177 protein-coding genes and 12 pseudogenes (2 of these 189 only partly in view) are annotated in these 230,686 nt (G+C 59.9%); 86 read left to right on the top strand and 103 right to left on the bottom strand.

Annotation, left to right across the window (positions count from 1 at the left end; all coding sequences use genetic code 11):
• The 5 genes from EJ576_RS10195 to EJ576_RS10175 form a co-directional block, all read right to left on the bottom strand.
• Window positions 1-629, bottom strand: partial view of a hypothetical protein gene (locus tag EJ576_RS10195; protein WP_126570277.1) — the start only. 820 nt of this gene lie to the left of the window's left edge; 629 of the gene's 1,449 nt are visible here — the first part of the coding sequence; it begins with the start codon at window positions 627-629; its stop codon lies off the left edge, out of view.
• Complete coding sequence (locus tag EJ576_RS10190; RefSeq protein ID WP_126570276.1) at window positions 626-5,020, bottom strand: ATP-binding protein; 4,395 nt, start codon at window positions 5,018-5,020, stop codon at window positions 626-628. The genes EJ576_RS10195 and EJ576_RS10190 overlap by 4 nt, the downstream gene beginning before the upstream one ends.
• Before the next feature lie 490 nt (window positions 5,021-5,510).
• Window positions 5,511-7,823 carry an AAA family ATPase gene (locus tag EJ576_RS10185; protein WP_126570275.1) on the bottom strand — a complete coding sequence of 771 codons (2,313 nt, stop codon included), beginning with the start codon at window positions 7,821-7,823 and terminating at the stop codon, window positions 5,511-5,513.
• Between the two features lie 333 nt (window positions 7,824-8,156).
• Window positions 8,157-9,257: a hypothetical protein gene (locus EJ576_RS10180; RefSeq protein ID WP_126570274.1), complete on the bottom strand. Its 1,101-nt coding sequence runs from the start codon at window positions 9,255-9,257 to the stop codon at window positions 8,157-8,159.
• Window positions 9,254-10,237 carry a hypothetical protein gene (locus EJ576_RS10175; protein ID WP_126570273.1) on the bottom strand — a complete coding sequence of 328 codons (984 nt, stop codon included), beginning with the start codon at window positions 10,235-10,237 and terminating at the stop codon, window positions 9,254-9,256. Before EJ576_RS10175 ends, EJ576_RS10180 begins: the two co-directional genes overlap by 4 nt.
• A 278-nt stretch (window positions 10,238-10,515) precedes the next feature.
• On the opposite strand from EJ576_RS10175, the gene EJ576_RS10170 reads away from it, so the two are divergent.
• Complete coding sequence (locus EJ576_RS10170; RefSeq protein ID WP_126570272.1) at window positions 10,516-11,217, top strand: hypothetical protein; 702 nt, start codon at window positions 10,516-10,518, stop codon at window positions 11,215-11,217.
• A 459-nt stretch (window positions 11,218-11,676) separates the two neighbouring features.
• Here EJ576_RS10170 and EJ576_RS10165 read toward each other — a convergent pair whose 3' ends face one another.
• Together EJ576_RS10165 and EJ576_RS29665 are read right to left on the bottom strand one after the other, a co-directional pair.
• Window positions 11,677-16,734 carry an ATP-binding protein gene (locus EJ576_RS10165; protein WP_126570271.1) on the bottom strand — a complete coding sequence of 1,686 codons (5,058 nt, stop codon included), beginning with the start codon at window positions 16,732-16,734 and terminating at the stop codon, window positions 11,677-11,679.
• A 37-nt stretch (window positions 16,735-16,771) separates the two neighbouring features.
• Window positions 16,772-16,927: a hypothetical protein gene (locus EJ576_RS29665; RefSeq protein WP_158628947.1), complete on the bottom strand. Its 156-nt coding sequence runs from the start codon at window positions 16,925-16,927 to the stop codon at window positions 16,772-16,774.
• An 852-nt stretch (window positions 16,928-17,779) separates the two neighbouring features.
• On the opposite strand from EJ576_RS29665, the gene EJ576_RS10160 reads away from it, so the two are divergent.
• Complete coding sequence (locus EJ576_RS10160) at window positions 17,780-18,631, top strand: hypothetical protein (protein WP_126570270.1); 852 nt, start codon at window positions 17,780-17,782, stop codon at window positions 18,629-18,631.
• A 175-nt stretch (window positions 18,632-18,806) separates the two neighbouring features.
• Here EJ576_RS10160 and EJ576_RS10155 read toward each other — a convergent pair whose 3' ends face one another.
• The gene (locus EJ576_RS10155; RefSeq protein ID WP_123477484.1) at window positions 18,807-19,418 is read right to left on the bottom strand and encodes a dTMP kinase; all 612 of its coding nucleotides are present in this window, start codon (window positions 19,416-19,418) and stop codon (window positions 18,807-18,809) included.
• Window positions 19,419-19,608: 190 nt separating this feature from the next.
• Here EJ576_RS10155 and EJ576_RS10150 point away from each other — a divergent pair, with 190 nt between their 5' ends.
• Window positions 19,609-20,478 carry an oxaloacetate decarboxylase gene (locus EJ576_RS10150; RefSeq protein WP_028616149.1) on the top strand — a complete coding sequence of 290 codons (870 nt, stop codon included), beginning with the start codon at window positions 19,609-19,611 and terminating at the stop codon, window positions 20,476-20,478.
• A gap of 154 nt (window positions 20,479-20,632) precedes the next feature.
• Window positions 20,633-23,722: a DEAD/DEAH box helicase gene (locus EJ576_RS10145; protein ID WP_158628946.1), complete on the top strand. Its 3,090-nt coding sequence runs from the start codon at window positions 20,633-20,635 to the stop codon at window positions 23,720-23,722.
• On the opposite strand, the gene EJ576_RS10140 is transcribed toward EJ576_RS10145, so the two are convergent.
• Window positions 23,625-24,797: a hypothetical protein gene (locus EJ576_RS10140; protein WP_178083534.1), complete on the bottom strand. Its 1,173-nt coding sequence runs from the start codon at window positions 24,795-24,797 to the stop codon at window positions 23,625-23,627. The genes EJ576_RS10145 and EJ576_RS10140 overlap by 98 nt on opposite strands.
• A 491-nt stretch (window positions 24,798-25,288) precedes the next feature.
• Here EJ576_RS10140 and EJ576_RS10135 point away from each other — a divergent pair, with 491 nt between their 5' ends.
• The gene (locus tag EJ576_RS10135; RefSeq protein ID WP_126570268.1) at window positions 25,289-26,611 is read left to right on the top strand and encodes an OprD family porin; all 1,323 of its coding nucleotides are present in this window, start codon (window positions 25,289-25,291) and stop codon (window positions 26,609-26,611) included.
• 131 nt (window positions 26,612-26,742) lie between these two features.
• On the opposite strand, the pseudogene EJ576_RS30195 reads toward EJ576_RS10135, so the two are convergent.
• From EJ576_RS30195 to EJ576_RS10120, 3 genes and pseudogenes are all read right to left on the bottom strand, one after another.
• A pseudogene (locus tag EJ576_RS30195) lies at window positions 26,743-27,219 on the bottom strand (methyl-accepting chemotaxis protein); the annotation flags it as partial.
• Between the two features lie 111 nt (window positions 27,220-27,330).
• Window positions 27,331-28,008: pseudogene (locus tag EJ576_RS30190) on the bottom strand (PAS domain-containing protein); the annotation flags it as partial.
• Between the two features lie 213 nt (window positions 28,009-28,221).
• Entirely contained in the window at window positions 28,222-28,710 is a 489-nt protein-coding gene (locus EJ576_RS10120; protein WP_028616144.1) for a helix-turn-helix domain-containing protein, read from the bottom strand.
• Window positions 28,711-28,817: 107 nt separating this feature from the next.
• Between EJ576_RS10120 and fabF the strand changes: the two genes are divergently transcribed.
• The 3 genes from fabF (at window position 28,818) to EJ576_RS10105 (ending at window position 32,582) form a co-directional block, all read left to right on the top strand.
• The gene (gene fabF, locus EJ576_RS10115) at window positions 28,818-30,086 is read left to right on the top strand and encodes a beta-ketoacyl-ACP synthase II (RefSeq protein ID WP_126570266.1); all 1,269 of its coding nucleotides are present in this window, start codon (window positions 28,818-28,820) and stop codon (window positions 30,084-30,086) included.
• A gap of 65 nt (window positions 30,087-30,151) precedes the next feature.
• Window positions 30,152-30,532 carry a RidA family protein gene (locus EJ576_RS10110; protein ID WP_028616142.1) on the top strand — a complete coding sequence of 127 codons (381 nt, stop codon included), beginning with the start codon at window positions 30,152-30,154 and terminating at the stop codon, window positions 30,530-30,532.
• A 70-nt stretch (window positions 30,533-30,602) separates the two neighbouring features.
• Entirely contained in the window at window positions 30,603-32,582 is a 1,980-nt protein-coding gene (locus EJ576_RS10105) for a U32 family peptidase (RefSeq protein ID WP_028616141.1), read from the top strand.
• On the opposite strand, the gene EJ576_RS10100 is transcribed toward EJ576_RS10105, so the two are convergent.
• A complete protein-coding gene (locus EJ576_RS10100) occupies window positions 32,560-33,462 on the bottom strand; it encodes a DMT family transporter (protein WP_122727019.1) in 903 nt (300 codons plus the stop codon). The genes EJ576_RS10105 and EJ576_RS10100 overlap by 23 nt on opposite strands.
• 109 nt (window positions 33,463-33,571) lie before the next feature.
• Between EJ576_RS10100 and EJ576_RS10095 the strand changes: the two genes are divergently transcribed.
• Window positions 33,572-34,015 carry an Lrp/AsnC family transcriptional regulator gene (locus tag EJ576_RS10095; protein ID WP_122727017.1) on the top strand — a complete coding sequence of 148 codons (444 nt, stop codon included), beginning with the start codon at window positions 33,572-33,574 and terminating at the stop codon, window positions 34,013-34,015.
• A 129-nt stretch (window positions 34,016-34,144) separates the two neighbouring features.
• Here EJ576_RS10095 and xylB read toward each other — a convergent pair whose 3' ends face one another.
• Genes xylB through EJ576_RS10070 form a run of 5 tightly spaced genes read right to left on the bottom strand, consistent with a single transcriptional unit; the run spans window position 34,145 to window position 40,106 of the window.
• A complete protein-coding gene (xylB, locus tag EJ576_RS10090) occupies window positions 34,145-35,605 on the bottom strand; it encodes a xylulokinase (protein ID WP_126570265.1) in 1,461 nt (486 codons plus the stop codon).
• Window positions 35,606-35,612: 7 nt separating this feature from the next.
• Window positions 35,613-36,614, bottom strand: a complete 1,002-nt coding sequence (locus tag EJ576_RS10085; protein ID WP_126570264.1) for a LacI family DNA-binding transcriptional regulator — start codon at window positions 36,612-36,614, stop codon at window positions 35,613-35,615.
• A gap of 22 nt (window positions 36,615-36,636) precedes the next feature.
• On the bottom strand, window positions 36,637-37,569 hold the full coding sequence (locus EJ576_RS10080; RefSeq protein WP_028616135.1) for an ABC transporter substrate-binding protein: 933 nt from the start codon (window positions 37,567-37,569) through the stop codon (window positions 36,637-36,639).
• 34 nt (window positions 37,570-37,603) lie between these two features.
• Window positions 37,604-38,581, bottom strand: coding sequence for a ribose ABC transporter permease (locus tag EJ576_RS10075; RefSeq protein WP_068933179.1), 978 nt, complete (start codon window positions 38,579-38,581; stop codon window positions 37,604-37,606).
• The gene (locus EJ576_RS10070) at window positions 38,574-40,106 is read right to left on the bottom strand and encodes a sugar ABC transporter ATP-binding protein (protein WP_122727009.1); all 1,533 of its coding nucleotides are present in this window, start codon (window positions 40,104-40,106) and stop codon (window positions 38,574-38,576) included. Before EJ576_RS10070 ends, EJ576_RS10075 begins: the two co-directional genes overlap by 8 nt.
• Window positions 40,107-40,387: 281 nt before the next feature.
• Here EJ576_RS10070 and EJ576_RS10065 point away from each other — a divergent pair, with 281 nt between their 5' ends.
• Genes EJ576_RS10065 through EJ576_RS10055 form a run of 3 tightly spaced genes read left to right on the top strand, consistent with a single transcriptional unit; the run spans window position 40,388 to window position 43,314 of the window.
• Complete coding sequence (locus EJ576_RS10065) at window positions 40,388-41,728, top strand: HAMP domain-containing sensor histidine kinase (RefSeq protein ID WP_126570263.1); 1,341 nt, start codon at window positions 40,388-40,390, stop codon at window positions 41,726-41,728.
• Entirely contained in the window at window positions 41,713-42,096 is a 384-nt protein-coding gene (locus EJ576_RS10060; RefSeq protein WP_028616131.1) for a response regulator, read from the top strand. The genes EJ576_RS10065 and EJ576_RS10060 overlap by 16 nt, the downstream gene beginning before the upstream one ends.
• Before the next feature lie 9 nt (window positions 42,097-42,105).
• Window positions 42,106-43,314, top strand: coding sequence for an EAL domain-containing response regulator (locus EJ576_RS10055; RefSeq protein ID WP_126570262.1), 1,209 nt, complete (start codon window positions 42,106-42,108; stop codon window positions 43,312-43,314).
• Window positions 43,315-43,586: 272 nt separating this feature from the next.
• On the opposite strand, the gene EJ576_RS10045 is transcribed toward EJ576_RS10055, so the two are convergent.
• On the bottom strand, window positions 43,587-44,387 hold the full coding sequence (locus tag EJ576_RS10045; protein ID WP_126570261.1) for an alpha/beta fold hydrolase: 801 nt from the start codon (window positions 44,385-44,387) through the stop codon (window positions 43,587-43,589).
• A 142-nt stretch (window positions 44,388-44,529) separates the two neighbouring features.
• Here EJ576_RS10045 and EJ576_RS10040 point away from each other — a divergent pair, with 142 nt between their 5' ends.
• Complete coding sequence (locus tag EJ576_RS10040) at window positions 44,530-45,387, top strand: AraC family transcriptional regulator (RefSeq protein WP_122727001.1); 858 nt, start codon at window positions 44,530-44,532, stop codon at window positions 45,385-45,387.
• Here the strand turns inward: EJ576_RS10040 and EJ576_RS10035 are convergent.
• Window positions 45,349-46,347 carry a succinylglutamate desuccinylase/aspartoacylase family protein gene (locus EJ576_RS10035; RefSeq protein ID WP_126570260.1) on the bottom strand — a complete coding sequence of 333 codons (999 nt, stop codon included), beginning with the start codon at window positions 46,345-46,347 and terminating at the stop codon, window positions 45,349-45,351. The two genes, EJ576_RS10040 and EJ576_RS10035, sit on opposite strands and share 39 nt — an antisense overlap.
• Window positions 46,348-46,437: 90 nt before the next feature.
• Here EJ576_RS10035 and EJ576_RS29995 point away from each other — a divergent pair.
• Window positions 46,438-46,977 (top strand): annotated as a pseudogene (locus tag EJ576_RS29995) (TetR/AcrR family transcriptional regulator); the annotation flags it as partial.
• Here the strand turns inward: EJ576_RS29995 and EJ576_RS10025 are convergent.
• The 6 genes from EJ576_RS10025 to EJ576_RS10000 form a co-directional block, all read right to left on the bottom strand.
• Complete coding sequence (locus EJ576_RS10025) at window positions 46,933-47,931, bottom strand: DMT family transporter (protein WP_122726996.1); 999 nt, start codon at window positions 47,929-47,931, stop codon at window positions 46,933-46,935. The pseudogene EJ576_RS29995 and the gene EJ576_RS10025 sit on opposite strands and share 45 nt — an antisense overlap.
• Window positions 47,928-48,626 carry an ABC transporter permease gene (locus tag EJ576_RS10020; protein ID WP_028616125.1) on the bottom strand — a complete coding sequence of 233 codons (699 nt, stop codon included), beginning with the start codon at window positions 48,624-48,626 and terminating at the stop codon, window positions 47,928-47,930. Before EJ576_RS10020 ends, EJ576_RS10025 begins: the two co-directional genes overlap by 4 nt.
• A 6-nt stretch (window positions 48,627-48,632) precedes the next feature.
• Window positions 48,633-49,337 carry an ABC transporter permease gene (locus EJ576_RS10015; protein ID WP_028616124.1) on the bottom strand — a complete coding sequence of 235 codons (705 nt, stop codon included), beginning with the start codon at window positions 49,335-49,337 and terminating at the stop codon, window positions 48,633-48,635.
• Window positions 49,337-50,191 carry a transporter substrate-binding domain-containing protein gene (locus EJ576_RS10010; RefSeq protein WP_028616123.1) on the bottom strand — a complete coding sequence of 285 codons (855 nt, stop codon included), beginning with the start codon at window positions 50,189-50,191 and terminating at the stop codon, window positions 49,337-49,339. The genes EJ576_RS10015 and EJ576_RS10010 overlap by 1 nt, the downstream gene beginning before the upstream one ends.
• A 25-nt stretch (window positions 50,192-50,216) precedes the next feature.
• Window positions 50,217-52,211 (bottom strand): aminotransferase class I/II-fold pyridoxal phosphate-dependent enzyme, encoded by a 1,995-nt coding sequence (locus tag EJ576_RS30125; protein ID WP_126570259.1) that lies wholly within the window; start codon window positions 52,209-52,211, stop codon window positions 50,217-50,219.
• Window positions 52,212-52,349: 138 nt separating this feature from the next.
• Entirely contained in the window at window positions 52,350-52,682 is a 333-nt protein-coding gene (locus EJ576_RS10000; RefSeq protein ID WP_126570366.1) for an aldo/keto reductase, read from the bottom strand.
• On the opposite strand from EJ576_RS10000, the pseudogene EJ576_RS09995 reads away from it, so the two are divergent.
• Together EJ576_RS09995 and EJ576_RS09990 are read left to right on the top strand one after the other, a co-directional pair.
• A pseudogene (locus tag EJ576_RS09995) lies at window positions 52,681-52,797 on the top strand (LysR family transcriptional regulator); the annotation flags it as partial. The gene EJ576_RS10000 and the pseudogene EJ576_RS09995 sit on opposite strands and share 2 nt — an antisense overlap.
• A gap of 164 nt (window positions 52,798-52,961) precedes the next feature.
• A complete protein-coding gene (locus tag EJ576_RS09990; protein ID WP_028616119.1) occupies window positions 52,962-54,314 on the top strand; it encodes a sodium:proton antiporter in 1,353 nt (450 codons plus the stop codon).
• Here the strand turns inward: EJ576_RS09990 and EJ576_RS29980 are convergent.
• The 3 genes from EJ576_RS29980 to EJ576_RS09985 all read right to left on the bottom strand — a co-directional run bounded on the left by EJ576_RS29980 (window position 54,305) and on the right by EJ576_RS09985 (window position 55,228).
• A complete protein-coding gene (locus EJ576_RS29980) occupies window positions 54,305-54,439 on the bottom strand; it encodes a hypothetical protein (protein WP_256581760.1) in 135 nt (44 codons plus the stop codon). The genes EJ576_RS09990 and EJ576_RS29980 overlap by 10 nt on opposite strands.
• 11 nt (window positions 54,440-54,450) lie before the next feature.
• Entirely contained in the window at window positions 54,451-54,612 is a 162-nt protein-coding gene (locus tag EJ576_RS29765) for a hypothetical protein (RefSeq protein WP_010210501.1), read from the bottom strand.
• 70 nt (window positions 54,613-54,682) lie between these two features.
• Window positions 54,683-55,228, bottom strand: a complete 546-nt coding sequence (locus EJ576_RS09985) for a hypothetical protein (protein ID WP_028616118.1) — start codon at window positions 55,226-55,228, stop codon at window positions 54,683-54,685.
• Between the two features lie 441 nt (window positions 55,229-55,669).
• Between EJ576_RS09985 and EJ576_RS09980 the strand changes: the two genes are divergently transcribed.
• The 3 genes from EJ576_RS09980 to EJ576_RS09970 all read left to right on the top strand — a co-directional run bounded on the left by EJ576_RS09980 (window position 55,670) and on the right by EJ576_RS09970 (window position 58,569).
• Window positions 55,670-57,079, top strand: a complete 1,410-nt coding sequence (locus EJ576_RS09980) for a circularly permuted type 2 ATP-grasp protein (RefSeq protein ID WP_126570257.1) — start codon at window positions 55,670-55,672, stop codon at window positions 57,077-57,079.
• A 2-nt stretch (window positions 57,080-57,081) separates the two neighbouring features.
• The gene (locus EJ576_RS09975; protein ID WP_016975680.1) at window positions 57,082-58,032 is read left to right on the top strand and encodes an alpha-E domain-containing protein; all 951 of its coding nucleotides are present in this window, start codon (window positions 57,082-57,084) and stop codon (window positions 58,030-58,032) included.
• Window positions 58,033-58,140: 108 nt separating this feature from the next.
• On the top strand, window positions 58,141-58,569 hold the full coding sequence (locus EJ576_RS09970) for a nuclear transport factor 2 family protein (RefSeq protein WP_126570256.1): 429 nt from the start codon (window positions 58,141-58,143) through the stop codon (window positions 58,567-58,569).
• On the opposite strand, the gene msrA is transcribed toward EJ576_RS09970, so the two are convergent.
• The 3 genes and pseudogenes from msrA to EJ576_RS09955 form a co-directional block, all read right to left on the bottom strand.
• Window positions 58,570-59,265 carry a peptide-methionine (S)-S-oxide reductase MsrA gene (gene msrA, locus EJ576_RS09965; protein WP_068933198.1) on the bottom strand — a complete coding sequence of 232 codons (696 nt, stop codon included), beginning with the start codon at window positions 59,263-59,265 and terminating at the stop codon, window positions 58,570-58,572. It lies immediately after the preceding gene.
• A gap of 63 nt (window positions 59,266-59,328) precedes the next feature.
• Window positions 59,329-59,910 (bottom strand): annotated as a pseudogene (locus tag EJ576_RS09960) (cytochrome c biogenesis CcdA family protein); the annotation flags it as partial.
• A gap of 32 nt (window positions 59,911-59,942) precedes the next feature.
• Window positions 59,943-60,056, bottom strand: a pseudogene (locus EJ576_RS09955) (peptide-methionine (R)-S-oxide reductase); the annotation flags it as partial.
• A 305-nt stretch (window positions 60,057-60,361) separates the two neighbouring features.
• Between EJ576_RS09955 and EJ576_RS09950 the strand changes: the two are divergent.
• Both EJ576_RS09950 and EJ576_RS09945 read left to right on the top strand, forming a co-directional pair.
• On the top strand, window positions 60,362-61,072 hold the full coding sequence (locus EJ576_RS09950) for a response regulator transcription factor (RefSeq protein ID WP_122726983.1): 711 nt from the start codon (window positions 60,362-60,364) through the stop codon (window positions 61,070-61,072).
• Window positions 61,069-62,535: a HAMP domain-containing sensor histidine kinase gene (locus EJ576_RS09945; RefSeq protein ID WP_126570255.1), complete on the top strand. Its 1,467-nt coding sequence runs from the start codon at window positions 61,069-61,071 to the stop codon at window positions 62,533-62,535. The genes EJ576_RS09950 and EJ576_RS09945 overlap by 4 nt, the downstream gene beginning before the upstream one ends.
• Here the strand turns inward: EJ576_RS09945 and EJ576_RS09940 are convergent.
• The 3 genes from EJ576_RS09940 to EJ576_RS09930 form a co-directional block, all read right to left on the bottom strand.
• Complete coding sequence (locus tag EJ576_RS09940) at window positions 62,498-63,430, bottom strand: alpha/beta fold hydrolase (RefSeq protein ID WP_123477837.1); 933 nt, start codon at window positions 63,428-63,430, stop codon at window positions 62,498-62,500. The two genes, EJ576_RS09945 and EJ576_RS09940, sit on opposite strands and share 38 nt — an antisense overlap.
• An 80-nt stretch (window positions 63,431-63,510) precedes the next feature.
• Window positions 63,511-65,766 carry an ATP-dependent DNA helicase gene (locus EJ576_RS09935; RefSeq protein WP_122685107.1) on the bottom strand — a complete coding sequence of 752 codons (2,256 nt, stop codon included), beginning with the start codon at window positions 65,764-65,766 and terminating at the stop codon, window positions 63,511-63,513.
• On the bottom strand, window positions 65,763-67,409 hold the full coding sequence (locus tag EJ576_RS09930; RefSeq protein ID WP_126570254.1) for a VRR-NUC domain-containing protein: 1,647 nt from the start codon (window positions 67,407-67,409) through the stop codon (window positions 65,763-65,765). Before EJ576_RS09930 ends, EJ576_RS09935 begins: the two co-directional genes overlap by 4 nt.
• Window positions 67,410-67,594: 185 nt before the next feature.
• Between EJ576_RS09930 and EJ576_RS09925 the strand changes: the two genes are divergently transcribed.
• Window positions 67,595-67,819: a YgdI/YgdR family lipoprotein gene (locus EJ576_RS09925; RefSeq protein ID WP_122726972.1), complete on the top strand. Its 225-nt coding sequence runs from the start codon at window positions 67,595-67,597 to the stop codon at window positions 67,817-67,819.
• Between the two features lie 39 nt (window positions 67,820-67,858).
• On the opposite strand, the gene EJ576_RS09920 is transcribed toward EJ576_RS09925, so the two are convergent.
• The 10 genes from EJ576_RS09920 to EJ576_RS09875 form a co-directional block, all read right to left on the bottom strand.
• Window positions 67,859-69,271 carry a lipase gene (locus EJ576_RS09920; RefSeq protein ID WP_126570253.1) on the bottom strand — a complete coding sequence of 471 codons (1,413 nt, stop codon included), beginning with the start codon at window positions 69,269-69,271 and terminating at the stop codon, window positions 67,859-67,861.
• Window positions 69,272-69,359: 88 nt separating this feature from the next.
• The gene (locus tag EJ576_RS09915) at window positions 69,360-72,470 is read right to left on the bottom strand and encodes an autotransporter serine protease (RefSeq protein WP_126570252.1); all 3,111 of its coding nucleotides are present in this window, start codon (window positions 72,468-72,470) and stop codon (window positions 69,360-69,362) included.
• A 43-nt stretch (window positions 72,471-72,513) separates the two neighbouring features.
• Entirely contained in the window at window positions 72,514-75,471 is a 2,958-nt protein-coding gene (locus EJ576_RS09910; RefSeq protein WP_126570251.1) for an autotransporter serine protease, read from the bottom strand.
• A 30-nt stretch (window positions 75,472-75,501) separates the two neighbouring features.
• Window positions 75,502-76,836 carry a TolC family outer membrane protein gene (locus EJ576_RS09905; protein ID WP_122726964.1) on the bottom strand — a complete coding sequence of 445 codons (1,335 nt, stop codon included), beginning with the start codon at window positions 76,834-76,836 and terminating at the stop codon, window positions 75,502-75,504.
• 2 nt (window positions 76,837-76,838) lie between these two features.
• A complete protein-coding gene (locus EJ576_RS09900; protein ID WP_126570250.1) occupies window positions 76,839-78,152 on the bottom strand; it encodes an HlyD family type I secretion periplasmic adaptor subunit in 1,314 nt (437 codons plus the stop codon).
• Window positions 78,149-79,900: a type I secretion system permease/ATPase gene (locus tag EJ576_RS09895; protein WP_126570249.1), complete on the bottom strand. Its 1,752-nt coding sequence runs from the start codon at window positions 79,898-79,900 to the stop codon at window positions 78,149-78,151. Before EJ576_RS09895 ends, EJ576_RS09900 begins: the two co-directional genes overlap by 4 nt.
• A gap of 102 nt (window positions 79,901-80,002) precedes the next feature.
• Window positions 80,003-80,371, bottom strand: coding sequence for an AprI/Inh family metalloprotease inhibitor (locus EJ576_RS09890; protein ID WP_122726957.1), 369 nt, complete (start codon window positions 80,369-80,371; stop codon window positions 80,003-80,005).
• A gap of 49 nt (window positions 80,372-80,420) precedes the next feature.
• Entirely contained in the window at window positions 80,421-81,869 is a 1,449-nt protein-coding gene (locus EJ576_RS09885; protein WP_123477431.1) for a serralysin family metalloprotease, read from the bottom strand.
• A gap of 365 nt (window positions 81,870-82,234) precedes the next feature.
• Entirely contained in the window at window positions 82,235-83,338 is a 1,104-nt protein-coding gene (locus EJ576_RS09880; protein ID WP_126570248.1) for a P1 family peptidase, read from the bottom strand.
• A 9-nt stretch (window positions 83,339-83,347) separates the two neighbouring features.
• On the bottom strand, window positions 83,348-84,712 hold the full coding sequence (locus EJ576_RS09875) for an APC family permease (RefSeq protein ID WP_028616098.1): 1,365 nt from the start codon (window positions 84,710-84,712) through the stop codon (window positions 83,348-83,350).
• Window positions 84,713-84,910: 198 nt separating this feature from the next.
• On the opposite strand from EJ576_RS09875, the gene EJ576_RS09870 reads away from it, so the two are divergent.
• A complete protein-coding gene (locus EJ576_RS09870) occupies window positions 84,911-85,696 on the top strand; it encodes a helix-turn-helix transcriptional regulator (RefSeq protein WP_068933223.1) in 786 nt (261 codons plus the stop codon).
• Window positions 85,697-85,761: 65 nt separating this feature from the next.
• Here EJ576_RS09870 and EJ576_RS09865 read toward each other — a convergent pair whose 3' ends face one another.
• The 5 genes from EJ576_RS09865 to EJ576_RS09845 all read right to left on the bottom strand — a co-directional run bounded on the left by EJ576_RS09865 (window position 85,762) and on the right by EJ576_RS09845 (window position 90,122).
• Window positions 85,762-86,181 carry a hypothetical protein gene (locus EJ576_RS09865; protein WP_126570247.1) on the bottom strand — a complete coding sequence of 140 codons (420 nt, stop codon included), beginning with the start codon at window positions 86,179-86,181 and terminating at the stop codon, window positions 85,762-85,764.
• Between the two features lie 166 nt (window positions 86,182-86,347).
• Window positions 86,348-87,427 carry a polyamine ABC transporter substrate-binding protein gene (locus EJ576_RS09860; protein ID WP_122726947.1) on the bottom strand — a complete coding sequence of 360 codons (1,080 nt, stop codon included), beginning with the start codon at window positions 87,425-87,427 and terminating at the stop codon, window positions 86,348-86,350.
• A 60-nt stretch (window positions 87,428-87,487) separates the two neighbouring features.
• Entirely contained in the window at window positions 87,488-87,829 is a 342-nt protein-coding gene (locus tag EJ576_RS09855) for a cupin domain-containing protein (protein WP_122726945.1), read from the bottom strand.
• Window positions 87,830-87,856: 27 nt separating this feature from the next.
• Complete coding sequence (locus tag EJ576_RS09850; protein WP_126570246.1) at window positions 87,857-89,263, bottom strand: FAD-binding oxidoreductase; 1,407 nt, start codon at window positions 89,261-89,263, stop codon at window positions 87,857-87,859.
• A gap of 49 nt (window positions 89,264-89,312) precedes the next feature.
• Window positions 89,313-90,122 (bottom strand): AraC family transcriptional regulator, encoded by an 810-nt coding sequence (locus EJ576_RS09845; RefSeq protein ID WP_126570245.1) that lies wholly within the window; start codon window positions 90,120-90,122, stop codon window positions 89,313-89,315.
• Between the two features lie 257 nt (window positions 90,123-90,379).
• Here EJ576_RS09845 and EJ576_RS09840 point away from each other — a divergent pair, with 257 nt between their 5' ends.
• Window positions 90,380-90,652, top strand: coding sequence for a DUF1652 domain-containing protein (locus EJ576_RS09840; protein ID WP_014718395.1), 273 nt, complete (start codon window positions 90,380-90,382; stop codon window positions 90,650-90,652).
• Window positions 90,653-90,786: 134 nt separating this feature from the next.
• Here the strand turns inward: EJ576_RS09840 and EJ576_RS09835 are convergent, their stop codons facing one another.
• On the bottom strand, window positions 90,787-93,234 hold the full coding sequence (locus tag EJ576_RS09835; RefSeq protein ID WP_122726939.1) for a UvrD-helicase domain-containing protein: 2,448 nt from the start codon (window positions 93,232-93,234) through the stop codon (window positions 90,787-90,789).
• 218 nt (window positions 93,235-93,452) lie between these two features.
• Between EJ576_RS09835 and EJ576_RS09830 the strand changes: the two genes are divergently transcribed.
• Window positions 93,453-94,148 (top strand): pirin family protein, encoded by a 696-nt coding sequence (locus EJ576_RS09830; RefSeq protein ID WP_122726937.1) that lies wholly within the window; start codon window positions 93,453-93,455, stop codon window positions 94,146-94,148.
• 76 nt (window positions 94,149-94,224) lie between these two features.
• Here EJ576_RS09830 and pgm read toward each other — a convergent pair whose 3' ends face one another.
• The 4 genes from pgm to EJ576_RS09810 form a co-directional block, all read right to left on the bottom strand.
• Window positions 94,225-95,868 (bottom strand): phosphoglucomutase (alpha-D-glucose-1,6-bisphosphate-dependent), encoded by a 1,644-nt coding sequence (pgm, locus tag EJ576_RS09825; RefSeq protein WP_122726935.1) that lies wholly within the window; start codon window positions 95,866-95,868, stop codon window positions 94,225-94,227.
• A 106-nt stretch (window positions 95,869-95,974) separates the two neighbouring features.
• A complete protein-coding gene (locus EJ576_RS09820; RefSeq protein WP_122726933.1) occupies window positions 95,975-97,381 on the bottom strand; it encodes a PLP-dependent aminotransferase family protein in 1,407 nt (468 codons plus the stop codon).
• Window positions 97,378-98,787, bottom strand: a complete 1,410-nt coding sequence (locus EJ576_RS09815; RefSeq protein WP_122726930.1) for a hypothetical protein — start codon at window positions 98,785-98,787, stop codon at window positions 97,378-97,380. The genes EJ576_RS09820 and EJ576_RS09815 overlap by 4 nt, the downstream gene beginning before the upstream one ends.
• 702 nt (window positions 98,788-99,489) lie before the next feature.
• Entirely contained in the window at window positions 99,490-100,512 is a 1,023-nt protein-coding gene (locus tag EJ576_RS09810; protein ID WP_025854663.1) for a zinc-dependent alcohol dehydrogenase family protein, read from the bottom strand.
• A gap of 247 nt (window positions 100,513-100,759) precedes the next feature.
• Here EJ576_RS09810 and EJ576_RS09805 point away from each other — a divergent pair, with 247 nt between their 5' ends.
• Window positions 100,760-101,674, top strand: coding sequence for a LysR substrate-binding domain-containing protein (locus EJ576_RS09805; protein ID WP_010210548.1), 915 nt, complete (start codon window positions 100,760-100,762; stop codon window positions 101,672-101,674).
• A 227-nt stretch (window positions 101,675-101,901) separates the two neighbouring features.
• On the opposite strand, the pseudogene EJ576_RS09800 reads toward EJ576_RS09805, so the two are convergent.
• Together EJ576_RS09800 and EJ576_RS09795 are read right to left on the bottom strand one after the other, a co-directional pair.
• Window positions 101,902-102,203 (bottom strand): annotated as a pseudogene (locus EJ576_RS09800) (MFS transporter); the annotation flags it as partial.
• A gap of 123 nt (window positions 102,204-102,326) precedes the next feature.
• Window positions 102,327-102,608: pseudogene (locus EJ576_RS09795) on the bottom strand (HAD family hydrolase); the annotation flags it as partial.
• Between EJ576_RS09795 and EJ576_RS29975 the strand changes: the two are divergent.
• A pseudogene (locus tag EJ576_RS29975) lies at window positions 102,603-102,782 on the top strand (ethanolamine ammonia-lyase subunit EutC); the annotation flags it as partial. The pseudogenes EJ576_RS09795 and EJ576_RS29975 overlap by 6 nt on opposite strands.
• Before the next feature lie 118 nt (window positions 102,783-102,900).
• Here the strand turns inward: EJ576_RS29975 and EJ576_RS09785 are convergent.
• Window positions 102,901-103,869, bottom strand: a complete 969-nt coding sequence (locus EJ576_RS09785) for an ABC transporter substrate-binding protein (RefSeq protein ID WP_126570365.1) — start codon at window positions 103,867-103,869, stop codon at window positions 102,901-102,903.
• A gap of 98 nt (window positions 103,870-103,967) precedes the next feature.
• Window positions 103,968-104,780, bottom strand: a complete 813-nt coding sequence (locus tag EJ576_RS09780; RefSeq protein WP_126570243.1) for a phytanoyl-CoA dioxygenase family protein — start codon at window positions 104,778-104,780, stop codon at window positions 103,968-103,970.
• Window positions 104,781-104,882: 102 nt separating this feature from the next.
• Between EJ576_RS09780 and EJ576_RS09775 the strand changes: the two genes are divergently transcribed.
• On the top strand, window positions 104,883-105,797 hold the full coding sequence (locus EJ576_RS09775; RefSeq protein ID WP_126570242.1) for a LysR family transcriptional regulator: 915 nt from the start codon (window positions 104,883-104,885) through the stop codon (window positions 105,795-105,797).
• A gap of 878 nt (window positions 105,798-106,675) precedes the next feature.
• Here EJ576_RS09775 and EJ576_RS09770 read toward each other — a convergent pair.
• From EJ576_RS09770 to EJ576_RS09750, 5 genes are read right to left on the bottom strand one after another with little or no spacing between them, the layout of a single operon-like run.
• On the bottom strand, window positions 106,676-107,860 hold the full coding sequence (locus EJ576_RS09770; protein WP_126570241.1) for a multidrug effflux MFS transporter: 1,185 nt from the start codon (window positions 107,858-107,860) through the stop codon (window positions 106,676-106,678).
• The gene (locus EJ576_RS09765) at window positions 107,857-108,702 is read right to left on the bottom strand and encodes an alpha/beta fold hydrolase (RefSeq protein ID WP_065950673.1); all 846 of its coding nucleotides are present in this window, start codon (window positions 108,700-108,702) and stop codon (window positions 107,857-107,859) included. The genes EJ576_RS09770 and EJ576_RS09765 overlap by 4 nt, the downstream gene beginning before the upstream one ends.
• A gap of 11 nt (window positions 108,703-108,713) precedes the next feature.
• Window positions 108,714-110,006: an FAD-binding oxidoreductase gene (locus EJ576_RS09760; RefSeq protein WP_065950672.1), complete on the bottom strand. Its 1,293-nt coding sequence runs from the start codon at window positions 110,004-110,006 to the stop codon at window positions 108,714-108,716.
• Window positions 110,007-110,063: 57 nt separating this feature from the next.
• Complete coding sequence (locus tag EJ576_RS09755) at window positions 110,064-110,486, bottom strand: RidA family protein (protein ID WP_012724249.1); 423 nt, start codon at window positions 110,484-110,486, stop codon at window positions 110,064-110,066.
• 35 nt (window positions 110,487-110,521) lie between these two features.
• Complete coding sequence (locus tag EJ576_RS09750; RefSeq protein ID WP_065950671.1) at window positions 110,522-111,661, bottom strand: tyramine oxidase subunit B; 1,140 nt, start codon at window positions 111,659-111,661, stop codon at window positions 110,522-110,524.
• A gap of 186 nt (window positions 111,662-111,847) precedes the next feature.
• Here EJ576_RS09750 and EJ576_RS09745 point away from each other — a divergent pair, with 186 nt between their 5' ends.
• The 6 genes from EJ576_RS09745 to EJ576_RS09720 all read left to right on the top strand — a co-directional run bounded on the left by EJ576_RS09745 (window position 111,848) and on the right by EJ576_RS09720 (window position 116,174).
• The gene (locus tag EJ576_RS09745) at window positions 111,848-112,675 is read left to right on the top strand and encodes an AraC family transcriptional regulator (protein ID WP_065950670.1); all 828 of its coding nucleotides are present in this window, start codon (window positions 111,848-111,850) and stop codon (window positions 112,673-112,675) included.
• A 146-nt stretch (window positions 112,676-112,821) separates the two neighbouring features.
• Window positions 112,822-113,568: a response regulator gene (locus EJ576_RS09740; protein WP_065950669.1), complete on the top strand. Its 747-nt coding sequence runs from the start codon at window positions 112,822-112,824 to the stop codon at window positions 113,566-113,568.
• Window positions 113,565-114,641, top strand: a complete 1,077-nt coding sequence (locus EJ576_RS09735) for an ATP-binding protein (protein WP_126570240.1) — start codon at window positions 113,565-113,567, stop codon at window positions 114,639-114,641. Before EJ576_RS09740 ends, EJ576_RS09735 begins: the two co-directional genes overlap by 4 nt.
• A 23-nt stretch (window positions 114,642-114,664) precedes the next feature.
• A complete protein-coding gene (locus tag EJ576_RS09730; RefSeq protein ID WP_065950667.1) occupies window positions 114,665-114,865 on the top strand; it encodes a hypothetical protein in 201 nt (66 codons plus the stop codon).
• Window positions 114,866-114,885: 20 nt separating this feature from the next.
• A complete protein-coding gene (locus EJ576_RS09725; protein ID WP_126570239.1) occupies window positions 114,886-115,284 on the top strand; it encodes a hypothetical protein in 399 nt (132 codons plus the stop codon).
• A complete protein-coding gene (locus EJ576_RS09720; protein ID WP_126570238.1) occupies window positions 115,257-116,174 on the top strand; it encodes an ABC transporter six-transmembrane domain-containing protein in 918 nt (305 codons plus the stop codon). Before EJ576_RS09725 ends, EJ576_RS09720 begins: the two co-directional genes overlap by 28 nt.
• Before the next feature lie 12 nt (window positions 116,175-116,186).
• Here the strand turns inward: EJ576_RS09720 and EJ576_RS09715 are convergent, their stop codons facing one another.
• The 9 genes from EJ576_RS09715 to EJ576_RS09675 form a co-directional block, all read right to left on the bottom strand.
• A complete protein-coding gene (locus tag EJ576_RS09715) occupies window positions 116,187-117,128 on the bottom strand; it encodes a helix-turn-helix domain-containing protein (protein WP_126570237.1) in 942 nt (313 codons plus the stop codon).
• Window positions 117,129-117,205: 77 nt separating this feature from the next.
• A complete protein-coding gene (locus tag EJ576_RS09710; protein WP_126570236.1) occupies window positions 117,206-117,985 on the bottom strand; it encodes a 2-keto-4-pentenoate hydratase in 780 nt (259 codons plus the stop codon).
• A complete protein-coding gene (locus tag EJ576_RS09705) occupies window positions 117,982-119,589 on the bottom strand; it encodes a bifunctional 3-(3-hydroxy-phenyl)propionate/3-hydroxycinnamic acid hydroxylase (RefSeq protein WP_126570235.1) in 1,608 nt (535 codons plus the stop codon). Before EJ576_RS09705 ends, EJ576_RS09710 begins: the two co-directional genes overlap by 4 nt.
• A 62-nt stretch (window positions 119,590-119,651) precedes the next feature.
• The gene (locus EJ576_RS09700; RefSeq protein WP_043206254.1) at window positions 119,652-120,254 is read right to left on the bottom strand and encodes an amino acid synthesis family protein; all 603 of its coding nucleotides are present in this window, start codon (window positions 120,252-120,254) and stop codon (window positions 119,652-119,654) included.
• Between the two features lie 10 nt (window positions 120,255-120,264).
• Window positions 120,265-120,723 (bottom strand): VOC family protein, encoded by a 459-nt coding sequence (locus EJ576_RS09695; RefSeq protein ID WP_126570234.1) that lies wholly within the window; start codon window positions 120,721-120,723, stop codon window positions 120,265-120,267.
• Between the two features lie 11 nt (window positions 120,724-120,734).
• Window positions 120,735-121,775, bottom strand: a complete 1,041-nt coding sequence (locus EJ576_RS09690) for a glycosyl hydrolase (RefSeq protein ID WP_126570233.1) — start codon at window positions 121,773-121,775, stop codon at window positions 120,735-120,737.
• A 12-nt stretch (window positions 121,776-121,787) separates the two neighbouring features.
• Window positions 121,788-122,582 (bottom strand): SDR family NAD(P)-dependent oxidoreductase, encoded by a 795-nt coding sequence (locus EJ576_RS09685; protein ID WP_053129953.1) that lies wholly within the window; start codon window positions 122,580-122,582, stop codon window positions 121,788-121,790.
• A 27-nt stretch (window positions 122,583-122,609) separates the two neighbouring features.
• Window positions 122,610-124,100, bottom strand: a complete 1,491-nt coding sequence (locus EJ576_RS09680; protein WP_126570232.1) for an aldehyde dehydrogenase family protein — start codon at window positions 124,098-124,100, stop codon at window positions 122,610-122,612.
• 11 nt (window positions 124,101-124,111) lie between these two features.
• The gene (locus tag EJ576_RS09675; protein ID WP_126570231.1) at window positions 124,112-125,653 is read right to left on the bottom strand and encodes an acetolactate synthase large subunit; all 1,542 of its coding nucleotides are present in this window, start codon (window positions 125,651-125,653) and stop codon (window positions 124,112-124,114) included.
• Between the two features lie 237 nt (window positions 125,654-125,890).
• On the opposite strand from EJ576_RS09675, the gene EJ576_RS09670 reads away from it, so the two are divergent.
• The gene (locus tag EJ576_RS09670; RefSeq protein ID WP_126570230.1) at window positions 125,891-126,649 is read left to right on the top strand and encodes an IclR family transcriptional regulator; all 759 of its coding nucleotides are present in this window, start codon (window positions 125,891-125,893) and stop codon (window positions 126,647-126,649) included.
• A gap of 10 nt (window positions 126,650-126,659) precedes the next feature.
• Here EJ576_RS09670 and EJ576_RS09665 read toward each other — a convergent pair whose 3' ends face one another.
• The 3 genes from EJ576_RS09665 to EJ576_RS09655 all read right to left on the bottom strand — a co-directional run bounded on the left by EJ576_RS09665 (window position 126,660) and on the right by EJ576_RS09655 (window position 130,957).
• The gene (locus EJ576_RS09665; protein ID WP_178083533.1) at window positions 126,660-127,985 is read right to left on the bottom strand and encodes a hypothetical protein; all 1,326 of its coding nucleotides are present in this window, start codon (window positions 127,983-127,985) and stop codon (window positions 126,660-126,662) included.
• 3 nt (window positions 127,986-127,988) lie between these two features.
• Window positions 127,989-129,419 (bottom strand): aldehyde dehydrogenase family protein, encoded by a 1,431-nt coding sequence (locus EJ576_RS09660; RefSeq protein ID WP_126570229.1) that lies wholly within the window; start codon window positions 129,417-129,419, stop codon window positions 127,989-127,991.
• Between the two features lie 89 nt (window positions 129,420-129,508).
• Window positions 129,509-130,957, bottom strand: a complete 1,449-nt coding sequence (locus tag EJ576_RS09655) for an APC family permease (RefSeq protein ID WP_126570228.1) — start codon at window positions 130,955-130,957, stop codon at window positions 129,509-129,511.
• Window positions 130,958-131,300: 343 nt separating this feature from the next.
• Between EJ576_RS09655 and EJ576_RS30185 the strand changes: the two are divergent.
• The 3 genes and pseudogenes from EJ576_RS30185 to EJ576_RS09645 all read left to right on the top strand — a co-directional run.
• Window positions 131,301-132,494, top strand: a pseudogene (locus EJ576_RS30185) (HAMP domain-containing protein); the annotation flags it as partial.
• A gap of 102 nt (window positions 132,495-132,596) precedes the next feature.
• Window positions 132,597-133,352 (top strand): methyl-accepting chemotaxis protein, encoded by a 756-nt coding sequence (locus EJ576_RS30180; protein ID WP_371923938.1) that lies wholly within the window; start codon window positions 132,597-132,599, stop codon window positions 133,350-133,352.
• Between the two features lie 65 nt (window positions 133,353-133,417).
• Complete coding sequence (locus EJ576_RS09645; protein ID WP_126570226.1) at window positions 133,418-134,911, top strand: MFS transporter; 1,494 nt, start codon at window positions 133,418-133,420, stop codon at window positions 134,909-134,911.
• Here the strand turns inward: EJ576_RS09645 and EJ576_RS09640 are convergent.
• Both EJ576_RS09640 and EJ576_RS09635 read right to left on the bottom strand, forming a co-directional pair.
• Window positions 134,908-136,356 carry an APC family permease gene (locus tag EJ576_RS09640; protein WP_126570225.1) on the bottom strand — a complete coding sequence of 483 codons (1,449 nt, stop codon included), beginning with the start codon at window positions 136,354-136,356 and terminating at the stop codon, window positions 134,908-134,910. The two genes, EJ576_RS09645 and EJ576_RS09640, sit on opposite strands and share 4 nt — an antisense overlap.
• Before the next feature lie 214 nt (window positions 136,357-136,570).
• Window positions 136,571-137,545, bottom strand: a complete 975-nt coding sequence (locus tag EJ576_RS09635; protein ID WP_053129978.1) for a helix-turn-helix domain-containing protein — start codon at window positions 137,543-137,545, stop codon at window positions 136,571-136,573.
• Between the two features lie 191 nt (window positions 137,546-137,736).
• On the opposite strand from EJ576_RS09635, the gene EJ576_RS09630 reads away from it, so the two are divergent.
• From EJ576_RS09630 to EJ576_RS09620, 3 genes are all read left to right on the top strand, one after another.
• Complete coding sequence (locus EJ576_RS09630) at window positions 137,737-139,113, top strand: aspartate aminotransferase family protein (protein ID WP_126570224.1); 1,377 nt, start codon at window positions 137,737-137,739, stop codon at window positions 139,111-139,113.
• Window positions 139,114-139,140: 27 nt separating this feature from the next.
• On the top strand, window positions 139,141-140,595 hold the full coding sequence (locus tag EJ576_RS09625; RefSeq protein WP_126570223.1) for an aldehyde dehydrogenase: 1,455 nt from the start codon (window positions 139,141-139,143) through the stop codon (window positions 140,593-140,595).
• 82 nt (window positions 140,596-140,677) lie between these two features.
• A complete protein-coding gene (locus tag EJ576_RS09620; protein WP_126570222.1) occupies window positions 140,678-141,241 on the top strand; it encodes a cytochrome b in 564 nt (187 codons plus the stop codon).
• A gap of 64 nt (window positions 141,242-141,305) precedes the next feature.
• Here the strand turns inward: EJ576_RS09620 and EJ576_RS09615 are convergent, their stop codons facing one another.
• Complete coding sequence (locus tag EJ576_RS09615; protein WP_126570221.1) at window positions 141,306-142,643, bottom strand: hypothetical protein; 1,338 nt, start codon at window positions 142,641-142,643, stop codon at window positions 141,306-141,308.
• A gap of 238 nt (window positions 142,644-142,881) precedes the next feature.
• Here EJ576_RS09615 and EJ576_RS09610 point away from each other — a divergent pair, with 238 nt between their 5' ends.
• The 13 genes from EJ576_RS09610 to EJ576_RS09550 all read left to right on the top strand — a co-directional run bounded on the left by EJ576_RS09610 (window position 142,882) and on the right by EJ576_RS09550 (window position 153,507).
• Window positions 142,882-143,274 (top strand): DUF6152 family protein, encoded by a 393-nt coding sequence (locus EJ576_RS09610; RefSeq protein WP_126570220.1) that lies wholly within the window; start codon window positions 142,882-142,884, stop codon window positions 143,272-143,274.
• A 64-nt stretch (window positions 143,275-143,338) separates the two neighbouring features.
• Window positions 143,339-144,109, top strand: coding sequence for a hypothetical protein (locus tag EJ576_RS09605; RefSeq protein ID WP_126570219.1), 771 nt, complete (start codon window positions 143,339-143,341; stop codon window positions 144,107-144,109).
• Between the two features lie 34 nt (window positions 144,110-144,143).
• Window positions 144,144-145,628, top strand: a complete 1,485-nt coding sequence (locus tag EJ576_RS09600) for an alpha/beta hydrolase domain-containing protein (protein WP_126570218.1) — start codon at window positions 144,144-144,146, stop codon at window positions 145,626-145,628.
• Between the two features lie 21 nt (window positions 145,629-145,649).
• Window positions 145,650-146,129 carry a DUF6644 family protein gene (locus tag EJ576_RS09595; protein ID WP_126570217.1) on the top strand — a complete coding sequence of 160 codons (480 nt, stop codon included), beginning with the start codon at window positions 145,650-145,652 and terminating at the stop codon, window positions 146,127-146,129.
• A 32-nt stretch (window positions 146,130-146,161) separates the two neighbouring features.
• Window positions 146,162-146,650: a DUF6644 family protein gene (locus EJ576_RS09590; RefSeq protein WP_126570216.1), complete on the top strand. Its 489-nt coding sequence runs from the start codon at window positions 146,162-146,164 to the stop codon at window positions 146,648-146,650.
• The gene (locus tag EJ576_RS09585) at window positions 146,650-147,351 is read left to right on the top strand and encodes a DUF6162 family protein (RefSeq protein WP_126570215.1); all 702 of its coding nucleotides are present in this window, start codon (window positions 146,650-146,652) and stop codon (window positions 147,349-147,351) included. Before EJ576_RS09590 ends, EJ576_RS09585 begins: the two co-directional genes overlap by 1 nt.
• Window positions 147,348-148,280: a metal ABC transporter solute-binding protein, Zn/Mn family gene (locus tag EJ576_RS09580; RefSeq protein WP_126570214.1), complete on the top strand. Its 933-nt coding sequence runs from the start codon at window positions 147,348-147,350 to the stop codon at window positions 148,278-148,280. Before EJ576_RS09585 ends, EJ576_RS09580 begins: the two co-directional genes overlap by 4 nt.
• Window positions 148,277-148,984, top strand: coding sequence for a metal ABC transporter ATP-binding protein (locus EJ576_RS09575; RefSeq protein WP_126570213.1), 708 nt, complete (start codon window positions 148,277-148,279; stop codon window positions 148,982-148,984). Before EJ576_RS09580 ends, EJ576_RS09575 begins: the two co-directional genes overlap by 4 nt.
• Window positions 148,981-149,886: a metal ABC transporter permease gene (locus EJ576_RS09570; protein ID WP_126570212.1), complete on the top strand. Its 906-nt coding sequence runs from the start codon at window positions 148,981-148,983 to the stop codon at window positions 149,884-149,886. The genes EJ576_RS09575 and EJ576_RS09570 overlap by 4 nt, the downstream gene beginning before the upstream one ends.
• Window positions 149,883-150,878: a metal ABC transporter substrate-binding protein gene (locus tag EJ576_RS09565; RefSeq protein ID WP_256656593.1), complete on the top strand. Its 996-nt coding sequence runs from the start codon at window positions 149,883-149,885 to the stop codon at window positions 150,876-150,878. Before EJ576_RS09570 ends, EJ576_RS09565 begins: the two co-directional genes overlap by 4 nt.
• A 29-nt stretch (window positions 150,879-150,907) precedes the next feature.
• Window positions 150,908-151,231 carry a hypothetical protein gene (locus EJ576_RS09560; RefSeq protein WP_126570211.1) on the top strand — a complete coding sequence of 108 codons (324 nt, stop codon included), beginning with the start codon at window positions 150,908-150,910 and terminating at the stop codon, window positions 151,229-151,231.
• A gap of 8 nt (window positions 151,232-151,239) precedes the next feature.
• Window positions 151,240-152,064, top strand: a complete 825-nt coding sequence (locus tag EJ576_RS09555; RefSeq protein WP_126570210.1) for a DUF4198 domain-containing protein — start codon at window positions 151,240-151,242, stop codon at window positions 152,062-152,064.
• A 138-nt stretch (window positions 152,065-152,202) separates the two neighbouring features.
• Window positions 152,203-153,507: a hypothetical protein gene (locus EJ576_RS09550; RefSeq protein ID WP_126570209.1), complete on the top strand. Its 1,305-nt coding sequence runs from the start codon at window positions 152,203-152,205 to the stop codon at window positions 153,505-153,507.
• A gap of 99 nt (window positions 153,508-153,606) precedes the next feature.
• Here the strand turns inward: EJ576_RS09550 and EJ576_RS09545 are convergent, their stop codons facing one another.
• Together EJ576_RS09545 and EJ576_RS09540 are read right to left on the bottom strand one after the other, a co-directional pair.
• Entirely contained in the window at window positions 153,607-154,239 is a 633-nt protein-coding gene (locus EJ576_RS09545; protein WP_126570208.1) for a nitroreductase family protein, read from the bottom strand.
• 62 nt (window positions 154,240-154,301) lie between these two features.
• Window positions 154,302-155,282: a sterol desaturase family protein gene (locus EJ576_RS09540; RefSeq protein WP_126570207.1), complete on the bottom strand. Its 981-nt coding sequence runs from the start codon at window positions 155,280-155,282 to the stop codon at window positions 154,302-154,304.
• Window positions 155,283-156,617: 1,335 nt separating this feature from the next.
• On the opposite strand from EJ576_RS09540, the gene EJ576_RS09535 reads away from it, so the two are divergent.
• Window positions 156,618-157,601 carry an LLM class oxidoreductase gene (locus tag EJ576_RS09535; RefSeq protein WP_078047889.1) on the top strand — a complete coding sequence of 328 codons (984 nt, stop codon included), beginning with the start codon at window positions 156,618-156,620 and terminating at the stop codon, window positions 157,599-157,601.
• Between the two features lie 38 nt (window positions 157,602-157,639).
• Here EJ576_RS09535 and EJ576_RS29970 read toward each other — a convergent pair.
• The 7 genes and pseudogenes from EJ576_RS29970 to EJ576_RS09500 all read right to left on the bottom strand — a co-directional run.
• A pseudogene (locus EJ576_RS29970) lies at window positions 157,640-157,822 on the bottom strand (potassium transporter); the annotation flags it as partial.
• Window positions 157,823-158,016: 194 nt separating this feature from the next.
• A complete protein-coding gene (locus tag EJ576_RS09525; RefSeq protein WP_023047152.1) occupies window positions 158,017-158,319 on the bottom strand; it encodes a putative quinol monooxygenase in 303 nt (100 codons plus the stop codon).
• Between the two features lie 228 nt (window positions 158,320-158,547).
• The gene (locus EJ576_RS09520; protein WP_115487450.1) at window positions 158,548-159,648 is read right to left on the bottom strand and encodes a low temperature requirement protein A; all 1,101 of its coding nucleotides are present in this window, start codon (window positions 159,646-159,648) and stop codon (window positions 158,548-158,550) included.
• 97 nt (window positions 159,649-159,745) lie between these two features.
• Window positions 159,746-160,285, bottom strand: coding sequence for a DsbA family protein (locus EJ576_RS09515; RefSeq protein ID WP_046036280.1), 540 nt, complete (start codon window positions 160,283-160,285; stop codon window positions 159,746-159,748).
• An 11-nt stretch (window positions 160,286-160,296) separates the two neighbouring features.
• Complete coding sequence (locus EJ576_RS09510) at window positions 160,297-160,839, bottom strand: redoxin domain-containing protein (protein ID WP_046036279.1); 543 nt, start codon at window positions 160,837-160,839, stop codon at window positions 160,297-160,299.
• A 513-nt stretch (window positions 160,840-161,352) separates the two neighbouring features.
• Window positions 161,353-163,593 carry a bifunctional diguanylate cyclase/phosphodiesterase gene (locus EJ576_RS09505; RefSeq protein ID WP_126570206.1) on the bottom strand — a complete coding sequence of 747 codons (2,241 nt, stop codon included), beginning with the start codon at window positions 163,591-163,593 and terminating at the stop codon, window positions 161,353-161,355.
• A 683-nt stretch (window positions 163,594-164,276) separates the two neighbouring features.
• Window positions 164,277-164,588 carry a hypothetical protein gene (locus EJ576_RS09500; protein WP_126570205.1) on the bottom strand — a complete coding sequence of 104 codons (312 nt, stop codon included), beginning with the start codon at window positions 164,586-164,588 and terminating at the stop codon, window positions 164,277-164,279.
• Between the two features lie 519 nt (window positions 164,589-165,107).
• Here EJ576_RS09500 and EJ576_RS29960 point away from each other — a divergent pair.
• The 3 genes from EJ576_RS29960 (at window position 165,108) to EJ576_RS09485 (ending at window position 166,174) form a co-directional block, all read left to right on the top strand.
• Complete coding sequence (locus tag EJ576_RS29960) at window positions 165,108-165,323, top strand: hypothetical protein (RefSeq protein WP_046036385.1); 216 nt, start codon at window positions 165,108-165,110, stop codon at window positions 165,321-165,323.
• 201 nt (window positions 165,324-165,524) lie between these two features.
• The gene (locus EJ576_RS09490; RefSeq protein WP_046036276.1) at window positions 165,525-165,815 is read left to right on the top strand and encodes a type II toxin-antitoxin system ParD family antitoxin; all 291 of its coding nucleotides are present in this window, start codon (window positions 165,525-165,527) and stop codon (window positions 165,813-165,815) included.
• Between the two features lie 2 nt (window positions 165,816-165,817).
• The gene (locus EJ576_RS09485) at window positions 165,818-166,174 is read left to right on the top strand and encodes a type II toxin-antitoxin system RelE/ParE family toxin (RefSeq protein WP_046036275.1); all 357 of its coding nucleotides are present in this window, start codon (window positions 165,818-165,820) and stop codon (window positions 166,172-166,174) included.
• Window positions 166,175-167,291: 1,117 nt separating this feature from the next.
• Here EJ576_RS09485 and EJ576_RS09475 read toward each other — a convergent pair.
• The 8 genes and pseudogenes from EJ576_RS09475 to EJ576_RS09440 all read right to left on the bottom strand — a co-directional run bounded on the left by EJ576_RS09475 (window position 167,292) and on the right by EJ576_RS09440 (window position 175,664).
• Window positions 167,292-168,782, bottom strand: a complete 1,491-nt coding sequence (locus EJ576_RS09475) for an aldehyde dehydrogenase (protein ID WP_126570204.1) — start codon at window positions 168,780-168,782, stop codon at window positions 167,292-167,294.
• Window position 168,783: 1 nt separating this feature from the next.
• The gene (locus EJ576_RS09470; RefSeq protein WP_126570203.1) at window positions 168,784-169,686 is read right to left on the bottom strand and encodes a dihydrodipicolinate synthase family protein; all 903 of its coding nucleotides are present in this window, start codon (window positions 169,684-169,686) and stop codon (window positions 168,784-168,786) included.
• Window positions 169,687-169,727: 41 nt separating this feature from the next.
• Window positions 169,728-169,970: pseudogene (locus EJ576_RS29955) on the bottom strand (MFS transporter); the annotation flags it as partial.
• On the bottom strand, window positions 169,971-171,290 hold the full coding sequence (locus EJ576_RS09460) for an FAD-binding oxidoreductase (protein ID WP_126570201.1): 1,320 nt from the start codon (window positions 171,288-171,290) through the stop codon (window positions 169,971-169,973).
• 103 nt (window positions 171,291-171,393) lie between these two features.
• The gene (locus EJ576_RS09455; RefSeq protein WP_126570199.1) at window positions 171,394-172,464 is read right to left on the bottom strand and encodes a GlxA family transcriptional regulator; all 1,071 of its coding nucleotides are present in this window, start codon (window positions 172,462-172,464) and stop codon (window positions 171,394-171,396) included.
• Window positions 172,465-172,562: 98 nt separating this feature from the next.
• Window positions 172,563-173,588 (bottom strand): glycine betaine/L-proline ABC transporter substrate-binding protein ProX, encoded by a 1,026-nt coding sequence (gene proX / locus EJ576_RS09450; RefSeq protein ID WP_178083532.1) that lies wholly within the window; start codon window positions 173,586-173,588, stop codon window positions 172,563-172,565.
• A gap of 41 nt (window positions 173,589-173,629) precedes the next feature.
• On the bottom strand, window positions 173,630-174,583 hold the full coding sequence (gene proW, locus EJ576_RS09445; protein WP_126570196.1) for a glycine betaine/L-proline ABC transporter permease ProW: 954 nt from the start codon (window positions 174,581-174,583) through the stop codon (window positions 173,630-173,632).
• 46 nt (window positions 174,584-174,629) lie between these two features.
• Window positions 174,630-175,664 carry a glycine betaine/L-proline ABC transporter ATP-binding protein gene (locus tag EJ576_RS09440; protein WP_126570193.1) on the bottom strand — a complete coding sequence of 345 codons (1,035 nt, stop codon included), beginning with the start codon at window positions 175,662-175,664 and terminating at the stop codon, window positions 174,630-174,632.
• 365 nt (window positions 175,665-176,029) lie between these two features.
• On the opposite strand from EJ576_RS09440, the gene EJ576_RS09435 reads away from it, so the two are divergent.
• The 4 genes from EJ576_RS09435 (at window position 176,030) to EJ576_RS09420 (ending at window position 181,194) form a co-directional block, all read left to right on the top strand.
• Window positions 176,030-176,986 carry a LysR substrate-binding domain-containing protein gene (locus EJ576_RS09435; RefSeq protein WP_003181858.1) on the top strand — a complete coding sequence of 319 codons (957 nt, stop codon included), beginning with the start codon at window positions 176,030-176,032 and terminating at the stop codon, window positions 176,984-176,986.
• A gap of 131 nt (window positions 176,987-177,117) precedes the next feature.
• Window positions 177,118-178,479 (top strand): MmgE/PrpD family protein, encoded by a 1,362-nt coding sequence (locus EJ576_RS09430; RefSeq protein ID WP_126570191.1) that lies wholly within the window; start codon window positions 177,118-177,120, stop codon window positions 178,477-178,479.
• A 193-nt stretch (window positions 178,480-178,672) separates the two neighbouring features.
• Window positions 178,673-179,908 carry an aromatic ring-hydroxylating dioxygenase subunit alpha gene (locus EJ576_RS09425; protein WP_003181861.1) on the top strand — a complete coding sequence of 412 codons (1,236 nt, stop codon included), beginning with the start codon at window positions 178,673-178,675 and terminating at the stop codon, window positions 179,906-179,908.
• Window positions 179,909-180,048: 140 nt separating this feature from the next.
• Window positions 180,049-181,194, top strand: coding sequence for an MFS transporter (locus EJ576_RS09420; protein WP_126570189.1), 1,146 nt, complete (start codon window positions 180,049-180,051; stop codon window positions 181,192-181,194).
• Window positions 181,195-181,478: 284 nt separating this feature from the next.
• On the opposite strand, the gene EJ576_RS09415 is transcribed toward EJ576_RS09420, so the two are convergent.
• Complete coding sequence (locus tag EJ576_RS09415; protein ID WP_126570187.1) at window positions 181,479-182,042, bottom strand: carboxymuconolactone decarboxylase family protein; 564 nt, start codon at window positions 182,040-182,042, stop codon at window positions 181,479-181,481.
• A gap of 11 nt (window positions 182,043-182,053) precedes the next feature.
• Window positions 182,054-183,382, bottom strand: coding sequence for an aspartate aminotransferase family protein (locus EJ576_RS09410; protein WP_126570185.1), 1,329 nt, complete (start codon window positions 183,380-183,382; stop codon window positions 182,054-182,056).
• A 360-nt stretch (window positions 183,383-183,742) separates the two neighbouring features.
• Between EJ576_RS09410 and glnH the strand changes: the two genes are divergently transcribed.
• The 5 genes from glnH to EJ576_RS09385 are packed head-to-tail and all read left to right on the top strand — an operon-like array spanning window position 183,743 to window position 187,909.
• Window positions 183,743-184,486: a glutamine ABC transporter substrate-binding protein GlnH gene (gene glnH / locus EJ576_RS09405; RefSeq protein WP_027605668.1), complete on the top strand. Its 744-nt coding sequence runs from the start codon at window positions 183,743-183,745 to the stop codon at window positions 184,484-184,486.
• A gap of 30 nt (window positions 184,487-184,516) precedes the next feature.
• Entirely contained in the window at window positions 184,517-185,173 is a 657-nt protein-coding gene (gene glnP, locus EJ576_RS09400; RefSeq protein WP_027605667.1) for a glutamine ABC transporter permease GlnP, read from the top strand.
• Complete coding sequence (glnQ, locus tag EJ576_RS09395) at window positions 185,170-185,892, top strand: glutamine ABC transporter ATP-binding protein GlnQ (RefSeq protein WP_027605666.1); 723 nt, start codon at window positions 185,170-185,172, stop codon at window positions 185,890-185,892. The genes glnP and glnQ overlap by 4 nt, the downstream gene beginning before the upstream one ends.
• Before the next feature lie 9 nt (window positions 185,893-185,901).
• Window positions 185,902-186,963: a C45 family peptidase gene (locus EJ576_RS09390; RefSeq protein ID WP_126570183.1), complete on the top strand. Its 1,062-nt coding sequence runs from the start codon at window positions 185,902-185,904 to the stop codon at window positions 186,961-186,963.
• A 40-nt stretch (window positions 186,964-187,003) separates the two neighbouring features.
• Window positions 187,004-187,909 carry a MurR/RpiR family transcriptional regulator gene (locus EJ576_RS09385; RefSeq protein WP_126570181.1) on the top strand — a complete coding sequence of 302 codons (906 nt, stop codon included), beginning with the start codon at window positions 187,004-187,006 and terminating at the stop codon, window positions 187,907-187,909.
• Window positions 187,910-188,249: 340 nt separating this feature from the next.
• Here EJ576_RS09385 and EJ576_RS09380 read toward each other — a convergent pair whose 3' ends face one another.
• A complete protein-coding gene (locus EJ576_RS09380; RefSeq protein WP_073859997.1) occupies window positions 188,250-189,239 on the bottom strand; it encodes an AraC family transcriptional regulator in 990 nt (329 codons plus the stop codon).
• 232 nt (window positions 189,240-189,471) lie between these two features.
• On the opposite strand from EJ576_RS09380, the gene EJ576_RS09375 reads away from it, so the two are divergent.
• Entirely contained in the window at window positions 189,472-191,523 is a 2,052-nt protein-coding gene (locus EJ576_RS09375; RefSeq protein ID WP_126570179.1) for a TonB-dependent receptor, read from the top strand.
• Between the two features lie 84 nt (window positions 191,524-191,607).
• Here the strand turns inward: EJ576_RS09375 and EJ576_RS09370 are convergent, their stop codons facing one another.
• From EJ576_RS09370 to EJ576_RS09360, 3 genes are read right to left on the bottom strand one after another with little or no spacing between them, the layout of a single operon-like run.
• Entirely contained in the window at window positions 191,608-193,755 is a 2,148-nt protein-coding gene (locus EJ576_RS09370; RefSeq protein ID WP_126570178.1) for a TonB-dependent receptor, read from the bottom strand.
• A 33-nt stretch (window positions 193,756-193,788) separates the two neighbouring features.
• Entirely contained in the window at window positions 193,789-196,842 is a 3,054-nt protein-coding gene (locus EJ576_RS09365) for a hypothetical protein (protein ID WP_126570176.1), read from the bottom strand.
• Window positions 196,839-197,723, bottom strand: coding sequence for an ABC transporter ATP-binding protein (locus EJ576_RS09360; RefSeq protein WP_126570173.1), 885 nt, complete (start codon window positions 197,721-197,723; stop codon window positions 196,839-196,841). Before EJ576_RS09360 ends, EJ576_RS09365 begins: the two co-directional genes overlap by 4 nt.
• A 294-nt stretch (window positions 197,724-198,017) precedes the next feature.
• Between EJ576_RS09360 and EJ576_RS09355 the strand changes: the two genes are divergently transcribed.
• Genes EJ576_RS09355 through EJ576_RS09290 form a run of 14 tightly spaced genes read left to right on the top strand, consistent with a single transcriptional unit; the run spans window position 198,018 to window position 224,265 of the window.
• Window positions 198,018-204,437 (top strand): non-ribosomal peptide synthetase, encoded by a 6,420-nt coding sequence (locus EJ576_RS09355; protein ID WP_126570172.1) that lies wholly within the window; start codon window positions 198,018-198,020, stop codon window positions 204,435-204,437.
• A gap of 38 nt (window positions 204,438-204,475) precedes the next feature.
• Window positions 204,476-209,932, top strand: a complete 5,457-nt coding sequence (locus EJ576_RS09350) for a non-ribosomal peptide synthetase (RefSeq protein ID WP_126570170.1) — start codon at window positions 204,476-204,478, stop codon at window positions 209,930-209,932.
• A complete protein-coding gene (locus EJ576_RS09345; RefSeq protein WP_123477317.1) occupies window positions 209,929-211,662 on the top strand; it encodes an ABC transporter ATP-binding protein in 1,734 nt (577 codons plus the stop codon). Before EJ576_RS09350 ends, EJ576_RS09345 begins: the two co-directional genes overlap by 4 nt.
• Complete coding sequence (locus EJ576_RS09340; RefSeq protein WP_123477315.1) at window positions 211,659-213,404, top strand: ABC transporter ATP-binding protein; 1,746 nt, start codon at window positions 211,659-211,661, stop codon at window positions 213,402-213,404. The genes EJ576_RS09345 and EJ576_RS09340 overlap by 4 nt, the downstream gene beginning before the upstream one ends.
• Window positions 213,398-214,501 (top strand): saccharopine dehydrogenase NADP-binding domain-containing protein, encoded by a 1,104-nt coding sequence (locus EJ576_RS09335; RefSeq protein WP_126570168.1) that lies wholly within the window; start codon window positions 213,398-213,400, stop codon window positions 214,499-214,501. Before EJ576_RS09340 ends, EJ576_RS09335 begins: the two co-directional genes overlap by 7 nt.
• Window positions 214,498-215,532, top strand: a complete 1,035-nt coding sequence (locus EJ576_RS09330) for a class I SAM-dependent methyltransferase (RefSeq protein WP_123477311.1) — start codon at window positions 214,498-214,500, stop codon at window positions 215,530-215,532. Before EJ576_RS09335 ends, EJ576_RS09330 begins: the two co-directional genes overlap by 4 nt.
• Window positions 215,529-217,199, top strand: coding sequence for a class I SAM-dependent methyltransferase (locus EJ576_RS09325; RefSeq protein WP_126570165.1), 1,671 nt, complete (start codon window positions 215,529-215,531; stop codon window positions 217,197-217,199). Before EJ576_RS09330 ends, EJ576_RS09325 begins: the two co-directional genes overlap by 4 nt.
• Complete coding sequence (locus tag EJ576_RS09320; protein WP_126570163.1) at window positions 217,196-218,374, top strand: cytochrome P450; 1,179 nt, start codon at window positions 217,196-217,198, stop codon at window positions 218,372-218,374. The genes EJ576_RS09325 and EJ576_RS09320 overlap by 4 nt, the downstream gene beginning before the upstream one ends.
• Window positions 218,371-219,516, top strand: a complete 1,146-nt coding sequence (locus EJ576_RS09315) for a Gfo/Idh/MocA family oxidoreductase (RefSeq protein WP_122727437.1) — start codon at window positions 218,371-218,373, stop codon at window positions 219,514-219,516. The genes EJ576_RS09320 and EJ576_RS09315 overlap by 4 nt, the downstream gene beginning before the upstream one ends.
• A complete protein-coding gene (locus EJ576_RS09310; RefSeq protein ID WP_123477306.1) occupies window positions 219,513-220,232 on the top strand; it encodes a VOC family protein in 720 nt (239 codons plus the stop codon). The genes EJ576_RS09315 and EJ576_RS09310 overlap by 4 nt, the downstream gene beginning before the upstream one ends.
• On the top strand, window positions 220,225-221,823 hold the full coding sequence (locus tag EJ576_RS09305; RefSeq protein WP_126570161.1) for a (2,3-dihydroxybenzoyl)adenylate synthase: 1,599 nt from the start codon (window positions 220,225-220,227) through the stop codon (window positions 221,821-221,823). Before EJ576_RS09310 ends, EJ576_RS09305 begins: the two co-directional genes overlap by 8 nt.
• Window positions 221,820-222,578, top strand: a complete 759-nt coding sequence (locus EJ576_RS09300) for a thioesterase II family protein (RefSeq protein ID WP_122726894.1) — start codon at window positions 221,820-221,822, stop codon at window positions 222,576-222,578. Before EJ576_RS09305 ends, EJ576_RS09300 begins: the two co-directional genes overlap by 4 nt.
• Window positions 222,575-222,883, top strand: coding sequence for an isochorismate lyase (locus EJ576_RS09295; protein ID WP_126570159.1), 309 nt, complete (start codon window positions 222,575-222,577; stop codon window positions 222,881-222,883). The genes EJ576_RS09300 and EJ576_RS09295 overlap by 4 nt, the downstream gene beginning before the upstream one ends.
• Entirely contained in the window at window positions 222,880-224,265 is a 1,386-nt protein-coding gene (locus tag EJ576_RS09290; RefSeq protein WP_126570157.1) for an isochorismate synthase, read from the top strand. The genes EJ576_RS09295 and EJ576_RS09290 overlap by 4 nt, the downstream gene beginning before the upstream one ends.
• Here EJ576_RS09290 and EJ576_RS09285 read toward each other — a convergent pair.
• Complete coding sequence (locus tag EJ576_RS09285) at window positions 224,246-224,692, bottom strand: anti-virulence regulator CigR family protein (protein ID WP_122726888.1); 447 nt, start codon at window positions 224,690-224,692, stop codon at window positions 224,246-224,248. The genes EJ576_RS09290 and EJ576_RS09285 overlap by 20 nt on opposite strands.
• Before the next feature lie 239 nt (window positions 224,693-224,931).
• Here EJ576_RS09285 and EJ576_RS09280 point away from each other — a divergent pair, with 239 nt between their 5' ends.
• The 4 genes in view from EJ576_RS09280 to EJ576_RS09265 are tightly spaced (at most 44 nt apart) and all read left to right on the top strand, a layout consistent with a single transcriptional unit that may run on beyond the window.
• A complete protein-coding gene (locus tag EJ576_RS09280; RefSeq protein WP_126570155.1) occupies window positions 224,932-227,352 on the top strand; it encodes a TonB-dependent siderophore receptor in 2,421 nt (806 codons plus the stop codon).
• A 44-nt stretch (window positions 227,353-227,396) separates the two neighbouring features.
• A complete protein-coding gene (locus EJ576_RS09275; RefSeq protein ID WP_178083537.1) occupies window positions 227,397-229,007 on the top strand; it encodes an ABC transporter substrate-binding protein in 1,611 nt (536 codons plus the stop codon).
• On the top strand, window positions 229,004-229,954 hold the full coding sequence (locus EJ576_RS09270; protein WP_126570151.1) for an ABC transporter permease: 951 nt from the start codon (window positions 229,004-229,006) through the stop codon (window positions 229,952-229,954). Before EJ576_RS09275 ends, EJ576_RS09270 begins: the two co-directional genes overlap by 4 nt.
• Before the next feature lie 3 nt (window positions 229,955-229,957).
• Window positions 229,958-230,686, top strand: partial view of an ABC transporter permease gene (locus tag EJ576_RS09265; RefSeq protein ID WP_122726877.1) — the 5' portion only. Its footprint extends 171 nt past the window's final position; 729 of the gene's 900 nt are visible here — the first part of the coding sequence; it begins with the start codon at window positions 229,958-229,960; its stop codon lies beyond the right edge, outside the window.

The following is a 230,686-nucleotide window of genomic DNA, read 5'->3' as shown; positions in this document are numbered from 1 at the left end:
ACAGCGAACGCGAGAACTCGTAGATAAGCAGACCTGGCCAAATGTCCCTGCCGAGCAACAAATTGCCCGACGTTGTCGCGCTCACCGCCGACGAAGTAGCTGAAATGCCCATCGTTGTTGCTGCTAACACGATCGCCGAGGGAGCTGAACTCAAATGCCCATTGCTTGAGGAAAGGATGTCCAGATGATGCTTGAAGCTCCTCCAACTGGTGGACAAAGAAAGGCGGTATGAAAGTACCGCTAGCCAGTGCTTCTTCAGCCTTGGTTAAATTGCAACGTACAGGCATCGCCCCTGAATGACATTCTGCCCAAGACCGGGGGGCGGTTGGGTTGCCTGTTGCTATCGATATCAGCGCATCCGACGCTATGGACGGTTTCAAGATTGCGTGTTGAATTTGGACCATGAATTCAGGTTGCGGCGGAGCGAGTACAAATATGGCGAGTGCCTCTAAACATTCCGACTCCAGTTCACAGGTTGCCAACCACCTCACTATAGCGTCTCCGAACACTGCTTGAGTTTGCGGATTCAGCAGCGCTTGCGCGAGGGAATGAATGATGACCAGTTTACCCGTTGGAACGGGAAGTCCTAGGCGCGCAACCGCGATGTCGGCAATCTGTTTAGCATTCATGCGCCTGGCTCCTGCCACCATTCTGGCTGCTCTAGAGGCTGGGCACTGAACTCTTCAACAACAATGTCAATCATGGTTTCGAAAACACTCTTCGCTCGCTCTAAATCGTTTACCTCCAATAACAGGCGCACAATGCCCGCATCAGGAATGGCCCGTTCCTGAACATAAGAATTTGGAGCAGGCAGCGATGATCGCGCCAAAAATTCCTTCCAGCGCTTGGGGTAGTGCTTACCAACCAATTCCAGGCGCCTGATCGACTCTGAGTAGCCGTAGTGCCGCTCCGACCAACCGTAGCGGTACTGGTGTGCTCGGACTAGCCAGACAAACGCCGGCTTCGGGCCTTGCAGACGTAAAGCCAGATGAAAAGCCGGATCAAGTAGCTCGGTTCCGCGTGAGGTTGAGCCCCCGTCCTGTAGCAGTTGCTCAAGTGCGCGAAGAATCTCGGCACCATTACCCTTCCCATCCCAGTGCATGAGCCAATTTTGGATCAGCGTTGAACGCAGCTGGTAATCTACCTTCTTGCCAACCTCTGCTAGAAAATCCCCGAGTCGAGCGGGAGGGAAATGTTCAAAATTGGGCGCATCTGGCTGAACGAGATCTGGGGCACCACCGAGGGATGCATGGGTCTGCGCCTGCTCGTTCAATGTCTCCCCAGCTTTCAAACTAGTAGTAAGATCACGATCCCATAAGCGGACCTGTGATGGTATCACCGCCCCTTCAGTCGTTCGCGAGCGAGTCTGGAGCGCCTGAACCGTTTGCTCCCCCAAGGCAACACTGAGCGCAACAGCGCTCTCCGGCGCGCTCAGGTCGACGCGTTCGGCAAAAACCGCAAAGGTATGGTCGGCGTAATACCATTCGCCCTGCGACAGAAAGTGTCGGTAGCAGCGTACGTAAACCTCAGGCAGCAACTGCCAGAGCAAGGCGGCAAGATCACAAGGCCTTGATCCAGAATCTTCCGTCATGACATCGATCTGGTCGTAAATGGGCGCTAGCCGGCTGACTGCTTGAACGGCTGCTGCAGGGTCTCTCTTCGCAATGTCACCCACCACTTCCAGTACCACCGCCAAGCCGGGGTCCTTGCGCCAACCATAGCCGATCGCATACTCGTACGTCCGCTCAAGCAACTCATGAGCTAGCTCCCTCAGTCCATACGCGGTAGCCCAACTACACAAGTCCGCGAGCGCCGTAGCTTTTTCATTGAAGGGGCCAACGGTATGTCTGGCCGCTTGGACCTGCTCAGCGATGTAGGCATGCGCAGTTACAGCATCGAGCAAGCGGTAGTTGCACATGAGGAAATCACTTCGCCAATGCTCTAGCGCGAAGAATCCAGAAGCCTTGCAAGCGCCCCATTCTGTTGCCGGTAGATGGGGTGCTCCAGACCGTGTTCGCGTAAGCAAAAAAATGTCTGCGGTGATCAGAACCAGCGCTCTACGGACAGCTCGTAGGTCGCTCCAAGCTTCATGATCGCTGTGAGCGGGCCGCTCGCTGACAACGAGTCGGTATACCACCGAAGCGGGTGGGATTTCACCACGGGCTAATATCGCTGCTGTGGCATTGGCCGCGTTGCCCAGACTTAGCAGGATTGCAGAAAGCCATTTCTTTTCTGTCTGGACGCCTAGCCAGGACGGGGTCGGCACTCCTTTTTGCGCTAGGCCCTGGGCCACGGCTGCGAAGAACAAGAAATGCAAATAGCGGGCGAAGTCATCCTCATCGTTGCTCGTGGAGCCAATGGCTAAAGCGTCATGAGCGCTTACTTGAGGGATGCGCAGAGCTTGCTTGGGCTGGTACAACAGGGACCAACATGCCGAAAGCGGATGCTTCCTAAAACCCAGAAATTGTTGCCAATTTTGCAATTTGGCTCCGGCCCAACCGGCGACCCGCACCGCTTGGACTTCGAACACCCGCCGTAAGCGCGCAGGCATCGGAAGATTGGCGAAAACCATGATGCCTTCCAGGTCTTCAGCCCTGCTAGCGTTGGTCAGGAACCGCTCAAAAAGCTCTACCGAATTTCGATGCCGTCGCAGTAGCTTCAGGACGCTGTCCGGCTCATATCGCCCGGTGCCTGCCGCTACTTGCAGGTAGCGACTGATAGCCTCTTCGTAGTCTCGCGCTTTGAGAGTTTTGGCACGAAGCCGATCATTGATTTTGCTGCGCATCCGCTCCTGCACTTCACTAGCCCGCTCGACCTGATCTAATGACAGGTACAGGGTGGCCAACTGCTGCAGGGCAAGCAGTTTGGACTGATTGACCTGTGAGGCTAAGAGCAGTGCTGGGTAGGGATCTGGAGTCAGTTGCAGCGCGCATTCGCGCAAGGCGTCAGCGTCCTCCAACTGATAAGCAAGTCCGTTTTCAACCCGGTGTTTGAGAGCTCTCTTGCGGATCGCGATTTCGAAATAACCCGCATCGAAAGCCACCAGCTCCGCGGCTTTCAGGATACGAACGATCTGCCCGACTTCACAGGCACGCCTGAGAGCATCCAGCACCCACCCCCTGGTCGTACCGCTCAACAGGTTGTGTTGATCGCCCCGACGAGACTCGTACAACCACAACCAAGCCCAACGCAAATACTCGGGTGCAAGCTTGTCAAGCCATGCCTCCACTTTTGGCCGCAGCATCTCCACACGGCGCTGGTGATCAGGCTGTTGCGCAATGAACACGTATAAACTGCCATGAAACGCCTGCAAACCGGCGTCGACCGTAGCCAAGAGATGGCCGATTTCCGCCTCCAGGTTGACGTCCCTTAACTCAAGACAATGCTCAAGTGCTCCGGTAGGCCAGATGAAGCGATCCTCTGCTAGTAGGTGTAGGGCGTCGCGCACAGACCAAGACAACCGTTGCCACAGCGTCTGGTAGTAAACTCGTGCATCGCCCTGCGGAGCAAAGTCCACTTGTTGTAATGTTGCCAATGAGACGACGCGTCGGTCATGGGCCACTTTCATGAACATATAAGTGAGCACTAGCGGATGACCTTCGCTTAGTGCCATGAACGCTTCGGACAAAAGTGCCAGCTGTCGCTCTGTCGGATCACCGGGCGGTAATTGAAAGACGCCGGCCTCATGCTGCCCCCGGAGCCATGCAATGATCGAGGTCATTTGCATGCGAGGCAGCTCTACCCACGCGTGCGGATCAAGACCACTATGCATCCGCCGAGGCAACTGGTCCTCACTCACGCGCTGAGTGCCTAGGATGAGTGTGATTCCCTGTGGCGCGGGGAGTAACTGCTTGAAGAGTTCATTCAGCGGCCGGATTTCTTCGTCATTCTCGCGCCAAACGTGATCGAGCCCATCAACCACCACGACCAACCGCCGTCCTTGCTCTAAGCAAGCCCGACCGCACGCCTCTATCCAGTTGCGTAACTGCTCGGGCTTATCCTCCAAATGAGCGACGTCTGCAGGGAAGTCGCTCAACAGCTGGCTCATCATCGAGCGGGCAACACTCTTCAAGCTAAAACGATCAGAGGAATCTTGCAGATCGAGAAAGTAGTGATGGCGGACGACTTGCATGCCCAAGGCACGAAGCTGTTCGCAGATGTAGCTTAAAAAGGTGCTTTTGCCCTGCCCTGGAGAGCCCCATAGCACCCGTTCATTCCAGTCGCCAGACTGAATCTCGTCGATAAATTCCTTTGCAAACTGGGGGTCAGGCGGCAGATAGCCTGCCGGTACCCGGAACTCCTGGTCCAACGGTCGAGGTTGCCGCTCGGAGATAGTACTGCGCAACACTTCTAAGGTGATGCGCCCGTCAGGGGCGGGAGCATTTTTGTGAATACTCCACTCAGTGGCGCGGCGTAAGAGGGTCAGCCAGCCGAGATGGTCCGTGTGATTTCCTTCTAATGCCGATGACACCGTACCGCCCAGCGATTCACAGCCGGCGAAGCTATGGGAGAACTCGAAGTTCTCAAAGAACAGTGCGGCGCTCTCGGCGCCCCCCAAATGAGGTTCGAGTTCTTGACGAAGCCCCTCGGGTAACGATTCCCAACGTACTTTTACGTCGGCCAGATGAAGCGTAAATGCCGCGTCCGGTCGCCTATTCGTGATCAGGCGGACCGCTCCCAACCGCGCCAAGCCAACGCGAAAGAACGCACTCGACCACTTCTCCAGCAATGACCTACCGCGCTGCCCTTTGCGGGTGGTCAGCCAGCTCCATGACAGCGCATTGCTGGGGTCAAAGACATCAACAGTGAATTTAACCTGGATTAGGTCTACCCTGCCGTCGATTCGTTGAGCCACGATGTCATCTAGACCTTGAGCATCTTTCTCGTCATCTGCCTCGAATTTGACCCAGTCATAAAGTGAAGGTGTATCAAGCCAGTCACACAGTAGCTTGATCCCCACCAGTGTCTGGTACATGTACCCGCTGGCGGGTATAGCGCTACGTTTAATGCCCACGCTCATGTCGAAAAGCTCATCCTATCCATGGCTCCTGCTGAATTTGACGCTTGTCTTACAGTGTCCGGCAAACCCTAAGTGCTGGGGATAGTACGCCAAAGGGCGGCCTGCCGCGCGACAGCAGTAGCACGGGGCCCTTCATATGCATCCAATCACCTTGGCAAATTGCTTCGTGTTCCGGGGGGCACTAGGTGGTCAGAGTGAATATGTAGGCAACCGACTCCACAGCTTCCACTGTCCCCTCGCTTGGCGCCGAGCTTGTTTTGGCCCTCTGTTGCCCACCCTGGTGCAACCCTCCCCCCGCGCCCCATGGTGGCAAGCAATTGCCCGTTCGGATGGGTTTATGCACCAACGGCATCGAGGGTGATTGCTAGGATCGTAGATTTTAGCAAAGCCGCACTCAATGGTTGTCCTGGTATTAGGAAACACCATTACGGTGGCCAAGTAAGAAACAAATTCTCGGGCTCGCCGCTGAAGAGAACTTTAGAAACTCCAATTAGCTGAATTTTCTCATCTGGATGAATCCCAGCGCGCCTTTGGCAAATGGCAGCAGCTCCGCAGCGTTGATTTCTACCCTGGTGTATCCCCCGGAGGTGTCATGATGAAATGCCGCAGCGAACTCGTTGAAGCTGACCAGCTCAGCATGAAGCGGATGCAATAGTGCCAGGGGATTTGGGGCGACCGCCCCTTTGACCTGGCCCAGCATGTCGCCCACCGTCTGCCCTTCAGTGAATTTTTTTGGAAAACATCGATGCAGGTGCCCCTCAACCAGTAAACGCAAGGCTTTGGCCACTTCGAGCAAGCTGACGGTAGTATCTCCATCGATGAATCGCTCAACGAGTTGGTAATGCTTGTAGTATTCCGAGGAGCAATAGTCATCTAGATCGAAATCATCCAGTCGACTGTAATCATCCGCATCCCGATGAAGGGAAAGCTCTCCTATCTTTCCAAGCTTTTTACGCGCTACACGCCGTTTGACCTCACGTAGAAAGTGGGCATCGTGGCCCAAAGCGATGACCTGTGAGCATTGGTAGACCATCTGTAGCACTGCCTCAACCGTGTTATGACGGCGATGCTTATCCAAGCTGGTGAAAACGTCGTCAAGTACTACCGTAGCATCGGATCGATTGGCGTCGGCGAACAGTCGGGCAAGGAAGAAAGCAAACGCCAACGTCCTTTTGTCCCCTTCGCTCAAAGCCGAATGGAATGACAAGTCCCCTCCTACGCCGGGGCCAACGATGACAGTGGCGCCTCTCACCTTCAGCGCATATTCAGAGCGCAAGCCCCCACCTCTATAGGTGGGGGCCAAGGCCTGGATCTCGAAAGGGGCCGCGAATTTACGGAGCCAATTGTTAATGGATATTTGAAAATCCTTCAGCGTTTGCCCCATCAACCTGTCTAGCTCAGTACGAGCAGTATCTCTTGCAGCCTCTGCGGATTTCAGCTTCGTCTTTGCAGTGGCCAGCTCTGCAACGAGAGCTACAACCGGAGCATCAAACCTTGTCTTGCCGAGCATGAGCGAGGATCGAGATGCCTCAAGTCCCGAAATATCGGGTTTAGCCAGCTTCGCCTTGTATTCAGCAATCACATCATTGAGCTTGACGATTTGCTGGTTGAAGTCAGTTGCAATCTGGGCAAGTTCATTCAACCGCTCTACCACTTTCAGGAACGGCGCGGAATCGAGTGCAGTTAGCGGATCGCCTTCCTTTTGACTGACTATTGCAAGCAAGTCTGCCTCAACCTGGCCGAGCACTTGCCAAGCAGCCACATTGTCGAGAACAGGAATATCGGCGACTCCCAGGCTTTCGGCCCACACGCTTCGAAGGCCCTGATTATATTCGTTGGCAGCACTCCACCCTCCAAGCTTCTTATCACCCAGCCTCTGCAGCACAGTCTGACGAAGCGCGGTAATGCGGCGCTGGTATTCGGAGTAGGAGCCGTCGAAGTACAATTTGTAAGCCTTGAGCAAACTCAGCTCATTCGTTTCCTGGCCGCAAAACGGACATTCATCTTCTGGAAGGTGCTGGAGCCCCTCGGCAACCCATCGCTCGGTTGCTGGCCCTTTGTGTTTGGCAAAATGGGCTTTTGCTGTTTGTTCTGCGTTGACTGAAATACTCTCGAAGGAGCCTTCCAGAAGGCTGGGCAGACCTTCGAAATTAAACGCTGGTATATCCACCATCTTGAAAGCTGGACGGCTCATTATCTGTTGGGATGCCCGAGCTTCGTTCAGTTGCCTGTCGGTCTCAACAATCTGGGCGTCGACATCTTTAATTGGCTTGAGCTTGGTAAATTGGCTGACCGACAAATTACCTCTATACCCCTGCAATGCCCCCTCGGCGGCGGCGACCTTCGCGGTACAGTCCCGCACTGTCGCGGACTCGGTGTCGAATTTCGTCCGTTGGGCTACAGCCGCGTCGCCAAGGGCCAGATTGAGTAGCGCCTCCCGTTGCTCGGGAAGAACACCAGCAGTTGCGTATACATTGCGATCTACGAAAGCCTGGTTGAACACGTGAAGGTTCGGTTGCGGCCCCTTCCAGGAGGCACCATCGAATTCAGTGCTGAAGGGAGGTGATCCGGCCCCGGGACGGAATCGGAAATGGACTTTCTGTGAGGTCAGTGCGCCAATTGTTTTGCGGTCGATCAGATCCTGAGCGTCGAAGGTAGAACACGCCAGCAGGATCGATGACAGTGTCGACTTTCCACGGGCGTTATCAGCGTAAATAAGGCTGACTTTTTCCAGATCTATAGGCTTTGTGATCCCCTTTTTGATGACACCGATGTTATCGATACAGACGATTTTCTCGAGCATGCGAATCCGATCCCCTACGACTGTCCCTATTTTCAGCGTTCCACGATGGCTAAAGCATCAGTGGCATAATGCCGGCCTGAGCAATGTATCCTAACCGCCGGACGCTTTGAGCTTATGTACACGACATTTGCTAATCCAAAGACCGATGAGCAGCAGTGCGAAGTAACACCGGGCCAACTCGGTATCGGTACCTTCGCGCATGCCCGTCGGTGGCGAGCCTGTATTAGCTGGAGATGTCTACTGCGCTGGGGCAGTCCATCTATGGCAGGGAGGTGTCTACGAACCCCGGTGCGACTCAAAAAGCCTGAAACGCGTGACGAAACTACATTTGATTTATGGGTCGATCTTGCGACGCAGCCACGACAATGGCCCAAAAATGCAGAAGACGATATAGAGCAGTGTTCGCATAAATGCTCGCACCGGCCACCATGCAGGCTTCCATTTAACATTGAGTTCAAAGACCCCTTCAGGCCTGAAATGAGCCAGCGGATGAGTTAGGAAGCTATGCCACAAACCATCATTTGAAATCAGTCCGCGTAAATTTTCAGGCACAAAGAAATCCGAGTGGCCGAAATTCTTGTTACGAACATTGAGAGCACTCCTCGAGGCATAGCCTACTGTTCCGCCGGGGCCCGCCCCCGGAATGGTGTATTGCGAAAACGGTACGGCCGTGTCCTTCGCTCCGACGTGATTTAAGACGGCTTCCACCCGACCTTCTGCGATAGGGCGCTCCCAATCAAAATCGGGACGTACGATGCTGCCGGCAGTAATGACGCGCCCGAACTTAAGATCGATGAATTTAGGATCCTCCAGGATGAGCGAGAAGAGACGGGTGCCGAAGCTATGCGCAATGATGTCGGGGCTTGAGGGGCGTTGGCTATCCATCGCCTGATTGATCGCAATCCTGATTCTCTCACCTAGCTGCCTTGCTAGCCTTCGATGGAGTGGCTTTATCAGGACGTCTACTGTCGCCCAGCCATATTTATAAATGAGCACTGGGGCTGAGTAGCGAAGTCGATTGGCGATCTGCCAACTGAACTCTTCCTGCCAGGGAGCGCGACTGTTCATGCCATGGATTACAATGACCCACCTTATATCGCGGCTGGTTTCACCCACGAGGCGATAGAAATACTCAACGATGACCTCCTCGCCTTCCTGCTGATAATCAGCGTGGCAATTCGGGCACATCGTGATCGTTTTAGCTGTGCCGGGCGCAAACACGTAAGGGCAAAGCGGGCATCGATAGGTCTCGATTCTTCGTGCTGCAGCTGATGCCACCAGTTCTTCGATAAAGGCATGTAGTGCTTGGTCGCTCGCCTGCACACCGACCGCCTGCGCGAAATGCGCGAGTGTGAATTCCAGGCCGTCACCTAGCTCTAGGCGCCGACTAATTTCCGCTCTCCAGCGACTCGCCTGCGATTCTGAAGTGTTCATGCTTCGTTGTTGTACCCCCAGAGAAGCTCAACAATTTTGAATACATCCTCCCGCTTGCATTGTGCCCAAATCCTGAGTCTCCCTTCACTACCGTAAACTTGGACTGCAATACGACGACTCGTCCCGTGTTCCTCAGCCACAAAATGAAGCATGCCCTGTGCTCTATCGAATTGGCTGGCATCCACTGCACGGAGTACGCCCCGAACTGCTTCCACGGATTCAATTCCTCCTTCAGCCAGAGTTGACGCCATCTCCACATAGCCGCTGTCGAGCTCGAACCGGGTCGAATGCACGCCCCTATCATCCCTGGCGGCCACCTTCACCGCTTGGCTGAGCGTTATCTTTGCGAAAGGAACATTGGGGCAACCGATGGCCACTAATGCAGCATGGATATCGGCGAGAACTGCATAGTGGTCAATCTCTGGGTTTCGGTGAATCAAGATCGCGCAATAACCATCACCGAAACGCCATTCGTATCGAACAACACTACGATCGAAGCGTTGACGATAGGCATCAAACCGAAACCGCTCGAGCTCCTCCTCCACGATAAAATCCTTCGGCTTCCAGCGATTCCATCCTTCTTTGCTCTGGTGCCACTCCATCGATAATCCGACATCTCCGAGACCGATATGCTTGAGCTCAAGCCCATCGGGAAAATCAAGGCTAGCGCTAGAGCCCAGAACGCCAGCATGCGGACTGGCGGCTATGCCATTGGCAAGCGCGGCAGCATCGATCTCTGGAGGTTGGAATAAGTAGAGGTGCTGATCGCCCCAGCCTTCTACCTCTGCAAGCCAGGCTTCCAGCGTCCCCTGGGTGATAACTTCTTCATCAATGGCAGAATCAAGGTTGCTCGCGAAATCTTCCTTCGTGACTCCGATCTTGGTGCCGCTGTTGCGTAGCAGCTCTTTGATGAAAGAATTTCCTTGGGCGACGACGACCCGATGCACCAATTCCTTGAGTTCCAGCTTGCTCAGCTCCACGGTCGTACTCCCTCTGATAGTGCCCACCTTCGTATCGGACTGACGTTAGCGAAAATCTCGCCCGCGCGATATAGCCATGAGCCATCATGCATTACTATGAAAGGATCCCCCGGTTTCATACGGTTTGCTCACCAGGGCACCGCGCAGCTTTTTGAAGTGCCAACTCAAAGAGCCAAAGGGCTAGGCAAGAGCCCATTTCGCGTAGGCGGGAGCACTGAAATTCGCAATACGTCTGTGCATCGCATAGGCGCAAATTAACTAGCTTTAGGTAGCACACCATGGATTTGCAACGCTTCCTGAATGAATTCCACCCTTTGCTGACGGAGTATGAGCGCAGTGCGTTTCGCGACTTCGTATTTCCCTACGAAGTAACCCCTCACAACTATTTGAGCGAAGCAGAGGCATCATTATCGAGGTTGACCTCCGGCGGTTACCGTGAGGCAGTTGCAAATGCAAAGAGAGCAATTGACTGCCAAATTGAAGCGGTCATCGAGACGCTTGGGCTTCGCGGTGGCAACACCTTCCCGTCTAGGTTAGCTGCAATCCGAACGATCGGTCTGGTGGCTCCGCGTATTTTAGAAAAAATCAACAAACTGCGAAATACGATTGAGCATGACTTTGTCAATCCGACACGAGAACAGGCTGAGTTAGCAGTCGATACAACTCTCCTCTTTGTCGAACTAACGCACCGAGTGTTTCGGCAGACGGTGCTCCAATGCGCGATATATGATCCAACGCCGCAAATAACACCATGGATCAACTGGGGGCCCAACTATTTGGTTTTCGAAATGATTGGTGATGCTGAGGGGATTGAGATTAAAGGTGAAATTGAAGGAGAAGCGTCACTGCGACAGTTAATAAAACGCACAGACATAGAATATATTCCGCTTCTCAAATTCTTTCTCGCTGGTGATTTCGCCTATTCAGACGTAACAGACGAAGACTTAATCAAGAATTTGCGAACGGAGATCGAGGTCTAGATTTTCGGCTACTAACACCCCCCGTAGAGGCAAAACTCAAATGCACGGCTACTTTTGGCCATTTTGTGGGAAGTATTGTTAAGCAATGGCTTGCGATGAATACCGCACAACAGACATTAACTCTCATCTACAGTGACATTCTTTCTCACCTCTCCCTCCATTGGTTCGACCGTAGCCGCGAACAGGATCCTGAGTACGCCAAGCTTTCAGGGTTGTTCCTTCTGGGAACATCGTAGGCATACCAGCAAGAAAAGCGCCGGATCATGGTGATTGGTCGTGAAACTCGAAGCTGAAGAGCGTGGATCGAAGTATTGCTCAAGGGAGATAGTCTTACCGGCTGCTCCGGTTAACCTCCGGCGACGGGTATGTAAGGAGCCAGGGTTGAGCCATTCAAACAACGATCCTTCAATTCAGGATGACAAGCCCTGGGCCGAACAGCCCAGGGTCGTCACACCTAGTTTATTTGGAGATGCGTCGCGAGCTGACCAAATTTTCCCTTAGGAAATAGGCCCGGGCAGAACCTTTTTTCACGGTGCAATCCAAAATGGTGAGGCAATCTTTGTGCTGCGCCCTACTTAACTCCCCGCGCTCATCCACGTTTAAAAACCGCGCAATAGCCATCTCCAGGTAATAATATGCACCAACTTCTTTGGAGGCCAGATCTGGATCCCGGCGTAGAGCTTCAGCCACTGTATGAATGCCCTGACGTAGGAAATGATCAGGATAGTAATACATATGTGTAGTGAGTGACTCAAAAACAATCGAATTCATGACAAACTGTTTCGTGAAATCGATCAGGTAACGAGCCCCATGCGTCATGCGTGCACGCTCTGCCTCATTAGGCTTGCCCCTGATAGGATAATCAAGAAATAGCATCCCCCTCAGGAACTTTAAGACGCTCTCCCGCTTGGAGTGCGGTAATAGGCCAAGGTCAGCAGTTGCAGCGTACTGCATCTCTGGTTCGAACAGCCTCCAGAGGCCCCAGATAGCATCCAGAGACATGGATTTCTCTAGTTCGATTTCAGCGCAAAGCTTAACCATATACATGAAATGTGGACCATTACGGCAGCCTTGCAGCACCCAATCACGAACAGGCTCGAAATTAGCAGGTACCGAAGCCACTACATGCTCCGCTAAGCACTTCTGCATTGCTTCCTGGGCCTCCAGGCCAGCCCAAGAATCCCTGTCATCTTCGCTACCGTCACAGATATAGTTTACAATCCCGCTCAAGATAGCTTTAACATGATCATTGTCACTTGCCAACGGTTGCATGAGCAATATCAAGTGCAGCGCCCCAGCATGCTGACTATTAAAAAAAAACGTTGCGTCAGCTGAAAATTCAGCAGACACCAGTTCTGCCCTGTAGCCCTCCATAAGTGCTACAGCTTCTTCCCCCTTCACCCCTCCTCTTCCAGACCTAATCAGTGCGTAACAAGCTTGCTCGATCTCCGAAAGCCGCATCAGCCAAGTGCTGCAGACCAATGCAAAGTCCCTGTCGATGTCCCACAGATAATGACGCACGCCCTTCGCGGCAGCTAGCCGGACGTAATCATTCGGATGGGTCAGACAAGTTGCAATTAAATGTTTAACTTCTTCAAAGTCCTCCTCCTGAACGACCTCAAACAGTTTTGGGATCATGACAGCACAAGCCGATTCACCACCCAGGTCGCCCGTGCCGGTAGATGCAAAGCCATTGAAATCATTAGCCCCAAACCTTACAACCTCCACTATTCGGTAGATGATCCACTGAAGATCCTCATCAGACAGCGTGTCCAAGTGATCGCGTAGCCCTATTGCCGCCGTCGTTACGACTGCACCCAGAGCCATCAATCCAAGCTTTGTCTGAACCACCCCCTTAGAAACGTCATCTAGCAGTCCGATGGCCTCTTGTAATGCTTGATGATAAGTTTCGTACGGTTCTGAACTAAGTGCATTCTTGTTGAAGACTGAATCAGACCATCTGTGCAAGCGGAAAATGCGGTAATCGAAACTTTGTTGAGCGTGGTGTGCAGCTCTTTTTTGCTCCAGCTCGGTTGGAAGCGGCTTCGCCACTCTAAGCTCGAATATATTCTTCTCCTGTGTTGGCACTACCGTCATATCTCTTGTATCTGTACGATGCAACATGTACTGGATACTCTCAGATTCTTCGGGTGAGAGGTTTTTGAATTTATCGAGAATAGCAAGTGCGTGAGGCTGAAGCTCGGGATCAAGCTGAATTTGTAATAGCAGATCCTCTAGTGAACGGGTTCTCCAAGGACGCGCATTAGACCTATTGCGCTCATCAATATAGGCTTCCGCGAGGAGTTCTCGACCGAAGGGAACTCGTGGATACCCCATTGGAGTACGTTCTTTGACAATCCTGTTGATTTCAAGGCCGTAGAAATGCTCACACCTAATAATTGGAAGTGCTTCGCTCCCCACCTTTTTTGGAAACGCGACTGCAATTGAAGCCAGCAAACCTGTAATCAATCCTGAACCGCTATTCTCAAGAAGGTAGGTGAAAACTCTTTTGAATTCGGCATCGTTGCCTTCTGATTGGGCTTGTCGGATAAACCAGTTTTCCAGTGCCATGAGTGCGCAGTGCAGCATCCCAGGTACTACAGATAGCCCGCGATATGCTTTCCAAAGCTGTGGGGACACCCACTGCACGATGTCCGACCCATTGTTCAGCCTTAGAGTGACTTGGGCAAGCTTCGATTCATCGTATAGATCTGACCACTCCGGCGCAGCCTTGGGATGAGGTGACTCTGCTTCAACCAAGGCATCCGTACACCAATTACAGAGTTCGAGAATGAAGCTGATAGCTTTATCAGAATGATAGGTCAATAGCGCATGGAAGGGCCCTTTTAGGCCACTTGAGCCGGGAGACAAGTCGACATTTTCAAGCCCGAACGAATCATTTCTCCTATATGCGTAATAATGGTCGTCTTCCACCTTAAACCACTCGTGACGCGCTAGGCGTATGACAGTATCTGGCATATGCTGACACAGTACACCAGCACTTTCTCGATTGAGCACTAGTTGGGTGAGCGATCTGACGTAGCGCGGCCTATTCGCGCTTTTGACTATGAATACATCACGCTCAAACAATGCAGCAAGCTCTTCTCTAACCACATGAGCTAGCCTCAGGACAATTAAGATCAGCTTAGATCTCATCTCATCGCGCGAATAAGAGTCTTTGTTCACATCAATAATATGCAAGGCTAATAATGCAGCCTCCCTGAGAGCTTCATCCGCCCAGCCGTCTAAATGATAACTATCCCCCCAAACACTCAACGCCTCAAAAACATTTCTGAGAATTTCGGCATGCAATGATTGTCGGTGGTTATAGGCAAACTCAAAGCACGCACTCCATCCTCGCCCAAACGGGGTCAGAATTAAAGTGTTCGGAAACTGTTCAAGCGCCTCGCTGGGGAGAAGCCCTTTTAGGCCTTCCCACGGGCGCTGACAAGTTGTTCTGAGTATAAACAGGAGCTTTTCAAATAACGCGAAGTCGTTTTTAACAATCAGCAACTGGATGGAGTTCAGTAATTCCCTAGGGGTGTCACTATGAAGCACTGCCGCAAGCGTCTCATCCTTCCAGTAATCAGAAATTGACTCACTGGAAAGTATCTGCTCCACCAACTCTACTACTGTCGCATCTTCTCGAAGGCGGCGCAGCAACCATAATCGAAAACCACGATTGATCGCAGGTTCGCTGCCGATAGCATTCAAAAATTCAAAAGCAGAATCCGCGTGATCCTCATACTCCTGATCTATAAACTTATCCAACGCCCAATCTTCGAAAACGTCGTGGCTCGGGCTAACGTATGAGTTTTGGACGCGGAGAATTAGATCGTCAGCCTCAAGCTGCTCGACAGCACCAGCATCGAAATCCCTTGCTGGAACACCAAACACCATACTCTTGGCACGCTTCTTCGAAATTTCTACAAAAGTTCTTTCCCTACGATCAGGCATTCCGTCTCCACGCCTGTCGCTCCTTGCAATCACCGATTCCCAAATTCTGCTACGAAACTCAGATTCTGTGTCTGTATCAGTGAACGTTTGGTTGTTTGCCAATGCGCGAACCGCCAAATCAACAAAGAATGGCACCCGCATGATCGCAGAGAGTGAAGGGTTTTTGATAAGCGGTCCCAGGGCAGGCAGTTCCACGCACAAGTGCGCTAACTGCTCAATCGTGAAGCCACCTATCGAAACTGTTTGGAACTTTATATCGGCCGGCTGCAGATGCGTGAAATTCAACTGCTGCATGCCATAGCTTCGCCCGGTCGCGATGAACGTCCACCCACCAGACTTCTGAATAAACCTCAGCAGCTGTTGAAACGCAGTGGGATCCTTCAACTCCAATATGCGCTCAATGGACTCAATCACTAATACTTTATTTTTGATGAGCGCAAGGTGACCAGCAATTTGCCCAATTGTACTCTCCAGACCTATCGAGCTAAACACCTGGCCGAGACTCGGCTTGTCTAGATCCTCAGCACGAAGGTAAAAAGGCACACAGTCCTTCAATCGCTGACTCAAGAAATGTTTCACCAGCGCTGATTTGCCAGCGCCACGATCGCCAGAAACCAGAATTATTCCATCTTCTAGAAACAGTTGCTCCAAGTTGGTCATTTCAACGTCACGGTTGACGTGCACATTCTGAATGCTGTCCCTGATACCTTCGTAAATATACTCCCCCTGTTCGCTCAGCTTGAGGATATCCTGAGCCAGCTTCGCGGACACTGCTGGCTTGAATATTTCACCGAGCTCACCCAAGTTTTCTCGGGTGATCGTGCCACCATTGTGGTTAAAGCTTTGCACATGCTCGACAATTCGAGCCATTACGGCATGCGATGACTGGTCGGTATAGCAAGAAATCAATGCATTGACGAAAGTGCTGACAACCGAGGCTTTGGCGTCTACATCATAAGACAGCACATAGAAAACCTTGAGAAAACTCCACAGTTCATGATCCGACAGGGCAACCCCGTCATTTGCGGAATTTAATTGATCCCTGAACATCTGCAAGCGATTTTTCTTGGCATCACTAGTAAAGCCTTTCGTTTGGCTTTTTCGAATAAACTCTGCAGCGTCGCTGGAATACCTGGCCCATTCCAGCACTGGCAAGGTGTTGTTGACATCATTTTTCGGCAGGACGCCTACGACAAGAGCGATAGCATCCGTTTTTGAATTGAAGTTCCCTCCGGAGAAATCTTTCCAGGCGCTGGTCATCACCTCAGAGAATGTAGAGTCTTCCGAACTTCCAATTTTAATCTCATGCTTAACCTGTCCGAACAGCCTGCAAGTAGAGCCTGCTCTGTCAACAGCCTCCATCACGAAATCGTCCGTATTGACACCCTCGTATTTTGCTTGAAGCTTGATAGATGTAGCCCTTGCGGCATGTGGCAAGCCTGGGATCGGAGCGTCAGCAAGCAGCGCTAAAGTGAAAATTGCTTGAACTTTGTTCTCAAAAACAACACCACCCCCACCAGTAGAAAAAGGATTACTTTGCTCTTTTGTACTGCTCACCATGGTTTCAATCCCTTACCAATCCATTGCATCTTTCGAGTTAATAATCACTTTCTGCCATGGCACGCGCGGTTTTCAACCCGTTTATTCGGGCCTCGATAGATGCGACGGCCTGATTGTGTGCTGCCATCACGTTAGGGAGAAGGTTGAAGTCCTTGTAAATGCGGTAGCCACGGATGTGGATTCTAGTGATCATGATCGTCATTCCTTTGGCGAAAAATTCGGTTTTGTCTGTAGTCGAATCTAGTTGCCCGCGATGCTATAGGCGAAGTGTTAGCCCTGTCGATCCCCTCTTGCGCCGTGTGCTACCACCCTGCCCTCCCGGGCGGCGTGCGTTACGGTTCCCGGGAGTGCCTACAGCATTGGTAGTCATCGAAACCCGTAGTGACGGGCTCCTTCTGACCAAAGCTCGTGCCGAACTGGATCGGATTTGTAGGTGAAACTCACGCCTTGAATTTTGTGAATTGCGATGCCACCCCGGTTTAGCCTCAGACTGGGCTCTGGCGCATGTACTTAACCCATATAGCGAGTCGTTGGTTCTTGCATCGATGGACTGCCTTCCCAAATTTGCGGATAAAAGATCCGCTGATCCTCATCCGGCTCCCATAGATTCACGTGCTCAAGGGCTTCATGATCGTCGGTCTTCTCGACGCCACTGGCCTTGTGAAAGAGGATGACGTTCAGGCCTGGAGAGGCATCTTTAGCCTTCTTGCCCACTTCACTGTTGGAAAGCTCCTAAACTTACTGATGGGCATCCTATAAATAAAATTCAGTGCACAAGAGTGAAATGCTCAAGCACCATGTCATAGCCCAGTCATCTAGTATCCCTAGCCCGAAAAGTCGTCAATTACATGAGCGTAGGATTTCATCCGCGATACCTGCCTCAGAATACTGACCAACTTTATTGCTGCTCCACTGCTTTGACTCGTTTCGAGTATGATTTCACCGCGTAGATCGATCGCCCATTAAGGCGTTGCACAAGTACTAAAGAAGCGGCGCCTTCGTATGCCACAACCCGCTGACGTCCATTTTCTCCAAGGAAAAAGCCATGCTGCAATTCGATCCAAATTGGCGGTTTGAATCCCCTGGCACCGTGGGTGCAAATGTCGTCAGCGACATCCTCCAACATGTGATAAATCGGGTGGCTGGCACGTGCAGCAGAAAGCATATACTGGAAACATTCAAACGCCGCTTTGCTCAATCTATCGGCACTACAACGGGCACCAGCTCATCTGAAAGCTGGGCAGAATCAGATCTTGAAACATTCATGGCTCAATCTGCAGGCCAGAACGCAGCGCTGTTCGCAGAGGCTCTTTATGACGGGCTTGCGGACATCGACTCGATGGATGTGAACGCTGCTATTCCTCCGTGGCTCTATGTCAATAAGTACCTTGCCCCTTGTGGGTTTGCCATTGCCCCTCCAAACCTGATAACGACGGCTGAATTCAAGCCAATTCCTGTCCCGCAAAATGTCCCGTCGCTTGACGCTAGGGCCAACGAGAAAATCCAGCGCTCACTCAGCGACTCAGAACATATGTTGGCGTCGGGGAAAAATCGGGCAGCAGTGCAGGAAATACTCTGGCTGCTCGAAACGATTTCAACCGCTTTTCGCGGAACCGAGTTTCCGGATGGCAACGTCACGGGGAAGTACTTCTCAAAAATTATTGGCGACTTACGTCGGCTCAACAAGGGCAAAACTTTAGATCGAGTGAGCGTCTGGCTGGACAGCATTTATGGTTACTTGTCCGCGCCAGATGGTGGAGGGATCCGCCATGGGGCCTCACTTAGCGAGCATGAGGAGCTAACCGTGGGTGAGGCTCGTCTTTTCTGCGACCTGTCACGAAGCTTCATCACATTCTTGTTGCACGAGCATACTCGTCTGGCGGGAAAAAAATTCTAATCTGAAAATCAAAACTGGGAGTCTTCAACAGGCAAGTCAGAGGCCCGTCATGAACATAAATCTGTGAACATTTGGCTCCATACACCCGGAGAAAACCCGCTAGTGATTGATGTAAGGATCGGTCATGAACAAATAACATCGCCCACTTGTTCAATTGCGTATTGGGCTATACGCATCACCGCACTATTTTCTGGATCTCAGCAACCACCTGCTTCACTGCGTCTTCGATCGTTCCTTCATTACGGCACAGCACCCACCCGTGATCCGCAACCGCTCTCTCGAACCTCTCGGTACACGCGACATGCTCTGAGTGCTTATGGATCACAGTGCCGCCCAGTCCGCGTGATCGTGCCGTTGCCCTTGCCCATGAAATATCCGGCGCGGTAACGACTCCGACATGCAGATCCGGCACTCGCACGTTTCGCTCCAGATTCAAATGGAGAATCTCTGCAAATGGGATGCTGTGTCGAAACGCAGCATCCGACGGATACCAGCGATCAATCAAGATAATGCTGCCCAGCGGCTGCTGAGCCAGCACGTTCCGGGAAATCCAGCTACGACTGTCAGCAAACCGTTCGCACACAGCCCATTCCATATCCCGCGTGGAATGCCTGGCGAGCTCATTAACAAGCGCCATGGTTTCCCTTCTGAAGGGATCGCTTTTTCTCTCGCAAAGTCGGATTACTTTCTTATTATTTGCCCTCAACTCTGCCGTAACGGCCTCCAGCAGAGTGGTCTTGCCGGTGCCTTTAGGCCCATCCAGAGAAACAAAAAGCGCAGAGTTCATTTTTCACACGGCGGTTGAGACGATGATGACCACTCTAACTGCATTTCTGGAATTCAATCAGCTCATCCCTGCATTAGCCCCCTCCCTAATGCTGAAACGTCATCATCTCCCATCCGCCCGCATGTTAATCTCGCCCCACCACGAATAGACATTGATCGTCACAAGACGATGACCAGAACCAGGAAAGCCCATGCCAAAGATTTCTCACTCAGCCCTGCGCCGCAAATTCCGTGAATTGCTTGCCACCCCAACCTGCGTTGAAACCGCCTCCGTCTTTGACCCGATGTCGGCGCGCATTGCCGCGGACCTGGGTTTTGAAGTCGGCATCCTCGGTGGCTCCGTTGCGTCGTTGCAGGTGTTGGCCGCGCCCGATTTTGCGCTGATCACCCTGAGTGAGTTCGTCGAGCAAGCCACCCGTATCGGGCGTGTCGCCCAGCTGCCGTTCATTGCCGACGCCGACCACGGCTACGGCAACGCGCTGAACGTGATGCGCACCGTCGAAGAGCTTGAGCGTGCCGGCGTGGCCGCGTTGACCATTGAAGACACATTGCTGCCCGCGCAGTTTGGCCGCAAGTCCACCGACCTGATCTCTATTGAAGAAGGCATCGGCAAAGTCCGCGCCGCGCTGGAAGCCCGTGTTGATCCTGAGCTGTCGATCATTGCCCGGACCAATGCCGGTGTGTTGCCGACCGAAGCGGTTATCGAGCGCACACTGGCGTATCAGAAAGCCGGCGCCGATGGGATTTGCATGGTGGGTGTGGCGGATTTCGAGCATCTGGAGAAGATCGCGGAGAACCTGACCGTGCCACTGATGCTGGTGACTTACGGCAATCCCAAGCTCAATGATGCCAAGCGCCTGGCGAGTCTTGGCGTGCGCGTGGTGGTTGCCGGTCACGGCGCTTACTTTGCCGCGATCAAGGCGACCTATGACAGCCTGCGTGCCCAGCGCCAGTTGACCCACAGCACCGACAACCTCAGTGCCACTGAGTTGACGCACACCTATACCCTTCCGGAAAACTACGTGGCGTGGGCTGAAGAGTTCATGGACGTCAAAGAGTAATTTCAGTGCGGAGGGAGTGTTGCGCTCCCTCCTCCTTCATGACCATTAATACAAAGTCGCAGCTTTCGCCCGTTGATGATAATGTGCCACTACTGTTATCAAGGACACTTGGAGGCCTCTAACCCTGGCTTTCCTGAGCATGGAGGCTGTTTTTTTGACCGTTGTATTCAACTCAATTCCAGAAACGGTAAAGATCAAGCTATGGCCGCATCAGCGGGAAGCTGTCGATTTTGCTGTTAACCATCTGAACAATCACCAAGGCACGTGCATCGTCAGGATGCCTACAGGCACAGGAAAAACCGGTGTCATTGCGAGTCTCGCCGCACTGGCGAACCCTGGTCAGACGCTGGTGCTAACCCCCTGGGTGCATTTGAAGCATCAATTGATCGACGACATTACGCTCAGGTTCTGGTCGCGAATTGATGTTGATGCGCCCAAATTAGCAATTTCCGAATTACTGCCGAGCAACGTCGAGAAAGCCTTAGGCAACGCCAGAATACTGATCTCGAGTTTCACTTGCTTAACCGACATACGGCGTAACCACCCGGAACAATACAAAGCCCTTAAAAGGCAGATCAGCTTGATCGTCGTGGACGAGGGCCATTACGAACCCGCCGTGGAGTGGGGGCAATCCATCAAGCAGATCGAAGCGCCGACAGTATTATTGAGTGCGACACCCTATCGAAACGACTTGAAATTGTTTCGTATCAAAGATCCCCAAGCGTCCGTCTATAACTATAGACATGCGTGTGCAGAGACGCACGAAATCATACGCCCAATAACCTTTGAAACCCTCAAGGGCGTGAACGCCAGCAATGATATTGACCACAAAGCCCAAGCATTTGCACAGTACTGGCTGGCGGCAAAGCAATCCGTGGGAGCGCTGGCCACTGATGAACCACGCGCAATTATTTGTTGTGACAGCCATTCAGAGATCGAAAAAACGATAACGATACTGAACAAACACAACATAACCGCTATCGGTATTCACGACCGGTTTTCCCAGACGCCCCCATTTTACAAAAATGTGCCAAGCGTCACTGTGGAGGCCGAGGTCTGGGTCCATCAAAATAAACTGACCGAAGGTTTCGATGACAGTCGCTTTTGTTGTGTGGCCTTGTTTTCGAAAATATCCAACGACCGTAAGTTGATACAACAGATCGGGCGAATCATCAGAAAGACCGGGGCGGATCGCCCCGGCAGCGCTGCTCGTGTCGTGTGCGTAGAGGGCGCCGATTTTGCGGACCGCTGGCGAGCTTACCGCGACTATGAGCTAGCCTTCGAGCCTCGCAGCGCAAATTACTTCCGTGATTATGTTTCCAGCCTGCTGGCGTTGCAGCCCGAGTTCGAATACTTCGATGGCCGATTTAGAAAGCGTTTTGACGAGAGTATCTTGGGTAGCGACGAACAAGTGAGTATCGCGCCCAGCGTTCTGGTTAGGGTGGTCTCCACCGGGTTCCTGTTTGATGACTACATCGAGCATTGCACCGACACGTTGAATCTGGAAGATGCCATTATTCTTGGCCCAGACGCATTCGGCCCATGTCAACAGTCGGCTCATCATGCGGTGTGGGTCTACGCCTCTGTCGCCAATTCGAGGCTCCTGGGAGCGAATTCGCTGTATGAGGTTCGCCTTCACGCCCATTGTGTGACGTACTTTGATGGTCATCTGCTGATCTCGGACACGTCGGGCACCTATCCGGAGGACCTGATAGAGCGTCATACCCTACCCGTCTCCATAGAGCACTTGTCCAGAGTATTTGGCGCAGGAGCCAAGATGACCAATGTGTCGCTGCAAAACACCATTCCATTTGACTCAGTGATCCGGGCAGCGGCGATTCGCGGCACTGATCTGAGCCGCATATCGGCCTCGTTGACCGACAGTATCCAAATCTGTCGATCGGCGCGCGGCGCATTGGCGGGTGATAGAAAGTATGTTGGCTTTCAACGGGGGCGTGTACGCCAGGAACTAACCGAAACTCAGCGTAAATCCCATCAAGTTGCTGAATTTGTCGCCTGGGCGAAAACCATAAGCCAACTCCTCGGCATGCCATCTGCCCCGGCCAGGCAAAACCATGAGGTGTTGTCGCGCTATATACAGCCCGTCGATCCTCCCGCGCACGTCGCGCCTAAAGCCATCTCGCTGGATATGCACCACGGATACATACGCTTTACACGGCGAGACGGAAAGGCGCTTGAAGCGCGCTCACTGTCAGCTGAAATCGTTCAAATAAAGCACCGGGGACCATCGACCGCTGCGCCCACTTTCGAGTTTGAATTGTCGTTTGTCTATGTGGAAAATGAGGTGACCACAACCATCACGGAGGTCATGAGATTTGAGTTTCAGCAGGCCAAGACACGCTTCTGGTTCAAGTCAGCGACGCGCAACCGGGTGCGTGTAGAGGATAATAATTTTCCAAGTAAAAAATTCTCACTGGCAGAGTATTTGAATCGCAAGCAAGAGCACATTTTGATCGGCATGCAGGACGGTAACAGCATCTACCAAGGCCGCCACTTTTATACAGTCAATTATGGTCATGCAGAACGTAACATCGTGAACCTTATCAAAAACGTCACGGTCGGCGACGTGTACTCTGAGAAAGGTACCAAAGCTGAATTAAGTGAGATAAACAGAAGCACGATGACGGCATTTTTGCCGGGCACACTGTTTAAATTCATTGCCGAAGACCACCTTGCAATACCGTTCGATCCCGAGGTGCTCGTATGCACGGATCTGGGTACGGAATGCGCGGACTTTGTGGCGATCAACTACACGAATAAACAGTTGGCGTTCGTCCACGCCAAGCAAGGAAAAGGGTCCAAGATCTCAGCATCGGACTTCCACGATATTGTCTCTCAGGCTATGAAAAACCTGCTGTATTTCTCACCTGCAAGTGATGATCCGGAGGGTACCGCAGGCTGGAATACTGCGCAGAAATGGAACAAAACCCAAATCTCACGCATTCAAAAAAACAGTCTGCAAACCCCCGAAGGCAACGCGATTTGGTCACGTGTCAAAGAGCAGATTTTCGGCGCGCCCGACGCCCAGTTGCATGTTGTGCTTGCAACTGCTGGCTGTTGCGATCTTAAAACACTCCAGAATGCAATTACCCAAACCGGTTCACGCACAGCGGAAACCGGGCAACTCATGCACTTGTTAAATGGATTAAACGGCACAGTCCGTTCGCTAGGGGCTCAGTTGAGCATCCTGAACCTACCGGTCCCGCCCAAATCCACGACCTGACCGGGTGAACTTGTCCTGTCCACCCGCGGCTGGACAAGCCTACCTCACGACGTCCACTCCTCCCCACCTGGCCAATCCTTGGTTGGAATATCCGCAATCGTCCCATCCTTGACCCCATCGATGCCATATCGCTCGATTGAGTCACCCAGCACTTCGCCGAACTTGTCCGACTTGACCTGCGCCTGCCCTTCCTTGACCAGCCGTGGGATGCCTGACGCATCTGGTCAACCAGCTTGCGCACTTTATCTTCGTCCAACTCCGCACCGCCCTCCTTGCCGAAGGCAGTCTTGATGTTGTCGAATCCGGCTCCCTTGAATAGGTTCTCCTGGGCAATGCTGGAGAAGTTGTCGTTGAGCTGTTGGTCGTACTGGGCGGTGAATTGCGGATCGAGCGCAGAGTTGTAGAGCGCCACTTCCAGGCTGAACTCCGAGGCGGCCTGCTCCGGCGTATTGTTCTTGAGCAATTCACGCATGCGTTCGCCGCTGGCCAACTGGTCCTTGTAGAACGTCTTGAAGTCTTCATTATGCGAGGACTTGGCAACCGCGCTTTGCATTGCCTTGGCATCATCAATGCCAAGGATCGACTGCAGGCTGGTCGCCGTGGCGTAGAAGCTGGCCAGCGCGGCGTGCTGGTCGGTCTTGAGGTTCTCCCAGCCGTACTTGCCGAAGTCTTGCAGGCGTCCGGCCTCGGTACCGTGCTTGGCGTCGCCACCTTTGGTGAAGCTGTCGACGCGGCCATTGTCTATATCGTTGCCGGCCAGGCGCGAGCCGGTTTCGTCGAAGCGCTCGACATGCTCCAGCACCTGTTTGGCGCGATAGGCCGCGTCAGCATCATGTTCAAAATCGCCTACACGTTCGCGTAGCTTGTCCTTTACGCCGCTCTGGTTGCCGAGATTATTCAGCAGCGGGCTGTCATGGATGATGTCCTCGGCCGTGCGATGGTCATCCTTCGGACGTTGCCACTCGATGCCCGCATCCTTGGCCTTGGCCCGATCGACCGCATTGCCCCACTCGGTATTGGAATTGTTAGGGTTGACTGCCTTGATGCTGGGGGCATTGCTGACGGGTGCTGACATGCGAGCGCTCCTTGATGGCGGGGCCTGGGCCATCATCGTTGTGGGCGATGACAGCGTGGCGGTAAGGAGAGCAAAGGCCATGATGATTGCTGAAAGATGACAGGCGAGCTGGCCGCCAGGCGTGGAGCGCCATGCAATCTGCCGATGCCCCCGTACCTGTGGGGCGAAAGCACGCATGTGAAATGTTGTGAAAATCCGCCGCAGAGTCTGCGGCGGCAACCAAAGGATTTTGTCGAAGCAGAGCGGCTAAGACAGCGTCCACGCTACACCCGCAGTCGATTAAAAATAGTGAAGTTTAATTAATCGAGTTTCATCCGCTAGCCCGCTGCAGGCCACGCAGACTGTGCTTAGAATCAACCCCGGCAACCACGCCGAACACAATAAAAAACCGTAACAGCTCACCTGCAAACATCTGCCCATTCAACTTTATGCGCCCTCCACTAAGTGCGGTGTTTCTGTGCGCGCGTTCAAACTTCCGGGGAAGTCACAACATGATTAAACAGTCGAGTCTGTTAGCACTGGCGGTGTGTGCCGGTCTCAGTCAGCTGGCGTTTGCCGAATCGGTCACCGATCAGGCAGATGCCAAGGGATTTATCGAGGGCAGCAGCGTCACCGGGTTGTTGCGCAACTACTACATGAACCGTAATCGCGAGGGGGGCCGGGCCGATAACATCGACTGGACCCAGGGCGCGATGCTCAACTACGCCTCGGGTTTCACCCAGGGCACCCTTGGTTTCGGCTTGGATGCCTACGCCTACGGCGGGCTGAAACTGGACGCCACCCACGCAGACGCCGGCACCGGCAACCTGCCGACCGACCGGCATGGCGACCCCGAAGATGCCTACGGCTCCGTGGGCGCAGCGGTGAAGATCAAGATCTCCAAGACCCAACTGAAATTCGGTGACATGCAACCCACCGCCCCGGTCTTCGCCACCGGCGGCACCCGCCTGTTGCCGCAAACCGCCACCGGTTTCGACCTGACCAGCAGTGAAATCGCCGGCCTTGACCTGGAAGCCGGGCACTTCACCAGCACCAACAGCGGCATGACCAGCAACCATGACCACGATATCTATGCGACCTACGCCAATATCGCGGCCAACAGTGCCAGTTTCGTTGGTGGCAAATACACCTTCAGCCCGTCCCTGAGTGCAACCGTGTATGCCGGCGAACTGGAAGACATCTGGCGCCAGTACTACACCAACCTCAACTACGTGATCCCGCTGGCCCATGACCAGTCACTCGCGCTGGACGGCAACCTCTACCGCACCCTCGACACTGGCAGCGCCAAGGCCGGCGCGATCAACAACACTACCTACTCGTTGGCGGCGGCGTACTCGTTCCTGCAGGCACACACGTTGACGCTGTCGTTCCAAAAAGTGCATGGCGACACGCCGTTTGACTACATCGGCACCGGCAACAATGGCGCGGGTGAAGGCGGCGATTCGGTGTACCTGGCCAACTCGGTGCAATGGGGTGATTTCAACGGGCCGGGGGAACAGTCCTGGGGCGTTCGGTATGACCTGAACATGGCCAGTTATGGCGTACCAGGGCTGAGTTTCATGGGGCGCTATATCAATGGCTCGGACATCAATGGCACCCACACACCGGATCACAGCGCGTATGTGGGCGACTACGGTGCCGACGGCGCGCACCACGAAACGGATCTGGAGGCCAAGTACGTGATCCAGAGCGGGCCGGCGAAAAACCTGTCGTTGCGTGTACGCGATGCGATCGTGGCATCGAACGCCGACCAACGCGATGGTGATCTGAATGAGTTGCGGCTGATCGTCGACTATCCGTTCACCTTGCTCTAGCCATCTCCTGTGGCGAGGGAGCTTGCTCCCGTCGGACTGTGACGCAGTCCCGTTCTTTTGATCTAAGAACGGGGCCGCTTCGCGCCCCAGCGGGAGCAAGCTCCCTCGCCACAGAAAGCCCCCTCGCTACGTCAGCCGACCCAACCCACTGCGGTCTTGGGAATGACTTCCGACTCATCCAGCTTCGACGCGAACATGCTCACCGCCTCCACCGCGTCACTGGTGCTGGTGCGAATCTGCAGGATCACCGAACCAGCCTGATCAGCCAAGCTGACGCCGCGTTGCGCGCCCTCCTGGGTGGCGTTCATGCTGGTCACTGCGTCACGGGTTTCCGAGAGGATCATGCCGATCATCTCGGCAATTTCCGCCGTCGAGCGGCTGGTCCGCCCGGCCAGTTGCCGGACTTCATCGGCTACCACCGCAAAGCCTCGCCCTTGATCCCCCGCCCGCGCTGCCTCAATCGCCGCGTTGAGGGCCAACAAGTTGGTCTGGTCGGCAATCCCCCGAATGGTGTTGACGATGGCAGTGATCTGCTCGGAACGATCGCCCAGTTGCCCCACCAGCCGTGCAGAGGCGCCGATGTTGTCGGCGATGCGGCGCATTTCGCTGGCAGTCTCCTGGATCACCTGGGTGCCATGTTCGGCAAAACGCTCGGTCTCGGAGGAAATATGGTAGGCCCGCGACGCACCACGGGAGTCTTCTTCGAATTTTTCCACGCGCTCGGTGATGTCGCTGGCGAACTTGACGATCTTGATCAGCTTGCCGTCGCCGTCGTAGACAGGGTTGTAACTGGCTTCCAACCACACCACCCGACCATGTTTGCCCAGGCGCTTGAATTGCCCGGTAAAGAATTCGCCATTGTTCAGGCGACACCAGAAATCGGTGTATTCGTGGCTGTTGATCAGGGTCGGCTCGCAAAACAAGCGGTGGTGTTTGCCTTTGAGTTCCGCCAGCGAATACCCCATCACGTTCAAGAAGTTTGTATTCGCGTCCAATACGTGGCCGCCAAGATCGAACTCGATCACGGCCATGGCCCGGTCCAGAGCGGCCAGTTTGCTGGAGGTGGCCGCTTCCACCTCCACTTTGTCGGTGACGTCCAAGGCGTACTTGACCACTTTCAGCACTTGTCCGCGTTCATCCAGGACCGGGTTGTAACTCGCTTCCAGCCAGATGGTCTTGCCGTTGGCATGAACCCGTTTGAAGGTGCCTGAAACGAACTTGCCGGCTTTCAAATCACTCCAGAATTGGCTATAGGCCGAACTACTGGTCAGCGCCGGTAAGCAAAAGTCACGGTGGGATTTGCCGGCCAATTGATCCGCGCTGTAGCCCAGGGTCTTGAGAAAATTATCGTTGGCGCGCAATACCTTGCCATTGAGATCGAATTCGACCACGGCCATGGAGCGTTCCAGCGCGACAATCAGTCCTTTGTACTCAGTGGATTCGGCCGTCCTGGCCGCCAGTTCTGTTTTGAGTGCTTTATTGAACATGACGTACCCTCAGCCGTGCGGAAAAACCGTTCTCTTGATTGGCTATCGGCTGGGAAATACGCGACTTTATGCGGCATAAATGTTTATTTTTTGGCGCCAGATTATTGCTCTAGGTCCCGTTACTCAAGGCTTTGCGTCGGGCAGTGACAACCGCTCTCGCATGCCGCTGCTCGCAGCAGGGCCAGCCTGCAAAACGCACTGATCCATCGGCACGACCTGCCCCTCGGCACTTGCGAGCATTGGTTGTACCGGCCTGCCCGTCCCACGCTCCACCAACTCGACACTGGTACCCTCCTCGGCGTAATGCCGATTGCCCCAGGCCACCAGCGACATCAGCACCATGCGGAAATCCTCGCCCTTCTCCGTCGGCACATATTCGTAGCGCGGCGGACGCTCGCTGTAGGCCTGGCGTTCGAGCATGCCCGCCTCCACCAACGCGTTGAGGCGGCGCGTCAACATATTCGGCGCGATGCCCAGGCTGCGCGAGAACTCGTCGAAGCGGCGCAGGCCGTGCAAGGCGTCGCGCATGATCAGAATGCTCCACCACTCCCCTACCCGCTCAAGGCTGCGGGCGATCGGGCATTCGTCGCTGATGAGGGACTTGCGTTGCATGGGGATTCCTGTGGGTCAGTGCAAATGTGTGTGACGCCATGTTACTTTCATGATGATAGTGACGTCCATAGGGTCTGTTCCCTCACCGCAACCGGAGTCGATTGATCATGAGTAAACGCATTGTTGTGACAGGCATGGGCGCGCTGACGCCGTTGGGCGCTGACGTGGAATCTACCTGGCGCCGCCTGTTGGCCGGGCAATCGGGCATTCGCCGCCTGCCGGAAGAGTTGATCGGTGACTTGGCCGTCAGTATCGGTGGCCAGGTACAAAGCAGCGTGCAGGACCCTGAAGCCGGATTTGACCCGGATCGCCTGCTCGCAGCCAAGGAACAACGCAAGATGGACCGCTTTATCCTGTTCGCACTGGCGGCGGCGGATGAAGCCTTGAAGCAGGCCGGCTGGGCGCCGAACACAGTGGAACAACAGGAACGCACGGCGACCATCATTGCGTCTGGCGTCGGCGGTTTCCCAGCGATTGCCGATGCAGTGCGCACCACTGACAGCAAAGGCCCGCGCCGATTGTCCCCATTTACCATCCCGTCCTTCTTGAGCAACATGGCCGCCGGGCATGTGTCGATCAATTACGGCTTGAAAGGCCCGTTGGGCGCGCCGGTGACGGCTTGTGCCGCGGGTGTGCAGGCTATCGGTGATGCGGCGCGGATGATTCGTGCCGGTGAAGTCGATGTAGCGGTGTGCGGCGGCGCGGAAGCGGCGATTCATCGGGTCAGTCTGGCCGGTTTTGCGGCAGCGCGAGCCCTGTCCAGCGACTTCAATGACAGCCCTGAGCGGGCTTCGCGGCCATTCGACCAAGCGCGCGACGGTTTTGTCATGGGCGAAGGCGCTGGCATCCTGGTCATCGAAGCACTCGAACACGCCCTAGCCCGTGGCGCGCAGCCGATTGCGGAGTTGGTGGGCTACGGCACCAGTGCCGACGCCTATCACATGACGGCCGGCCCGGAAGATGGCGATGGTGCGCGACGCGCCATGCAGCAAGCCTTGCGCCAGGCAGGAATCGAGGCGGCCCAGGTGCAGTACTTGAACGCTCACGCTACTTCCACCCCGGTGGGCGATAAGGGCGAACTGGCGGCGATCAGGACGGTATTTGGCGCTAACGGCAGCCCGGCGATCAGCTCGACCAAATCCGCTACCGGTCACCTGTTGGGCGCTGCGGGCGGTATCGAAGCCATCTTCACCGTACTCGCCCTGCGCGATCAGGTCGCCCCGGTCACCCTCAACCTGGAAACCCCCGACGCGCTTGCGGATGGCCTGGACCTGCTGCGCGGTGCAGCCCGGCCGATGCCCATTGAATACGCGCTGTCCAACGGCTTCGGCTTTGGCGGCGTGAATGCCAGCGTGCTGTTCCGCCGCTGGGCGTAGTTTGCCCCTGCGGTATTTTTCGGGGACCATGGGCGCCTTTCTGAACCTGCCAACGAGAGGCGCCCATGGCTAACCACGACCTGCACTACACCCCGGATCCCGATGCCGACTCGATTTCTTCGGATGTGATTGGCTTCAACGGCATCCTGGTGTCCACCCAGATCCCGACCCGCGCCGATGGCAGCCTGGAACTGGGCGATATCACCCTGCAAAGCGAATGCACCCTGCAAGCCTTGAAAGTCGCCCTGGAAAAGGCCGGTAGCTCCATGGACCGGGTGATGCACCTGACCATTTACCTGACGGATATGGCTGATCGTGCCGCCTTCAACGAGGTCTACAAACGCTTCTTTGCCAAGCCCTGGCCCGTGCGTGCGGCGGTTGGCGTCGCCGCGTTGGCGGTAGACGGCATGCGCGTGGAAGTCACCGCGATGGCTGCTCAAGCCTGAGTGGGTGCCGGTCAGGCATTTCACAGCTACAATGCGCGCCTCAACCGTGACAAGCCTGACTAAAAAAACTATGTCCTTGCCCAAGCATCACCTGGAATTGCTCAGCCCTGCCCGCGATGTCGCCATCGCGCGCGAGGCGATCCTGCATGGCGCCGACGCCGTGTACATTGGCGGCCCGAGCTTCGGCGCGCGCCATAACGCCTGTAATGACGTGAGCGATATCGCGTCATTGGTGGAATTCGCCCGCCGTTATCACGCGCGCGTCTTCACCACCATCAACACCATCCTGCATGACAACGAACTGGAACCCGCGCGCAAGCTGATCCATCAGCTCTACGATGCCGGCGTCGACGCATTGATCGTGCAAGACCTGGGCGTGATGGAGCTGGATATTCCGCCCATCGAGCTGCACGCCAGCACCCAGACCGATATTCGCACCCTGGGCCGCGCCAAGTTCCTCGACCAGGCCGGTTTCTCGCAGCTGGTATTGGCCCGTGAGCTGAACCTGCAGGAAATCCGTGCCATTGCTGACGAAACCGATGCCGCCATCGAGTTCTTCATCCACGGCGCCCTGTGCGTGGCGTTCTCCGGGCAGTGCAACATCTCTCACGCACAGAACGGCCGCAGCGCCAACCGGGGTGATTGCTCCCAGGCCTGCCGTTTGCCGTACACCTTGAAAGATGACCAGGGCCGCGTCGTGGCCTTTGAAAAGCACCTGCTGTCGATGAAAGACAACAACCAGAGCGCCAACATTCGCGCACTGGTCGAAGCCGGCGTGCGTTCGTTCAAGATCGAGGGCCGCTACAAGGACATGGGCTACGTGAAAAACATCACCGCCTATTACCGCCAGCGCCTGGATGATGTGCTTGAAGACCGACCGGACCTGGCGCGCGCGTCCAGCGGCCGTACCGCGCACTTCTTCCTGCCGGACCCGGAAAAAACCTTCCACCGCGGCAGCACTGACTACTTCGTCACCGACCGCAAGGTCGACATCGGCGCCTTCGACACCCCGACCTTCACCGGCCTGCCGGTGGGTGTGGTGGAAAAAGCCGGCAAGCGTGACCTGCAAGTGGTCACCCATGAGCCGCTGTCCAATGGCGACGGTCTTAACGTGCTGATCAAGCGCGAAGTGGTGGGTTTCCGTGCCAACATCGCCGAGCCTAAAGGCGAGTTCGAGGAAGATGGCGAGAAGCGCTACCGCTACCGCGTCGAGCCGAACGAAATGCCGGCCGGCCTGCACCAACTGCGCCCGAACCACCCGTTGAACCGTAACCTCGACCACAACTGGCAACAGGCGCTGCTCAAGACTTCATCCGAACGCCGTATTGGCCTGACCTGGGCTGCTCGTCTGCGCGAAGCACAGCTGGAAGTCACCGCCACCAGCGAAGAAGGCATCAGTGCCAGCGTCACCCTGCCCGGCCCGTTCGGCGTAGCCAACAAGCCGGAACAGGCGCTGGATACCCTGCGCGACCTGCTCGGCCAACTGGGCACCACCGAATACCATGCGACCGACATCCAACTGGATGCGCCGCAGGCGTTTTTCATCCCCAACTCGCAGCTCAAGGCCTTGCGCCGCGAAGTGATCGAAGCGCTGACCGCTGCCCGTGTGGCCGCTCATCCACGCGGTGGACGCAAAGCCGAAACCACCCCGCCGCCGGTCTACCCGGATGCGCATTTGTCGTTCCTCGCCAACGTCTACAACCAGAAAGCCCGCGACTTCTACCACCGTCATGGGGTGAAGCTGATCGACGCCGCCTTCGAAGCCCACGAAGAAACCGGCGAAGTGCCGGTGATGATCACCAAGCACTGCCTGCGTTTCTCGTTCAACCTGTGCCCTAAACAGGCCAAAGGTGTCACGGGCGTGAAGACCAAGGTCGCGCCGATGCAGTTGATCCATGGCGATGAAGTGCTGACCCTGAAGTTCGACTGCAAGCCGTGCGAAATGCACGTGGTGGGCAAGATCAAGGGCCACATCCTTGGCTTGCCGCAGCCAGGCAGCGCAGTGGAGCACTTCAACCCGGAAAACATCATTTTCCAGGGTACGCACTGACCCTCTGGGAGCGGGGCCACCACCAGCCCCGCTGTAACCCCGCGGCCGCCAGCAGGATCGCCGCCACACCCAGCCATTGCAGCCAACCCAGGCGGTGCCCGAAGGCGATCCAATCGACGAAGATCGCCGCAATCGGGTAGATGAACGACAGCGCGCCGGTAATGGCCGTGGGCAGTTTCTGGATCGCGCCGTACAGCAACACGTACATCAAACCGGTATGCACCACACCCAGCGTCACCAATGCCGCCCAGGCATTGGGGGTGGCCGGCAGACTATTCCAAGGCACCATCGGCGCGAGTAACAGCGCGCCGGTGGTCACCTGGATCAACGCCATTAAATGCGGCGGTACTTCTTTCAAACGCTTGATGATCAGCGCCGCAATCGCATACAGGAACGCCGCGCCCAGCGCCAAGGCGATACCGGCCAGGTAATCGTCGCCGGTTTTGTGATCGCCATGTGCGGTGACAATCGCCAGCATCCCCAGGAACGCCACACTCAGCCACGCCAGTTTCTGCACGGTAATCCTTTCCCCCAGGAACAGCGCCGCGAGCATCACCAGCATGAACGGCTGCACGTTGTACACCGCCGTGCTGATGGCAATCGACGCGCGGGAATAGGATTCGAACAGCAGCAACCAATTGCCAACAATCGCCACGCCACTGAGCATCGCCAGGCCGAGCTTGGCCCAGGTCAGCAGCTCAAGGCGCAGGTAACCCAGCAGTGCGCAGACCAGCAACAGCGTCAGCCCGCCGATCACGCAGCGCCAGAACACCACTTCGATCACCGACACGCCAGAGACCAGTACAAACCAGCCAATGGTGCCCGAGATCAGCATGGCGGCGATCATTTCCCAAGACCCGCGACGGATGGATGTATCCATGATTGAAGCTCCTCAAGTGAGGCTCAATTATGGCAATCTGCTCAGCAGCGGCTCCAGCGCCTAAAAAAGGCCAAACCGCTGTATTGCCTTTACTTATTAGGTGAACACTATGATTGACACGATCGACCAGCAACTCATCGCCGCCTTGATGGATGACTCGCGCCTATCCCTCAAGGCCCTGGCCGGCATTACCGGGTTGTCTTCGCCCAGTGTCGGCGAACGTTTGCGTCGTCTCGAAGAGCGCGGCGTGCTGACCCATTACACCGTCGACATCGACCCCAAGCATTTCGGCTACCTGCTGCAAGCCATCGTGCGCATCCGTCCGTTGCCCGGCAAATTGCAGGAGGTGGAACGGCAGATCCAGGCGATTCCCGAGTTCACCGAGTGCGACAAGGTGACCGGCGATGACTGCTTCATCGCACGGCTGCATGTGCGCACCATGGATCATCTGGACAGCCTGCTCGATAAGCTGAATGCCTACGCCGAGACCAACACCGCGATCGTCAAGAAAACCCCGGTGAAACGGCGTTTGCCGCCGTTAGGGGATGGGTGATTGTGAGTCATCAGCGCAATCCATTGTAGGAGCTGGCTTGCCAGCGATTGCTATCTGTCAGTTGATACTTTTGTTGCTGACTCAACGCTATCGCTGGCAAGCCAGCTCCTACAGTTCGTTTTGCGTTGTCTACTCGTGCAGTGTTTTGGCCGCTGTCAGCAAACCTTGGAACTTGCGATAACGTGCCGCCAACACGGCTTGCTGCTTGGCATCCGGCAGATATCGCGCCTTCACCGACATCCCTGCCTGCAACAACCTCTCCCCCTGCCCGATCGACAGAAATCCCAGCTTCGCGGCGCCGATGCAGGCACTCAACTCACTGCCGTGCAACGTGAAGATCTCCCGCTGCAGGATGTTGGCCAGCAGCTGCGCCCAGTATTCACTACGCGCACCGCCGCCCACCAAGGCACAGGCCCCTAAATCGGCACCGGCCGACTGCACGGCGCGCAGCGCATCCAGCAAACCGAAACCCACGCCTTCCATCACGGCATAACCGAGCATCGCGGGTGTGCAGTCATGGCCCAGGCCCATGAAACCGCCGCGCAGCAGCGGGTCGTTGTGGGGTGTGCGCTCTCCGGCAAGGTACGGCAGAAACAACGGCGTGCTGAGTGGCACGGGTTGTTCGATCGGCAATTGTGCCTGCACCTGGTCCAGCAACGCCTGCTCATTCGCAGTGCCCGTCAGCCGTGTGACCCAACGCAGGCAACTGGCCCCGGCCAGCATGGCGCCCATGGTGTACCAACGGTTCGGCAGCGCATGGCAGAAGCTGTGCACGGCGCTGGCCGGGTTGCCGGCGGCGTGGTCGGTGATTGCGACGATGGCAGCGCTGGTGCCGAGGGTGATGAAGCCGTCGCCAGCGTTGATCGCACCAATACCGACAGCCGCTACCGGGTTGTCGCCCCCGCCGCCAGCGATCACGACGTCAGCCGACAATCCAAGGTCCATCGCCGTCAAACAAGCACTTGCAGCGCCGCCTTCAACCAGCCTTGGCATTTGTTCCGGCGCAAGGCCCGTCGCGCGCAGCATGGGCGCGAACCACTCGCGGCGTGCCACATCCAGCCACAACGTCCCCGCAGCGTCGGACATCTCGCTGATGCGCTCCCCACTCAGGCGCAACCGCAGGTAATCCTTGGGCGACAGTACACAATCAATGGCTCTGAATACCTCAGGCTCATGCTGCTGCAGCCACAGCAGTTTCGGCGCCGTCAGCCCGGCCATGGGCAGGCTGCCGGTGATGTCGGCGAACTCAGGGCCCAGCTCCTCGGCCTCGGCGACCGCACGGGAGTCATCCCACAGGATCGCCGGGTACAACACGCGATCATCAGCCCCCAACAACACCGCGCCATGCATCTGCCCGGACAGGCCGATACAGGCCACACGGGCAAATGCCTCATGCAGGCGCAACTGGGCCAGTGCCTGCAAACAGGCCTGCCACCAATCCAGCGGGTCTTGCTCGGACCAGCCGCTATGACGCCGCGACACGCTCAGGCGCACGCCGGCATGGGTCAGCACTGTACCGTCGAGGTCCATGAGAATGGCCTTGAGTTCCGAGGTGCCGAGGTCGATGCCGAGGGAAACGGGACTGCTCATACGGGGGTCATTCCAATCCATTACAGCCACATGAATTACGCCATTGCAGGGTCGGCGCCAGGCGCACACTCTGGGTCGGTGCGCCGGGTGAAGCCATGCGTTGCAATAACAGGTTCACTGCCTGGGCGCCGAGTGCCTGCACCGGCTGCGCGATCAGTGTCAGGCGCGGCACGAAAAAATCCGCCCAGTCGAAATCATCAAACCCCACCAGCGCCATGTGCGTAGGCACGTCGATCTGCGCGTCACGCAGGGCCTGCATGGCGCCGAGGGTCATCAGGTTGTTGCCGGCCATGATCGCCGTCGGCGGTAACGCCAAGCCCAGCAACTGCACCGTGGCCTGGCGCGCCGGCTCAGTATTGGAGCCGCCATTGACCAGCAGATCCGGATCAAACGTCAGGCCCGCCCCCTGCAATGCGGCGCGGTAACCGGCGACACGCTCATCGGTGGTGCTGAAACCTTCACGCCCGGCGATAAAGCCGATCCGGCGATGGCCATGGGCGATAAGGTGTTCAACCAGCACCTGGGTAGGCTGGGCATTCTCCACCCCAACCTGATCGAAGTGCTCACTCATCATGCGGTCCACCAGCACCGCTGGAATCTCGTTGACGCGCAGATACTCCAGGGCCTTGGAGCCGTTGGAAGGCGCCAGCACAATCCCATCAACCCGCCGATGATGCAGCGCCGTGACCACCCGCAGCTCCTGCTCCGGATCATCATGAGTGTCGACAAACAGCATCATGTAGCCGTGCTGGGCGCACGCGGTTTCAATCGCGTGCACCGTTTCGCTGAAGTAGTGGTTGGACAGCGCCGAGATCGCCACGCCAATCGTGTTGGTGCTCGACCGGGCCAGCGAGCGCGCCAGGGTGTTGGGGATGTAGCCCAACGCCTGGATCGCCTGCTGCACCGCCAGCACAGTGGCCGGGCTGACCTTGCGGGTGCCGTTCAACACGTGGGACACCGTCGACGTCGACACCCCCGCCCTGCTTGCCACGTCATCCATGGTGACCACGACGCTGTTCCTTCTCAGTGGATCAATGTTTGCTCGACCATCCGCTGTACGTAGCGACGTTGTCACGGGTGATCAGTTTTGGCGTGAGCAGGGTAACCGCTTCGGCCGGGGCTTTGTCATTGAGAATGTCATTGCCCACGTTCACTGCGGTCTGCGCCATGGCCCAGGGGTCCTGGCTGGACGACGCCTGGATCTGCGTCTCGGTCTTCAAGGCATTCTCGATATCCGGCGCGCCGTCCACCGAGGTGATGATGATGCCGCTGCGCTTGAGCTGCTTGGCCGCCAGGTCGCTGCCGATGGCTTGTGGGTCATTGATCGCGAACAGACCGTCGATTTTCGGGAAGCGCGTGAGGTAACCCTGCATCACGTTCAAGCCGCCTTCGCGGGAGCCTTTGCCGTCCTGGTCGTCGGACAGCACCTTGATATCCGGCGCGGCGGCCAGCGCGGCCTTGCAGCCTTTGACGCGGTCGGTCACGGCGGTGACTTGCGGGCCGTTCTGGATGATCACATTGCCCTTGCCGGAGAGCTTGTCCACCAGGTACTGGCAGGCCAGCTTGCCGGCTTCGACGTTGTCGGTCTGCACAGTCGCGTTCACGCCCTTGGCGTCCACATCCACGGCTACCACGACGATGCCGGCGTCACGGGCTTTCTTGATCGCCGAGGCCATGGCAGAGGGGTCGACGGCGTTTATCAGGATCAGGTCGACCTTGGACGAAATGAAATTGTCGATCTGCGAAAACTGCTTGCTCAGGTCGTAGTCAGCCGACACCGAAGTGACCTTGACGTTGGGGTTGAGCTCCTTGGCCCGAGCGGTTGCGCCGTCGGCCAGGGTCACGAAATACGGGTTGCCCAGCGAGCCCATGCTGATACCGAGGGCCTTCAACTCACGGGCTTCGACGGCTTGGGACATCAAGGCAGCCAAGGCAATGACGGGAAAGATACGTTTAAGGTTCATGCGGGTCTCTCTTGTGATTGTTGTAGGAGTGAACTCAGGTCCGCGCACCGGACTGGCGATAACGATCCAGCGCCACTGCGCCAATGATCACGATGCCCTTGATGATGTATTGCCAGATATCCGACACACCCAACAGCACCAGGCCGTTGGTCAGCACTGCGATGATCAGCGCACCGATCAACGTGCCGCCGATGGTGCCGACGCCGCCGGTAAAACTGGTGCCGCCAAGGATCACCGCCGCAATCGCGTCCAACTCATAGGATTGCCCCAGTTGCAGGCCATTGGCGGCAAACAACCGCGAAGCGCTCATCACCGCGCCCAATCCGGCCAGCGCACCGGACATGGCATAGACGAACAGCAGCACTTTCCACACCTTGATCCCCGACAACCGCGCCGCTTCCGGGTTGCCGCCCACCGAGTAGATCTGCACGCCCATCACTGTTCGGCGCAGGATGAACCACGACAGCGCCACCACGGCCACGGCAATGATCACCAGCCAGGGCACGCCGAGTACCGAGTCATTGCCGATAAAGGCAAACGGCAGGTCCGGGTTGAAAACGGTCTTGTCATCGGCCAGCAAGCGCGCCAGACCACGCATGGCCGTCAGCGCGCCGAGGGTGACAATAAACGGCGGCAGGCGCATGAAAGCGATCAACCCACCATTAACCAAGCCCAGCAGCAAGCCAAAGCCAATACCGGCAGCAATCCCGAACATGCCGAACTGCGGTGACATCGACGCCTGCAGCGCCACCACCGCCGAAGCGGCCAGGATCGCGCCTACCGACAAGTCGATGCCGGCGGTGAGGATCACAAAGGTCATGCCCGCGGCCAGCACCACGTTCACCGACGCCTGCTGGGTGATGATCGACAGGTTCTGCACCGTCAGGAAGTTCTCACTGGCCAGGGCGAAGCCCACCAGCAGCAGGATCAGCACGGGCAACATACCGACCGTGCGCATCAACTCGCGCGCGCGTTCCGCTTTACCTGTTGTTGCGATATTCAACTCAGCCATGGGCAACCACCTGATCGCCACCAGTGGCGAGGTCAATAATGCGTTCCTGGGAAATAGCCTGGCCGGAGGCGCCGCCGACTTCAGCGACGAGCTGGCCTTCGCGCATGATCAGCACGCGGTCGCAGGTGCCGATGATTTCCGGCAGCTCGCTGGAAATCACCACAATGCCGACACCGGCCTGGGCCAATTGATTGATGATGCGGTAGATCTCGGACTTGGAGCCGATGTCGACGCCGCGTGTGGGTTCGTCGAGGATCAGCACGTGAGGCTTCACCTCCAGCAGTCGCGCCAACAGCACCTTCTGCTGATTGCCGCCGGACAGCGCGCCGACATTGACCTTGCCTGAGGCCACGCGAATCGACAGCGACTTGATCGCGTCATTCGAACGCTGCAAGGCATGCCCGCGATCCAGCACGCCACCGGCATGCGCATCCGGCACACAGGCGCAGACGTTGATGTTGTCCGCCACGCTCATGTCGAGGAACAGGCCTTGGGCCTTGCGGTCTTCGGTGAGGTAGACCACGCCTGCGCGGATCGCATCCGCCGGGGTGCGCAGTTGGGTGACGGTCTTGCCGACCACTTCCAAGGTCCCCGAGGTGCGGGGGTCAGCCGCAAAGATCAGCCGCGCCAGCTCGGTGCGCCCTGCCCCGACCAGCCCGGCAATGCCCAGCACCTCACCGGCATGCAGGTCAAAGCTGCACTGGCGCACGCGCTTGCCGTCGGCCATGTCGCGCACGCGCATCACCACGTTGCCGGGGTTATACGCCGCGTGTTCCTTTTTGTAGAAACCCGACAGGTCGCGGCCCACCATCATTTTTACCAGCACTTCGGCCGACAGCGCATCGCGGGTCAGCTCGCCGATGTATTGGCCGTCACGCAGCACCGAAACACGGTCCGATAACTCGTAGATCTCGGCCATGCGGTGGCTGATATAGATGATTGCCAGGCCCTGGCTGCGCAGTTGCTTGATCAGCGCGAACAACCGGTCGGTTTCGCGGGATGACAATGGCGTGGTGGGCTCGTCCATCACCAGGATCTTGGCGTGGGCGTGCAGGGCGCGGGCGATCTCCACCAACTGGCGCTCGGCAATCGACAGGCTGCTGACCCGTGTTGCCGGGGTGAATTCGGCGCCAAGGCGTTGCAGCACCTCGATGCACCCCGCTTCCATGCCCTTGCGGTCGATGGTCCAGCCACGCCGCAGTTCGCGGCCCAGGTAGATGTTCTCGGCCACGCTCAGGTTGGGGCACAGGCTCAGTTCTTGATAGATGACGGCAATGCCGAGGGCTTTTGCGGTGGCGGGGTCGAAGGTCGGAACGCGTTGACCGGCAATGCGGATTTCACCGCCGGGGTCGGCTTGATAGGCGCCGGAGAGGATTTTCATCAGTGTTGACTTGCCGGCGCCGTTCTCCCCCATCAAGGCGTGAATTTCGCCGGGGTAGACCTTCAGGCCGACATTCTTGAGCACACGCAAACCGTTGAAGGTTTTGCTGATGCCCTGCATTTCAAGCAAGGGTTCAAGGCTCATGAATGAGCTCCTGGTTTTATTATTTTTGTCTTCAGTGAGCCGACTCTAATGTAGAAACATTTCTTTACGCAAGCGCTTGCTTGAGGGTTTTTGTGCTTGAAGAAACGTTTCATCAAGCCAGTTTGTTGAATAGGCACACAAAGCATCGATTTTACCGTTTGTCTGCTATTGTCCAAGGACCTCATCTCCTCCTCATCGCCCTCCAGCGATCTTCTGCGAGCATGCTCTGCGCCATTGTCGGTTGACGATGGCGGGCCTGAACGTCACGGAAAGCCCAAGCGATGGACAAACCGTTACCCGAACAGCCGCAATCGCGCGCCGAAAAGATCGTCGAGTTCAAACGGCAGAAAACCCTGCTCAAGACCGGCGCGCTGCAAGACGCCATCTTCAACAGCGCCTACTTCTCCAGCATCGCCACCGATGAAAAAGGCGTGATCCAGATCTTCAACGTCGGCGCCGAACGCATGCTTGGCTATGCCGCCGCCGACGTGGTCAACCGCATCACCCCAGCCGACATCTCCGACCCCGTCGAGTTGATCACCCGCGCCGCTGCCCTCAGCCTGGAACTGGACACGCCCATTACGCCGGGTTTCGAAGCCCTGGTGTTCAAGGCTTCCCGCGGCATCGAAGACATCTACGAGCTGACCTACATCCGCCAGGACGGCAGTCGCCTGTCGGCCATGGTTTCGGTGACCGCCCTGCGCAACCGGCATGACACCATCATCGGCTACCTGCTGATCGGCACCGACAACACCGCGCGCAAGCAGGAAGAAGCCGAGCGCAAAGGCTTCGAGCGTGCGCTGGAAGAAAAGAACCTGGAGCTGGAACACGCCAGCCACATGAAGTCCGAGTTCCTCGCCACCATGTCCCACGAACTGCGCACGCCGTTGAATGCGGTGATCGGTTTTTCCGAGGCGCTCAAGGACGGTTTGGTCGGTGAAATGAGCGAGACCCAGCGCGAATACATCGGCGACATTTTCACCAGCGGCCAACACTTGCTGTCGTTGATCAACGACATTCTCGACCTGTCCAAGGTAGAGGCCGGGATGATGGAACTGGAGCTGGAAAGCGTTGAGTTGGCGGGCCTTTTGGCCAACAGCCTGCTGATCGTGCGGGAAAAGGCCGCACTGCAACGTATCCAATTGAAGCTGGAATGCCCCGACAACCTCGGCCACTTGAAACTGGACCTGCGTAAGACCAAACAGATCGTCTACAACCTGCTGGCCAACGCGGTGAAGTTCAGCGAGCACGGCAGCTCGGTGACGCTGACGGTGCGCCAGGTCAGCCGCGAGCAGGTCGGCCAGATTCCTGGCGACTGGCCGGTGTACCGCTTTGCCTTGCCCGAAAGCCTGTACCCACAATTCCTTGAATTGAGCGTCAGCGATACCGGTATCGGCGTTGCCGAGGACGATATGGGCAAGCTGTTCAAGGCGTTCAGCCAGATCGACAGCAGCCTGGCACGCAAATTCGAAGGCACGGGACTGGGGCTGGCGATGGTCAAGCAACTGGCCGAGCTACACGGTGGCAGTGTCGCGGTGGCCAGCCGTGAAGGCTGTGGCGCTCGGTTTGTCGCATGGTTGCCGCTGCATCGTGAGCCGGAGGCGTCGTGGCCGAGATCCTGATCGTTGAAGACAATGAGGCCAATATGCGTCTGGCGCGTCTGCTGCTGGTGAACGCCGGCCACACATCGCTGTGGGCACCTGACGCCGAGACTGGCCTGACCCTGGCCCGCGAACAGCAACCGGCCTTGATCCTGATGGACATTCAACTGCCGGGCATGGACGGTCTGGCGGCCACGGCATTGATTAAACAAGACCCGCTGACCGCGCATATCCCGGTGATCGCCCTGACGGCCATGGCGATGAAGGAAGACCGCGAGAAGACTCGGCTGGCCGGTTGCGACGCCTATATCATCAAGCCGCTGCGTTACAAAGAGTTATACCAAGTGATCGACACCTTGCTGCAAAAGCCCAACAGTCCCCTCACATGAGTCCGCTCCATGGCCAGCCAACCCGCAACGTTGTTGATCGTCGATGATGAGCCCCAGGTGCGCAAGCTCCTGGAGACCTTGCTGCAACACGAGGGCTACCAGACTATCTGCGCGAGCAACGGCGAAGAGGCGCTGCAGGTGGTGGTGCAACAGGCGCCCGACTTGATCCTGCTGGACATCATGATGCCGGGGATGGATGGGTATGAGGTGGCCAGCCAACTGAAAAGTGACGACGCCACGGCGGGTATTCCGATCATCATGCTATCGGCCCTCAGTGATGCTGGCGCGCGCGTCAGCGGCCTGGAAAGCGGTGCCGAAGAGTTCCTCAGCAAACCGATCGAGCGTATCGAACTGTCCTTGCGCGTGCGCAACCTGCTGCGGCTCACCGCTCATGGCGAGCGGGCGGATAATATACGCCAAGCCCTGCAACCCGACGTCGACCGTCGGGACCTGGAAAACGCCCTGCGCCAGGCCGTGGAGCGCAATGAATTCATCGTGCATTACCAGCCCAAAGTCGAGCTTGCGACGGGCCAGCTTTGCGCGCTTGAGGCCCTGCTACGTTGGGACCGACCGGGGCATGGAGCCGTGTCCCCAGCGGTGTTCGTACCCGTGTTGGAGAGCCTCGGCCTGATCGTAGCGGTGGGACGCTGGGTGATCGAAGCCGTTTGCCAACAGATTGGCGCCTGGCAACGCACTGCCATTGGCGCTGTGGAGGTATCGGTCAACGTTTCCGGCCATCAACTCATAGAGGGCGACCTGATTGCCGATATCGCGCGCATCCTGGCGCAAACCGGCGTCGAGCCGCACTGGCTGGAAGTGGAACTGACCGAAGGCTCGTTGATGGAGAACACCCAGCACACCATCGCCAGCCTGCAACGCTTGCACACCATGGGCGTGAAAATCTCCATCGACGACTTTGGCACCGGCTATTCAAGCCTGGCGTACCTGCGGCGTTTTCCCATCGATACATTGAAGATCGACATCGCGTTTATCCGCGAAGTCACCAGCAACCCCCAGGACGCCGCGATTACCCGCACCATCATTGAACTCGCCCACAGCCTCAACCTGCGGGTGGTCGCCGAAGGCGTGGAAACCCAGGCGCAATTGGCGTTCCTGAAGGACGCCGGCTGCGATCAGATCCAAGGCTACCTGTTCAGCCGGCCGTTGCCGGTGGCAACCTTGGAGCGGCTGCTACTGGAGCGTTCAGAGACTCCGTGAAAGCTCCTCGCGCAGGCACTCGATCAATCCTCGGTGGGTCGCTGAGTGACCCCGCCAACGGTTGGAAGTGAAACCCTTTGTGGTGAGTAGGTTTACTCATGGTGAGTGGACTTCCCGTGGTGAGCGGGCTTGCCCCGCGCTGGGCTGCGTAGCAGCCCCCATAAAGACACCGCGTTGCTCCAGGTATAAACGGGTATCCGGTTTTGGGGCGGCTTCGCCGCCCAGCGCGGGGCAAGCCCGCTCACCACAGAAACCGCACTGCGCCTCGCCGGTTACTGCGCGTTGGCCTTGGCCGCGTCGTTGATGATCGCCACCACTCGCGCCGGATTCGACACCATCACCACGTGAGAAGCCCCCTTCACATCCACGGTTTCCTTGGAGCCCGCACGGTCAGCCATGAATTTAAGCGCGGCCTCGGGAATATTTTTGTCCGCTGAACCGTATATGAAGTAGGACGGCACAGTTTTCCAGGCTGGGTCACCCGACGGTTCCTTCAGCGCGGCTTCGGTGATCGGGCGTTGCCCGGCTGCCATCAACTGAGCTTCCTTGGGCGCCACGTCGGCGGCGAACTGGCTGTTGAACTTGTCTTGCTGGATGTACAGGTCGGTCACCCCGTCCTTGGAGACCACGGGTTTGTCCAGGGTCGGACCCAGGGTGCCGCCAGGGTAACGGCCGGACAGCTCAAACGCGGTCTCGCCTTTTTCCGGGGCAAACGCGGCAACGTAGACCAGCGCCTTGACCTTGTTGCTGCCGTGCACGGCGTTGGAGATCACCGAGCCGCCGTAGGAATGGCCGACCAGGATCACCGGGCCTTGGGTGTGTTCGACGATGTCGGCCACGTAGTCTGAGTCGGTCTTGACGCTGCGCAGCGGGTTGGCCACGGCGACCACCGGGTAGCCTTCGGCCTTGAGCCCGGCGATCACGCCGTTCCAGCTGGAGGCGTCGGCAAACGCGCCATGCACCAGTACCACGGTGGCTTTCTGTGGGGCAGCGAAGCTGGCGGTGGCTACACCGAAGGCAAGTGCACCGCTGATCAGGGCGGCGGCGACGCGGGAGAACTTGAAGGTTTTCATGGACGTTTGCTCCGTGGGGTTGGGCGCTCAAGGCGTTGAACGTGAGGCCATGATGCCGAAACGTGTTTTACAAATGGAGGCTAATAGTCGACGATATGGCGCAGATCGTCTAAACAGATCGTTTATTGAAATCAGGTGAGTCATGGATCGTTTGTCCACACTGCTGGTGCACTTCGGCATCGGTGCCGATACCTTTCACAGCGGGCCGTTGCATGGTGCCCTCGACACCCGCGATCTGCAGCAGCGCGGCCGGGTCTACCTGCTCAAGGACGGCCAGGCCAGCCTGGAAATGCCCGACGGCACCCTGCGTATCCCCGAGCCCAGCCTGGTGCTGGTGCCGCGCCCCCTGCCCCATCGGCTGGTGGCGGCCAAAGCCGACCGCGCCCAGGTGGTGGCGGCCTCGCTGCGCTTTGATGGGGGGATCGATAACCCGTTGTCCGTGGCGCTGACCGATACCATCGTGATGCCGCTCAAGCAGATTCCGATGATCGCCGGCACGCTGGAGTGGCTGTTCGATGAGGCCTTCGCCGAACACTGCGGACGCGAGGCAGTGATGAACCGGCTGTTCGAGTTGATGGTGATTCAGTTCCTGCGCCACATGATGGCCTATCACAGCATGACTACCGGCATGATGTCGGGCCTGGCGGACCTGCGCCTGGCGCGGGCCATGACCCTGCTGCACAACAATCCCGAACGCCCATGGACTGTGCAGGAAATGGCGGTGGAGTCGAACATGTCCCGGGCCAGTTTCGCTGCACATTTCCATAAGGTGGTGGGCCAAACGCCGGCCGACTATGTGCTGAGCTGGCGCGTGAGCCTGGCGCAGAAACGTCTGCGTGAAGGTCGCCCCATCGCCCTGATCGCCGATGAAGTCGGTTACGAAAGCCCTTCGGCGCTGGCCCGTGCGTTCCGGCGCAAGATCGGCACCAGCCCGCGGGAGTGGCTGCAGTTGCAGGCGCCGCTACGGGTCCAGCACGCCGCCGCTGTAGCTGTCGGATAACCGTGTGCCGGTGAACTTGGCGACCACCGAGCCCTGTGCCACCAGGCGTTCACGGTGGGCGGTGACCATGCGCCCGGCCTGAGCGGCGTGCAGGGTCACCTCGGAGGCCGGGTCACCGGGTCGGCCGATAATCCGCGCGAAACGCTGGCCTTCTGCCAGGTCGTCGCCCAAGCCCTTTTCGAACACCAGCACACCCGCGCAGGGTGCAAGGACGGTTTCCATACAGCCCATGTCGACCACCTCGCCTTGCCATTCGGCAATGTTGGCCACCTCGTCGATCACGCCATTGATGCACAACCACGCCCACAGCCCATCGGCGTCCTGTTGCGCCAGGGCATCGCTGACGTCCGCCTGCCCGCGCAGTTCAATGGTTGCCGCCAGTTGCGGCGAAGCGTGGTTGATGAGGGTTTCTTCAAAGGAGCCATCGCCACCTTCATCCCAGACAATCACCAGGTCCACCTGCAACGCCGCCGCCATTGCCAGGCCTTGCTCGGGCCAGAAGCTGCGGTGGATGTAGAGGTAGGGCAACGCCTCGTCGTCGGTGTGCAGGTCCAGTATCAGGTCGGCATCGGCGGCCAGTTGCACCAGGCGTTTCTGCCATTGCGCCAGGTTGTTCGCCGGGCGCTCCATGGCCAGCGAACAATCGAAGGCTCGGTTGAAGTTCTGTCCGGTGGCTTCGTGAAACCGACCGAGCAAGCGACCCTGGCGGAACTGGCCGATACCAAAGGGATTGGCTTGGGGCACCACGGTGACCGTGCCCTTGAGCCGGCCCTGCTCGGCGCACGCCTGCAAGCGCGGCAGCAGTTGATGCAGCACCAGCATCCCGGCGATTTCGTCGGCGTGTACACCGGCCTGCAGGTGTACCTTCGGCCCGCTACCGTCGCCTTCGAAACGCCAGGCCCCGATATGCAACACATTGCCGGAATCACCGGTGACCTGCCACGAAAGGTCTTTTGCCATGCCTTGCCCTCCTCTGATCAATTAATCGGTAGAGATTGAACACATGTTCAACTAACCTGAGCGCTGTGCTGTTTCATTCAAGGTCTGCCCATGACTCCCGAGCTTCCCAAACTGCGCCGCGCCGACCCCGACGAACGCCGGGACCTGCTGATTGCTGCCACCCTCACCTGCCTGGCCCGCGATGGGCATGCGGGGATTTCCGTGCGCCGCATCGCCTCCGAGGCCGGGGTGTCGGTGGGGTTGCTCAACCACCATTTCGGCAGCATCGATGCGCTGATCGCCGAGACCTACCACAAATTGGCCAATGAACTGACCAGTGCCCTCTGGGCGCAAGTGGAACAGGCCGAAGGCCCTGCCGCGCGCCTGGATGCATTCCTCAGCGCCTCATTCTCGCCTCGGGTCATGGACCCCGATCTGCTCGGCGTGTGGGTCGTGTTCTGGAGCCTGATCCGCCATTCGCCCCATGTGAACCAGTCCCACGAAAACAGCTACCACGCCTACCTGGCGTTGATCCAACAACTGCTGGACGATCTGGCCCGCAGTGAAAACCTGGTGATCCACGACAGCCACCTGGCCGCCATCGGCTTATCGGCGATGCTCGACGGACTTTGGCTCGAGGGCTGCCTCAACCCCGGCACCTTCAGCCCCGCCAACGGGCTGCACATCTGCCGCTGCTGGGTACAAGGGTTGCGTCACGGTGCATTCGGCGCCGACCACGTCCTGTGACACGGGATGCCGCGCGCTGAGCATGGCCAGGGTGCCGCTGATGGCAATCAACACCGCGCCGATGATCAGCGAGCCATCCATCAGCGTGCCCCACACCAGGCTCGACAGGAGGAACGCCCAGATCAGCCCGGTGTACTCGAATGGCGCGAGTAACGTCGCCGTGGCGCGACGGAAACTGGCAAACAGCAGGAATTGACCGATGCCCCCGACCAAACCTGCCGCCAACATGCCCAGCCAGGCTGGCGTGGGCGCCGGTGTGTGAGTCCAGGGCAAGGTCACGCCCATGCACAGCACAAACACGACGTTGGTGATCAGCATTTGCTCCAGCACCGAGCTGCTCGGGTCGACCTGACGCAACTGGATATAGGTAAACGCCCAGCACAGCGCCGCGCCCAAGGTCAGGGCGATGGGCCACGGGTCGAGCATATGCGTGGGACGGCAGGCAATGACCACCCCGACAAACCCGATGATCAACGCGATCCACTGTCCCCGGCTGGCGCGCTCCTTGAGGATCAGCGCGGCCAACAGCGTGACCATGATCGGCGCAGAGAAATACAGCGTGGTCATTTCTGCCAGACTCAGGTCCTTGGCCGCCGTGTAATACAGCAACCACGCGAGCAACGACAACAGTCCACGAATGATCAGCAAGCGCCGGCTGACCGACGTCCAGGCACTGCGCATCAGGCCCATGCGCCCGGCGATCAAGCACGCGACCACCACCACCAGGCTGCGCCAGAACAGAATGGTGAACACCGAGTAATCGGCCACCAGCCACTTGACCACCGCGTCCTGCAACGCCAGGAACAAATAGGCCAGCGAACACAGGGCAATCCCTTGCAGCGAGCGGTCCTGTTTCATCCGGCCGACCTGCGCAGCGGCGTGCCGCGCCGTTCGGCGATGGCGTAGACACCTTCGATGAGAAAGGTCAGGCACAGGTAGACCGCCGCCACCAGCAGCAGCGGCTGGTAGATCTGCAAGGTCTGCGCGCGGACCACGTTGGCCGCGCCCAACAGGTCGACCACGGCAATGGTCGAGGCCAGCGCGGTAGATTTAAGCAACATCACCGTCTCCCCCGCCAAGGTCGGCAACAATAGGCGCATCGCCCGTGGCAAACGCACGCGCAACAAGGCCTGGCGTGGCGTCATGCCGAATGCCGAGGCGGCTTCCATTTCGCCCTTGGGCACCGCCAGCAGGCCACCGCGAATCACTTCGCCGACGTAGGCACCCACCGACAACACCAGGGCAAACACGATGTACCAGTAGCCGTCACGCAAGTACGGCCACAGAAAGCTGCCGCGAATCATAGGAAACTGCGCAAACAGGCTGCCCAGCCCGTAGTAGAAAATGTAGATCTGGATCAGCAGCGGCGTGCCGCGCAACACGCTGGTGTAGGCCAGCGCGCCACGGGCCAGCCATTTGCGCCGCGACAAGCGCGCCAGCGCCACCAGCACCGCCAAGGCAAAACCCAACACCGCCGAAATCACCAGCAGCGACAAGGTGGTCTGCAAGCCTTTGGCGATCAGGCCGGCGTAGTAACTTATCCATTCAGGCATGGTCGCTCACTCGACAACCGGCATCCAGCGACGGATACGTCGCTCCAGGCGCCCGGACAGGTAATTGGAAGCCAGCGTCACCAGGTAATACAAGGCGGCAGCCGTGAGGTAGAACAGCAAATACTGACGGGTCGAGCCCGCCGCCTGCTTGGCGGTGTACAACAACTCGTTGGTGCCGACCACGCTGATCAAGGCGCTGTCCTTGATCAGGTTGATCCACAGGTTGGACATACCGGCCAGGGCGAATGGCGCCATGATCGGCAAGGTCACCCGGCGGAACAGGCCAAACCCGCTCAAGCCAAATGCCCGTGCCGCTTCGATCTGGCCGTGGGGAATTGCCAGGATTGCCGCGCGAAAAATCTCCGAAGCGTACGCGCCCTGCACCAGGCCCAACACCAGGATCGCCACCAGCGGGCCGCTGATGTTCATCTGCTCGAAGCCCATCCACAACATCAGCGCATTGAGGCCCATGGAACCGGCGTAATACAGCAGCAGGATCAGCAGCAGCTCCGGCACCGCACGAAACACCGTGGTGTAGCCGCGCATCAGCAGCGCAATCGGGCGTGGCGCACTGAGCTTGGCGCAGGCCACCACCAGGCCGATCAACAAACCCACCGCAAACGAACCGGCGGAGATTTGCAGGGTCATCCATAACCCTTTGAGCAACGCATTGCCCCACCCTTGTTCACCGAAGCTTAAGAGGTCGAGCATTATTCGGTCTTCTGGGCGACGTGTTGATACGGGCTGTCACAGGTCTTGCTGACAAACGCCGGGGTGTCACCGCGCTTGCACGGGCTGACCGACAGGCCGAAATAGTGCTGCGACAGGTCGTCGTAGTCCTTGCTCACCAGCAATTCACCAATGGCTTTATCCAGCCGGGCCTTGAGCGCAGTGTCTTCCTTGCGCAGGCCGGCGCCGACGCCACGGCCGATGATCGGGTCGTAAGGCACGCTGGCGATATGCGCCAGGCCGCTGGCTTCCGGGGTCTTGACCATCATCGCGATGGCGGTGTCGTCGGCCATCATGTAGTCGATACGCCCGGCGATCAGGTCGGCGTTGGCCGATTCCTGGGTGTCGTAGTACTTCAGGTCCGCGATGTTTTCGTAGTACTTCTTCAAGTAGTTGGCGCTGACCGTGGAGATCTGCACACCGATCAGCTTGCCCTTGAGGCCCGCCGGGGAGATCTCGACTTCGCTGCCTTTCGGCCCGGCGACGCCTAACAGGGAATCGTAATAGGCACGGCTGAAGGCGATCTGTTTTTCGCGCTCATCGGTCACCGACATCGAGGAGAAAATCACGTCGATCTTCTTCGCTAGCAAAGAAGGAATGATGCCGTCCCACGCCACTTCCTTGATCTGGCACTCGGCTTTCATGCCTTCGCAGAGTTTGTGGATCAAGTCCACTTCAAAGCCGGACCATTGGCCGTTGCCACCTTTAACGGTGAATGGCGGATAGGGTTCCGCAGCGACCGCAAACACGATGGGCTTTTCCGCCGCCCAGGTGAAACCCGCGGTCAACACCAACACTGCACTGCTCAACCACGTTGCCATACGCTTGGATTTCATGATTTTGCCCCGTCTTTTTATGGAGTTAGCGAGTTTGATGCGCGTTGACGAACTGTCGGCAACGTTCACTGCGTGGGTCGATAAACACCGCATCCGGCGAGCCGGTTTCTTCGATCATGCCTTGGTGCAGAAACGCCACTTTCGACGACACATCCCGGGCGAATGCCATTTCATGAGTGACCAGGATCATGGTGCGGCCTTCCTCGGCCAGGGAACGGATCACCCGCAGCACTTCACCCACCAGTTCCGGGTCGAGGGCCGAGGTGGGCTCGTCGAACAACATGACTTTGGGACGCATGGCCAGCGCTCGGGCAATCGCCACCCGCTGTTGCTGGCCGCCGGAGAGGAACGCCGGGTATTCGTCGCGCTTGGCGGCCAGGCCGACGCGGTCGAGCAAGGCTTCGGCGCGTTCGATGGCTTCGGCGCGGCTTTCGCGCAGGACCTGGGTGGGGGCCTCAATAAGGTTTTCCAGGACCGTGCGATGTGGCCACAGGTTGAAGTTCTGGAACACCATGCCCAAGGTCGAACGGATGCGTACCAGCTGTTTGGCGTCCGCCACCAGAGGCGCGCCGGGCCGGCCGTAGTTGAGCTTGATGCTTTCTCCGTCCACATGAATGCTGCCCTGGTCCGGCACTTCGAGCATGTTGATGCAGCGCAGCAAGGTGCTTTTGCCCGAGCCGCTGGCGCCGATCAGCGAGATCACATCACCTTCGTGGGCCGTGAGGGAAATGCCCTTGAGCACTTCGATATTGCCGAAGCGCTTGTGCAGGTCGATGACCTCGATCATCTTTTTGGCTGCGGCCGGCTGCACCACTTCGATCCTGGGCGCCGCCGCGGTACGCGGTTCACCGGCCAGCTTGGCGACAAACCGCACGATGCGTTGGCAGGCTTCACGCAGGCGCTCTTCTCCCAGGGTGAACGACAAGCGCACGAAACCCTGGGCCGGCTCGCCGAACGCGGCGGCATCGAGTACCGAAACCCCGGCTTCACGGAACAGACGCCAGGCAAAGTCGAGGGAGCCCAGGCCGGTGTCGCGCACATCCACCAGCACAAACATCCCGGCTTGCGGTGCCTGCACCTGGATGCCAGGGCACCCACTCAGCCCCGACACCACCAGGTCGCGCCGGCGCCGATAAATCTCGCGCATGCCCTGGGTCACCTCGTCATGGGCCAGCACGGCAGCGGTGGCGGCTTCCATCACGAAGCCCGGCAACCCGTAGAGCATGCTAAGCACCAGGGTTTCCGCATGGGCGACCATCTGCGGCGTGGCGATGAGCCAGCCAATGCGCCAGCCGGTCATGGCATGGGACTTGGACAGACTGCCAATCACCACGCATCGCTCGGCCATGCCCGGCAGCGCTGCGAGGCTGTGGTATTCGCCGTCGAACACCAGGCTTTCATAGACCTCATCGACCACCACCCACAGGTCGTGGGCAATCGCCAGGTCGGCAATGGCTTGCAGCTCATGCGGGTTGAGTACCACGCCGGTGGGGTTGTTCGGGTTGGAGAAGAAAATCGCCCGCGTACGCGGTGTGATGGCTGCGCCGAGCAACTGGGCGTCGAGGCGAAAGCCGGATTCCGGCGAACAGGGCACACGGACCAGTGTCGCGCCGCTGGCCTTGAGCGTGGCTTCGTAGGTGACGTACATCGGGTCGAGCACCAGCACTTCATCGCCGGCCTGTAGCAGACACAGGGAGGTCACGAACAAGGCGTTTTGCGCACCGGCCACGGTGATGACGTTTTCGGCAGTCAGTGGACGGCCCAGCGTCTGGCTGTAGCGTGCAGCTATTGCATCGCGCAATGCCGGGCGACCGGGGATTTCGGTGTAGTGGGTGTCACCGTCGCGCAAGGCACTCACCGCGGCGTCGGTAATGAAGGACGGCGTGGCGAAATCCGGATCGCCAACGCTGAGGATGATGATGTCTTCGCCCTGGCTGGCCGCCTGGAACGCGGCGTGGTGGATGTCCCAGGCAGCTACGCCCTGCCCTGCAATTCGTTCGACGAAGGGGGAAAACCGCATGCCAGAGCCTCTTGTTCAAGAAGAAACAGCGCGAACCCGTCGGGTGGAAAACGGGTGGATGCGGTCAACATAGTTCAAACTGAACAGTCGTTCAATGGGTAAGTTTGCGGCCATGTCGTTTATGGTCCAAAGAGGTCGTTAACGCTTGGGCGGGGCCATAAATTCCGGGCCGATCGGATCTTTTATGGTGCTGGCCAGGATACGGTCGATAGGCGTCAGGTCTTCGGGCGTGAGGTGCCAGCCGAAGGCTTCTTCGTAGCCCTTCAACTGCTCCGGCCGCCGTGCGCCCCACAGGGCGATGGTCGGGCCAGCGCAGGGCCAGTACCGATTTGCCGTGCCGATCAGTTCTTCGGACAGGCCAAAGCCGTACACCGGCGCGGTGTCGATCAGGTTGATACCGATTGCCAGGGCATGGCGCAGGATGCGGATGGCTTGTTCATTGTCCGCCCCACCCCACAAGTGCCCGCCCATGGACCAGTTGGCTGATCTCAACGTGTTCATGGCGATCATCCGCCGCCGCAGCTTCCGCCACGCCGCCCATGTACTGGGCGTGACCACCTCGGCGTTGAGCCACACCATGCGCAACTGTGCATGTATTACCCCAGCCGTCGCCAGTCACAGCCAGGGTTGCGGCAATTGATGGACATGATTCGCCTGAAGACCATCGGTTCGCAATTGATCCAATCACATTGAACCGGTGACGCGCCGCAGTCCTCCAAGCTGAACAGACCACGGCCCGGTACACGTTCGATGACTTTTATTTTGTGGATGGCCGTACTGGGCGCCGTGTTGCTCACGCTCGCCCTCACCTCTTCCTTTCTGCGCTGGATGCCGGTCACGACCTCGGCGGTGTGCCTGCTGCTGGGCGTGGGAATTGGCCCCCTTGGCGTAGACCTGCTGCACCTGGACATCCAGCACTCCGCACGCTGGATGGAGCACCTCACGGAAGTCGCAGTGCTGTTTTCGCTGTTTGTCAGCGGTTTGAAACTGCGCTTGCCGCTCAAGCACCGAACCTGGCGCATCGCGTTTGGCATGGCCGGGCCGGTGATGCTGCTGACCATCCTGGGGATCAGCCTCGCGCTGCATTACCTGTTTACGCTGTCGTGGGGCGTGTCGCTGCTGGTGGGCGCGATACTGGCGCCAACGGATCCGGTGCTGGCAGGCCTGGTGCAGGTCAATAACGCTCAGGATTACGACCCGCTGCGCTTCGGATTGTCCGGCGAAGCGGGCTTGAACGATGGCACCGCCTTTCCCTTTGTGATTTTTGCCCTGCTGTTCATGCAACACGGCGGGTTTGACGGCGATTGGCTGGGCGGTTGGGTATTGAAGAACTTGTTGTGGGCGGTGCCGGCCGGGTTGTTGATCGGCTACTGGATGGGCCGTGGCATCGGCCGCGCGACGTTGTGGCTACGCATCACCAACAGTGACAGCACGCTCTCGCCCAATGACTACCTGACCCTCGCTCTGATTGCGCTGGCCTATGTGGTCGCCGAGGCAGTGGGCGGTTATGGCTTTCTGTCCGTTTTTGCGGCCGGGCTTGGTTTGCGCCAGGCGGAATTCCGCTCCACCGGAAACTCAAAAACGCCTTCGGAGCATCTGGCGTTGCCGGTGGTGGGCCATTTGGAAATCGAGCCAGACCGCGCGTTGCAAGGGGATGTGAGCGAACTGAAGGACACCCAGATCGCCGCCGGCGTCATGATGGGCGACATGCTGTCATTCGGCAGCCTGGTGGAACGCTCGATGGAGGTGTTCCTGGTGACGGTACTGGGGATCGTGCTGATAAGCCACTGGGATTGGCGCGCACTGCCGATGGCGGCGCTGTTGTTTTGCGTGATTCGGCCGATCAGTGTGCTGGCGATGCCGTGGGGTCGCCTGATTGATCGTCAGCAGCGCAGCCTGATGGGATGGTTTGGCATTCGCGGGATCGGCAGCATTTACTACCTGTTTTACGCGCTCAATCACGGACTGATTGGCACCAGCAGCGCCGTGGCGGTGAACCTGACCTTGTCGGTGATCGCCCTGAGCATCGTCGTTCATGGCCTGAGTACCCAGCCTATGCTGGTGTGGTATGAACGACGTGCCCGGGTGAATACTCAGTCTTGACGCTCGGTGTTACCCACATCCGCCGCTTCATCCAGATCGTTGAGCGGCACTTCTGCATCGTCCATCAATGACCCGGGGTCTTCATTACCGGGGTCGTTGAGTTCTTCATCAAGTTCTTTGGACATGACCGTCTCCTCTAACCGCCTTGGGTGTCGATATCGGCATCGGTTTCAGGCTTGGGCTCAGGCTTGGGCTTGAAGTCTGGACTGTAGTCGTTTTCCTTGGCCTTGGGGTCTTTTGCTGGCACCGGGTCTTTGGGCGCATCGGCACCGGTGGCGGGTTGTTTGTCTGTGCTCATGGCTTACCTCTCGGAAAATGTCGCCTGGGTAGAGTTAAGGTCATGCCCAGGGTGATGAAGTTCCATCGGTTTAGGACCCGGGGTTGTCGACCTGGATGTAAAACGCGTACGCAGCGAGCAGCACCCAGAACACCATGAATAACCAGGGCGCGCGCATGGAAAACAGCAACGACTTGCGATAACCCTTGTGCGACGACTCCATTTCGGAAAACAGCGGCGACTCGTCGTACGCCATGCCCATCACCGGCTCGCTGCGCAACAGCTCGCTTTGCTTGAAGTGCCAGTGATCGATGATGTCATACGCCGCGCGGATCCCAGGCCATGCGTTGAGGGAACTGAGGATGCCCAACACGGCGAGGAAAATCGGCACCACCACGGTGAACAACTTGCCCCATTCGGGGTTGAGGTTGCCCATGCCCGACACAAAGGCGATCACCAGGAACGACTGCGCGGTGAGGTAGGCGTCGGTACGGTTGGCAAGGATGGTGGTTTCATACTGGATTTCGCGCCGGTAAAAGTCGAGGCGGTCTTTGGGCGAGCCGAAGATCTTGGCGTTGTGCTCGCTGTGATCGGGCAGGCTCGATTCCGGGGTTTGCGGTGAGATGATTCTGGGCACGGCGGTGCTCCATGCGGGTTCGTGTCCCGTTAGAAGAATCGGGGGCGGGTGAAGTTCAAGTTCGTTCATGCACCAAGTCGGAGCATGGAGTGCACTGTGACGGACTGGCTTTTGTAGTGAGCGGGCTTGCCCCGCGCTGGAGTGCGCAGCGCTCCCGCTGTAATGGGGGCCGCTGCGCAGCCCAGCGCGAGCAAGCTCGCTCACCACACAAGCCCGCTCACCACACAGGAATCCGGTGTTTTGGGGTTTCCGGCACAAGCATTGCTTTATCCATTCATCTGCCCGGATACAGGAGCATTGGTTACCCCCCGACCCAGAGCCGACCCTATAAGAAAGTAAGGACCAGGCCCATTGGCACCCACCGCCACGGGCTCATAAAAAATGCGTTTTTTGAAACGGCAGTGCCACCCCTGTTCCCCTCGGCACTGACAAGGTACTGGAATGGCTCGATCTTTCTTTGATGAAATGAATGACGCAAACGGCGTATGCCGTGCGCATTACCAGGATTTTTCCCGCTGGCTGGCCAACACGCCGCCGGAACTGCTGGCCCAGCGTCGCCGTGAAGCCGATTTACTGTTCCATCGCGCCGGGATCACCTTCACCTTGTATGGCGACGAGCAAGACACCGAGCGCCTGATCCCCTTCGACATCATCCCGCGCAGCATCCCCGCCAGCGAATGGAGCGTGATCGAACGCGGCTGTATCCAGCGCGTCAACGCGCTGAACATGTTCCTCGCCGACATCTACCACGACCAGCGCATCATCAAGGCCGGGATCATTCCAGCGGACCAGGTGCTGGGCAACGAGGGTTACCAGAAAGCCATGGTCGGCCTGGACCTGCACCGCGACATCTATTCGCACATTTCCGGCGTGGACCTGGTGCGCGACGGTGACGGCACCTACTACGTGCTTGAAGACAACCTGCGCACCCCCAGCGGCGTGAGCTACATGCTCGAAGACCGCAAGATGATGATGCGCCTCTTCCCCGAGGTGTTCGCCAAGCAACGCATCGCGCCGGTGGACCACTACCCCAACCTGCTGCTCAAGACCCTGAAAAGCTCAAGCCGCCTGGACAACCCTAACGTGGTGGTGCTGACGCCGGGCCGCTTCAACAGCGCGTTCTTTGAACATGCGTTCCTGGCCCGTGAAATGGGCGTTGAGTTGGTAGAGGGCGCGGACCTGTTCGTGCAGGACCTCAAGGTGTTCATGCGCACCACCGACGGCCCCAAGCCGGTGGATGTGATCTACCGGCGTATCGACGACGCCTTCCTCGACCCCAAGGCCTTCAACCCTGAGTCGATGCTCGGCGTTCCAGGCCTGGTCCCCGCCTATTGCGCCGGCAATGTGGTACTGGCCAACGCCATTGGCACCGGCGTGGCCGACGACAAATCGATCTACCCCTATGTGCCGGAAATGATCCGTTTCTACCTGGATGAAGAACCGGTGTTACAGAACGTACCGACTTTCCAGTGCCGCAAGCCGGATGAACTGTCCCACGTACTGGCCAACCTGCCGGAACTGGTGGTCAAGGAAACCCAGGGCTCCGGCGGCTACGGCATGCTGGTCGGCCCGGCCTCCAGCGCGGCCGAGATCGAGGATTTCCGCCAACGCATCAAGGCCAGGCCCCACGCCTACATCGCCCAGCCGACCCTGAGCCTGTCCACCTGCCCCACCTTTGTCGAAAACGGCATCGCCCCACGGCATATCGACCTGCGGCCCTTTGTGCTCTCGGGCAAGGAAACCCGCCTGGTGCCCGGCGGCCTCACCCGCGTGGCGCTGAAGGAAGGCTCGTTGATCGTCAACTCGTCGCAAGGCGGCGGAACCAAGGACACCTGGGTGGTGGAGGGCTGAGTATGTTGAGTAGAACCGCCGCAGATCTGTACTGGATGTCCCGTTATCTGGAACGCGCCGAGAACCTGGCGCGCATGCTCGAAGTCAGTTATTCCCTGTCGTTGATGCCCCAGGCCGGGCGCAGTGACGGGTTGGATGAACTGGCGATGTCGTTGCTCAGCAGCGGCACCCTGGACAGCTACCTGGAACGTCATAAACAGCTGGACGCCGAGCGCATGCTGCACTTTTTCGCCCTCGACGAAGAGAACCCCGCGAGCATCTACAACTGCCTGCGTGCCGCTCGCGGCAATGCCCATGCGGTACGCGGGCGCATCACCGCCGATATGTGGGAAAACCTCAACGCCACGTGGCTCGAAATGCGCAGCATCGCCGCCGGCGGCCTGGCGCGGCATGGCATCAGCCACTTCTGTGATTGGGTCAAGCAGCGCTCGCACCTGTTCCGGGGAGCGACGTCGGGGACGATCATGCGCAATGACGCCTATCGGTTTATCCGCCTGGGTACCTTTGTCGAGCGCGCCGACAACACCTTGCGCTTGCTGGATGCGCGCTACGAAATGTTTGGCGAGGAGTCGGAAGAAGTCAGCGACTTGTCGGCACGCGGTTATTACCAGTGGAGCGCCCTGCTCCGCGCGTTGTCCTCATTCGAGGCGTATACCGAGTTGTACCCGAACGCGCTGAATGCCCGCTCCGTGTCCGAGTTGCTGCTGTTGCGCAGTGATGTGCCGCGTTCGTTGCATGCCTGCATCGAAGAACTGAGCCATATCCTGGCGGACCTGCCCGGCAGTTATGGGCGTACGGCGCAGCGCCTGGCGGCGGAGTTCGAGGCGCGGCTGAGGTACACCGGGATCGATGAGATTCTTGAGGAGGGATTGCACGCCCGTCTAACGGACTTTATCGACACCGTGCGCGAGTTGGCGCGGGCGATTCACAGCTCGTACCTGGAGATGGTCTAAGTACGTTTAGGTCACTTATCTGTAAGTTAGGGTGATTGACCCTATTTGGATACCGCTCTTATGTTGGGCAGGTGAAATGCCTTCCCACCATAAGAACAGGTACAGAACATGTCCGAACTCACGCTCAACCCTGCGGCTGCACACACCCTGCAATGCTGGCACGCGATGTTAGCCAATCGTGACCTCAAGGCCCTGCCCGAACTGTTGGCGCCCGACGCCGTCTTCCGCTCGCCTATGGCTCATACGCCCTACCCTGGCGCGCCGGTGGTGTCGATGATCCTCAATACGGTGATCAACGTCTTCGAAGACTTCACCTATCACCGTGAACTCGCCACCGGCGATGGCCTGAGTGTGGTGCTCGAATTCAGCGCGCGCGTGGGCGACAAGCAGCTCAAGGGCATCGACCTGATCCGCTTCAACGAACACGGGCAGATCATCGAGTTTGAAGTGATGATCCGGCCGTTGAGCGGGCTGCAAGCCCTGGGTGAGGAAATGGGCCGACGCCTGGCGCCTTACCTGGCCAAGGCCAAACGCTGATTACTGGTTTTTCACCAGCACCGGCTCGGCGCTGTATTGCGCCGGAAACAGCTTTTTCAGTTGCGCCACTTTCGGCAGGTCGTTGATCACGATGTAGGGGTAAGACGGGTTTTCGGTGAGAAAGTCCTGATGGTAGGACTCCGCCGGGTAGAACACCTTGCCCATCTCGATTTTCGTGACGATGGGTTTGCCGAAAGCGTTGGCCTCATCCAGTTGAGCGATGTAGGCCTGGGCGACGTTTTGCTGCTCGGCGTTCTGCGCGAAGATTGCAGATCGGTATTGGGTGCCGGTGTCCGGCCCCTGGCGGTTGAGTTCGGTGGGGTTGTGGGCGACCGAGAAGTAGATCTGCAGCAGTTTGCCGTAGCTGACTTTACTCGGGTCGTAGGTGACGGACACGGACTCGGCGTGGCCGGTATCGCCTTCACTGACGGCTTCATATTGCGCGGTACTCGCCGCCCCACCGTCGTAGCCGGAGACGGCATTTTTCACCCCTTGCACGTGCTGGAATACTCCCTGCACGCCCCAGAAGCAGCCGCCGGCGAACACGGCGGTTTGCAGGTTGCCTGAGGTTGCAGGCAGGTCAAGGGCCGGTGGCGCGATGACAACGGCATCGTCGGAGGCGCCGAAGGAGAAGGCAGAGCTTTGGCCGACGAAGGCGGCGAAGGCCAGTGCGGGCAGGTATTTGAATACATTCATGGCAGGCACTCCGGGTTAACCAAAGGTGAAGGCATACGCCGACACGTTGGGGTCGAGGAATTCGATGGTGAGGATTGCGCCCCCGGCCAGCATCAACGCGCCCAGGCCCCGGCGCAGCCATTCACCTGCGCCGAGGGAGGTGGCAGCCCCGGCGGCGTAAGCCAGCAAGAGCAAGGTAGTGCCGATGCTGGCGCCCTGCAACGCGGCGCCGGTAAGCACTAGCCCCAGGATCGGCCCGGCGCACGGTGCCCACAGCAACCCGGTGGCGACGCCGATCAGCAACGATGCGCCCGGACCCGGCCTGGCATCGGCCCCGGCGGCTTGCGACAAACGACTGCCGGCGGCCACCAATGGACGCGTCAGACGTTCCGACAGCTGCGGCAACAATAGCGTTAAGCCGAACAGCGCAACGCACAGCAACGCGAGCCAGCGACCGTATTGATTGACTTGCACCACCCAGCCGCCGCCCACCGCCGCGAGCGTTGCCACCAGGGCGAATGTCACCGCCATCCCCGCTAACAGCGGCAAGCCACTGCGCAAAAACGGCTGCCCGGTGCGAGCGAAGACAAAAGGCAGAACAGGCAGGATGCACGGGCTGACGATTGTCAGCACGCCGCCCAGGTACGCGAGAACCAGGAGCCACATGGCTGGGAATCTTGTAAGAGAAAGACATAGGCTTAAGCCGCCGTGAACGTCATGGCGGCGCCGTTCATGCAGTAGCGCAGGCCGGTGGGTGGCGGGCCGTCATCGAACACGTGCCCTGGGTGACCGCCACAGCGACTGGTGTACAGGAGTAATTGTCGGCGTGAGTACATAGAGTTCTCCTAAACACATTGGCCTGATGACTAGCGATGAACCTGTGGTGAGCGGGCTTGCCCCGCGCAGGAGTGCGCAGCGCTCGCGCTTTTTTTAAGGGCCGCTGCGCAGCCCAGCGCGAGCAAGCTCGCTCACCACACCATGCGCTTCGCCAAATCACTGACCTCATCCTAAGCCCTGGCCGGTCGCGGAATCCTCACGCAGAGTTAAACAATTCGTGATAACTACACTGTTGCGAAACCCGCACAATGCGCGGACTACAAGCGAAGGTTTCTCTTACATGGATCAGCCAAAACGTGTCCTGGTGGTCGAGGACGATGCCCATATCGCCGACCTGATCTGCCTGCACCTGCGTGACGAACAGTTCCACGTCGTCCACAGCGCCGACGGCACCGAAGGTCTGCGCCTGTTGGAACAAGGCGGTTGGGATGCGCTGATCCTCGACTTGATGCTGCCCGGCGTCGACGGCCTGGAGATCTGTCGCCGCGCCCGCGCCATGACGCGCTACACCCCCATCATCATCACCAGCGCGCGCTCCAGCGAATTGCACCGCATCCTCGGCCTGGAGTTGGGCGCAGATGACTACCTCGCCAAACCCTTTTCCATGCCGGAACTGGTTGCTCGCATAAAGGCGCTGTTACGCCGGGTTGACGCCATGGCGCGCAACCTGAAAATGGACGCCGGCAGCCTTGATCTCGGCCAATTGTTCATCAACCCGCTGACCCGTGACGCTACCCTGCAAGGCCAGCGCCTGGACCTCACGCCACGGGAATTCGACCTGCTGTACTTCTTCGCCCGTCAGCCGGGCAAGGTGTTCTCACGCATGGACCTGCTCAATGCGGTGTGGGGCTACAGCCACGAAGGTTATGAACACACGGTGAACACCCACATCAACCGGCTGCGCGCCAAGGTCGAAACCGACCCGGCCAACCCGGCGCGCATCCTTACGGTGTGGGGCCGTGGCTACAAGTTTGCCGAGAGCCCACCATGAAGCTGACCCTGACCCAACGCCTGTCGGTGGTGTTCGCTGTATTGCTGCTGATTTGCAGCGGCACCTCGGCCTGGTTGCAGGTGCGCTCCAACCGCATGCATGAACTGGAGGTGGTGCAAGGCCTGTCCCGCGACCTGGCGGCGCACATTGCCCGCGACACGCAGTTGATGGATGCCGATGGCCTCAAGCCCGACGCGGTGCGTAACCTGTTCAGCCAGTTGATGCTGGTCAACCCGAGTGTCGAGGTTTACCTGCTCGACATCGATGGCCGTGTGGTCGGTAACGCCGCGCCCAGTGGTCATCTGCTGCGCGATCGAGTCGACCTCGCACCCGTGCGGCGCTTCCTGGCCGGATTCATGCTGCCGATCCTCGGTGATGACCCGCGCAGCCTCGATGGCCGTAAGGTGTTCAGCGCAGCACCACTCATGGCTGGCGGCCAGCAGACCGGCTTCCTCTATGTAGTGCTGCTCGGTGAGGCTCATGACGTGTATGACGCCAAGGATGCCACCGGCATGGCATTGAAGATCGCGCTGTGGTCCATTGGCCTGGTCGCCCTGCTCTGCTTGTTGGCCGGGCTGATTGCGTTCGCCTGGATCACCCGACCGCTGCGCCAGTTGACCGATAAAGTCGGCCAATTCGACATCAATGGTGCACCCAAAGCGGCTGAACCCGCTGTGCGGGAACTCACCAGCGGCGATGAAATTGCCGTGCTCGATCACGCCTTCGTGCAAATGGAAAACCGTCTGGGCGAACAGTGGCGCGCCATCACCCATCAGGACCAGGAACGCCGCGAAATGGTCGCCAATATCTCCCACGACCTGCGCACGCCATTGGCCTCGCTACATGGCTATCTGGAAACCCTGTCGCTCAAGGATGCCAGCCTCAGCCCCGAAGAACGCCGCCGTTACCTCGGCATTGCCCTGGACCAGAGCCGCAAGGTTGGCGGTCTGGCCCAGTCATTGCTGGAGCTGGTGCGCCTGGAACATGGCTTTGTCCAGCCGGTGATCGAAGGGTTTTCATTACCGGACTTGGTGCAGGACATCTTTCAAAAATTCGAACTGACCGCCGAAGCACGCGGCATCACCCTCACCGCGACGTTGCCGCCGCAGGTGCCAACGGTGCTGGCGGACTTGGGCCTGATTGAACGCGTACTGACCAACCTGCTGGATAACGCCCTGCGCCATACACCGGTGAACGGCGAAATCGAGGTGACGCTCGCGCCTGAAACCCAGGCCGTCGCCGTCACGGTCAGCGACAGCGGCCCAGGCATCGACGCCGAGCTGCGCGAAGGCTTGTTCCTGCGCGCCTTTACCATCGGCGGCGCCCGTCGTGACGGCGGCCTGGGCCTGCGCATCGTGCACCGCATCCTGCAATTGCATGGGCGCAGCATTCGCCTGGTGGATCAACCGGGTCGAGGAGCAACCTTTACCTTTTCCTTAGAAAGCCGAGCATCAGGGCGTTGACCTGTTGGGCTTGTTCGTTCTGGATCCAGTGACCACAGTTCGCCAACACATGCTGCTCAAGCTGCGGCACTGAATCCGGCATGCGTTTGATTGTGTGGGCTTCGAAGACCCCGACCGGGTCGCGGTCGCCGATCAGGAACAGTGTGGGTTGCAGCACTTTCTGCCCAGCGAGGAACTCGGTGCGTTGCCAGTTGCGTTCGAAGTTGCGATACCAGTTCAGTGGGCCACGAAAACCGTGCTCGGCGAAGGTGTTCACATAAACGTCCAGATCCGCCTGGGAACACCACTGCGGCAATGCTCCGGGCGCTGAAACACCTTCGAGCAAGGTCGCGGTCGCCGGCTTCTGTTGCAGAAACACGTCCTGATCCTGCATGAACAGGCGCAATGTGCGCTCGATATCCGCATCCAACTCCTGCTCGGCAACGCCCGGCACCTGGAAATACAGGATGTAGTTGAAGCGGTCAGCGTACAGCTCGCGCATGATTTCGATCACCGGTCGACGGGCGCGCCCAGCGAACGGCACGGACATCGTGATCAGGCGTGTGACGCGCTCAGGCTCAAGCAAGGCAAGATGCCAAGCCACCACGGCGCCCCAGTCATGGCCGACCATCACCACCTGCGTATGGCCGAAGTGGTTCATGGCCTGCTGGATATCGCCACACAGCGTCAACAGGTCATAGTCGGCAATTTCAGCCGGTGAACTGCTGCGCCCGTAACCGCGCATTTGCGGGGCAAACACCTGATAACCCGCCGCCACAAGCGCGGGAATTTGCTCGCGCCACGAGTGCCAGCATTCCGGGAAACCGTGAAGCAGCCAGATCGGCGCACCCTGTTCGGGGCCCGCACTATGAACACTTAACTCAATACCGTTGACGCTGATGAGGAGCTGGCGCATGGGCATGGCCTTTTTGAAGGTTTTTCCCAGCGTGGACCATGGCTGCTCAAGCCGCCAGCATCATTGACGACAGGAATGACTCAAGCCACCGCCCACCAGCGCGGCAACAATTGACGTACCCGAGCCTCGCCAAATCGGTCATCGATCAGCATCACCACACCCTGGTCCTGCTGGCTGCGGATCACTCGACCCGCCGCCTGCACGACTTTCTGGATGCCAGGGTACAGGTAGGTGTAGTCGTAGCCCGCACCGAAGATCGCGCCCATGCGCACTTTCATCTGCTCATTGATCGGGTTCAACTGGGGCAAGCCAAGGGTGGCAATGAATGCACCGATCAAGCGGGTGCCCGGCAAGTCGATGCCCTCACCGAATGCACCGCCGAGCACGGCAAACCCGATGCCCTGGCTGTGTTCGGTGAACTGGTCGAGAAAGGCCTGGCGCTCGGCCTCAGCCATGCCGCGTGACTGTTGCCACAGTGTAATGGCCGGATGTTTCTCGGCCAGCAACTGCGCCACTTGTTGCAGATAATCGAAACTGCTGAAGAACGCCAGGTAATTGCCAGGCTGCTGGGTGTACTGGCGGGCGATCAGCTCGACGATAGGCTCCAGCGAGGCCTCGCGATGCACGAAGCGCGTGGAGATTGCATCGACGATGCGTACCTGCAATTGCTCAGCCTTGAACGGCGACTCCACATCGATCCACGCCGTATCAGCGGGCAGACCCAGCAAGTCCGCGTAGTAATGCCGTGGGCTCAGGGTCGCGGAAAACAGCACGCTGCTGCGGGCGGCCGTCAGCCGTGGACGGATGAACTCGGCAGGCACCACATTACGCAGGCATAGGGTCGAGCTGCTGCGTTTGCCGGTGAACTGCCGCTTACTGATATCGAAAATGAAGTGTTCGTTGAACAATTCGGCGACCTTGCCGAATTGCAGCACCTCGAAATAGAAGCTTTGCAGGTCGCCGCTGAGAGACTCGGGGTGATCGTTGAAGTACTCGCCCATGGTGCTGGCGCACAGGCTCAAGGCCTGCAACAGTTTCTCGGGGCGAGCGGTGTAGGCCTGGTACGGCGCAAGTTGGTCCTTGTGCAGCGCGTTCCACTCACGGTTGAGGCGCTGCAAGGGTTTCTTCAAGGGTTCGGGGGCTGTATCGCGCAGGGTCTTGAGGTGGTACTGGTCAAGGCTGGCGCTGTACATCGAGCGGGCCCGATCGACCAGGTTGTGCGCCTCGTCCACCAGCACCGCCGCGCGCCACTGGTTGAGCTGGGCCAGGCCGAACAGCATGGCGCCGAAATCGAAGAAGTAATTGTAGTCAGCGACCACCAGGTCGGCCCAACGCGCCATTTCCTGGCTCAGGTAATACGGGCAAACGTCATGGGCCAGGGCCACATTGCGCAGAGTGCGCTGGTCCAGCAGGCGCACCTTGGAAGCCGCGATGCGTGCGGCGGGCAGACGGTCGTAGAAGCCCCTGGCCAACGGGCAGGAATCGCCGTGACAGGCTTTTTCCAGGTGCTCGCAGGCTTTGTCCCGCGCCACCAACTCCAGCACACGCAAAGGCAGGCCAGGGCTGCTGGCATGCAGCACTTGGGCAGCATCCAGGGCGAGCTTACGGCCGGGGGTCTTGGCGGTGAGAAAGAACAGTTTGTCCAGTTGCTGGGGCGCCAAGGCCTTGAGCAACGGGAAGATCGTACCGATGGTTTTGCCGATGCCGGTCGGCGCCTGGGCCATCAGACAACGGCCGGTGCTGACCGCCTTGTACACCGACTCGGCAAGCGAGCGCTGGCCAGGACGGAAACCGGCATGGGGAAACGCCAGGGTTTGCGCGGCGCTGTTGCGCGCTTCGCGGTGCGCCATTTCCTGCTCGGCCCAGCCGAGAAACAGCGCGCATTGCTGGTTGAAGAAGGTTTCCAGTTCGGTGGCTTGAAAGCGTTGGTCGAGCACCGTCTCGCCTTCACCGACGATATCGAAGTACACCAGCGCCAGGTTGATCTCTGACAGGTTGAGCTTCTGGCACATCAGCCAGCCATACACTTTGACCTGGGCCCAGTGCAGTTGCCGGTGGTTGGCGGGCTGGGCGTCGAGGTCGCCGCGATAGGTCTTCACCTCTTCCAGGCGGTTGGCGTCCGGGTCATAGCCGTCCGCCCTGCCTCGCACCTTGAGCTGCTGGTACTCGCCTTCAAGCGCGACTTCATTCTGGTAGTGCGCGCTGCGCCTTGAGGCGACGGTGCGGTGGCCGGCAATGCCTTCCTGGGCGCTGGGCGACGGTGTGAAGCGCAGGTCGAGGTCACCGACCTTGGCCGTGAACTCGCACAGCGCCCGCACGGCAACGCTGTAGCTCAAGCGGATTCTGCCCAGCGCACATAGCAGACGGTCACCGGCATCTGGTATTCGCCACAGAATTCCAGCCAACGCAGTTGGTTGTCCTGCAGGCGATCTCCGGGGCCCTTGACCTCGATCATGCGGTAGGTTTTTTGCGCCGGCCAGAACTGGATCAGGTCGGGCATACCGGCGCGGTTGGCACGGATGTCCAGTAGCAGCCGTTCAAACCAATAGCGCAGGTGTTCGGCGGGCAGGCAGGCCAGGGCCTGCTCCAAAAGGTCTTCGCTGAGCAGGTTCCAGAACACGAAAGGTGACTGGATCCCCCACTTGTCGCTGTAACGCTGGCGAATGGTGGTTTTGTAGCGTTCGTCCTGCAATTGCTCGAAACACGCAGCGAACAGCGGTGCACGGCGCTGATGGAAGTCTTCGCTGTGCAGGTCTGCGGGACCGCGTTGGAACGGGTGGAAAAATGAACCCGGCAGCGGTGTAAAGATCACGTCCCAGCACAGCAGCCCGAACAGGGAATTGATCAGCCCGTTTTCAACGTAGTGCACCGGCCCATCGGGCTCGCTGAGGTGAGCCTGCACGCAATACTCCACCGACATCAGCGGCTCGGGTAGCGCAAGGGAGAGGTCCAGGCGCACGACCGGGCGTGGCTTCACTTTCGGCAAGGCCGGTTCACCCAGTTTGCGGCGCAGGCGTGGCACGACACGCAATAAGTGCTGCTGCTCGGCGGCGCTTTCCGGCGCCTGTTGGGCGGCGTTCGCCAGGGCCATGGCTTGGCCGTAGTCCTCTTGACGTTCCAATACCCGGATCAATCGTGAGCGGGCACCGGGATAGGCACAGCTGCGGTAAATCTGTTCCGCCAACGCCAATTCGGCAATGCGCTCGCAATATTGACCGACCTGGAACAACAACTTGGCCCGGCGTTTTTCCAGCCAGGGGTTGTCGGTACTCAGGGTTGCGACCCGGGCCAGCACCGCCTCCAGCGCTTCACCGGTTTCAAAGGCCTGCTGGCACTGGTGCAGGAACAGAAAGCCATGCACATCATCCCGGCTGCGCAGGCCACGGGACTCTGCGCAGAACTCGACTTTTTCGTAGGTGTAGATGCCCAGGTCAGCCAGCACGAATTCCGACCAATCCTGATGCAGGTTGCCGAAGAACATCAGGCGCAGGCGATCACACAATTCCATCACGGTAAGGCTGAAGAGCGTGTCGGTAAGGTCCGGGCACCAACCGGCAAAACTGCGGCTGTCGGTGAATTGTGCCGCCAGCCCTTCCAGCCAATCGGACTTCCTGCCCTTGGGCTGGTCGATCCAGGGCTTGAACGCGCCGAATATCTCGCCTTTTTGCAGCAAGCCGAACAGCGCTTCAAAGGCCAGCAGGGATTTATTGTCGACCCAGCCCAATGCAAGCAATGGCGCGGCAGCGGTGTGCGTGCAGCCGATCTCCACGTAATTGAGTTTGCTCGCCCGAAAATGCACACCCTTGCGCATCACCATGCGCACCAAAAGCGCCTGGGACGCCTGCGGCAACCTGTCAAATTGCTGAATGAAATGCTGTTCGTCTGCATCGAGCAGATCGGCATAGCGTTGCCCCAGCCAATGCAGGACCTGGCGGAAGTTATGCAGGTAATAGAGCGGATCTTCGAGGGTATTGGCCATGGTGTACAGCGATCAAATACTGGTTATGCATACAGAGTGCCGTCGCCAAGGCGAGGTTGCAATCGCTAATAGATAAATGGCGCCTGCAACTTTTTGCATAAAAGTGATCAGATGGTGAAGTCGATGGCGTAACATTTGTCGCCCGCGCCTCTGGCATGGGACTTTTCAAGGTTAAGGTAAGGGTTATGAACATGAAGAATTTGGGTCTGCCACTGGTTGCACTCACTTTTCTGGTATTGGCCGGTTGCGCGACGCAAACCGTAGTGACGCTGCAAAATGGCACACAGTATTTGACCAAGGACACCCCAAAAACCAAGACTGCCGATGGCTTCTACGAATTCACCGATATTGCCGGCAAGCGTGTACGGGTCAAGGCGGCTGACGTGGCCACCGTGCGCAAGGAAAACTAATGAATAATGGTGTGGGGGCCAGGCCCCCACACGCCTCCCTCACGCGATAACCATCCCCTCCCCCGACCAGCCACTCACGCCCACCAGCGTCACCGAATCCCCGCCAACACTGATCACCGTATCCCCACCGTGCTCACGGTAGTCCACACTCCCCTGCACATCCTTGAACACCAGCTTATCCGTCGATTGATAGCCAATCACCCGGTCCTGGCCAAAATGCCCGCTGAACAGAAAGGTGTTGTGCCCGCTGTGATCGCGAATCGTGTCATTGCCCTTGCCGCCCTCGATAAAATCCGCGCCCTTGCCGCCCTGGATCAGGTCATTGCCGTCGCTGCCGATGATGAAGGTGTTGCCCTTGTGCGGCTCGGCATTGCGGTTGAGATCCTGCACCCAGGTGTTGGCCCGCGCCGGGTCGGACAGGTTGGCGACGATCACGGTGGAATCGCGGGTCATCTGCTCGTAGAAGCCTGACTCAAGCACCCGCGTCATGCCATCGCCGTAACCGGTGGGCAGGTGCGAAACCCAGGTCGGCAGATTGACAATGGAAAACGGCAGCACATTCCACAGCGTCGAGGCGTAGTGGTCGTTGAAACTGACGATATTGTCGGTGGTCGACTCATGGGGTTTGTCGTGCACGCCCAGGGACGACAGGTTGAAGGACGAACCCTCCAGCGCACGGAACACCGGATCATTCTCGTAGCCAATGTTCAGCACCTTGTCGCCGGCGCTCTGGGTCGGCGAGGCATAGGCCACATAATTGGCGTCCGTGTAGAACCCCGACCACTTGTTGTTGCTGAGATCGGCCATGCTATTGACCGCCAGCCCGCCCAGGCTGTGGCCGCTGACCACCACATCCTTGCCGCTCAAGCCATGGGCACTGGCGTAGTCGGCCACATTTTTGAGCAAAACGCCGAAGGCTTCCCCGGTGTAATTTTTCGCGTAGTCCTTGGGGCCGAGCGCCGCCAGCAGGTCGCTGACCAGGTCACCGATGGAATCGCTGATCAACGTTTCCCGAGGCCCCGAGGTGCCGCGAAAACCAATGCCGATTTCCAGCAACTTGCCGGCGTCATCGTACTTGCCCAGCACCTCGACCTGGGCCGTGGTGTAACCCGCCTTTTCGCCAAAGAAGGTGCCTCGCGCATCGACTTTGCCACCGTAACCCAAGGTGCTCGCACTGATCGGCGTCCAACCGGCCTTTTGTACCGCGTCCAGCGCGGCTTTTTCCGAATCCGGGTTCCAGGGAATGCCCGGGATCACGCCCTGGGAGTCCGTGCTGCCCAGCAACGCGCCGACCAGGGTCGCCGGCAAGCCCAACCCCAGGCCGTTGTGCTGGTAACCCACGGCAAAGCCGTTATCCAGGTTGTGGTAGGAATACAACGTGATCGCCATGGCATCGGCGAACAACGCTTTGGAGCCCTCGGTGCCGAGGTTTTTATAGTCAAAGATACCCATTGGTAGTGCCTCTCTTTTGTTGGAGTTGTAGAGAAAGCCAAACCTGCGGGCACCGGTGGCGCCGACACCCGCAAAGGTCGCTAAACCATCAGAACGCCCAATCCAGGCTCAAGCCCACGCCATGGACTTTTTCTTTGCTGGCCAGCAGGCCGTTGTAGTCAAAGTTGACCCGCGCATCCTTGCTCAACGCGAGGCTGACCCGTGCGCCAACCAACGCCGCGTCACGCACCATCGGCGCACTTTCCACCGTAAACGACGGGCCGCCCGAGGCAAATGCCAGGTGTTGCTCGGCGTCGGTGCTGCTGAGGGTGTGCTGCCAGCCCAGAGTGCCGGATACCTCCAACTGCTGGTGGTCATTCACATTGAAGGTTTTCAAGGCACGCAGACCCAGCGTGCTCGACACCTGGTCGCGGGTGTCGTCGCGACTTTTCAGCGCCGCAGCGTCGCCTTTTTCGGTAAAGCCATCGCTGTCCAGGTGCACGTAGGCCAGGTTGGCGAACGGTTCCAGGGCCAACGGTTGCAGGTTGATGCGGTAGGCCGCTTCGGTGAATACCTGGGTGCTGCGTGCATCAACCTTGGCTTTCTGTTTGCCGGAGACATTGCCGTATTGCAGGTCGCGTTTCACGTCTGCGCGGTGCCAGCTGTAAGTGGCGCCACCGCTCAGGCGCCAGGCGCCGATCTCATGCCCGGCATAGGCGCCGAAGTGGTAACTGTCGACCGAAGCACGGGAATGCGTGCCGCTGCCCATGTTCAGTGACGCGTCGCTGTAACCCGCGACCAGGCCGATGCGCGTGGACTCGTCCAGAGCACCGTCCACCCCGGCGAGCATGCCGCCGATGGACGTGGTGTAGCCGGCTGTATCGCTGCGGCTGTCGGTCTTGCCCCAAGCGCCCAAGGCCTTGACCCACACGTTGCCACGACTGTCGAGCGTCTCGCTGGATGCACCCATCTCGCCATTGCGCAGGCGTTCGCCCACGGCTTCGCGCACATAGCGGCTGTCATTCACCAAAGCGGTTTCCAGGGCCGGGTAGATTTCTCCCGACAGTTGTTGGAAAGCACCTTGTGCCGACGCCGCATTCGGCGCCAACAGCAGGCTTTCATACACCGCGTTGCCGGCGCCCAATTGCTCGGCGGCAGCGGCCACGGCGCGCTGGTTGTCGGTGGCGCCCACGCTGGCAAAACTGTTGGCGTTACGTGCCACGTCCAGTAGCACGCCGTTGGCCGCGTAGTTCAGGTTGCCGCCGAGGAACAGGTAGTTGGGCAGCACCGCACCAAAGCTGCCGGTAATGCCACCCGCGGCTTGCAGGATGTTGTACTGGCGCCCGATCAGGCTTTGCGCCTGTGCGCCACTGAGCGGCGTCGGGCTGTTTTCCAGCGCGAGGGTCACCGTGCCGCCGTTCAAGGTCGCTGTGCCTCCCGCCACAATGCGGTCGCTGCTAGTGGGCGACAGCTCCACGGCATAGGTCGACCCGGCCTCAAACGTCACATCCCCTGCGACGTTCAAAGTGCCGATGGAATTGCCCGGTGCCACGGTGCCGCCGTTTTTCGCCAGCAACGAACCGATGCGGCCGGAACCCCCGACTACCCCGCTCTGGCTGACGGTAACGTTCGACGTGAGCGAGCCATTGATGGCCAGCAGGCCCTGATTGACCAAGGTCGGGCCGCTGTAGGTGTTGGTGCCGGTGAGTACCAGCGTGCCGATGCCCTGTTTGGTCAGGCCGCCGTGCCCGGAGATGTCATTGCTCCACAAGTCCAGCCCGCAATGCACATCGTTGCAGATTCGCTGAGTCGGCTTGCCGGCATCGACCACCGCGCCCACGCCCGGTAAATCCGCGACAAACTGTCCGCTGCCATAAGCGCCGTCGATGCGGAACTCGGCCGGAATGTCTTCGGCCGTGACAAACATTCCCGGGCCATTGATCGCCTTGCCCAGGTTGATCATGCCCCAGCCGTACAGCGAGTCGATGCCCGGCGCGCCGAGGTCCGTAGCGGTGGTCTTGAGCAGTGTCGAGATCTGGTCGCCGCTCATGTACGGGAAGCGCTGCATCAGCACGGCCGCACTGCCTGCCACGTGGGGCGCGGCCATGGACGTGCCGTTGAAGTTGGCATAGTCGGTGGTGAGGTTGTCCAGGCTGGTGCCATTGATGACGGAACTGTAGATCTTGGTGCCGGGCGCCGACACGCAAAAACTCGCCGCATAGCCGCAACGTGAGGAGAACGTACTGATCACATACGGATCGGCGCTCGTGGTGTCCGGGTTCTGCTGCAACGCCGCGACGGAGAGCCAGTTGGGCGCAATCTCTGGCACAAAGTACGCCAGCCCAGAAATCGCATCCGGATTGTTGCGGTTGTAGTCGTTGCCAGCGGCGAAGATCGTCAGCACGCCGCTGCGGGCCGCATCGATCGCGCCCTGGTAGGCGCCACCGGCAATGGTTCCGAGGATCGGCCGGATGTTGTTGAATTGTGCCTGTGCTTCGTTGACCGTGAAATTTGGAAACGCTGGGTCGCGCCCGCCCTTCGCATACTGCTCACCAATGCCGATGCCCCAGCTGTTGTTGATGATCCGCGCGCCGCTGGCGACCAATGCGTCCCAGCCGGCCTTGTACACCGCGCCATCGTTGCCGAGGATGATGCTGTCTTCCGGGCCCGGGTCACCGTTCTCGGCGCTGATGATTTGCGCATCGAAGGCCACGCCGTGCATCGGTCCGCCATCGCGGTTACCCGCTGCAATCCCGCCGACATGGGTGCCATGGTTGCCCAGCTTGCCGTTCGAACCGAGCGACGGCGTGCCGTCGTAACGAAACGCATCGCCGGCCTTCACCGGGATGTACGGGTCGGTGTACTGACGGATGCCCTCGGTGACAATCGTCACCACCTTGCCAGGGCTAGCGAACTCCGGATGCTGGGCGTACACCGGCTGATCGAAGATCCCCAGCTTGACGCCCTTGCCGGTGTAGCCGGCGGCGTACGCGGTATCGGCATGCACGGCGCCCAGGCCCCAGTCGGCCTTGAACTCATTGCTGCGCCAACTGGCGGCATCGCCCAGTTTGCCGGTTTCCACATAGGGTGCGGCCTGGGCGGTTCCCAGGCTTGCCAGGCAACACAGCAACGCACCGTATGGCGCGCTGCGGCTGGCCTTGAGCGGGTAGCCCAAGGCGGTCTGGATGGCGGTAGTTAACCCTGACTTGCGTGTTTTCACGGTGACCTTCCTTAGTTTTCTTATTGCACATGTGTAAATCGCTTCAGAACTGCCAGTTGAGGCTCAGCCCCACCCCCTGGGTTTTCTCCCGGCCACCCCATTGGCCGCTGTAATCAAGGTTGACCCGTGTGGCCGGGCTCAGCGCCAGGCTGGCCTGCACGCCGACCAGCGCGGCATCGCGCAGCAACGGCGAACTGCGCACGGCAAATGACGGCCCGCCTGCGACAAACGCCAAGTGCTCTTCGGATTCAACGGCGGTGAGGCTGTGCTGCCACCCCAGCGAACCGGAGAGCTGCAACTGCTGGTGGTCATTGAGGGCAACGGTTTTCAGGGCACGCACGCCAAGCGTGCTGAGCACGGCGTCCCGCTGATCGCTGCCACGTTCCAGGGCCGCGGCATCGCCTTTTTCATGGAACCCATCACTGTCCAGGTGCATATAGGCCAGGTTGGCGAAGGGCTCCAGTGCCAACGGTTGCAGGTTGATCCGGTAAGCCGCCTCGGTGAACAGTTGCGCCGTGCGCGCCTCCAGCTTGGTTTTTTGTTTGCCACTGACAGCGCCGTATTGCAGGTCGCGCTTCACGTCACCGCGATGCCAGCTGTAGGCGCCACCGGCACTGACGCGCCAATCGCCCAGCTCGCGCCCGGCGTACGCACCGAAGTGATAACTGTCGATGGACGCCGAGGAATGCGTGCCGCTGCCCATGTTCAATGAGCTGTCGCTGTAACCGGCGACCAGGCCCACACGCGTTTGCTCGTCCAGCGCGCCATCGACGCCGCCCAACAGACCACCGAGGGATGTGGTGGAACCCGCCGTCTCACTGCGGCTGTCGGTCTTGCCCCAGGCGCCGAGTGCCTTGAGCCACAGGTTGCTTTCAGCGGCGACCGGCACCTGGCGCAAACGCTCGCCCACCGCGTCGCGCAGTTGCAGGCTGTCGTTGATGAGCATGGCGCCGATCGCCGGGTAGATTTCACCGGACAACTGCTGCAAGCCTTGTTGCGCGACCGCAATGGAGTCTGACTGCAGCAGGCTTTCGTACACCGGGTTGCCCGCGCCCAATTGCTCGGCGGCCGCGGCTACGTTGAGTTGGTTGCGCGTCGCCGCGACGCTGGCGAAGGTGGCGTCATTGCGGACCACGTCCAACTGCACGCCGTCGGTGGCATAAGCGAGGGTGCCGCCAAGGAATAGATAGTCGGGCAACACCTGGCCAAACTGACCCTGGATGCCGCCAGCCGCCTGGAGGATGCTGTACTGGCGACCGATCAGGCTTTGTGCCTGTGCGCCGCTGAGCAGGGTCGGGCTGTTTTCCAACGCCAGGGTGACGTTGCCGCCGCCCAGGATCGCCTTGCCGCCGGCGACGATACGGTCGCTGCTGGTAGGTGTAAGTTCCACCGCATACATCGAACCTGCCCCCAGGTTCACGTCGCCCGCCACCTGCAAGGTGCCTACGGAGTTGCCGGGTGCCACACGGCCGCCTTGGTTGACCGACAGCGCGGCAATCCGACCGGAGCCGCCCAGGGTGCCGCTGCTGTTGACGGTCACCGCAGACGTCAGCGACCCGTTCACCGCCAGCAGCCCGCCGTTGACAGTGGTCGCCCCGCGATAGGTGCTCGCGCCGCTGAGTACCAGCGTACCCGCGCCGGACTTGATCAGGCTGCCTTCATAGATCCGCGTCGCGGCCGCCTGATCGCGCGCCGTGCCAATGGCGTAGTCCGTTTGGTCCTGCTGGCTGGCGCCGGCGCCCACGCCGTTTTGCCAGCCCTTGTCGATCAGGGTCTGCTGCCAGGCGCCGTGCTCGGCAGTGTCTTCGGCCTGGCGCTGCAGCAAGGCCTGGTCGGAGATGCCGTTACTCCAGACATCGTCCTGCCCGGCCGCGAGGCTGACGTTCATCGGTCCGAGTAACTGCCCCGGGCCGTGCATCGCCCGCCCCAGGTCCGGTACGCCCCAGCCTACGCTGGTGGTGGGCGCCTGGGTGATGGAACCATCGAGCTGCGTGGCGGTGGTCAACAACACCTGCAACGCCTGCTCGTTGGTCATATAGGGGTAGCGTTCCATCACCAGTGCCAACGCGCCGGTAGCATGGGGCGCCGACATCGAGGTGCCGGACTTCACGCCGTAGCCGCCGTCGGGAATGGTGCTGTTGATCAACGCACCGGGGGTGGAAATGCACCAGTATTTGGCAATGCCGCATTGGTTGTATTTCTGGTTGTTGGCCTTGTCCAGCCCCGACACCGCCAGCCAGTGCCCTTCCAATTCCGGCTGGAAATACGGCAACGCCGAGCGCACGCTGGCATTCGCGTAACCACTGTTGCCGGCGCTGAAGACATTGATCACACCGGCCTTGGCCACGTCCGCCGCCGCATCCAGCCAGGTGCCCTGGTTGTAGTGCTGGGCGTAGGCCGCGTGCAGGTCGCCGAGGGTCCGGTAACTGACGTCCTTGGGCTGGCTGCCCCAGCTGTTGTTGATCGCCCGCACACCGGAATCCACCAGGGCGCTGTACACCGCCTTGAAGTATTTGGGATCAGGCGTCGGACCAAACAGGAAGCTGTCGTTGGCGTTGGTATTGCCCACGTAGAGTTGCGCGTTGTACGCCACGCCGTGCATGCCCACGCCATCGCGGGCGGCGCCCATGGTGCCGGTGACATGGGTGCCGTGAGAGTCGTTGTTGGGGTTAAGCGCACCCGTGGTGCTGAAGGGAACGCCGTCCACGTAACTGCCGCTGGCGGTGACCGCGTGATAGCGGTCTTTGGAGGCTTCCGGGTGATTGGGATCGAAGCCTGAGTCCAGCGCACCGATCTTTACCCCGCTGCCGGTGATGCCGGCGGCGTAGGCTTCATCGGCCTTCATGCGCCCAAGCCCCCAGTCACTCTGGAACTCGGTGGAGCGCCAACTGGCGGCGTTACCCGGTTGACCGGTCTCGGTATAGGCCGCCTGCGCCGCAACGGACAACAGCAGCAAGGAACCGGCGGTAAACGGTTTGAAACGGGGTGAATCGGTGATCATCGAAACCATCCTTATTGTTGTTATGGAGGCTTACTTCAGGGGGCCGAACGCCTCATCGACCTTCGCCAGGTCGGTGTCCCGCAGGTTGCCGGCGTAGTAATGCAACTTGGTCCAGGCCATCAGGTAGTCGTAGCGCGCTTGCGCCAGGTCGCGGCGGGTGCTGTAGAGCTGCTGCTCGGCGTTGAGTGCATCGAGGTTGACCCGCTCGCCACCGAGGATGCTTTGCTGGGTCGACACCACCAACGCCTCGGCCGACACCAGCGCCTTCTGATACGCACGCAACTTGCTCACCCCCGACAAACAGGCACTGAACTGCCGGCGCAGCTCGATCAGGGTTTCGCGGGTCTTGCCTTCCAGTTCGTACTCGGCCTGCTCCATGGCACGGCTGGCCTGGCGGGTGGAGGCCGAGATGCCGCCACCGGCATACAGCGGCACGCTGACTTCGACGCCGATGGTGTTGGTGTCATAGCGCTGGTTGTAGGTGTTGCCGCTGTCAGACTCCTGCTGACGCGAGCTGGCATAGGCCGTGACCTTGGGCAAATGTCCGGCGCGGTTGCGCTCCACTTCATAACGCGCCACTTCCAGGGCCTGGCGCTGCGAGGCCAGCGTGGGGTTGTTGCTGATCGCCAGTTCGTGCCAGGTGTCATAGTTGGCCGGGGTCAGGGTGAAGGCGGCAAAGCCCTGGTTCAGTGGCGCCAGGTCATTGATGTTGACGCTCTGCACGCCAATCAATGCGCCCAGCTCCCGCAGGGACGCGTCCTGTTCATCCAAGGCCTGGATCTCTTCGGCGGTGGCCAATTCGTAACGGGATTCGGCTTCCAGAATATCCGTGCGTGTGCCCTCGCCTTGCTGGAACAAATGCTGGTTCTGCTGGAACTGCTGCTCGAACGCCTTCTTCTTCGCGCGGGCGATGTCGATCTGGTCCTGGGCGAACAGCGCCTGGGTGTAATAGGTCAGCACCCGCACCAGCAGTGCCTGGCTCTTGTCGCGAAAGCTTTCATCGGCAAACAGCGCCTGGGCCACGCCTTTGCGGTAGTTGGCGTAGGCCTCGTAGTCGAACAGCGGCTGTTGCAAGCTGAAGGTGGAGCCGTAACTGTTGTAGTTGCGGTCGTCGTGATAATTGCCGCCGCGCCCATCCGGCAAGGTGGCCTGGGAATTGTTGCGGCCCTTGTTGTAGTTGTAGGAGAGCTTCGGCAACAGCCCGGCGCGGCCGATGGCGCGGTTTTCCAGGCCGGCGTCGCGCTCCTTGATGGCACCGAGGAACACCGGATCGTTACGCAAAGCCTGCTCGTACACATCGAACGGCCCCATGGCGGCCTGGGCACTCGCGCTGGTCAACAGCAAGGCGATAAACACGTGCTTCATGTCTATTCCTCGGTCAATGCGGAGCCGGCGCGGTCGAGCAGCGGCTTGAACAGGTAATTGAGCAGCGAGCGCTCGCCGGTGCGCACGAACATCTCGGCGGGCATGCCCGGCTTGATCACCAGCCCGTGAAGTTTTTCCAACGCCGCTTCGCTCACCGTAGTGCGCAGCACGTAGTAGGCCGCGCCGGTTTTTTCATCGAGCATCTGGTCGGCGGAAATCAGGCTGACCTCCCCCGGCACACGCGGTGTACGGCTTTGGTTGAAGGCGGTGAACAGAATGTCGACCGGCAGGTGCGTGCCGACCTTGTCGACCAAATGCACCGGCAAACGCCCTTCCACTTCCAGGCGCGTGTCTTGGGGCACGATCTCCAGCAGGGTTTCACCCGCGCGGACCACGGCGCCCTCGGTGTGCACGCTGAGATTGACCGCGATGCCATCCGCCGGGGCGTTGATTTCGCTGTGTTGCAGGTCGAACCCGGCCGAGGTGAGTTGTTGTTCCAGAGTCAGGCTACGCAGTTGTGCGTCGGCCAACTGGCTGCGCACTTCCTTCTGGTATTCCTCACTGTGCTGTTGCAGTTTCAGCCGTGATTCGAGGATGCCCTGCTCTACCCGGCCACTTTCGCCGGTGTTTTGCGCCAGGTCCTGTTGCACCTGGGACAACTGCCGTTGGTAGTCCATCAGCCGGTTGCGCGGGATGTAGCCGTTGTCGGCCAAGGGTTGCAGATTGCTCAGTTGATCGCGCAGGGACTGCGCCTGGGCGGTCAAGTCGCTGCGGGCGCGGCGCATGCCGCCCAACTGCGCGGTGGCGCCGTCGATATTGGCGCGGATACCGGCCTGCTCACGGGCAAAGGCTTCGCGACGGCTGCTGAACAGTTGGCGCTGGCCTTCCAGCACCAACGCCAGGGCCGGGTCGGGATTGGCGCTGAGTTCGGTGGGAAAGGTGATGCTGGCCTGATTGTCACGTTCGCTCTGCCAGCGCGCCACACTGGCCCAGGCCATGCGGTACTGGGCTTGCAGGGACTGCACGTCGGCCTGGTGCTGAGTCTGGTCGAGACGAAACAGCGGCTGGCCTTGCTTCACCCGCTCGCCCTCCTTCACCAGAATCCGGCTGACCACGCCGGGGCTGAGGGTTTGCACCGCCTTGCGCTTGCCCGACACCACCACCGTGCCCTGCACCGGAATGCCTTGGTCCAATGGCGCAAGGCTGGCCCACAGGAAAAAGCCGCCAGCCCCGACCACCGTCAGCAACCAGCCCATGCGGGCGAAGAAATTGGCGTCGTGTTCTTTGAAGCGTGGTTCAACAGTGATGCTGCTCATGCGCCTGGATTCCTTCCGGCTTGGTACTGACGACTGAAACTCACGCCCGGTCTCTCCTTGGGCGGCTCCTGCTGTCCGGACAACGCCCGCAGCACTTCCTGGCTCGGCCCGAACGCCTGCAAATGCCCTTCGCTGAGCACCAGCAACTTGTCGGCCTGGGCCAGCGCCGACGAACGATGGGTGACCAGCACCACACTGCTGCCCTGGGCTTTCATCTGCACGATGGCACTGGCCAGCGCGGCTTCGCCGACGGTGTCGAGATTGGAATTGGGCTCATCCAGCACGATCAGGCGCGGCCCGCCGTACAGGGCGCGGGCCAACGCCACCCGTTGTTTCTGGCCGCCGGACAGGCCGCCGCCGTTGTCACCCAGCACCGTGTCGTAGCCCTGGGGCAAGCGCAGGATCAGTTCATGCACGCCAGCCTGCTGCGCCGCCTGCACCACCTGCTCGGGGTCGGCCTCGTGAAAGCGCGCAATATTGTCGGCAATGCTGCCGCTGAACAGCTCGATGTCCTGGGGCAGATAGCCAATGTGCGGGCCGAGGTCGTCGCGGTCCCAGCGATGAATGTCCGCGCCATCCAGGCGCACCGTTCCGGCCAACGTCGGCCAGACGCCCACCAGCACACGGGCCAGGGTGGATTTACCGGAGCCCGAGGCGCCGAGCACACCGAGCACTTCACCCGCGCCCAGGTTGAAACTGACTTGATGCAAGGTCGCCATCCGCCGCCCAGGCGGGCCTGCACTGACCTGTTCAAAGCTGACCTGGCCTTTGGGCGGCGGCAGCTTCATCTGCTCGACTTCCGGCGGAAATTCGCGCAACAGATCATCCAGCCGCTGGTAGGCCAGCTTGGCCGAACTCCATTGCTTCCACACCGCAATCAACTGGTCGATGGGGCTGAGCACCCGGCCCATCAGAATGGAACCGGCGATCATCATCCCGGCGGTCATGTCCCCCTTGATCACTAACAAGGCTCCCAGGCCCAGCACCAAGGATTGCAGGCACAACCGCAGGGATTTGCTCAGGGAAGTCACCACGGAGCCAGTATCACTGGCCTGGTTTTGCAAGCCGAGAAACTGCGAGTGCACCGCAAACCAGCGCTGGCGCAGCGCACCAAGCATGCCCATGGCCTGGATCGTCTCGGCATTGTGCAAGTGGCTGGTCGCCAGTTGCGTGGACTGCTGGGAATAACCACTGGCCTCGCCCAACGGCTTTTTGGTCAGGTATTCGTTCAGGCATGCAAGGGCGATCAACAGCACCGCGCCCGCGGTGGCCAGCACACCGAGCCACACGTTGAACAGGAAGATCACAAACAGATAAATGGGAAACCACGGCGCGTCGAAAAACGCGAACAACGCAGGCCCCGTGATGAATTGGCGGATATGAGTCAAGTCGCCCAACGCTTGCCCGGCATGCCCCTGCCCGCGTTGCAGGTTGCGCTCGAACGCGGCCTTGTACACGCGCAAGTTGAAACGCCGCTCCAACTGGCTGCCGATGCGGATCACGATAAAACTGCGGATTACCTCAAGCGTGCCAATAAACGCAAAGAAGCCCACCACCATCAGCGTCAACATCACCAGGGTGGTTTCATTCTGGGAGGACAGCACCCGGTCATACACTTGCAGCATGTAAATCGACGGCACCAGCATCAGCAGGTTAATCAATGCTGTGAAACAGCCAACACTGATCAACATGCTTTTGTATTCACCCAGCGCCTTGAATAAGGGCGCGACGGCATGGGACTTCGCCATGGTTTCTGATCTTCCCTGAAACAAATTTCGCGCAATAGTTTCCCCAACCCCAAACAACGGAGCGGTCAACTAATAAATTCAGTTATACATTTATAACGACAACTAAGGTGTGCGTTGCAATACAACTTCCAGGCCCGTAGGCGTGCGGCCTTTATACTCGTCCGCCTGCTCTCGATTGAGATGGGTTATCCCGCTGCCTTCGGCATTCATCAGCCAGATACCATCCGGTGTCGGTGTCCAGGTCAGGGGTTTCTCACCGAGCCATTGCGCGACACAAGCGAGGTCGCCGTCCAAGGCATTCGCCTGCTCCAGCAGGTCAAGTGCGCACACCTGATCCTGTTGGTGCAACTGCCAATGCCCGGCCAACTGGGCGGTGGTGGGTAATACAAGACTGCTCGCCATGACGTGGGCTCCTGCCGACACGAACATCACCTGCAACACGCGGGTGATCACTGTGAAAAAACGCTGCATCTTCACGCTCCATCGGTAAAGCGCGGCGCCGAAACGCCGCGCCCGTGCATTACGCCACGATGTCGCTGACGGCTGCCTGGCCGACGGTGGTGACGAGGAAGTCCGCCACGCCGTGCCCGGAGAAGTCCACTGCCAAGGTGCCCAGGTTGGTGCCTGCGGCATAGGTCAGTACAGCATCGCCGGCATGCCCGGTGAAGGCATTGACGAAGGTCAGGCCTGCACCCTTGGTAATGCCCGACAGGTCGATCTTGTCCGAACCGGAGGTGAAGTCAAAGATCTTGTCCGCAGCGCCTGGCTTGGAATCGGAACTGGCACCAAACACAAAGGTGTCGTTGCCCGCACCGCCCCACAGTTGATCCGCACCGCCGCCACCGTAGATGAGGTCGTTGCCGGCCCCACCCTTGATCACGTTGGCCGCGTTGTTGCCAATGATCAAGTCATTGCCGGCGCCGCCGAAAGCGTTCTCGACGGTCACGCCCTTGGCGATGGACACGTTGCCCACCAGGCCGCCAACGTCGGAGAACGACGTTTCGTTGAGGTTGATCTTCTGGTTCTGGGTGAAACCGGAGAAGTCCAAGGTGTCATTGCCACCACCGTCCCACACCGAGAACACCAGCTTGTCGGCGTTCGAGGTGGCGCTGAGGAAATCACGCCCGGTGTTGGAGTTGAAGCCGTAGGTGGTGTCGCCGGCGCGGGTGTTGTAGTTGGCGCCGTAGAGCTTCTGGATTGCTGCGATGTCGTCGATCAGCGGGCCGGACGCGTAAGCCTCGACGCCGCCCTTGCTGAAGTTCTGGTTGGTGTTGCTCTCGCTCCAGTAACTCATGACGCTGTAGCCACGCGTGTCCTGTCCATAGTCCGCGTCTTTGTAGGAAGGGTTGCCGGTCCCGGCGTTGTAGTCGCCAGGGTGGTCCAGGCCCAGGGTATGCCCGATTTCGTGGGTCAGGGTCTGCCGGCCGTAGTTGTTCAGGTCCGGCGTCTTGTTTGGCGTGTAGCTGCTGTTGGTCAGGTACCATGAGGTGCCGTCCAGGCCACTTTGGTGATACTTGTCGTTGGTGCCCGGCAGGTAGGCAAACGCGGCCGCGCCGTCCTGGCCCCCGCTGTAGTTGCCGAAGGTCATGTGGAAGTCACCGCCCGAGGCTTTCTCGGTGAAGGTCACATTGGCCACATCCGCCCAGGATTGCATGGCCAATACGGCCTGTGCTTTCTGCTGGGTGTTGAACTGGCTGAACCCGGTGATGCCATGTTTGTTCATGGTTGCCGAGGACGCCGAGGTGAGAAAGGTGTAAGTCAGATCGATCTTGCCGTTGCCATCCACGTCGCGATAGGCCGCATTTTCACGCAACAGGTGGTCAGCCGCCTGGTCCACGGAAAACGAGGGTTTACCGTTGACCGTGAGGTTGCCGCCACGGTCGTACAGATGGCTGAAGCTATCGATTTGCGAGTAAGCGGTGCTGGCTTGCGCCGCCGACACGATAGCCTTGTCTTTTACTTTTGACATAAACGTACTTCCTTGTTTGCAAGTGCATCAGTCTTTGTTCGATAGGAACCTCGCGGGCGAGATCGTCCTATCACTCGCCTCTTTTGAAGGCGTAAGAAAACTGACACAACTTGAAATCTTTCGTCTACATCTTTTCCTGCACTAAAACCGGGCGAGGAAACAACTGAAACAAGTTGAGCGCCGTGTTTGTTGGCCGGTATCGGCTTTCGCCCTGAAAAAAGCAGCGCGATTATTTAAATATTAAATAGCACTAACGCCGCTCAAGTTGAGCGGCGCCGTTAGTTAATGGATCCAATATATTGGCAGGGTGTCATTGGCAACATTAAACAGCCACTACTTGTATTAATAACTTGGCGCGCCCCCTATTACCGGGACACACTCCAGCCCGTCTTGTGCAATACCGCCAATAGCGTTTCACCTTCCAGTCCGGGCACCAGGACACCTTGATCGGTAAGCATGCTCTCCCCAGCCAGGATCGCATTGATGATCGCCTCTTCCACCGCCTCAGCCGCCGCGCTGAACAGCGGCGAAATATGGTCGTTGTTGACCATCTGCAAGGTGCTGCTGAACGGCAGGCCCTTGCGCCCATAATCCGCCGGCGGCAGGTCCTGGTTACCGGTGGCAAAGGCCAGGAACAGGTCACCGCTGGAATCTTCGGTGCCGCCGCCAGTGCGGGCGATACCGATGGACGCGCGCTGCGCCAGGCGCTGGCATTGGTGCGGCAACAGCGGCGCGTCGGTGGCCAGGATTACCACGATCGAGCCCATGCCCGGCGTGCCTTGCTCGGCAAAAGGCGACGGAATCTCCATCAACTGGCGCCCCACCGGGTAGCCATCCACCCGCAGTTCCTGGCGCTTGCCATGGTTGGCCTGCACCAGCACGCCGACAGTCCAGCCGCCCTGTTCCGCCGGCAGGCGCCGCGAAGCCGTGCCGATACCGCCTTTGAATTCATGGCAGATCATGCCGGTGCCGCCGCCGACCGCGCCTTCCTGCACCGGGCCGGTTTCGGCGTTGTCCAGGGCTTCGCGCACATGCTCGGGGCCGACATGCTGGCCCCAGATATCATTGAGCAGGCCGTCATAGGTTTCCATCACCACCGGCATGCACCAGTACACCGCCGGGTCCGCCAGGCGCTCGCGCTCCAGGGCGATCAGGCTGTCGCGCACAATGCCGATGCTGTGGGTGTTGGTGATGGCCAGCGGCGTGGTCAACAGCCCCGCTTCGCTGATCCACTCAAGGCCGGTGGCGTCGCCATTGCCATTGAGCACGTGATAGCCGGCGAAGCACGGTTGCTGGCGTGCTTCGCCAGCACGCGGTTGGATCACGCTGACGCCAGTACGCACGTGCTTGCCGTCGATAAGTGTCTTGATCGTGCTGTGCCCGACCCGGACACCTGGCACATCGGTGATGGCGTTCCACTCACCGGGCGTGCCCAGCCCCAACGTGATGCCCAATTGACGTGCGCGCATAACCACTCCTTACAATTTCTGGAAGACCGGACTCGACCGGCCACTGATGCAATACAGAATCACCGACAGGGCCAGCAAGCCGATGATGATCATGATGTCGCGGATCGAGGCCGCCGCCACCAGCGTGACCAACAGATAACCCGCGCCCAGTACCGCGACCAACGCCGGCAGCGGCCACAGCGGCATGCGATAGGGATGCTCGCGATCACGCAGCAGCACCCGGCTCATCAACGCACTCAACGCCACCACCAGGTACACCAGCATGATCAGCAACACGCTGAACGAAGTCAGGTCGGCCAGGTTGGAGCTGAAACTCAACAATGCTGAAGGAATCGCCAGGAACAGCGTAGCCAACCAGGGCGAATCCCAGCGTGGGTGAATACGCGTAAAGAGTTTGTTGATGCTTGGCGTCCACAGCGCATCACGGCCGCTGCTGAACACCACGCGGCCGATCTGGATCACGATCGCGACAATCGCATTGAACACCGACAGGAAGATCCCGGCGCTGACCAGCCGCGAGAGGGTTTCATTGCCATGGCTGGTCAACAGGTAACCGATGGGGTCCGGGCTGCTGATCATCTCACTGAGCGATGGCGCACCGATCAACAGCGCGGTGATCGGCACCAGTTCGATGATCACCACCAAGCCCAAGGACCACAGCACTGCCTTGTGCACGCCTTTGCCGCCGCATTTCATGTCTTCGGCCAGCAACACTGCTGGGCCATAGCCGTTGTAGGAAAACAGGCCGATGCCCACCGCGCCGATCACCAGGGCCCAGGGCGCCAGGTGCAGCACGCCGTTTTCGACGATCTGCGGCTGGAACAGCACGCTGGCCGGCTGTACCGGGTTGCCGAAACCAATGACGACGATCACCAGCAACGCCGCGACTTCCAGCAACAGGCAGGTGCCGGTGATCCAGGCATTCAGCTTGATATTGAGAATGCCCAAGGCGTAACTGCACACCACAATCACCAAGGCGACGGTCTGGGAATCGAACTTCGTGCCAAGGGCGTTATTCAGATAGGTCGCCGCGCCCGTGGCGAGAACTGGCGGGATAAACAGCAACATCACCAGCACGGTCAGGAACGTCGCATAGCCCGCCATGCCACCAAATACGCGCTTGGCGTACACATACTCGCCCCCGGCGCTGTTGTGGGCGCGGCCCAGTTCGGCGTAGCAAAAGGCAAACATCAACGCGAGCAAACCCGCCATCACAAACGCCAGGAACACGCCGCTACCGGCCTGTTGGATGGCAAAGGGCGCGATCACAAATACGGAACTGGCCGGCGTCACCGCCGACACGGTAATGGCGACCACATCGAAGACACTCAAGGTGGGTTTCAGCACGCCGTCGGGCGTGGGGGAAGTGCTCATATCGTTATCCTCTGTCGTTGTTCTTGGTGTGAGGCAGAAACGAAAAATCTGATCATCGCGGGATATGTTTCCCGCTGAATGATGAGGACAATAAACACGACGTTCATGTCAGCCAATTCCCCTATTGGCGTACTCCCCTTGACGCCACCTGGCAAAAGCCGAACCCTTGGCCGATCTTTTGCGGTGGGAGCCTGTCATATGAGCCTGTTTCGAGAAGTCGGCATGCACGCCGGCCTGGGCCGCACCGTCGCGCACATCGGCACCGAGCGCTTCTGGAAACAGCTGGTGTTGTTGCTGCATCAGTGCCTGCCCTTCGATAACGCCCTGGCGATCTACTACCCGGTGGATGGCCCGCCTCAGGCCCTCGAAGAATACGACGCCCAACCCAGCAGCAAACCAGCGTCGATGCTGGTGTACCTCAATGGCTTGTATTTGCTCGACCCGTTTTTCCAGGCCTGTCGCGAGGGTTATGCCAGCGGCGTGTACCGCCTGGAGGAAGTGGCGCCGGATCATTTTCGCCAGAGTGAATACTTCCTCAATTACTTCCATGACAACGTGCTGGAAGACGAGGTGCAGTTCATCCTGCAATTGCCGGGCGCGGGGACGTTATCGCTGTCATTGGGCATGCAACGACGCTTCAGCTTCGAGGAGACCGGCCTGATGACCACCGTGGCCGCCTGGGTGTTACCGCTGATGCAACAGCACTGGCAGCAAAGCACCCAGCGTGCGCCGGCGATGGACAGTCAGATCAGGGATGCGTTGAGTCAGTTCGGTTGCGGCGTGCTCTCGGACCGCGAGTTGGAGATCGCCCGATTGGTGTTGCGCGGTTTTTCGTCCAAGGCCATGGCTGAGCGCCTGAACATCTCGCCGGACACGGTGAAGGTGCACCGTCGGCATTTGTACGCCAAGCTGGATATCTCGTCGCAGCCGGAGCTGTTTTCGTTGTTTATTCAGTCGTTGGGGCATGACCTGGAAAACCCATGATCGAAAGACCGGCTCAGGCACATGCATGATCGATAGGGGCTTACCTCAATTTGGACAAAGAGTCGTCACCCTGAGAACCCCTTGATGATGTACGCAACGGCGACATCAAAGTCGGTCGTCAGAAACCGGATACTGCCCACCAACACTTGATAGTCATCTATCCTTTCGATGGAGACAGAACCCGATGTTGCCTCTTGCTCGTGATCCGCACCATGAGCGTGGTACCAAGCACCTACAATCTCAGGCCCGCCGATGGAATAAGTACCGCTTTTCACATTTTTATCTGCAAAGGTTACGTGAATAAACGAAATGTCTGACGGATCTCCTTCGTCGTCTCGCGAATAGATTCGCATCCCATTGTTCTGTTCATCACGAAATACTTGGTTTGTTTTATAGATAACCACCTCACCAGCGATTTTGATGCTTCCGATCATCCAGCCAGTGGCTTGCATTTTTGCACTGATCTGTTGCCTGAGATTTCCCATCTAACGCTCCTTGCCTAATGTTGCGATTCAGGAGACATGAGCGTAATCGGTTAAAAAAACAAATAAACCTGTCACAAATGACAGGTTTAAAAAGTATTTTTTTATCGCAAATGGCACTATTGAATCGACGTGGGCTCATCGCCCACGTCTGTCTGTTCGCCCTTTCTCATCGCCCCATTCGAATGGTGTTCCAGATCCGCGTCCGAATCCGATCGATATTCAACGGCATCGCTTCCAGCGCAAACAACTTACCCATCATTTCCTCACTCGGGTAAATCTTGGTATCCGCCTTGATCTCGGGATCCACCAGGCTGTCCGCCGAGCTATTGCCGTTGGCGTAGTGCACGGAGTTGGTGATGTCCGCCATGACCTGCGGCTCCAGCAGGTAATTCATGAAGGCATAGCCCGCCTTTTCATCCGGGGCATCGGCAGGCATGGCAACCATGTCGAACCAGATCGCGGCGCCTTCCTTGGGAATCTGATAGCCGATCTTCACCCCATTCCTGGCTTCCTTGGCGCGGCTTTCGGCCTGCAGCACATCGCCGGAAAAACCGACGGCCACGCAGATGTCACCGTTGGCCAGGTCGCCTGTGTACTTGGAAGAGTGGAAATACGCCACATAGGGACGCACTTTCATCAGCAGTGCTTCGGCCTTCTTGTAGTCCTCAGGGTTCTTGCTGTGGGGCGGCAAGCCCAGGTAGTTCAGGGCGATGGGCAACAGTTCCGGGCCGTTATCCAGGATGGCAACGCCGCACTTGCTGAGTTTCTCCATGTATTCGGGCTTGAAGATCAGGTCCCAGGAGTCGACCGGTGCGTTGTCGCCCAGTGCCGCCTTGACCTTGTCGATGTTGTAGCCGATGCCGGTGCTGCCCCACAGGTACGGGAAACCATGGGCATTGCCCGGATCGTTGTTTTCCAGGGCCTTGAGCAGCACCGGGTTGAGGTTCTTCCAGTTGGGCAACTGACTCTTGTCGAGCTTCTTCAGCGCGCCGCCCTGGATTTGCCGGGCCATGAAATGGTTGGACGGAAACACCACGTCATACCCGGAGTTGCCCGTCATCAGTTTGCCGTCGAGGGTTTCGTTGCTGTCATACACGTCGTAGCTGAAGCCGATGCCGGTCTGCTTCTGGAAGTTCTTGGTGGTGTCCGGCGCGATGTAGCTGGACCAGTTGTAGATTTTCACCGTCTCGGCGGCCTGGCTGATAGAGGCCACCAACATCAAGGGCAACAGGGCAATGGCTTTCATGGTTCGATTTCCTGGCGGTTTTAGGGCTGTTTTTATGGCAGGCGATCAAGGATCAAAGCGTTACAGGATCAATACGTAGGTCTTGCGCACGGTTTCCTGGATGTCCCAGATGCCGGTGCTGTTGGCCGGCAACATCAGTGCATCACCGGCTTGTATGTGGACGATTTCACCGTTGTCTGGGGTGAAGGTGCAGCGGCCCTGGATAAAGTGGCAAAACTCCTGGGATTTGATCTGCCGACGCCAAACGCCTGGGGAGCATTCCCAGATGCCGGTTTCGACGCCATCGTTGCGCTCGACGCTCAGGGTCGAGGCCACCGCAATGGGCTCGCCCAAGGGCACGGCGACGGGCGACGAGTCCGGCAAGTGGGCGTTCAGCGTGTCTTTGAATTGCGTGATGCTCATGGGGTTTTCCCGTGTGAATGAAACGACTTAGTGCATGAAACCTTCCATGAACCCGGCCACGCCGGTCGCCAACTTGCGGCGCCAAGGGGCAGTGTTGGGGTTGGCCAACACCTGGTCTTCATGGACGAAACTGCGAATAATCGCGTTGTAGCCCAGCCAGCGGCAGGGTTCGGGCTCCCAGGGCTTGAGCGCGTCCAGGCCGCGTTCGCGGATCACCCAGGGTTGATGGGTCAACGACGTGTCGCGGCCAAGGATCAGGTCGGCCAGGGTGCGGCCGCCCAGGTTGGTGGCGCCAACGCCCTCCCCGCCATAACCACCGGACAGTGCGATGCCGGTCTTGTGGTCGCACAGCATGTGTGGTCGGAAACTGCGCGACATGCCCAGGTTGCCGCCCCATGAATGGGTAATCTTCACGTGCTTGAGCTGTGGGAAAAGCTCACCGAACAGGTAGCGACGCAGCTCCACTTCGCTGTCGGTCAGATCGAAGTTGTGGCGCAGTTTCCCGGCGAACTGGTAACCGCCACGGGCACCGAACACCAGCCGGTTGTCCGCTGAACGCTGGCCGTAGGTGACCTGCCGACTGCTTTCGCCGAAGGCTTGGCCGTGGCTCAGGCCGATTTCATCCCACGTACTGGCCGGCAATGGCTCGGTGGCGACGATCAGGCTTTGCACCGGCAGTTGATAACGGCCCAAAGGCGGCAAGGTGTTGGCGTAGCCCTCCACTGCCGGCACCACCCAGGCTGCACGGACACCGGCCTTCGCCGTGCGCAGGCCGCCGGATTGCCAATGGGTCACTGGGCTGTTTTCGTAGATTGCCACGCCCATGCTTTCCACCACCCGCGCCAGGCCACGCACCAGCTTGGCAGGGTTGATGGTCGCCACGTGGGGCGCGTAGATACCGCCATAAGGCTTGGCGATGCGAATCTGTTCGACCAGTTGCTGTGGGCTGAGCCAGCGATAGTCGGCTTCGGTCAGGCCCTGGGCGTGGAGTTTGTCCAGGTAGCGACGCAGGCTGCCCTCCTGCTCGGGGTAACGCGCGGCGCAGTACAGCGCGCCGCCCTTGCGGTAGTCGCAGTCGATGCCCTCCCGCGCAAGTACCTGGGCCACCTCATCCGGGATGGCGTGCAGCAGGTCAAACGAGGCGCGCCGTTGTTCGGGGTTCAGGCCAGCCAACAGGCGGTCCTCGCCCAGCAGGTTGCCCATCAGCCAGCCACCATTGCGGCCGGAGGCGCCGAAGCCAGCGGTTTGCGCTTCGATGATCGCGATGTTCAGTTCGGGCGCCTGGCGTTTCAGGTAATACGCGGTCCACAACCCGGTATAACCGGCGCCGATGATGGCCACGTTGACGTCCAGGTCCTGTTCCAGCGACGGCCGCGCATGCAGCGGGTCATCCAACTGGTCCATCCATAAGCTGATGTTGCGCCATGCCGGCATGCAGGGTTCCCCTACCTCGTTTCGATAGGGTGGATCCTAGAGCGCAGTGTTATGGGCTGTCTTGCGCGCGTGCACGCAGGGAAATTTGTTTGACGTAGGCCTTGGGTGACTGCCCTGTGTGCTGGCGAAACGCACTGTAGAACGCCGAGAGCGAGTTGAAACCGGCGGCAAATGCCAGGTCGTCGACCTTTATCGGCGGCAAGGCCTTGTCCAGCGCGGCCAGCAAGTGGTGAAGCCTGGCCTGGTTGACGTAGCGATAGAAGCTTTGCCCCAGCACCTGGTTCAGCAAATAGGAAATCTGATTGCGACTGTAGCCACACTCCTTGGCCACCCGCTGCAAGTCCAGCTCCGGGTCCAGATAAGGTTGCTTGCGTTCGAAATACTGCTGCAAGTCATTGGCCATATGCCCCAATTGCTGGGGTGACAAGCCCAAGCGGCTGACCGTAGGCCGCGCAGCCTGGACGGGTTGCTCATGCACCAGGGAGGCGTATTCATTGACCCGCCAGATCAGCCCGTCGCGCACCGTGATGGCTTCGCTGGTGCGAAATGACACCAAGCCATGGCCGCCACGCAAGGTGATGCGGTACTGGATGAAGGCCGTATCGCCATCAGCGCGGATGCGGTCGGTGTGCTCAATGGCCTCATCGGCCTCGCGCGGCATGCTGGCTCGCAGGTAATCACGCAACTGCGCGTGACCGACGACTCGGTTCTGGAAAAAGTCGTGGTACTGGATGTCCTGATGGTAGTAGGACATTACGCCCTCCAGATCCCGATGGCGCCAACACAGGTGGTGGCGCAGCACCAAATCGCGGGTGGCGTGGGATTGCTGGGGCTCATCGTCTGGAGCGATGTCGGGCATGGAGGGGCTCTGCGGCGGGTAGACCTTGGAGATTGCCGAATTTTGCCGGGGGCTTCAATGGCCAATGGGTACTTCTGACTAGTGGCCTATTGCCCAGCCCCCAGTGGCACATGACCTACATCAAACTTATGAAAGACAACCGCCGAACGGGGCTCAAAAAGTCACCTTGCCGTTGCGAACGGATGCTATTTTTAAGTTCTGCGACGCCATGATCAGTGAAGGTCTTGGCCCCTGCCGCGAGCTAAAGGAAGCGCTCAATGAACAAGGTGGGCAACATGAATAAAGTGACGTTCCCCAACGCCTGCCAGCTGATGCGCTGGCATTTTCACCCAATGGGTTTCGAGGGCAGCATGGATGCGCCTGGCAGTATGATCGCCCGATTGTTCGACCGCGCCAGCGGCGAGACCCTGATCGCCATCGCCGGCATTCCCTGCGCTACCGTGATGAATGCCGCCGATGTGGAGCGCATCATCGAGGCCGTGGAGGATGAGCTGGAGTCGTTTGTGCCGCCGGTGTCACTAAGGGCCTGACCCAAACCCATCAAGCAATGAGTTTCCAATGTGGGAGCGGGCTTGCCCGCGAAAGCGGAGTGTCAGTCACTGGATGCGTTGCTGATACACCGCATTCGCGGGCAAGCCCGCTCCCACATAGGTCCGGCGCGCCTTCAGCTGCGCTGATCATCAAAGAAGGCTTTCTTGCCATCCACCCGCTCCGACGCCTTGGGCACATTCAGGGCCTGACCTTCGGGCTTTTCCACGTACCAATAGCAATGGCTCACGGCGCGGGTAATGCCCACATAGGCCAGGCGCAACACTTCATCCTTTTGCGCATTGTCATAGGGCTCGCTGTCGCCAGCCTTGCCCAGGCCCGCCATCCGGTACACCTGGTTTTTATACGGCGAGCTAGTGACATGCTGACAATCCCCAAGCAGAAACACCGCGTCAGCCTGTAGCCCCTTGGCACTGTGATAGGTCAATTGTTTCAGCCTGCGCGCCTGGGGCGGCAAGCTAGAATCCACATTAACTACTGATTGAATATGCTCCTGAATCAATAGCTTATCGCTACCTTTTCGATAAAGCATCAAGATCGAATCGCCCTTCTGATAATGCTCCGACAACCGTCGCCCCAATGCCGCATCGTCCCGCTCCAGCACCGCGACGGGTACCAACGCCTTGGGCGCGCCACTGGCTTTGGCTTTCTTGCCAGCAATCGCCGGCGCCGCGCGCACGATATGCTCGGCCGCATCGATGATGTGCTGGTGACTGCGGTAGTTCTCGCCCAGCATCACACGGGTGGTGGATGGCGATGGGAACTCCCTGTCGAATTCCATGAAGTACTTGGGTGAACTGCCGCGCCAGCCATAGATCGACTGCCAGTCATCTCCCACACACAACAACGATGAGCGCTGGGCGCCGCGCCCCACATGCATGGCCGGACCACGGCTGCGGATCTCGCGCAGGCTGGCACGGATCCACGAGACGATCTGCGGCGAAACGTCCTGAAACTCGTCGATCATCAGGTGCGACAAGGGGCGCAGCAGCGGATCGCTGAGCAGCTTGAGGTTTTCCGGGGTGTTCTCTCCGAACAACGAGAACATCCGGTTATAGGTCATGATCGGGGGGGATTGGTCCAGCAAGTGATCTTCCAGGGCTTTCCAGAAGATGCTCAGGGCTTCGAAGAAGAAGCGGTCCGGATCATCCTTGGCAAAGCTCATCTGCCCGACGGCGGTGGGTACGTCCAGACCAAGGTTCTCGATGAATCCGGCGGCCATCACAAAACTGTCCAGCAGCGGCGCTGATGCCAACTCGCCTTTGACCTTGTAATCAAAGCCGGGGCCGGCCGTAGCATCACCGGCCAAACTGCTTAGCAAGCGCTTAGATGACTCGTAACTATCTATCCATATCAATGGCTTACGACAGAAAGCTTGAAACAAGGTGCGCTTTACCGCCCATTCTGCGCGTACCGACAGCTTTGAGTGAGGTCGGCTGGTCTGCGCGTTTTCCCGCGAGTCGAAGCCCAGTACCACCCAGGCATCCAGCTCAGGAATGTAGCCATGACAATGAAATTGCGCGCCGTTGATTTCAACGGTCTGGCGGTTAGGTTCGATCCCCTTGATCGGCCAGGCGCCTGCACGAAACCACAGGTCCTCGATCACATCGCAGAGCTCTTCATCGCGTTTGGCCGCCAGTTCGGTCACGGCCACCCGTTTTTGTACATCGGGATGGTCACGCTCCAGCTCTTTGAGCTGCAGCCCGTGCCGTGCCAGCGGCGCAATCAGTTCACGGAATCGCGGGTGCTGCCCCTGTAGCCGGTGAAAGCAGGCATTCATCTGCTGGCGCTGGGCTTCGTTGATACGCAGGTCGAAAGGATTGCTGTCGGCGTCTTCAACACCGGCATTCAGGTTTTCGAAGGCTTGCAAGCGCTCGAAGCCCGGCAGGCTGCGCACCATGGGCAGGATGCGCGAGTGAAAGGTACGCACCACGGCTTGCGCTTCTTTCATACCAAGGGGTTGGCCCCAGAGGTTGAGAATTTCCATGAGCTTGTTGATGAAATCCTTGCGCGATTCACGGGTGAAGGTCACCACCGTCATCGAGCTCAGCTCAAAGCCCAGGTAATGGGTGAGCAGCAAAATGCGCAGTACCAGCGACGTGGATTTGCCGGCCCCGGCCCCCGCGATCACTGAGGTCGAGGGTGTCTCGCTGAAAATCATCTTCCATTGCGCCGCGCTCGGCTGGGCATGAGCCGGCAGCAATCGCGCGACATCGACCTTGATGCGTTTCTTCAGCTCGGTGGTGAGCGGCAGGCGCCAGTCATCGAACAGGCTGTCATCCACGCCCGGCGCACGGTGCTCATCCGGACGGAAGTCGCGAATCAACAGCACCTGGCGACCTTCTTCGATGCCGTCGGCTTTGCCTTCGCGATAGCCGTACTCCACACCCGCCTCATGCCCACTGCGAAAACCGTCGGCCTGTCCGTGCAACCACGAAAACCGATGCTGGGCGCGCAAACGGGTCAAGCCATGGCCAAACAGGCGCGCAGCCAAGCGTTTGAATAACGGCATTTCAGCCAAAGGGCGCAGTTCGGGAGGAAGATCAGGCTTTTGTTGCGACACGCGGACTCCTGCGATGAGTTGGGTTCAAACAAGTGCGCCATGGTCGCCGGAATCGACGCTCAGTTCCAGCCAATTGCTTTGCTGTCATGCAGTTAGACGATGAACTGAAAGTCAAAACGCCACCAATCAATCTAATCGACTGATAGGAATCAGGCAGTTTTTACGCTTTTTATCGATCATGAGCTGCAGGATCATAGGGCCATTCACAGGAGACGATCATGCTTGAACTTCGACCTTTCAGTTCCCTGGGCGGCGCCCACCACGGCTGGCTTGACGCTCATCACCACTTTTCGTTTGCCGAGTACCACGACCCCAAGCGCATGCACTGGGGCAACCTGCGCGTATGGAATGACGACATCATTGCGCCGGGCACTGGTTTCCCGCAGCACCCGCATCGCGATATGGAGATCATCACTTATGTGCGTGAAGGCGCGATCAGCCATGCCGACAACCTTGGCAACAAGGGCCGCACCGAGGCGGGTGATGTGCAAGTGATGAGCGCAGGCACCGGGATCGCCCACAGCGAGTACAACCTGGAAGACATGCCGACTAAGATTTTCCAGATCTGGATCATTCCGAACGAGGCTGGTTTACCGCCTTCCTGGGGCGCCAAGCCGTTCCCCAAGGGTGATCGCGAAGGTTTTGTGACGCTGGCGAGTGGCAAGGCTGGGGACACCGAGAGCCTGCGCATTCGTGCAGATGCACGGCTGGTAGCGGCGAACCTGAAGGCTGGGGAAAGTGCCGAGTACCGGCTGGACAGCGGGCGTCGGGCTTATCTTGTGCCGGCGACTGGCGTCATTGAAGTCAACGGCTTGCGTGCACAAGCTCGAGATGGTGTAGCGATTGAAGATGAGCAGGTGTTGCGGGTGACGGCGGTTGAAGACAGCGAGATTGTCTTGGTTGACCTCGCTTGACTTTGCAGGAGCCCGGCTTGCCGGCGATAGCGATCTTAAGAACGCCATCGCCGGCAAGCCGGCCGCCTACGCTGGGTTACTGGCTGATAGCACCGTCTACCAGCACCTGCGCCTCTTCCACCAATTGCTTGAGGTGATCCTCACCGATAAAGCTCTCGGCGTAGATCTTATAGATATCCTCGGTGCCCGATGGTCGTGCGGCGAACCAACCGTTTTCGGTCATCACCTTCAACCCGCCGATCGCCTGGTTGTTGCCCGGCGCGTGACTGAGAATCTGCTGGATGCTTTCCCCGGCCAATTCGGTAGAGGTCACCTGGTCCGGCGACAACTTGCCCAGCAAGGCTTTCTGCGCCGGAGTGGCCTTGGCATCCACACGAATCGCGAACGGCTCGCCCAGGGCATCCGTCAGGCCGCGGTAGATCTGGCTTGGGTCCTGGCCTGTGCGTGAAGTCATTTCTGCAGCCAGCAGCGCCGGGATCAGGCCATCCTTGTCAGTACTCCATACAGTGCCGTCCTTGCGCAGGAACGAAGCGCCGGCGCTTTCTTCGCCACCAAAGCCCAACGAGCCTTCGAACAAGCCATCAGCAAACCACTTGAAGCCTACGGGCACTTCATACAGACGACGACCCATACGTGCAGCGACGCGATCGATCAAGCCGCTGCTGACCACGGTCTTGCCCACGGCGGCGTCTGCGCGCCAGTCAGGACGGTTCTGGAACAGGTAGTCGATGGACACCGCCAGGTAGTTGTTGGGCGCAAGCAAGCCACCGGACGGGGTGACGATGCCGTGGCGGTCGTGATCCGGGTCACAGGCGAAGGCTACGTCGAAACGTTCCTTAAGACCGATCAGGCCTTGCATGGCGTAGCTGGAAGAAGGGTCCATGCGGATCTGGCCATCCCAGTCGACGCTCATGAAACGGAAGGTGGAGTCGACTTCAGTATTCACCACGTCCAGGTTCAGGCGGTAATGCTCGGCAATCGCCGACCAGTAGCGGACCCCTGCTCCGCCCAGCGGATCCACGCCCAGGCGCAGGTCGGCGCTGCGGATGGCGTCCATGTCGATCACATTGATCAGGTCAGCCACATAGCTGTTGAGGTAGTCATGGCGGTGGGTGGTGTCGGCCTTGAGCGCCTGGGCGTGGGTGATGCGTTTGACCCCAGCCAGTTTGTTGGCCAGCAGTTCGTTGGCCTTGGCTTCGATCCACTTGGTGACGTGAGTATCAGCCGGTCCGCCATTGGGAGGGTTGTATTTATAGCCGCCACTCTGCGGCGGGTTGTGCGACGGGGTGATAACAATGCCGTCGGCCAGGCCGGTGGTGCGCCCACGGTTGTAGCAGATGATGGCGTGGGAAATAGCAGGCGTTGGCGTGTATTCGTCGCCTTCGGCCAACATCACATGCACGCCATTGGCCGCCAGGACTTCCAAGGCACTGGCACCGGCAGGTGTCGACAGCGCGTGGGTGTCCAGACCGACGAACAACGGGCCGTTGATGCCCTGCGCTTCGCGATACAGGCAGATGGCCTGGCTGATGGCGAGCACGTGCCATTCGTTGAAGCTCAATTCAAACGAGCTGCCACGGTGCCCAGAAGTACCGAACGCTACGCGCTGAGTGGAGATTGCTGCATCAGGCTGGCCCGTGTAGTAGGCCGTGACCAGTCGCGGGATATCCACCAGCAGTTGAGCTGGCGCCGGCTTGCCCGCAAAAGGACTGATTGTCATGCATAAACCTCGGAAAGAAGGATTCAGGATAAAACGGCAGTTTACTGGGAGTTGGACTGCTGCGCGATGTAATCGATCCTACAATAGCCAGAGAAACTTCACGCATTTATCCCAACTGGGCCTGACGCAACGCTTCGCTTAGCGCCATCAGGACAATATCCAGGTCCGGTTGCGACTGAAAAGTATGGCTCAGGCGCAAATGCTGCTGATGCAGGCCGTTGACGCTGAACAGTTCGCCGGGGGCAATCACCACTTGCTGGGAAAGTAACCGCTGGAACACCTGGCGCATATCCACTGTCCTCGTGGAGGCCAGCCAGAACGCTGCGCCGGCAGCAGGCGCACGGTAGGTCAATTGGTCTCCCAGATGCCGATCCAGACGCTCGCACATTTCGTCCGCCTGCTGGCGCAATAGAAGGCGTAGTCCACGCAGGTGCTGGTCGATTCGCCCACTGTGATAAAGGCGCGCAATGGCGCGCTGGCGGATCGGCGACAAACGAAAGCAGCGCAACAGGAAATGACGCTGCAATTCGCTGTTCATACGCCGAGACAGTAGATAGCCATAGGGCGCCTCCGAACCCAACACTTTCTCGAACGAGGAAAACACTATCAGCCGTTCAGGGTTCACCAGCTCGCGCAATGCGGTCTGTGGCTCGTCGAAACCCAACTCGCCAAAGGTGTCGTTTTCCAGCAGCCAGCAGCCGTGCTGCTCCAGCATTTGCGCAATGGCCAGGCGATCTTGGGGCGGCATTGAAACGCCAGCCGGCACGCTGACCCTTGATGACAGCACCACTAGATGCACCGACTTGGCACATAACAACTGATCAAGATTTACCAGATCCAGTCGTCCTTCCGGCGTCCAGGGCAGCTCGACAATATGCACGCCAGCATCCTGAAGCAGGCGCAGGACCAGCCAGTCGCAAGGCGATTCCACAATCACCGACGTCCCCCTCAAGCCCAAGACTTCAATGAGGATGTCCAGTACACCGCGCAAGTCGGCACCGATGTAAACATCGTCGGCCTGCCAGCAGCGGGTCGGCGACGACGTGTAGCGCGCCGCCAACGCTGCGCGCAGCTCCCAGACACCGCAAGGCTGAGACCAGGGTTGCGGATGTTGCGGATACTGGCGGACCAGCTCACGCTCCAGACGCAACAGGGTGCCATCCAGCGAAGCCAGCAGCGCGGGCTCATCTCCGCTGAGCACCACCATGCCGGGGCGCCGCGCCGCTGCGTAGAGTCGGTCAAGCAGGTCACCGCTGGCGCCTGCCAGCGGATTTGTGGAGAGTGGCCAGGCGTAATAACCGGATTTGGCTACCGAATAGACCCTGCCCTCTTTTTCAAGCAACGCGTAGGCATACTGAACCGTCGAGATCGACACGTTCAAGCGTCCTGCCAATTGCCGCAGGGAGGGCAGTTTTACCCGTGCGTCGGTACTGACTTCGTTGATCAGGTTGATCATGTAGCGATAGACCGCCTGATACGCGAAATCCGCCTGTCGTTCTCCGCGCAGCGTCATCGCCCGGACGATTGACAGGCTTGCGCGCTGCCATGGGCCATGGCGCCAGCACTGCGCAGTTTGCCACTCGAGTAGCCTGACGGACGTTTGCGATAGAGTTGCTGCAACAAAGGCATGGGTAAACCGCTGGTATCGGTAAGCCATTGTTGCAGCATGTCGGCAGACGGCTTGCCCTGCAGGACTTTGTGCATTTCCGGCAAGGCCACCAGCATGCCTGGGTGACATTGTCGCAAAAAGCCTTCCAGCCGTTCACCATGATGGATAAACGGGGAAAACAGCAGGCAAACCAACTGAGTCTCGTCCAAGCCAAAGTACTGCTGGGCGTAGGTGCTCGACAGGATGCGCCCTTCACTGGCGTTCATCTGCGTGAGCAATGCCTCGGGCATGTATTGTGCAGCTTGCTGGATAAAACCCTGCACCCCTTCCTCATATTCCAGGTCACGCAGGCATTGGGCCTGCAGCCCACGCAGGTGTGCCATCAACTGCGGGTTCGAATAGGTGGGATGGCTGAAGTGAAAACCCTGCGGGTCAGGCGTGAAGGCCATGAACACGTTGAGCATGGACGAGGATGGCAGGTCTACATCGTCCAGTAAATCGGCGATACCGATGTACGCCAAGTGACGATGGCTTGCCTTGCTGGGGTTTTCACTCGGCACATAATGGTCTGCGTATAGATCACGGTAATAATCGGTACTCATTTCGTCCATGCGTGCGAACAGCCCGGTGAGCGACGACGGCCAAATCTCCGGTATCGCAATACCCGCACCGAGCACTGTGTTCTTGAGCCAGGCGAGAAGCTGGGCCTGCTTGCGTGGCGAGTCACCGCTGACCAACGCATGCACTCCGCCATTCCAGGAGGTGACACGCTGGTAGAAATCCCCAAGCGCCAGGTAGGTATCACTGCACAACGTGGCGCGGCAGTCGCCAGAACTCAGGTGGCCGACCATCAACATATTGCGCTGGCTGATTTCTCGTCCCAAGTTAGATGCGGGCCGCAGTTGATTGAAGGGCAAAACTTCCTGGTTTTCCACCATCAGCAGCTCAACCCTTGGATCATCGTGGAGAAACAGCCGACCGTAGCCCTGATTAATATCCTCAAGCATGCCCTCGGTCATTCCTGAATGCCGCAATGTCGCAACCCGCAACTGAAAAGTTCGCGGGGCTCGGCCAGCGATGGTCAATTGAGCGGCTCGCAGCAAGGCCAATGTGTAGCTACTCACTTTGCCGCCGCCGTGGGCCACCAGCACTTTGTAACCCCCTACTTGCTGCATGCCGCCTGCCGCCACCACGATTCGCTGGACCAACAACTGGAGTGCCGTACGTTCTTGACGAGTAAAGTGCCCGATCAAGCGTTGTAGCACTTGCTGATAAACATAAGTCATAGCCTGTTCGTGAATAATGCTCATCGTTCTATTACCTGAGTTTGGATATTAGTTTCAAGCAACTGCTTGCAGTATTTGCTCGACCTATAACGCGTGTAAAAAATTCGCGCGCAGCTCTGCGCGCTAATGACCAAACACTAGCACCACACAACAATATGACATCAGTCCCGTCGTATTAGCGTTACGCCCTGCAAGCGCCAAAAGCGCCGTGCGTACTGGCCTATGACAAGCAGGATTGTGATCCTAGGATATTTCCGACAAATTCTTACACCCATCTTGGCAACCACTCAGGGAAGCGTCTTACAAATAACCGCAGCCAACTTTCCAACTTGTTTTGTTGAGGCTTTACATAAGCACCTGTATCCGCCTGGCGTCCTGCGCTTTCCGCGAGATCAGTTTCAACTCGCAACAGCATCATTGGATATTCAATCATTGCTCAATCCTTGAGATGAAAGTGAAGGCGCAATTATCAGTGCTGGAATAATGATTAATAGATACAGAACGCTGCCGAAAACCAGTGCAGATGAATAACAACAGACCTGTAAAACACGCGCATACAAAGACGCCGCACTGGAATTCAGGGCGGCGTCAGTGAAAAGATCAGGTTTTAGGGGTTAACGTGCCAGTCTGGCTGCTGACGGGACCACCGTTTCACTCCCGTCAAATGGCGCTTTTGCCACCTATGACAGGTGTAAGAAACACCCTTTTTGAGAATATTCCTACACCCTAAACAGCTTCAACCTGCAACGCAACGCGTTCGCGGCAAGGGCATTCATCCATGTAACGGTGTGCTTCCACGAACTGATTGAACGGAAACACCGTGGTTTTCAGCGGTACCAGCACACGGTCGGCGGTCAGTTGGTTGATATCCCGGAGCGCTCGCTGCAAGGCGACCTGGTCCTGGATAATGCCCAGCTCAGGCTTGCCGGTGAAATTGCCGATACAGTGCACAAAGAACTGAATGTTCTTCTGGAACGCTGCACAGGCCGGAAATGGCGTCTGGTTGCCGCCCTGCAAGCCGTACAGCACCAGGCTGCCACGCGGTGCGAGGACATCACCGAGCAGCGACATCTGCGGGCCGCCCAAACCGTCGAACACCACGTCAACTCCACGGTTGTCGGTGAACTTGTTGATTTGCATCAGCAGGTCCTGCTCTTCGGTGACGATAACCTTTTCCGCACCCAGGGATAGCAGGTATTCACGCTCATCGCTGTCTTTGGTGGCGGCAATCACTCGTACACCCAGGGCTTTGCCCAGTTGTACAAAGGAAGGGCCGGCGCAGTGGCTGGCATCAGTCACCAGCGCAAATTGCCCAGGCTTGACCCGTGCCAGATCCACGTAGGCAAAGTAGGCAATCAGCAACGGCGTGTAGTGCACGCTGGCCTCGATAGGGCTCAAGACATCCGGATAACGGGTCAGGGCCGAACGAGGCAGGACGATCTGTTCGCCATACACCGGGTAATCATTGGGGCTCTCGGCCGGAAAACTGGCCACCTTGTCGCCCACTGCCAAATCATCCACGCCATCGCCGACAGCGACCACGACTCCGGCCATCTCATGGCCGAGGCCGGACGGCAAACGTGCATGGGAAGACGCCAGGTTCTGGCGCCACAGAATGTCATACCAGCTGATGCCAATCGCTTCGACACGCACCTGCACTTCGCCCGGTGCGGGCTGCGCGGCTGCATGCTCTTCGCATTTGAGCACCTCGGCCGGACCAAACTTGTGAAAACGGATCGTGCGGGACATCGCAAACCTCGTCAAAGTAACCTCTAATGCCATGAACTCTATCTGGGCTTTCCGGGTAAGACCACCGGTCGCCATTAATAGTCGACATGCCTGTCATTGATTCCGCATGTGAGGAATAGACCTCAGCTATCGTAGGAAAACTCAATTATCCTGTGCAGAGTACCAGCCTTTCCCCGTAAGATTCATGCTGGCCATTGTTTACATATGGTCGCTCTCGTCAAGTTTGCTGACTCTTCCAGGACACAAGATGAACCGTAACGACCTGCGTCGTGTCGACCTTAACCTCTTGATCGTATTCGAAACCTTGATGCATGAGCGCAGCGTGACCCGCGCGGCCGAGAAATTGTTCCTCGGGCAGCCGGCCATCAGCGCGGCGTTGTCACGCCTGCGCGGGCTGTTTGATGACCCCCTGTTCGTGCGCACCGGCCGCAGCATGGAGCCATCGGCCCGGGCGGTAGAAATCTTTGCCCTGCTCTCTCCGGCTCTGGACTCCATTTCCACCGCCGTCAGTCGCGCCGCCGAGTTCGACCCGGCCACCAGCACCGCCGTGTTCCGCATCGGCCTGTCCGACGACGTCGAATTCGCCCTGCTGCCCCAACTGCTCAAACGCCTGCGCGCCGAAGCCCCCGGCATTGTGCTGGTGGTGCGCCGCGTCAACTACATCCTGATGCCGGGCCTGCTGGCCTCCGGCGAGATCTCCATCGGCGTCAGCTACACCGCCGACCTCCCGGCCAACGCCAAGCGCAAAGTACTGCGCCGCAGCCTGCCGAAACTGCTGCGCGCCGACAGCGTGCCGGGCTCCCTCAGCCTCGACGACTTCTGCGCCCGCCCCCATGCGCTGGTGTCGTTTGCCGGTGACTTGAGCGGGTTTATTGACGAAGAACTGGAAAAACTCGACCGCAAACGCCACGTCGTATTGGCCGTGCCGCAGTTCAACGGATTGGGTACCTTGCTGGCAGGCACGGATATTCTGGCGACCGTGCCGGACTATGCGGCCGAGGCGCTGACCTCAGCCGGTGGCTTGCGAGCAGAAGATCCGCCGTTGCCAGTGCGTAGCTTTGAGCTGCATATGGCGTGGCGTGGGTCGCAGGATAATGACCCGGGGGAGCGGTGGTTAAGGTCGCGGATTCAGATGTTTTTTGGCGATCCTGAGAGTCTATAGGGGCCGTCAGGCGGGGTGTTTATCCGATCATTTCTGCCTTTTCATAGACCATGGAGCTCCATTCACCTCCAGTGGATTGCTACATTGGGGGCACATCTGAGGGCATGCTTTGGATGGTTTGAAAAGGATGCCCCCAGTCTAAGGTTAAGCTCCGTTCCCTCTTGGTCAGGTGGATCAAGGGTTCGACAACCATCGACCTCAGCTTTCATATTGTTGAATACTCAGTTTAAACAAAAACAAATCGTGCCGACGAAGGTCGCGGCGACGTAGCTGAAAGTCCAGATAACGCTGAATGAACCGAGCAATCCGCCCCGGTGTTTTTCTACCGAAAAATTCGCGAGCATCGCTTGACCGACGCTGAAGTCGCCGCCCAAGCCGGCACCGATCAGCACCCGGCAGAGGAATAGCTGCATCGCAGCTTCAGCGTAGAACTGCATCACCGAAGCAACGGTGATCAGACCAAACCTGACCAGGAAGATTTCTGCCGCCCGAGCTTGTCGGAGATCCAGCCGAAGAACAGGCTGCCAACAGGCGAGTTTGCCGGTGAAAGCTTCGTAGACGCCGTCCTGGATAAAGAGCCGGTTACGAAGGCGCAGGTCAGCCCGGTGTTGTTGCTGAATCGCCTACCAATTACCTCTGTTTGACCAGGCGCTCAGGCCCAGTTCAATATCGGCCATCCAGCCTTTTCAGCGTGGGCCCGCAATACCGAATCAGGGTTGACCGTGCGCGGCTGGCTGACCTTGCTCAACAGCGGCAAATCGTTGCGCGAGTCGGAGTAGAAACTGGCGCCATCCAGGGTTTCGTCTTGCGCGTCCATCCACTGCATCAAGCGGATGACTTTGCCTTCCCGGTAGGTTAGAACGCCTTCAGTGCGACCACTGAAACATCCGTCATTGACTTCCAGATCGATCGCCAGCACTTCTTCGATACCCATGTACGTTTAGAAGGGATGGCGTATGGGAATGCTGCTTTTCGCCTCATGTACCTTATGACTGAGGCGTGTCGACGTCAGCTTTCAGGCGTGGATCTGAAGGATGAGACGGAGATACCTTCAGTAGGTGCGAGCGGTAATGGCAATTTTCTTTTGGGGTGTGCCAATAACGCCTAAGCTTGGTGTCATCGCCCCCCTTCCCAGCTTTGCAGGCAGGCTAGCTTAATGTCGTCGGTAAATGCCGGGAAGAAAAGCAGATGCGACCTCAGGCGTCGCATCTGTAATTTCGATCAGCCTACAGTGTCGCTGCGATTTTCTTTGCAGCTGCTTCGCTTACCCAGCCATGCCAGATTTCCGGATGCTCCTTGAAGAAAATCTTGGCCAGCTTCGGAGAGTCGATATGCTCCTTGGTCATTCGCGCCAGGTTCTGGTTGAGCAAGTCGATGGGCAGATTAACCTTCTCTAAAACCGCTACCAGCTCTGGTGCCTGTTCATGAAAGGCTTTCGACAACCCAACCTGAATACTGATTTTCTTGTCGACACCAGGCTTCTCTTCCAGCTTCACCAGATCGACTTGTCCCATTAAAGGCGTCGGCGTCCAGTAGTAGAAAAGGATTGGTTCCGCACGCTTGTAGCTCGACAGCACGGCCGCATCCAAAGCCGGACCGGTACCTGGTCGAAAGTTGGTGTAACTCCCTTCGAGCCCATAGCTTTTCAGCATATCGGTGTTTTCAAGCTCACAGGTCCAGCCGGCCGGGCAATTATAAAAGCGTCCCTTGCTCGGTTCCTCCTGATCCTTGAACAGCTCGGTATAGCGGGTCAGGTCGGCAATTTTTTTGAGGTCAGGCGCCTTGGCTTTGATATTGCGTTTAGCATCCCCCTCAACTAGATATCGGGGGACATACCAGCCTTCAGTCGCACCAATGATCGGCGCGCCAACGCCAACAACTTTTCCGCTTTGGGCCGCCTTGTTCCAGACCTCACTTCGCCCCACCCACTCTTCGGCCAGAACCTGGATGTCGTTGCTGCTCAACGCACTTTCCATGGTGATGGAGTTCCCCGGAATGGTGTCGACCTGGCAGCCGTACCCTTCCTTGAGAATCGTCTGTAATACATCGGTCAGGAGCATGCCACTCTCCCAATTGAGTCCGGCAAATTTCACAGGCTTGCCTGAATCACACCAACCAGCAGCGTAGGTCGAGGCGCTACCCATTACCAACCCCATAGACAGCAGACAAGCCTTCACGCTGTTTTTCATCGTCATCATCGGCGCTCCTATGCACTGAAATAATCAAACCAGGTGTGGGCAGATGTCAGCAAAACAGGCTCAATCAGCAGTGCAGCGGCTGCGAGCGAAAAAGGTCAGGAAGATTTATATATTGTTGGAAACCAGTCTTCGCGTAGCCGTTGGCCGGTCTGCATTTCATGTCCTGGATACGGCGGAGATGTACGCCCCGGCCGCTCCAGGTAACGAATATCATCACCTACCCAACGCAACGAGAGCACGCGCCGCCGCTGCGCTGCCCCATTACCCCTGGCGCCGTGCACGGTACGAAAATCGAAAAGCACGGCGTCCCCCGGCTGCATTTCCCACTCCAGCACTGGCATTCCTTCTTCAGCATCAGGATCAGGGGCGTCCCGGTAACCCTCGGCACCTTTGTAAAAATCACTCTGATCAGCCCAATGCACCGGCCTGATACCTTTCTCCCAACGATGAGAACCAGGCAGCAGTCTCAACGTCGATTCACGTACCGGATCGACAGGAATCCAGAAGCTTACAGACTGGCTACCGTCAAGAAAGTAATACGGAATATCCTGATGCCAGGGTGTCGCTTTCTGCGCGCCAGGCTCCTTTACCAAGACATGGTCGTGAAAGAACTGTGCGCTAGAGGATCGCATCACCTGGGCGGCAATCGAAGCAGCGGGCGACTCCTCAACCATCGCACGAAAGCCCTCGATGCGCTGCCAGTTGCAGTAGTCGTCGAAAAAACCACCTGATGCGTCGCCCTGTTCAACGTAACGGCTTGCGTAAACACCCGGCTCGGCGAGATTCTGCTCGATCCCCGCCGCGATCCGGTCTATCCAGCCACTGAAAATGCCCCTTAAGCACACCGCGCCATCGCGCTGAAAAGCTTCGATGTCCTGTTGATCAACGGTGTATTCACTGTGCGTCATGACCTGAGACTCCCTGGAAAATAGGTGGGCACAGGACAAATATTCCATGAGTATCAGTTAAGATAAAATAATATGTATTGATTTATCACCCAAGAAAAACTTATGAACTTTACACTCCGACAATTGCGCTATGCACTCGCTGCGGCCAAACACAGCAATCTCACACTCGCTGCCGAGGAACAGCATGTTTCTCAGCCATCGATATCCACGGCGATCACCGAGCTTGAAGGCCTTTTTGGACAGCCTTTGTTCGTTCGTCAGCGCGGGTTGGGCGTATCGCTGACGCCCTTTGGTCGTACTGTGATGACTCAGGCGAAGCGCGTACTGGCAGAGGCGCAAGGCTTTGCAGACATCGGAAGTGAAGGCAGCGATCTCGCTGGAGAATTGGTTATCGGTTGCTACGCAGACCTGGCACCTTACTGCCTTCCGCAGATCCTCAAGCGTCTCCAAATCGAGTGTCCTCGCGTCTTGGTCGACATGCGCGAAGGTGGTTTTGAATACCTTGGAAAGCGGCTCGGCGAAGGGACATTGGAGCTGGCGCTGACTTACGATCTGGGCCTGCCCACCCATACTGAACGCTTGGAACTCTGCCAGTTGACTGCCCACGCGCTGCTGGCCGCCGATCACCCATTAGCCACTGGGTCCCACGTCAGTATGGAGGCACTCAGCGCATGCAATCTGGTGGTGACAGATCAGACTCACAGCTGGCAGCACGTGCTGGATCTGTTCAATATCTTCGGCCTTGTCCCCGAGAACGTCACCCGGGCTCATAGCTTCGAATTTCAGCGCAGTCTGGTAGCCAACGGGTTTGGTGTAGCGCTGACCTATACCAGGCCCTTCGGTGACCGAAGCTACGATGGCTTGCCTCTGGTCTGTCGCCCCATCAAACAGGTACTTCCTCCCCAGCGAATCGTCCTTGCTTATGACCAGCGTTATCCTCTAACACCTGCGGCCGAAGCATTCAAAGCAAAGGCTCTGGAGTGGTTCTCGGAGCGGCAGACATTTTCATCAATCTAGCGCGGTCCGGCCCAAGCGCCTAGTCACGTTCAGGCATGATCTGCGGTCAAAAAATGGGGGCAAAACCGGGGGCACAATTCTATTTTTTCAGGCTGTAACTACTGCCCTAGAGCCCAGTCAAAATGTTTTTTGGCGACCCTGAGAGTCTTTAGGCGTCGTCTGGCAGGCTGTTTATCTGATCATTTTTGCCTTTCGACAAACCATGGAGCTCCATTCACTTCCAGTGGATGGCTACATTAGGGGCACATCTGAGGGCATGCTTTGGATGGTTTGAAAAGGATGCCCCCAGCCTGAGGCTCAACAATCTTCTTCTCGAAAAAACACCTGCGACAGTTCCCTATCGCCGTTGAATGCTATCGGATCACCTCAGCTCAAATACGCAGAGTGCTCATTGCCGTTGGAGCAGTCTGAGTGCTTGCTGGGTTGATGTCGCAATGGCTGACCGTCAACGCCAACAACCTGACCGACAAGCGTTTTCGCGACAAGATAGATGTCACAGCCCCGTATGTTCAGGATAGTCTGCGGCCCGATCAGGTCCAGTAAAGCCATGCGGGGATGAACCCGCATTGCAATCTTGCGTCCGGCCCCCGGAGCTTTTGTGTGTGGCATTGGCATACCTGGGTCCAGCTCCTTGGCGCCGGCCTTTTCCCCGAGCAGTAACCCGCCCGCCAGCGCCATGGAGAGGGATGGAAAGTTGCGTCTTCCCGGATAGCCAGCTTTGATCGACGTTAAGACGTACTGACTATAGGGTCAGGCGATCATCACTCTCCTATGACGGGTCACAATACGCGGCATTCCAAGCGCAAAAATAAACGCCTGATATCGACATGCAGTGCGCCTCATTAGGACAGAAGCGCCACATTGGGTTGATCCCGCACCTAAGCAGGCGTGACCGGAGCACGCCGTGCAATGCCAAACGCCAGCAGGCAGCCAAGCCCGCACCAGCCCACCACCAGGCACATCGGCCATGGGGTACCATCGGCCATGCGGCTGACCCACAGGCTTGCCAGCCCCCCAAAGGCGAACTGCATCGAGATGCCCAGAGCAACGCTCGCCCCCGCCTGCTTCGGGAACATATTCATCAGGCTCGCTGTGCAATTTGCCCCCAGCAAACCTGTCACCCCCATGTACAACATCAGGCACAACACAATACTGTTCAGGCCACCCCACTGCGTATATCCCGATACCATCAACGCCAGCCCTGCCCCACCTGCCACCCAGGCACCGAAGCCCAGCATGCGTTGCGGCCCAAGGCGCGTAACCCAGCGGGCATTGATAAAGCTCACCGCAATGATGCCGAGGATATTAAGGCCAAACAGCGCACTGAACGTGCGCGGCGACACACCGAAGTACTCCAGGTACACAAAGGGCGAGGCCGTGATAAAAGCGAATACCCCGCCAAACGTCAGTGACATACATAGGATCAACGCCATCCCGCGAGGCTGTCGGAAAATGCTCGGATAAGCCGCAAACGCCGCCTTCACAGATGCGCCTCGCGCCTGCGGCGGTAAGCTCTCATTCAAGCCCATGCTCACCATCAGCAGGCACAGCCCGCAGAGGATGAACAGCACCGCGAATATCGTGCGCCAGCCGTCGATCAGTACCAGCCAGGTACCCACCATGGGCGCAACCAGCGTCGCCATCATCGTCAGCATTTGCATCCAAGACAGCACTTTGGCGGCCTGCGCCAGACCGAATAGATCCCGAGCCACCGTTCTGGCCAGCACCATTGCACCGGCCCCGCCAAGCGCCTGGATAAAGCGCCAAGCGATCAATTGCTCGATGTTTGCGGCAAACAGACAACCCAGCGTCCCCAGCCCGTACAGCACCAGGCTTCCCAGCAGCAACGGGCGCCGTCCATAGCGGTCCGACAGCGGGCCGTAAAACAGCATGCCCACGCACAAGCCCGCGAGGAAGGCGCTGATCGTATGCTGCACGTGAGCCGTACTGCTCGACAGTTCAACAGCAATCTGCGGCAGGCTGGGCAAGTAAGTATCGATGGAAAACGGCACAAAAGCCGTCAGCGAGGCCAGCAACGCGACCTGGCGCAGAGTGGGTTTCATTCCGCCAGCGCAAGGTGGTCGAGAAAGTCTGCAACCAGCCCATTAAAGATCGCGCCCTGGTCATCATGAACATAGTGACTGGCGTCGGCGACCTCCACCGTCTGCACATGTGGGTTGCTGGCACTCATTGCTTGCAGCGTCGCCGGGGGCAGGAAGTCCGAGCGAGCGCCGCGAATGAACAGACTCGGGCAATCCAATGCGCGCACTGCGGGCCACAGGTCCGTAGGCTCGATACTCAGCCGTGCCTCGGCGATTCCCTTTTGATCATGGCGCCAGGTAATCGCACCTTCGCGCTCTTGCATCGAATGCGTTAGACGCGATGCCAGACCGTGTTCCGACAACCCCGGACGCGAAGCCTGCCAGAATGCGCGCGCCGCTTCCCAGCTCTCGAACCTCAACGGCGTCCGGCCCATCTCGCGACGAATACGCGCAGCGCCATCACCCTGGCTTGAGGAGCCTGGCCCGATATCCTCAATGATCAATCCAAGCAAGCGGCCAGGGTGTTGCCGCGCATACTCAAGAGCGTTGGCGCCGCCCAGTGAGTGCCCCAGCAATACAAAACGCTGCAGGCCCAGATAAGCAATCAGATCTTCAAGGTCCTCGACATAGGACTGGGTATGGTAGGTGGCCGGCTTAGCCCAGTCACTCAATCCCCGACCGCGCTGGTCCAGGGCGTAGACGCAATAATCCTCCCCCAGGGATTGCACCAGCGACTCCCACGTCTGGGCGTAGGCTCGCAAGCCGTGCAGCATAACCATGGGCACACCGGTCGATGCACCCCAGCGCAAAAAGTGCAGGCGCAATCCCGAGCGATTGGTAAAGAAACAGCTTTGAGAAGGCATGGTGTGTTCCTTTAGAAACGATCAAAGCGATAAGGGCTTGGGTCAATGATCGGCGCGTGTCCACTGACCAGGTCCGCCGCGAGATGCCCCGCCGCTGGCGACGTGCCGAAGCCATGCCCGGAGAACCCGGTGGCCACCGTCAACCCCGGAATCTGCGCGACCGGCCCGATGACCGGATTGGAATCCGGTGTTACATCGATAGTGCCCGCCCAGGCGTGGGCAATCCGCGCCTGTTCAAACACCGGCCAGGCAGCAATCAGGTTGTTCATCGCGTCGCCGTTGAGCCGTGGATTGGCCGCTGGATCCTGCACCCTGACGCGCTCGAACGGGCTGACGCTGTCGGCGCGCCAACGCCGTGCCAGTGCCAGGTCATTAATAAACGGCTTGCCCAGCGACACGTTCAGCACACTGCGTTGCGCACGGAACTGCGGCATGTATTGCTTGGCGAGCAACAGGTGGTCGAGGGTCAGGAAGGCATCCAACTTACCGCGTTGGGTAATGATGAAACCGCCGTCCTTATGCTTGCGAAACGAAAAGTCCGGCGCGCCGACAGCAATCTCTGTCGGCCCGTCCATGGGGTGGGTACGCAGTACCGAGCAGGTCAACGGCAAGGTTGGCAACGAGACGCCGAGGTTGCCCAGAAAGCGACGTGACCACATGCCCCCCGCGAGCAATACGTGATCACAGCGAATTTCACCTTTTTCCGTGACCACGCCACTCACCGCACCTGCGGACATTTGCAGTGTACGCACCGCGCACTGCTCAACGATCACCACGCCCATGGCCATGGCAGCCTTGGCAATCGCGCTGCTGGCCAGCGTCGGTTCGGCACGCGCATCGGAGGGCGTAAAGATGCCGCCGGCCCAGTCACCCACGCCGCCGGGCACCAGTGCGTCAATCTCACGCTTGCTGAGCAGGCGCGAATCCAGCGACAAGTGCTCCACCGACTTGAGCCAGCTTTCGTGCATTGCCATTTGCGCCGGGGTGCGCCCGACAAACATGATGCCTTCCTGGCGATACCCCACATCTGCCCCTACCCGCTCAGGCATCTGCGCCCACAAGCGGTCAGCGGCGAGGGCCAGTGGGATGTCGGCCGCGTGGCGGCTGGTCTTGCGCACCCAGCCCAGGTTTCGGGATGATTGCTCGGCGGCGATCCGGCCTTTCTCCACGACCACCACCGAGATATTGCGCTCGGCCAGGGTCAGCGCAGCCGTCAGGCCAATGATCCCGCCGCCAATGATGACGACGGAGGTGGCGCGGGGAAACACGGTGGAGGTTGTCACGGGCGCTATTGTCGGTGCCATGGTCAAGACTCGGTAAGCGAATAAGAACGGCCACACCTGCGCGCGGCCGCGTGACGATTATTGCGACAGGCGAATGACCTCGACCTGCGCCTTCGACGCATTGCGATACGCTGTCACTTCCAACTCTACCTTGTAGACCGTCGAGCCCAGGGGTGGACAAGTGACGGTGCTGGCTGGGTCGACGCCGCGAAACTTTTCACCGATCAGGCCCATCACGGCCGGCACATCCTTGGGGTCCTGGATAAAGACCCGCGAACACACCACATCGGCCAGGCTCGCATCGACGACTTTCAGGGCCGACTCGATGTTGGCAAACACCTGGTGTGTCTGCTCCAGGACATCTTCCGGGATCAGCTTGGTCTGCGGGTTGCGGCCAGCGGTGTTGGACACGTAGATCCAGTTGTCCACCACGACCAGCCGCGAATAGCTGGCCTGGTCTTCGAACGGCGAACCGGTCTTGAGCTTGATGATTTTTGTCATGTCGAATACCTCGTCAGGTTGAAGAAAGGTGTGGCTCAGCGCAGCTCCGGGGTTTCCCACAGGTTCAGGGTCACGCCGATGCCTTGCTTGATAGCGTTGCGGTATACCACCGTGCCCCAGGCCACATCCTCGACGGGCATGCCCCCCACCGACATGATGATGATTTCTTCATCGTTCCGGCGGCCAGGCGCGGCTCCGGCGATGATCTTGCCGATGTCTTCGACGTCATCGAGCTGCATCTTGCCTTCGGCAATCATGTCCATGAAGCGCACGCCAATCACCGGCACGTTGTGATGCGCGGGCTTGGGCAATTCTTCGAACCAGGCCTGGTAGAGACCGGTGTTGTCGAGCACCTTGCGTACGTCAGGCTGCTCCATGCCTGCGTCAAGCGAGCACGACGCTGGCATCGCGAGAAAGGCGCCTGGCTTGACCCACTCACGCCGCACAATTGGGTAGATCGAGGGGTCGCCGGTGGGACCGGAGCTACAATAAGTAACAAGGTCCGAGTCGCGGACCACTGCTTCGAGGGTGTCGACCACTTCTATCGTGATGATCTGCGGATAAGTGTGTTTGACCCACGCGATAAAGTCGTCGAGGCTCTTCTGGCCACGGCCCTTGATCTTCAATGTGTCGATATGCGGGCACACAGCGATAAAAGCCGCCAAGGTGGTCTTGCCCATGACGCCAGGCCCCAGCAGGCCGACGACTTTCGAGTCCTTGCGCGCCAGGTGGCGTGCACCCACGCCCGGAATTGCACCCGTGCGATAAGCGGACAGCAGGTTGGCTGACATATGGGCCAACGGCGCGCCGGTGTCGGGGTCGTTCAGGGTGAACATCAAGATGGAACGCGGCAGGCCTTTTTCGCGGTTGGCGATATTGGAGCCGTACCATTTCACTCCGGCGGTGCAGAAACTGCCGCCCAGGTAGGCCGGCATGGCCATCATGCGCCGATCAGCCGTGGGTTTGGGCATGTTCGGAAACGGCGAATCCTGCGGAAAAATCACCATCGCGCCATGGGAATCGTTGTTCGGGCCGGCCATGCGGTAGTCACCGGCGTACAGCAAGCCGAACATCTCCTCCATGGTATTCACGCAGGCCAGCATGTCGGTCACACCCGCGCGGATCATGTCTTGCTCGGAGAGGTAGATAAAGTCGATTTTTGTAGTTGTGGACATAGTTATTCTCGGGCTGAAGGTGATATCACTGCGGTAGGCGCAGCTCCACGCTGTCGAGATCGAGTATCAGGCGGTGAGTATCGGCGGTATTGTAAATTTCGGACATGCCGCTCACGCCGACACGCGAATAGTTGGCGTGATTAATGCGTTAAATTTCCCGTAGCGCGGCCTTCCCTAGGTACAACCATGATCAAACCGAGCGTGCCGACTCCCCGGCACCACACAGCGAACGAACAGCCTTGGTTCGTGCTCAACTCTTCACGCTATTCGGTGATGCCTTGCGCGCACCCGGCGATCTCGCATTTCTATGCGTTCGATGTGGCGCAATCGGCCAACCTGCTGGCCGTACCGGACGGCTGTGTAGACATTTTGTTCGACTGTGATGCGACACGCCCCACGGCGCGAATCTGCGGCACTCCGCTGGTTGCCCAGGCTGTCGAGTTGCACCAGCACCACCACTACTTCGGCGTGCGCTTTGCACCGGGGGTCATTCCCGGCTTCGTCAATGTGCTCGCCGAGGAGTTGACCGAACGCGAACTCGACCTGCTAGAGGTCTCCGAGTTTGCCCAACGCATATTCGAAAGCATCGTCCAGGCACCGCTGCTGGGCGATCAGATGCGGCTGTTCAACGACTACCTGACCCCACGCCTGATGGGCAAGACATCGAAACTCACCGCCATGATCATCCAGCAGGCGCTGCACCATCGCGGCGATATTCGCATCCAGCAACTCGAAGACCTCAGCGGCTACACCAGCCGTACCCTGCACCGCCAGTTCAATCAGGACACCGGCATGTCACCCAAGACGTTTTGCCGGATCATCCGCTGCCAGGCGGCCCTGGACACCCTCAACACCCAGCACGATGTATCGTTTTCGCAGTTGGCCCTCGACCTGGGCTTTTCCGATCAATCGCACTTCCTGCGCGATTTCAAGAAACTGGTCAGCACCACCCCCTGCGACTACCAACGCACAATGACCCAAAACGCCTACACCGACAGGATCAGCTACGCCTGATCACACTCTGCGCAAATAAATCCGCGTCTCCATCGTTTCTCCATAAAACCTCCCATGAAAGCGCATGCTCGCGGTGCACAGTAGTCTTCGTCGCAACAGGCTAATTCGCCATACTGCGACGACCGAACAGCACGACCGAGCGGACCATGACCGAATCACACCGAGTATCGACACCCACGGACCTCGCGGACAAACGCCAGGCGTTGATATTGATCGCCGAAGACGAACCCGAAATCGCCGACATCCTGAGCGCCTATCTCAAGCGCAGTGGCTTCCAGACCGCCCATGCCCTGGATGGCTGCCGCGCCCTTGAACTGCATCAATCGCTCAAGCCTGACTTGGTGTTGCTGGACGTGCTGATGCCGAACCTGGACGGCTGGATGGTACTGGCCGAGATCCGGCACCGAGGCACCACCCCCGTGATCATGCTGACTGCCCAGGACCAGGACATGGACAAACTCATGGGCCTGCGCATCGGTGCCGACGACTACATCGTCAAACCGTTCAACCCGGCCGAAGTCGTCGCCAGGACCCAGGCGGTACTGCGGCGCTCGCTCGATCATGGCTATGCCACCCGCCCCAGCGTACTGCGGGTGAACGCCTTTGAAATCGACATCGACAGCCATGAAGTCAGTGTGCAGATCGGGGCACAGAAGCACCCGCTCAACCTGACGGTGACCGAGTTCAGGTTGTTGGCCCAATTGGCCAAGGCCCCCAAGCGCGTATTCAGTCGCGCCGAATTACTGGCCCTGTGTTCGCCCGAAAGCGACAGCCTGGAGCGCACGGTCGACAGCCATATCAGCAAGCTGCGGCGCAAAATCGAAGACCTGGGCCTGCAGGGCGTACCGGCCAGTATCCGTGGGGTCGGCTACCGATTCGGGAGCACCCCATGAGGATCGCCAACAGTTTGAGCCGGCAGATCATTTTGTCGATGTCCGCCGTGGTGCTCTGCGTGATCGCACTGGCGGTGGTCGGTTCCTATGTGTTTTACGCGTTGCTCTGGATGTTCTGGCCGCCGTCGGATCTGGACGTGGACGAATGGCTGCCCACCGGCGTGGAGTGGGCATGGATGGCACTGATCACCTGCATCAGCCTGGCAGTGGGCGCCGTGGTCGCGATCAAACTGTCCCGACGCATTCTGATGCCCTTGAACTCGGTCGCAACCAGCCTGCGCCGCCTCGCCGACGGCGACCTCGATGCCCGGGCAACCGCCTCCAACCGCTCATTGGCGGAGGCCACCTTGTTAGTGGATGACTTCAACAGCATGGCCGATAGATTGAAACGCATGGCTGAGGAACAATCCTTCTGGAATGCCGCCATTGCACACGAACTGCGCACTCCGCTGACCATCCTGCGTGGCCGCCTGCAAGGGTTGGCGGAAGGCGTGTTTACCCCGGACCAGGCGCAGTTCTACAGTCTGCTGAACCAGGTGGAAGGCCTGACGCGCCTGATCGAAGACCTGCGGGTAGTGGGCCTGGCAGACAACGGCTACCTCGAAGTCCATATCCAAAGCGCCGACCTGGCCGAGGAAATCGAGGCAGACGCTCGCCTGTTCGAACCGGGCCTGCTTGCATCCGGGTTCGTGCTGCATCTGGATCTGCTTGAACGGCCTGTGCAGTGTGATCCCGCCAGGATCCGCCAAGCGTTGCTGGCCATGCTGGACAATCTGAGACGGCATGCCACCCCAGGCAATGTCACGGTGCGCCTGAGCAGCCAGGATGGCCTGAACACCTTGAGTGTCGCGGACGAGGGTCCGGGCATAGAAGAGGCCTTCGCAACGCACATCTTCGAACCGTTCCAGCGCGGGGAAAGTTCGCGCTCCCGTGCCCAGGGCGGCAGCGGCCTGGGGCTCGCCGTGGTGCGCGCGATAGCCCTGTCCCACCAAGGCAGCGTGACCTGCCGGAACCTGGACAACGGCGGCACCTTATTCGAACTGAGCTGGCCCGACCAACTGGTCGCCATCTAACCTCAACCGCCCCAGGTGAAGGCATGCGCCTCTCTATTTTCAGGGTCAATCGGTACCGCCACTTTGCCTTGCTCGACACACAGGGACGTTGTATCGCTTTCAAGAGCTGCGAAGGGATTCCAGAGAACGGCAAATGGGTGCAAGTCAACGAAGTCAACCTGGCCTGGCTGAACCGCGCGCTGCCTGCGCGCGTCCTGGCCATGCCAAACACCCGCCTCTCTTAGTTCAGCCTGGGATTGCCTGTATGCCCATCAACTATCGTGATCGAAACTTAATTGACGTGCCGCTGCTTGAAGACTCGGTACGGCTCTACAGTGCCAAGCTCAAAAGGTTGCAGCGGTTCTGGATTCCCCAGCAGAAACAGGCGCCGCGCCTGGTGTTGTCACTGTGGATCCTGGGTGTTATCGCCTCGCTGTTCAGCCAGTCCTATTACCACTGGTTATTTACCGCGCCGGCCATTTGCCTGCTGATCATTCTCGAAATCGTCATCGAAGAAGTCCAGATCGACTTGTTATTGGTGACCGAGGAGACGCGCTATCTGCTCGACGTCACCCACGGTCTTTATATCGGAACCCTCAGTTCCCACCCCCGTACTCTGCGTAAGCCAGGTGCCCCATGCCCTCCGTCACACCTCCACTCCTGATCGAGCACAGCCGCAAGATCGGGCAACAGTCCGCCAGCCAGACGCTCAAGGCGATCGCCAAAGCTTATCCGGGCAAGTTGTTCGGCACCCTGTCGTTGGTCGCATTGGAAAACGCCCTGCTGCTCGCCTACCCCTTGTTTGCGGGGTTTGCCGTAGACGCCATGCTCCGTGGCGACGCCGGCAACGCCCTACTCTACGCCGTCGTGGTCCTGGGCTTCTGGGTGGTGGGCGCCGCCCGGCGCGCCCTGGACACTCGCACCTTTACGCGTATCTACGCCGACCTTGCAGTGCCGGTGATTCTTAACCAGCGCCAGCAACGACACAGCACCTCCAAGGCCGCCGCACGTGTGGTATTGGCACGGGAATTCGTCGATTTTTTCGAAAAACACGTGCCCACGATTGCCACGGCGCTGGTCTCGATCATCGGCGCGGCCGCCATGTTGCTGGCGATTGAACCCTGGGTCGGCCTGGCGTGCCTGCTGGCGCTGGCGCTCTGTCTCGTCGTGGTGCCTAGCTTTGCGCGGCGCAACCAGCGCTTGCATCAGCGCTTGAACAACCGTCTGGAAAAGGAAATCAGCCTGGTGGAAAGCGTCGGCGCGCGCACCTTGCGTCGTCACTATCAGGTGCTGTCGCGCCTGCGTATCTGGCTATCGGACCGTGAGGCCATCGCCTTTCTCACCATCGGCATTCTGGCAGCCTTGCTGTTTGTGGTCGCCATCAGCCAACTGGCACTGGCGCCTGCGGTGAAGGCCGGCCATATCTATGCGGTGATGACTTACCTGTGGACGTTCGTCAGTTGCCTGGATGAAGCCCCCAACGTGGTCGACCAATTGGCTCGGCTCAAGGACATCGGCAAACGCGTGGATCCGGGGTTGAACGAGGCGGCCTGATCCCTCGCCTATTCAGAGGTTCGCTCGTTGGGTTTCCGACGGAGACTCGCCAAACAACTCACGGTAATGCGCAGCGAAGTGGCTCAGATGGAAAAAACCCATTGCCACCGCCACATCGCCGACGTTCTGGCTGCAGGCCGGGGTCGTGATCAACTGCCGGCGTACCGCGTTAAGCCGCAGGTTGCGCAGGTACTCGACCGGGCGCATGCCGGTCACCGCCTGGAAACTGTTCTGCAGGGTCCGTCGGCTGACCCGCAGGTGTTCACACAGGTCGAGAATGCTCAGTGGCGTGTCGCCGCTGGCATCGATCAACTCCTGGCAACGCTTGACCAGGTAGGCACTCACGGCGAAGTTGCCACGCCGGCAACGTACTTCATCGGTGGCGTTGCTGAACAGATCGAGAAAGGCGCCAAGCAGCTCGTCTTCGAGCATCTTTTCGGCGCAGGCACTGATAGGGTCCGTCTGTTGCAATAGGTGACGAAACAGCGGGTAGATACGCTGGCGTATCCGCAACAGTAACGCATCATCCACGCAAATCTGGGAACGGGTGGTGACGCGCTTGAGTTGGTCGCTGGACAATTCGAAGGCGGCGAGTTTGGCAAAACGTACGGTGTCGACGTTAAGCGCGAAGAAATGCGTGCCTTCGGGCGCATGCAATACAAACTCCTCGCCATCGCGTAACAGCACCACGTTGTGCGCGCCCACCTGCTGCCCCTGTACCACCGGTGCACTGCCCAACGACATGGCCACGCACAGTCGTCCTTTAGGCGCAAAGCCACGCTGCACCACGCGCTTGTCCAGCACTTCCTGGAAGATCTGAAAGCGCTCGGCAGACAATTGGCGCAGCCCACTGGTCAGGCAGCCACGCCCCAGTTGGTCATACACTTGCCGCCAGCCCTGGATGGAGCAGGCGTGCAATTGAGGATCATTGAAGGTTCGAACTTCAGCAAGCATGGTCGTCGTTCCTCGGGGGCCCCGTTGTCGTCATCGGCCTGAAGGGGACTGGAGTCATCCTTGACGGCAGCTAGGGCTCACACTGCGGCAGTGTCCGCAGTGAAAAGCAAAGCCAGTTCCGTGCCAAACATCTGCAGGCGGTAGGTGCAGGGCTGGATATTCATCGGCGCCAACAGCGCGCCAGACAGCACCACTTGCCCGGCTTCCACCGGTTGACCATCGGCCAGCAGCCGGCGTATCAGCCAGCACAGATTGGCCAGCGGTGGATCTTCCCGGCCCTGGGTCTCCCCTTCGCCGCAGATCGCGCCTGCGCATTCCAGGCGAAACGCCACGTTGACATGTTCAACAGGGTCGAAAACGGTTCTGGGCCCCAGGCAATACAAGCCCGCCGCCGCGTTGTCGGCCAGAAAGGCCCCTACCCCGAACTTCCACCCCTGCCAACGGCAGTCGGCAATCTCGAACGCCGGTGCCACCTCGGCAATTGCGGCCAGGATGTCTTCATCGCTGTAGTCACCTGGCGCCAGGCTGCGACCCAGCACAATCGCCACTTCGACTTCCAGCTTGGGCTGGATCAACCGTGAAAGCGCCACCGCCGTGTTCGACGGTACGCGCATCTGATCGGTCAGGCCGCCATACACCGGTTCGTCAATGCCGAAGCGCCGTTGCGCGGCGCTGCCAGCGAAGGCGATCTTCCAACCGCTGAACTGTTCGCCCGCCGCCAGGCGCGCATCCAGCGCCTGGCGTTGCAGTGCGTAGCCGCCGCGCAGGTCCAACGCCTCGGGGGCCAGTGGCGCAATCGCTTGCACCGCACGCGTGGCCTGGTCTAACTGGCTCAATACGCCCGTATCGATGCTCATGACAGTTGCCCCGCTAACTTGCGTAATACCGCGTCAAGCCGCTCCGGCGTGGTGATGGCGGCAACAAACCGATCCGGACGCACCACGACGATGCAATCGCGCACCCTGGAGAACCATTCACCGAGGCGGTTATCCACATCTTCCACGCTGATGGCGTCCGTGGCCGTCAATGGCTGGTTGCGGACCGGACCGCTGCGCGAACGATTGACCTGGATAAAGCGCATGTCCCAGCGAGCCCAGAACGTTGCCATTTCTTCGCTCATTTGCTCACGTGGATTGACCCGGTAACCCAGCACCGCGTAGGAATTGCCCAGCACGTCATCCAGACGCCGGCGTTGCCCCTGGGCGTCTTCGATATACGGCTGCACAAACAGCTGGCCGACCAGGTCGTCTTCGCGCAGTTCCGCACGCTCGTGATAGACCAGCCCTTTGGTGATGGTCGCCTTGGGTTTGAACTTGAACTCCAGCAGGTGCGAGCGCAGGTTATCGACGCTGTTCACCGCCTGGAACAACCAGTCGCGCACGCCGGCCATCAACGGGTTGGTCAGCCCCAAGACCGTGCCCATATTGTCGGCCAGGGCCACCAGTTCGGTGGCGTGTCCGCGACGTTCCTGGTCGTAGCTGGCGAGGATCCCATGGGACGCGCGCCCCTGGATGATCGCCGCCAGTTTCCAGGCCACGTTGGCCACGTCGCGCAGCCCGGAATTAAGGCCCTGCCCGGCCCAGGGTGGCGATATATGCGCAGCATCGCCTACCAGTGCCACACGCCCCTGGACAAACCGCGCCGCCACCCGGGAATGGTGGGTGTAGGCGCGGATACGGATGATATTCAACGCGTCCACCGCATCGCCGATATGCCCACGGATGAGGTCGCGGATGGTGCTTTCTTCGCACATCTTCGCCTCATCTTCGCCCTCCATCAGCATGAACTCCCAGCGCCGCTGCTGGTAGGGCAAGTAGATGCACACGAACGGCCGCTGCGGATCGGCATGCAGTGCGGTATACGGCGCATCAAGGGTGTCATTGGCGACATCCACCACCACCCATTTGCGCGCATGGGTCAGCCCCAGCAGTTCGACGCCGAGCTTTTTGCGTACGGTGGAGCGCCCGCCATCGGCGCCGATCACGTAATCGGCACGCAACTGATAGACCTCGCCCTGAGCATCGCGCACCTGCAAGGTCACCCCCTCTCCGTCCTGCTCCAGCTCCAGCATTTCATGACCCTGGCGCAGCACTACACTGCTGCGCTGCCCCAGGGTTTCGCGCAGCGTGCCTTCGAGCAGCTGCTGCATGAAGATGTTGCGCATGGGCCAGCCGTAATGCGCGGTACTGGGCTTGACCTCGGCAAAACACACACCACGGGCGTTGTAATAGCGCAGCGGCACGTCGCAGATCATGTCGCGCACGGCCAGTTCGGCAATGCCGATAGCCTGCAACACGCGCAGCGCTTCATCGTCCATGCCCACCGCACGCGGGTACGGCAGTATGCAGTCGGCAAGCTCAAGGACGACGCAGTCGATACCGTACATCCCCATATAGTGCGCGGCCGTGATCCCATTGGGCCCGCCCCCGACAATGACAACCTGGGTCTTCTCCTGCTTCATCGCTATTCACCGCTTTCTTGTTGTGGTTTTAAACCGGCGTTGCCAAGGCCGCACGCCTGCAATCAGTGCAGTCCATCAATACCTTTGATGTCTTCGGCCAGCAGGCCACCCAGCCGTGCATGCAAGCGGCCACGGGTGGCGAAGGCCCAGATCACGATGACTTCATCCGGCGCGGGGCCGTCGCCGAACATCAGCGACATGCTGTCGTAGTGGGAACGCACGTAGAGCGCATCCTTGTGCGCCAGCGGCACGTCAATGGTCGAACCCGGTCCGCCGCGCTTGCCGGTGGACGGCACCCACGACTTGCCCCCCCCCAGCGCGACGCGAATCGGATCGGCGGCCGGGTTGGTCAGGAACGCGTTACCGTGCTCGTATTCGCCCGCGCTGCCGACCAGGATCGCCTTACCATAGCTGACGATCTCATGGGCACCGGCCAGTGCCTGTATGCGCCGGCCGAACTCTTCGCCCAACAGCGGCGATGGATCGACCAGTTCGGCAAGCGACTCGCTGTAGCGACCGGCATAGGGGTTGGCGATCACGGCGGCAATCGCGTACTTGAACAGCGGCTCGCCATCGGCCAGTTGGCCGGTTTCGTTGGCCAGGGTTTCTTCGACGAAGCTGTACCATTTGCGGATGTGATACGTAGCAAAGTTCGCGGTTTTCATCAGCATTGCCTCAAAGTGGTTCGAGTGGGTCGAGGTTGAAATGTCGGCTCGGCGCGCCGGCAGCCTTGAAACGGGCCTTGCCGAGCGCATCGTCGTGTTCGGTTTCGAGAAAGAATTCCATGCGATTGCCGTCAGGGTCGTTGAAGTACACGCCATGACCGATCTCGTGATCGGTGATCTTCACCACCTCGACGCCCTTGCCCAGCAACATGCCGTAAAGCTGGCGCAAGGTGGTCATGTCCCCGGCGATTTCCAGGCCGTAGTGTTGCAGCCCCAGGCCACCTTGATGGGCGCCGGGATCGGCACGAATCAAGGCGATGTCGTGGTGCTTGCCGCCAAACGCCATCATGACCCAGCTCTCGCCTCGGGCACTTTCGTGCATGCCCAGGATGTCGGCGTACCAGCGCGCCGACACGTCAGGGTCACTGACCCAGAGCGATAGGTGAGTCCGCAGGATCTCGATCTTCATGGCGGTATACCTCAGTGCTTTTTGACGATGGATTGATGCCCGGACTTGATCTGCGCAACCGCAGGCGTCCAGAGCACATCAGCGATCTCGCTGAATTCCCGCCAATGCTTCTGCCAGCCGTCACCGCCATTGTCGGAGGTGAACAAATGCCCGTACTTGGTGCCCGCCACGATCTGTCGTGGGTTGGCCGGGTTGAAGGCAATCGCCCAGACACAGGAGTTGGGCTGCTGTGGCAGCGGCAGCACGCTCCAACTGAGTGCGGCATCACGGGATATCAGAATCTTGCTGGTGGTGCCGGGTGTACCATCGGAAATACTCAGGTACAGCTCGTTTTGCGTGCCCAACGGCGCGTTCATGGCGCGTATGTAGTACAGGCCGAAGGCTTCGCGACCAATGATGCCGGTCCAGGTCAGTCCCTCGTCCAGACTGCGGTACACCGCATTGACGCAGACCACCACGATGACTTTCTCACCGTGATTGGGCAGTACCAGGATATTGTGGACGTCCGAGTTGTAGTCCCACAGCAGCCGGTCATCGACGCGGGTCCAACTGTCGCCGCCGTCCCGCGAATGGAACAACCCGCCCTCCTCCAGGCCGAACCACAGCTGGTTGCGGTCGGTGGGGTCATAGGCGAAGGCCAGCAGGCGTGGACGGCTGACGCCGTCGCAGAATTCCGGAATCTCAACCGGCGCGCGGTCCCAGCTCAGGCCGGCGTCGAGGGTCCGCCATAACACCGCGCGCGAGGGCGCACCGGTGCCGACAAAAATCCGTTTGGCGTCCTGCGGGTCGACGGCGACTTTCCATACCGTCTCGCCGTTGAATGGCGAATCGACGCGCCGCCAGTGGCCACCGGTGTCGCAGCTGACGCACAAGCCCACGTCCGTGCCGGCGTAGATCACTTCCGGCGCATCGGGATGCACGCTCAGGGACCGAGTGATTGCATCGAACTCAAGGTCTTGTCCCAGGCCCAGGCGATGCCAGGTACGGCCATCGTCGGCACTGCGGATCACCGCTTGCCCGACGGTGGCGACCAAAAGGGTTCCATTACTCATCTGTGATACTCCTCAGATATAGATGCCACGGGTCAAACCGCCGTCGATGCCGATGGATTCACCGGTCACCGCAGCAGCTTTCGGCGACGCCAGGAAGCCAATCAGCCAGCCCATTTCAATCGGTGCGAGGGTGCGGCGAATCGGTGTGGCGTCGATGTAGGCCTGCTCGACCTGCTCGGCGGTCTTGCCCTGCTTGACTGCTTCGCGCTCGTACAGCTCCTGGATATGCGGGGTATCGACGACGCCGGGGTGAATCAGGTTGACCGTGATACCCGACGGGCCAAGCTGGTCGGACAGGGTCTTGGTCATGTGCGCGATGGCCAGGTTGCGCATGCCCGAGAGCACTTTGCTGCTGCGCCCGGTGAGGCCGCCGATGTTGATGATGCGCCCGAAGCCGCCCGCCTTCATGTGTGGGGTCACGGCCTTGGCACACCGGAAATAGCCGATCACCTTGGTGTTGAGGTCCGACAGCAGTTCATCGTCGCCGGCGTGTTCGATGTCATTGCGCACCACACCCGATGGCGCCGCGGCACCGTTGACCAGGATGTCGATACGGCCGAAATGCTTGTGAGCCGCCTCGACCATCTCCGACACAGCCTTCATGTCATTGGTGTCACAGAACAGCGGCAGCACTTCATTGCCGGTCTGTGCGGTGATCTCTTCGGCCGCCAGCTGCAGGAACGCCATGCGCCGTGCGCAGATCACCACCTTGCAGCCTTCCTCAGAGAGAAAACGTGCGACTTCCTTGCCGATGCCCATACCGCCACCGGTGACAATGGCCACGCGGCCTTTCAATTCCAGATCCATAGCAATTACCTCTTGTGATTATTCAGTTCAGGCCAGATCGACGAACACACTCTTGGTCTCGGTGTAGGCATCGATCACGTTCTTGCCCATTTCCCGGCCCCAGCCGGATTGTTTGTAGCCACCGAACGGTGAAGAGGGATCGACCACGTTCCAGCAGTTGATCCATACCGAGCCGGCCTTGAGCTGTGCGGCCACGCGGTGCGCCGAGCGCAGGTCGCGGGTCCACAGGCCAGCAGCGAGGCCATACGGCGAATCGTTGGCGCGCAGCACCAGGTCGTCGATTTTGGTCCAGCTCATGACGGTCAGTACCGGGCCGAAGATTTCTTCGCGAGCTACACAGGCGCGCTCGGCACGGTCGAGGAACACGCTCGGTTGAATGAAATGCCCATGCTCCAGGTGTTCGGGACGGCCGCCGCCGCAGATCAGTTCGGCGCCCTCCTCCTGGCCCCGCTGCAGGTAACCCTTGACGGTGTTCAACTGCCGCGCGGAGACCAACGGCCCCATGCTGTTGGCCGGGTCCAGGCCGTTACCCAGCACATAGGCGGCGGCATGGCGCTGCAATTCTTCGAGCACCTGGTCGAGCACACTGGCGTGTACATACAGGCGTGAACCCGCCGTGCACACCTGCCCTTGGTTGTAGAAAATCCCATCGGCGGCCCCCTTGGCGGCGCGCACAATGTCGGCGTCTGGAAGAATGATGTTCGGCGACTTGCCGCCCAGTTCCAGCGAGACCTTTTTCATGTTGCCGGTGGCCGCCTGGGCGATCAGCCGCCCGACCTGGGTCGAGCCGGTAAAGGCGATCTTGTCCACGTCGGGGTGCTGTGCCAGCGGTGCGCCGGTGTCGGCGCCCAGGCCGGTGATCAGGTTGACGACGCCGGCGGGAAAGCCTGCCGCCTCGATCAGTTGCACCAGGCGGATCGCGATCAGCGGCGTCTGCTCGGCGGGCTTGAGCACCGCCACGCAACCGGTGGCCAACGCCGGGCCGAGCTTCCACACGCACATGGTCAACGGGAAGTTCCACGGCACGATCAGCGCACAGACCCCCACCGGTTCGCGCAACGTGTAGTTGAGCATCGGCGCGCCGCTGGCCGGCGATACGGGCAGCGTGCTGCCTTCGATCTTGGTGGGCCAGCCGGCAAAGTAGCGGATGATATTCGCCGCGCTGGCCGCTTCACCGCGTGCGTTGGCGATAGGCTTGCCGTTCTCCAGGGTGATCAGTTGCGCCAGTTCCTCGCGGTGCTGATCCAACAGATCGGCCAGGCGAAACAGCAACAGGCCGCGCTGCGCTGGTGACTGCAAGGCCCAGGTGCCGGTAAAGGCTGCACGCGCGGCCGCAACGGCCGCATTCACATCGCGCTCATCGCCTTGGGCGACTTCGGTCAGGGTCTGTTCAGTGGCCGGGTTTTCCACCGCAAAGCGCCGACCGCTGGCGGCGTCCTGCCAGGTACCGCCGATGAACAGGCGACCGGGCTGCGCCAGGAACGCCCGGACGGCAGGTAATAATTCGGGCTGATACATAGTCGACTCCTTCACAGCGCCATTTCGATCAGGCAAGGACCACGGTCGGCCTTGGCATTGGCCAGCGCCCGTTGCAGTTCGGCATTGGTCTGTACCGTGCAGGCCGGGACCCCGTAGCCTTTGGCCAGGGCCTTCCAGTCAATACGCGGGCTGTCGAGCACGGTCAGGCGCAGGGCTTGCGGGTCCATTTCGGTCATGCCGAAACGGCGCAGCTCGTTCTGCAAAATCGCGTAGCGATGGTTGGCGGCAATCAGGATCACCACCGGCAACTGCTCGCGGGCGATGCTCCACAGGGTTTGAATGGTGTACTGGGCACTGCCGTCCGATTGCAGGCAGAACACGCTATTGCCGCGTTCCGCCAAGGCGGCACCGAACCCCACCGGAATCCCCTGGCCAATCGCGCCACCGGTATTGGTCAATACCCGATGCCGCGCGGCGCGGGCGGAAGCGGTAAAGAACGGATAGCCGCAGGTGCCGCCCTCGACCGAGACAATGCTGTCGTGGGGCAGTGATGCGGCCAGTACTTGGCCGATGGATTGTGGCGTCAGCTCGGCATGGCCGGGCGGCAGTTCGATACCCTCCGGGGTCGGCACATAGGCCGGTGCATTCAGGGCATCGGCCAACGCCGTCAGCGCGCCGGCAACATCGTCACCGACTTCGGCCAACGTCAGCAGGCGATCACGTTCGGCGAGGCGCGACGGGATGCCTTCGTAGCCAAAGTAGCTGATGGGCTCGGGCACGCCTGCACAAATGACCAGGTCGTACTGCTCAAGAATTTCAATCGCCACTTCCGGGAAATACGGCAGGCGATCCAGGTCCGGCAAACCACCACCACGGTAGCTCAGGCGCGGAAAGGTCTCGGCAAACAGGCGCACGCCGGGTAGTTGCGCCAGGCGCCCCGCCGCTTCCAGGCCGCTGACTGACAAGCCCTCATCGCCGACGATAAACACCAGCCGCTGGCCGTCACGCAATGCCTGCGCCACGGTTTCTACCCGGTCACCGGCAAACCGGCGAATCGGTGCGCGCAGAGGTGCGAACACACCGTTGTGCGTCACTGCGTGGGCTTGCAGGTCCATGGGCAGAATCAAACTGGCGATCTGGCCTTTGGCCTGCCATGCCGCACGCACGGCTTCCTGCAAATCCTCACCGATACCCGACGCCGTGCGCGAGGTGCGCACCCAGCCAGAGACGGTGCCGGCCAGGGCCTGGATGTCGCTGGCCAAGGGCGGATCGTAGTTGACATGCCAGGAGGCGTGATCGCCGATGACGTTGACGATCGGCGTATTGGCCCGACGCGCGTTATGCAGGTTGGCGATACCATTGGCAAAGCCTGGGCCCAAGTGGGTCAGGGTCATTGCCGGCTTGCCGGCGATCCGGCCATAGCCGTCCGCGGCGCCCGTGCACACCCCTTCGAACAGCGACAACACCGGCTTGAGAGCAGGTGCGCTGGCCATGGCGGCCACCAGAGGAATCTCGGTGGTCCCGGGGTTGGCGAAGCAGTACTCGATACCGCTTGCCGCTGCCGCATTCACTATCAGTTGCGCACCATTCATTTTCAGCCCTCTTGCTTGAGCATTTGCAGTGATGAGATTTATCACACACAAAACCTCAACCAACAAGCAGTTTATTAATGATTTTCTCACTTAATGAGATTTACGCGATATTTATAGGCTCAAGATCCATCCCGAGATTGCGTTTTTCTCTCACTGCGGTAGTGTTGCGCCAGCGCTTGGGCGACCTGATTCTGGCGGGTACGCAACAAACGCCCTTCCCTTTCTTTTAGGAACACAATGAGCAGCCTGAGCAAATTGCTGAGCATCCTGGACCTGTTCGGTCCACAGACGCTGAAGATCGAACCCGACACCATTGCCGAGCGCATGGGGCTGTCACGGGCGACCGTGTACCGCTACGTCAAGGACTTGTGTGACGCCGGCATGCTCACCCGCGTGGACGCCGGCAGCTATGGTCTGGGGCCGCGTGTGATCGAGCTGGACTGGATGATGCGTCAGTACGATCCGATCCTGATCGCCGGCCGCGAGCTGATGCACGAGCTGTCCGCGCAAACCGGCCTGGCGGTGTTTGCCAGCGTGTTTTACGACGGGCGCATCATCAACACCTACATCGCCGAACCCACCGACACCTATCACTTTGCGTTCGGGCGCGGGCAGCCGTTGCCGTTTTTTCGCGGGGCGCAATCGAAGGTCCTGATCGCCTTCCAGAAAGGTCGGCGCCTGCAACGCTTGTTCGACGAGCACATGGCCAACGACCCGGACAGCCCGTATGACTGGGCCGGTTTCTCCAAGGCCGCGAAAAAAATCCGCAAGGACGGCTATTGCCTGACCCACGACGAACTCAACCTGGGCCTGACCGGTATCGCTGCACCGATCATCCAGGCCGATCTCGACGAGGTGGTCGGCAGCCTGTCCGCCGTCGGCAGCAGCCAGAGCTTCAAGCTGCTGCGCCAGGAAACCGTGATCGAAATGGTCATGGATACCACCCGGCGCATTGCCGAAAACATGCGCAACCCGCCGAGCAGCGTCACGCCCTAGCCCGTCACGCTCAGAACGGCACGGCCAGCGACAATTGGCTGTACAGGTTGGTGCCATTGCCGCCCACTTGATTACCACCAGTGGTCGAGTCCTGCCTGGGTTTGTACAGCCCCACCAGCGGTGTGATGATCAAGTGCGGGTTGACCGCCCACTCGGCGTACACATCCAGCTCGCGGCCATCGAGGTTCAACGCATTGCTTTTACGCACGGTGGCGTAATCGAAATACAGCGCACCCAGGCTCAGGTTTTCCAATGGGGTTGCCTTCAACCCGACATGGTGGATGCGGGTATTGGTGTTGAACGGCCCGGCGTAGTTGCCGGCCACTTCGCCCTGGAACCAGGTGCCGTAGCCGGTGCTCAAGCCGGTGAACAGCGCGTCCCAGTTCTGCGAATAGCGGGTGTAGCGATACGTCACCTTGGGTGCCCAGGCAGTATCGGCGAAGGTGTAGCCCGCCTCGCCGTACCAGGCTTTTTCAGGCCCCGCATCCTTGTCCTGCCAGGCGTACTCGAACGCCAGGCTGACGTTCTTGATGCCCGCATCGCCTTCACCGCGCACGCTATAGATGTTCATGCCCTTGCGCTGGCGTTGAAAATCGCTGGACCATTGATCGTTCACGTCCAGGCCATGGACCCAGGTCAAGCCGAGCGTCCCCGGTTGGGCAGTGTAATCCAGGGTACCGGCGGCCAACTCGGTCTCGGCCTGGATGCGGTTGTCGGACTTGAGCCACAACACGCTGCCATGCAGGCCATCCTGGCCCCCCAGGCGCAACACGGCGGTCTGATCGAACGCGTGCCGGGCCGCCAGGTAGTAGGCGCCACCACGGTTCAAGGTGCCATCGGCCGGACCCTTGCCGGGGTTCAGGCCGTCATCGTTGATCACGAACCCTCGGCCGACCTTGACCACCTGGCGTCCGCCGGAAATATCCACGCCGTCTTTACCGAGCAGCGGGAACAGGTCGCCGGAACGCCAGCCCAGGTAGGCGTCTTCGATCTTTGTGGTGCGCTCGGTGCCCAGCGAGTTGCCGCCTGCGTCACCGTCCCCCCAGGTGGCGGAGCTGACCAGGGCGAAAGCCCCGTATGCGCTGCCATTGCCCCCCAACGTCTGGTTGCCACTCAAACCGTATTTGATAAAGCCTTCACGCCAACTGGAGCCGCCTGGCGTGCCATCGTAATTCTTGCGGCTGTTGAACAGACCGAACACCGCCGTCATGTCGGCGTTGAGATGACGACTCTCATCGCTGTACAGCTCATAAGCGTGCACCTGACTGATAGTGCCGAGCGCCAGGGTGCACACAAGCGTGCAACCGAGTACGGGATGACGTGATAGATAACGCATGGTTCAAACTCCTTCTTCGACAGCCTGCTTGCGTACAAACAGCAGTTGCTGACCCGTGAACTCCAATAGCCCTTCAAGACCGAACTCGACACCAAACCCCGACATCTTGCTGCCGCCAAACGGCGTGTTCGGCTGGATCTGTGCGTGGCAATTGACCCACGCCACACCACTCTCCAGGCGACTGGCCAAGGCCTGGGCCTGTTCGACATCCGGCCCCCAAACCGAGCCGCCGAGCCCCATGTCTCCGGCATTGGCGCGCTTCAGGACATCCTCGACATCCCGGTAGGCAATCAACGGCAACACCGGGCCGAACTGTTCTTCGTCGACCAGGCGATGGCCGTCGGTCACGTCTGCAACCAGCGTCGGCGGATAGAAATAGCCCGGGTGGTCCAGGCGCGCACCGCCACATAACACGCGCGCACCCTGTGCCCGTGCGTCGTCGACCAATGTCTCCACCAGTTCCAGTTGCTCAAGGTTCTGCACGGGGCCGAAGGTCACACCGGCGTCGAGGCCATCACCCACCACCTGGCGCGCTGCAATCTGCGTCAGCGCGTCAGCAAAAGCCTGGTACTGCGATTCGTGGATATACAGGCGTTTGAGCGCAGCACAGGTCTGGCCCATGTTGAGAAAGGCCGCCTGGAAGATCTCCTCGGCCACCGCCTCCACGGCGGTCCCCGGCAATACGATGGCGGCGTCGTTACCACCAAGCTCCAGGGTCAGGCGCTTGAGGTTGCTGGCGGCGCCGCGCATTACGCTTTGCCCGGTGGCGGTGGAGCCGGTGAAGACGATCTTCTGGATCCCCGGGTGCGAGGTGATCGCACTGCCGAAGCCCCGCTCGCCGGTCACGCAATTGATCACACCGCGAGGCACGTGCCGGCCAATGATCGCCACCAGGCCCAAGGTACTCAGCGGTGTCAGGCTCGACGGTTTGCTGATCACACAGTTGCCCGCACGCAGCGCCGGCATGATGTGCCAGACGGCAATCATGAACGGCCAGTTCCAGGGGGTGATCGACGCCACGACGCCCAACGGTTTGCGGTGCAGCTCAATGCGCTGGGTGGGAGTTTCTTCCACCAGTTCCACCGCAATGTCCTGCCCGGCCGCGTAGCGCGTCCAGGCGGCGGCGCCCATGACCTCGGAAAACGCCAGCGCCAGCGGCTTGCCTTGCTCCAGCACAATCAGGCGCGCCAGTGACTCGGCCTCTTGCTCGATATCTGCCGCAATCGCCATCAAACGCTCGCAACGGTCAGGGTGGCTACTGTGGCGCCAGCTTTTGAACGCCGCCTGCGCGGCACTGACGGCCTGGTCAAGTTGCCCCAGTGAACCGGCCGGGCATTGGGCGAATGCCGTACCGGTGGCCGGGTTGATCACATCAAACTGGCCTTCGTCGCCGGCCACCTGAACCCCATCGATAAGCATCTTGTAGTTGTGCATTTGAAACCTTCCTTTCACACGCTGGCGCGCCATGCCGAGCAACGGCAGGCTGCGATTCTGGTTAGTCGAGCTATGAAAACGCGGGGGCCTTAGAGCTTGTGGCTGCCCAAGGCCAGGAAGCGTTGCGGCGAGCTGTTGCGCAGTCGCGCGGCGAGCACGATGCCGATGATCAAGGCCGCCGGAATAATCGCGCAGAGGCTGTAGGACAGCAGTTGGCTGGCACCGGTCAGCACGTCGAAATGCACCACCGCCAACACCAGCACCATCACCAGCGCCAGGCACGAAATACCGGGCAGGATCCGTCCACGCAACACCCCGACCTTAAGCTCGGGATGGCGATGGAAGTAGACGCACACCGACACCGAGGTCAGTGCCATCAACAAGATCACGCACAGCGTGGCCAGGTTGGACAGCCAGGCAAACAGTTGCAGGATCGGATCGGCATCCATCGCGGCAAATATCAGCACCACGACCGCCGCGATCAAACTCTGCAACGCCGAGCCCATATGCGGGCTCTGGTGCACGCGATGGGTGGTGCCCAGCAGGCTGTGCAACAGACCGTCGCGCCCGATGGCGTAGAAGTAACGCGCGGCGGCGTTGTGAAAGGCCAACAGCCCAGCATAGATACTGACCATGAACAGCACGCGGATAATCTGGGTCAGTTGCGGGCCGACAAAGTGGTCGGACATGCCATAGATAAACGTGGTGGGGTCCTGCAAGGACTGCAGCAGCGGCACGATTTTGTCCGACCCCACCCCCACCACCATCGACCACACCGACAGCGCGTAGAAACCACCGATCAGCAACACCGAACAGTAGGTGGCAATCGGGATACTGCGCTTGGGATTCTTGGCCTCTTCACCGTAGATGGTTGTAGCCTCGAAGCCGATAAAGGCGGCAAAACAGAACAGCAAGCCGATTGACGGCGTGCCACTGAACACATGGCGGCTGCTGAACGAGTCAAGGTTGATGCCGCTGTCGCCGCCGGATTTGAGAATGGCAAAATCCAGGACCAGGATCGCCAGGTACTCGGCAATCACCACCACCGACAGCACCCGCGCCGACAGGTCGATCTTGCGATAGCCCAGGATCGCGATGCTCGCCATCGCCATCAACGAGTAGGACCACCACGGCAGCACCAGGCCGAAGGCGGCTTCCATGGTGCCACTGACCACACCGCCGAACATCCCGTACAACCCGACCTGAAGGATGTTATAGGCAAACATCGCCAGCACCCCAGCGGCACCGCCCGCCAGTCCACCCAGGCCACGGGACGTGAATGCGTAAAAACCACCGGCATTGGTCACGTGGCGCGACATGGTGGTGTAACCCACCGAAAACGCCAGCAGCACCAGCAACGCGAGAATCAGCAAAGCCGGGGTGCCGGCACCGTTGCCCAGCATGATGCCGATGGGGAAGCCGCCGGCGATCACACTCAGCGGGCTCGCCGCCGATATCACGAAGAAGATAATGAAGCCCACACCCAGGGCACCACGCTTGAGCTCCGTGGAGCTGTTGACCGGGATAGATACACTCATGTTGTTGACCTTATTGTATGAGGCAGTCGCTTTAGGGGTGGTCCGACCACACAGCATCGGCACCGGTTAGCGTTTTGTTTTAGTTGCGCGCTGAATTTGATCCTATGCCCGCCCCTGAACCGCTCGCTATCCCAAATCGGTAGCATCCGAAGCCCCGCCCCAAAACAGGTCGAGGCAACACGCTCACTCCCAGCGCAGTTGCCGATTTGGGATAGCCGCCTGGCCTGTCATGCCTGCAACCTAGCATCAGCCGTGCTATGCCCGGATGCCGGCCACCAGAATAAGAATGAGGGCTCGCCCGCCAGCCCATCATCGCGACGCCCACTTGTAGGAAGCCTCAACCATGCAGCCAGCTCACCTCACCATTCAATGGCGTATCACCCTGCTGAGCGGACTCTGCCTGCTGGCAGTGGTGGCGGCTCTGATTGGCGCCAGCGCGTATCAGAATCAAGCCAGTGCAAAGCTGCTTAAAGAGCAGAGCAGCGAGTTGCTCGGACAGGCTGCGCTGGAGCGCTTGCAGGCCCAGGCCGTGGCGCATGGCCAACAGGTGGAGCGTTTTTTCACTGAAACCGCGCTGTATGGCGAGGGGTTTGCGCAACAGGTTCTGCAACTGCGCGAGCAAACGCTCAACGGCCGCCTGACGGTCGCGCAATTGCGCGAAGCCCTGATCAGCAACGCCCGTGAAACCCTGAGACAACGCGAAAAAGTCCTAGGCCTGTACGTCATCATGCTGCCGGATGCGCTGGGCGGCACTGACGCCGATTGGCGCGACCAACGCGCCGTGGCGGGCAATGAAACCGGGCGCTTCGCACTGTATTGGTCACAGAGCCAACCGGGGCAACTGGTGCAGGAGGTACTGAGCGAGGCACAAATCGCCGCGAACACCGCGCCCCCCGGCAGCGAACCGGGGAACGCCTGGTACGCGTGCCCTCAGGCGCAACGCCAGGTGTGTGTGGTCGAACCCTACACCATCGAAGTGGAAGGCCAGAAAGCCCTGATGAGCAGCGTTTCGATCCCGCTGATCGTCAACGGCAAAGTGCTCGGCGTGGTGGGCATGGACATCAGCCTCGACACCCTACAGAAGCTGGCGGCCAACCTCGGCCAGGACCTCTACCAGGGCGACAGCCAGGTCACCATCCTGTCGGCCACGGGCCAAGTGGCGGGACGCAGCGGCGCCGTCTCGGGGGACACGCTGGATATCCACCAGCCCTTACAGACCGCGGCGGGCACGCCGGCCTGGCAACTGCAGATCAAGGTTCCACAAACGCGGGTGCAGGCGCCAGCCCGGCAGATGCAAAGCGAACTCGACGACAAAAGTCGTGAGTCCAACTGGCTCAACCTCGGCCTGGGTATCCTGGCCAGCAGCCTGGGTATGCTGCTGATCTGGCTGGCCGCTTACGGCGTGACACGCCCGCTGCTGAAGATGGCCGAGTTGCTCGATGCGATTGTCGAAGGCGACGGTGACCTCACCCAGCGCCTGCCCACCGGGCGACGCGACGAACTGGGCCACTTGGCCGATGGCTTCAACCGTTTCCTCGACAAGTTGCAGCCGATTATTCGCGCGATCCAGGCCGCGTCCCTGGACACCCGCAATAGTGCCGATACCTCATCGGGCATTGCCCGTGAAGTCAGCGCCGGCATGCAGCGCCAGTACCGCGAAGTGGAGCTGGCAGCGACCGCGTTGCACGAAATGAGCGCCAGCGCCCAGGAAGTCGCGCGTCACTCCCACAGCGCCGCCGACGCCGCGACTGCCGCCGAAAACGCCAGCCGTTCAGGCCAGGCGGTGTTCTCGGCCGCGGAGCGCAGCATCGAGGCCCTCGATCAACGCCTGGAAACCACGCTCCAGCAAGTCAATGCCCTGGCCGGTAGCAGCGCCCAGATCGGTCAGGTCCTGGACGTCATCAGCGCCATTGCGCAGCAGACCAACCTGCTGGCGCTGAATGCGGCCATCGAAGCGGCGCGGGCCGGCGAACAGGGGCGCGGCTTTGCGGTGGTGGCCGATGAAGTCAGGCACCTGGCGAGCAACACCCAGAGTTCGGTCGAACAGGTGCGCACGGTTATCGAGACGCTGCAACAGCTGAGCCAGGCGGTGGTGCACAGCACCCAATTGAGTCGCGAGCAAGCCGGCGGCAGCGTGCTCCAGGTGCAACAGACTCGCGTGGCGCTGGGGCATATTTCCCAGGCCGTGGAGGTGATCGAACAAATGAATCAGCAGATCGCCAGTGCGGCCCTTGAGCAGAGCAGCGTGGTGGACGATATCAGCCATCGGGTCAGCGACATCCGGGGCATCAGCGAAACACTCGCCGGGCGCATGAACGAAGCGTCAAAGGCCAGTGACGCACTGCATCAAATGTCCAATCACCAACAGCAACTGGTCGGGCATTTCCGCGTGTAAAACGTATGCCGTTTTGACTTGGTTACAGTGGCCGCCTTTCAACTCTTCTACATTGAGCACCACCCATGATTTTTCCACGCCGCTGGTTGATCCTCGCGATCATTTCCAGCGCCTTGCTGCTCATCGTCATCGACATGACGGTGCTGTACACCGCCCTGCCCACCCTGACCCGAGAGCTGAATGCCTCGGCCTCGGAAAAACTCTGGATCGTTAACATCTATGCGCTGATCGCTGCCGGCCTGCTGCTGGGCATGGGCACCCTCGGTGACCGTCTTGGACACAAACACCTGTTCATCGGCGGGCTCGGCGTGTTCGGCCTGTTCTCGCTGATTGCGGCGTTTTCACCCTCCGCCGCCGTATTGATTGGCGCACGGGGGTTCCTGGCGGTCGGCGCGGCGATGATGATGCCCGCCACGCTGGCCATCGTGCGGGTGACCTTCACGGATCCGCGCGAACAGGCCATGGCGTTCGGTATCTGGGCCTCGGTGGCGTCAGGAGGCGCGGCGTTCGGTCCGGTGGTGGGCGGCCTGTTGCTGGAGCATTTCTGGTGGGGCTCGGTATTTTTGATCAACGTGCCGATTGTGCTGGTGGCGTTGGTCGTCGGCGCCCTCTTGATCCCGAATCATCCGGGGGATATGAGCAAACGCTGGGACTGGCTGGGCTCGCTGCAGGTGATGATCGGCTTGATCAGTGTCGCGTATGCGGTCAAGGAACTCGGCAAACGCACGCCCTCCTTCGAAGGCATGCTGATCGCACTGGTGCTGGGCGCGCTGTTCCTGACGGTGTTTATTCGCCGCCAACGTCGCGCCACTCAGCCGATCCTCGACCTGGGGCTGTTCAAGGCCACGGGGTTCAGAAATGCGGTGATCTCGGCCGTGGTGTCCGCCGCAGCGTTGATCGGCATGGAGCTGGTATTCAGCCAACGCCTGCAACTGGTGCTGGGCCTGTCACCACTGGAAGCGGCGTTGTTCATCCTGCCGCTGCCGTTGGGCTCGTTCATCTCCGGGCCGTTGGCCGGTTACTACCTGCCTCGCCTGGGGAACCAGCGGATGCTGTTCTGGACCCTGCTGCTGTCTGCTGCGTCGATGCTCGCCTACCTGCTGCTGTATGACGCTGCGGTGTACCTGCAACTGATCGTCCTTGCGCTGCTGGGTTTTACCATTGGTGCAGCACTGACGGCGGCGTCCAGCACGATCATGCTCAGCGTACCTGCCAACCAGGCTGGCATGGCCGCCTCCATCGAGGAAGTGTCGTTTGAACTGGGCGGTGCGGTGGGTGTAACCCTGGCAGGCAGCCTGTTATCGGCGGTTTATGCGTATTCGGCGGGCGTGGTGGTTCCATCCTGGCTGACCCGCAACCCTGCGACATTCGACAGTCTTGACGACGCGCTTGTCGTCGCCGAAACGTTGTCGCCCGAAGGCGCTGCCATGCTGCGCGCATTTGCCCGCTCGGCGTTCGACGCGGGCTTTGTCGCGGTGCTGGCGGCGTCGGCAGCACTGCTTTTGATCGCAGCGCTGCTGGTCAAGTTGAGCAGGCAAACACCGCCGGCCACGCCTTAAAGCTTGTGGCTGCCCAACGCCAGGAACCGCTGGGGCGATGCCTTGCGCAGCCGCGCCGCGAGGAATACCCCGCCCAGCAAGGCCAGGGGAATAATCGCGCAGAGGCTGTAGGACAGCAGTTGGCTGGCACCGGTCAGCACGTCGAAATGCACCACCGCCAACACCAGCACCGCCAAGAGCGCCAGGCACGAGAAACCCGGGAAGATCTGCCCGCGCCAGACCCCGACCTGGAGCTGCGGGTGGCGTCGGAAGAACACCAGCACTGCCGCCGAAGTCAGCGCCATCAGCAAGATCACGCACAGCGTGGCCAGGTTGGACAACCAGGCAAACAGTTGCAGGATCGGATCGGCATCCAACGCGGCGAAAATCAGCACCACCACGGCCGAGATCAGGCTCTGCAAGGCCGACCCCATATGCGGGCTCTGGTGTACGCGGTGGGTGGTGCCCAACTGGCTGTGCAGCAAACCGTCACGGCCGATGGCATAGAAGTAACGTGCAGCGGCGTTATGGAAGGCCAACAGCCCGGCATAGATGCTGACCATGAACAGCACACGGATAACCTGGGTCAGTTGCGGGCCGACAAAATGGTCGGACATGCCGTAGATAAACGTGGTCGGATCCTGCAAGGCCTGCAACATCGGCACGATCTTGTCCGACCCCACGCCCACCACCATCGACCACACCGATAACGCGTAGAAACCACCGATCAGCAACACCGAACAGTACGTCGCAATCGGAATGGTGCGTTTCGGGTCCTTGGCCTCCTCCCCGTAGATGGTCGTTGCCTCAAAGCCGATAAAGGCGGCGAAGCAAAACAGCAAGCCGATGGACGGGGTGCCGCTGAACACTCGGCTGCTGGTGAAGGCGTCAAGGTTGATGCCGCTGTCGCCACCGGACTTGAGGATGGAGAAGTCCAGGACCAGGATCGCCAGGTACTCGGCGATCACCATCACCGACAGCACCCGCGCCGACAGGTCGATCTTGCGATAACCCAGGATTGCGATGCTGGCCATCGCCATCAGCGAGTAGGACCACCACGGCAGCACCAGGCCGAACGCGGCTTCCATGGTGCCACTGACCACCCCGCCGAACATGCCATACAACCCAACCTGCAGGATGTTATAGGCAAACATCGCCAGCACCCCGGCCGCGCCACCCGCCAGGCCGCCCAGCCCGCGTGCGGTAAAGGCGTAAAAGCCACCGGCGTTGGTCAGGTGGCGGGACATGGTGGTGTAGCCCACGGAGAACGCCAGCAGCACCAGCAAGGCGAGGATCAGCAAGGCCGGGGTCCCCGCCCCGTTGCCCAGCATGATACCGATGGGGAAGCCGCCGGCGATCACACTCAGCGGGCTTGCCGCCGACACCACGAAGAAAATGATAAAGCCCACACCCAGGGCGCCACGCTTGAGCTCCGTGGAGCTGTTGATCGAGTTGGATACACTCATGTTATTGACCTTATTGTATGAGGCAGTCGCTGCAGGATCGGTGCAGCCGGCGGTTCACCGGCACCGAATAGCTTGTCGTTCTTGTTGCACGCTGGCACTGATCCTATGCCTGCCCTGCAACGTGCCGGTATCCCAAATCGGTAACGCAAGCACCCACGGCGAAACACCCGCCTCTCCCAAGCAGGCTGTATCCGGTTTTTGCAGATTTTTTCGTTCAGGCGCGCGCGTAAGCGGCGATGGCTGCGCGGGCGGTATGGGACGGCAGCTCTGCGAACAGCTCCTGGTACTCCGCCGCGAAATGGCTCAGGTGATAGAAGCCCCACTGGGCGGCGGCATCACCAATCGTCAGCTCGCAGGCACGGGTGGACATCAAGGTGCGGCGTACACCGTTGAGCCTTACAGAGCGCAGGTAATTCAGCGGAGTGGTCTCGGCGACCGAGCGGAAGCTGTTCTGCACCGTACGCCGACTCACCTGGAGACGCTCGCACAAATCGATCACGCTGGGCACGTTGATCATTTCGGTGGTCGCCAGGCGGTGGCATTTCTCGACGATAAAACTGCGCGTGGAACTGGGGCTGCGCTGGTGCTTGTCGCAGGCGGGGTCGATCATCAGTTGCAACAACTCACTGAGCATGGCCTGCTCCAGCGCTACCTCGCGTGCTCGATCCAGGGTGCTATCGAGATCTTCGTGCACCAGTGCCTGGGAGAAAAGCGCCAGCAATCGGCGCCGAGCCTGGGCAAATCGCTGGGGGGAAACCCTGATCACCGGCTGGCGCAGCAACCGATTGAGGTCCTTGGCTGAAGCGGTCTGCTCCAACGCCTCGTCGAATAAGTCACGCTCAAAGGTGATGGACAGCAACTCCATGCCCATCGGCATATGGAACATGAACTCCTCGCCGCCGTGGAGAAAGAACAGGCTGCTGTCATCCACCTCGCGCCCCTGCATGCGAATCGAACCCGGGACGTTGATCGGCACGGCGAAGCACATCTTGTCGCGGGGCGCCACGCCGTTCTGCACCACGCGCTGGTTGATCTGTTCGAGAAACAAGTGACAACCGGTTGTCGTCAGTTGCATCAGCGAGCTCTCGGCGCAGCCGGCGGTTAACTGGCTGTAGTCCTGGTTCCACTGCTGGATGGTGGCTGCATGGACGTGGACATCTCGAAAATGGCTGATCGTCTGGTTTTTCATTGGGTCGTGTACCTCTACCAATATTCTTGTTTTTAGATCGCCTATGGGCTTGATAGTCGCACATAGCACAAATCCTGGAAATTGTTTATGCGCTGGAATGCATGCATCTCATGTGCCGATTCGGGCTACCGGCCTGGAACCGGCGCCGGAGATGATCGGCACACTTAAATAGACATTCCAGAGAGACCGTCATGAGTGAAACCAAACTTCAATCCCTGCACTTCGCGGATGCCCCGCGGATTATCTCCGGCGAACTGCCCGGCCCCAAAACCCGCGAAGCCCTGGCGCTGTCGGCGAGTACCGAGTCGATGGCACGCGGCGGCGGACGCATGCCGATCGCCATGGACCGCGCCTTCGGTGCGACCTTCAAAGACCCGGACGGCAACACTTACATCGACCTGTCCGCCGGCGTCGGTGTCAGCAGCGTAGGCCGCTGCCACCCCAAAGTGGTGCAGGCGATTCGCGAACAGTCCGAAGTGCTGATGCACGCCTTGGAAATCAACAGCACCCGGCGTACCGAGCTGGCTGCCAAGTTGTCCGAAATCGCGCCCGAGGGGTTGCGTGGCGACTGCATCACCTTCTTCACGCAAAGCGGCAGTGATGCCCTGGAAGCCGCGATCAAGTTCGCCAAGCGCATCACCGGGCGGCACCAGATCATCGCCTTCCACGGCGGCTACCACGGTGTGTGGAACGCTTCGGGCTCGCTGACCACCGGCACGGCCTACCGCAAGGGCTTTGGCGCGCAGATGGGCGGCGTGATTCACGCGCCCTACCCTTACGCCTACCGCTTCCCCTTCGACACCACCCACAAAAGCGCCGAGCAGATCGCCGGCGAGTACATCGATTACCTGTTGAACACCCCGTACACGGCCGCCGATGACGTGGCGGCCGTGATTGTGGAACCGGTACAGGGCGAAGGCGGCTACGTGCCGCCGTCGCCGGAATTCCTGCAATTGCTGCGCAAGGCCTGCGACCGCAGCGGCACACTGCTGATCGTCGATGAAGTGCAGTCCGGCGCGGGGCGCACCGGCAAAATGTGGGCGGTCGAACACTCCGGCGTGAAGCCCGACATGCTCACCTTCGGCAAGGGCATCGGCAGCGACCTGCCCATGGCCGGCCTGATCATGCGCTCGGACCTGGCAGCGAAAATCCCCGACGGTTCCATGCCTAACACCTTCGCCGCCAACTCGTTGTCGGCTGCGGTGGCACTGACCAACATCAGCATCCTCCAGGACCCTGAACTCGACCTGCTCAACCGTGCCCACACCCTGGGGCTGGAAGCTCAGGCGCATATTCGCGGCTTCAACAGCCCGTTAGTCGGTGAAGTGCGCGGGCGCGGCCTGATGATCGGTATCGAACTGATCGAAGACCCGATCACCAAGGCACCCCTGCCGGGCGAAAAGATCGGCCAACTGATGGGCTATCTGCTCAACCACGGCGTGCTGATGATTCCCTGTGGCCGCTACAGCAACGTGATGCGCGTAATGCCCTCGCTGACGATCTCGCGTGAGCTGTTCTTCAAGGCACTGGACATCTTCGGCGACGCCCTGGCTTCCCTCAAAGCATGATCTTGCCCATTACTCAAGGACCGCAAAATGACTGAGCACTTGAATCATTTCATCGAAGGTGCGTCCTGCGAAGCCTTCGACCGTCGGCGCATCGACCTGGTCAACCCCGTGACTGAACAGGTGTATGGCAGCTCCGCACGCGGCACACGCGAAGACGTGGACCGTGCCGTGGGGGCTGCACGCCGGCAACTCGACGGCGGCGAGTGGAGCCAACTCGACGGCGCCCAACGTGGCCGACTGCTGTCGAAACTGGCCGATCTGGTGGAGCGCGACACCGAACGGCTGGCCGATCTCGACGCCAACGCCATCGGTCGCTCCCCCATCGAGCCGCGCCGGATGGACCTGCCCAACGCGATTGCCAACCTGCGCGCCGCCGCTGGCTGGGCCAACCAGCTTGAAGGTCGCACCATTCCCACCGGTGGCTACTTCGGCACCAAAACCCTGTCGTACACGGTACGCGAGCCCGTCGGCGTGGTGGGTGCCATCGTGCCCTGGAACTCACCGCTGATGATCACGGTGTGGAAGCTCGCCGCGTTGCTGGCGGCTGGCTGTACCGTGGTGGTCAAGCCATCGGAAGAAACCCCGCAGTCAGCCTTGCAACTGGCGCTGCTGGCGCAGGAAGCGGGTTTCCCGGACGGCGTGATCAACGTGGTCACCGGCTACGGCAACGAAGTCGGTCGCGCCCTGTGCGAACACCCGGATATCGCCAAGATCAGTTTCACCGGCAGCCCCGAGGCGGGGCGCGAAATCCAGCGCACCGCCGGTGTGTTGTTCAAGCGCGTGGCCTTGGAATTGGGCGGCAAGAGCCCGCAGATTGTGTTCGACGATGCCTCCTTCGAGGACGCCCTGCGCGGCTGTACGCTCGGTCTGTTCGCCAACCAGGGTCAGGTGTGTGCGGCCGGTTCGCGAATTTTGGTGCAGCGCAGCCTCGCCGAACGTTTCGGCGCCGCACTGGCCGAGGCCGCCCAGGCGGTGACCGTGGGCGATCCTCGCGAGCCCGGCGTACAGATGGGCCCAGTGGCCAAGAAGGCGCAGTTCGATCGCGTCAACCGCTACATCCAACTCGGCATCGACCAAGGCGCAACGCTGTTGGCGGGCGGCGTCTCGGCCCCTAAGAAAGGCTGGTTCGTGCGTCCGACGATCTTCGCCAACGCCCGCAATGACATGGAAATCGCCCGGGACGAGATCTTCGGCCCCGTTGGCACGCTGATCACGTTCGACAGCGAAGACGAAGCGATCGCCATGGCCAACGACAGCAGCTACGGCCTCGCGGCCACGGTCTGGACCAGCGACCTGGTCAGAGCGCACCGTGTCGCGGCAGCGGTGAAAGCCGGCGCCGTGGGTATCAACTGCTGGAGCCCATTGGACGCCAACCTGCCCTGGGGCGGCGTCAAGACCAGCGGTATCGGGCGTGAAGGTGGGTTCAGCGGTGCACTGGCCTACACCGAGGAGAAAGTCATCACCGTGCTGCTGCCGTCCTGAGTGCAGCGCCTACCCTGACCGAGCCACCCTCCAACGTTGAGGGTGGCCATTCAACCGTGCATCGCTCCGTGGAGAGCCTGATATGAACCCAATAGATCAACCGACAATCGATCGGTACCCGACCTCCCTGCGCGTGTTGCACTGGGTGCGTGCCGTGCTCGTCCTGGGCCTGCTGTGGGTCGGCTGGCACATGACCGGGATGAATGATGAAGTGGCGAGCAAATACGAGCTCTATTACCCGTGGCACAAGTCCTTCGGGGTGTTGACGTTCCTGGTGGTCCTGACTCAGCTCGCCGTGCGTTTTCGCACCCCCAAGCTGCCGCAGCCGCTGGAAACCCTGGCGGGGTATGAACGGTTCCTGTCACGCCTGACCCAGCGCGTGATGTACGTGCTGCTGGTGATCGTGCCGTTGATGGGCTACTCCATGTCGAGCACCTACACGATGAGCGACGGGGTGTTCTTTTTCGGGGTTAACCTGCCGGAACTGTTGCCAAAGAATGACGATTGGTTTGCGGTGTTCCAATGGCTGCACAAAGTCCTCGCCTATACGTTGCTGGTCCTGATCGTGCTGCATGTGGCGGGTGCCCTCAAGCATCGCTTCTACGACCGCGACCCGCGCAACGACGTGTTGCGCCGCATGCTCTGAATGGATGAGGCGTTGACGCAAAACGTCAACGCCTGCGAGACCTGCAACAGCCTTTAATGACGACTCAGAACGTCGCCCACACAATGAACTGCATGTACGCGTTGGTCGACGAGCTGCCGCTCTGCCCGCCACCGTTGCCAAACCATTTCTCGGGCTTATAGAGGCCGATCAAGGGCGAAAGCGTGACGTTATCCGTGACCATCCAATCCAGGAACAGATCCACCTCCCGCGCCGCGAAATCCCGCTCATTGCGACGGGACAGTTGGTGGTAGTCGAAGGCCATCGCGTTCAGGGTCAATTTCTCGGTTGGCCGGACTGAAAGCAGCACGTCGTTGATCTGCATATTCGAGGTCACCGAACCGGCGTAGTTGGCTGCGATTTCACCCTGGTAGCGTTTGCGAAAGCCGCCCTGGAACAGGAAATCCCAGCCTTCGGAATAGCGCGAGTAGCGATAGCTGACCGTCGGCTGCCATTGCACATCGGCGAAGGTGTAGCCGGCGTCGAAGAACATTGCCCGCTGTGAGCCGGAACGTTTTTCCTGGCGAGCCACCTCGAATGCGAAGTCGGCGTTTTCAATCCCCGCGTTGCCCTGCCCACGAATGCTGTAGACGTTCATGCCCTTGCGTTCAAGCCGATCCGCGAAGGCATATTTCTCATCCACATCCAGGCCGTGAATGTAGGTCGAACCGATCGAGCCAATGGGTGTGGTGTAATCGAGAGTGCCTACCGCCAGTTCGGTCTTGGACTGGCCGGGGTTCTCGGACTTCAGCCATATCAGGCTGCCGTGCAGCCCCTCCTTGCCGCCCAGTTTCAGCACCGCCGTGTTGCCAAACGCCAAGCGCTGCCCAAGGTAGAAGGTCCCCCCTCGGTTGAACCGACCATCGCGCACGCCCTCGATGGGACTGAATGCGTTCCCTGGGTTGAAGCCATCGTCGGTGATTAGGAAACCGTCCACCGTGACCAGTTGGCGCCCAAACGAGAAATCTACGCCGTCCTGGCCCAGGGCAGGCAGCAGGTCGCCGGACCTCCAGCCCAGGAAAGCGTCTTCCACCGCGGTTCTGCGCTCATTGCCCGCCGTGATCGCCCCCGGATCACCGTCGCCCCATGTGCCGCTGCTGAGCACGCTGAAGCCGCCGTATATGGCGCCAGCGGTGATCTTGTCGGTGGTGCCGTTGAGGTCATATTTGGCGTAGCCCTCCTGCCAGCGCATGCTGCCGGGTTGTTTCTGCGGATCGCCGACGTAGTTGCGGGTACTGCCGAACCAGCCAAACCCGGCGCCCAGGTCGGCGTTCAAAACGGTTGCACCGTCGTCTTCGCTGTAAACCGTATAGGCGTGCGCCTGTGAGCCGACTGCACAGAGTGCAACCAGCGACAGTAATGGCGCGTAGGGGGGAATGCGCATGACGTCTCTCCTGTTTTTATAGTTGTGAGGCGAGACACAAGTGTTCCGGCATGGGTCGCCAGCGCGGTAACCCAAATCAGCATCTGCACGGGCCTGCTCGTCGATCCGTCGTTGCGCGATACCTCATCCGCGCCGAAACGCCTGAACACCTTCAATGGTTGCCGTTTTGGGCTAAGGCCTGTGAACGCGAGCGCCCTATGCTGGGCCCATAAGAACCATAAAAACCGAGGCACCCGTCATGACCCCTTTGTCACCCTTCCCGCTGTTACGTCAGGGGCTTTGCCTTCTGACCCTCATCGCCTGCAGTGCCTTAGCGCCTGTGGCCAGTGCCCACCATTCATTTGCGCTGTTCGACCAGACCCAGACCCTCACGATCAAGGGTGTGGTCGAGCGCTTCGCCTGGACCAACCCGCACATCACGATCTACGTCGACGTTCCCGGCCCGCCGGCCCAGCGCTTCAAGATCGAGACCGGCAGCGTCAACGCGCTGCAGCGCACAGGCTGGACTGCCGACTCGGTCAAGGCCGGCGAAAACGTTGAGGTTTCCTATAAACCGTTGAAAAACGGTGAGCCAGGCGGGCTGCTGGTGGAGATCAAGATGGGTGACGTGGTGCTCTCGGGCGGCGGCTAAACGCAGCCACTCCCGAATGCGACAACAACAGAACTGGGCAAACCAGCAACGCGGAGACTTTTCAATGAAACCAGCACGCACCTCCAACGCCGCCATGATCGTCCTGGGCGTGGTCCTTGCGACCTTCGCCGGGATAAGCAGCGCCGCGACAGCCTCGCAAAAGCACAGCGCGGCCACCCGGCCAGACATCAGCGGCACCTGGGAAAGAACCCCGGACGACTGGTTCGGCGAGAACCCGGACGACCCGGTGCACCCCGGCGGTCCGATGGACCTCAAGGCGCCCTACGACACCGAGTACGCCGAGCTCAAGAAGAAAGAAGCGGTGGCCAACGCAGCTGGTACGCCGATCGCCACCTCCAGTTCAAAGTGCCTGCCCGAGGGCATGCCGACGATGATGGCGGCGCTCTTCCCGATCCAGATCGTTCGCGATGACAAGCAAGTGATCATCCTCGGCGAATATCTCCAGCAAGTGCGGCGGATTCTCTTGAACCAGGCCATGCCGCCCAAAGACAAGCTCGACCCGCTGTACCAAGGCCATTCGCGCGGCCACTGGGAAGGCGACACGCTGGTGGTCGAGACCCAGCGCGTGCGAACCGACGTGCGTTTCTACGACGTGCCCCACGGGCCGGCCATGAAGATCACCGAACGCATTCGGCTGCGCGGCCCGGATCACCTGGAAAACCAGGTCCTGATCGAAGACCCGCAAGTCCTCAATACCCCATATCGCTTTACGTTTGAGTACAAGCGCTCCAACTACGCCATCCAAGAGTACGTGTGCGAGAACAACCAGATCGTGATCGACAGCGAGGGCAAGGCATCTCTGAGCCTTGAGTGAAGACGCCCATCCATCCCCTGCTGGAGCTTTACGAATGAAACGCCTGACCCCCCTCAGCGTCGTGCTGTGGCTGTGCATCGCGGCGAACACGTTCGCCGAGGTGCCGCGCATGCCCACGGCGATCCCCGTGCCGCCTTCCGACAAGGCGCCGCTGTCGTCGGCGACACGCCCGGGCACCGAATACAGCGACCTCAACCACTACGGCTACATCGAACAAGAGTACTACCTGCAAGGCGTCGCCCCCGCCATCACTGCCGCCGGCGAAACCCTGTTGGAAGCGCCTTACACCACGCGCATTCTGGTGCGCAAACCGGCAGACCCGGCACGCTTCAACGGCACGGTAGTGATCGAGCCGTTCAGTTGGTTCGGCGAGCGCGGCGCAGGCTGGATCCTGACCCGCGACTATCTACTGCGGCGCGGCTACGCGTACGTCGGGTACACGCTCAATGTGAACAAGCCAGCGGTGGACCCTAAGTTCATCTCCGACACCCCAGTGGCCGAAGCCGAACAGATCGCCCAGTACGGACCGATCGTGAACTTCGAGTTCATGCGCCGCTTTGACTTTGCCCGCTATGCGCCACTGGGCACCTACTACGACCCTGCCCACTTCACGCGTGGCGACGCGCCCGATCCGTTTGCGCCCCAGTCCCAGGGCATCGGCGCGCAACTGGCATTGCTGCTCAAAACCAACGGTGCCCAGAGCCCGCTGGCGGGCCTGGATGTGCAGCGCGTCTACGTGAATAGCTGGGCCGTTACCGCGCAAGTCTGGATGGACTATCTCGACCAGGGCCGTCACCAGCAATGGCGCATGCCCGACGAAACGCCAGTGATCGACGCCTATATGACCGGCCGCATGGCCTACGGAGAAGTGGGCGGCGACGTGATCCGCGTGCCACGCCAGATGCCTGAAGGCGTGCCGTTCGTGACCGTCTTCAGCCAGTCCGAACTGATGCACGACGTGATCGAAGGTATTCCCCTGCCCGCGGACACCGACACTCCGCAACTGCGCTACTACGAAGTGACCGGCATGCCCCATCTGCGCCTGGCCGACCTTGGCACGGAGCACACCGAGAAGCTTGCTGCCGACGTCGGCAAGGGCGACGACCCGCGCTGCCGAACGCTGTATGACGAACCGGTTGAATTGGTGGTCTCGGCGCTGGTGGATGGCATGGACCAGTGGGTGCGCGACGGCAAACCGATGCCGAGCGCCCCCCGTGTGTTGCGCGACGGCAACGCCGCTGCCCGTGCGCCCGCCACCGGCAACCTGCAAGGCGGCGTGCGTCCGCCGTGGATCCAGGTGCCCAGCGCCAGCTACCTCACCGATCAAGAGACCGGCTGCGGACTGATCTACGACACCAAGGTGCCTTATTCGAAGGAAGTGCTCGGCCAGCGCTATGGAAATTTCAGCCGCTATGCACAGAAGTTCGAAGACGCCAAAGCCGTATCGATCCAGCAAGGATACTTGCTGCCGGAGGATGCGGCGGGCCTGCATCCGATCGCAACCCCTGAAGATTTCTAACCCATTGCGGGAGAAAAACCGATGTCATCGTCACTCATTATTGCCTGGATCTACGCGTCGCCCTTAAGCACTGCCATCCGCGACATCCTATGGGTCATCCCCACGGTGCAAAGCATTCATATCATCGCCATCACCGTGCTCTTCGGCTCGGCGCTGATTTCCGATCTGCGACTGGCGGGCATGTTCGCCAGCGATGAGCCCCTGCGGGGCATCGTACGCCGTTATTACCCGTGGATGCGCAATGCACTGATCGTGCTGTTGTGCACCGGGTTACTGATGATCATCGCCGAGCCAGATCGGGTACTCGTCAACTCGACGTTCTGGCTGAAGATGGTTTTGGTGGTGACCGCGTTCAGCGTGACCTGGCTGCTGCGTCGCCCGCTGCTGCGCTCTGCCGGCACTGACGAGGCGTCGGGCTACGTCAAGGCCTTTGCGTGGCTGTCGATCGGTTTGTGGTGCGTCGTGATCATCTGCGGCCGCTGGATCGCCTACACGATCTAAGCGTTTTCAACCTAAGTTCTCAGGTATTCGCCATGAATATTCAAGCTCTGCTGCAAGCCGTCCAGGACACGCCGGTCGCGACGTTCATTCGCGAGTCAGGCTCGGCGTTCCCGATGTTGGAGTCGGTGCACGTGATCGGCATCGCCATCGTCTACGGAACCATCGCGGTGGTCGACCTGCGTCTGCTGGGCGTGACCGCCCACCGGCGCGGCGCGCTGAAGCTGATCCAGGACTTGCTGCCGTACACCTGGGTCGCGTTCGTGACCTGTGTGATCACCGGCCTGCTGATGTTCTGCGCCAATGGCACGACCTATGTGCAGAACACCGCGTTTCTTTTCAAAATGGGCCTGTTGATGCTGGCCGGGATCAACATGGCCGTGTTCCATCTCGGGGCCTTTCGCCGAATTGCCGAATGGGACACGACGCTGCCGCCTCCCCGGCAGGCGCGTGTGGCCGGCTTCAGTTCGTTGCTGCTGTGGGCGGGCGTAGTCTTCCTGGGCCGCTGGATCGCGTTCCTCTGATGGCGCGCTCAACCGCTGCAATCACGCGGGTGCGGCCACGCTCCAGTGGATGGGAGTCGCTGGCGTTGGTGCTGGCCACGCTGAGCGTCATCGCCGGCGTGGCCGGCTATGTGCTGCTGCGCCCCGAAAGAGTTGGCCCGCCTACCCCGTTGAGTTGGCAGGTGCGCTCCTTCGATGGCTTGGGTGCGGTCGATCAAGCCATCCACAGCGCATTGCTACCGGCCGGTGAGGAAATCATCTGGACCAACAACGATACCGGCGGCTGGGTCACCCTGGAGCGGGCGCAGAAGCTGTTGCTGCCGCCCTTCTACCGGGATGCCTTCTGGAAAACCAATGGCGAGGTGCATTGGCAATTGATCCTGCCGGGCTCCCACCTAGCGCATAAGGGGAGCGATGACGATGCCACTGCGGCGGACCAGCCCATCAACGCCGTGTCCCAGGCCACCCTGGGCCAGGGTGCAACGGTGTACTACGGCTCCGGCGGCCATGCACCAGGCCAGAGCGCCTACCTGCTGATTATCGGTCACGCCCATGCGGGGGTGATGTGGGCCAACCAAGCGACGATTTGGGTCCACCGTGACCCGAACGCGCCCTACCCCGCCATTGTCAAGCCCGAATCCCTGGTCGGCGAGGGTTGGTGCCAAGTCATACCGTACGACGGCGCCACTGAAATCGAACGCGTAAAAGGAACCCAGCCATGACTGTTTCGACGAAACACCGCGCCTTGTGGCGCCGCTGCATCGCGCTGCTGGTGTTGATACCCGCCATCGCGCTTGCCGGCCCGGCCTTAGCCTCGGCAAAGAAACTCAGGGTCGGTATCACTCTGCATCCCTACTACAGCTTCGTCGCCAATATCGTCGGTGATCAGGCCGAGGTTATTGCGCTGATCCCGGCAGAGGCTAACCCGCACAACTACCAACCGCAGCCCGATGACATTACTCGCGCGATGAATATCGATGTGCTGGTGGTCAACGGCATCGGCCACGATGAATGGGCCTTCCAGATCATCAAGGCCGCCGGCCGCACGCAAACGCTGCCGATTATCCAGGCGAATGCCACGGTGGCGCTGATCCCCATCGGTGGCGACCAGGAAGGGGTCAAGGTGGTCAACCCGCACACCTTCGTCTCCACCACGGCGGCGATACAGCAGGTGTTCGAGATCGCTCGCAGGCTCGGAGAGCTGGACCCGGACAACGCGGCTGCGTATCGAAAAAATGCCCTCGCATATGCAGGCCGTATCCGCGAGCTGCGTGCAGCATTCATGACGCGTTTCGCCGCATTGGACCTGTCGCCGTTCCGTTGCGCGACGACCCATGCCGGCTACGACTACATGATGCAGGAGTTCGGCCTGTTCGTAAGCGCCGTGATCGAGCCGCGCCACGGCGTCGCGCCGACGGCACGTCAATTGGCCAACACCATCGAGGCGATCAAGAAGGCCAACGTCAAAGTGCTGTTTGCCGAGAAAAACTTCTCCCTCGACCTGGCCAAACCCATCGAAGCTGCCACCAGCGTGAAGGTGTTCGCCCTGTCCCATATCACCGGGAATACCTACAGCGCGGAGGAGTTCGAGGTGGCGATGCGCGAAAACCTCGAAACCCTGGCGCAAGCCGTTGAGTACACCCAGCAATGAATGCGCTGAAGGAGGAATACGCGATGCGCGGCCCCGCCATTGTGTTCGACAACGTCTCCCTGCGACTGGGAGGTACGCAGGTGCTCGACCAGGTGAACATGCGCATCGAAGCCGGCGCCTTGCATTGCCTGGTAGGCCCCAACGGCGGCGGCAAGACCTCACTGGTGCGTGCGCTGCTGGGGCAGATGCCACATACGGGAGCGATTCGCTTCGAGGGTGAGTTCACCACGCCCATGGGCTATGTCCCGCAACTGCCGGACTTCGACCGCAACGTGCCGATGACGGTCAACGATCTCATGGCCCTGCTGGGTCAACGCCGGCCTGCCTTCTTCGGCGCAAGCCGCGCCGCCAGGGCGGCCAACGCCCAGGCCCTGGCGCGTACCGGCATGGCGGGAATGGGGAAAAAGCCGTTTGGCAGCCTGTCCGGCGGTCAGCGTCAGCGCGTGCTGCTGGCCCAGGCCATTAGCCCGATGCCGTGGCTGCTGATCCTCGATGAACCGACCGCCGGGATCGACGAGGCCGGTGTGCGCCTGGTGGAGGCGCTGGTGACCGAACTGAACGGCCGTGGGGTGACCATCCTGTGGATCAACCACGACCTTGAGCAGGTCAAGCGTATCGCGCAGTCCGTGACCGTTATCAACCAACGGGTGCTGTTTCACGGCCCCGCCGATCAGATCGACAGCCGACTGGAGGCCATTCGATGAATGCCTTTTACGATTTCATCCGCGACCACCTACAGGCGCTCGCCGAGAGTCACGTGTTGCCGCAACCGTTCGAATATGAGTTCGTGATCAATGCACTGATGTGCTCGGTGCTGATCGGACCACTGCTGGGCGTACTGGGTTCGATGGTGATGATCAAGCGGATGGCGTTCTTCAGCCAGTCCGTGGGCAATGCGGCGATGACCGGCGTGGCCATTGGCGTGCTGATCGGCGAGTCTTACACCTCGCCCTACTTTTCGATGTTCGGTTTTTGCCTGCTGTTCGCACTGACCCTCAAGTACACGCAACACCGCACCACCCTGGCGAATGACACGCTGATCGGCGTGTTCCTCTCGATCTCGCTGGCGGTGGGTGCTTCATTGCTGCTGTTCGTGTCGGCAAAAATCAACACGCACGTGATGGAAGGTGTGCTGTTCGGCTCGATCCTGGCCGTCGACCACACCGACATGAACGTACTGCTGGGCGTAACGGTGATTTGCGCGTTGATCGGTCTGCCGCTGTACAACGGCATGTTGCTCTCCAGCCTCAACCCGAGCCTGGCCCATGCACGCGGCGTGAAGGTGCGCAGCGTCGAGTACCTGTTCGTGGTGCTGGTCACCCTGGTCACGGTCGCCTGCCTGAAGATCATCGGCGCGGTGTTGGTGGAGGCTTTGTTGCTGATACCGGCAGCCGCCGCCCGCAACATCAGCCACTCACTGCCAGGCCTGGTCACCTGGGCCGTAGTGATTGCGACCTTTTCCTGTGTGGTCGGCATTCTGGCACCGATGCAGTTCCATATTCCCGTCCCCACGGGCGGCGCCATCGTGATCGTCGCAGCCTTGGTGTTTGCGTTCACCAGCATCATTCGAGGCACCGCGCCGCAGTTCAAAGGGGCCAGCGTATGACACGGTTCAACTTATCCATTCGTCCTTGGCTGGCACTGCTGGCATTGCTGCTGGGCGGCGCTCCGTCGGCGTTTGCGCAGGTCGACCAGCAACAGGTGCTGGTCGCCCTGCCGGCGCTGTATGCGCTCACCTCGGCACTCGGCGAAGGCACGCACATCGAGGTCGTGCGTGTACCGATAGACGCCGCCGTGCCCATGGAAAGCCAGGCCAACGCGCTGCCACGCCTGCCGCCGGCGGTGTTCCAGAAGGCCGCCGCCGTGGTCACCCTGAGCAGCCTATGGCGTGCAGATCCACTGTATGCGACGGCTCGACGCCACAACGTGCGCACCGTCGAAATCGATGCGTCGCACTCATGGGACAGCTTCAAGCCCGGCGTGGCCGTGACCCGCGTGCCCTCCAACGATGTGCCCTGGGCGGGTGCCCGCAATGGCGAGGGCGGCCTGTCGCCATATGCCTGGCTTGGCCCGGTCAACGCCATGCGCATGTCGGCGTTGATTGCAGCTGACCTGGCACGCCTGTCCCCGACCGACGCGCCTCGTATCGAGCGCAACCTCGTCGCACTCGACGGCCGCTTGCGCCAGCTGAAGGCCGACTACGGTGCTCGGCTGTTGAAGGTGCCGGACCTGCGCGTGCTGTCGCTGGCCAGCGAGCCGGTCTACCTGTTCGGCGAGTTCGGCGTGTATGTGGACGGTTGGTTCGTGCGCCAGGACATTGACTGGACTGACGCCGACCGCGCCGCCCTGACCGACTACCTGCGTGAGCGCGAGATCCGTGTAGTGGTCCACAAGTGGACGCCTGACGCCAGGATTGCCCAGGCCATCAAGGACGGTGGCGCACGTCTGCTGATCCTGGATATCGGCAACCCGGGCATGCTCGCCGACGCAGCCAATGGGTATGAGGCACTGCTGAATTCCAACCTAGATGCCTTGCTGGCGGCCTTTGCACCGGACGGCGCCCCTGCGCCTGCCGTTCAAGCCGCAGCCCCCCAGTGATCAATTTGGACCATGGAGACTGAAACCTTATGAAATCGCGAAATCTGGTCCACCCGATCCTGCTGGCAGGTGCACTCCTGTTCGGCAAGGCCGCCTTGGCCCACGGCCCCGTTTTCGATTGCTATATCGATCACGATGACTGGGTGAAGTGTGAAGCGGGCTACACCGACGGCAGTTCCGCCACGGGTCGAAAAATCCATGTCCAGGACACCAGCAACAAGCTATTGCTCGAAGGCACTGTCGATAAAGACAACAGCTACACGTTCCAGGCTCCCGCCGGCCCGTACTCCGTTGAGTTTCTCGGCGGTGACAACCATGGCGCCACGATCCAGTCCTCCGACATTACACAGTGAAATAGCCCATGCTGATCAAACGAAGACTGCTTCAAGCCCTTGCCGCCGCGACTTTCAGTTGCATGACCGGCGCCGCGCAAGCTCACTTCCAGATGCTCTACCTCGACGAAACAGCGCTGCAACGTGCGGCCGATCTGGAGTTAGCGATCGTGTTCACGCACCCGTTCCCCGGCGGGCCGACCATGGACATGGGCGAACCCCGCGCCTTCAGCCTTGTCAGCGCCCATGGTGGAGAAAAAACCGATCTGCGCCGCTACCTGAAACCGGTGCAGTGGCACGGTCGCGACAAACAGTCGACCGCCTATCGCGCGTCGATTCCACGGGCGTTGGTGCGCTCACTGGGCGACCATATTTTCGTACTCGAACCTGAGCCGTACCTGGAAAAAGAGGAAGACGTCTACATTCAACAGTTCACCAAGCTCGTCGTCAACGTGGGCGGCGTCCCCGGTAACTGGTCAGAACCCCAGGGGTTGGCGGTTGAGATCCAGCCCCTCAACAAGCCGTATGCAAACTGGACCGGCGGCGTGTTCCGCGCCGTTGTGCTGGCCGACGGCAAGCCAGTGCCCTTCGCCGAGATCGAAATCGAATACCTCAACCATTCGGTCGATATCAAAAACAACGCCTTCGGCCAGCAGGACTACGTCACAGCCCCCCAAGCCTCGTTCAAATCCCTGAGCACCTATTCGGATGCCCAAGGCGTCGTCACGATCGGCCTGCCCCGTGCCGGCTGGTGGGGTATTGCAGCGCTGAACATTGGTGCGACCAAAACCTATAAAGGCAAACCCCTTTCCCAGGACGCGGTGCTGTGGGTGCAAGTCAGGGATATGAAATAACCTGATCGCCAAAGCCATGATGACCAAGGGCTGCAGAGTATTGGTGTGAGGCCCACCTGGTTAAGGTGGGCCTATGCTTATGGAGCGCCAGATCATTCGCCGTGTCGTCAGTGGCGACGGGCGCCGTGAGGATGTGAAATGGATAAGTCACAAGAAGTTGAAGAGGACAATAGACTGGCGGCGCACGCTCAAAGAATTTTAAAGAGTGGTGCGCTCGGTAAATCGCGGCAAATCATTCGTCTTTTCGAGTTTCTGCTCGAGCGATCACTGACGGCGACCCCAACAAAGGAGGTCGAGATTGCACTCGTTGTGTTTGGTCGACCCACCACCGTGGATCTCGCGGCCGATGCTACGGTTCGAGTGCATATTCATCGGCTGAGAAAAAAACTGGAGGCTGCGCCCGTCGATGAGCATGGTGAACGTCTTGTCCTGCCGCGTGGCGAATACCGTCTGGTCGTCGCTCCTCCCGATGAGCAAGACAAATACTCCAACTCTGCGCGCCGACGTTTGCTTGGTCGGCAGTATGTTGCCGGCGCGGCGCTTTTTCTTGCCTTCAACGCAATTTCCTGGTTCTGGCTGACCGCTAAATCACCCAATGACTCGCGTATCGAGAGCATTCTCTGGAGTGGTATGACGAAGAATTCAGCTACGGTATTGATAGTTTCCGGTGATTTTTACGTATTCGGTGAACGGGGCGCTGACGGTTCCATTCTTCGCATGGTCGCTGATTACACGATTGCTTCCAGCGAGGATCTCAGTAAGTACAAGCAGCAGTCGCCTGGGGCCGGCCAGAGGTATGTCGATATGAATGCCCATCACTTGCCGAGTGGGCTCTCATCGGCCCTGGTTTCGGTGACGCCAATCGTGGCCGCAACGAGGTCCGGCAACTCAAGCTTGGTCAAGGATGTGACAACATCACGCTTCACCAATGAGATGCTAAGCGATCACGATATTGTCTATGTCGGTTTACTCGACACCCTAGGCGATCTGCATGAACCGTTCTTCGACCTTTCCGGTTTTTCGCTTTCGGCCAGCGGCGATACCCTTGTGGATCGAGCGAGCGGCGATCAATTTCAATCTGATTGGGCCGAGCCAACCACTGAAAGAATCATGCGCCGTGATTATGCATACCTTGCCAGCTTCCCGGGACCGGCAGGAAATCACATCGTCGTCGTTGCCGGCATTATGGATCCTGCCCTGATAGAGGCAGCGAAGATCGCATCGAACAGTGCTGAACTGAGTCGTTTGAAGGCCCAGCTAGGTGATAGCGAGGCCTTCGAAGCGTTGTACGAGGTGCGTACTTTTGGTCCGTCGAATCTATCGGCAGAGTTACTGATCGCACGCCAGCTCGACGTCAGTCAGATGTGGCGTACGAGAGAGGCGCGTTCTCGCGGCGGCAAAGCCATTCCAAGCCACCGCGAGTCAGACAAGCTAGCTGATTAGACGCTAAGCTCCAGGCTCTTTTCCTTAAATGTCCATATCTCGCAGAGAGCTGCCTGCCCTCACGGTTAACTCGTCCTAAAAGCGAACAGAGAGTAGACCCTAGGCAATCTCCACGAACATAGTGTCCTTGTCGCGCCGGACTTTTTCGAGTTTTACCAGCCAATCGCTTTCTGTATCCCGGTACCCCAGGGCCAGAAGAACCGAACTGCTCAACCCCTGTTCGGGCAGCTTCAGAAGCGCGTCAACCGCGCTGTTGTCGAACCCTTCCATGGGCGTGGCATCCACGCCAAGTTCAGCAGCCGCCAGCAGCGCAAATCCCAACGCGATGTAGCATTGTTTGGAGGCGTGAAAATACTGCTGCTCCTTGCTCATGCTGCCTAAAGAGTCGAGCAACGATAGCCGGTAATCATCGGTGACACTGGCAGGCAGATTACGTATCTCGTTGCTGTATTCGAAAAAATCGTTAACCCGCTCAGAGGTATATTCATCCCAGGCTGCAAAAATCAATAAATGGGACGATTGAGTAATCTGCTGTTGGTTGGCGCAGATCGGCTGCAACTGCACCTTCAACTCAGGGTTAGTGATGATTAACACCTTGAAAGGTTGCATGCCTGAGCTGCTGGGGGCGAGCCGTATAGCTTCCAGGATCGGGTCGATCTTCTCTTGCTCCACCTTGTCGCCGTTGTAGCTTTTGGTTGCATAGCGCCAATGGAGTTTGTCTTTCAATGCCATGGTGATCACCTTTAATGGAAATTGAGGTCTTGCCTTTTAGATTACCCAGCGCTCCGCACCCATCATGGATTCGGGCTCTCTCCTTCCTTCAAGTGACGCCAGAGGGTCTTGAAAGGGTCGATATAGAACCCCTTCAGGGTCTTGTGTGGGTTGTTGGCTCCATATTCTTCGTCGTTGCATCCCCAACGCCAGGTTTCACCCTTCTGGGGCAGGTACAGTGTTCCGAACATCCAATCCCAGAGTGTCAGGATGACAGCGTTATTCTTGTCCCAGTGATGGGGCTCCATACTATGGTGCAGGTTGTGCATTACCGGAGCCAAAATGATCCTGTTCAGCCATCCATAGGAGATTGGCATATGGACGTGAGAAAAAACATCTATAACAAAGAAGGCGATATAGGCCGTTGTGGTGACTGCAGCCACCATGCCCGGATGAATTTGGCTTCCCGTTGCATAAAGTACAACCCCGGTAAAGGCCCCACCACAAATCGCCGGAATGATATTCAGGCCAAAGAACTCGATTGGGTGCTGTCGAAAGAGCGTCCAGGGCGTGAGCGTTTCGGCGGTATGGTGAGGCTTGTGAAGATGCCAAAACAGTGCATTGGTATGGCACCAACGGTGTACCCAATACCCCACGAAGTCGACACTCAGGAAATAGACCAGAAACTGAACTGTGACCATTAGCCAAGTCGCCGTGATCATGGAGTCCCGGGCGCCGAATTCAGCGTTCAAATAAGCGCCTACGTTGTCAGCGATAGCGATGCCATTAATGGCGATGACACCGACAAGAGGAAAACCCAACATAAGCAGGATAATACCGTTCCACCTATCAACGCGCGATGAGGCGTGGTCGTATTGTTCCCTGGGAAAGGCTGCATTGATTAGAGAGCGAATGGTCAGGGGACCTTGCCACTTTCGCGATAAGATGAACATCACCGCAATGACTGTTACGAAAAGAGGAAGCCCAAAGGCCCATAAGCTCATTATTTCAAGTGTCGGTTCATAGAATGCGACAATTGATTCCCAGATGTTTTGCATTGTCATCGTGAATTCCTCGCCATTTATTGTTTTGTTATTGTTATGAGGCCATGGATAGCCTCGCGTTTTCTTTACTCTCCGTGAAAGCCCGGTCAGATGGATTGTTTCTAACTGGCTGTATGGATATTGCCTATGGCTTACTGCCTTTAGGAAGTTGGGTAACGGTTAATTAACGGTATGCGAAAGGTTATTTTCAAAAAAAAACCGTAAAAATATCATTTAAATCATAGGGATATTTTCAGAGCTCATTCTGGTGGAGTTGCTTTCCCGGCGTCAGGCCTGACGGCTGCCCGAGCTCCCCTCAGGTGCCTTCGGTTTATCCTGGGCGCGCTCGCTTCTCGCTTGCCTCGTTGAGCGGCACATGTAAAACGAGATTCGGTTTCGAGGAGGGTGTAAAGGATTCTATCCTATCCGACGTCATTCCGAGCGTCTTTTAGGATGTTGCTGCAGTTCGGCGGTTCTGGAAGTCCACTGTGAAACATAGTTTACCCTCCAACTATGAAGCCTCTTAAGTGAGGCTTTACAGAAAGTAGCATCCAAACACAAATTGCACCAAAACAGTTCAAATCAGATTTTGCAGAATTTTGATCATGCCAGCTAGGAAGTTCGGTGCAGGGATATTTTCCGTGTATCTGGCGAGGATGCTTGCCCGTTCAAATGATACTGATTGGCGGTGGCATCAGCACTACGTACATTAGCGCATTCAACTTTAGCGAGATAGAACACGACAGAGCCATGGGCATTTTATAGATATGAATAACTATAAATCTTATGAACTATAAATATATGAAAATTGATCGCCGTTCGCGATCACTTGCACACCCGGTGCGAATGGGGGCATAACTGGGGGCAAAATTCGATTTTTTCAGGCTGTAACTACCGCCCTAGAGCCCAGTCAAAATGTTTTTTGGAAGCTCTGTCAACATGGAGCAGTTATGACTGACAGCTCTCGGCCAATAGCGGCCGTTCTGGAATGGCAGGAAACGACCGATAACTGCCTTCGATACGCGACTTTCGCCCGTCAGCGGCTCGATTGTAAGAATATGGCGGAGAGCTGCAAAACCGCCTACGCTTATAGAATGATTCCTCGAACGCCTTGCCCATCTGGTGGTATAGAGCCGAGAGATCTGACTTCCTTTGACCGTCCGCTTAACACCTACCCGGACCAACCCGCGCCTATCGCCAGCAACTGCCCCCTGAGTCCGGTCCACACAACCAGCAGTACGGCGCAACGGGTAAAAGCCAGACCCAGTACCCCCACCTGCCGTTCAAAAGCGACCGATGCCGCAGCACCTCTGGAAACGGGGGCGCTGTTCACGTTCTGTCATGAGGTCAATCCGTATGTATCGGCCGAGCACGATTCCTTACCAGCAGCATCGAGGGTTCAGCCGAACCTTCACTCAGGGGCATTTGAGCCTTGGATTATTCTTTCCCATGGAGGCGTTCGACGGGGACACTCCGAGCATGCTCAACCAGGTCACACTGGCTAAAAAAGCCGAGGCGCTGGGCTTCTGCGCGCTCTGGTTTCGCGACGTGCCGCTTCGCGACCCTGGCTTCGGCGATGTCGGCCAAGTCTTCGACCCCTGGGTTTACCTGGGTTATATGGCCGCCCATACCTCGGAGATTGCACTTGGCACCGCCTCCATCGCCATCCCGCTGCACCATCCCCTGCACACGGCCAAGGCGTCAGCCAGCGTCGATCAGTTGAGCACTGGTCGCTTGATTCTGGGGGTTGCTTCGGGAGATCGGCCAGTGGAGTTTTCGGCGTTTGGCGTCGATCCCGAAAGGCGTGGAGAGATCTTTCGAGAACACTACGAAGTGATTCGCCGCGCCCACAGCACCAGTTTTGAGCCCATCCACTGGAGCACTGGTGAAATGCAAGGCGCAGACCTGATTCCGAAACCTACCACCCAATTCATTCCAATGCTCGTGACCGGCAACAGTCGCCAGTCACTGGATTGGATCGCGCGTGAGAGCAACGGATGGATCAACTATCCACGCATTCCGAACATGCAGCGGCTGGTCGTGGAAGATTGGCGACTGGAGGTCACGAAACAATGTGGCTCTGTGTATAAGCCCTTTACTCAGTCGCTGTACATCGATCTCGATGAGAATCCGTCAACGCCACCCACACGTATCCATTTGGGGTTCAGACTTGGACGTTACCATCTACGATTTTTGCTGGAGTCGCTTGAGGAAATCGGCGTGGACCACGTCATTCTCAATCTCAAATACGGCAAGCGCCCTGCGGTGGAAGTTATTGAGGAATTGGGTACGCACATCGTTGCGCAGTTCGGAGTGCAGCCGCGTCAGGCAGCTCATTGAACATCGGTCACTGCTACGCCGACGAATGCTCACTTGACGAAACCATAAGGTGTCACGGCGCGGATGACCTCCGGTTCTATATCAATGATGGAGATCTTCGCGGCATGAGCGACCGGTGCCGGGCAAACAATCTACCCTACCCAGCCTAAACCCGTGATGAGCACATTGCCTTGCAGATTCTGTGCGGCCTCCACGCCGTCCATGGACACGATTTGCGCGCGTATCCTTTCACTTCTACCGAGCGCGCAAGCATGGCATGAATCCTGGACACGGCACTTTAGCCATGACATTTATCTTCAATACAAGTGTTTTAATTGATCACCGCCCGGGACAGCAGCAGGCCCAGGCGATCCTGATTTTCATACAAGACATCGTGAGCCTCCCCGAACTGAATGGAACTTCCTGTTGGATTTGCTTAACCGGGCAGCTTGGCCGCAAGGACGTCAACCTTCTCGATTGATGGCGGTTCGGCAAACAGCTCGGCAGCGTTTGCCATAAGCGCCGCCGCGACCTTGCCCGAAAGATGAGCCTGCCGGCCCGCTTCATCCGGGAATGCGTCAAAGATGCCAAAGGTGGACGGCCCCAAGCGGATTCCAAACCAGGCTGTAGTGGCTGGCTCCTCCTCCACTAACGGAAGGCCGCCCAAAAGAAAGCTTTCTACATCCTTTTCTTTCCCGGGTTTTGCTTCCAGGCGAACGAACAACGCTACTTTGACCATTATGTGGCTCCTGTTGTTACGATGCGGCTGGCGCTATCAGATCGCGACAGCTAAGAGGGGTATCCGAGACTCTTAACTATGGTCGACGATACCAGGATTACAAACCCAAATAGACCAAGGGTAGCGGCGAGTAGCGCACGAGCAGTGAGAACGACGTAGTGGGCAGCATGTAACCGCAAGTCAGCCACTTGCTCACTTGGTCCCACCCTCTGGTCTGATAATAATGATTCAACGATATCTGAAATTTAGAAAAACATAAGAGATCATGGTTGCTGTCAGGCCGACCAATATGTACTCGATGCGGGGTAAAAATACGACTAACCCGCCCAAAGAAAACACTATCAACGTGTTTTGTAGTATGTATTTCCTTATTCTACTCACGGCTATGAAATAGCCATATTGCTTACCTAGGAAAAACAAGGCCATGCCGGTGATCGACATAATCTGAAAATCGCGTATCGCAATGTCGTTCAGGATCGCATGCCTGATCAAATTTGCCAGAAGTGCCAGCCCCATAAAAAGAAAAAGGTGCGAGTAGATTAAGGCGTGCCCACTCATACTGCTTTGATGTTTGTTCAATAAGTAAAAACTATCAAAATAGATCCACCAGATACTGCAAATCATGATAAATCCGGTGATGGCCGCCATCACATTATAATAACCCCATTGAATGTTAGACAGGCCTCCGGAAAGGCTAATAATTGACTCCCCCAATAAGATTAGTGTGAGTAGGCCTATGCGCTCAACCAAGTGTTCCGTGTGCGCTGGCAACGGTTTTAGTTTAGTCCAGAAAAATACAGGAAACAGAATATCAAGAACAATCCCAATATAAGCAACAAGGTAACGCAAGGGCGGGTCAAAAATAACGGATGAAAGACTAATAACTGCGCTAACTAATAGGGCAAAACCAAGCCTTGAGGAAAGTTCGCCGCGAGAATCGAGTTTACTAATGGATGAAATGTACATAACACTGATGATCGCTCGTATACCAAAATAGCAGGCAATAATAAGCGGGTAGTTCACTTCCAGGTCTTCCCCAATCCGTGCCGATAGCACAATGAGCAGGAGCATTATGAATAATGTTGCCAAACGGTGAAGATTACTGTCTGTATCGAACCTGTTAGAGTAAATCGTGTGACTGGACCAGATCCACCACAACGGTACAAAAAGCAGTAAGAATGTCCATAATTGCTTATGTTCAAAGTGGCCGTCATGAACATGTCCGAGAGTGTGCGTAACCTGGCCTATCGTAACAACGAAAGTCAGGTCAAAAAACAACTCCAACCATGTGGCGTGTCGATTTTCTTCATAATACTTCAAAGATTTCATTAGTTGCCGGCTCCGTATCCACCTCTTTAATGTAAAGGAAGCTAACGTTGGTTTTTCCTCGGCTCCGATGTGGGTGATGCCAAGCAGATTTGGCTCTCTAGCGATTTCGTCCACGCACTAACAAAAGCTCAATCATCTGACTCATCCCGATGAACTCTGGAACTCCGTCATAGCGAAGCCCGTCAATGTAAAACGCTGGGGTGCCATTCACGCCGCTGCGTACACCGCCATTGAAATCGGCTTGTATTTTGGGAATGTAAGTATCCTCTTGCATTGCAAGATCGAATTCCTCCTTGGGAAGGCCGTGTTTGAGAACGATGGCGCGATACAGCGGCAGGCCCAATCGTTCCTGATTTTCGTACAATTCGTCGTGGGCCTCCCAGAAGAATCCTCGACTCCCGGCATACTCAGCGGTGACCGCTGCACCCAATGCATGGGGGTGAGCGGTGGTCAGAGGGAAGTTACGGAACACAAACAGCAAGTCATCGCGAAAATGCTGTTGCAGATTCTTGACCATCCAATAAGCTTCACCGCAATAGGGACATTCATAGTCGCCAAATTCCACCAAGGTGACCTTGGCATGCGCACTTCCCTGGCGATGGTCGTTGGCACTTACCGGGACTTTGAGAGTGGCCATGTAATCACCTGTTAATTTTTGGTTGGCGTGCTTTGTGGCGAATTCACCAGAGCATCCAGCGCATCCAGAATGCCGTCCGCCCCAGGGTTGATTGCCATTGGTGAGACGTAGCTCCAGGCGACCACCCCCTCCTTGTCAATCACGAACAGTGCCCTCTTACAAACTCCGAGCTGGGACTCGTACGCTCCATACTGTCGTGCCACCGCCCCTTTGGGCTCGAAATCGGCCAGCAGGCTGAAGTGGAAATTTCGATCTTTGGCAAAGGCCTGATGACACCAGGCGCTGTCAACCGAGATACCCAATAGCACCGCACCATATTCTCTGAAGGTGGGTGACAACTGGTTGTACAAGGTCAGTTGGTCACCACACACCGAAGTCCAGTCAGCGGGATAAAACGCCAGTATCACGGGATTTCCCTTTAGCTCACGCAGCGACAACTGTTGATCAGGGGTTGCGTGAAGAGTGAAGTCGGGCGCGACAGTGCCGGCCGGCAGCGGACCCTGAACCAGGTCGCCATTGGTTTTTTGTGCATCATCTAACTCTGAAGTATTCATTGCTTGAACCTTGATAGATGGGTGGTTGGGACGTGCTCAGTGGGATACGACGTGCCCGGCGGGATAACTCCATCCACCATCAAGGGGAAAAAAAAAGACAACGCTGCCTAGATCTCAGCCTGAGCCTGAGTAATTTCGGCAGCGAAACGTTTACGTTCCGCATCAAGGAACACAAGAAGATCCGCCGTGTAATCGCGGAATTGGATTAGGCCAGGTTGGCAGGGGAATGGTCGGATTCGCTCTGGCTCACCAATGACTATAGTCGTTGATGACGCTTACCGTAGTAACTGAACGAATTTTCGGTACCCTCCAGTGCCAACAACAGTCACGCGCTTAATGCGTCCACGGCCAGGCGTGTTGAGCAGAGCTTGGGTCTAAAGCGCTCAGTTTCCCAAACGCTTCTGGACCCGGCAAAAGATCTGAAGCGCTCAACAGGAACGCTCCAGGACCGAAGTGGCAACTGAAGTGTGGTTCAGGGCAACCGGACTCGTTCGAATCTGAAGATTCGCCTTTTCAAACTTCGGAATAGACAAGATCGGGCGTCAGGGACCGGGACGCGCGAAGGCTTAGGAAGGCTTCGAGGTCAGCATAGGGCATCGGTTTAGCAAAGTAATACCCCTGAAAAACATCGCAGCGACCGCCCTTGAGAAAGTCCACTTGAGACTTGGTTTCCACACCTTCGGCGACCACCGTCAGGCTGAGGTGATGGGCCATCGAAATAATGCCTTGGGTGATCGCGGCATCGTGATGGTCGGTAGCGATATCCCGGATGAAAGAACGGTCAATCTTGATTTTGTCGATGGGTAAGCGCTTGAGGTAGCTGAGGCTGGAATAACCGGTGCCGAAATCATCGAGCGCAATGCGTACACCTAGAGCCTTGAGCTGGTGCAACGTGTCGATCGCCTGCTCAACGTTATGCAACAGGAGCGACTCGGTAATCTCCAGTTCCAACTGCCCGGCGCTAAGTTCGTACCTGTTTAGCACTGCCTGTATACACTCGACGAACTGCCCACGCTGGAAATGCATCGGCGAAATATTCACGGCCATCGAGATGCCTGTGATGCCCTGCTCGCCCAGTTGACGCAACTGCGCGCAGGCCGTATCGAGTACCCAAAGGCTCAGCGGGATGATCTGACCACTGTCTTCAGCCACTGTTACAAACACCGCTGGTGAGATAAATCCCTTTTCCGGATGCTCCCAGCGCAGCAAGGCTTCGATCCCGACCACCTGCCCCGTGCGTGCGTCTATCTGCGGTTGATAATGCAGCTGGAAGGATTGAGTTTCGATAGCCTTTTGCAAGTCATTGCGCAGGCTCGCGTGCTCGCAAAAACGTTGATTGAGGTCGCTGGTGTACCACTGAAAGTTGTTGCGCCCTTCCTGCTTGGCTTTGTACATGGCCATGTCCGCCTGCTGAATCAGTTGCATCGGCTGCTCGATGTAACCATCGCTCAGGGTGATGCCGACGCTTGCACTCACATGCAGGTCAATACCCTGGATGCAGTAGGGTCTGGCAATGCTCGCCATCAGGCGCTCGGCTACGGGTACAACGTCCTCGTCACGCAGCAGGTCAGGCAGGAGCACAATGAATTCGTCACCGCCCATGCGCACGATGGTGTCACCGGGACGAACTTGCTGGGTCATACGTTGCGCCACTTCGATCAGCACCTGATCGCCAAAGAAATGCCCGATCGAATCGTTGATGGATTTGAATCCATCCAGATCAATGCACATCACCGCGAGCCGCCGATTACGCCGACGACTGATGTGGCAATCCAGAACCAGTCGCTCTTCAAGCGAAACACGGTTAAGCAAACCGGTAAGCCGGTCATGGCTGGCGTTGAAGCTCAATTCGCGTTCGAAATGTTTCTGCGCGCTGATATCCCGGGCAATGCCGAATACTCCGACGATTTCTCCGTTGACCATGATGGGCAGGTTGGAGATATCCATGGTCAACAGTTGCTCACTTTCGTCGCGAAGCTGTGCCTCGAAGCGCTGAGGCGCTCCGGCACGGGCTGCGCAAAAATGCTGACTAACCCGTTGCAGATCCTCATCGAGAACCAGATGGGAAAAGTGATGACCAATGAAATTGACGGCCGTGTGCGGTTTCAGCTTCAGGCCTGCAGGATTGACGCTCTGGATGTTGCCGGCCAGATCGAGGGCGAACACCGGGTTGGGGTTATAGGTGAACAATGAACGAAAACGTTGTTCGCTCTCCTCCAATCGCCGACCGTCACGCTCATGACGGATCGCAATGACGGCCAGTTGCGCGGCAAAAACCAGTTGTTGAATCTGCGCCTCGTCCGGCGCATGGATGCTCTTTTGGTACAGGGCAAATGTCCCCAACACCGTTCCTTGATGGGAGAGCAAGGGGACAGACCAGCAGGAATGCAGGTTATGCCCCAGCGCCAAGCTGCGGAAACGGTCCCAGTTCGGGTCCCGGGCGATGTCTTCAGTGACCACAAGCTCGCGCCGGAACGCCGCGGTGCCGCAGGTCCCTTCCTGCGGACCAATGGCCATGCCATCTATCGCCTCGCTGTACTCGGTCGGCAGGCCGGGTGCCGCGCCGTTAAGCAAGTGTTTGCCCTCGGCATCCGCCAGCAAGATAGAGCAGTAGGTTTCGGGAGTCTGTGTGTCGAGCATCTGGCAGATGGCGCAGAGTACATCGCCCAGATGCTGATCGGTCGCAATCATGCCGAGAATGTCACGTTGCGATTGGTGGAAGGTCTTGCTCTGAAAACTTGGACGAGGATTCATGGTGATTCCTGAAGACTCTCGATTCGTCCGGTCTTCAGAGAGCCAGAAACAGTAGCGGGCCGATCACTGTCCACTTGTGCGTCGGATATACAGTCTATAGAGCGTCGCCCCGTTAAAAACAGACTCAGATCTAACAAAAAAAGCAGGATCACATTGTTGCCGTCTGGCTGACTTCGCTGTCTCGACTTTTGGAAATCCGCCCTTTTACGGACGTTCACGACACCGCAGGTGGCCACATCGAACGCTGCGATTTTCAAGCCTGATTGTTCACCCGTGGCTACGGCGTGGGCGATGCCAAGACGACGCCGCACCCTAGCGATTTCGTCCGTGCCCTACAGACCGCTCTACTGGAGTCCCGTCATACTCCCTATGGCCGAAAGCAGTCATTTGTGGACGGCAGCTATCGGCCAGAAGCGGTCACTCGGCGTGTCTACGAAATTAGGGGCGATTCAGCCTTACTGAGCGGGTCGAGAAAGGTCGCTGGCCGGAAGGCGATTTGCTGGACGCGTTCCGCGTGTGGCGTGACCAGGAAAATACGTCGAACGCCGTTCCTGGGCGAGAGCTATGATTGAGTAGGAAGTCGATCGTTTCCTCTATTTCGACGTCGAGTGCCTCCAGGGCGCCGGGACAGAAGCCGAAGGCATTGCGCTTGCTCAGCGATAAGCGCCGGGGAACCATTCAGATCATTTCAGACGGAAAATCGCGTCAATAACATCATCCAGCGGCTTCTCTCCGTGTGTATTTTTACCCACAAAATGTGCCGTAAAGCTGACACGCACCCCCTCTTTCTGGAAGAAAAAATACTGCGGTTCTACTGGAACTGGAGGATTTGGGATAGGCGCATATGTACACAGCTCAACTCCATCTAGCACAACAGTTGCACCCGACTTGAGGCAAATTTGATATGTCCCTTTAGGCCCCACAACTTCAATTTTCGGATTTTCGCTACTCATAACTTTTCCCTTCCCAATATTTGTTTTAAAAGAAACATACATCGAACGCCGTTCCTTGAGTATGGCACTAGATTATCAACTTCGTAATGCACCACGGCGTGACAGGGGCTCAGGCAGAACGGGCAAACCGTAGTGCCGTCGCGCCTCAGCGTTGGACTCCTCGATCGTGATCTCGCCTCCAAGGAATAGGGTCTGCAGCTTGAGCAGAAGTTCAGTAGGTCGAATGCCTTCCAGTGCGGACGTGGCCCGCGCATAACGCACGGCTTCGATTCGCTGGGGTTGCAGGTGATCGCCACCGAAAATGAGGACATCTACATGATGCTGAAGTACCTCGGTAAGCGTCTGCCGATGTCACCTTGCACACCCAGGCTGACCGTCCTACGTTAGCGGAAGCGGCTTGGGTGACGTCAGCTTTTGGCCGTCTGCTGCCTGTCGCAACGGCAGTTTTTGGCGAATGCTGACCCTCACTCTAAACCGTTTCATTCACTTAACTCACGGGTGGCTCGGGACATCCGCCTCCCCCGCTGCTACGCTTTCGGCTCCTTCATTGGAGTCGAAACAATACCCACTGAATATTCACTGCCTGATGTCCTTGAGCGTCTGTACCAAAACCAGTTCGCCTTAGAGGCGGCGGTGATGGAGTTGACGTTGTGGATTGAGCGCAAGGGTACGACGGACACAGGCGACAATATCCGCGGCGCGCTACAAACGATTGGAGAGAACGCCGGACACATCAAACAAGGCTTGGCAAAACTGAAGGCCCGAGGCCCACACTAATTAAGCTGTCCACGACGTCCCGCATGCGACAGCCTTGCTTGGACTTTGTGCGCATACAGTCCGGGCCATCTGTTCGGCGCAAAGGATGACCCCACACTTTACAGTTCGTCAGATACAAATCCCAAACTCCCTGAGTTTATGTAAAATGGCATAATATGCCAACGATCGAAACAATATGTTTGCCCAGAGTTGGAGCTAATGATGGCGACGCGAAACGTTGTGCTCACCCCTCACCAAGAACAGGTTATCCAAGACCTGGTCCAGTCCGGCCGTTATCAAAATGCCAGCGAAGTGATGCGAGAAGGTTTGCGTTTACTGGAGCAGCGCGTCGCCGAAGACACTGCCAAAATTGAGGCGCTGCGTCTGGCGACCTCGATCGGCATCATGGATCTTGAACACGGGCGCTTTACTCAATTGAACGAAGGGCATCTGGAGCTTTACCTAGAGGGCTTGAGCCTGGAGGCCACCACTCTCGCGAGCGAGAAACACTGAGCATGCCGCAGTATCGGATTTCCAACGCGGCGCGCGCCGACATTGTCGACATCCTCAGGCTCTCCCAGACGCAGTTCGGCGATCAAGCACGGCAGCGCTACCAGGCGCTGATACTCACGGCGTTGCAAGCTCTTGCCAGCACTCCTTATTGCATTGGCAGCCACGACCGTGATGAGCTTGCACCGGGCCTTCGCAGCTATCACCTCACCTATTCACGCCAGCAGGTCAAACACCCCCATGGGAGGGTCAAAAGCCCACGCCATATCGTGTTCTATCGTGTGGCAAATGACGCCCTGATCGAGGTCGTCCGACTCCTTCATGACGCCATGGAAGTGCAGTTGCACTTGCCGAACGACTGATCACCGACCGGGCACAACAGTTTAACCGGCCATGAACAGCAAAGGTAGGCGCCCCCTCTACATCGCAACCTGAGCCCCTCCCCCGCTGCCAGCCGATTCGGCGGCCAATTGAAGCACGATGCTCTGGCCCCGACCGGAATATCGAGATCCACGACAAGAAACACGATGTTCAATTTTGCCCACCGCTTTCAATGCTGAACAACCGCTTCGTAGGCGTTTTCCGTGCCTAGGCGCCTCGCATTACGCTGCAACTGCCGATGGACATGCGGATCAACGTCCCTAGCATCCAGAGCCCTGGCAACATCACGCAGAGCACGAGCATCTCTGGAGTCAATTTCAGGATAGGTGCAGAGAGAAAGACCCAACAACACCATTTAAGGATATCGACTCATTACCCATATCCTCTTCCGGACGAGCAAGGGTTTGCCAGATACGGGTTGCTAATCCAGTATACGGAGGCGCACTGAATACCAGCCAAAGCCACCCAAGTCCGTGCCAGAAATCGCCATTCGCGATCGCTCGAACACTACGCGCAACTGGGGGCATAACTGGGGGCATAATTCGTTTTTTTCAGGCTGCGACTACCGTGCTAGAGCCCAGTCAAAATGTTCTTCGGCGACCCTGAGAGTCTCTAGGCATCGTCGGACAGGATGTTTATCTGATCATTTCTGCCTTTCCACAAACCATGGGGCTTCATTCACTTCCAGTGGGTTGCTACATTGGGGCATATCTGAGGGCATGCTTTGGATGGTTTGAAAAGGATGCCCCAGCCTAATGCCCAATCAAAAAGTCGCGGCGTATTTGCCTGCTCCAATGAGCTGACTCTGGCGCCATGATGAGATCGGATAACCCCGTATCCTTCACCTGACCGGCGGATGGATATCCCTGATAGACGTAAGAGAAACGCCATGCTGAGCGCTGAGTGGCACTTCATCGAGCAACTGATCGGGCGTCAATTGCAATTCAGGATCTGTTGCTTCAGCCGTTCGTAGAGACCTTGCTCGCTCTTCACGACAACTCCGTCGGTTGCTTCCAAGCTCGCCCCACCCCTTTACAGCCTCGAAATCACCCCAGTCCCGCGACTGGGGCGATAAGGCCGTCACGCCCTCTGCAGCACTCAGGAGGCGTCAATCCAGATGGTTTTTATCTCGGTGTATTGGTCGTGCGCCCAGATGGATTTGTCCCGCCCACCGAACCCCGACTCCTTGTAACCACCGAAGGGCGTAGACGCATCCCCCTCTCCAAAACAGTTGACGGTCACAATGCCGGCGCGGATGCCACGTGACAGCTTCAATGCATTGCGCAGGTTGCCGGTATACGCCGACGCAGCCAAACCGTAGGCCGTATCGTTGGCCAGTTCGATGGCCTCATCGAGGGTATTGAAGGTGGTGACACTCAGCACAGGGCCGAAAATTTCCTCTTGGAACAGGCGACTGCTACGCCCTACTCCGTCCAGGATGGTCGGTTCTACGAAGATATTCTCAGAGGTATTGCCGCCCGCCAAAACAGTCAGTTTTTCGTCCTTGGCGTGCTCGATGTAGGACCTCACCTTCTCAAAATGCGCTTTGCTGATCATCGAGCCCAGGCGGTTGTCCGGGTCGAGGGGGTCGCCCATCTTCCAGTCTTTCAGGTGCACCTGAATGCGCTCAAGCAGCGCGTCCTTGATATCGGTGTGCACGAGCAGGCGCGAAGACGCCGAGCAGTTTTCGCCCATGTTCCAAAAGGCACCGTTCACCACATGCTGTGCGACTTGGTCAATATCCTCGGCATCATTCATCACCACCGCTGGGTTTTTGCCGCCACATTCCAGCACGATGCGCTTGAGGTTGGATTCACTGGAGTACTTGAGGAAAATCCGCCCCGTGTCGGTCGAGCCGGTAAAGCTGACCATGGCCACGTCACCATGCCGGCCCAACGGTTCACCTGCCTCCTTGCCGCCACCAGGCACCACATTGAACACGCCGGCGGGAACACCGGCCTGATACGCCAGCTCAGCGACACGCAGCGCGCTCAGCGAGGTTTCCTTTGCTGGCTTGACCACGATCGAGCAACCTGCGGCCAACGACGGACCGATTTTCCAGGCGAGCATCAGCAGCGGAAAGTTCCACGGCAGCACCAGGCCCACTACGCCGATAGGCTCGCGTACCACCATAGTCACAGCGCCCGAACCCACCGGCGCGGTAGCGTCGTAGATTTTGTCGATCAGTTCGGCGTGCCAACGCAGCGTGTGGATTGTCTCTGGTACATCAACGTCCTGGCACTCGCGGATGGGTTTGCCGCTGTCCAGGCTTTCAAGTACCGCCAGTTCGTGCGAGTTGTCTTCCAACAACTGGGCAAAACGCAGCAGCACGCTTTTACGTGCAGCAGGTGAAAGACCCTGCCAGCGTGCATCCTCAAACGCTGCCTTGGCAGCCGCCACAGCCTCGTTTACGTCCTCGGCATCACAGGCCGAAATCTCGGCCAGTACGTCACCGGTGGCCGGGTTGGTGGTGGTGAACGTACGGCCCGATTTCGCGCTGCGAAACTGGCCGTCAATAAACGCCTGAGTGCGAAACTCAAGCTTGCCAGCCAGTTCGCGGTAGGCTTCTTTACTCAGCAGATCAGCCATTTCAAGCACCTCCCACAATGTGCGCGACGTTTTGCTTAAGCGTTTGGATCACCGCTTTGAGCGCCTGCTTCTCGGACTCTTCCAGCGCCTGCAATGGCGCACGGACACCACCGGCACGCAAGCCGCTCAGCTCACTGCCATGCTTGATCGATTGCACAAACTTGCCGCCTTCAAGGAAGTCCATCAACGGCAGCAGGGCAGACATGATGCGGCGGCCTTTGTCGAAGTCCTTTTCAATCACGCAGGCCTCATACAGCGCAACGTGTTCGCGAGGAATGAAATTGGAGCCGGCGCATACCCAGCTGCGAGCGCCCCAGGCGAAGAACTCCAGGGCTTGATCATCCCAACCGCACGAGATCTGGATCGAAGGATGGGCGCAGGCCAGGCGATGCAGGCGATTCATTTCCCCAGAGCTTTCTTTGATCGCTTCAATGTTCTTGCACTGCGCAATCGCTTCGAAGAACTCATCCCCCATGGCCACCCCCATACGCGCCGGGTAGTTGTAGAGCATGATGGGCAGGCCTGCTGCCTTGTCTACCGCCAGCACATGGGCGGCGATTTCTTTTTGGGTGGGCAAGGCATAAGGCGGAGAACCCACCAGGATCGCATCTGCCTTGATCGCCTTGGCTTGCTCAGCGAAGAACACCGAATCCTCGGTTCTGATCCCGCCGGTGCCGACAACCAGCGGCAGACGACCTTGCAGGACACTCTTCGCACGTTCAGCCACCGCCAGACGCTCAGCAGGCGTATGAGCGTAATACTCGCCCGTGGAGCCGCCGATAATGATGCCGTGAACCTTGGACTCGACCAGGTATTCAAGCACTTCATCAAAGGCCGAGTAATCAACTTGACCATCCGAAGAGAGCGGAGTTATCGCGGGGGTAAAAATGCCGTCAAAGTTCATGCTGTTTTCTCCAGTAATTCCAAGGGTTGATCCAGGGGTTGCTAATTCAACGAGGCGGCTTGTTGCAGGTTGAGTGACCGTGTTTCAGGCGCCAGCACCCAAGACAACACGAGCCCCACTAACGAAATGGCGGCGGCGACATACATGGTTTCGTCGATCCCTAACTTGCTCAATGAAATCGGCACCCAGTAAGTACCCGCGGCTGCGCCGATGCGTGAGAGCGACGTGCCTACGCCGACCGCAAATGCGCGAATTTCTGTGGGAAACAGTTCATTGGGATAAACTCAGCTTTCTCGACCGGCGCGGTACTGCCCCCATTTAAGATTTGCGTTGACACCCAACGAGAGAAACGGCTCCGGCGGATTACTGTTCGGCCCGGGTGCGTTCAATAGAAAGTCGATCCGTTCATCACGTTGGCCCGCGAGCCACTCTGCAAGCAGTTGCCCTGTCACCGTGCCGCGGGTCACGCCTAGGCCATTGCAACCCAACGCCCCATAAACGTTGGGGGCCAACTCACCAAAGAAACCGTTGTGGTTTCGAGTCATGGCCAATGCACCGCCCCAGGTGTATTCAAAATTGACGTTGGGCAACATGGGAAAGCGTTTATCAAACGAGGCTTTATGACGGCGTATGAATCGCTCGTTATATCGACTGTCGCTGCGGCCGTCGGGGTTAAAGCTAAAACTGTTTCTGATCAGTAAGCGGTTATCCGGCGTACGCCTGACGGTGGTTCCAAATGGATCAGCTGGGATCGCGCCCCAATACGGTTTTCCACCGAGTTGTGCCTGCTCTTCTGGCGTCAATTGCCGCGTGAGACTGCCGTAGGTATAGATGGGCAACATCCGGCCCTTAAGGAAACCAAAGCGCATGCCAAATGAGTTGTTCGCGAGGATCAGCTTGTCGGCGGTGATACTTCCATTGGCATGTTTCAGTACGGTTTTCGCACCGTACTCAACTTCGAGAATCGGCGTACGCTCATACAACGTCACGTTGGCTGGCAAATGGTCAGCGAGCCCCTTGACCAGTGCCGACGGCTGAAGCAACACGGCACCCGGTGTGTATAACGCCTTACGGTAGAAGTGCGTACCCAGGTGATTGGGCAACTCATCTTGCTCAATCATTTGATAAGGCTGATCCAACTTATCCAGCCCACGCCGATAGGCTTCGAGTACCGCGATGCCGCGGTCCTCCACGGCCGCCTGGTACTTGCCGCAGGCCTTCATCTGACAGTCGATGCCATATTGATCGACCAAGTCGCGCAGGATGGACTGCCCTGCCAGATTGAGCTTCAGGCTAGACTTGGCAAGGGCGATGTCGCCGATGTAATCCTCAGCGCCGATATCATGGGGCAGATCGATAGCGAACCCGGCATTCCTGCCGGAGGGCCCGAGACCAACCTCCTGAGCCTCAACCAGCACGATCTCGTCATTCGGAAAACTCATCGCCAGTTGCCGGGCTGCCGCCAGCCCGGTAAAGCCCGCACCAACAATCACCCAACGGGCAGTACTGTGTCCGTGGTGGGCGGGCTTAGGCTTACGCGGCCGGCTTAAATGAAACCAGCCACAGCTATTATCGTCGGCGGGTAACGAGGTAACTTTCATAATAGTAGGACCGTAAAGTTGAATGCATTACCGGGTCCAACACAACACCATGCGCAGGACGAAATAAACTAAATAACTAACCGACGACACAACGGCCAAACGCGTTTCAAAAACCTGCCGCAATTGCATAGCGTTCCGAATTGCTAAAGTCGCTGGAATAATAGTTATCCCTGAACGTCATGGGCGGCAGGCCGAACAAATCCTTGAAGCGCTTATAAAAGTGCGGATAGCTGACAAAACCGGTAGCGAGTGCCACGTCCGTCAACGAGCGATTACTTTGAATAATCAGTTGGCGGGCGCGGGTAAGTCGCAGTTCCAGGTAGTAGCGGTTGGGCGCCGCGTTTAAATAGCGCGCAAACCTGCGCTCAAGCTGTCGACGCGAAACCCCCACGTGGCTGGCGATCTCATCGATCTCCATGGGTTCTTCAATGTGGTTTTCCATCAGGGAGATCGCAACGTTCAGCGGGCTAGGAACCGGTTTAACCAGGCTGACAGCACCAAGGGTTACAGTATTGAATTGAGGCTTTTTGGGTTGATGTACACGTTTGATTTCATCCACGAGATCAGCATCGCGCTGTGAGCCGAGGTCCTGCATGATTGCCAGGATCATATCCAGCGCGGATGAAGCACCAGCGCACGTCGCGCGCCCCTGGGTAAAGGTGTATTCGGACTCCCCCGTTTTCACTTGGGGGTAATACTCGTTTATCAACGCACAGCTATCGGCATGACAGGCGCAATCCTGGTCATCGAGCAAGCCCGCATCGGCCAGGTAAAACGCAGCATTCCATACACCAGCGACGATGCCCCTTCCCCCTGCCGCCTTTTTCAATGCGCGGCGAATGGAGGGGTTGCTGGACAGCCTTACCCGCTGGCCACCGATAACCACAAGAGCATCGTGATTGATTTTTTCAACGTTCAAACGTTCCGAGGACAACGGTATGCCGATATCACTTTCAACCAGTCCACCCAAGAGCGAATACGTCGATACTTTGTAGACGGTATTACTGTTGATCAGATTGCCGGTCGCCAGCGCGTCCATCGCTGTTGAGAGTGCAGTTAATGAAAAGTGGTCGAGCAAGATGAATGCCACTCGTACAACTTTTTCATGACCGACCGAGTCGGTAGTTTGCCGAAATCCAATATTCTGGAACTTCAACGAGCTTTGGAAGGTATCCATTATCTTCGCCACCTGATCACTTTATTACGTAAAACAAACGCAGCCGGTCCCGCGTACGGCCAGCTCAATCGAGCTGGCAGCACTTTCCTTGCTGTTTTCTATTGCTTGGCTGCGGCGCGCGCGTCACTCAACCAACCATCGTATTGCGCCTGGTGAGCCTTGATCCATTCGGCCGCATGGCGTTTGATGTCTGCGAGTGATTTCTCACCCTTTTGCATGCGCAGGTTCTGGGCACTTTCGTCGTCCGTGGTGATACTGACTTCCGACAGAAACTTGCGAGCCACCGGGTTCTTCTCGGCAAACTCTTTGTTCATCACAGCGTTAACGGTATCCACCGGGAAACCGAGATTTTTGCCCTGATAAAAGGTGTCTTTATTGTCTTGGCCGTCAGGCAACGAGGTGAACGGAACCGGCAGCCATACGACGTCGCGCCCTTCCACCAGCACGCTGGAGATCCATTGCGGCACCCAGGTGAAATACAACACGGGTTTGCCCTGCTGGAACCTGGCGATAGTGTCTGCCATCAGCGCGAAGTAAGAACCCCGGTTGTCCACGACGGTTGGGCCCAGGCCATAGGCTTTCATGTGGTATTCAACCATCACTTCGCAACCCCAGCCGGGGTTGCAGCCGGTCATGTCTGCTTTGCCATCGCCATTGGCGTCGAACAGCTTGGCGATCTCCGGCCTCTTCAAATCCGAGAGATCCTTGATGTTGTAGGCGTCGGCTGTTTTCTTGTCGATCATGTAGCCCTGCAGCACGCCTTTCATGACCTGGCCAACTTTCACCATGGTGTCGTCGCCGCCGCCTTTCTTATAAAAGGCAGCGTGCAGGTTCTCCCACTCATGCACGGTGAAATCCGCATCGCCATAGGAGAGCGCCAGGAACATCGCGGGATAATCAACTTCCTTGGGGGGCTTCACGTCATAGCCAAGGTCTTTCAAGCCTGCAATTGCCACCTCACCGCGAAAACGCTCTTCAGCAATAGTCGGGAAAATAGGCGTGATGGAAACACCGTTACCCGGTTTGTTTGCATCAGCGGCATACGCTGCCGAACATATAGTTGCACCCAACATGGAGGCCATCAGCGTCGCGACGACGGTTTGCTTGAGATTTGCAAGTTTCATATTTCACCACGCTTGAATTTATAGTAGGTGAGCAGATGTGCTTAGTTAGTCACTGGGCGTGCTACGTTCTTTTTCTTCTTGAGTTTCATCACTAGGCCAACCGGCCCGGTTTCGTACCAACGCTGGCCGGTTGCCAGATCACTGCTGCGCTCGCCCATCGCTTGGGTCAAACGATCGAGGAAGACTGCCAGGAGTACCAGGCCGGCACCGCCGACGCTGGCCAGCCCCATGTCCAGGCGGCCGATGCCGCTCAATACCATCAGCCCAAGCCCGCCAACGGATATCATCGAAGCAACGACGACCATCGAAAGTGAAAGCATAAGTGTCTGGTTCAACCCGGCCATCATGGTCGGCGCGGCAAGGGGCAGTTGGACCTTCAACAGCATCTGGGTGGCGGTGCAGCCAAACGCACGTGCGGCTTCGACTTTATCGGCGGGTACCTGGCGGATGCCCAGGTTGGTCAGGCGCACCAAGGGCGCAACCGAGAAAATAATCGTCACGATGACGCCTGGAACGTTACCGATGCCAAACAACATCACCACAGGCACCAGGTAAACGAAAGCGGGCAATGTCTGCATCGCGTCCAGCACCGGACGCACAATCACTTCCATCCGGTCGCTACGGGCACAGAGGATGCCCAGGGGAATACCAATAACCGCACAGAAGAGTAATGAGGTCAGGACCAAAGCGAGGGTCACCATGGCATCGGCCCATACACCGATCAGGCCCAAACCCGTCAATGTAGCGATACTGAAGATTGCGATTCGTTTACCGCCGATCTGCCAACTGATCAATCCGGCGATAAGAATGAATACTGTGGGGGGCACGGAAAGCAGGCCCCACTGAACACCATCAAGCACTTGGTCAACCGGCCATCGAATTGAGCGAAAGACTTCCCGAAAGTTATGCACCAGGTAAGTCAGCGCGGCTTCAACCCAAGCGCCCAATGGAACAGTGAAACTTTGGAACGGGTCCAAATAATTAAAGTCCGACATGATACTTCCTCGCCCTCAGAACTTGAGACTGCTCTGATTATTCAAATTAACTATTATTCAGGCAGCTCAGAAGATGGCCTTGGGAAATCGAGCCCTTATACAGGCCAACTTCATCCACCACCGGCATAGGCGTTGCGGAGGCCGCGACGATATGCAGAATCTCTCTGAGCGAAGCTTCTGCTTTTAGAGGGGTGTGACGACCAGGCTCATAGGTGATGCTGGTGTCCTGTTGAGCGATATCGCCCGCTTTCAGGATTCGACTGGTGTCGAATCCATTAAAGAAATCGCGCACGTATTTATTGATGGGGTTGCACAGCAACTCACGCGGGGTACCAATCTGCACCACCCGCCCGCCTTCCATGATTGCGATGCGGTGGCCGATCCGTACGGCCTCTTCAATGTCGTGGGAAATAAAGATGATGGTGCGGTTCTGCTCGGCCTGAAGCTTGATCAATTCGCCCTGCATCTCGCTTCGAATCATCGGGTCGAGGGCCGAAAACGCCTCGTCCATCAACAGGATCGCCGGGTCATTGGCCAGGGCTCGGGCGAGGCCGACGCGCTGTTGCATGCCGCCGGAGAGCTGGTGGGGAAAGCTGAACTCCTGACCGGCAAGACCAACCTGGGCCAGCGCGCCCATGGCGCGGCAGTAGCGTTCTTTCTCGGCGACGCCGCTGATCTCCAAACCAAAGCTGACGTTGTCGATGACGCTCATGTGCGGCATCAGTGCAAAGGATTGAAAGACCATACCCATGTCTTTCCTGCGCACTTGCAGAAGATCTTTATCCGCCAGACCAGTGATTTCCTTGCCATTCAGAAAGATCGAGCCGCTGGTGGGTTCAATCAAGCGGTTGAACAAGCGGACCATGGTTGACTTGCCGGAGCCCGACAGCCCCATGATGACAAAGATCTCGCCGCGGCGGACGGAGAAGTTCGCATCAAAGACGCCAATAGCTTGCCCGGTTTTTTTAAAGACATCTTCTTTAGAGGCCCCATCAGCCAGCAACTTCATTGCGAGGTCCGGCTGGGTGCCGAATACCTTATAGACATTTTTGACGGAAATGATTTCGTCGGAATTAGTCATACCTTGCCCCTTCGTGTTCAGCACTATTCGCTTTAAGCGATGCGCAAACGATCGAAAATAGTTTTAAACGGCAGCGGTAATGAATAGAGAGTTTCACGACGGGTTTCCTTTTATTATTTTTCAGCCCCTAGGAAAGAGGGATGTTTCAAATTTAGTAGTAACCCACCGTCAATTCCAACTACATTTACAGGGACAATTGGATAACGTCGGGTTATAGGTCGTCTCAAGCGGACAGTTTTCTTGCTGTGGCGCACAGGAGCGACCCGTTATGTCTCAAAAACGACCTGCACACCGTTTTTACCGTCTGGCTTCAGTTACTCTCGCGTCGCTTCGCTGGGGAGCGGCTGCATGAGGAGAACGTAAGGATGTCAAAGCATGTCGACCCTGACAGCATTCTGCTGAAAATGCCGTCGTTGAGGGCCGTGAAAGCGTTTGTAGCGGCTGCCAAGTACGAGAGCTTCACCCTCGGCGCCGAGGCGCTTTGTGTTTCGCAGGCGGCTATCAGCCGGCAGATTCGCGAGCTGGAGGAGTACTTGGGTGCGCAGCTTTTCAACCGCGTAGGGCGTGCTGTCGAACTGACTTCTGCCGGGGCAGTGTTCTTTGATGCCGCGCAGCTGTCATTTGTAAACATCGCCCAGGCAGCCGAGCGAATCCGCAGCAGCCAGTCCTCCAAAAAAATGCTGACCGTCTGCTGCTCTCCCGCTTTTTCCGCCCTATGGCTGTCAGACCACCTGCCCGAATTCATCAGACAAAACCCCGGCATTGAGTTGAACCTGGTCACGACGCAGAACTTCCTGACCATGGAGCCCGGGGTACAGCCGGACGTCTTCATTACCAAAATGGCCCGTGTCCGGGACGACTATAAAAGCTACCCGTTGTGCCATGACGTGATCTATCCCGTTTGCAGCCCGCAATTTTTGGAGCAACACCCGGAAATCTCGACGATCGAAGGTCTGAGAGACTCAGCCCTGCTGAACCTGAGCCCCTACGGACGATCCCAGGTAGCCGAGCACGTTGACTGGGGTGTCTGGTTTGCCTTTCAGTCGATTGACATTGATGATCGCCCGCAAGACAGCCCCCAGATTTTCAATGCCAACGACTACAACTTGCTGATCAGCATGGTGCTGACCCACCAAGGTATCGCCCTGGGTTGGAACCACCTGGTTACCCGGCTGGTAGAGCGTGGGGTGTTGGTGCGACCGATCCAGCAGCAAGTTCAGCTGCGCAACAGTTCGCACTACTTGAGCTGCCGAGAAAACGCCGAGAACGAAGATGAGCTGCGCCGGTTTCGTGAGTGGCTCCTGGCCAAGTTCCCCCGCTGACGCCGCCTGCCTTAGAAGCAGAGTCGCCATTTTTGTTATCGATTGCCCTACGAAAATGTTGCTGGAACGGTGAGCCCTCGCTGGGTCATCGTGCAGCGACACCATAATGATTTTCGTAAGGAATGCCCGGGATGTCACTGTTCGAATTTTGTCGCGATTTCGATCTCCAGCAAGCACCCGCCCACACGCAAGCCATACTCAGAAACAGCCTGTTGGATATCCTCGGTGTGATGGCCGGTGCGGCATCCAATGACACCAGCGAGATAATGCGCAGCTATGCACGCCTCCACTACCCCGGGGGGGTGTACACCAGCCGGCTGATGTTCGATGGCCAGCGCGTCAGTATGCTTGGAGCCGCCTGGGCTGGCGGATTTTCCGCAGACAGCCTGGACGCTCACGAAGGGCACTTCAAATCCAAAGGGCACGCCGGCGCAACGGTGGTTCCGGCATTGCTGGCCCTGGCCGATGCATTGCACCACAACGGCCAGGACATCAGCGGGCACGAATTTCTGTCGGCGCTGTGCATTGGCTATGAAACCGCGCTGCGCGCTGGCACTGCATTGATGGCAACCTCACCCACCTACCACGCTTCTGGTGGTTTTTCCGCCATGGGGGTGGTGTGTGCTGGAGCACGATTGCTTGAGTTTGATGAGCCGACCTTTCGGCACGCCTTGGGCATTGCCGAGTATTTCAGCGCACGCTGCCCAATGATGCGTGTGGTGCTGACACCCACCATGTTGCGCGATGCACATGGAGCAGGCGCTTACGTTGGCTTGAATGCACTGTTGATGGCGCAGGCAGGTATGACCGGTGCCCCCGCGGAGATCGTGGAAGACCCAAGTGTCGCGCCGCACTGGGCGGATATAGGAAACCGCTGGGAAATCGACAGCCAGTACTTCAAACCATGGCCTGTATGTCGATGGGCACAACCCGCCTTGACGGCAATGCTTGAATTACAGCGCCAGCATCCCGAAGTGAGCGCGGGCACCCTTGAAAAAATTCGCGTGGAAACGTTCTACGAATCGATGTGCCTGCAGGGCCATACCCCACGTAACGCAGATGAAGCCCAATACGCATTGGCGTTTCCGCTGGCAGCGCTGATTGTCCGAGGCAAGCTGGGGCCTGATGAAGTCACGAGGGGCTCAATCACCGCACCCGATATTCTCTCGCTGAGTTCACGCATCGAGATTGTCGAAGCGGCAGATATTTCCGCGCGTTTCCCGGATGAAATTCTTTCCAGGCTCACCCTTACCTTGCAAGACGGTAAGGTCATCATCAGCCCTGTGACAGCAGCAAAAGGTGATCCGCACACCGCGATGACGGCCGCTGAGCTGGATGGAAAATTCGACCTGTTCAGTAGCCATCTTGGCGTTGAACGAAGCCTTGCGGTGAAGCACGCGATTCATTCATTGGGTCAGGCGCAATCAGCCATTACGACGCTGGAGCCTATATTTTCAAGCGTTAAACATTCCGAAGAAGCAGCTGATCGATAACCTGAAATTATTGATTGCCCCTACGAAATGTTGTTTGCGGGCGTCGCGACAGCCCCCTAGGCTGTCATCTATCTAAAAAGAACATGAAGTTGTTGCACCTTTATTAAGCTGCCAACCGATGCCGAACTTTTAGAGCACTATAAAAGTCACCGTTAAAGGTGAGCGCTCACGTTATTTATCCTGGGAGGATAAGATGGATAATAAAGAAACCGTGTTTGACCTGATTGCCCAACGTAAACCTTGGCACTCACTCCCGGGAAAGCTCTACAGCAGCGAAGGCGTCTATCGCCAGGACCTTGAGCAGATTTGGCACAAAGACTGGATCTTCGCCGGACACACGTTTGAACTGGAAAAGCCCGGTCAGTACTTCACGCTGCAAGTGGGTGACTACCCGGTGGCCGTGGTACGTGGCAAGGACGGCCAGGTGCGAGCATTTCACAATGCTTGCCGCCACCGTGGCGCCAAGATTTGTGAAGCCGACCATGGCAAAGTCGCCAAGATGGTGTGCCCTTACCACAAGTGGACCTACGAGCTGGACGGCAACCTGCTGTTCGCCGGGAACATGGGGCAGGATTTCGACAAATCCGAATACAACCTCAAAAGCGTTCACTGCGAAATCGTGAACACCTTTATTTATGTGTGTGTCGCGAGCAAAGCACCGGATTTCGAACACTTCCGTACCGCCGTGACCCCCTTTGTCGCCCCGCATAACCTCGATGACTGCAAAGTGGCCTTTGAGTCCAATATCGTCGAGAAAGGCAACTGGAAACTGGTCTTCGAAAACAACCGTGAGTGCTACCACTGCGACGGCTCCCACCCCGAGTTGCTGCAATCGTTCGTGGACAACCTTTCCGTGGGCGGCACCAGCGGCGACGACGACCCGGAGCTTTCCGCCTACTGGAACAAATGCGAAAAAGCCGGCTTGCCAAGCCGCCTGGTCATGGACATCAAAGGACAGTTCCGCATGACCCGTATTCCACTGTCCAAGGGCGCGGTGAGCTACACCATGGACGGCAAGCCGGCGGTGACCAGCCGCCTGGATACCACCGGCGAAGCGGATATTGGCGCACTGTTGTACTTCAACTATCCATCGACCTGGAACCACTTCCTGGGTGACCACGCCCTGAGCTTCCGAGTGCTGCCGATCAGCGCGACGGAAACCTTGGTGACCACCAAATGGCTGGTGCTCAAAACTGCCGTAGAAGGCGTGGACTACGACATTGATCGGCTGACCAAGGTATGGATCGCGACCAACGATCAGGACCGCACTCTGGTAGAAGGCACGCAACGTGGTGTGACTTCACCCTCTTATGAGCCAGGCCCGTATTCCGAGACCGCAGAGACCGGTGTCTGCCAATTCGATGATTGGTATTGCGCCACTATGATGGAAAGGATCAAGGGGCCGATCCCCTTGAAGTCTGTCGGATAAGAACGATGCCCGATGGGTAAGCCTTTCAATACAGTCGTAGATTGAAAGGCTTACGCCTTAGCAACTTGCCGCCTCCTCCCTCCAGGCCTCAGCGCAGTCGCTGCCAGGCCTTTCTTTGTGTGCCTGTTCGGGTGATTCAAATGACTACGTCATCGTTAGCGATCAACACCAATTACGGCGAACGCACGTCAACCCGTATTGCTTTCCTGATCGCAGGGCTTGTCATGTCGGCATGGGCGCCTTTGGTGCCGCTTGCCAAGGCGCGCACGGGGTTGGACGAAAGCGGGTTGGGGCTGTTGCTGCTGGGACTGGGCGTGGGGTCGATTGTTGCCATGCCGTTTGCCGGGCACCTCACCGCACGTTACGGCTGCCGCCCAGTCATTGTGTGTTCCACTGCGACTCTATGTGTATTGCTTGTACTGTTGAGCAGTCTCAGTTGGCTGCCGGGCCTGGCATTGGCCGTAGTGCTGTTTGGCGCCGCTATGGGCATGCTGGATTGTGCGATGAACATTCAGTCCATCATTGTGGAAAAAAACAGTGGCGAGGCGCTTCAGTCGGGGTTCCATGGCCTGTACAGCGTCGGCGGCATTCTGGGTGCCGGCGCGCTGACTGCGCTGTTGAGTTTGGGATTAGAACCGGTGTTTTCAGCGCTGTGCGTCGTCATCGTGGTAATGGGGTGCCTGTATAAAGCGATTCCAAGTTTATTGACCTATGGAACCGAAAAAGACGGCCCGATCTTTGCGATCCCAAAAGGCATTGTCTTTTTACTGGGCGCTCTGTGCTTCATCGTTTTTTTAACCGAAGGCGCGGTGCTGGACTGGGGGGCTGTCTTTCTCGTCTCCAGCCGGAACATGGAGCCCACCTTGGCCGGCCTGGGTTATGCCAGCTTTGCGGCGGCAATGACCCTGGGACGGCTGACAGGGGATGCCCTCGTACGCAGATTCGGCGGCGTGCGCGTGATGGCTTATGGCGGAATAATTGCTGCCACCGGCATGCTCGTATCGCTTGGATTCGAGGGCTGGCCCGCCTCGTTACTGGGATATGCATTGCTCGGCGCAGGATGCTCGAACATTGTTCCCGTGCTGTTTACCGCCACCGGAAAACAGGGCCGCATGCCCCAAAGAGTTGCCATACCGGCGGTGATCTCCATGGGCTATGCAGGAATTTTGATTGGCCCGGCGGTGATCGGTTTCGTTGCCCATATGAGCAGTCTTTCCTTTGCGTTAGGGGGCCTGGTGCTTCTTCTACTATTTGTGAGCGCTGCGGCGCGCTATCTGCGCGTATGATCCGTCAATGTTTGGATAACTAACGATTATCGCTGTATAGGGGCTGAGAAACAGGCCCGACAAGTTCGCTTAGGGATATCCACTCATATTCCATTTCCTTTTCCGAACGACCGCGGATCTGCCACATTCGGAATGCTCTTTGGCGCCCCTGAGAGTCTCTAGTCAAATGGTCCTGTCAGTGCTCAGGGCACCGCACTCCCCCCGATCTGGCAAGGCATGACACGATAACGTCGTCGCAGAACTCTTTGGTATTAAGGGCTCAGAGCATCGATTCAACAACGCACTCATAGCTCAATAAATGGCAGCGGTGCATCGGTATCACGGCGCACCGCGAACACATTCAAAGTCATTGCCACCAGTGAGTAATATCCGAAAACTCCGACAAGCTCTACAACGCCTGGCTCCCCGAACGCCTTGACTGCACTCGCATACAAAATCTCGTCTATACGACGCGTCTCATACAGCGACTTGCCCAGGCTGTAGACCAAGTGTTCATCTTCGCGCACAAATAGCGGCACGGCCTGCTGCCGCAGCGCTTCAATAATCGAGTCCGTGACACCCGCTGCGCGGGCGATCGGCTCATGAATCTGCCACTCCGCCTGGGACTGCCACCAGGCGGCAGTGAACAGGATCGCAAGTTCGGTCAGGCGCAGTTCAAGCCGTGTGCCATACCGACAGAACGCCCCCAGGCGCTGCGCATGATTGGCCAGTTCCGGGCTTTGAATCCACGCCAGGAATGGGCCGTCCAGGTTCCCGCGTGGTCCCGCAAGAATGTCCTTGAGCACTGCGCGTTGAGCGTCGTCCATGGTCGCTTCAGTCAATTCGCTGAGCCGCGATTGAATCGTCATGCGCTATTCCCTCAAAGGCTTTTCAACGTGCTGTTCACCGCACTCAGGAGTTTGTCGGCGATCTCATCCAAGTGACTGTCCTCAAGAATAAACGGCGGTGCCAGCAGGATATGATCGCCCCGAAGCCCATCGACCGTGCCCCCCATCGGGTAGCACATCAGGCCTGCTGCCATGGCGGACTGCTTGAGTTTGGCGTGCAGCTTCAGCGCGGGGGCGAACGGGGTCTTGCTGGCTCGGTCGGCAACCAACTCAATGCCCTGGAATAAACCGCGCCCGCGAATATCACCCACGTGCGGATGCTCACCCAACTGCGCCAGCAAACGCTCACGCAGACCTGCGCCCAGGTGAATGACCCGGTCCAGCAAGCCTCGGGACTCGATGGCTTTCTGCACCGCCAGTGCGGCCGCGCAGGCGGTGGCGTGGCCAATATAGGTGTGACCATGCTGGAAAAACCCTGAGCCCGCCGCAATGGCATCACGGATTCTCTGACTCACCAACGTTGCACCTATCGGCTGGTAGCCCGCGCCCAGGCCTTTGGCGATGGTGATCAGGTCAGCAGTGATGCCTTCCTGCTCGGCTGCAAAAAGGGTTCCGGTGCGGCCCATACCGCACATGACCTCATCGAGGATCAACAACACCCCGTGGCGGTCGCATACCTCGCGAATGCGCTTGAAGTAGCCCGGCACGGCAACCACGGCACCCAGCGTCGCCCCTACAACGGGCTCGGCCACAAACGCCATGACATTTTCAGCCCCCAGCCGCAGGATCTCTGTCTCCAGTTCGGCCGCCAGGCGCACGCCCATGTCCTCCGGGGTTTCGCCCGGTTGCTGCTCACGGTAGGCATAGCAGGGACTGACATGGCTGACGTCGATCAGCAGCGGTTCAAACTGCTTGCGCCGCCACTCATTCCCCCCCGTGGCCAATGCCCCAAGGGTATTGCCGTGGTAACTCTGGCGACGGGCGATCAAGTGCTTGCGCTGAGGCTGGCCCACCTCGATGAAATACTGGCGGGCCAATTTCAATGCCGCTTCTATCGCTTCGGACCCACCCGAGACGAAGTACACCGATGCGATGCCTTCGGGTGCCCGGGCAACCAGGAAATCCGCCAGTTCTTCCATGACCTGGGTGGTGAAGAACGAAGTGTGTGCGTAGGCCAACTGGCCCACCTGTTGGCGCACGGCCTCGATCACCTGTGGGTCGCTATGGCCCAGGCATGACACCGCCGCCCCACCGCTGGCGTCCAGGTAGCGACGGTTGTCGCTGTCGATCAGATAAGGCCCTTCGCCCCGGACGGCCATTGGGTAGCTATGTGTAAGGCTGCGATGAAAGACGTGGCTCATGGTGCCGCTCCCGATATTTTTGCAAATAATAGATGCATGGATTTTAAATGCAATTAATTTTTGCAAGCCGCTCGAGACCATGAAGCCCGGCTTAAACGCTATAAAACCCAGCATTTACTGGATATAACCAACCTATGGGACTGAATCTCGACAAGCAAAATATAGTTGCATGCAAATTAAATGCATGTATATTTTGCGAAAGAGCAAATGTTTCGTGCGCCTCCTTTCTCGGGTGGCTAGCCGGGCCAACAATAAAAAAATGGAGTGGGTCGTGATGCATCACTCAAAAATTAAACTGCCGCTATCCCCACCGTCCCAGGCTTGCTCTGGGGCTTGTATCCCCCTGAAGAGAAAACACGCATGAAGAACTTTCTGAAGGCCTCACTGGCGGTAATGGCACTGCTCACCACCTCAAGTTCGTTCGCGGCCGGCAAGGAATTGCTGGTGGCCACCGATACGGCATTCGTGCCTTTCGAGTTCAAGCAAGGCAACGAATACGTGGGGTTCGATATCGACCTGTGGGCGGCGATTGCGAAAGAAATGGGCGTGACCTACCAGCTCAAACCCATGGATTTCAATGGCATCATCCCTGCCCTGCAAACCCGCAATGTCGACGTGGCGTTGGCCGGTATCACCATCAAGGAAGAGCGCAAGCAAGCCATCGACTTTTCCGATGGCTACTACGACAGCGGCTTTCTCTTAATGGTCAAGAGCGACAACGACACGATCAAGGGTGAAGCAGATATCGCCGGCAAGACCCTGGCGGTGAAAAGCGGTACGTCGGCGGCGGATTATGCCAAGGCCAACCTGAAGGCCAGCGACCTGCGTCAGTTCCCCAATATCGACAATGCCTACCTTGAATTGCGCACTGGCCGTGTCGATGCCGCCATGCACGATACGCCGAACGTCCTGTACTACATCAAGACCGCCGGCGAAGGCCAGGTAAAAGCGGTCGGCCAGCAGATGCTTGCCCAGCAGTACGGCATCGGTTTCCCAAAAGGCAGCGAACTGCGTGAACCGGTCAACGCCGCGCTGAAAAAGATCCGTGAAAACGGTACCTATGCGCAGATCTACCGCAAATGGTTCGGCACTGACCCGAAATAACTTCCGCCCTTCATCAATAGAGAATTCAGCATGCATTTCCAATGGAGCGCCATTTGGGATGCGCTGCCGGTACTGCTCGAAGGCGCCAAGCTGACCTTGTGGATTTCGATCCTGGGTCTGATCGGTGGCGCCGTTATCGGCGTGGTCGCGGGCTTTGCCCGCGCCTACGGCGGTTTTTTCAGCAGCCGCGCAGCACTTGTGTTCATTGAACTGATTCGTGGCACCCCGATCATGGTGCAGGTGATGTTCATCTACTTTGCCCTGCCCATGATGGTTCCGGTGCGCATCGACCCTTTCACCGCAGCCGTCGTGACCATCATGCTCAACTCCGGCGCCTACATCGCCGAGATCACCCGTGGTGCCGTGCTGTCGATCCATCGTGGCTTTCGCGAAGCGGGACTGGCGCTGGGCTTGTCCAGGCGCGACACGCTGCGCTACGTCATCGCCCCCCTGGCGTTTCGACGCATGATCCCGGCGCTGGGCAACCAGTGGATCGTCAGCATCAAGGATACGTCGTTGTTCATTGTCATCGGCGTCGCCGAACTGACGCGCCAGGGCCAGGAAGTCATCGCCGGTAATTTCCGCGCCATGGAGATCTGGTCTGCAGTTGCCGTCATCTATCTGATCATTACCCTGGTGCTGAGCTATGTGCTGCGGCGCATGGAATCGAGGCTGAAAATCCTATGATTGAGTTCAAAGGTGTTTCCAAGCACTTCGGCAGCACCCAAGTGTTGCACGACATCAACCTCAAGATCGCCAGCGGTGAAGTGGTGGTGATCATTGGCCCTTCGGGTTCTGGAAAGTCGACGCTGCTGCGCTGCATCAACAAACTGGAGGAAGTCACCGACGGCCAACTGATGGTCGATGGCCTGGAGGTCAATAACCCGAAGGTCGACGAACGCCTGATTCGCCAGGAAGCGGGCATGGTGTTCCAGCAGTTCCATCTGTTCCCACAGATGACCGCGCTGCAGAACGTCGCTTTCGGCCCGGTGCGCGTGCGCGGCGCCAGCCGCCAGGAGGCGGAGAAACTCGCCGCCGAACTCCTGGCCAAAGTTGGCCTGGCCGACCGCGCCGATCATTACCCTTCAGAGCTGTCGGGCGGCCAGCAGCAACGCGTGGCGATCGCCCGGGCGCTGGCAGTAAAGCCCAAGTTGATGCTGTTCGACGAGCCGACTTCCGCCCTCGACCCGGAGTTGCGCCATGAGGTGCTGACCGTCATGAAGTCGCTGGCGGATGAGGGCATGACGATGGTCATCGTCACCCACGAAGTGGACTTCGCCCGCAAGGTCGCCACGCGCCTGATCTTCATCGACAAGGGTCGCATCGCCGAGGACGGTGCACCCGCCGAACTGATCGCCAACCCACCCAGTGCCCGCCTGCGGGAATTCCTGCAACACGTATCCTGAGGAGATGCCATGACACTACCCTCTATTCATCTTGATGGAAGTGCTTACGCCATTGGTCACGGGCTGGGCGTATTCGGTCGGGACGCCGTGCTTGCGCATCTGCGCCCTCTTGCACTCTGGCAATACTTGGCCTTGCAGGCGCAAACCCCGACGGCGTTGCAGATGCGTCAACAGGTGCAAACCGAGTTCCCCCGTTACTGGCAGGAAATCGAAGGACTGGCCGACGGATTGCAACTGCCGCTTGACGAAGTGTTCATGTGGAATTGCCGAGGTGACTATGTGCATGAACAGAGCGTGGATGGCTGCACGACAGTGTTCGGCCCAACCCGCGCCGGTACGCTGATCGCCCATAACGAAGACGGCCTGCCGCAACTCAAGGGCCACTGCGCGCTCTTGCACGCCACGCCCGAATCGGGCCTGGCGTTCAGCAGTTTTATCTATCCAGGGTCCTTGCCCGGGCACACGCTGGCAATCAATGAGCGCGGCCTGGTGGCGACCGTCAACAACATTCGCCCGGCGCGCATTCCCGCTGGCATTCCTCGACAGATCCTGGCGCGCGCGACCCTCGACGCCGGCAGTATCGACGAGGCGATTGCCGTGGTGACCCGCACTGATCGCGCCGGGGCGTTTCACCACACGTTCGGCCAGGTAGGGAGCGCCCGAGTCGTCAGTGTCGAGGCCAGCGCCGAGGGCAGCAATGTCAGTGAAATCCAATGGCCGGCGGGGCATTCAAACCACCTGGTGTCGCTGTCGTTGAGCCAGGTAAAACAGCGCATCACCGCCAGCTCAGGTGCCCGACAGCAGTGTATCGACCAGCGCCTGCAACAGCTTCCTAGCGACCTGGACGCTAACGTAGCGCTGAGTATCCTGCGCGACACTTCGGGGGAGGACCTGCCTGTCTACCGCTGCGCAGCGGATGATTCGGACAACGAAAACACCCTGGCAACCGGTGTTTTTCTGATCAGCGCCAACACTGTAGAGTGGCGTGTTTATACGCAACCGAACCCTGACCAGCCCGATGCTGAAGGTGTGGTCCACCGCTCATTGATCGACGCTTGCTCAGGTCGTTGAGGGTGGAGCGCAGGTGCTCACTGAATAATGGATACCGTTAATGAATAAAGCCCCGGCAGCACTTCCCGACACGTTGGACGGCCTCAAGCAACTGCTCGCGTCCATCGAGCGGCGTGAAGTCGATATCGCGTTGGGCAGCAGCTCCAGGCGCGTGCTTATGGCGCTGATCGAATCCCCCCAACGCACGGCAGTGTGTTCGATCAGCGAGCTGGCACAGCAACTGGATGTCAACGCCTCGACCCTGTCCCGGCTGGCGCAACGGCTGGGTTATGGCGGCTTCAGCAAATTGCAGGATGTGTTTCGCCGAGAAATTACCGAGGGTAAGCACTTCTATAGTGATCAGGCCTCACGGCTGGTCATCAATCATGAAGACAAGGACATCCTCAATCAGCTGACGCGCCTGGGCCGCCAGGAAAGCGCCAACATCGCCAGCATGATCGAGCAGGTCGATCCCGATGTGTTTGTACAGACGGTGGAACTGCTGGCCAGTGCCCGCCGGGTTCGGATCCATGGCATGCGCCAGTTCAATTCACTGGCGCTGTTCATGTCCTACGGCCTGGGGATGTTGCGCCCGGATGTGGCGGCCCTGGACTCCAGTCGCCAAGGTGTGGCGGATGCCCTCGCGCAACTGGACAAGGGTGACGTACTGGTGGTGTCCAGCTGCTTTCCCTACACACCCAGCGTCCTGGCCACGGCCGAGGTCGCCGCTCGCCATGGGATCAAAGTTATCGCACTGACCGACTCTGCCAGCTCGCCACTGGCGAAGGTGGCCTTGCACAGCTTCTATGTCCCCAATCACAGCTTGTTCTTCAGCAACAGCATGTGTGCCTTTATGTTGCTGGCACAGGGCTTGTTAAGCGCGGTTGCCAGCAAGCTCGGTGAGCTGTCGATATCCGCTTTGAAGTACAGGGAAACCCTAATCGACGAACTTAACGCGTCACTGTAAGGGTCATCTCAATGAGCTTTCGAGTCTTATTCATGCTGGCAGTAGCATTACTCGCTGCGGACATACTGATAAATCTCGTTTACTCATGAAAACGGAAAGCAGGCGATTGCCATACTGGAGTCCGTTAGAAATTTCCGTTCGCGATTGCTCGCGCACCCGTGTCGCCTAGGGGCAAAAGAGGGGGCAAAAACAAGCTTTATCGACCTGAAAAAGCCGTCCTAGAGACCTGTCAAAATGTTCTTCGGGGACCCCGATAGCCTCTAGTGAATGCTTGACTTCAGCTCCATGCCGCATCCGCCCGTGCGTCAAACGAAATCAGAGCGCTTAGGCACACCTTCGTTTACGACGCATTAATACCCAGTGATTTGCTCCTCCCGCCATTCTTGAGCGTCGACGGGTTGATTCCGAACTGCTTACGAAACGCTGTCGCAAAATGACTGGCATTGGCGTAGCCCAGGTCCGAGGCGATGCGCATCACGGAGTCATCACCGCTCATCAAGCGGCTGCGTGCCTGGATCATGCGTGCTTGCTGGAATACGCCATAGACACTGTTGAAGAACAGTTGCCGAAACCCGCGTGTCAGTTTGGGTTGGCTCAACCCGGACTCACGCGCCAACTCAGACAGGCTCGGTGCCTTGCCCAGGTCTTCAAGCAGACGCTCACGGGCACGCACCAGCCGTTGGCGATCGGTGTTACTGACGCGGCAGGTACACTCGGCGTCCTGGCGTACTTCCAGGAACAAGCTCACCAGCGTAACGCTCTGCCCGTAAAGCCACAGACTGCTGCGCGGCTGGGCCGGGGGCAATCCGGCACCCTGGTCCATGGCGGTGCCGAGCAGGTGCGCAGTCGCGCTCATTTCGCCACTGCGATGGCCATCGAGAAAGCAATGGTCACAGGCCAATGCTTTGTTCAGCAGTGGGTCGAGTTTCAGCTCCCACTGCTCAAGCACTTCAGGACGAATCATCACAGTGATGTTATCGATTTCGCCGTGCTGGTGATAAAGACCGTGGCGGCAACGACCAAAGCTGATGCTGCCGGCGCCCTCGTCAATCGCATAGCGCCGTTGCCGACGCCCCTCTTGAAAGCTGCACGAGGCCTTGCCCTTGAGCAGGTTGGTGAAACTGAAATGGATGCAATCGCTGTCGTCCTGCAAGGGCAACTCGATCGGCTGTTCGAACGTGCTTTGCCACCGCACGATGTCCAGCCCGTCCTGCAGCGACACGCGGGTGACGCGACAGTGCGCCCCTGGCCCGAGGTCGCTTCCATATCCTCCCGTAATGATTCGCGAGACCGGCATCGGCTCCCCTGCGCCTCCTTGAACGGCTGACATCGTAAATCTCCTGGCTGACCGGATACGGCTCGAATCAGATCACATCGGGGTAGATGTGCGCAATTGATAATTATTAGCATCTGGCGCGCTGCAAAGGCTCCGCCAAATCGCCGCTGCCACCTCGCAACGCGCGCCGATCAGAATCCTCAGTCAAGGTCCCATCATGTCTGCACGATGCAACACGACGGCTACCCGCCAATCTTGCTATAAACGTAATACTATAACAATAGCCATGAGTTTCACACTGGCCAATTCGGCGCTCGCCGCCGCCGCCGAGCCCGTGCAACTGCCGGCCTCGACGGTGACTGCGCGCATGGAGCAGGAAGACCCGAAGGAAGTGCCGATCAGCCTCAGCGTGATCAGCGGCGAGCAACTGCGCACCCAGCGCCTCGACACGCTGGAAAGCGCGCTGCGCAACACGTCCGGCGTGAGCGTCAACTCCTCCGGAGGCCCGAATGACTTCAACGTGCTGATCCGTGGCGTCGGCTCGCTGTACCAGATGTCGATGGATGACAGCTCAGTGGCGTTCAATATCGATGGCGTTCCAGTGTCGTCGCGCAGCCTCGGTTTCGGCACCCTCGACGTCGAGCGCATTGAAGTGCTCAAGGGGCCTCAGGGCACGTTGTCCGGTGCGATTGGCCAGGCGGGCGCGGTGAATATCACCACGCGCCAACCTACCCGCGAACTTGAGGGTTATGTGCGTGGCGAAGTCGGCCAGGAAGGCCAGTTCCTCACCGAAGGCGCCATCGGCGGGCCGATCAGCGACAGCCTCAGCGGTCGCCTGGCTGTGCGTCGTGCCGGTTATGACAACTGGATCGACAACGACCAGACTAATCACCCCATCACCAAGCCGCGTAACGAAGCCTACCGAGGCAGCCTGCTCTGGGACCTTAACGATGACACCCATGTGTTGGTCAGCGCCGAACGCCAGAAAACCGAGCGCGCCACCAACTCGCTGGTGTTGCGCCCCTACGGCAGCGACCCCAGCCTGGACCTGACGCCAGGCCTGTTCGACGACAACTACAAGACCACCGAGCGCTATACGCTCAAGGTTGATCACGACTTCGCCAACAGCCGCCTGACCTCCACCACCGCCACGTCCACCGCCGACTTCGAAGGCCTGATCGCCTACGACAGCAAACTCATGGGCGCCCTGTACGGAACCCCTAGCGAATTCTGGGTGGTGGACAAATCCTTCGAGCGCAGCTGGAGCCAGGACCTGCACCTGAGCTCGCTGCCCGACTCCGACGTGTTCTGGGTGGCAGGCCTCGCCGCCAGCCGCAACGAGCGCAGCTACGACACGCCACGCAACACCTACGGCACCTCCGGCGCCAAATACCGTGACTTCACCACCACTACCTACGCCGGCTACGGCGAAGTCACCTTCCCCCTCACCGAGCGCCTTAAACTCACCACCGGCTATCGCCACTCCTGGGACCGCAAGACCTACGACGGTCAGTACTTCTCTGGCAGCAGTGCGGTGCAAGACTCCCGCAAGCTGACCGACGACTATGGCACCGGCCGCGTCGCCCTGAGCTACGCCCTCACGCCGCAAACCAACGTCTACGTGCAACTCGCGCGGGGCTATAAATCCGGTGGTTTCAATGACTATGCCTCGCAGGTCACCGACAGCGAACCCTACAAGGCCGCTGTCAGCAAAGCCGCGGAACTGGGCTTCAAGAGTGAAACCGAAGACCGTCGCGGTAGCCTCAACGGTGCGCTGTTCTTCACCCGGGTACACGACGATCACCTGCTCGGCTACGACGCAGCAACCTTCGCCACCAATGCCTTCAACGCCGACACCCGCACCCGTGGTGCCGAATTGGAAGGCAGCTGGCGCTTCGATTACGGCCTGACCCTGGCCGCCAGCGCCACCTACCTCGATGCCAAGATCACCAGCGGCGTGCAAGGCATCCAGGCCGGTGACGTCGCTGCCGGCAACCGCACCCCGGATGTTCCGCGCTGGAGCGGCAACTTCAACGCCAGCTGGAAACACCCACTAGGCACCTTCGCCAGCCTCGGTGAAACCACCCTCAACACCAGCCTGAACTATCGCTTGGTGGGCGAGCGCGCAGCCGACCCGCAAAACCACTTCAACCTGGACAACTACGAGAAACTCGACCTGCGCGCGGGCCTCGACAGCAAATACGGCGAAGTCTATGCCTTCGCCGACAACCTGCTGAACCAGACTTACGACACCTACGGTTTCTACAGTGACCCGGTGGCCTACGGTGCACCGGCACGCCGCCGTACCTTGGGCGTAGGCTACACCTATCAGTTCTGACCCGCCCCCGTCGCCGGCAAGCCGGCTCCTACACCAATGGCAACCTGTAGGAGCCAGCCCGCCGGCGATGGCCACAACTGGGGCTCAGAACTGGTAGCTATACCCCACGCCTGCCGAACGCCCGCGTCCCGGCATGCCGGTCAGCACCTGGTCGGTGGAGTACGAACCGTACAGGTCGTAGCGTGCATCCAGCAGGTTGTCGCCCCACAGGTAGATCTCTGAGCCGCCACTCTCCAGGCCCAGGTGCAGGTCCAGCTTGGCGTAGCCCTTGAGGTCGTAGTGGTTCTGCGGGTCGGCCGGACGGTTTTTCTGTACGCGGTAATTGAGCAAGGTGTTCAGGCGTGGCGCCGGCAACCCGAGCAAGGCCCCCAGGTTCTTTTGCCAGGCGACGCTGAAGTTGCCGCTCCACAGCGGCACATCCGGCACGCGACTGCCCGCCGCCACGTCACCGCCGGACACACCCGGCGCATCCGACGTCACCACCGCATTGGTGTAGCTCACGGCACTGCCCAAGGTCAGTTCATCGGTGACGTGCCAGGTGGTCGACAGCTCAGCGCCCTTGCTGCGGGTGTCGGCATTCACTGCGCTGACCGCCAGGGTGTTGAAGTCGTAGCCCAGCAGGTGGTCGTCCTGCACGCGCGTGATGAACAACGCCCCTTCCAGGCTCAGGTCGCCCCCGGCACTTTCATGTTTGAAGCCCAGTTCGGCGGAATTCACCTTGGCGGCCTTGTAGGGCTCGCTGTCCTTGATCGACGTGGCGTAGTCGTTGAACCCCGCCGACTTATAGCCCCGTGACAGCACCGCATACACATTAGTCTGCGGCGTCAGCGCGTAGCTCAGCGCCACGCGTCCGGTGCTGTAGTTGTCCTGCAAACGCCGGCTGTCGCTGACCTGCGCGCCGCCACTGGAATAATCGGCACCATAGGTCTTGCGGTCCCAGGTGTGGCGCAGGCCGGTGGTGAGTTTCCAGTCTTCGGCAATCGGGTACGTCACCTCACCATAGGCCGCGTAGCTGTTGATGCTGAAGTCGCGCAACTGTTGCGCGCCATTGGTGAAGTTGTTGGAATCGAAACTGCGTTCGGAGCGCGACAGGTTGAGCCCCGTCACCCAAAACACATCGGCATCCGCCAGTGATCCCAGACGCAGGTCCTGACTCCACACGCGCTCATGGGCCGAGTCTTCGATCAGGTATTCGAACGGGGAACCGTACAACGCCCGCGTGATGTTGCGATCGTAGCCTTTGACGGCATTGAAGTCGGTGCTGGTATAGGCGCTGATCGAGGTGATGCGCGACTGCGCCAGGTCGTGATTGAGTTCGAAGGAGTAACGCTCGTTGGTCTTCTGGTTGCCATCAAAGGTACCTGGCGTGTAGTCCAGGCTCGGGCGATTGCCAAACGGACGCAGCAGTTCCAGGCCCGCATAATGCTCGGCGCGCTGGCGCTCGGCGGTCAAAAGGCCGGTGGTGCCCTGGTCGTTGTCCCACAGCAGGCTGCCGCGCAGAGCGAGGTCCCGGGGTTTGGTCAGCGGGTCGCCGTCCTGTTGGTCATCGACCCAGTTATCAAAGCCGCTGCGACGCACCGCGATACGCCCGGCCAGCGAGTCGGTCAACGGCCCGCCCACGGCGCCTTCCGTCATGAACTGGCCTTGGTTGCCCACTTCGCCACGCACATACCCCTCCAGCACGCGCGTCGGTTTGCGGGTGGTGACGTTGATCGCGCCCGCCTCGCTGTTGCGCCCCAGCAATGTGCCCTGCGGGCCCTTGAGCACCTCCACCTGCTGCACGTCGAGCGTCGCCAGCGCCGCATTGCGCACTGACATTGGCACGCCGTCCACATTCAACACCACCGAACCGTCATCCATGCTCATCTGGTTCAGTGACCCGACACCACGGATACGCACATTGGCGTCATTGGCGCCGCCCCAGGAGTTCACATCCACCCCCGGCGTGGTGCGCAGCGCGTCTTCCAGGGTGCGCAGGCGCCGAGTCTCGAGGGTTTGCCCATCGATCACCGAGAGACCAAAGGGAATGTCCTTGGCACTCTCCTGGCTCAAGCGCGCGCTGACCGTCAGCGGTGCCAGTTCGATGGCCTCCGCAGGGGCCTGCGGCTGATAGTCAGCGGCATAGGCCGTGCACATCTGGCTGGACAAGCCCAGCGCCATGGCCTGGGTCAAGACGTTGGCCCGCCAGCCGAGGGGGCGGCGCAGCGGTTGGATTAACAGTGCAGATGACATGACAACGCTCCAAAAGGCAGGGATGGTTCAAATTCATTGCGCAGGGCCCCAGCGCTCAAGCGCAGCGGCAATCGCGTCAGGATCAGGCGCGCCCAACAAGGGCTGGATCGCAGCCGGCCATCCCTGGCCGTTTCGGATGGCGGCGGTCATTGCCGTCAGTTGTTCGGGGCTTTGTTCAGCGGTCCATGCCAGACTCGCCAGGGCTGCATAAGTGGCGGCCCAGCCATGCTCGCGGGCATCAGCCAGGGTGCCGACGGGTTCGCCGTCATTGCCCAGCGCGCGGGTCAGGTCATCGGCCATGAGTTTCACCAGTGCCGCGCGCGCCTCAGGACCGTCTACATCCGCCACACACAGCAAGCCGATCGCGCCCGCCACGCCCTGGCTCAACCACAGGTAACCCGGCACCTGCCGCAGGTCGCTGGCGTCAATCAACACCCGGCGGGCAAGCAGTTCGGCAATATGCGCACGGCGTGCCGAACGCCCGACGCCGGTCGCGGCCACGTCCCAATCCGGCGATTGGGCGAGCAACAGCTGACCGTGGCTCAAGCGGCTGTCGCCCATGCCGGTCGGCCACTGGCTCACGCCCTCCACCACCGGGCGACTGCCCAGGCGTCGCGCCACACAGGTGCTCATCAGGTCCAGGTCTTCGCGCACTTCAACAGCCGTTTGCTGGCGGCTGGCATCCGCCTTAGCCTGCAAGCTGTAGGCAAAATCCAAGGGCGCCGCGCTGTGACCGTTGAAGTCCTGTCCATCAATCTCAACGTGCCATTGCCAGTCGCCCGCCGGCGCGATGGCCTCCACGGCGACGGCGGAACCTGCCGCCAAGGTGGGTACGTCGGCTGCCAAACCGACCTCGCTGCGTTGCACCGGCGCACGCAGCAGCCGCTCGCTGTCCAGCCCCAGGCGCGGCATAACGCGGCGCGCTTGCAGCCACACACCGTGCGGCCCCAACCAGAACGCTTCGCCTTCCGACGGCCAGCCGTTGGCGCTGACCGTCCAGTTCAACTCCACAGTGCAGGCGTTCGTCGCACAAGGTGCCAGGGGAACGCGCAGGTGTTCGGTGGCCTGTTCGAACGTGACCGGTTGCCCCATCACGCACACCGCCGTCACCTGCAAACCTGGCGGCAACTCGGCGTCCAATTGGCTGGCCACCACGGCGTCCAGCGTCCACTGACCCTCAACCTGACGCGCAGCGGAATCCACGCGCAGTTGCACGCGCCCGCCCGCCACCTGCCAGGCCGTTGCGCCGGGCAGCCAGCGCTGTTCCCAGGCGGCGCGTTCAACACGCTCCTCGGCCACCGATTGGTAGTCGCCCTGCTCCACCAGGTGATGGTGCAAAGCCACGCCACTGCCCAGCAGACCCAAGGCGCCCAGGACCAACACGGCGAGCGGCAACGGCTGGCCCACGTCAGCGAAACGGCGGCGCTCGGGACCGCGAGGCAATACCAGTGCGGCCACGCCGACCATCACCGCGCAACCTGCGAGTTTCCAGCCTGCCAGGGTGCCGAGATACGGTAACCAGGGCGCCCAGCCGGCGAGTTGCGACAACGCCACATGCGCCGGTATCCCCATCGCATAGGCGGGGTAGCTGACCAGCCCCAATTCGTGGTTGAGCACCAGGAAAAACGTCAGCAGCATCGACGTGGCGTACGCGAGCCCCGAGCGGCGAATCAACGCGTGCACCAGCACCGTCAGCGCGGCCAGTTCCAGCAGCGGCGGCGCGAACACCAGCGCTTGGTAGACCAGTACAAAGCCCGGCGCCAGGCTGTCGGGCGCAGCGATGGCGCTGATCAGCAGGCTGGCAATGCCTGGCACCAGCGCCAAGGTCAGGGTCGCCAACAACACACAGGCCGTACGGCCGAACAATCGCAGCCAGGTCGGTGCGGGGGTCGCCTGCAACATCGCCCCGAGGCCTTCGACGTCATCACGCCGACACACCAAGCCCACCAGCGCCGCGATAATAAAGGCAATCACCAGGAACAACGCGCTCGACAACAGCGGCAGGGTCAGATCCGCCCGTGGCACCATCGGCCCGCGCGCATGCCACACGCCGTGGACAAAACCACTGAGCACGCCCATCACCAGCAGCAAGCCGAGCGCCACCCACCAGATCCGCCGTGCAAACAACTGGCGTACCTGCCAGCGCGCTTCATGCCACAAGGCGTGCGTCCAACGACTGGCCGTCAAAGGACCCGGCAATTGCACGTCACGGCTGCGCAGCATCGGCGGTTCCGTCAGCACCGCACCGCTGCGCCTGCCCATCAGGCCCTGGCGCGTGGTGCGCGCCAACACCACGGCCAGCACCAGCAGCGGCAACACACACCACAACGCGCGGTTGAGCCAGAACCCCGGCGTCAGCGCCAACAGCGACTGCGACTTCTGCGCGGTGCTCCAGGTTTCGACCTGGGCCTGGGCAAAGGTAAATAGCGACGGGTCCAGGCTGGCCGCCAACAGCGGGTTGATATGCCCGCCCTTGAGTACGACCACTGCAAACATCCACAGCAGCATCAATACCGTCGCCAGGGCAAAGGGCGCAGCCAGGCCACGGCTGCGCAACGCCAGCAGGTAATACAACGCACCGATTCCAGTGCTCACCGGCAACAGCAAGGCGACCCAGGCAAAGGCCAACGCCGACCAGACCGGCGCACCGATACTGGCCGCTGGTACCCAGCCGAGCCAGCCCAATACCGGGCTGACCAGGAAGCCGATAATCAACGCACTGGCGAGCAACCCACCCACCAGCGCCGCGCCGATAAAACGCCCCCACAGCAGCGCCGGCAGCGACAGCGGCAAGGCCAGCAGCACCTCTTCCAACTGCGCCTTGCGGTCGCGCAGGGCCGGCTGCGCAAACACCCAGGCCCAGGCAAAAAACAGGAAGAACATGCAACCGCACGACATCAGGTAAATCAGGCTGGGTGCATTGCGGGCGATGTCGCTGGCGCCCATTTTCTGCACGTAGTCGGCATTCGTCAGGGACATCAGCAGGTAGCCGGTGAGGCCGAGAAACACCAACAAGGGAATGCCACTGCGCAGCCCGGCACGGACTTCCACCCAGGCTTCACGCAACAGCAAGGCGACGGTATTCATGCGTCCACCGCCTCGCCGGCCTGGGCCAGCGCCAGGTAATAGATATCCTCCAGACGCGGCGCGTGGGGGCTGAAACGCGGGTCTGCCGGACGCTCGCCGTGCACGATCACGCGACTGCCTTGTGGGCTGGCGGCCACATGCAATGCTTCGGGCAACGATTCACCACGGCTGAACGGCGCTTCCCACAAGCGGCCCTGTTCGGCAGCGAGCAAGTCGGCCGGGCGACCTTCGACAATAATCTGCCCGTCGGCCAACACCGCCAGGCGGCTGCACAGGTTCTCGACGTCTTCGACGATATGGGTCGAGAGCAGCACGATGGATTCGGCGGCGACATCCGCCAGCACCCGATGAAAACGGTTGCGTTCGGCCGGGTCTAGGCCCGCCGTGGGCTCATCGACGATCACTAAGCGCGGCGAACCCACCAGCGCCATGGCGATACCGAACCTGCGCAACATGCCGCCCGAATAGGTCGCCAACGCACGGTGGGCCGCCTGCTGCAAGTTGACCTTATCCAGCAGGGCCTCGATTTCCTCGCGGCGCTGGCGGTTGTCGGTACGGCCCTTGAGCCAGGCGAACCGGTCGAGCAAATCCCGCGCACTCACGCCGGGGTACGCGCCCAGTTGCTGCGGCAGGTAACCCAGGCGGCGACGCAGATGATCGGGGCCGCGCAGAACGTCCACGCCGTCCAGGTGAATGCTGCCGGCGTCCGGCAGTTGCAGGGTCGCCAGGGTGCGCATCAGGCTGCTCTTGCCGGCGCCGTTGGGACCGAGCAAGCCATACATTCCGGGGCCAACACTCAGGTCCACGCCGCGCAGCGCTTCGACGCCATTCTTGTAGCGCTTGCGCAGGCCGCGCACTTGTAAACCCGAATCGACAGACATCCGCAACTCCATGAAGAGGCCCTGCAAGAGGGCGGCGAGCGACGGTAGTCAAGGCCGTGGGCCGGGCTCTACCCGATTCAAGTCATTTTCCAACCGCATCGCGCGGCGTATCGGCGTCATGTCCCGCAACTGCGCCCGTGCAATCGGCACTGGGCAAACGGATACGGGGCAAAAACGATTCGATCCGGGTAGTCGCCAAAATGAGAATGACTAGCATCTCCCCCATGCATTTGCCTGCCCCCAGCGCCTGGGCCAACCCCGGCCCGGGCCCTAGCGATGAGAAGACGTTGAGCCATGGCCACTCCCAGCACCTCAACCGCAACACTGCTGCGCCAATCCCTGTCCGACGCCCTTGGACTGCCCGCCGACCAGGTGCCCCTGGAGGCCAACCTGATCGAATGGGGCCTGGACTCCGTCACCCTGATCCGTCTTGCCGGCCAATGGCGGCGCCAGGGCCTGGCCGCGCGTTTCGCCGACTTGGTGGCGGACCCACGCCTATGTACCTGGCTAGCCCTGCTTGACACCGCCCCCACGGCCCCCGCGCCGGTCAGCACCGCTACCGATGACGGGCTGCCGTTCGAACTGGCGCCGATGCAGCACGCTTACTGGATCGGTCGCGCCCCTGGCCAAGCGCTGGGTGGCGTGGCTGCACACTTCTATAACGAGTTCGATGGCCACGACGTTGACCCGATACGGTTGGAAGCCGCCGTGCGTGCCCTGTTCGCGCGGCACCCGATGTTGCGGGCGCAGTTTCTCGATGACGGCCGCCAGCAGGTCCTCGCGCACAGCCCGTGGCCGGGGCTCACGGTGCATGACCTGCGCCAGGCCGGCGCCGAACAGGTGCAACAACGGCTGGCAGCCTTGCGAGCCGAGCTGTCCCATCGCAAGTTGGCCGTGGAACAAGGCCAGGTGCTGGATATCCAGCTGTCGTTGTTGCCCGACGGCACCCGCCTGCACCTGAACCTCGACATGCTCGCCGCCGATGCCTTGAGCCTGCGCACCCTGCTCGGCGACCTGGTGCTGTTGTACCGCCAACATCCCCTGCCCGCGCTGGACTACACCTTTGCCCGCTACCTGGCTGACCTGCGCCAGGAACAGGCCAGCGCCGAGCAGCGGGATCGTCACCAACAGGCGCGCGACTACTGGTTGCAGCGCCTCGATCAATTGCCCGGTGCGCCGAGCCTGCCGATCAAGGCCCAGGGCGATGACCGCCAGGTCTGCCGCCGTCACCATTGGCTGCCGCCGTCAGAACGCCAGGCATTCGAACGCCAGGCGCGGGAGCACGGGCTCACGCCGGCCATGGCGTTGGCGGCGGTGTTCAGTGAAGCCCTTGGCGCGTGGTGCGATACACCCGAGTTGCTGCTCAACCTACCGCTATTCAACCGCACGCCGCTGCATGCCGACGTCGATCGCCTGGTCGGGGATTTCACTTCGTCGATCCTGCTGGCCTGGGACGGCCGGGTCGCCGGCACGTTTGCCGCACGCGCCACCACCCTGCAACGCCGCTTCCACAGCGATGTCGCACACAGCGCGTTTTCCGGCCTGGAGGTGTTGCGTGAACTGTCCCGCCAACGCGGTGAACAAGTCCTGGCTCCCGTTGTATACACCAGCGCACTGGGCCTGGGTGAGCTGTTCGCCGAGGGCGTGCAGGCCAGTTTCGGCCAGCCGGCGTGGATCATTTCCCAGGGCCCGCAGGTGTGGCTCGATGCGCAAGTCACCGAGCTGGACGGCGGCATTCTGATCAACCTCGATGCGCGTGAAGGGCTGTTCGCCGACGGTGTGCTCGATGGCGTGTTCAAGGCCTATACCGACCTGCTGCAACGCCTGTGTTTTGACCCGGACGCCTGGCATCAGGCACCGTCTGCGCTGATCCCCGCCGAGCAACTGGCCCTGCGCCAAACCGTGCAAGGCCAGCCTGCTGCCCTGCCCGTCAAGCGCCTGCACGAGGCATTTTTTGCCCAGGCACGCCTGACGCCCACCTTGCCTGCGCTGCTGCAGGGCCACCCTCCCGTCATCGGCTATGGCGAGCTGGCCGAGCGGGCCCTGCAAGTTGCAGCGTACCTGGAAGACCAAGGCATCCAGCGCGGCGATGTCGTGGCGCTGCAACTGCCCAAGGGCCCCGAGCAAGTCATCGCGGTACTGGGCATCCTCGCCTGCAGCGCCACGTACCTGCCGATCGGCATCGACCAGCCCGACGCGCGTTGCCAGAAAATCTGCGAAAGCTCAGGTGCGCGGTTGCTGCTCAAGGCCCTGCCACCTGCGGGCCCCGCGCTGGACGCGCCCCGGCCCGGTGCGGTCAGCGACCTGGCCTACATCCTCTATACCTCCGGTTCCACTGGCGAACCCAAGGGCGTAGAAATCAGCCACCTGGCCGCCGCCAACACCGTGGAAGACCTGCAACGGCGCCTCCAGCTGACCGCCGATGACCGCATTCTCGCGCTCTCTGCGCTGGAGTTCGACCTGTCGGTGTTCGACCTGTTTGCTGCGCTGTCCAACGGCGCAGCGGTGATTGGCATCGAGCCCGAAGCGCAGCGCGATGCCGAGCGCTGGCGTGAACTGGCCTTGCAGCACCGCGCCAGCGTGCTCAACTGCGTGCCGGCGTTGCTGGACATGTTGCTCGGTTGCGCCCCGGCCGACGCGCGCCTGCCGCTGCGTGCGGTGTTGCTCGGCGGTGACAAAGTCGCCCCGGACCTGGCGCCACGGTTGTGGGCCCAGGCGCCGGGCTGTCGCTTCATGGCCTTGGGCGGCGCCACCGAAGCGGCGATCCACTCGACGCTGTTCGAAGCCCTACCCGGCCAGCCATTGCCTTGGCACTGCCTGCCTTACGGCAAACCGCTGGACAACGTCAGCCTGCGCATCGTCGACCACCAGGGCCATGACTGCCCGGACTGGGTGGCCGGGGAGCTGTGGATCGGCGGCGCCGGGGTGGCCCAGGGTTATCGCGGCGACCGCGTGCGCAGCGCCGAACGTTTTGTCGACTATCAAGGCCTGCGCTGGTACCGCACAGGCGACCGGGCGCGCTACCACCCCGACGGCACTGTGGAGTTCCTCGGGCGTAGCGACTTTCAGCTCAAGCTGCATGGCTACCGCATCGAGGCCGGCGAAGTCGAGCAGGCGCTGCTGGCCTGCCCAGGCGTGGAGCACGCGGTCGTGTTGCTGACCGGCCAGCAATTGGCGGCGGTGGTCCGTCTGGCGCACGGCGCCGTGCAGCCTGTGCAGATCGACCTGCCGGGCCTGGCCGAGCGCCTGCCGGCGTATATGATTCCCTCGCTGATCCTTGGCTGCGCGCAGTTGCCCTTGACCGGCAACGGCAAGGTCGACCGCAAGGCCTTGCACGCGTGGCTCGTCCAGCATAGCCCGGTGCAGCAGGCCAACCTGACGGCGCCCTGCGGCGTTATCGAACAACAGGTGGCCCGCGCCTGGCAGCAGTTGCTTGGCTGTGGTGAGGTGTGCCGCGAACACAGCTTCTTTGCCCTGGGTGGCGACTCCCTGAGCGCCACCCGCCTGGTGCGCCTGCTCGCCGAACAAGGGCTGGGCGGTGCACGCATCGCCCAGGTGTTTGCCAAGCCGGTGCTGGCGCAGTTTTGTGTCGACCTGCATCAACAGGCACAGGCCGAACCCGCACACACCGTTGTTGCAGACCTGGCGCAACGCCACGCGCCCTTCCCTATGACTGAGGTGCAGCAGGCCTATTGGCTGGGCCGCGACCCCAGCCTGGTATTAGGGGGCGTGAGTTGCCACTTCTACCGTGAATACGACGTCGAGGACCTTGACCTGCCGCGCCTGCAACACGCCTTGCAGCGCTTGATCGAACGCCACGAAATGCTGCGCGCTGTGTTCGATCACAGTGGCCAGGCGCGCATCCTGCAACAAGTGCCGGCCTTCGTGATCGGCCAGGGCCACGCCAGCCTGGAAGAGCTGCGTGAACACTGTGCCCATCGCGTGTTCGCCCCTCACCAATGGCCGCTGTTCGATGTGCAAACGGTGACCCAAGGCCGGCACACACGCCTGGCGATCAGCCTGGACAATTTGATCCTCGACGCCCTGAGCATCCTGCGCTTCTACACCGAACTCGATGCGTTGTACCGCGAGCCCGACATTGCGCTGGCCCCGTTGGATCTGTCGTTTCGCGATTACCAATTGCAGTGCGCCGCTGCATCTGAAGAGTTGCACGCCGCGCAGCGCTTCTGGCAGGAACGCCTGCCCGAATTGCCGCCGCATCCGCAGTTGCCACTGGCCGCCGATCCCGCCAGCCTGGGCCGACCACGCTTTGAACGCCTGCAAGGGCAGATCGATGCCAGCGCCTGGCAAGCGATCCTGTCCAAGGCCCAGCAACAGGGGCTCACCGCCTCGGCGGTACTGCTCTGCGCTTTTGCCGAAACCCTCGGCCGCTGGAGTGCACGCCCGGACCTGAGCCTCAACCTCACACTGTTCGATCGCCGCCCCGTGCACCCGCATATCGACCAGGTAATGGGCGACTTCACATCGCTGACCCTGCTCGGGTATGTGCCCGTGGCGGGTGAGCGTTGGGTTGACCGTGCACGGCGTACGCAACAATCCCTGGGCGAGGCGTTGGAGCATCGCTGCGTGGGTTCCGTCAGCCTGCTGCGCCAGCTGGCCCGGGGCAATGGCGAGCAACAGGTGAGCATGCCGGTGGTGTTCACCAGCGCCCTGGGCGTCCCGGATGGCACAGCGGCGCCGGTGGACGGACCGTTTGCCCACCAAGTGTTCGGCCTGACACAAACCCCGCAAGTGTGGCTCGACCACCAGGTCGTCGAAGCCAACGGTGGTATTGCCCTGAACTGGGACCGTGTGGTCGGCCTGTTTCCCAAAGGTCTGGTTGAAGCGATGTTCGACGCTTACCTGCAGAGCCTCAACTGGTTGGCCGAGCACGCCTGGGACAGCGCGCCACCCGACCTGCTGCCCCAGGCCCAAGCGCAACGGCGTGCCCAACTCAACGCCCCGATCGACTGCGTGCCGGGCGACCCGACGCTGCACCAGGGTTTCTTTGAACAGGCGCGCCAGACGCCGCAGCGCCCGGCCTTGTTATGGGGTGAACACGGCACGCTGAAGTACGGCGAACTGGCCGACCGCGCGCTGCGTATCGCCCACAGTCTGATGGACGCAGGTGTCGCACCCGGCGACCTGGTGGCCGTGTCCCTGGCCAAAGGGCCACAGCAGGTGGCCTGTGTGCTGGGCATTCTGGCGGCCGGCGCCGCCTATCTGCCGGTGGGTGTCGATCAGCCATTGCAGCGCTGCCAGCGCATCCTGCAACAGGCCGGCGTGACCCTGATGCTCGCCGAGCACGACCCGCAACTGCCCGGCGTCAAGCACCTAAAGCCCTCCACCGCGTTGAAGGCCGAACCGCTGGCGGCGCCACGGCCTCTCGTAGCGGGTGAGCTGGCCTATGTAATCTACACCTCCGGCTCCACTGGCCAGCCCAAGGGCGTGGAAATCACCCACCGCGCGGCGATGAATACCGTGGCCGAGATCAACCGCTGTTATGGCGTCCAAGCCACCGACCGGGGCTTGGCCCTGTCGGCGCTGGACTTCGACTTGTCGGTGTATGACCTGTTCGGCCTGCTCTCGGTGGGCGCCGCAGTGGTGCTGATCGACGAAGACCAGCGCCGCGATGCCCGCGCCTGGCTCAAGGCATTGCAACAGCACCGCGTGACCCTGTGGAACAGCGTGCCGGCGCTGCTCGACATGCTGCTAGAAGCCAACGCTCAAGACCGCCAGCCCCTGGACCTGAGGGTCGCTCTGCTGTCCGGCGACTGGATAGGCCTTGATCTGCCGCAACGCCTGCAAGAGCAGGCCCACGGTTGCCGCTTTATCGCCCTCGGCGGCGCGACCGAAGCAGCGATCTGGTCGAATCACTTTGAAGTACGCCAGGCAATGCCGGGCTGGCGTTCGATTCCCTACGGCGTGCCGCTGGCCAACCAGGCCTACCGGGTAGTCGATGCCCTGGGCCGTGACTGCCCGGACTGGGTCACGGGGGAACTGTGGATCGGCGGTGCCGGCGTCGCGCGTGGTTATCGCCACGCGCCGCAGCTGAATGCCGAGCGCTTTGTCGATGGCTGGTACCGCACCGGTGACCTCGGCCGCTACCACCCCGATGGCCTGTTGGAGTTTCTCGGGCGCGCCGACAGCCAGGTGAAGGTCCGTGGCCATCGCATCGAACTGGGCGAAATCGAAGCCGCCCTGGCGCGTCACCCCTGTGTGAACAGCGCCGTGGCGCTGGTCGCCGACCACCGACTGATGGCCGCCGTTACGGCCAGCACCTGCGCCGAGGTGCTCGCACAGCATCTGGAGCAGTGCCTGCCGGCCTACATGCGCCCGGAACAGATCCTGGTGCTGGAACGCCTGCCGTTGAGCAGCAATGGCAAGGTCGACCGCCGTGCGCTGCTCGCCCCCTTGAGCGCCGCTGCCCAGCCACGGGACGCGATGGATGAGCAACCGCTGAGCGCCGGCGAACAGGTGATCGCCGAGCTCTGGCAGCAATTGCTCAAGGTGCCGAGCGTCTCGCGCCACGACAACTTTTTCCGCCTGGGCGGCGACAGCCTGCTGGCCACGCGTTTTCTCGAAATGCTACGCAGCCGTCTGGGCGTGGAACTGCCCATGGGCCAGTTGTTCGGTGCCGCCAGCCTGCTGGAAGTGGCGCAGACCCTCGAACGCCTACCCACCCCGCACACCGTTGAAGAAGGCGTTATCTGATGCCCGCGCAACCACCCTTTTTTCCAGGAGCTGTCCCCATGCCCGCCGCCAAACTGCTAAGCGAACTCAAGTCCCTGGGCGTCGAACTCTGGCCCCAGGATGGCCAACTGAAATTCCGCGCGCCCCAGGGCCTGCTCGACACAGAACGCCTGGCGCAACTGCGCGAACACAAGCAACAGATCCTGCACCTGCTGGAGACACAGGAACGCCCGCTCGTGCAGGCCGATCCAGCGCAGCACCACACGCCCTTCCCCCTCACCGATGTGCAGAATGCCTACCTGCTGGGCCGCCAATCGTCCTTCGGCTACGGCAATGTCGCCTGTCATGGCTACCTGGAACTGAGCTGGCCAACCCTGGACCCGCAGCAGGTGGAACAGGCCTGGAACCGCCTGATCGCCCGCCACGACATGCTGCGAGCGGTGATCGCCAGCGAAGGTTCGCAGCGTGTGCTGCCCGACGTCGACCACTATCCTCTGGCCATCGCCGATTTGCGTGGCGCCACCCGCGAGCAGCACCAGCACGCGGTGCAACAGATTCGCCAGGCCATGGAGCAGAAGCTCTACCCCACCGAGGTCTGGCCGCTGTTCGAACTGCGTATGAGCCGCAGCGACAACGGCGACACGCTGCACTTCTCCATGGACTCCCTGATCGCCGACTGGGCCAGCGCGCAGCTGCTGTTCAATGAGCTGGAGCTGTTGCTGCAGGATCCCCAGGCAACGTTGCCTGCCCTGGACATCACCTTCCGCGACTATCTACTGGCCGAGCGCAGTTTGCTCGAAGGCAGCCGCCACCAACGTGACCGTGACTACTGGCTGGCCCGCATCGACGCATTGCCCGCCGCCCCACAACTGCCGGCGCCCCTGAGCGGCGAAGACACCCGCGTGCCCCGTTTTCAACGGCACTCTGCGCAGCTTGAGTCGCAGCCATGGGCAGCCCTGAAAAGCGCTGCCAGCGAACGCGGTCTTACCCCATCCATCGTGGTGCTGGCGGCCTACGTCGCCACGTTACAACGCTGGAGCCAGCAGCCTGCCTTCAGCCTCAACCTGACATTGCTCAACCGCCTGCCACTGCACCCGCAGGTGGATCGCCTGGTGGGCGACTTCACCTCGGTCAGCCTGTTGCAGGTCAACGATCCCGAAGGGCTGGACTTCACCGCCCAGGCACGCCAGTTGGGCAGCCAATTGTTTGCCGACCTGGAGCACCGGCTATTTTCCGGCATCCAGGTCATGCGCGAAATCGGTCGCCGTCGTGGGCGTGAAGCGGCGGCCATGCCGGTGGTCTTCACCAGCGCCATCGGCCTGGGGATCGAGGCACCGCCGGCCAGTCAACGCCGGGTGGGCCACGGCATCACCCAGACGCCGCAGGTCACCCTCGATTGCCAAGTGATGGATGACGCCAACGGCCTGCACATCCATTGGGACGTGCGCCAAGGCGTATTCCCCAACGGCCTGGTGGACGACATGCAACAGGCCTTTGTCGCCGAACTGCAGTTGCTCGCCCTCGATCCGGCCGCCTGGGAACATCCGGTGCAAGTGCCACTGCCGGCCTGGCAACAGCGCGAACGCCTGGCAGCAAATGCCACCGCCGCCCCGTTGCCCACCGGTCGCCTGCACGACGGCCTGCTGGCCATGGCTTGGGAACATCCTCACGCCCTGGCGGTGATCGATGCCAGTGGCAGCCTGACCTACGCCGCCCTTGCCGAACGCGCACTGGCCGTGGCCGCCTCCCTGCGTGAGGCCGGGTGCGGCGCGCAGGAACCCGTGGCGATCCTGATGCCCAAGGGTCTCGACCAAGTGGTGGCGGCCTACGGCGTGTTGCTCGCCGGCGCGGCCTATCTGCCCCTGGACAGCAACGCTCCGGCCGCACGCCGCGACCGCGTACTGCTAAGCGCCAAGGTGCGGCATGTGCTGGGGCATTCCCTGGCGCAGCCGAACACGCCGTTGCCCGAGACATTGCAATGGCACGCCGTAGACCGGTTGCCCTCGGCGGGCGCGGATTTCGAGCTGATCGAGGGCAGCCCCGATGACCTCGCCTACGTGATCTACACCTCCGGTTCCACCGGCGAACCCAAGGGCGTGATGATCAGCCATCGCGCCGCGCTCAATACCGTGCAAGACATCAACCGACGCTTCGACGTCAACGCCGATGACCGCGTACTGGGCCTGGCGCAGTTGAGTTTCGACCTGTCGGTGTATGACCTGTTCGGGCCACTCGCCGTGGGCGCAACCCTGGTGCTGCCCGACCCGGCACGTGGCGCCGACCCGTCGCACTGGGCCGAACTGGTGCAGCGCCATCAGGTCACGCTGTGGAACTCGGTGCCGGCACAACTGCACATGCTCGCCGACTACCTGCACGCCGAACCCCGCCCACTGGACAGCCTGCGCCTGGCCTTGCTGTCCGGTGACTGGATCCCGCTGAACCTGCCACCGCAACTCCAGGCGTTGTTGCCCGACCTGAAACTGGTGGGCCTGGGCGGCGCCACCGAAGCCTCGATCTGGTCGAACCTGCACCCCATCGGCGCCATCGACCCAGCATGGCGCAGCATTCCCTACGGCCTGCCGCTGGCCAACCAGGGCTTTCGAGTACTCGACAGCCACTGGCGTGATGCGCCGACCTGGGTGCCGGGCGACCTGTACATCACCGGTGTCGGCCTGGCCCAGGGCTACCTGGGCGATCCGGCATTGAGCGACGCACGTTTCTTTGCTCACCCGCTCGACGGCCAGCGCCTGTACCGCACCGGTGACCGTGGCCGCTATTTGCCGGGGGGGGAGCTGGAATTCCTGGGTCGTGAAGACGGCCAAGTGAAAATCCGCGGCCATCGGGTGGAACTCGGTGAGGTCGAGGCCGCACTGCTCGCCACCCCTGGCGTGGACACTGCGGTGAGCCTGGTCAGTGGCGACCTGTTGGCGTTCGTCACCGCTGCACGCGCCGAACCCGAGCCGCTGCCAGGCGCGCCGTTGCTCACGGCGGTCAAACGTTATGCCGACAGCCAGGTGGGCAGTTTCGATGCGCAACAGGTGCGCGAGTACCAGGCTGACTTGAGTGCCGCCGCATTGAGTTCGATGCTGGAGGTGTTGCTCAAGGCCGGACTTTTCAGCGGCGAACGGGCCGAACCGGACGCCGCCGCAATCCTGCACGCTTTGCAGGCCGAGCCGCGTCACCATTGGCTGGTTCGCCGCTGGTTGGGCGCGCTGTGCGAGGCGGGTCTGCTGCACTACACCCACTCGCACTACCGCCTCGCGCAACCCGCGCCCAACCCGGCGCTGGCGTGGGGCCGGGTGGAACAGGCGGTCGCCTCGGGGCTGTGCAGCCAGGCGCTGCTCGACTACCAGCTCAACCATGTGTGGCAACTGCCGCAACTGCTCAAGGGCGAGGTCAACCCGTTCGACTTGCTGTTCCCCCAAGGCCAACTGGACTTGGCCTTGCAGTTGTACGGCGGGGATGCCGTGTCGCGCTACAACAACCACAGCATCGCGGCGCTGATCAACCGCCTGGCCACCCACCATCAAGGCGACGGCCCGCTGCGCATCCTCGAAATCGGCGCCGGTACCGGCGCCACCAGCGCGCCGGTCATCAGCTTGCTCGATGGGCTGGAAGTCGACTACCTGTTTACCGACATGACCGCGTTTTTCCTGCCGGCGGCCAAGCAGCGCTTTGCTGAACAGGCCTGGGTACGCTATGGCGTATTGGACATCGACCAGGACATCCGCCCTCAGGGTTTGGCCAGCAACAGCGTGGATATCGTGCTGTGTGCGGGCATGCTCAACAGCGTCAAGGACATCGACAATGCCCTCGGCCAAATCACCGAGTTGCTCAGCCCTGGCGGCTGGCTGGTGTTCAGCGAACCGACCGGCGAATGGCCGCCGATCCTGCTGACACAGGGCTTCATGATGACACCGGCCAATGGCGACCACGACCAGGGCCGCAGTGGCCTGCGCGACGCCGATATCTGGCAGGCGCGAGTCAAGGCCTTCGGTGGCGAATGCCTGCCTGCCCTGCCCCAGGCCGATCATCCGCTGGCCGCCCTCGGCATGCAGGTATTCTCCGCGCGCTTCAAGGCCGGCGTGCAGCGCCTGAGTGTCGACAGCCTGCGCCGCGCCCTGGCCAAACGCCTGCCGGACTACATGTTGCCAGCGCACCTGCAGGTACTCGACCGCTTGCCGCTGACCGCCAACGGCAAGGTCGACCGCAAGACCTTGGCCGGCTGGCGCCCTGCCGCCGATGCCCAGGCCTCCAGCAGCCAGGAAGCGCCGAGCGATCCACTCAGCGCCGAGTTGTGCCGCCTGTGGGCCGACGCCCTGGGGCTGGCGCAGATCGGCGTCGAGGACAGCTTCTATGAAAAAGGCGCCGACTCGCTGATCCTCGCCCGCGTCGCTGGCCAACTGCGTGAGCAACTGCCCCAGGCCCAAAGCCTGAGCTACGACACCTTGCTGCGCCAGATGCTCAACGAGCCCAATGTCGCCGCCCTCGCGCGCCTGCTCAATCAGGGTGAAGCCACGCCGGGCGCGATTGCCGCCAGCGGTGAAGCGCAACGTTCGTCCAGCAGCAACGCGCTGGTGGTGCCATTTGGCGGAGGTGACGTCGGCCCGGTCCGGGTGATGTTCCACGCCGCCCTCGGCACCCTGGATTATTTCCAGCACCTGGGCCGCGCCCTTGCCGACCAACAGGCCGGCCCGGTGATTGGCTTTGCCGTGGCTGACACCGAACAGTACCTGGCGCTGGAGCCCAAACGCCTGATCGAGCACGTGGCCGAGGACTACGCCGAGCGCTTGATTGCCGACGGTCATCAACGTTTTCAGCTGATCGGCTACTGCCTCGGCGGGCTGCTGGCGACTGAGGTTGCCCGGCGCTTGCTCGAACGCGGCATGGAGGTGGTCGACCTGAGCCTGATCGACAGCATCCCGATGTTCATCGACACCGACGAAGAGCTGGCCTACGAGGCGATCTTCGTGCCCAACCTGAACCTGGACCCAGTGAAAACCGTGTTTGGCGCGCACATCGAAGACTACGACGTGTACCGCGCCATCGACTGGTTGATGGCCCGCGACAACCGCCGCGTGCCGGCCGGGGCCATGGCGGCGTTGAGCGGCGATCCGGGGCTGGACGCGCTGGCGCTGGCGGTCCAACAGCAATCGGCGCGCAGCCAGGAGGAGCGCCTGGCCGAATACGCACGCCTGGCCTCGGGCCAGGCCGGGGTGCCGATCGGCCCCGAACTGGTACCGACGCTGTTTCGTGTGTGCCGCCACAGCATGCGGGCGGCGCGGTTCGACCCGCCGCCGTTCCTCGGCAACATGACCTACCTGCGCTGCCTGGAGCAGCAATCGTTCGGCATCACCGGCGGCGTCGGGCATTTGGCTGCACCGTTCTGGGAAGACGCCTGCCTGGGCCGCTTCGAGCTGATCGACGTGCCCGGCAATCACTTCAGCGTGATCGAACCGCCCCACGTCCACACCGTTACTGCGCACCTGCTTGAGGCCCTTCGGAAAAACTCATGACCACTGCCTTGGATACTCTGAAACGCCCGGTCAATCGCCTCATCCGTCTCGGTGTGGTGTTCGCCGCCCTCGGCGCATTGGTCAACCTGGTGCCCTTTATCGGCCTCACCGAACTGGGCCGCTTGCTGTTGGCCGGCAGCGCCGACAGTAAGACCCTATGGCTGTGGGCCGCGCTGGTGGTGATCGCCCTGAGTGTGGGGTGGATGGCCAGTGGCGTGGCGCTGTGGTTGACCCATGTGGCTGACCACCGGCTGCAATCAAGTTTGCGCGAAGCCATGGTGCGCAAGCTCGGGCGCGTGCCGTTGGGCTGGTACACCGACACCACCTCCGGCGCCGTGCGCAAGGTGGTGCAGGACGACCTCGAAGACCTGCACCACCTGGTCGCCCACCACGCGGTGGAACTCACCGCAGCCATCGTCACGCCGTTGGCGGGCCTGCTGTGGCTGGCGACGCTGAACTGGCGGCTGGCGCTGCTGGCGGTGCTGACACTGCCCATCTACGCGGTGGCCTACACCCTAATGATGCGCGGTTTTGGCGCCAAAATGCAGTTGCTGGACAAGAGCATGACCCGGGTCAGCGCGGCAATTGTCGAGTTCGTGCACGGCATTGCCGTGGTCAAGGCGTTCGGCCAGGTCGGCCAGGCGCACCGTAGCTATCAGCAGGCGGTCAACCAGTTCAGCGAGCAGTACGCCGGCTGGGTCAAGCCGCTGCTGCGCCTGGAAGCCTTTTCCTCGATGGCCTTGAGTGTGCCGGTGATCCTGCTGGTGAGCCTGGGGGTGGGAAGCCTGTTGCTGGCGCACGGTTGGATCACACCGCTGGAGCTGTTCGCCGAAACCCTGGTGGCGGTGGTCATTCCGCAGTCGCTGCTGGTGATCAACCAGAGCCTCACGGCCCAGCGTACGGCCCTGGCGGCAGCGGATCGCATCGAAGCGCTGCTGGACGTTGAGGAATTGCCTACGCCCAAGGCCTGCGTCCAACCCCAGGGCAGCGACATCCGCTTTGAACAGGTGCAGTTCGGCTACGACGCCGAGCACCTGATCCTCAAGGGCGTCGACTTGCACTGCCCGGCCGGCAGCGTGACCGCATTGGTCGGCGCGTCCGGCGCCGGCAAGTCGACCCTGGCCAAGCTGGTGCCGCGCTTTCATGACGTCAACGCCGGCCGTATCTGCGTGGGCGGCGCCGATGTGCGCGAGATCGACCCGCGCCAGTTGTATCAACACGTGGGCTTCGTGTTGCAGGACGCCCAACTGGTGCACGGCACGGTCGCCGACAACCTGCGCCTGGGCCGCCCGGATGCCAGCGATGCAGAGGTCGAGGCGGCAGCGCGCTCGGCGCAGATCCATGCGCGTATCCAGGCCCTGCCCCGGGGTTATCAATCGGTGATCGGCGAAGATGCGATCTTCTCCGGTGGCGAGGCGCAGCGCGTGTCCATCGCCCGCACGCTGCTGGCCGACACGCCAGTGCTGATCCTCGATGAAGCCACCTCCCACGCCGATCCCGAGTCCGAAGCACTGATCCAGGATGCACTGTCTGCCTTGGCACGTGGCCGCACGGTGCTGGTGATTGCCCATCGCCTCGCGAGCATCAGCGGGGTCGACCAGATCGTCGTCCTCGACCAGGGCCGCGTGCTGGAAAGCGGCCGCCATGAACACCTGCTGAACGCCAATGGCGCCTATGCCCGACTGTGGCGAGCCGGCACCGAAACCCCTGCCGTGGAGATGTCCCTGTGATTCGCAGCCTTGTGACCTTACTGGGCCCGGCCCATGCCCCGCGCCTCTACCGTTACCTGGCGTGGCTGGTGACCAGCGCCGTGCTGCAAGGCCTGGCCGTGGCGCTGCTGGTGCCGATCCTGCACGCGTTGTTCGCCGGCGACCTGCCCACGGCCACCGCCTGGCTGGCGGGCCTGGCGGCCATGGTGGTGCTGACCTGCATCGCCCACTACCAGCAGGCCATGAAGGGCTTTGCCCTGGCCTTGCTGGTGCTGACGACCTTGCATGATCGCCTCGGCCAGCACCTGGTAAGCCTGCCGTTGGGCTGGTTCAACTCGGAAAAGGTCGGGCGCCTGTCACGCAGCGCTACCAGCGGCACGTTGATGGTCACCGGTTTGTTTGCCCATTACCTGGGGCCGGTGGTGTCCGGGGTGGTGGTGCCGGCCACCGTGGCGCTGACGCTGTTCGTGTTCGACTGGCGCCTGGGCCTGACGGCTGTGTTGTGTGCGCCGCTGATCTACTTCACCCATCACTGGTCGGCCGCCGCCATCGGCAGCAACGATGCGCGAGTGGAAGCCGCCGCGACACTGGCCGGCAACCGGGTGGTGGAGTTCGCCCGCTATCAGCAAGTGCTGCGCGCGTTTGGCCGCACCCAGGACGGCTACGCGCCGTTACAGGCGGCCAATCAGGCGCAAAAGCTGGCGGGTGGCTCGATGCTGTCGCAGACCTTTCCCAAGCTGCTCGCCGGTGGTTTGACCGTGCAGCTGGCCTTTGCGCTACTGGTCGGCGTGGGCATTGCACTGGCGGCTCATGGTGAAATCGATGCGATCCAGTTGGTGGCCCTGCTCGCCCTGGCAGCACGATTCGTGGGGCCATTGGCCGAAGCCGCAGCACGCAGCGGCCTGTTGCGCATGGCCGGCAACGACCTGGATCAATTGGTGAGTATCCTGCGTGAGCCGCCGTTGCCCGAACCCGCCGTCAGCCTGCCCCTGTCAGCACCCGGCAGCCTGGCCTTCGAACACGTGAGCTTCGCCTACCCGAGTGGTCCGACGGTTTTGCGCGACCTGACCTTCAGCGCCCCGGCGCATTCGATGACCGCGATTGTCGGCGCGTCGGGCTCGGGCAAGACCACCGTCACCCGCCTGTTGATGCGTTTTTTCGACACCACGGCGGGCAGCGTCAAGGTCGGCGGCGTGGACGTGCGCGAGCTGTCCAACGCGGCGCTGATGGCGCAGTTGTCGCTGGTGATGCAGGACGTGTACCTGTTCGACGACAGCCTGGAAGCAAATATCCGCGTCGGTAGCCCGGACGCCAGTGCCCGCGACGTCGCCGAAGCGGCACGGCTGGCCGGTGTCGATGAAATCGTCGCCCGCCTGCCGCAAGGCTGGAACACACCGGTGGGCGAAGGTGGCGCATCGTTGTCCGGCGGTGAGCGCCAGCGCGTGTCCCTGGCGCGCGCCTTGCTCAAGCGTGCGCCCATCGTGCTGCTGGACGAAGCCACCGCCGCGCTCGACCCGCACAACGAAGCCTTCGTACAGGCCGCGATTCAACGCCTGATGCAACACTCGACCGTGCTGGTGATCGCCCATCGTTTGCCGACCATCATGGCCGCTGACCAGATTCTGGTCCTGGACGAAGGTCGCCTGGTGGAATCAGGCACCCACGCACACCTGCTCAGCCTCAACGGGCGTTACGCCGGGTTCTGGCATGACCGTCAGCGCGCGGGTGGCTGGCGCCTGAATGCGCAGGCCCAGCCATGCTGATCGGGGTGCTGGGCGCCAGTGGCGACGTCGGCCTGGCCAGCGCAAAGGCCTTGTTGAGCCTGGGCCTGCAGGACCTGCGCCTGGGCGGGCGTGATGCGCACAACGGGGCGCGCTGCCTGGCGCTGCTCCAGCAACAATGGCCCGAAGCACGCCTGCAGTGGGCGGCCGTGGATTTCAACGACACGCCAGCCCTGGCCAGGTTCGCCCGTGGCTGCGACGTGCTGCTCAACTGCGCCGGCCCCTCCTGGCGCGTGGCGGACCGTGTCGCGCAGGCCGCCTTGAACGCTGATGCGCATTACGTCGATGCCGCGGGCGATATCCAGCTCGACCCGGCTTTATGGCGCGGGCGCAGCGCGGTGCTTGGTGCGGGTCTGCAACCGGGCCTCACCGGCCTGCTGCCACGCTGGCTCGCGATGCAGGGGTTTACACGGGTGCTGGGGCTGAACAGCTATTTCGGTCTGCGTGACCACTTCACGGCGGTCGCCGCCGACGACTTCCTGCAAGGGGCGGTAGACGGCTCCAGCGAGCCCTTGGCGGCCTGGCACAACGGCCGTTGCAGCCGCGCACTGCGACGCAGGCGCGATGTGCTGCTGCCGTGTTTCCCCGGGCCGGTGCATCTGCTGCCCTACCTGAACCGGGAAGGCGAACGCTTGGCCAGGGACCTGCGCCTGGAAACAGGCCAGTGGTTCAACGTGATGACCGACGGCCATGTACTCAAGGCCCTCGACCAGGCGCATAGCCTGCCGCATGCCGAAGCGGTGCAACGCTTATGTACGGCCAGCCAACTGGACCTCAGTGGCCAGCCATCCTTTGTCACGTTGTTGCTGCAACTCGATGGCCTCTGCGACGACCAGGCGTACACCCGCAGCTTGGTCGTCAGCGGCGCGGGCAATGCGCCTCTGACCGGCGCCATGGCGGCAGTCACGGTGGTGAGTGTGCTCGAAGGCGAAATCCGCCCAGGCTGCCATGACGCCGCGTACGCGTTGCCGCCCGCCGCCAGCCTTGAGCGCCTGCAACGCACTCAGGCGATCCGCTCACTGACCCTGCTGGACCACCCACTCGCACACCTGCAACACGCCGAAGAAGGTTGCCTATGAACACCGCCCTTAACGCACTGGAACAACTGAGCCTGGGTGTCATGGCCGACGTGCTCCTGCGTACCCAGGCCTTGCCGATGCAGGTCTGGCGAACCGCCGCACAGCTTAACCAAGCGCTCGGCACCGCACCGCGCCACGCCTGGATCGTGCGGCGCTGGCTCGCGGCGTTGTCGCGAGCCGAAGCCGTGCAGGTAGACGGCGAGCGGTTGGCCTGGAATGGCACGCCGCCTCAAGCCGCCATCGGCGATTTGCCAGGGTTGTATGCCGAGCTGGGTTTCCCGTCGAGCATGGCGCAACTCCATGCCCAGGTCATCGAGTGCCTGCCCGAGTTGCTGCGCGACCGCATCGCCCTGGCGCCGTTGTTGGTGCTCGCCGGGGATCCGGTGGCGGTACTCGGTGCGTACCAGCGCAACCACTTCACCGCCGCGATCAACCAGACGCTCGCGGCCCGTGCGCGGGAAACCAGCGCCGCCGACGACGTGTTGCAGGTGCTGGAGCTCGGCGGCGGTGCCGGCTGTACCACGCGTGCCGTGCTGGCAGCCCTGGAGAACCGTGAAAAAGCTTATCGCTTCACTGATATCAGCTCACTGTTCACCGGCGCGGCTCAGCGCGCATTCCGCCTGGAGCCCGGTATGCAATTAGGCCTGCTCGACCTGGACCGCGACTTTAGCGAGCAAGGCATCGCGCCCCGTAGCCAGGACCTGGTGATCGCCGGCAACGTGCTGCACAACGCCTGCGACCTGCCGCGCAGCCTGGCGCGAATCCGCGCTTGCCTGCGCGACGGCGGCACCTTGCTGTTCAGCGAATCCATTGCCGACAACCCGGCGATGCTGACCTTCATGCACCTGTTGCTGTCTCCGCCGGCCGGCGCGCCGCTTCGGGCCACCGACGAAGTGTTCATGCCACCCGAAGTCTGGCGCCAGGCCTTGCACGTCGCGGGCTTTGAATTGCTCGACCTGTGGCCCGCGGCGACCGACCCGCTGGCCGCCGCCGGGCAACGTCTGTTCCATGCCACCGGAGTTTCCCGATGAACGTCGACACCCTGCTGATCGACCTGCCCACTGCGCCCTGGCAACTGCCTGCGTTTACCGACCTGGGCGTTCATCAGTTGGCGCCCGCCCGGCTGCTGGCCTTGCTTGAGCGCCAACGCCCGGCTGTGGTGATGATGAGCGCCGAACAGCTGGAGCGCCTGCTGGATTTCCCCGCACTGGCGTTGAGTGATTTGAGCCACCTGCAACAGGTGCTGTTCGTCAGCCACCGCCCGGGTGACTGGCAGCTCGCGGAGCGTGCCGCGGCGCAACTCGATTGCCGCGTGCAAGGTTTCACGCAGCAATGGCACGACTTGGCCAGCGTCAAGCTGGCGCATCAACGCTGGCGTGAGCGCGCTTTGGGCCATCCTCAAGTCAATGCCGTTGCCCTGCACGGCCAGACGCTGTTCGTGGTGCCGCATGCTTGCCCGAGCAGGCCGGTGGACGATCACCTGGCCGCAACCGAGACCGCCCTCGACCAAGCCTTTGAACCTGCACAACTGGTGGAGTCGGTGCGACTCAATGATCGACTGGGTCACGCCGCGCTCCTCTCCATGCTCAATGGGCTTGAGCAGTGTGGGTTGCTGCCGGCACCGCTTAATGACGTGGCCCACAGCCTGGCACTGGCGGGCATTGCCCCTGGTCACCGGCCGTTGATTGCGCGCTGGCTGGATGTGCTGCAGTCCCAAGGCCTGTTGCAACGCGTCGCCGATCGGTTGCAGCCCACCCTCGACGCGAATGCCTGGAGCGATATCGCCCTGGAAGGTATCTGGGCCCAGTTGAGCGTGGAGTGGGCACGCAACACAGGCGGCAGCGGCACCCTCGACTATGCGCGGGAAAATGCGCGGCAGTTGCCGTTGTTGATGCGCGGTGAGTGTGCGGCGGTGCACCTGTTGTTTCCCGAAGGCCGCACCGAGCGCGCGGCGGCGCTGTACCGCGAGAGCCTCGCAGCGCAATACCAGCACCGCGCCGTCGCGCACTGGATCGGCGCCTGGGCCGCACGCCAGCCGGCCGGTGTGCCGCTGCGCGTGCTGGAAGTCGGCGCCGGCACCGGGTCCACCACCCAAGCGGTGTTGCCCGCCTTGGCGAATGCCAGCGTGGATTATCTGTGCACCGACGTGTCGCGCTACTTCAGCGAGCAAGCCGCCGAGCGGCTCAAGGACTGGCCATGGGTACGTCACGGCGTGTTCGATATCGACCGCCCGGCCCTGGCCCAGGGTTATCCCAGCCAGAGCTGGGACCTGATCGTTGCCGGGGGCGTGCTGAATGCCGCCCGCGACACCGAGCGGTCCCTGGCCACCCTGCTCGCCTTGCTCAAGCCGGGCGGCTGGCTGGTGTTCAGCGAACCGACCCAGGAGGAATTCTGGGTGATGGCCTCCCAGGCTTTCATGCTCAACCAGGCCAGCGACGAACGCCAGCTCAGCAGCGCCACCTTCCTCGACCTGTCGCAGTGGCAAAGCGCATTGGTGCGGGCCGGATTCCACGGCAACCGCAGCCTGCCCGCCGCCACACACCCGCTGGCGCGCCTGGGCCATCGCGTATTCGTGGCCCAGGTCCCGGCCCAACGCCTGAGCCGCGCCGCACTGGCGGCCCATCTGGAAGACCCCGAACTGCAGCTTGAGCTGCTCGACCATTTGCCCGACCTCAGCACCGCCAAGGACTTGCCATGACCCCGCTGGCCTACCCATTCAACCGCTTCACCGACCTCAAGCTGGCGCAACCCTATCGCCATGCCCAACAGGCACCGGGGCTGTTGCGCATCCAGATGCCCATCGGCGCCCCCGCCTGGCTTGCTACTCGCTATGACGACGTACGCCTGGTGCTCGGCGACCGGCGCTTCAGCCGCAGCGAAGCGTTTCGCCGCGACGATAGCCCGCGTGCCTTCCCACGCATCGCCGGTGGCATCGTGATGATGGATCCGCCGCAACTCACGCGAATCCGCTCGCGCGCCGCCCAGGCTTTCACCCGCCGCCGCGTCGAAGCCCTGCGTCCCCACGCCCGCGACTACGCCCATCAGTTGATCGACCGCATGCTCGCCGCCGGCCCGCCGGCCGATCTGGTCAACGACTACGCCTTGCCGTTGCCTCTGGCGCTGATCTGCGAGCTGCTGGGTGTGCCGGTGCAGGACCGTGACCGTTTCAAGGTCTGGAACGACTCCCTGCTGTCGACCCGCCCTGAAGACGCGGATCAGACCCAGCTTCACCTGGGCGAACTGGCCGCGTACATCAAAGACCTGGTGGCCGAACGTCGACGCGCGCCACGCGATGACTTCATGACCGCCCTGACCCAGCCCGACGAAAAGGGCGAGTCCCTCAACGAGGAGCAATTGCTGCTGTTGTGCATTGCGATCCTGGTCGCCGGTTACGAAGGCAGTGCCTCGCAGATCCCCAACTTTATCCAGGTGCTGTTGGACAACCCCGCGCAGTGGCAACAGCTCAAGGCCGATCCCGAGCAGATACCGCAGGCGGTCGAAGAGCTGCTGCGCTACATCCCGCTGGCCTCGGCGGCGATGTTTGTGCACTACGCGCTGGAAGACATTCAGGTCGGTGAAACCCTGGTGCGCCAGGGCGACGCGGTGTTCGCCTCGATCGGCGCCGCCAACCATGACCCGGCCCGCTTTGAAAACCCACAGGCGCTGGACCTGCAACGGGATGCCAGCGGCCATTTCGGCTTTGGCCACGGCCTGCATCACTGCATCGGCTCAGCCCTGGCGCGGGTCGAATTGCAGGAGGCGCTGCACGCCCTGGTGGTGCGTCTGCCCAGCCTGCAACGCTGTGGCGACGTGCAATGGAAAACCGCGACGTTCTTTCGCGGCGCCCACTGCCTGCCGGTGACCTGGTCATGAACCGCCCCATTGCACGCAAACGCGTGATCGTCGCCGGCACTGCGTTTGGCCGTATCTACCTGCAAGCCCTGGCACGCGCCCAGGCCGACTATGAACTGGTGGGCATCCTGTCGCGCGGCAATGCCTACTCGCGCGCCTGCGCCGCGCACTATGGCGTACCGTTGTACGAGGCGGTGGAGCAAGTGCCGGATGACGTCGACATCGCCTGCGTGGTGGTACGCTCCGGTGCCACAGGCGGCGCCGGCAGCGAGCTGGCCCAGCAACTGCTGCGACGCGGCATCCATGTGCTGCAGGAACACCCGGTGCACCACCGCGAAATCGCGGCGTGCATGCAGGCCGCTCGTCAAGGCCAGGCAGCCTACGCGGTAAACACGCTGTACCCGAACATCCTCGCGATCCGGCGTTTTCTCGCCGTGGCCGAGTACCTGCGCGAACAGCAAGGGCTGGCGTACATAGACGCGGCCTGCAACAGCCAGGTGGCCTACCCGCTGCTGGACATTCTCGGGCGCCTGGCCGGTGGCCTGCGGCCTTGGGTGTTCGCGGCGCCAGCCGCCGGGGTCGGGGCGCAACCCTTTATGCGGCTCAACGCGAGTTTCAACGGTGTGCCGATCAGCCTGCGCATCCAGAACCAGGTGCACCCCCGGGACCCGGACAACCATTCCTTCCTGTTGCATCGCCTCGAAGTGGGCTGCGAAGCCGGCGTGCTGAGCCTGGGCGACACCCATGGCCCGGTGCTGTGGAACCCGCGCCTGCATGCCCCACGGGACAACACCGACCGCCTGATCATGGCCGGCCCCGGCAGCGAACGCCTGGCCGGGCCGACGATGGTGGTGCTCGACCCGCAGATTCCAGCGAGCTACCACCAGGTGTTCAACCAGCTCTGGCCCGACGCGGTCAGCCTTGCGCTGGGTGAACTGTGTCGCGACATCGACGACCCCGCACGCCGCCTGCGCAGCGGCGTGTGGGCCACCGAGGTGTCCATGGCCTGGCGCGAAATGAACGGCCTGATCGGCATGCCCGAACTGATCGAGCCCAGGGTGCCGCGTGCGCTGTCACTGGCCGAACTCCATGCCCGTGCCGACGCCGTACAACCCCCTTGCGGTGACGACACCGCCCAACTGCTGGGAGCCCTGCCGTTTTGAACACTGCCCAATCCTCTTCCGCCTGCAGCCATGTGCTGCTGTGGGTGCGCGACTTGCATCAGGCCGTGGCGAATTTTCGCGACGCCGGCTTCGAGGTCACTTACGCCACCGCTGAAGCCAGCGCACAACACGCGCACATCTGGTTCAGCCAGGGGCCAATCATCGAACTGCTGACCACGCCGCGCCATGCCTGGCTGTTCAAGTGGCCCATTGACTGCCTGGCCGGCCGGGGGGCCGGGCGGCGCATGTTGCGTTGGGCCGCCCAGGGCGAAGGCTTCTGCGACCTGGCCCTGCTGTGCGAAGACCCGGCCCTGGCGCCACGCCTCAAGGGCCTGGTGGCTTGCGGCGTCAGCATGGGACGTACGGTGAACTGGCGGCGCACCTGCGCCGATGGCAGTCAGACGCGCTTTCGTTTCGTGTACCCGCGCCATGATCGCTTGCCCTTCCTGGTCACGCCCTACTCACCGTCCCAGCACCCGGCGCACAGGGTCCACCCCAATGGCGCTACCGGGTTGGCCGCGATTCATTTGGGCGTACACCCCGACGATCACGCCGCCCTTCACCTGCTGGCCGGCGATGATCCGCTGCTGCGCCTGCAACCGGCCACGCACACCGGCGTACAGGCGGTGCAAGTCACCGGCCTTGCGCACTCGCTGAATCTGCACGGTGCCCAGTTGCTGGGCTGCCCGACTGCCCAAGGAGATTGCCATGCTTGATGGATGCACTGACTGGCCCGACGACTTTATTCGCCGCTACCGCGAGCAAGGCTACTGGCACGGCGCGCCCTTGGGCGAACTGCTGCGCGAGCAGGCCCGGCGCACGCCAAACAAGGAGGCGCTGGTAGACGGCTCGCGGCGCTGGAGCTACGCCGAGTTCGACCATGAGGCCGACCGCCTGGCCGCCGGCCTTGCCGAGCGCGGGCTGGTGGCGGGCCAGCGGGTGCTGGTGCAGTTGCCGAATATCGCCGAGTTCTTCAGCCTGACCTTCGCCCTGCTGCGTGTGGGCGTGATCCCGGTGTTTGCGCTGCCGGCCCATCGCGAACATGAACTGGCGCACCTGGCACACCTCAGCCAGGCAGTGGCCTATGTGATTGTCGATCAGCATCTGGGCTTCGACTATCGCCCGTTGGCGCGCACGCTGCGCGAGCAAGTGCCGAGCCTGCAACAGGTGTGGGTGGTCGGTGCCGCCGAGGAATTCGTGCCGCTGGCGCAGTGCGTGGCCAGCCCGCGCGAACTGCCTACGCCGGATTCGCGGGAGGTGGCGGTGCTGCTGTTGTCCGGCGGCACCACCGGCCTGCCCAAACTGATCCCGCGCACCCATGACGACTACGCATGCAATGCGCGCCTAGCCGCCCAGGCGTGTGGGTTCGATGCCGATACCCGATACCTCGCCGCACTGCCGGTGGCGCACAACTTCCCCCTCGCCTCTCCCGGTGCTTTGGGCGTGTTCAGTGTCGGCGCTACCCTGGTACTGGCGCCGGAACCGAGCCCGGACACCGCCTTTGAGCTGATCGAACGCGAACGCATCACCCACACGGCCCTGATCCCACCGCTGGTGCTGCTGTGGCTGGAAGTCGCGCAATGGTCCGATAACGACCTGAGCAGCCTGCAATGGCTGCAGGTCGGCGGCGCCCGGCTCAAGGCCGAGATCGCCGCACGCATCCGCCCGGTCTTGGGCTGCGGCCTGCAACAGGTGTACGGCATGGCCGAGGGCTTGCTGTGCTTCACGCCACTGGATGATCCGCAGGCGCGGGTGTTCGACACCCAGGGGCTGCCGCTGACCGCCGACGACGAGATCCGCATCGTCGACGCCGACGACCAGCCGGTCGCCCCCGGCACCGTCGGTGAATTGCTGGTGCGCGGCCCTTACACCATTCGCGGCTATTACAACGCCGCCGAGCAGAACCAGCGCGCGTTTACCGCCGACGGTTTTTACCGCAGCGGCGACCTGGTGCGGCGCCTGCCCGAAGGGCATTTGATTGTCGAGGGTCGCAGCAAGGATGTGATCAATCGCGGGGGCGAGAAAATCCCCGTGGAAGAGATCGAGAACCTGCTGCTCGGCCACCCGTTGATTCGCGATGTGGCGCTGGTGGCGCTGGCCGACGAGTTGCTCGGGGAGCGCAGTTGCGCCTGTGTGCTGGCCCACGGCGAGCGACTCGACCTGGCCTCGATCAACGCCTGGCTGCGCGAACGTGGGCTGGCTGCCTACAAGTTGCCGGATCGCTTGCAGGTGCTGCGCGAGTTCCCGTTGACGCGCCTCGGCAAGGTCAACCGCAAGGCCCTGGCAGAACAGGTGCTGGCGCTATGAGCGGCGCTGCATCGCCATGGCTGCGCGTGCTGCGAGAAAACCAACAGGCGCGGGCACGCCTGGTGTGCCTGGCCCATGCCGGGGGCAGCGCGAGTTTTTTCCGTCCGTGGCTGGCGCACCTGCCGGGGGATATCGACCTGCTGGCCGTGCAATCTCCGGGACGCGAAGAGCGTTTCAACGAAACGCATATCCCCTGCCTGGATAGTCTCGCCGGGCACATTGGCGCAGCACTGCAAACGTTGCCCGCCCGGCCTTTGCTGCTGTTCGGCCACAGCATGGGCGCCGCCCTCGCCTACGCCGTGGGAGTGCGCCTGCAAGCGGCGGGCGCTGGCGCCGCCCATGTGTTCGTCTCGGGTCACGCGCCGCCACACCGGCAACCAGACAGTGACCTGCACCGCCAGGACGACGCCGCGCTGATCGCCGACATCCTGCGCCAGGACGCCGACGCCGCCGGCCTGTGGGCCAATCCCCAATTGCGTGCGTTGTTCCTGCCAACCCTGCGCAGCGACTACCAGGCCATCGAAACCTGGCGCCCCCAGCAGCTTACCCGCTTGTCGGCGCCACTCGACGTGCTGCTGGCCCGCGATGACGCCGAAGTCAGCCTTGAGCAGGCCCGTGCCTGGGCTGACCTCAGCGACCACACCCCGGATATCCGCCTGTTCGACGGCGACCACTTTTACCTCAAGCATCAGCCGCGACCGGTGATCCATCACCTGTTGCAACGCACTGCCTACCTACAGGGAGACTCGGTATGAAAACCCCGGAACACTGCACTGGCCTTTCGGACATTCGTGAAGCCATCGACAGCCTCGACCAGCAGATAATCGAAGCCCTTGGCCTGCGCATGCAGTACGTCAAGGCCGCCTCCGCGTTCAAGCCCGACCAGGCCAGCATCGCCGCCCCGGAACGTGTCGCGGCGATGTTGCCGCAACGCCGGCAATGGGCGCAGGAGGCTGGGTTGGGCGGAGAGTTTATCGAGGGATTGTTCAACCAGATCATCCACTGGTACATCGCCGAGCAGACCGCCTTCTGGTTGCAGAAAAAGAGCAAGGTGGTATGAACCTGGACGCGTTGCTCAAGGTATTCCAGACCGCGCACCAGCGTGCGGTCGCGTATCAACGGCCAGTCATCGCCGTTTCTTCACACCCCGCACCGACGCTGGAGGCCCTGGCCCTTTACGAAGCCCACCGGCAGGGTTTCTTCTGGCGCGCGCACTCGCCAGACCTGACACTGTTCGGCCTGGGCTGCGCCTGGCAGATCGAGGCCAGCGGCCCCCAGCGCATGCTCGACGTCGACCGGCAATGGTTCGCGCTGTGCGCCGACGCGGTGATCGACGGGCCCAAGGCTCCACTGCTGCTGGGCGGCATGCGCTTCGATGAACAACGGCCGTGCGCATCGCATTGGGCCGCCTTCGCTGACGCCAGTTTTCATCTGGCCCATTGGCTGCTCAGCGAAGACACCGACGGCTGCTGGCTACGCTGCCAGCAAGTGGTCGAACCCGACAGCGACCCGCAGGCATTGGCCCGCGACAGCATCGCGGCCTATGCGCAACTGCTCAACCCCCCCGCTGCGACGGCTACTGCGCCCGATGTTATCGAACGCAACGCGCTGCCTTCCCCACAATGGCAGGGTAAGGTCGATATAGCGTTGCAGGCCATTTCACGCGGTGACTTGAACAAAGTGGTGTTGGCGCGGCATATCGAGTACCAGTTGGACGCGCCCCTCGACAGTGGTGCAGTGATGCAGCGCCTGCACGCACGGGGCAACGCCTCCCACCTGTTCGCGCTGCACCGTGGCGAGCATTGCTTCATGGGCGCCACCCCCGAACGACTGCTCAGTTGTCAGGCGGGTCGCCTGACCACCCACGCCCTGGCAGGCAGCGCACGACGAGGCATTACGGCCGACGAGGATCACGTTATCGGTGAACGGCTACTGGCCGATCCCAAGGAGCAACATGAACACCGACTGGTGGTGCAGACCATTACCCGAGCCCTGGACGGAAAAGTCAGCAACCTCCAGGCCGCGTCATCCCCCCACCTGCTGAAGCTGACCAACGTGCAGCACCTGAGCACACCGATCATGGCTCAACTCAACCCAGACAAGCGTTTGCTGGACGGCATCCACGCGCTGCATCCAACGCCGGCAGTGGGTGGATTGCCAAGTGCGACCGCCATGGATTTCATCCGTCGCCACGAAGGCTTCGACCGAGGCTGGTATGCGGCGCCGGTGGGTTGGATGGATTCACAGGGCAATGGGGATTTCCTGGTCGCTCTGCGCTCGGCGCTGATGACCCCACGACACTGTCATTTGTTCGCGGGGTGCGGAATCGTTCATGGATCTAGGCCAGCCGATGAATATGAGGAAACCCAAATCAAGCTTGCCAGCATGGAGCAGGCATTGTTACCTGATCTCCATCCCGACCCTAATCGAAAGCACCATTGAGCACCTCATAAATGAGGCCGGAAGCAATGGCGACGAGGATCAAATCCGTACCCGCCTGCCGCCACTCATAGCCGTCGTAATGTGGCAACCTGCCCAGCAAGCGACCATCCAACTTCTTGGCAATGCCCGGAGGCATAGGTTTTCCTCGCGCCAGATTCTTCTGTATCCCAGGCGGCAGTGATGGGCCTGGGCTCCAATAGTCACGATAGCCTCCGACCACACCCAGGATGCTGCCCCGGTCGATGCTGGGGCCGCGCTGCCAATCATCTACGTCGGAGCCCTTGCCCTTATGACCTTGGCCCCCTTGTGCGTTGCCCTTTGCGTGGCCTTGACCCTTGCCGTTGCCAGGGTCGGCCACAGTCGCCACCGAGCCCATAAGCAAAACAGTGCCGGTCAATGCAACTGCCAACATGCGAGATTTGAACATGGTCGTCTTCTCCAGATGAGAACTACCCTAGAAATGTAGACGATATTTACCTATAAACCCTTTGCCCGCCCCAACATAATAAAAACAGTTAATCATACGGTTAAATTAAATAATATTAACTGATAATTAGCTTATTCCAAAATAGCCTTTCACTCAGGTTTTTTATAGGATTATCTTCGCTCCACAGACCGACCCCATACCTGGCGGAGGACGTATTCCCTATCCCTCAGGTCGCCTCCATGCCAGACATCGCACTCCCCACCTCCCTTAACAAATTTCACCTGTCACTCTTGGCCAGCTCCGTGCTGATGGCAGCGGCGCCTGCCTTCGCCGAAGACGCCAAGCTCGACACCGTGACGGTGATCTCCACCGGCCTGCGCGGCCAGGAGCGCACGGTGGCCGACAGCCCGGCGCCCATCGATGTGATCAACAGCGACCAACTGCTCAAGACCGGTCGCGCCGAGCTGTCCGAGGCAATTGCCAAGCTGCTGCCATCGTTCAACTTCGGCACCAACATCGCCGGCTACAACTCAGTGACACGTCCCCTGAGCAACCGCAGCCTCGGCCCGGCCTACACGCTGGTGCTGGTCAACGGCAAGCGCCGCCACAACGGCGCGACGGGACAGCGCGGCTCGATCGACAACAGTGGCGCGAATGCGGTTGACATCGACCTGATCCCGGTCAGCGCGGTGGACCATATCGAAGTGCTCAAAGACAGCGCTGCCGCACAATACGGCTCCGACGCGGTGGCGGGCGTGATCAACATCATCCTCAAGAACACCAAGAGTGGCGGCCACCTGGAAACCAGTTACGGCCAGCTCTATTCCGGCCAGGGCGAGACCATCAAGGTCGCGGGTGACCAAGGCTTCGAACTGGGCCAGGGCGGCTTTTTCCACTTCTCGGCCGATGCGCGCAAACGCGGCAACGCTTCCTGGAACGACAAGGCGGACAGCAGCGTGCGGGCGTTCAGCGACCCGGCCAAGGAAGCTGCGTGGGATCGCGTCGCGATCAAGAACGGCGACCCGGATCTCAAGGCCTTCAACCTGGCCTATAACGCCGAACTGCCGCTGGAAGACCTGACGCTGTATTCGTTCTCCACCTACGGCGAACGCGATGCCGAGGCCGCCAACTACTTCCGCCTGCCCACCGGCACGGCCGCAGTGCCCGAGGTTTTTCCGGACGGTTACTTCCCGCTCAATAACATCAAGGACCGCGACTACCAACTGCTGTTCGGCGGCAAGGGTTTGGTGGCCGACTGGAACTGGGACCTCAGCACCACCTACGGGCGCAACAACGTGCACCACTCCAGCGACCTCAACATCAACCCATCGCTGGGCACAGCGTCACCGACCAAGTTCGATAACCTGGCGACCTTCCGCTTCGAGCAATGGGTCAACAACCTGGACTTCACCCGCCGCTACGACAGCCTGTTCAACCTGACGCCGCCGGTGCAGGTCTCGGCCGGCCTGGAGCATCGTTGGGAGCATTTCAGTACGTTCGCTGGCGACCGCGAGGCCTATATCACCGGCACCTACCCTGCCGCTTCCGGCGCGCAGGCCGCCGTGACGATTCGCCCGGAAGACGAAGTGAGCCTGATCCGCAATAACTACGCAGGTTACCTGGACCTGGGTTTCGACCTCACCGACCGTTGGTTCCTCGACGTCGCCGGCCGCGTGGAACATTACGACGATGACTCGGGCAACACCTTCGGCCTGAAACTGAACTCACGCTATGAATTGACCGACACCGTGGCCGTGCGCGGCACCGTGGGCACCGGTTTCCGTGCACCGTCCCTGACCCAGATCGGCTACACCGTGGCCGATAACCGTGTGGCCATCGATGCGAACGGCAACGTGGTGCCAGCCGTAACCCGCCTGACCCCGTCCGGCAGCAACCTGGCCAAAGCCCTCGGTGGCGATGACCTCAAGCCGGAGAAGTCGCGCAACCTCGGGTTGGGCCTGACCTGGCAACCGGCGCCACGCACCAGCGTCACCGCGGATGCCTACCTGATCGACATCGACGACCGCATCGCCCTGACCAGCAATATCTACGACCGTGGCAACGGCGCGATCAACGCTATCCTCGCCGCCCAAGGCGTGCCCACTGGCACCTGGGTCAACTACTACACCAACGCGTTCGACACCCGCACCAAGGGCCTGGACGTGGTCGCCGACCACACCACGCCACTGGACGCCTGGGGCGATGTGCGCTGGAGCCTGGGATTCAACTGGAACAAGACCACCATCGAAGGCACACGTGACACGCCGGGTGCGCTGGCCGGTTCAGGCGTGACCCTGGTGGGCCGTGACCGTGAAGGCGACCTGACCGACGCGTCACCCAAGACCAAATGGATCCTGGGCGCCAACTGGAAGGTCGAGGACTTGGCAGTCAACCTGCAAACCGCCCGTTACGGCGCGGTCAAGACACTGGCGGTCAACCCGAGCGGCGACCGCAGCTTCGGCGCCAAGTGGATCACCGATCTGGACATCAGCTACACCTTCGTCGACAGCCTCACCGTCAGCATCGGCGGCACCAACATCTTCGACGTACGCCCCGACAAGCACGCTGTTTACAGCAACCTCGGCCTGGCCGCCTATGGCAACCCGCCGTTCTACCCCGGCGGCGGCTACTGGTACACCAAGCTCGCCTACGACTTCTGATCCAAACGCCACCTGAGGGCACCCCATTGAATACCTCCAACTTGATGAGCCGTCTGTTGGCCCCCTGCGCCTTGGCGCTGAGCCTCGCCGCCTGCTCGCCCGGGACTGACACCCAGGCGGGCAAAACCTTGAACATCGCGTTTTTTGGCGACAACACCACCCTGGTCAGCGTCGACCCGTTCCAGGTGTATTGGTTGGAACACCGCGTGCTGTTGCGCAATGTCGCCGAGTCTTTGACCGACCAGAACCCGGAGACCGGCAAGATCATCCCCTGGCTGGCCAAAAGTTGGGAGATGAGTGACGACGCGCTGACCTATACCTTCCACCTGCGTGAGGACGTCACCTTCAGCAATGGCGAGCGCTTCGATGCCAAGGCAGTGAAAACCGCGTTCGACAGCGACAAAGCACTCGCCACCGAGCTACCCGCCACCTTCGGCGCCACCTACCTGGCAGGTTACGACCATGCCGAAGTGGTCGATGACTTCACCGTCAAGCTGGTGCTGTCCAAGCCCAACGCGGGTTTCCTGCAGGCGACTTCCACCACCAACCTGGCGATCCTCGCGCCCGCCTCCTACGCACTGACGGTGAAAGAGCGTTCCCTGGGCAAGATCATCGGCACCGGGCCGTTCGTATTGGCCAGCTACACGCCGGAAGTCGGCGCACATTTGACCAAGCGCAAGGGCTACGCTTGGGCTTCGGCCAATATGAAAAACCAGGGCGAAGCGCACCTGGACGCGGTAGACATCAGCTACATCCCCGAGGAAAGCGTACGAAACGGCCTGTTCCTGCAAGGCAAGGCCGACATCCTGTGGCCGCGCAACCCGTTCTCCGAAGTTGACCTGAAGCTGTTTCAGTCCAAGGGCGCGACGATCCAGAGCCGTTCGTTGCCGGGCCCTGCGCTCAACCTCTTCCCCAACACCCGTGGCGAGCGCCTGCTGGCTGACAAACACGTGCGCCTGGCCGTGCAAAAGTCGATTGATCGCAAGAGCTACGCCAGCACGGTGTACAACGCCGAATTCCCAGTGGTGGACGGCGTGTTTGATGTGACCACGCCGTATGTCAAAAGCCAGGCCGCCAAGCTCGGTTATGACCCGGCCGGTGCAGAGCGCCTGCTCGACCAGGCCGGCTGGGCCAAGGGCGCGGACGGCTACCGGCAGAAAAACGGCAAGCGCCTGAGCCTGAGCTACAACATCAGCCCGGCCGAGACTGCCGGCGACGTGCTGATCCAGGACCAACTGCGCAAGGTCGGCATCGAGTTGAAACTCAGCGTGGTCACCCGCGCCGAATGGGTCGCCAACAACTCCGCCGGCAACTACGACCTGACCATCAACTACATGACCCGCGCCGACCCGATCATCCTGCAAACCATCCTCGATCCGCGCAGCGCCAACAGTTCCACCGTGGCGACCAACACCTTCGAACCGGCGGTACTGGATAAAGCCAAGGCGTTGTTTGATGCCGGCATCACCGCCACCCAGACCCCGCAGCGCGCAGCCGCCTATGGTGATCTACAAGACCTGCTGATTGACGAAAGCTCGGCGTTCCCGATCTACGAGCGCGTGTGGCAGGCGGCAACCTCGCCCAAGGTGAAAAATTTCCGCTGGACCGCCGAGGGTTTTGCGCTGTTGGGTGATATCGAGATCGGCACACCATGAGCCGCTACCTGATCAGTCGGGTCGGCCAGGCGCTCCTGGTGTTGTGGGGTGCCTACAGCATCACGTATTTCATCCTTTATCTGCTGCCGGGCGACACGCTGTCACTGATGCTCAGCGCCTCAGGCATGGAGGCTGACGCGCTGTCGGTGGAAGACCTGGCAAAGGCGCGGGCTTACTACGGCTTGGACAAGGGTGTATTCGAACAGTATTTCGACTTGTTGTGGGGGGCGGTTCGCGGTGACTTCGGCCAGTCACTTTCCCTCAACCGTCCAGTGGCCGAACTACTGGTTGAACGCCTGCCGCAAACCTTGTCCCTGGCGGGCCTGGCTATCGTCCTGTCGTTGCTTGGCGGCATTGGCCTGGCTTACCTGACCGCCTATATCCGCTGGCAACCGTTGAAGAAAGCGATGACGCGCTTGCCGTCTCTGGGCTTTTCGGTGCCGGTGTTCTGGATGGGGTTGTTGTTGATCCAGGTGTTTGCCTTTGGCCTGGGCTGGTTTCCCGCCACCGGCAGCCGGGGCTTCGAAAGCTTGGTGCTGCCGGCCGTGACGCTGGCCATTCCCAGTGCGGCGGTGTACGCCCAGGTATTGCAACGCAGTTTTCAGGGTGTCTGGAAAGAGTCCTACATCACCACCGCCTACGCCAAAGGCCTCAGCCGGGGTCAGGTGCAGGCGCGCCATGGGTTCAAGAACGCCGCGCTGCCGATCCTGACCCTGATCGGCTTACAGGTCGGCAATACGGTGTCCGGCGCGGTGCTGGTGGAGACCATCTTTGCGCGATCCGGCATTGGCCGGCTGGCCCAGGAAGCCGTGTTGCGCCAGGATATCCCGGTGGTGCTGGCCATCGTCGCGGTGTCGGCTGCGGCCTTTGTATTGGTGAACCTGCTGGTCGATCTGCTTTACCCCTGGTTCGACCCGCGCATCTCCCACACGCCAAAGGTGTCCTAGACCATGACCATCCTTGAGCAGAATCTGCGCAGTACCTCCCTTACGGCCAGCCAACCGCTGTGGCGTCGCCGCAGCCGATGGCAGCGCGCGACGGCAGTGTTGTTGCCCTTGCTGCGACGGCCTGGTTTCAGCCTGGCACTGTTGCTGGTGCTGTTCGCACTGATTTCAGCCGTGGCGCCACACGTGCTGAGCAGCTATGACCCCTACGCCACCTCGCCTGTCGACAAGCTACGCGCGCCAGACCTCACCCACTGGTTTGGCACCGATGAACTGGGCCGCGACCTATTTACCCGGGTGGTTTATGGTTCGAGCCTGTCGATGCTGGCCGCTTCGCTGGCCGTCGGCATCGCCCTATTGGGCGGCTTAGGGCTGGGCATTCTGTCGGGTTTTGCCGGCGGGCGTATCGACTCGGTGATCATGCGCTTCGTCGATGTCCTGCTGGCCTTGCCCGGCGTGCTGCTGGCCCTGGCGATTGTCACGGCGATCGGCTTCGGCACCGTACCGGTGGCCATCGCGGTGGGCGTCGGGATCATTCCGGGGTTCGCCCGCACCACCCGCGCCGAGGTGTTACGGGTCAAGACTTTGCCCTATGTGGAAGCCGCGCGCCTGGGCGGTGCAAGTTGGGGGCGTACGTTGCTGCGCCACATCCTGCCCAATGCCTGGGGCCCGGTGGCGGTGTTGGCGACGCTCGACTTTGGCGCTGCGATCCTGGCGACTGCCGGGCTGAGCTTC

Origin of the sequence: Pseudomonas sp. C 49-2 (assembly GCF_003970195.1) — a bacterium.
Taxonomy (GTDB): domain Bacteria; phylum Pseudomonadota; class Gammaproteobacteria; order Pseudomonadales; family Pseudomonadaceae; genus Aquipseudomonas; species Aquipseudomonas canadensis.
The sequence above is the reverse complement of the archived record's forward strand: the minus strand, read 5'-3'. Positions and strand labels throughout refer to the sequence as shown.

Bases quoted from the DNA above. Each gene is read 5' to 3' on its own strand.
- EJ576_RS10190 (WP_126570276.1), bottom strand. From the start codon at position 5,020: ATGAGCGTGGGCATTAAACGTAGCGCTATACCCGCCAGCGGGTACATG.
- EJ576_RS10185 (WP_126570275.1), bottom strand. From the start codon at position 7,823: ATGCTCGAGAAAATCGTCTGTATCGATAACATCGGTGTCATCAAAAAG.
- EJ576_RS10180 (WP_126570274.1), bottom strand. From the start codon at position 9,257: ATGAACACTTCAGAATCGCAGGCGAGTCGCTGGAGAGCGGAAATTAGT.
- EJ576_RS10170 (WP_126570272.1), top strand. From the start codon at position 10,516: ATGGATTTGCAACGCTTCCTGAATGAATTCCACCCTTTGCTGACGGAG.
- EJ576_RS10165 (WP_126570271.1), bottom strand. From the start codon at position 16,734: ATGGTGAGCAGTACAAAAGAGCAAAGTAATCCTTTTTCTACTGGTGGG.
- EJ576_RS29665 (WP_158628947.1), bottom strand. From the start codon at position 16,927: ATGATCACTAGAATCCACATCCGTGGCTACCGCATTTACAAGGACTTC.
- EJ576_RS10160 (WP_126570270.1), top strand. From the start codon at position 17,780: ATGCTGCAATTCGATCCAAATTGGCGGTTTGAATCCCCTGGCACCGTG.
- EJ576_RS10155 (WP_123477484.1), bottom strand. From the start codon at position 19,418: ATGAACTCTGCGCTTTTTGTTTCTCTGGATGGGCCTAAAGGCACCGGC.
- EJ576_RS10150 (WP_028616149.1), top strand. From the start codon at position 19,609: ATGCCAAAGATTTCTCACTCAGCCCTGCGCCGCAAATTCCGTGAATTG.
- EJ576_RS10140 (WP_178083534.1), bottom strand. From the start codon at position 24,797: ATGTCAGCACCCGTCAGCAATGCCCCCAGCATCAAGGCAGTCAACCCT.
- EJ576_RS10135 (WP_126570268.1), top strand. From the start codon at position 25,289: ATGATTAAACAGTCGAGTCTGTTAGCACTGGCGGTGTGTGCCGGTCTC.
- EJ576_RS10120 (WP_028616144.1), bottom strand. From the start codon at position 28,710: ATGCAACGCAAGTCCCTCATCAGCGACGAATGCCCGATCGCCCGCAGC.
- fabF (WP_126570266.1), top strand. From the start codon at position 28,818: ATGAGTAAACGCATTGTTGTGACAGGCATGGGCGCGCTGACGCCGTTG.
- EJ576_RS10110 (WP_028616142.1), top strand. From the start codon at position 30,152: ATGGCTAACCACGACCTGCACTACACCCCGGATCCCGATGCCGACTCG.
- EJ576_RS10105 (WP_028616141.1), top strand. From the start codon at position 30,603: ATGTCCTTGCCCAAGCATCACCTGGAATTGCTCAGCCCTGCCCGCGAT.
- EJ576_RS10100 (WP_122727019.1), bottom strand. From the start codon at position 33,462: ATGGATACATCCATCCGTCGCGGGTCTTGGGAAATGATCGCCGCCATG.
- EJ576_RS10095 (WP_122727017.1), top strand. From the start codon at position 33,572: ATGATTGACACGATCGACCAGCAACTCATCGCCGCCTTGATGGATGAC.
- xylB (WP_126570265.1), bottom strand. From the start codon at position 35,605: ATGAGCAGTCCCGTTTCCCTCGGCATCGACCTCGGCACCTCGGAACTC.
- EJ576_RS10080 (WP_028616135.1), bottom strand. From the start codon at position 37,569: ATGAACCTTAAACGTATCTTTCCCGTCATTGCCTTGGCTGCCTTGATG.
- EJ576_RS10075 (WP_068933179.1), bottom strand. From the start codon at position 38,581: ATGGCTGAGTTGAATATCGCAACAACAGGTAAAGCGGAACGCGCGCGC.
- EJ576_RS10070 (WP_122727009.1), bottom strand. From the start codon at position 40,106: ATGAGCCTTGAACCCTTGCTTGAAATGCAGGGCATCAGCAAAACCTTC.
- EJ576_RS10065 (WP_126570263.1), top strand. From the start codon at position 40,388: ATGGACAAACCGTTACCCGAACAGCCGCAATCGCGCGCCGAAAAGATC.
- EJ576_RS10055 (WP_126570262.1), top strand. From the start codon at position 42,106: ATGGCCAGCCAACCCGCAACGTTGTTGATCGTCGATGATGAGCCCCAG.
- EJ576_RS10045 (WP_126570261.1), bottom strand. From the start codon at position 44,387: ATGAAAACCTTCAAGTTCTCCCGCGTCGCCGCCGCCCTGATCAGCGGT.
- EJ576_RS10040 (WP_122727001.1), top strand. From the start codon at position 44,530: ATGGATCGTTTGTCCACACTGCTGGTGCACTTCGGCATCGGTGCCGAT.
- EJ576_RS10035 (WP_126570260.1), bottom strand. From the start codon at position 46,347: ATGGCAAAAGACCTTTCGTGGCAGGTCACCGGTGATTCCGGCAATGTG.
- EJ576_RS10025 (WP_122726996.1), bottom strand. From the start codon at position 47,931: ATGAAACAGGACCGCTCGCTGCAAGGGATTGCCCTGTGTTCGCTGGCC.
- EJ576_RS10020 (WP_028616125.1), bottom strand. From the start codon at position 48,626: ATGCCTGAATGGATAAGTTACTACGCCGGCCTGATCGCCAAAGGCTTG.
- EJ576_RS10015 (WP_028616124.1), bottom strand. From the start codon at position 49,337: ATGCTCGACCTCTTAAGCTTCGGTGAACAAGGGTGGGGCAATGCGTTG.
- EJ576_RS10010 (WP_028616123.1), bottom strand. From the start codon at position 50,191: ATGAAATCCAAGCGTATGGCAACGTGGTTGAGCAGTGCAGTGTTGGTG.
- EJ576_RS30125 (WP_126570259.1), bottom strand. From the start codon at position 52,211: ATGCGGTTTTCCCCCTTCGTCGAACGAATTGCAGGGCAGGGCGTAGCT.
- EJ576_RS10000 (WP_126570366.1), bottom strand. From the start codon at position 52,682: ATGGGCGGGCACTTGTGGGGTGGGGCGGACAATGAACAAGCCATCCGC.
- EJ576_RS09990 (WP_028616119.1), top strand. From the start codon at position 52,962: ATGACTTTTATTTTGTGGATGGCCGTACTGGGCGCCGTGTTGCTCACG.
- EJ576_RS29980 (WP_256581760.1), bottom strand. From the start codon at position 54,439: ATGTCCAAAGAACTTGATGAAGAACTCAACGACCCCGGTAATGAAGAC.
- EJ576_RS29765 (WP_010210501.1), bottom strand. From the start codon at position 54,612: ATGAGCACAGACAAACAACCCGCCACCGGTGCCGATGCGCCCAAAGAC.
- EJ576_RS09980 (WP_126570257.1), top strand. From the start codon at position 55,670: ATGGCTCGATCTTTCTTTGATGAAATGAATGACGCAAACGGCGTATGC.
- EJ576_RS09975 (WP_016975680.1), top strand. From the start codon at position 57,082: ATGTTGAGTAGAACCGCCGCAGATCTGTACTGGATGTCCCGTTATCTG.
- EJ576_RS09970 (WP_126570256.1), top strand. From the start codon at position 58,141: ATGTCCGAACTCACGCTCAACCCTGCGGCTGCACACACCCTGCAATGC.
- msrA (WP_068933198.1), bottom strand. From the start codon at position 59,265: ATGAATGTATTCAAATACCTGCCCGCACTGGCCTTCGCCGCCTTCGTC.
- EJ576_RS09950 (WP_122726983.1), top strand. From the start codon at position 60,362: ATGGATCAGCCAAAACGTGTCCTGGTGGTCGAGGACGATGCCCATATC.
- EJ576_RS09945 (WP_126570255.1), top strand. From the start codon at position 61,069: ATGAAGCTGACCCTGACCCAACGCCTGTCGGTGGTGTTCGCTGTATTG.
- EJ576_RS09940 (WP_123477837.1), bottom strand. From the start codon at position 63,430: ATGCGCCAGCTCCTCATCAGCGTCAACGGTATTGAGTTAAGTGTTCAT.
- EJ576_RS09930 (WP_126570254.1), bottom strand. From the start codon at position 67,409: ATGGCCAATACCCTCGAAGATCCGCTCTATTACCTGCATAACTTCCGC.
- EJ576_RS09925 (WP_122726972.1), top strand. From the start codon at position 67,595: ATGAACATGAAGAATTTGGGTCTGCCACTGGTTGCACTCACTTTTCTG.
- EJ576_RS09920 (WP_126570253.1), bottom strand. From the start codon at position 69,271: ATGGGTATCTTTGACTATAAAAACCTCGGCACCGAGGGCTCCAAAGCG.
- EJ576_RS09910 (WP_126570251.1), bottom strand. From the start codon at position 75,471: ATGATCACCGATTCACCCCGTTTCAAACCGTTTACCGCCGGTTCCTTG.
- EJ576_RS09905 (WP_122726964.1), bottom strand. From the start codon at position 76,836: ATGAAGCACGTGTTTATCGCCTTGCTGTTGACCAGCGCGAGTGCCCAG.
- EJ576_RS09900 (WP_126570250.1), bottom strand. From the start codon at position 78,152: ATGAGCAGCATCACTGTTGAACCACGCTTCAAAGAACACGACGCCAAT.
- EJ576_RS09895 (WP_126570249.1), bottom strand. From the start codon at position 79,900: ATGGCGAAGTCCCATGCCGTCGCGCCCTTATTCAAGGCGCTGGGTGAA.
- EJ576_RS09890 (WP_122726957.1), bottom strand. From the start codon at position 80,371: ATGCAGCGTTTTTTCACAGTGATCACCCGCGTGTTGCAGGTGATGTTC.
- EJ576_RS09885 (WP_123477431.1), bottom strand. From the start codon at position 81,869: ATGTCAAAAGTAAAAGACAAGGCTATCGTGTCGGCGGCGCAAGCCAGC.
- EJ576_RS09880 (WP_126570248.1), bottom strand. From the start codon at position 83,338: ATGCGCGCACGTCAATTGGGCATCACGTTGGGGCTGGGCACGCCCGGT.
- EJ576_RS09875 (WP_028616098.1), bottom strand. From the start codon at position 84,712: ATGAGCACTTCCCCCACGCCCGACGGCGTGCTGAAACCCACCTTGAGT.
- EJ576_RS09870 (WP_068933223.1), top strand. From the start codon at position 84,911: ATGAGCCTGTTTCGAGAAGTCGGCATGCACGCCGGCCTGGGCCGCACC.
- EJ576_RS09865 (WP_126570247.1), bottom strand. From the start codon at position 86,181: ATGGGAAATCTCAGGCAACAGATCAGTGCAAAAATGCAAGCCACTGGC.
- EJ576_RS09860 (WP_122726947.1), bottom strand. From the start codon at position 87,427: ATGAAAGCCATTGCCCTGTTGCCCTTGATGTTGGTGGCCTCTATCAGC.
- EJ576_RS09855 (WP_122726945.1), bottom strand. From the start codon at position 87,829: ATGAGCATCACGCAATTCAAAGACACGCTGAACGCCCACTTGCCGGAC.
- EJ576_RS09850 (WP_126570246.1), bottom strand. From the start codon at position 89,263: ATGCCGGCATGGCGCAACATCAGCTTATGGATGGACCAGTTGGATGAC.
- EJ576_RS09845 (WP_126570245.1), bottom strand. From the start codon at position 90,122: ATGCCCGACATCGCTCCAGACGATGAGCCCCAGCAATCCCACGCCACC.
- EJ576_RS09840 (WP_014718395.1), top strand. From the start codon at position 90,380: ATGAACAAGGTGGGCAACATGAATAAAGTGACGTTCCCCAACGCCTGC.
- EJ576_RS09830 (WP_122726937.1), top strand. From the start codon at position 93,453: ATGCTTGAACTTCGACCTTTCAGTTCCCTGGGCGGCGCCCACCACGGC.
- pgm (WP_122726935.1), bottom strand. From the start codon at position 95,868: ATGACAATCAGTCCTTTTGCGGGCAAGCCGGCGCCAGCTCAACTGCTG.
- EJ576_RS09820 (WP_122726933.1), bottom strand. From the start codon at position 97,381: ATGACGCTGCGCGGAGAACGACAGGCGGATTTCGCGTATCAGGCGGTC.
- EJ576_RS09815 (WP_122726930.1), bottom strand. From the start codon at position 98,787: ATGAGCATTATTCACGAACAGGCTATGACTTATGTTTATCAGCAAGTG.
- EJ576_RS09810 (WP_025854663.1), bottom strand. From the start codon at position 100,512: ATGTCCCGCACGATCCGTTTTCACAAGTTTGGTCCGGCCGAGGTGCTC.
- EJ576_RS09805 (WP_010210548.1), top strand. From the start codon at position 100,760: ATGAACCGTAACGACCTGCGTCGTGTCGACCTTAACCTCTTGATCGTA.
- EJ576_RS09785 (WP_126570365.1), bottom strand. From the start codon at position 103,869: ATGACGATGAAAAACAGCGTGAAGGCTTGTCTGCTGTCTATGGGGTTG.
- EJ576_RS09780 (WP_126570243.1), bottom strand. From the start codon at position 104,780: ATGACGCACAGTGAATACACCGTTGATCAACAGGACATCGAAGCTTTT.
- EJ576_RS09775 (WP_126570242.1), top strand. From the start codon at position 104,883: ATGAACTTTACACTCCGACAATTGCGCTATGCACTCGCTGCGGCCAAA.
- EJ576_RS09770 (WP_126570241.1), bottom strand. From the start codon at position 107,860: ATGAAACCCACTCTGCGCCAGGTCGCGTTGCTGGCCTCGCTGACGGCT.
- EJ576_RS09765 (WP_065950673.1), bottom strand. From the start codon at position 108,702: ATGCCTTCTCAAAGCTGTTTCTTTACCAATCGCTCGGGATTGCGCCTG.
- EJ576_RS09760 (WP_065950672.1), bottom strand. From the start codon at position 110,006: ATGGCACCGACAATAGCGCCCGTGACAACCTCCACCGTGTTTCCCCGC.
- EJ576_RS09755 (WP_012724249.1), bottom strand. From the start codon at position 110,486: ATGACAAAAATCATCAAGCTCAAGACCGGTTCGCCGTTCGAAGACCAG.
- EJ576_RS09750 (WP_065950671.1), bottom strand. From the start codon at position 111,661: ATGTCCACAACTACAAAAATCGACTTTATCTACCTCTCCGAGCAAGAC.
- EJ576_RS09745 (WP_065950670.1), top strand. From the start codon at position 111,848: ATGATCAAACCGAGCGTGCCGACTCCCCGGCACCACACAGCGAACGAA.
- EJ576_RS09740 (WP_065950669.1), top strand. From the start codon at position 112,822: ATGACCGAATCACACCGAGTATCGACACCCACGGACCTCGCGGACAAA.
- EJ576_RS09735 (WP_126570240.1), top strand. From the start codon at position 113,565: ATGAGGATCGCCAACAGTTTGAGCCGGCAGATCATTTTGTCGATGTCC.
- EJ576_RS09730 (WP_065950667.1), top strand. From the start codon at position 114,665: ATGCGCCTCTCTATTTTCAGGGTCAATCGGTACCGCCACTTTGCCTTG.
- EJ576_RS09725 (WP_126570239.1), top strand. From the start codon at position 114,886: ATGCCCATCAACTATCGTGATCGAAACTTAATTGACGTGCCGCTGCTT.
- EJ576_RS09720 (WP_126570238.1), top strand. From the start codon at position 115,257: ATGCCCTCCGTCACACCTCCACTCCTGATCGAGCACAGCCGCAAGATC.
- EJ576_RS09715 (WP_126570237.1), bottom strand. From the start codon at position 117,128: ATGCTTGCTGAAGTTCGAACCTTCAATGATCCTCAATTGCACGCCTGC.
- EJ576_RS09710 (WP_126570236.1), bottom strand. From the start codon at position 117,985: ATGAGCATCGATACGGGCGTATTGAGCCAGTTAGACCAGGCCACGCGT.
- EJ576_RS09705 (WP_126570235.1), bottom strand. From the start codon at position 119,589: ATGAAGCAGGAGAAGACCCAGGTTGTCATTGTCGGGGGCGGGCCCAAT.
- EJ576_RS09700 (WP_043206254.1), bottom strand. From the start codon at position 120,254: ATGAAAACCGCGAACTTTGCTACGTATCACATCCGCAAATGGTACAGC.
- EJ576_RS09695 (WP_126570234.1), bottom strand. From the start codon at position 120,723: ATGAAGATCGAGATCCTGCGGACTCACCTATCGCTCTGGGTCAGTGAC.
- EJ576_RS09690 (WP_126570233.1), bottom strand. From the start codon at position 121,775: ATGAGTAATGGAACCCTTTTGGTCGCCACCGTCGGGCAAGCGGTGATC.
- EJ576_RS09685 (WP_053129953.1), bottom strand. From the start codon at position 122,582: ATGGATCTGGAATTGAAAGGCCGCGTGGCCATTGTCACCGGTGGCGGT.
- EJ576_RS09680 (WP_126570232.1), bottom strand. From the start codon at position 124,100: ATGTATCAGCCCGAATTATTACCTGCCGTCCGGGCGTTCCTGGCGCAG.
- EJ576_RS09675 (WP_126570231.1), bottom strand. From the start codon at position 125,653: ATGAATGGTGCGCAACTGATAGTGAATGCGGCAGCGGCAAGCGGTATC.
- EJ576_RS09670 (WP_126570230.1), top strand. From the start codon at position 125,891: ATGAGCAGCCTGAGCAAATTGCTGAGCATCCTGGACCTGTTCGGTCCA.
- EJ576_RS09665 (WP_178083533.1), bottom strand. From the start codon at position 127,985: ATGCGTTATCTATCACGTCATCCCGTACTCGGTTGCACGCTTGTGTGC.
- EJ576_RS09660 (WP_126570229.1), bottom strand. From the start codon at position 129,419: ATGCACAACTACAAGATGCTTATCGATGGGGTTCAGGTGGCCGGCGAC.
- EJ576_RS09655 (WP_126570228.1), bottom strand. From the start codon at position 130,957: ATGAGTGTATCTATCCCGGTCAACAGCTCCACGGAGCTCAAGCGTGGT.
- EJ576_RS30180 (WP_371923938.1), top strand. From the start codon at position 132,597: ATGCAGCGCCAGTACCGCGAAGTGGAGCTGGCAGCGACCGCGTTGCAC.
- EJ576_RS09645 (WP_126570226.1), top strand. From the start codon at position 133,418: ATGATTTTTCCACGCCGCTGGTTGATCCTCGCGATCATTTCCAGCGCC.
- EJ576_RS09640 (WP_126570225.1), bottom strand. From the start codon at position 136,356: ATGAGTGTATCCAACTCGATCAACAGCTCCACGGAGCTCAAGCGTGGC.
- EJ576_RS09635 (WP_053129978.1), bottom strand. From the start codon at position 137,545: ATGAAAAACCAGACGATCAGCCATTTTCGAGATGTCCACGTCCATGCA.
- EJ576_RS09630 (WP_126570224.1), top strand. From the start codon at position 137,737: ATGAGTGAAACCAAACTTCAATCCCTGCACTTCGCGGATGCCCCGCGG.
- EJ576_RS09625 (WP_126570223.1), top strand. From the start codon at position 139,141: ATGACTGAGCACTTGAATCATTTCATCGAAGGTGCGTCCTGCGAAGCC.
- EJ576_RS09620 (WP_126570222.1), top strand. From the start codon at position 140,678: ATGAACCCAATAGATCAACCGACAATCGATCGGTACCCGACCTCCCTG.
- EJ576_RS09615 (WP_126570221.1), bottom strand. From the start codon at position 142,643: ATGCGCATTCCCCCCTACGCGCCATTACTGTCGCTGGTTGCACTCTGT.
- EJ576_RS09610 (WP_126570220.1), top strand. From the start codon at position 142,882: ATGACCCCTTTGTCACCCTTCCCGCTGTTACGTCAGGGGCTTTGCCTT.
- EJ576_RS09605 (WP_126570219.1), top strand. From the start codon at position 143,339: ATGAAACCAGCACGCACCTCCAACGCCGCCATGATCGTCCTGGGCGTG.
- EJ576_RS09600 (WP_126570218.1), top strand. From the start codon at position 144,144: ATGAAACGCCTGACCCCCCTCAGCGTCGTGCTGTGGCTGTGCATCGCG.
- EJ576_RS09595 (WP_126570217.1), top strand. From the start codon at position 145,650: ATGTCATCGTCACTCATTATTGCCTGGATCTACGCGTCGCCCTTAAGC.
- EJ576_RS09590 (WP_126570216.1), top strand. From the start codon at position 146,162: ATGAATATTCAAGCTCTGCTGCAAGCCGTCCAGGACACGCCGGTCGCG.
- EJ576_RS09585 (WP_126570215.1), top strand. From the start codon at position 146,650: ATGGCGCGCTCAACCGCTGCAATCACGCGGGTGCGGCCACGCTCCAGT.
- EJ576_RS09580 (WP_126570214.1), top strand. From the start codon at position 147,348: ATGACTGTTTCGACGAAACACCGCGCCTTGTGGCGCCGCTGCATCGCG.
- EJ576_RS09575 (WP_126570213.1), top strand. From the start codon at position 148,277: ATGAATGCGCTGAAGGAGGAATACGCGATGCGCGGCCCCGCCATTGTG.
- EJ576_RS09570 (WP_126570212.1), top strand. From the start codon at position 148,981: ATGAATGCCTTTTACGATTTCATCCGCGACCACCTACAGGCGCTCGCC.
- EJ576_RS09565 (WP_256656593.1), top strand. From the start codon at position 149,883: ATGACACGGTTCAACTTATCCATTCGTCCTTGGCTGGCACTGCTGGCA.
- EJ576_RS09560 (WP_126570211.1), top strand. From the start codon at position 150,908: ATGAAATCGCGAAATCTGGTCCACCCGATCCTGCTGGCAGGTGCACTC.
- EJ576_RS09555 (WP_126570210.1), top strand. From the start codon at position 151,240: ATGCTGATCAAACGAAGACTGCTTCAAGCCCTTGCCGCCGCGACTTTC.
- EJ576_RS09550 (WP_126570209.1), top strand. From the start codon at position 152,203: ATGGATAAGTCACAAGAAGTTGAAGAGGACAATAGACTGGCGGCGCAC.
- EJ576_RS09545 (WP_126570208.1), bottom strand. From the start codon at position 154,239: ATGGCATTGAAAGACAAACTCCATTGGCGCTATGCAACCAAAAGCTAC.
- EJ576_RS09540 (WP_126570207.1), bottom strand. From the start codon at position 155,282: ATGACAATGCAAAACATCTGGGAATCAATTGTCGCATTCTATGAACCG.
- EJ576_RS09535 (WP_078047889.1), top strand. From the start codon at position 156,618: ATGTATCGGCCGAGCACGATTCCTTACCAGCAGCATCGAGGGTTCAGC.
- EJ576_RS09525 (WP_023047152.1), bottom strand. From the start codon at position 158,319: ATGGTCAAAGTAGCGTTGTTCGTTCGCCTGGAAGCAAAACCCGGGAAA.
- EJ576_RS09520 (WP_115487450.1), bottom strand. From the start codon at position 159,648: ATGAAATCTTTGAAGTATTATGAAGAAAATCGACACGCCACATGGTTG.
- EJ576_RS09515 (WP_046036280.1), bottom strand. From the start codon at position 160,285: ATGGCCACTCTCAAAGTCCCGGTAAGTGCCAACGACCATCGCCAGGGA.
- EJ576_RS09510 (WP_046036279.1), bottom strand. From the start codon at position 160,839: ATGAATACTTCAGAGTTAGATGATGCACAAAAAACCAATGGCGACCTG.
- EJ576_RS09505 (WP_126570206.1), bottom strand. From the start codon at position 163,593: ATGAATCCTCGTCCAAGTTTTCAGAGCAAGACCTTCCACCAATCGCAA.
- EJ576_RS09500 (WP_126570205.1), bottom strand. From the start codon at position 164,588: ATGTATGTTTCTTTTAAAACAAATATTGGGAAGGGAAAAGTTATGAGT.
- EJ576_RS09490 (WP_046036276.1), top strand. From the start codon at position 165,525: ATGGCGACGCGAAACGTTGTGCTCACCCCTCACCAAGAACAGGTTATC.
- EJ576_RS09485 (WP_046036275.1), top strand. From the start codon at position 165,818: ATGCCGCAGTATCGGATTTCCAACGCGGCGCGCGCCGACATTGTCGAC.
- EJ576_RS09475 (WP_126570204.1), bottom strand. From the start codon at position 168,782: ATGGCTGATCTGCTGAGTAAAGAAGCCTACCGCGAACTGGCTGGCAAG.
- EJ576_RS09470 (WP_126570203.1), bottom strand. From the start codon at position 169,686: ATGAACTTTGACGGCATTTTTACCCCCGCGATAACTCCGCTCTCTTCG.
- EJ576_RS09455 (WP_126570199.1), bottom strand. From the start codon at position 172,464: ATGGATACCTTCCAAAGCTCGTTGAAGTTCCAGAATATTGGATTTCGG.
- proX (WP_178083532.1), bottom strand. From the start codon at position 173,588: ATGAAACTTGCAAATCTCAAGCAAACCGTCGTCGCGACGCTGATGGCC.
- proW (WP_126570196.1), bottom strand. From the start codon at position 174,583: ATGTCGGACTTTAATTATTTGGACCCGTTCCAAAGTTTCACTGTTCCA.
- EJ576_RS09440 (WP_126570193.1), bottom strand. From the start codon at position 175,664: ATGACTAATTCCGACGAAATCATTTCCGTCAAAAATGTCTATAAGGTA.
- EJ576_RS09435 (WP_003181858.1), top strand. From the start codon at position 176,030: ATGTCAAAGCATGTCGACCCTGACAGCATTCTGCTGAAAATGCCGTCG.
- EJ576_RS09430 (WP_126570191.1), top strand. From the start codon at position 177,118: ATGTCACTGTTCGAATTTTGTCGCGATTTCGATCTCCAGCAAGCACCC.
- EJ576_RS09425 (WP_003181861.1), top strand. From the start codon at position 178,673: ATGGATAATAAAGAAACCGTGTTTGACCTGATTGCCCAACGTAAACCT.
- EJ576_RS09420 (WP_126570189.1), top strand. From the start codon at position 180,049: ATGACTACGTCATCGTTAGCGATCAACACCAATTACGGCGAACGCACG.
- EJ576_RS09415 (WP_126570187.1), bottom strand. From the start codon at position 182,042: ATGACGATTCAATCGCGGCTCAGCGAATTGACTGAAGCGACCATGGAC.
- EJ576_RS09410 (WP_126570185.1), bottom strand. From the start codon at position 183,382: ATGAGCCACGTCTTTCATCGCAGCCTTACACATAGCTACCCAATGGCC.
- glnH (WP_027605668.1), top strand. From the start codon at position 183,743: ATGAAGAACTTTCTGAAGGCCTCACTGGCGGTAATGGCACTGCTCACC.
- glnP (WP_027605667.1), top strand. From the start codon at position 184,517: ATGCATTTCCAATGGAGCGCCATTTGGGATGCGCTGCCGGTACTGCTC.
- glnQ (WP_027605666.1), top strand. From the start codon at position 185,170: ATGATTGAGTTCAAAGGTGTTTCCAAGCACTTCGGCAGCACCCAAGTG.
- EJ576_RS09390 (WP_126570183.1), top strand. From the start codon at position 185,902: ATGACACTACCCTCTATTCATCTTGATGGAAGTGCTTACGCCATTGGT.
- EJ576_RS09385 (WP_126570181.1), top strand. From the start codon at position 187,004: ATGAATAAAGCCCCGGCAGCACTTCCCGACACGTTGGACGGCCTCAAG.
- EJ576_RS09380 (WP_073859997.1), bottom strand. From the start codon at position 189,239: ATGTCAGCCGTTCAAGGAGGCGCAGGGGAGCCGATGCCGGTCTCGCGA.
- EJ576_RS09375 (WP_126570179.1), top strand. From the start codon at position 189,472: ATGAGTTTCACACTGGCCAATTCGGCGCTCGCCGCCGCCGCCGAGCCC.
- EJ576_RS09370 (WP_126570178.1), bottom strand. From the start codon at position 193,755: ATGTCATCTGCACTGTTAATCCAACCGCTGCGCCGCCCCCTCGGCTGG.
- EJ576_RS09365 (WP_126570176.1), bottom strand. From the start codon at position 196,842: ATGAATACCGTCGCCTTGCTGTTGCGTGAAGCCTGGGTGGAAGTCCGT.
- EJ576_RS09360 (WP_126570173.1), bottom strand. From the start codon at position 197,723: ATGTCTGTCGATTCGGGTTTACAAGTGCGCGGCCTGCGCAAGCGCTAC.
- EJ576_RS09355 (WP_126570172.1), top strand. From the start codon at position 198,018: ATGGCCACTCCCAGCACCTCAACCGCAACACTGCTGCGCCAATCCCTG.
- EJ576_RS09350 (WP_126570170.1), top strand. From the start codon at position 204,476: ATGCCCGCCGCCAAACTGCTAAGCGAACTCAAGTCCCTGGGCGTCGAA.
- EJ576_RS09345 (WP_123477317.1), top strand. From the start codon at position 209,929: ATGACCACTGCCTTGGATACTCTGAAACGCCCGGTCAATCGCCTCATC.
- EJ576_RS09335 (WP_126570168.1), top strand. From the start codon at position 213,398: ATGCTGATCGGGGTGCTGGGCGCCAGTGGCGACGTCGGCCTGGCCAGC.
- EJ576_RS09330 (WP_123477311.1), top strand. From the start codon at position 214,498: ATGAACACCGCCCTTAACGCACTGGAACAACTGAGCCTGGGTGTCATG.
- EJ576_RS09325 (WP_126570165.1), top strand. From the start codon at position 215,529: ATGAACGTCGACACCCTGCTGATCGACCTGCCCACTGCGCCCTGGCAA.
- EJ576_RS09320 (WP_126570163.1), top strand. From the start codon at position 217,196: ATGACCCCGCTGGCCTACCCATTCAACCGCTTCACCGACCTCAAGCTG.
- EJ576_RS09315 (WP_122727437.1), top strand. From the start codon at position 218,371: ATGAACCGCCCCATTGCACGCAAACGCGTGATCGTCGCCGGCACTGCG.
- EJ576_RS09305 (WP_126570161.1), top strand. From the start codon at position 220,225: ATGCTTGATGGATGCACTGACTGGCCCGACGACTTTATTCGCCGCTAC.
- EJ576_RS09300 (WP_122726894.1), top strand. From the start codon at position 221,820: ATGAGCGGCGCTGCATCGCCATGGCTGCGCGTGCTGCGAGAAAACCAA.
- EJ576_RS09295 (WP_126570159.1), top strand. From the start codon at position 222,575: ATGAAAACCCCGGAACACTGCACTGGCCTTTCGGACATTCGTGAAGCC.
- EJ576_RS09290 (WP_126570157.1), top strand. From the start codon at position 222,880: ATGAACCTGGACGCGTTGCTCAAGGTATTCCAGACCGCGCACCAGCGT.
- EJ576_RS09285 (WP_122726888.1), bottom strand. From the start codon at position 224,692: ATGTTCAAATCTCGCATGTTGGCAGTTGCATTGACCGGCACTGTTTTG.
- EJ576_RS09280 (WP_126570155.1), top strand. From the start codon at position 224,932: ATGCCAGACATCGCACTCCCCACCTCCCTTAACAAATTTCACCTGTCA.
- EJ576_RS09275 (WP_178083537.1), top strand. From the start codon at position 227,397: ATGAGCCGTCTGTTGGCCCCCTGCGCCTTGGCGCTGAGCCTCGCCGCC.
- EJ576_RS09270 (WP_126570151.1), top strand. From the start codon at position 229,004: ATGAGCCGCTACCTGATCAGTCGGGTCGGCCAGGCGCTCCTGGTGTTG.